Annotated in this window: 206 protein-coding genes, 1 tRNA gene, 1 pseudogene and 2 riboswitches (2 of these 210 only partly in view); of the genes and pseudogenes, 125 read left to right on the top strand and 83 right to left on the bottom strand. The window is 32.8% G+C overall.

Going from position 1 to position 230686, the window contains the following annotated elements; all coding sequences use genetic code 11:
* The 14 genes from CS884_RS09305 to CS884_RS09240 all read right to left on the bottom strand — a co-directional run.
* Positions 1-1059, bottom strand: the 5' end (the start) of a protein-coding gene (locus CS884_RS09305; protein ID WP_099321563.1) for an ABC transporter substrate-binding protein. It extends 1200 nt beyond the left edge of the window; only the first 1059 of its 2259 coding nucleotides appear in the window; its start codon is at positions 1057-1059; its stop codon lies beyond the left edge, outside the window.
* Between the two features lie 397 nt (positions 1060-1456).
* On the bottom strand, positions 1457-3532 hold the full coding sequence (locus tag CS884_RS09300; protein WP_099321562.1) for a heavy metal translocating P-type ATPase: 2076 nt from the start codon (positions 3530-3532) through the stop codon (positions 1457-1459).
* Positions 3532-3846 carry a DUF6110 family protein gene (locus tag CS884_RS09295; RefSeq protein ID WP_099321561.1) on the bottom strand — a complete coding sequence of 105 codons (315 nt, stop codon included), beginning with the start codon at positions 3844-3846 and terminating at the stop codon, positions 3532-3534. The genes CS884_RS09300 and CS884_RS09295 overlap by 1 nt, the downstream gene beginning before the upstream one ends.
* Positions 3847-3941: 95 nt before the next feature.
* Positions 3942-5183: a DNA polymerase IV gene (dinB, locus tag CS884_RS09290; protein ID WP_099321560.1), complete on the bottom strand. Its 1242-nt coding sequence runs from the start codon at positions 5181-5183 to the stop codon at positions 3942-3944.
* 168 nt (positions 5184-5351) lie between these two features.
* Positions 5352-6425, bottom strand: a complete 1074-nt coding sequence (locus tag CS884_RS09285) for an RNA polymerase sigma factor RpoD/SigA (RefSeq protein WP_099321559.1) — start codon at positions 6423-6425, stop codon at positions 5352-5354.
* Positions 6426-6461: 36 nt separating this feature from the next.
* The gene (locus CS884_RS09280) at positions 6462-6986 is read right to left on the bottom strand and encodes an NYN domain-containing protein (RefSeq protein ID WP_099321558.1); all 525 of its coding nucleotides are present in this window, start codon (positions 6984-6986) and stop codon (positions 6462-6464) included.
* Positions 6970-7677 carry a 23S rRNA (guanosine(2251)-2'-O)-methyltransferase RlmB gene (gene rlmB, locus CS884_RS09275; protein ID WP_099321557.1) on the bottom strand — a complete coding sequence of 236 codons (708 nt, stop codon included), beginning with the start codon at positions 7675-7677 and terminating at the stop codon, positions 6970-6972. The genes CS884_RS09280 and rlmB overlap by 17 nt, the downstream gene beginning before the upstream one ends.
* Complete coding sequence (gene cysS, locus CS884_RS09270; RefSeq protein WP_099321556.1) at positions 7677-9098, bottom strand: cysteine--tRNA ligase; 1422 nt, start codon at positions 9096-9098, stop codon at positions 7677-7679. The genes rlmB and cysS overlap by 1 nt, the downstream gene beginning before the upstream one ends.
* On the bottom strand, positions 9099-10595 hold the full coding sequence (gene gltX, locus CS884_RS09265; protein WP_099321555.1) for a glutamate--tRNA ligase: 1497 nt from the start codon (positions 10593-10595) through the stop codon (positions 9099-9101). It abuts the gene before it with no gap.
* A 215-nt stretch (positions 10596-10810) separates the two neighbouring features.
* Positions 10811-12217, bottom strand: a complete 1407-nt coding sequence (locus tag CS884_RS09260; RefSeq protein WP_099321554.1) for a sodium:alanine symporter family protein — start codon at positions 12215-12217, stop codon at positions 10811-10813.
* A gap of 147 nt (positions 12218-12364) precedes the next feature.
* Positions 12365-14164, bottom strand: a complete 1800-nt coding sequence (pepF, locus tag CS884_RS09255) for an oligoendopeptidase F (RefSeq protein WP_099321553.1) — start codon at positions 14162-14164, stop codon at positions 12365-12367.
* Between the two features lie 326 nt (positions 14165-14490).
* Positions 14491-14718, bottom strand: coding sequence for a hypothetical protein (locus CS884_RS09250; protein WP_099321552.1), 228 nt, complete (start codon positions 14716-14718; stop codon positions 14491-14493).
* A 121-nt stretch (positions 14719-14839) separates the two neighbouring features.
* Complete coding sequence (locus CS884_RS09245) at positions 14840-15487, bottom strand: ATP-binding cassette domain-containing protein (RefSeq protein ID WP_099321551.1); 648 nt, start codon at positions 15485-15487, stop codon at positions 14840-14842.
* 1 nt (position 15488) lies between these two features.
* A complete protein-coding gene (locus CS884_RS09240) occupies positions 15489-17558 on the bottom strand; it encodes an FtsX-like permease family protein (RefSeq protein WP_099321550.1) in 2070 nt (689 codons plus the stop codon).
* Positions 17559-17759: 201 nt separating this feature from the next.
* Here CS884_RS09240 and CS884_RS09235 point away from each other — a divergent pair, with 201 nt between their 5' ends.
* The gene (locus CS884_RS09235; RefSeq protein ID WP_099321549.1) at positions 17760-18992 is read left to right on the top strand and encodes an aminopeptidase; all 1233 of its coding nucleotides are present in this window, start codon (positions 17760-17762) and stop codon (positions 18990-18992) included.
* 81 nt (positions 18993-19073) lie between these two features.
* Here the strand turns inward: CS884_RS09235 and nagB are convergent, their stop codons facing one another.
* The 3 genes from nagB to CS884_RS09220 all read right to left on the bottom strand — a co-directional run bounded on the left by nagB (position 19074) and on the right by CS884_RS09220 (position 22348).
* Positions 19074-19796 (bottom strand): glucosamine-6-phosphate deaminase, encoded by a 723-nt coding sequence (gene nagB, locus CS884_RS09230; RefSeq protein ID WP_099321548.1) that lies wholly within the window; start codon positions 19794-19796, stop codon positions 19074-19076.
* 68 nt (positions 19797-19864) lie between these two features.
* On the bottom strand, positions 19865-21061 hold the full coding sequence (locus tag CS884_RS09225; protein WP_099321547.1) for a dicarboxylate/amino acid:cation symporter: 1197 nt from the start codon (positions 21059-21061) through the stop codon (positions 19865-19867).
* A gap of 3 nt (positions 21062-21064) precedes the next feature.
* Entirely contained in the window at positions 21065-22348 is a 1284-nt protein-coding gene (locus CS884_RS09220; RefSeq protein ID WP_099321546.1) for a serine dehydratase subunit alpha family protein, read from the bottom strand.
* Positions 22349-22511: 163 nt separating this feature from the next.
* Here CS884_RS09220 and CS884_RS09215 point away from each other — a divergent pair, with 163 nt between their 5' ends.
* Both CS884_RS09215 and CS884_RS09210 read left to right on the top strand, forming a co-directional pair.
* Complete coding sequence (locus CS884_RS09215; protein ID WP_099321545.1) at positions 22512-23042, top strand: PTS glucose transporter subunit IIA; 531 nt, start codon at positions 22512-22514, stop codon at positions 23040-23042.
* Positions 23043-23138: 96 nt separating this feature from the next.
* Positions 23139-23936: a Cof-type HAD-IIB family hydrolase gene (locus tag CS884_RS09210; RefSeq protein WP_099321544.1), complete on the top strand. Its 798-nt coding sequence runs from the start codon at positions 23139-23141 to the stop codon at positions 23934-23936.
* A gap of 397 nt (positions 23937-24333) precedes the next feature.
* On the opposite strand, the gene CS884_RS09205 is transcribed toward CS884_RS09210, so the two are convergent.
* From CS884_RS09205 to CS884_RS09185, 5 genes are read right to left on the bottom strand one after another with little or no spacing between them, the layout of a single operon-like run.
* Positions 24334-25041 (bottom strand): Spy0128 family protein, encoded by a 708-nt coding sequence (locus tag CS884_RS09205; RefSeq protein ID WP_180753327.1) that lies wholly within the window; start codon positions 25039-25041, stop codon positions 24334-24336.
* A gap of 1 nt (position 25042) precedes the next feature.
* Positions 25043-26059 carry a class B sortase gene (srtB, locus tag CS884_RS09200; protein WP_099321542.1) on the bottom strand — a complete coding sequence of 339 codons (1017 nt, stop codon included), beginning with the start codon at positions 26057-26059 and terminating at the stop codon, positions 25043-25045.
* A 21-nt stretch (positions 26060-26080) separates the two neighbouring features.
* On the bottom strand, positions 26081-27247 hold the full coding sequence (locus CS884_RS09195; RefSeq protein ID WP_099321541.1) for a Spy0128 family protein: 1167 nt from the start codon (positions 27245-27247) through the stop codon (positions 26081-26083).
* Between the two features lie 28 nt (positions 27248-27275).
* Positions 27276-27803 (bottom strand): signal peptidase I, encoded by a 528-nt coding sequence (gene lepB / locus CS884_RS09190; RefSeq protein ID WP_099321540.1) that lies wholly within the window; start codon positions 27801-27803, stop codon positions 27276-27278.
* Positions 27796-29937, bottom strand: a complete 2142-nt coding sequence (locus CS884_RS09185; RefSeq protein WP_099321539.1) for a hypothetical protein — start codon at positions 29935-29937, stop codon at positions 27796-27798. Before CS884_RS09185 ends, lepB begins: the two co-directional genes overlap by 8 nt.
* A 423-nt stretch (positions 29938-30360) precedes the next feature.
* Between CS884_RS09185 and CS884_RS09180 the strand changes: the two genes are divergently transcribed.
* On the top strand, positions 30361-31581 hold the full coding sequence (locus tag CS884_RS09180) for a diphosphate--fructose-6-phosphate 1-phosphotransferase (protein ID WP_099321538.1): 1221 nt from the start codon (positions 30361-30363) through the stop codon (positions 31579-31581).
* A gap of 34 nt (positions 31582-31615) precedes the next feature.
* Here CS884_RS09180 and CS884_RS09175 read toward each other — a convergent pair whose 3' ends face one another.
* Genes CS884_RS09175 through CS884_RS09130 form a run of 10 tightly spaced genes read right to left on the bottom strand, consistent with a single transcriptional unit; the run spans position 31616 to position 41433 of the window.
* Complete coding sequence (locus tag CS884_RS09175; RefSeq protein ID WP_099321537.1) at positions 31616-32932, bottom strand: hemolysin family protein; 1317 nt, start codon at positions 32930-32932, stop codon at positions 31616-31618.
* Between the two features lie 12 nt (positions 32933-32944).
* Positions 32945-33634 carry a V-type ATP synthase subunit D gene (locus CS884_RS09170; RefSeq protein ID WP_099321536.1) on the bottom strand — a complete coding sequence of 230 codons (690 nt, stop codon included), beginning with the start codon at positions 33632-33634 and terminating at the stop codon, positions 32945-32947.
* Positions 33635-33642: 8 nt separating this feature from the next.
* Positions 33643-35010, bottom strand: coding sequence for a V-type ATP synthase subunit B (locus CS884_RS09165; RefSeq protein WP_099321535.1), 1368 nt, complete (start codon positions 35008-35010; stop codon positions 33643-33645).
* A complete protein-coding gene (locus CS884_RS09160) occupies positions 35010-36767 on the bottom strand; it encodes a V-type ATP synthase subunit A (RefSeq protein ID WP_099321534.1) in 1758 nt (585 codons plus the stop codon). Before CS884_RS09160 ends, CS884_RS09165 begins: the two co-directional genes overlap by 1 nt.
* 11 nt (positions 36768-36778) lie before the next feature.
* The gene (locus tag CS884_RS09155) at positions 36779-37090 is read right to left on the bottom strand and encodes a V-type ATP synthase subunit F (RefSeq protein ID WP_099321779.1); all 312 of its coding nucleotides are present in this window, start codon (positions 37088-37090) and stop codon (positions 36779-36781) included.
* Positions 37083-38144: a V-type ATPase subunit gene (locus CS884_RS09150; protein WP_099321533.1), complete on the bottom strand. Its 1062-nt coding sequence runs from the start codon at positions 38142-38144 to the stop codon at positions 37083-37085. Before CS884_RS09150 ends, CS884_RS09155 begins: the two co-directional genes overlap by 8 nt.
* A 10-nt stretch (positions 38145-38154) precedes the next feature.
* Positions 38155-38706, bottom strand: coding sequence for a V-type ATP synthase subunit E (locus CS884_RS09145; protein ID WP_099321532.1), 552 nt, complete (start codon positions 38704-38706; stop codon positions 38155-38157).
* A 15-nt stretch (positions 38707-38721) separates the two neighbouring features.
* On the bottom strand, positions 38722-39192 hold the full coding sequence (locus tag CS884_RS09140) for a V-type ATP synthase subunit K (RefSeq protein WP_099321531.1): 471 nt from the start codon (positions 39190-39192) through the stop codon (positions 38722-38724).
* Positions 39192-41123 (bottom strand): V-type ATP synthase subunit I, encoded by a 1932-nt coding sequence (locus tag CS884_RS09135; RefSeq protein ID WP_099321530.1) that lies wholly within the window; start codon positions 41121-41123, stop codon positions 39192-39194. Before CS884_RS09135 ends, CS884_RS09140 begins: the two co-directional genes overlap by 1 nt.
* Positions 41110-41433 (bottom strand): ATPase V, encoded by a 324-nt coding sequence (locus CS884_RS09130; RefSeq protein WP_099321529.1) that lies wholly within the window; start codon positions 41431-41433, stop codon positions 41110-41112. Before CS884_RS09130 ends, CS884_RS09135 begins: the two co-directional genes overlap by 14 nt.
* 265 nt (positions 41434-41698) lie before the next feature.
* Here CS884_RS09130 and CS884_RS09125 point away from each other — a divergent pair, with 265 nt between their 5' ends.
* A complete protein-coding gene (locus tag CS884_RS09125) occupies positions 41699-41968 on the top strand; it encodes a hypothetical protein (RefSeq protein WP_099321528.1) in 270 nt (89 codons plus the stop codon).
* Between the two features lie 35 nt (positions 41969-42003).
* Here CS884_RS09125 and CS884_RS09120 read toward each other — a convergent pair whose 3' ends face one another.
* The 8 genes from CS884_RS09120 to galE form a co-directional block, all read right to left on the bottom strand.
* Positions 42004-44307, bottom strand: a complete 2304-nt coding sequence (locus CS884_RS09120; RefSeq protein ID WP_099321527.1) for a hypothetical protein — start codon at positions 44305-44307, stop codon at positions 42004-42006.
* 9 nt (positions 44308-44316) lie between these two features.
* Positions 44317-46371, bottom strand: a complete 2055-nt coding sequence (locus CS884_RS09115) for an RND family transporter (RefSeq protein WP_099321526.1) — start codon at positions 46369-46371, stop codon at positions 44317-44319.
* Positions 46372-46968, bottom strand: coding sequence for a TetR/AcrR family transcriptional regulator (locus CS884_RS09110; protein ID WP_099321525.1), 597 nt, complete (start codon positions 46966-46968; stop codon positions 46372-46374).
* 282 nt (positions 46969-47250) lie between these two features.
* Positions 47251-47841 (bottom strand): rubrerythrin, encoded by a 591-nt coding sequence (gene rbr / locus CS884_RS09105; RefSeq protein WP_099321524.1) that lies wholly within the window; start codon positions 47839-47841, stop codon positions 47251-47253.
* Between the two features lie 205 nt (positions 47842-48046).
* Positions 48047-48466, bottom strand: a complete 420-nt coding sequence (locus CS884_RS09100) for a PTS sugar transporter subunit IIA (protein ID WP_099321523.1) — start codon at positions 48464-48466, stop codon at positions 48047-48049.
* A 55-nt stretch (positions 48467-48521) separates the two neighbouring features.
* Complete coding sequence (yajC, locus tag CS884_RS09095; protein ID WP_099321522.1) at positions 48522-48800, bottom strand: preprotein translocase subunit YajC; 279 nt, start codon at positions 48798-48800, stop codon at positions 48522-48524.
* Positions 48801-48864: 64 nt separating this feature from the next.
* The gene (locus CS884_RS09090; RefSeq protein WP_099321521.1) at positions 48865-49782 is read right to left on the bottom strand and encodes a sugar phosphate nucleotidyltransferase; all 918 of its coding nucleotides are present in this window, start codon (positions 49780-49782) and stop codon (positions 48865-48867) included.
* Positions 49779-50807: a UDP-glucose 4-epimerase GalE gene (gene galE, locus CS884_RS09085; protein ID WP_099321520.1), complete on the bottom strand. Its 1029-nt coding sequence runs from the start codon at positions 50805-50807 to the stop codon at positions 49779-49781. Before galE ends, CS884_RS09090 begins: the two co-directional genes overlap by 4 nt.
* Positions 50808-51026: 219 nt before the next feature.
* Between galE and CS884_RS09080 the strand changes: the two genes are divergently transcribed.
* The gene (locus CS884_RS09080) at positions 51027-52298 is read left to right on the top strand and encodes a glucose-6-phosphate isomerase (RefSeq protein ID WP_099321519.1); all 1272 of its coding nucleotides are present in this window, start codon (positions 51027-51029) and stop codon (positions 52296-52298) included.
* A gap of 37 nt (positions 52299-52335) precedes the next feature.
* Here the strand turns inward: CS884_RS09080 and CS884_RS09075 are convergent, their stop codons facing one another.
* Both CS884_RS09075 and CS884_RS09070 read right to left on the bottom strand, forming a co-directional pair.
* On the bottom strand, positions 52336-53247 hold the full coding sequence (locus CS884_RS09075) for a CPBP family intramembrane glutamic endopeptidase (RefSeq protein WP_099321518.1): 912 nt from the start codon (positions 53245-53247) through the stop codon (positions 52336-52338).
* Positions 53248-53275: 28 nt separating this feature from the next.
* Positions 53276-53959: a hypothetical protein gene (locus tag CS884_RS09070; RefSeq protein WP_099321517.1), complete on the bottom strand. Its 684-nt coding sequence runs from the start codon at positions 53957-53959 to the stop codon at positions 53276-53278.
* A gap of 69 nt (positions 53960-54028) precedes the next feature.
* On the opposite strand from CS884_RS09070, the gene CS884_RS09065 reads away from it, so the two are divergent.
* Positions 54029-54895, top strand: coding sequence for a hypothetical protein (locus CS884_RS09065; protein WP_099321516.1), 867 nt, complete (start codon positions 54029-54031; stop codon positions 54893-54895).
* 33 nt (positions 54896-54928) lie between these two features.
* Here CS884_RS09065 and CS884_RS09060 read toward each other — a convergent pair whose 3' ends face one another.
* Both CS884_RS09060 and CS884_RS09055 read right to left on the bottom strand, forming a co-directional pair.
* A complete protein-coding gene (locus CS884_RS09060) occupies positions 54929-55144 on the bottom strand; it encodes a DUF2922 domain-containing protein (RefSeq protein WP_180753326.1) in 216 nt (71 codons plus the stop codon).
* A gap of 17 nt (positions 55145-55161) precedes the next feature.
* Positions 55162-55347, bottom strand: coding sequence for a hypothetical protein (locus CS884_RS09055; protein ID WP_099321514.1), 186 nt, complete (start codon positions 55345-55347; stop codon positions 55162-55164).
* A gap of 256 nt (positions 55348-55603) precedes the next feature.
* Here CS884_RS09055 and CS884_RS09050 point away from each other — a divergent pair, with 256 nt between their 5' ends.
* Positions 55604-56362: an ECF transporter S component gene (locus CS884_RS09050; RefSeq protein WP_099321513.1), complete on the top strand. Its 759-nt coding sequence runs from the start codon at positions 55604-55606 to the stop codon at positions 56360-56362.
* 1 nt (position 56363) lies between these two features.
* A complete protein-coding gene (locus CS884_RS09045) occupies positions 56364-57140 on the top strand; it encodes a type III pantothenate kinase (protein WP_099321512.1) in 777 nt (258 codons plus the stop codon).
* Between the two features lie 72 nt (positions 57141-57212).
* Here the strand turns inward: CS884_RS09045 and CS884_RS09040 are convergent, their stop codons facing one another.
* The 10 genes from CS884_RS09040 to dnaA form a co-directional block, all read right to left on the bottom strand.
* Entirely contained in the window at positions 57213-57833 is a 621-nt protein-coding gene (locus tag CS884_RS09040; RefSeq protein ID WP_099321511.1) for a thermonuclease family protein, read from the bottom strand.
* Positions 57834-57918: 85 nt separating this feature from the next.
* Positions 57919-58707, bottom strand: a complete 789-nt coding sequence (locus tag CS884_RS09035) for a SigB/SigF/SigG family RNA polymerase sigma factor (RefSeq protein WP_099321510.1) — start codon at positions 58705-58707, stop codon at positions 57919-57921.
* Positions 58708-58709: 2 nt separating this feature from the next.
* Entirely contained in the window at positions 58710-59042 is a 333-nt protein-coding gene (locus CS884_RS09030) for an anti-sigma regulatory factor (protein ID WP_099321509.1), read from the bottom strand.
* A 3-nt stretch (positions 59043-59045) separates the two neighbouring features.
* Positions 59046-59348 carry an STAS domain-containing protein gene (locus CS884_RS09025; protein WP_099321508.1) on the bottom strand — a complete coding sequence of 101 codons (303 nt, stop codon included), beginning with the start codon at positions 59346-59348 and terminating at the stop codon, positions 59046-59048.
* 1 nt (position 59349) lies between these two features.
* On the bottom strand, positions 59350-61800 hold the full coding sequence (gyrA, locus tag CS884_RS09020) for a DNA gyrase subunit A (RefSeq protein WP_099321507.1): 2451 nt from the start codon (positions 61798-61800) through the stop codon (positions 59350-59352).
* Between the two features lie 8 nt (positions 61801-61808).
* Complete coding sequence (gyrB, locus tag CS884_RS09015) at positions 61809-63710, bottom strand: DNA topoisomerase (ATP-hydrolyzing) subunit B (RefSeq protein ID WP_099321506.1); 1902 nt, start codon at positions 63708-63710, stop codon at positions 61809-61811.
* 23 nt (positions 63711-63733) lie between these two features.
* Complete coding sequence (gene recF, locus CS884_RS09010; RefSeq protein WP_099321505.1) at positions 63734-64819, bottom strand: DNA replication/repair protein RecF; 1086 nt, start codon at positions 64817-64819, stop codon at positions 63734-63736.
* Positions 64819-65025, bottom strand: coding sequence for an RNA-binding S4 domain-containing protein (locus CS884_RS09005; protein ID WP_099321504.1), 207 nt, complete (start codon positions 65023-65025; stop codon positions 64819-64821). Before CS884_RS09005 ends, recF begins: the two co-directional genes overlap by 1 nt.
* Before the next feature lie 8 nt (positions 65026-65033).
* Positions 65034-66146: a DNA polymerase III subunit beta gene (gene dnaN / locus CS884_RS09000; RefSeq protein ID WP_099321503.1), complete on the bottom strand. Its 1113-nt coding sequence runs from the start codon at positions 66144-66146 to the stop codon at positions 65034-65036.
* A gap of 229 nt (positions 66147-66375) precedes the next feature.
* Positions 66376-67776 carry a chromosomal replication initiator protein DnaA gene (gene dnaA, locus CS884_RS08995; protein WP_180753325.1) on the bottom strand — a complete coding sequence of 467 codons (1401 nt, stop codon included), beginning with the start codon at positions 67774-67776 and terminating at the stop codon, positions 66376-66378.
* 696 nt (positions 67777-68472) lie between these two features.
* Between dnaA and rpmH the strand changes: the two genes are divergently transcribed.
* The 26 genes from rpmH (at position 68473) to CS884_RS08870 (ending at position 91315) form a co-directional block, all read left to right on the top strand.
* Positions 68473-68607 carry a 50S ribosomal protein L34 gene (gene rpmH / locus CS884_RS08990; RefSeq protein WP_037326218.1) on the top strand — a complete coding sequence of 45 codons (135 nt, stop codon included), beginning with the start codon at positions 68473-68475 and terminating at the stop codon, positions 68605-68607.
* A 57-nt stretch (positions 68608-68664) separates the two neighbouring features.
* Positions 68665-69015: a ribonuclease P protein component gene (gene rnpA, locus CS884_RS08985; protein WP_099321502.1), complete on the top strand. Its 351-nt coding sequence runs from the start codon at positions 68665-68667 to the stop codon at positions 69013-69015.
* Positions 69005-69220: a membrane protein insertion efficiency factor YidD gene (gene yidD, locus CS884_RS08980; RefSeq protein WP_099321501.1), complete on the top strand. Its 216-nt coding sequence runs from the start codon at positions 69005-69007 to the stop codon at positions 69218-69220. The genes rnpA and yidD overlap by 11 nt, the downstream gene beginning before the upstream one ends.
* Before the next feature lie 44 nt (positions 69221-69264).
* A complete protein-coding gene (locus CS884_RS08975) occupies positions 69265-70020 on the top strand; it encodes a YidC/Oxa1 family membrane protein insertase (RefSeq protein ID WP_099321500.1) in 756 nt (251 codons plus the stop codon).
* Positions 69986-71137: an RNA-binding cell elongation regulator Jag/EloR gene (gene jag, locus CS884_RS08970; RefSeq protein ID WP_099321499.1), complete on the top strand. Its 1152-nt coding sequence runs from the start codon at positions 69986-69988 to the stop codon at positions 71135-71137. The genes CS884_RS08975 and jag overlap by 35 nt, the downstream gene beginning before the upstream one ends.
* Positions 71138-71332: 195 nt before the next feature.
* On the top strand, positions 71333-72463 hold the full coding sequence (locus tag CS884_RS08965) for an acyl-CoA dehydrogenase family protein (protein ID WP_099321498.1): 1131 nt from the start codon (positions 71333-71335) through the stop codon (positions 72461-72463).
* Between the two features lie 16 nt (positions 72464-72479).
* Positions 72480-73307 (top strand): phosphate/phosphite/phosphonate ABC transporter substrate-binding protein, encoded by an 828-nt coding sequence (locus CS884_RS08960; RefSeq protein ID WP_099321497.1) that lies wholly within the window; start codon positions 72480-72482, stop codon positions 73305-73307.
* The gene (locus tag CS884_RS08955; RefSeq protein ID WP_099321496.1) at positions 73297-74475 is read left to right on the top strand and encodes a cobalamin-independent methionine synthase II family protein; all 1179 of its coding nucleotides are present in this window, start codon (positions 73297-73299) and stop codon (positions 74473-74475) included. Before CS884_RS08960 ends, CS884_RS08955 begins: the two co-directional genes overlap by 11 nt.
* Complete coding sequence (locus CS884_RS08950; RefSeq protein WP_099321495.1) at positions 74465-74917, top strand: OsmC family protein; 453 nt, start codon at positions 74465-74467, stop codon at positions 74915-74917. Before CS884_RS08955 ends, CS884_RS08950 begins: the two co-directional genes overlap by 11 nt.
* Before the next feature lie 134 nt (positions 74918-75051).
* A complete protein-coding gene (gene moaA / locus CS884_RS08945) occupies positions 75052-75990 on the top strand; it encodes a GTP 3',8-cyclase MoaA (RefSeq protein WP_099321494.1) in 939 nt (312 codons plus the stop codon).
* Positions 75991-76479 carry a cyclic pyranopterin monophosphate synthase MoaC gene (moaC, locus tag CS884_RS10855; protein ID WP_180753324.1) on the top strand — a complete coding sequence of 163 codons (489 nt, stop codon included), beginning with the start codon at positions 75991-75993 and terminating at the stop codon, positions 76477-76479. It abuts the gene before it with no gap.
* Positions 76460-76924 carry an MOSC domain-containing protein gene (locus CS884_RS10850; protein WP_180753323.1) on the top strand — a complete coding sequence of 155 codons (465 nt, stop codon included), beginning with the start codon at positions 76460-76462 and terminating at the stop codon, positions 76922-76924. The genes moaC and CS884_RS10850 overlap by 20 nt, the downstream gene beginning before the upstream one ends.
* Positions 76914-77393 (top strand): MogA/MoaB family molybdenum cofactor biosynthesis protein, encoded by a 480-nt coding sequence (locus CS884_RS08935; RefSeq protein WP_099321493.1) that lies wholly within the window; start codon positions 76914-76916, stop codon positions 77391-77393. Before CS884_RS10850 ends, CS884_RS08935 begins: the two co-directional genes overlap by 11 nt.
* A gap of 307 nt (positions 77394-77700) precedes the next feature.
* Positions 77701-78537, top strand: a complete 837-nt coding sequence (locus CS884_RS08930; RefSeq protein ID WP_099321492.1) for a formate/nitrite transporter family protein — start codon at positions 77701-77703, stop codon at positions 78535-78537.
* A complete protein-coding gene (nuoE, locus tag CS884_RS08925) occupies positions 78538-79038 on the top strand; it encodes an NADH-quinone oxidoreductase subunit NuoE (protein WP_099321491.1) in 501 nt (166 codons plus the stop codon). It begins immediately after the preceding gene.
* Positions 79039-79046: 8 nt separating this feature from the next.
* Entirely contained in the window at positions 79047-80585 is a 1539-nt protein-coding gene (locus CS884_RS08920) for an NADH-ubiquinone oxidoreductase-F iron-sulfur binding region domain-containing protein (RefSeq protein WP_099321490.1), read from the top strand.
* 4 nt (positions 80586-80589) lie between these two features.
* Positions 80590-81537: a 2Fe-2S iron-sulfur cluster-binding protein gene (locus tag CS884_RS08915; protein WP_099321489.1), complete on the top strand. Its 948-nt coding sequence runs from the start codon at positions 80590-80592 to the stop codon at positions 81535-81537.
* A gap of 1 nt (position 81538) precedes the next feature.
* Entirely contained in the window at positions 81539-84235 is a 2697-nt protein-coding gene (fdhF, locus tag CS884_RS08910; RefSeq protein ID WP_099321488.1) for a formate dehydrogenase subunit alpha, read from the top strand.
* Positions 84228-84722, top strand: coding sequence for a ferritin family protein (locus tag CS884_RS08905; RefSeq protein WP_099321487.1), 495 nt, complete (start codon positions 84228-84230; stop codon positions 84720-84722). The genes fdhF and CS884_RS08905 overlap by 8 nt, the downstream gene beginning before the upstream one ends.
* Positions 84723-85337 carry a molybdenum cofactor guanylyltransferase gene (locus CS884_RS08900; protein ID WP_257875777.1) on the top strand — a complete coding sequence of 205 codons (615 nt, stop codon included), beginning with the start codon at positions 84723-84725 and terminating at the stop codon, positions 85335-85337.
* Complete coding sequence (locus tag CS884_RS08895) at positions 85324-86022, top strand: formate dehydrogenase accessory sulfurtransferase FdhD (protein ID WP_099321486.1); 699 nt, start codon at positions 85324-85326, stop codon at positions 86020-86022. The genes CS884_RS08900 and CS884_RS08895 overlap by 14 nt, the downstream gene beginning before the upstream one ends.
* A gap of 7 nt (positions 86023-86029) precedes the next feature.
* Positions 86030-87247 (top strand): molybdopterin molybdotransferase MoeA, encoded by a 1218-nt coding sequence (locus tag CS884_RS08890; protein WP_099321485.1) that lies wholly within the window; start codon positions 86030-86032, stop codon positions 87245-87247.
* On the top strand, positions 87244-89139 hold the full coding sequence (locus CS884_RS08885; protein WP_099321484.1) for a molybdopterin biosynthesis protein: 1896 nt from the start codon (positions 87244-87246) through the stop codon (positions 89137-89139). The genes CS884_RS08890 and CS884_RS08885 overlap by 4 nt, the downstream gene beginning before the upstream one ends.
* A gap of 11 nt (positions 89140-89150) precedes the next feature.
* Positions 89151-90098, top strand: coding sequence for a substrate-binding domain-containing protein (locus CS884_RS08880; RefSeq protein WP_099321483.1), 948 nt, complete (start codon positions 89151-89153; stop codon positions 90096-90098).
* Position 90099: 1 nt separating this feature from the next.
* Positions 90100-90762: an ABC transporter permease gene (locus CS884_RS08875; RefSeq protein WP_099321482.1), complete on the top strand. Its 663-nt coding sequence runs from the start codon at positions 90100-90102 to the stop codon at positions 90760-90762.
* Positions 90734-91315, top strand: a complete 582-nt coding sequence (locus tag CS884_RS08870; RefSeq protein WP_099321481.1) for an energy-coupling factor ABC transporter ATP-binding protein — start codon at positions 90734-90736, stop codon at positions 91313-91315. The genes CS884_RS08875 and CS884_RS08870 overlap by 29 nt, the downstream gene beginning before the upstream one ends.
* Here CS884_RS08870 and CS884_RS08865 read toward each other — a convergent pair.
* Complete coding sequence (locus CS884_RS08865; RefSeq protein WP_099321480.1) at positions 91307-92446, bottom strand: aldehyde ferredoxin oxidoreductase N-terminal domain-containing protein; 1140 nt, start codon at positions 92444-92446, stop codon at positions 91307-91309. The genes CS884_RS08870 and CS884_RS08865 overlap by 9 nt on opposite strands.
* Positions 92447-92633: 187 nt before the next feature.
* On the opposite strand from CS884_RS08865, the gene mnmE reads away from it, so the two are divergent.
* The 15 genes from mnmE to ftsH all read left to right on the top strand — a co-directional run bounded on the left by mnmE (position 92634) and on the right by ftsH (position 107817).
* Positions 92634-93992: a tRNA uridine-5-carboxymethylaminomethyl(34) synthesis GTPase MnmE gene (mnmE, locus tag CS884_RS08860; protein ID WP_099321479.1), complete on the top strand. Its 1359-nt coding sequence runs from the start codon at positions 92634-92636 to the stop codon at positions 93990-93992.
* Positions 93982-95874 (top strand): tRNA uridine-5-carboxymethylaminomethyl(34) synthesis enzyme MnmG, encoded by a 1893-nt coding sequence (gene mnmG / locus CS884_RS08855; RefSeq protein WP_374220160.1) that lies wholly within the window; start codon positions 93982-93984, stop codon positions 95872-95874. Before mnmE ends, mnmG begins: the two co-directional genes overlap by 11 nt.
* The gene (gene rsmG, locus CS884_RS08850; protein WP_099321477.1) at positions 95867-96508 is read left to right on the top strand and encodes a 16S rRNA (guanine(527)-N(7))-methyltransferase RsmG; all 642 of its coding nucleotides are present in this window, start codon (positions 95867-95869) and stop codon (positions 96506-96508) included. The genes mnmG and rsmG overlap by 8 nt, the downstream gene beginning before the upstream one ends.
* 16 nt (positions 96509-96524) lie before the next feature.
* Positions 96525-97280: a CPBP family intramembrane glutamic endopeptidase gene (locus tag CS884_RS08845; protein ID WP_099321476.1), complete on the top strand. Its 756-nt coding sequence runs from the start codon at positions 96525-96527 to the stop codon at positions 97278-97280.
* A gap of 54 nt (positions 97281-97334) precedes the next feature.
* Positions 97335-98555 carry a CinA family nicotinamide mononucleotide deamidase-related protein gene (locus CS884_RS08840; protein ID WP_099321475.1) on the top strand — a complete coding sequence of 407 codons (1221 nt, stop codon included), beginning with the start codon at positions 97335-97337 and terminating at the stop codon, positions 98553-98555.
* Complete coding sequence (locus CS884_RS08835; RefSeq protein ID WP_099321474.1) at positions 98533-99561, top strand: ParA family protein; 1029 nt, start codon at positions 98533-98535, stop codon at positions 99559-99561. Before CS884_RS08840 ends, CS884_RS08835 begins: the two co-directional genes overlap by 23 nt.
* Positions 99554-100465: a ParB/RepB/Spo0J family partition protein gene (locus CS884_RS08830; protein WP_099321473.1), complete on the top strand. Its 912-nt coding sequence runs from the start codon at positions 99554-99556 to the stop codon at positions 100463-100465. The genes CS884_RS08835 and CS884_RS08830 overlap by 8 nt, the downstream gene beginning before the upstream one ends.
* The gene (locus tag CS884_RS08825; RefSeq protein WP_099321472.1) at positions 100452-101027 is read left to right on the top strand and encodes a cyclodeaminase/cyclohydrolase family protein; all 576 of its coding nucleotides are present in this window, start codon (positions 100452-100454) and stop codon (positions 101025-101027) included. Before CS884_RS08830 ends, CS884_RS08825 begins: the two co-directional genes overlap by 14 nt.
* Positions 101024-101512, top strand: coding sequence for a DUF4446 family protein (locus CS884_RS08820; RefSeq protein ID WP_099321471.1), 489 nt, complete (start codon positions 101024-101026; stop codon positions 101510-101512). Before CS884_RS08825 ends, CS884_RS08820 begins: the two co-directional genes overlap by 4 nt.
* Positions 101513-101596: 84 nt before the next feature.
* Positions 101597-102592, top strand: coding sequence for a phosphate acetyltransferase (pta, locus tag CS884_RS08815; protein ID WP_099321470.1), 996 nt, complete (start codon positions 101597-101599; stop codon positions 102590-102592).
* Positions 102593-102717: 125 nt separating this feature from the next.
* A complete protein-coding gene (locus CS884_RS08810; protein WP_257875776.1) occupies positions 102718-104052 on the top strand; it encodes a DUF1538 domain-containing protein in 1335 nt (444 codons plus the stop codon).
* Complete coding sequence (locus CS884_RS10670) at positions 104052-104663, top strand: transcriptional regulator (RefSeq protein WP_180753322.1); 612 nt, start codon at positions 104052-104054, stop codon at positions 104661-104663. The genes CS884_RS08810 and CS884_RS10670 overlap by 1 nt, the downstream gene beginning before the upstream one ends.
* Before the next feature lie 231 nt (positions 104664-104894).
* Positions 104895-105197, top strand: coding sequence for a co-chaperone YbbN (locus tag CS884_RS08800; protein WP_099321468.1), 303 nt, complete (start codon positions 104895-104897; stop codon positions 105195-105197).
* 151 nt (positions 105198-105348) lie between these two features.
* A complete protein-coding gene (locus tag CS884_RS08795) occupies positions 105349-105819 on the top strand; it encodes a MarR family winged helix-turn-helix transcriptional regulator (RefSeq protein WP_099321467.1) in 471 nt (156 codons plus the stop codon).
* Positions 105820-107817: an ATP-dependent zinc metalloprotease FtsH gene (ftsH, locus tag CS884_RS08790; RefSeq protein WP_099321466.1), complete on the top strand. Its 1998-nt coding sequence runs from the start codon at positions 105820-105822 to the stop codon at positions 107815-107817.
* 649 nt (positions 107818-108466) lie between these two features.
* On the opposite strand, the gene uraA is transcribed toward ftsH, so the two are convergent.
* Positions 108467-109735, bottom strand: a complete 1269-nt coding sequence (gene uraA / locus CS884_RS08785) for a uracil permease (protein WP_099321465.1) — start codon at positions 109733-109735, stop codon at positions 108467-108469.
* Between the two features lie 206 nt (positions 109736-109941).
* Here uraA and CS884_RS08780 point away from each other — a divergent pair, with 206 nt between their 5' ends.
* From CS884_RS08780 to CS884_RS08755, 6 genes are all read left to right on the top strand, one after another.
* Positions 109942-110364, top strand: coding sequence for a PTS sugar transporter subunit IIA (locus tag CS884_RS08780; protein WP_099321464.1), 423 nt, complete (start codon positions 109942-109944; stop codon positions 110362-110364).
* Position 110365: 1 nt separating this feature from the next.
* The gene (locus tag CS884_RS08775; RefSeq protein ID WP_099321463.1) at positions 110366-110683 is read left to right on the top strand and encodes a PTS fructose transporter subunit IIB; all 318 of its coding nucleotides are present in this window, start codon (positions 110366-110368) and stop codon (positions 110681-110683) included.
* A 9-nt stretch (positions 110684-110692) separates the two neighbouring features.
* On the top strand, positions 110693-111922 hold the full coding sequence (locus tag CS884_RS08770; RefSeq protein WP_099321462.1) for a PTS fructose transporter subunit IIC: 1230 nt from the start codon (positions 110693-110695) through the stop codon (positions 111920-111922).
* A complete protein-coding gene (locus CS884_RS08765) occupies positions 111919-114471 on the top strand; it encodes a glycoside hydrolase family 38 C-terminal domain-containing protein (RefSeq protein ID WP_099321461.1) in 2553 nt (850 codons plus the stop codon). Before CS884_RS08770 ends, CS884_RS08765 begins: the two co-directional genes overlap by 4 nt.
* Before the next feature lie 9 nt (positions 114472-114480).
* Positions 114481-116250, top strand: a complete 1770-nt coding sequence (locus CS884_RS08760; RefSeq protein WP_099321460.1) for a transcription antiterminator — start codon at positions 114481-114483, stop codon at positions 116248-116250.
* Between the two features lie 174 nt (positions 116251-116424).
* Positions 116425-117654, top strand: coding sequence for a dicarboxylate/amino acid:cation symporter (locus CS884_RS08755; protein ID WP_099321459.1), 1230 nt, complete (start codon positions 116425-116427; stop codon positions 117652-117654).
* A gap of 55 nt (positions 117655-117709) precedes the next feature.
* Here the strand turns inward: CS884_RS08755 and CS884_RS08750 are convergent, their stop codons facing one another.
* Positions 117710-119137 carry a radical SAM protein gene (locus CS884_RS08750; protein ID WP_099321458.1) on the bottom strand — a complete coding sequence of 476 codons (1428 nt, stop codon included), beginning with the start codon at positions 119135-119137 and terminating at the stop codon, positions 117710-117712.
* 303 nt (positions 119138-119440) lie between these two features.
* Here CS884_RS08750 and CS884_RS08745 point away from each other — a divergent pair, with 303 nt between their 5' ends.
* The 12 genes and pseudogenes from CS884_RS08745 to celB all read left to right on the top strand — a co-directional run bounded on the left by CS884_RS08745 (position 119441) and on the right by celB (position 147719).
* Entirely contained in the window at positions 119441-120898 is a 1458-nt protein-coding gene (locus tag CS884_RS08745; protein WP_099321457.1) for a hypothetical protein, read from the top strand.
* Positions 120899-121451: 553 nt separating this feature from the next.
* Positions 121452-135914, top strand: a complete 14463-nt coding sequence (locus tag CS884_RS10665; protein WP_099321456.1) for a SpaA isopeptide-forming pilin-related protein — start codon at positions 121452-121454, stop codon at positions 135912-135914.
* Positions 135915-136490: 576 nt separating this feature from the next.
* The gene (locus CS884_RS08735; protein ID WP_099321455.1) at positions 136491-138683 is read left to right on the top strand and encodes an isopeptide-forming domain-containing fimbrial protein; all 2193 of its coding nucleotides are present in this window, start codon (positions 136491-136493) and stop codon (positions 138681-138683) included.
* 288 nt (positions 138684-138971) lie between these two features.
* Complete coding sequence (locus tag CS884_RS08730) at positions 138972-139853, top strand: hypothetical protein (protein WP_099321454.1); 882 nt, start codon at positions 138972-138974, stop codon at positions 139851-139853.
* 808 nt (positions 139854-140661) lie between these two features.
* The gene (locus tag CS884_RS08725; protein ID WP_099321453.1) at positions 140662-141519 is read left to right on the top strand and encodes a hypothetical protein; all 858 of its coding nucleotides are present in this window, start codon (positions 140662-140664) and stop codon (positions 141517-141519) included.
* Between the two features lie 128 nt (positions 141520-141647).
* Positions 141648-142043, top strand: a pseudogene (locus tag CS884_RS08720) (KilA-N domain-containing protein); the annotation flags it as partial.
* A gap of 307 nt (positions 142044-142350) precedes the next feature.
* On the top strand, positions 142351-144243 hold the full coding sequence (locus CS884_RS08715) for a BglG family transcription antiterminator (protein WP_099321451.1): 1893 nt from the start codon (positions 142351-142353) through the stop codon (positions 144241-144243).
* Positions 144236-144589 (top strand): PTS lactose/cellobiose transporter subunit IIA, encoded by a 354-nt coding sequence (locus CS884_RS08710; protein WP_099321450.1) that lies wholly within the window; start codon positions 144236-144238, stop codon positions 144587-144589. Before CS884_RS08715 ends, CS884_RS08710 begins: the two co-directional genes overlap by 8 nt.
* Positions 144564-144878, top strand: coding sequence for a PTS cellobiose transporter subunit IIB (locus CS884_RS08705; RefSeq protein ID WP_099321449.1), 315 nt, complete (start codon positions 144564-144566; stop codon positions 144876-144878). The genes CS884_RS08710 and CS884_RS08705 overlap by 26 nt, the downstream gene beginning before the upstream one ends.
* A 1-nt stretch (position 144879) precedes the next feature.
* On the top strand, positions 144880-145263 hold the full coding sequence (locus CS884_RS08700) for a hypothetical protein (RefSeq protein ID WP_099321448.1): 384 nt from the start codon (positions 144880-144882) through the stop codon (positions 145261-145263).
* Positions 145264-145279: 16 nt separating this feature from the next.
* Positions 145280-146386, top strand: coding sequence for a DUF871 domain-containing protein (locus CS884_RS08695; protein WP_219350587.1), 1107 nt, complete (start codon positions 145280-145282; stop codon positions 146384-146386).
* Between the two features lies 1 nt (position 146387).
* A complete protein-coding gene (celB, locus tag CS884_RS08690; protein ID WP_099321447.1) occupies positions 146388-147719 on the top strand; it encodes a PTS cellobiose transporter subunit IIC in 1332 nt (443 codons plus the stop codon).
* 49 nt (positions 147720-147768) lie between these two features.
* Here celB and CS884_RS08685 read toward each other — a convergent pair whose 3' ends face one another.
* Complete coding sequence (locus CS884_RS08685; RefSeq protein ID WP_099321446.1) at positions 147769-148281, bottom strand: sigma-70 family RNA polymerase sigma factor; 513 nt, start codon at positions 148279-148281, stop codon at positions 147769-147771.
* Positions 148282-149016: 735 nt separating this feature from the next.
* On the opposite strand from CS884_RS08685, the gene CS884_RS08675 reads away from it, so the two are divergent.
* On the top strand, positions 149017-149154 hold the full coding sequence (locus CS884_RS08675) for a YvrJ family protein (protein WP_099321444.1): 138 nt from the start codon (positions 149017-149019) through the stop codon (positions 149152-149154).
* 9 nt (positions 149155-149163) lie between these two features.
* A complete protein-coding gene (locus CS884_RS08670; protein ID WP_099321443.1) occupies positions 149164-149844 on the top strand; it encodes a peptidoglycan amidohydrolase family protein in 681 nt (226 codons plus the stop codon).
* Between the two features lie 55 nt (positions 149845-149899).
* Here the strand turns inward: CS884_RS08670 and CS884_RS08665 are convergent, their stop codons facing one another.
* The 4 genes from CS884_RS08665 to CS884_RS08650 form a co-directional block, all read right to left on the bottom strand.
* Complete coding sequence (locus CS884_RS08665) at positions 149900-150478, bottom strand: TetR/AcrR family transcriptional regulator C-terminal domain-containing protein (RefSeq protein WP_099321442.1); 579 nt, start codon at positions 150476-150478, stop codon at positions 149900-149902.
* A 133-nt stretch (positions 150479-150611) separates the two neighbouring features.
* Positions 150612-150863, bottom strand: coding sequence for a hypothetical protein (locus tag CS884_RS08660; RefSeq protein WP_099321441.1), 252 nt, complete (start codon positions 150861-150863; stop codon positions 150612-150614).
* Between the two features lie 12 nt (positions 150864-150875).
* Positions 150876-151361, bottom strand: a complete 486-nt coding sequence (locus CS884_RS08655) for a prolyl-tRNA synthetase associated domain-containing protein (RefSeq protein WP_099321440.1) — start codon at positions 151359-151361, stop codon at positions 150876-150878.
* Complete coding sequence (locus CS884_RS08650; protein WP_099321439.1) at positions 151361-151840, bottom strand: dihydrofolate reductase; 480 nt, start codon at positions 151838-151840, stop codon at positions 151361-151363. The genes CS884_RS08655 and CS884_RS08650 overlap by 1 nt, the downstream gene beginning before the upstream one ends.
* 283 nt (positions 151841-152123) lie before the next feature.
* On the opposite strand from CS884_RS08650, the gene CS884_RS08645 reads away from it, so the two are divergent.
* The 6 genes from CS884_RS08645 (at position 152124) to CS884_RS08620 (ending at position 158320) form a co-directional block, all read left to right on the top strand.
* Positions 152124-153449, top strand: coding sequence for a PTS ascorbate transporter subunit IIC (locus tag CS884_RS08645; protein ID WP_099321438.1), 1326 nt, complete (start codon positions 152124-152126; stop codon positions 153447-153449).
* A gap of 85 nt (positions 153450-153534) precedes the next feature.
* Positions 153535-154029, top strand: coding sequence for a hypothetical protein (locus CS884_RS08640; RefSeq protein ID WP_099321437.1), 495 nt, complete (start codon positions 153535-153537; stop codon positions 154027-154029).
* A 62-nt stretch (positions 154030-154091) separates the two neighbouring features.
* On the top strand, positions 154092-155225 hold the full coding sequence (locus tag CS884_RS08635; protein ID WP_099321436.1) for an SIS domain-containing protein: 1134 nt from the start codon (positions 154092-154094) through the stop codon (positions 155223-155225).
* Positions 155226-155286: 61 nt separating this feature from the next.
* A complete protein-coding gene (gene nagA, locus CS884_RS08630) occupies positions 155287-156414 on the top strand; it encodes an N-acetylglucosamine-6-phosphate deacetylase (protein ID WP_099321435.1) in 1128 nt (375 codons plus the stop codon).
* Entirely contained in the window at positions 156411-157337 is a 927-nt protein-coding gene (locus CS884_RS08625) for a hexose kinase (protein ID WP_099321434.1), read from the top strand. Before nagA ends, CS884_RS08625 begins: the two co-directional genes overlap by 4 nt.
* Positions 157337-158320 (top strand): tagatose 1,6-diphosphate aldolase, encoded by a 984-nt coding sequence (locus CS884_RS08620; RefSeq protein ID WP_099321433.1) that lies wholly within the window; start codon positions 157337-157339, stop codon positions 158318-158320. The genes CS884_RS08625 and CS884_RS08620 overlap by 1 nt, the downstream gene beginning before the upstream one ends.
* A 45-nt stretch (positions 158321-158365) precedes the next feature.
* On the opposite strand, the gene CS884_RS10660 is transcribed toward CS884_RS08620, so the two are convergent.
* The 7 genes from CS884_RS10660 to CS884_RS08590 form a co-directional block, all read right to left on the bottom strand.
* Positions 158366-158542 (bottom strand): hypothetical protein, encoded by a 177-nt coding sequence (locus tag CS884_RS10660; protein WP_180753321.1) that lies wholly within the window; start codon positions 158540-158542, stop codon positions 158366-158368.
* Position 158543: 1 nt separating this feature from the next.
* Positions 158544-158963: a Fe-S cluster assembly sulfur transfer protein SufU gene (gene sufU / locus CS884_RS08615; RefSeq protein ID WP_099321432.1), complete on the bottom strand. Its 420-nt coding sequence runs from the start codon at positions 158961-158963 to the stop codon at positions 158544-158546.
* Positions 158964-160184, bottom strand: a complete 1221-nt coding sequence (locus CS884_RS08610) for a cysteine desulfurase (RefSeq protein WP_099321431.1) — start codon at positions 160182-160184, stop codon at positions 158964-158966.
* A gap of 1 nt (position 160185) precedes the next feature.
* Entirely contained in the window at positions 160186-161226 is a 1041-nt protein-coding gene (locus tag CS884_RS08605; RefSeq protein WP_099321430.1) for a SufD family Fe-S cluster assembly protein, read from the bottom strand.
* Positions 161226-162638 (bottom strand): Fe-S cluster assembly protein SufB, encoded by a 1413-nt coding sequence (sufB, locus tag CS884_RS08600; protein ID WP_099321429.1) that lies wholly within the window; start codon positions 162636-162638, stop codon positions 161226-161228. The genes CS884_RS08605 and sufB overlap by 1 nt, the downstream gene beginning before the upstream one ends.
* Positions 162639-162641: 3 nt before the next feature.
* Positions 162642-163373, bottom strand: coding sequence for a Fe-S cluster assembly ATPase SufC (gene sufC / locus CS884_RS08595; RefSeq protein WP_099321428.1), 732 nt, complete (start codon positions 163371-163373; stop codon positions 162642-162644).
* Positions 163374-163516: 143 nt separating this feature from the next.
* Positions 163517-163780, bottom strand: coding sequence for an HPr family phosphocarrier protein (locus tag CS884_RS08590; RefSeq protein ID WP_099321427.1), 264 nt, complete (start codon positions 163778-163780; stop codon positions 163517-163519).
* A 246-nt stretch (positions 163781-164026) separates the two neighbouring features.
* Here CS884_RS08590 and CS884_RS08585 point away from each other — a divergent pair, with 246 nt between their 5' ends.
* Positions 164027-165541 (top strand): hypothetical protein, encoded by a 1515-nt coding sequence (locus CS884_RS08585; RefSeq protein WP_099321426.1) that lies wholly within the window; start codon positions 164027-164029, stop codon positions 165539-165541.
* 49 nt (positions 165542-165590) lie between these two features.
* On the opposite strand, the gene pepD is transcribed toward CS884_RS08585, so the two are convergent.
* Positions 165591-167003, bottom strand: a complete 1413-nt coding sequence (gene pepD / locus CS884_RS08580; RefSeq protein WP_099321425.1) for a beta-Ala-His dipeptidase — start codon at positions 167001-167003, stop codon at positions 165591-165593.
* A 21-nt stretch (positions 167004-167024) separates the two neighbouring features.
* Positions 167025-167960, bottom strand: a complete 936-nt coding sequence (locus CS884_RS08575; protein ID WP_099321424.1) for a glycosyltransferase family 2 protein — start codon at positions 167958-167960, stop codon at positions 167025-167027.
* A gap of 178 nt (positions 167961-168138) precedes the next feature.
* On the opposite strand from CS884_RS08575, the gene CS884_RS08570 reads away from it, so the two are divergent.
* Together CS884_RS08570 and CS884_RS08565 are read left to right on the top strand one after the other, a co-directional pair.
* Complete coding sequence (locus tag CS884_RS08570; protein ID WP_099321423.1) at positions 168139-169008, top strand: C39 family peptidase; 870 nt, start codon at positions 168139-168141, stop codon at positions 169006-169008.
* 83 nt (positions 169009-169091) lie between these two features.
* A riboswitch (Fluoride riboswitch) is annotated at positions 169092-169165 on the top strand.
* Between the two features lie 91 nt (positions 169166-169256).
* Entirely contained in the window at positions 169257-170483 is a 1227-nt protein-coding gene (locus CS884_RS08565; RefSeq protein ID WP_099321422.1) for a sodium:proton antiporter, read from the top strand.
* A gap of 29 nt (positions 170484-170512) precedes the next feature.
* Here CS884_RS08565 and hemZ read toward each other — a convergent pair whose 3' ends face one another.
* Positions 170513-171811 (bottom strand): coproporphyrinogen dehydrogenase HemZ, encoded by a 1299-nt coding sequence (gene hemZ, locus CS884_RS08560; protein ID WP_099321421.1) that lies wholly within the window; start codon positions 171809-171811, stop codon positions 170513-170515.
* Positions 171812-171912: 101 nt separating this feature from the next.
* Here hemZ and CS884_RS08555 point away from each other — a divergent pair, with 101 nt between their 5' ends.
* Together CS884_RS08555 and CS884_RS08550 are read left to right on the top strand one after the other, a co-directional pair.
* On the top strand, positions 171913-172353 hold the full coding sequence (locus CS884_RS08555; RefSeq protein WP_180753320.1) for a LytTR family DNA-binding domain-containing protein: 441 nt from the start codon (positions 171913-171915) through the stop codon (positions 172351-172353).
* 9 nt (positions 172354-172362) lie between these two features.
* The gene (locus CS884_RS08550; RefSeq protein WP_099321419.1) at positions 172363-172806 is read left to right on the top strand and encodes a DUF3021 family protein; all 444 of its coding nucleotides are present in this window, start codon (positions 172363-172365) and stop codon (positions 172804-172806) included.
* A gap of 161 nt (positions 172807-172967) precedes the next feature.
* Here CS884_RS08550 and CS884_RS08545 read toward each other — a convergent pair whose 3' ends face one another.
* The 3 genes from CS884_RS08545 to CS884_RS08535 form a co-directional block, all read right to left on the bottom strand.
* Entirely contained in the window at positions 172968-173666 is a 699-nt protein-coding gene (locus CS884_RS08545; protein WP_099321418.1) for a zinc metallopeptidase, read from the bottom strand.
* A 301-nt stretch (positions 173667-173967) separates the two neighbouring features.
* The gene (locus CS884_RS08540; protein ID WP_099321417.1) at positions 173968-174618 is read right to left on the bottom strand and encodes a TrkA family potassium uptake protein; all 651 of its coding nucleotides are present in this window, start codon (positions 174616-174618) and stop codon (positions 173968-173970) included.
* 9 nt (positions 174619-174627) lie between these two features.
* Entirely contained in the window at positions 174628-175977 is a 1350-nt protein-coding gene (locus tag CS884_RS08535) for a TrkH family potassium uptake protein (protein WP_099321416.1), read from the bottom strand.
* Positions 175978-176256: 279 nt separating this feature from the next.
* Here CS884_RS08535 and CS884_RS08530 point away from each other — a divergent pair, with 279 nt between their 5' ends.
* The 6 genes from CS884_RS08530 (at position 176257) to CS884_RS10650 (ending at position 182167) form a co-directional block, all read left to right on the top strand.
* Positions 176257-176808, top strand: a complete 552-nt coding sequence (locus CS884_RS08530) for a LemA family protein (protein WP_099321415.1) — start codon at positions 176257-176259, stop codon at positions 176806-176808.
* A gap of 21 nt (positions 176809-176829) precedes the next feature.
* Positions 176830-178668 carry a DUF2207 domain-containing protein gene (locus CS884_RS08525; RefSeq protein WP_099321414.1) on the top strand — a complete coding sequence of 613 codons (1839 nt, stop codon included), beginning with the start codon at positions 176830-176832 and terminating at the stop codon, positions 178666-178668.
* Between the two features lie 19 nt (positions 178669-178687).
* A complete protein-coding gene (locus tag CS884_RS08520) occupies positions 178688-180421 on the top strand; it encodes a DUF2207 domain-containing protein (RefSeq protein WP_099321774.1) in 1734 nt (577 codons plus the stop codon).
* A 9-nt stretch (positions 180422-180430) separates the two neighbouring features.
* Positions 180431-180928: an LURP-one-related/scramblase family protein gene (locus tag CS884_RS10655; protein WP_180753319.1), complete on the top strand. Its 498-nt coding sequence runs from the start codon at positions 180431-180433 to the stop codon at positions 180926-180928.
* A 9-nt stretch (positions 180929-180937) separates the two neighbouring features.
* Positions 180938-181957, top strand: a complete 1020-nt coding sequence (locus CS884_RS08515; RefSeq protein WP_180753318.1) for a M42 family metallopeptidase — start codon at positions 180938-180940, stop codon at positions 181955-181957.
* Between the two features lie 115 nt (positions 181958-182072).
* Positions 182073-182167, top strand: a tRNA-Sec gene (locus CS884_RS10650).
* 1 nt (position 182168) lies between these two features.
* On the opposite strand, the gene selB is transcribed toward CS884_RS10650, so the two are convergent.
* Positions 182169-184031: a selenocysteine-specific translation elongation factor gene (selB, locus tag CS884_RS08510; RefSeq protein ID WP_099321413.1), complete on the bottom strand. Its 1863-nt coding sequence runs from the start codon at positions 184029-184031 to the stop codon at positions 182169-182171.
* Positions 184021-185376, bottom strand: a complete 1356-nt coding sequence (gene selA / locus CS884_RS08505) for an L-seryl-tRNA(Sec) selenium transferase (RefSeq protein ID WP_099321412.1) — start codon at positions 185374-185376, stop codon at positions 184021-184023. The genes selB and selA overlap by 11 nt, the downstream gene beginning before the upstream one ends.
* A gap of 118 nt (positions 185377-185494) precedes the next feature.
* Positions 185495-185598, top strand: a riboswitch (glycine riboswitch).
* 65 nt (positions 185599-185663) lie between these two features.
* Between selA and CS884_RS10535 the strand changes: the two genes are divergently transcribed.
* The 22 genes from CS884_RS10535 (at position 185664) to CS884_RS08400 (ending at position 208742) form a co-directional block, all read left to right on the top strand.
* Positions 185664-186047, top strand: coding sequence for a GrdX family protein (locus CS884_RS10535; protein WP_143434422.1), 384 nt, complete (start codon positions 185664-185666; stop codon positions 186045-186047).
* The gene (gene trxB / locus CS884_RS08500) at positions 186040-186984 is read left to right on the top strand and encodes a thioredoxin-disulfide reductase (protein WP_099321411.1); all 945 of its coding nucleotides are present in this window, start codon (positions 186040-186042) and stop codon (positions 186982-186984) included. The genes CS884_RS10535 and trxB overlap by 8 nt, the downstream gene beginning before the upstream one ends.
* Before the next feature lie 14 nt (positions 186985-186998).
* Entirely contained in the window at positions 186999-187319 is a 321-nt protein-coding gene (locus CS884_RS08495; RefSeq protein WP_225791806.1) for a co-chaperone YbbN, read from the top strand.
* Positions 187320-187350: 31 nt separating this feature from the next.
* On the top strand, positions 187351-188637 hold the full coding sequence (locus CS884_RS08490) for a glycine/sarcosine/betaine reductase component B subunit (RefSeq protein ID WP_099321410.1): 1287 nt from the start codon (positions 187351-187353) through the stop codon (positions 188635-188637).
* 45 nt (positions 188638-188682) lie between these two features.
* Positions 188683-189156 (top strand): glycine/sarcosine/betaine reductase complex selenoprotein A, encoded by a 474-nt coding sequence (gene grdA / locus CS884_RS08485; RefSeq protein WP_099321409.1) that lies wholly within the window; start codon positions 188683-188685, stop codon positions 189154-189156.
* A 12-nt stretch (positions 189157-189168) separates the two neighbouring features.
* Positions 189169-190473, top strand: coding sequence for a glycine reductase complex selenoprotein B (gene grdB, locus CS884_RS08480; RefSeq protein WP_099321408.1), 1305 nt, complete (start codon positions 189169-189171; stop codon positions 190471-190473).
* Between the two features lie 8 nt (positions 190474-190481).
* A complete protein-coding gene (grdC, locus tag CS884_RS08475) occupies positions 190482-192026 on the top strand; it encodes a glycine/sarcosine/betaine reductase complex component C subunit beta (protein ID WP_257875775.1) in 1545 nt (514 codons plus the stop codon).
* Positions 192027-192028: 2 nt separating this feature from the next.
* On the top strand, positions 192029-193168 hold the full coding sequence (gene grdD / locus CS884_RS08470; RefSeq protein WP_099321406.1) for a glycine/sarcosine/betaine reductase complex component C subunit alpha: 1140 nt from the start codon (positions 192029-192031) through the stop codon (positions 193166-193168).
* Positions 193169-193306: 138 nt separating this feature from the next.
* The gene (locus CS884_RS08465) at positions 193307-194677 is read left to right on the top strand and encodes a sodium:alanine symporter family protein (RefSeq protein ID WP_099321405.1); all 1371 of its coding nucleotides are present in this window, start codon (positions 193307-193309) and stop codon (positions 194675-194677) included.
* Positions 194678-194903: 226 nt separating this feature from the next.
* Positions 194904-195614 (top strand): DUF5058 family protein, encoded by a 711-nt coding sequence (locus CS884_RS08460; RefSeq protein WP_099321404.1) that lies wholly within the window; start codon positions 194904-194906, stop codon positions 195612-195614.
* A gap of 10 nt (positions 195615-195624) precedes the next feature.
* Positions 195625-196287, top strand: a complete 663-nt coding sequence (locus CS884_RS08455; protein WP_099321403.1) for a hypothetical protein — start codon at positions 195625-195627, stop codon at positions 196285-196287.
* 18 nt (positions 196288-196305) lie between these two features.
* The gene (locus CS884_RS08450; RefSeq protein ID WP_099321402.1) at positions 196306-197484 is read left to right on the top strand and encodes a M20 family metallopeptidase; all 1179 of its coding nucleotides are present in this window, start codon (positions 196306-196308) and stop codon (positions 197482-197484) included.
* Between the two features lie 150 nt (positions 197485-197634).
* Positions 197635-198828, top strand: coding sequence for a M20 family metallopeptidase (locus CS884_RS08445; RefSeq protein ID WP_099321401.1), 1194 nt, complete (start codon positions 197635-197637; stop codon positions 198826-198828).
* Between the two features lie 219 nt (positions 198829-199047).
* Positions 199048-200034 (top strand): LacI family DNA-binding transcriptional regulator, encoded by a 987-nt coding sequence (locus CS884_RS08440; protein ID WP_099321400.1) that lies wholly within the window; start codon positions 199048-199050, stop codon positions 200032-200034.
* A gap of 48 nt (positions 200035-200082) precedes the next feature.
* Positions 200083-200994 carry a ribokinase gene (locus CS884_RS08435; RefSeq protein WP_099321399.1) on the top strand — a complete coding sequence of 304 codons (912 nt, stop codon included), beginning with the start codon at positions 200083-200085 and terminating at the stop codon, positions 200992-200994.
* Complete coding sequence (locus tag CS884_RS08430; protein WP_099321398.1) at positions 200991-202145, top strand: BMP family protein; 1155 nt, start codon at positions 200991-200993, stop codon at positions 202143-202145. Before CS884_RS08435 ends, CS884_RS08430 begins: the two co-directional genes overlap by 4 nt.
* Before the next feature lie 26 nt (positions 202146-202171).
* Positions 202172-203719 carry an ABC transporter ATP-binding protein gene (locus tag CS884_RS08425; protein WP_099321397.1) on the top strand — a complete coding sequence of 516 codons (1548 nt, stop codon included), beginning with the start codon at positions 202172-202174 and terminating at the stop codon, positions 203717-203719.
* Complete coding sequence (locus CS884_RS08420; protein ID WP_099321396.1) at positions 203712-204836, top strand: ABC transporter permease; 1125 nt, start codon at positions 203712-203714, stop codon at positions 204834-204836. Before CS884_RS08425 ends, CS884_RS08420 begins: the two co-directional genes overlap by 8 nt.
* Positions 204826-205770, top strand: a complete 945-nt coding sequence (locus CS884_RS08415) for an ABC transporter permease (protein WP_099321395.1) — start codon at positions 204826-204828, stop codon at positions 205768-205770. Before CS884_RS08420 ends, CS884_RS08415 begins: the two co-directional genes overlap by 11 nt.
* A gap of 12 nt (positions 205771-205782) precedes the next feature.
* A complete protein-coding gene (locus tag CS884_RS08410; protein WP_099321394.1) occupies positions 205783-206712 on the top strand; it encodes a nucleoside hydrolase in 930 nt (309 codons plus the stop codon).
* On the top strand, positions 206705-207985 hold the full coding sequence (locus CS884_RS08405; RefSeq protein WP_219350582.1) for a M20 family metallopeptidase: 1281 nt from the start codon (positions 206705-206707) through the stop codon (positions 207983-207985). Before CS884_RS08410 ends, CS884_RS08405 begins: the two co-directional genes overlap by 8 nt.
* Positions 207986-207995: 10 nt before the next feature.
* Positions 207996-208742, top strand: a complete 747-nt coding sequence (locus CS884_RS08400) for a glutamine amidotransferase (protein WP_099321393.1) — start codon at positions 207996-207998, stop codon at positions 208740-208742.
* A gap of 144 nt (positions 208743-208886) precedes the next feature.
* Here the strand turns inward: CS884_RS08400 and CS884_RS08395 are convergent, their stop codons facing one another.
* The gene (locus tag CS884_RS08395) at positions 208887-209642 is read right to left on the bottom strand and encodes a DeoR/GlpR family DNA-binding transcription regulator (protein ID WP_099321392.1); all 756 of its coding nucleotides are present in this window, start codon (positions 209640-209642) and stop codon (positions 208887-208889) included.
* Positions 209643-209843: 201 nt separating this feature from the next.
* Here CS884_RS08395 and ulaG point away from each other — a divergent pair, with 201 nt between their 5' ends.
* From ulaG to CS884_RS08330, 13 genes are all read left to right on the top strand, one after another.
* Entirely contained in the window at positions 209844-210908 is a 1065-nt protein-coding gene (gene ulaG, locus CS884_RS08390; protein WP_099321391.1) for an L-ascorbate 6-phosphate lactonase, read from the top strand.
* 53 nt (positions 210909-210961) lie between these two features.
* Positions 210962-211417, top strand: coding sequence for a PTS sugar transporter subunit IIA (locus CS884_RS08385; protein ID WP_099321390.1), 456 nt, complete (start codon positions 210962-210964; stop codon positions 211415-211417).
* 9 nt (positions 211418-211426) lie between these two features.
* Complete coding sequence (locus CS884_RS08380; protein ID WP_099321389.1) at positions 211427-212890, top strand: PTS ascorbate transporter subunit IIC; 1464 nt, start codon at positions 211427-211429, stop codon at positions 212888-212890.
* Between the two features lie 9 nt (positions 212891-212899).
* On the top strand, positions 212900-213196 hold the full coding sequence (locus CS884_RS08375; RefSeq protein WP_099321388.1) for a PTS sugar transporter subunit IIB: 297 nt from the start codon (positions 212900-212902) through the stop codon (positions 213194-213196).
* Positions 213197-213205: 9 nt separating this feature from the next.
* Positions 213206-213898 carry an L-ribulose-5-phosphate 4-epimerase gene (locus tag CS884_RS08370; RefSeq protein WP_099321387.1) on the top strand — a complete coding sequence of 231 codons (693 nt, stop codon included), beginning with the start codon at positions 213206-213208 and terminating at the stop codon, positions 213896-213898.
* The gene (locus tag CS884_RS08365) at positions 213885-214715 is read left to right on the top strand and encodes an L-ribulose-5-phosphate 3-epimerase (protein ID WP_180753316.1); all 831 of its coding nucleotides are present in this window, start codon (positions 213885-213887) and stop codon (positions 214713-214715) included. The genes CS884_RS08370 and CS884_RS08365 overlap by 14 nt, the downstream gene beginning before the upstream one ends.
* An 11-nt stretch (positions 214716-214726) precedes the next feature.
* Positions 214727-215362: a 3-keto-L-gulonate-6-phosphate decarboxylase UlaD gene (locus tag CS884_RS08360; protein WP_099321385.1), complete on the top strand. Its 636-nt coding sequence runs from the start codon at positions 214727-214729 to the stop codon at positions 215360-215362.
* A gap of 24 nt (positions 215363-215386) precedes the next feature.
* Positions 215387-216040: a fructose-6-phosphate aldolase gene (gene fsa, locus CS884_RS08355; protein WP_099321384.1), complete on the top strand. Its 654-nt coding sequence runs from the start codon at positions 215387-215389 to the stop codon at positions 216038-216040.
* Positions 216041-216161: 121 nt separating this feature from the next.
* Positions 216162-218147: a transketolase gene (tkt, locus tag CS884_RS08350; protein ID WP_099321383.1), complete on the top strand. Its 1986-nt coding sequence runs from the start codon at positions 216162-216164 to the stop codon at positions 218145-218147.
* Between the two features lie 78 nt (positions 218148-218225).
* On the top strand, positions 218226-218786 hold the full coding sequence (locus CS884_RS08345) for a chromate transporter (protein ID WP_099321382.1): 561 nt from the start codon (positions 218226-218228) through the stop codon (positions 218784-218786).
* Positions 218776-219333 carry a chromate transporter gene (locus tag CS884_RS08340; protein ID WP_099321381.1) on the top strand — a complete coding sequence of 186 codons (558 nt, stop codon included), beginning with the start codon at positions 218776-218778 and terminating at the stop codon, positions 219331-219333. Before CS884_RS08345 ends, CS884_RS08340 begins: the two co-directional genes overlap by 11 nt.
* A gap of 117 nt (positions 219334-219450) precedes the next feature.
* A complete protein-coding gene (locus CS884_RS08335; protein ID WP_099321380.1) occupies positions 219451-220791 on the top strand; it encodes an acetyl-CoA hydrolase/transferase C-terminal domain-containing protein in 1341 nt (446 codons plus the stop codon).
* Between the two features lie 173 nt (positions 220792-220964).
* Positions 220965-222878 (top strand): hypothetical protein, encoded by a 1914-nt coding sequence (locus tag CS884_RS08330; protein ID WP_099321379.1) that lies wholly within the window; start codon positions 220965-220967, stop codon positions 222876-222878.
* Positions 222879-223224: 346 nt separating this feature from the next.
* Here the strand turns inward: CS884_RS08330 and CS884_RS08325 are convergent, their stop codons facing one another.
* From CS884_RS08325 to CS884_RS08300, 5 genes are all read right to left on the bottom strand, one after another.
* Positions 223225-223362, bottom strand: a complete 138-nt coding sequence (locus CS884_RS08325; protein ID WP_257875773.1) for a hypothetical protein — start codon at positions 223360-223362, stop codon at positions 223225-223227.
* Positions 223363-223443: 81 nt separating this feature from the next.
* Positions 223444-223722, bottom strand: a complete 279-nt coding sequence (locus CS884_RS08320) for a type II toxin-antitoxin system YafQ family toxin (RefSeq protein ID WP_099321377.1) — start codon at positions 223720-223722, stop codon at positions 223444-223446.
* On the bottom strand, positions 223712-223984 hold the full coding sequence (locus CS884_RS08315) for a type II toxin-antitoxin system RelB/DinJ family antitoxin (protein WP_099321376.1): 273 nt from the start codon (positions 223982-223984) through the stop codon (positions 223712-223714). Before CS884_RS08315 ends, CS884_RS08320 begins: the two co-directional genes overlap by 11 nt.
* A gap of 714 nt (positions 223985-224698) precedes the next feature.
* On the bottom strand, positions 224699-226519 hold the full coding sequence (locus CS884_RS08305) for a MucBP domain-containing protein (protein WP_099321374.1): 1821 nt from the start codon (positions 226517-226519) through the stop codon (positions 224699-224701).
* A 247-nt stretch (positions 226520-226766) separates the two neighbouring features.
* A complete protein-coding gene (locus tag CS884_RS08300; protein WP_099321373.1) occupies positions 226767-227621 on the bottom strand; it encodes an NPXTG-anchored protein in 855 nt (284 codons plus the stop codon).
* 253 nt (positions 227622-227874) lie between these two features.
* Between CS884_RS08300 and CS884_RS08295 the strand changes: the two genes are divergently transcribed.
* From CS884_RS08295 to CS884_RS08285, 3 genes are all read left to right on the top strand, one after another.
* On the top strand, positions 227875-229623 hold the full coding sequence (locus CS884_RS08295) for a C69 family dipeptidase (protein ID WP_099321372.1): 1749 nt from the start codon (positions 227875-227877) through the stop codon (positions 229621-229623).
* A 286-nt stretch (positions 229624-229909) separates the two neighbouring features.
* The gene (locus CS884_RS08290; RefSeq protein ID WP_099321371.1) at positions 229910-230371 is read left to right on the top strand and encodes a CtsR family transcriptional regulator; all 462 of its coding nucleotides are present in this window, start codon (positions 229910-229912) and stop codon (positions 230369-230371) included.
* Between the two features lie 2 nt (positions 230372-230373).
* Positions 230374-230686, top strand: the 5' portion of a protein-coding gene (locus CS884_RS08285; RefSeq protein ID WP_099321370.1) for a UvrB/UvrC motif-containing protein. Its footprint extends 275 nt past the window's final position; only the first 313 of its 588 coding nucleotides appear in the window; it begins with the start codon at positions 230374-230376; its stop codon lies off the right edge, out of view.

Raw genomic sequence — 230686 nt, 5'->3', positions numbered from 1 at the left:
ATCTACTTCGCCATCACGTTTTTCTTCAAGTTTTTTGATTGCTGCATCATGTTCTTCTTTTGCTGCATTGTATTCAGCTTTTTCATCTTCGCTAGCATCATCTTTTGGAGCTGGATAGTTAGTATCGAAGTCTTCGTTTTGTTTGTCTATTTGTTGTTGTAAAGAATCTTTGTAGTTTTTCTTATCTTCTTCAGTAACTTGGTAGCCTTCTTTTGTTTCAAGCTTTTGGCCATCTTTGCTTACTACTAAGTTTTCAGTAACTTCATGCATTGGGAATGGACTTAAACCCATCAAAGAAGCTTCTTCGAAATATGGTAAGAATGAAGCATCTACTGTATATTCGAATGTATAATCGTCAATTTTCTTTTGACCTTCAAATATATCTTTATCTCCATTGTGATATGCTTCATAACCCTTAGCTGAATCTGCACCTATTGTTGTAGCTGCTGTTACTGGTATATATGATGGATGTGAGAATAGTAGATTTCCAAATAAGAAATCGTCAGATTTAATTTCTACGCCATCAGAATATTTTAGACCTTTTTTAATTTTTGTTCTATAAGTTCTTGATCCATCTGGGTTGTCGATTTTTTCGATTTCGCCATCAACAACAGTTGAGTTTGTTACCCATTGGCCACCTTCATCTTGAACTACTGTACCGTAACCGTTGTTACCTTCGATACCAAGAAGTCTTCTAACTTTAACATCGTATGCAGAGTTTGTCCAACCTTGTAGCCAGTCGCCGTTCAATTCGCTTGTACCAATTACAAGAGTATCATCTGCTGTTTGTTTTTCAAAGTTTTCTAATTCTTTTTTAGCTTCAGCATCTTCATCGTCAGCGTTTTCATCGCCTTGTTTGTCGTCGGTTTTATCATCTGCCTTATCTTCAGTATCTGCGTTTTCGTCTTTTGAAGCATCATCTTTATTTTCAGTTTCAGTTGCTTCATTTGCATTGTCAGCTGGTTTTTCAGCATCTTTGTCAGTATTTCCTCCACAAGCTACTAGTGTTGTTGCCAATCCTAGTGCCATAAGGGAAGAAAAAACTTTTTTCATTTTCATGAATATCTCCTCCATAATGTTATGATATAGTAATTTTATTACAAAATATTTCTTTTGTCAATAGGCATTATTTTTTTTATAAATATTTATGCATATTTATACAATATATGTATTGATATTATTGCCTTTCTTATAAAAGGTTTGATATTTATAACAAAATCTTTATTTAAATATCGTATTAAATGCATTTGATATCTTAGCCAATTAAAGCATTATACAAATATTTTTCTTATATATCTTTTGCTGAAAATTTTATGCATTTCAACTTAATTTTTCTTTAAATTTATTTATTATTTTGAATATTTAAAATTAATTATCCAAAAAGTTTTTTATAAGAAAAAGACTCTCAAAGTCATAAGCTTCTTTAGACTTTGAGAGCAATATTTTTATTTGAATTTTAATCTTTATAAGTTCTCATATTGTTTGATGCTATTGCTACTGTTGATAGATTATGTAGTAGAGCACATCTGGTATTGGTCATTAATCCCAATACTCCCAATATTATTAGACTTGAATTTATTGCAACAATATTTACGTAATCTCTTCTTATTCTCGCATTCATTTGCTTAGCAATTTTTGTTACATCAATCAAACCATGTAGGTCGTCGCTTCCTATGGATATATCTGAGATTTCTTTGGCTATATCTGCTCCTTGGTGCATAGATATTCCAACATCTGCACTAGATAGCGCTATAGAGTCATTCACTCCATCCCCAAGCATTACGACAATTTTGCCTTTTTTCTTCTCTTCTAAAATGTATTTTTGTTTATCTTCTGGTAGAACTTGAGACTTGTAATAGTCTAGGTCAAGTTTGCTGGCTATACTTTTAGCCGAGTTCTCTGCATCTCCTGTAAGCATCACAATGTTATCGATTGATAATTCTCTAAGTGATTTTATTATTTCTTTTGCTTCTTCTCTTAAAGGATCATCTATACATATTACTGCTTCCAGCTGATCATCAAGAGCCAAATATAAGAGCGAATAGTTCTCTTTTAGGTTATCGATGATTTCTTTTTTATTATCGTCAATTTTTATGCCTTCATCGTCGAATATAAAATGCTCAGAACCTATTAAACTTGTTTTTCCATCTATGGTCGATCTTATACCATGCGCTACTATATATTCTGGTTTAGAATGCATTTCTTCATGCGTTAGCCCTTTTTCTTTGGCATGTTCTACTACAGCTCTAGCTATTGAGTGAGGAAAATGTTCTTCCAAACAAGCTGCTATTCTTAGGCATTCATCTTCACTTAAGCGATTACAAGCGATAACCTTTGCTACCTGAGGTTTTGATTTGGTTAGTGTTCCTGTTTTGTCAAATACAACTGTGTTTGCTTTTGATAGATTCTCTAGATATTTGCCGCCTTTTACTAAAACTTTCTTTTTCGATGCCTGACTTATAGCTTTCATAACCGCTATAGGTATAGTTAGCTTCAAGGCACATGAATAATCTACCATCAAAAATGATCTAGCTTTTTCTAAATTTTTTGTAATTGCATATGTTATCCCTGCACCTATGAAAGAATATTTCACAAGCTTATCTGCCATATTTTCAGCATTTTTTTGTGCTAGAGATTTAGTTCTTTCGCTATCTGATATAAGTTTTATTATATGGCTTAGTCTTGACTGATCATATTTTTTCTTTGTTTGAACAAGTATTGATCCTTCTTCAATAGCCGTTCCTGCAAACACTGTGCTTCCTACGGTTTTTTTCACTGGATTGCTTTCGCCTGTAAATGATGATTCATTTATCATAGCTATACCATTTACAACTGTCCCATCTACAGGTAGAACATTCCCCATTTCTACTTCTACTATATCTCCAACATCTACTTCTTTTATGTTTTTGATGATTTTTTTCTCTTTTTCAATTACAAAAACATTGTCAATATTTAGTGATAGTGATTGAGCTAAGTCTTCTTGAGATTTTTTCATTGTGTAATCTTCAAGTTTCTCTCCTAGTCCAAGTAGAAACATTATATTTGCAGCATCTGAAAACTTCTTATTTGCCAAAGATATTCCTATAGCTGTTGCATCCAGAAGCTCTACGTTAATCTTTGCTTTGCACAAAGCCTTGATCCCATTTTTAATAAATGGATATGCTCTTACAAAAAGTGCAAAAGTTCCTATAGGAGCTGGAAGCAAGTATTTGAAAAATATTCTTTGATACATGGCATCTCTTAGAATATGAAATATATCAATTTCTGATTGTTCCTTAAATGTTGGATCTTCAATTTTTGTACTTGCTATAACTTTATTATCTAAATCAAGTATATATCTAGCGATACTCGGTAAATTTTCTTCACTATAAAAAAGCGTAAATGACTTTGTAGCATAAGAAAGTTCGCAAGAGTTAACTCCTGCGATTTTTTCCATTAGATATTTAAGTTTATTAAGATCTTCCTTTTCTATATAATCTTCATAGGTAAAGCGACTTCTTCCATAGATTCTATGAACTATAGAAGCTCTCATTACTCTTCTACTTCCTCTTTAACTTCATCTTGTGATTTTTCTATATCACAAGCAACATTTTCTATATCAATATTTGCTTCTTTTTCAGCTTCAGCTTTATCCTCAGCTTTCTTTATTTCTTTGGCTTCTGCAACTATGTCTTCCGCTGAAAGCTTCGCAGACTCAACTGCATTATCGATTGATTCTTTTACTCTTAGTCCTTGTTTAACTATGTTTACGCCTGCTTTTTTTGCAAGTCTCGAATTTAAAATTTTGCCTCCTACAGCGCCTATAATAAGACCTGCTCCTACATTTAGTAATTTTTTTTCTATCATAAACCCTCCTAATACTTTTTATAAATTCTTTATTTTATAATATATCATTATATTGCTTTTTATATATTTTTGCAATCAGATTATTATTATTATTTTCACATATTATAATGCCTCAATGGCAAAGTTATGACATCCGTCATATTTTTTGGCAAGGCTATATCGCCTTTTAGGGCGGCAAAAGTTAGAGAATCCTTGCCATATTTTTTTCTAACCAGATAAATGGCCTTGTCAAGATCTTCTTTTTTTTGAAATTTTTCGTAATTTAAAAACATATCTATTTGCTTATCAAGCCCGTAGCTACTAAGGTGGATGGCCCTTATTCCGACAGCTCTTATGGGGAAAGCCCACTTGTAGTTGTTTTTAAAAATTTCCATGGCATTTTCTGCCAAAATAATCGAACTTTGACTTGCCATAGGAAGTCTACTTGCAAAGCTAAAGCTTTGAAGCTCGCTATTTCTAATAAATATTTCAACTCCCATGGCAGAAAGATTTGCTTTTCTCAATCTTTTTGAAACAGAAAATGAAAGCTCTTGAAAAATATTATAAACTTCCTCATTTTTTTTCAAATCCCTGATGGTAGTTACGCTGTTGCCGATAGATTTGATGGGATCTTTGTGATCTCTATCTACAACAGGTCTAAGATCTAGGCCGTTACAATATTGCCAAAGATAGATGCCATTTACTCCAAGCAATCTTTTTAAAGTATCTTTAGGAGCTTTTGCCAAATCGCCCAAGGTAAAAATTCCGATTTTTTTCAATTTTTTCTCCGTAGCTCTTCCAATTCCAACCATTTCACTAACATCCAAAGGCCAAACTTTTTTCTTAAAATTATCTTTACTTATTATGGTTGTAGCATCAGGTTTTTTCATATCAGAGCCAAGTTTTGCAAAAATTTTGCAAAAGCTTACTCCGACACTTACAGTAATTCCAAGCTCTTCTTTCATTCTCTTTCTAATTTCATTTGCAATTTCTTCTCCAGATCCAAAAAGATGAGTCGAACCGGTCACATCAAGATAACATTCGTCAAGGCCAAAGGGTTCAACCTGATTTGTGTATTGGTAATAAAGATTTCTTGCTAACTTTGAAACTTCAAGATATTTTTCGTATTGGGGCGGAACAAGAGTTAAATTTGGGCATTTAGCAAGAGCCTTCCAAATCGGCTCGCCCGTTTTAACTCCCATTTTCTTTGCTTTTTCACTTTTGGCAAGAATAATCCCGTGGCGATTTTTGGGATTTCCAGCAACTGCTAGGGCAATTCCTCTTAATTTGGGATTTAATTTAGCTTCTATTGACGCATAGCAAGCGTTCATATCTGAATGTAAAATAACTCTTTGCATAAAAACTCCTATTGTGACTTTTAATGTTAAACTAGGACAACTAATGTCTTGATTTAATTATAGGACTTTTAGTGTCCTGTGTCAAGTTTAAAACGCTTGACTTTCTTAGAAGTTTTTACAAAAAAACTGCTGCAAATAAATCCTAAGTTTATTTTGCAACAGTTCTTTTTAGTTTTCAGCATCGGAATATTCTTTTAATTTGCCCAAAGCCTGATTTTCAATTTGTCTAATTCTTTCTCTTGATAGGTCATAGATTGTTCCTATTTCTTCTAGAGTTTTTGGCTTTTCGTTATCTAGACCGTAGCGGTAAATTATTATTTGTTTTTCACGATCTGTTAGTTGGTCTAGAGCTTTCATCAAGAAATTTTCCATATCTTTTTCAAGTATTAATATATCAACTGGGGTTGATTCATCTCCTACCATATCCATTAGCTCATCGCCTGTTGAATCTTCACTATCTAGGTTGATGTTTAAGGATGTGGAATTTACTTGATTTCTGTTGATTAAAAACAAATCGTCAGCTTGTTTTTTGTCGATTCCTTCTTTTTCAAGGATTTTATAAATTTCTTCATCGCTTGCTTCTGGATTTGCCTTTAGTATTTGCTTTAATTTGTTTAATTTCAAATATTTGCCAGCAGGAATTCTAATTGTATGGCCTTCTTTGTTGATGGCCTTTCTAATAGCCTTATCTATCCATTTGTAGGCGTAGGTTGTAAATTTGTAGCCTAAGGATAGGTCAAATTTTTCTGCAGCTCTAATCATTCCAAGCATTCCAGATTGAACCAAATCTTCAAGATCCAAATCATTGCCATGGGACCTATAAAAATATGAAGCACGACTTCTTACAAGTCCTTGGTTTTTTTCTACAAGAGCTGATAGGGCATTTTGATTGCCTTGTTGGAATCTTTCCACTATTTCCTCGTTAGTGAGATCGGATAATTTCATCATATCTTTTCTTGTTATAGGAGATAGGGATACAGGTTCAGACCTTTTTATAGGTCTATCATCTTCTTCATCTTCACTTTCTTCAATGATATCGTCATCTATATCATCGATCTCTTCGATTTCTTCAGGGTCACTTATCCCTTCTTCTTCTAAAAGATAGTCGGTTAATTCTTCTTTTTCATCATCCGATAATTCTTCAAGGACACTTGCTATCTCCTCTTCGTTCATATCTTCGGAGTTGAAAAAGGAGCGGATTTTTTCAAGTGTAGCCTCTTCTTTTAAATTTATTTTATCCATATTTTACCTTTGAATTTATTTTACTATTAAAATTATCTAATTTTTTAAATCTTTTTTCATATCTTCGATTTTTTCAATCAATTCTTCTGATAGGGGAAAAGATTTGAAATTTCTATTAAAATCAGCACGCTTTTTTCTTTTTATTTTTGAATTATTGTTATAAATTGCGGCTTTTAGCTCCTTGGATGTCATTCTTGCGGCAGCTTTGCTTGCTGCTAGTATTTGGATTTGACTATCATCTGTAACTACTTTTAAATTTTCACTTCTGGCAATTTTTAGGATTTGCTTTTCTATGTAGGTATCTGCCGTTTGGAATTTCTTGGTGTAAACAATCTTCATTCCATATTTTTCGCTAATGGTTTCTTTGTTTCTGTCAAGATTGTAGGCATCAAAGACTATCACAACTTCTTCATCAGTCATTGATGCATACTCAGCCAAATAATCAATTAGCTTCTCTCTTGCAGCTTCTAAAGATTCTTTGGATATTTCTTTTAAATCAGTCCAGGAATTTATTACATTATAGCCATCTATAATGGTTATATTCCTACGATTTCTCGCCATTATCCCTTATAACCTCATACATAGCTATGGCAGATGCTACAGAAGCGTTTAAACTATTAACCTTGCCTATCATAGGAATTTTTACCAAGCTATCGCATTTTTCTCTGGTAAGTCTACTAATTCCATCTGCTTCATTGCCAACAACCAGTGCCACTTTGCCGCTAAGATCAGTTTCGCTAAGCTTACTAGTAGCTTCGCCTGCAAGGCCATAAACCCAAAATCCATTTTCTTTTAATTTTTCTATAGTCTTGTTAAGATTTTTAACCATAACAAGGTCGATGTTGTTGATGGCGCCAGCACTTGTTTTATAGACTGTAGGAGTTACTTTTGCCGACCTACGCTCTGGAATTATTACTGCATCAAAGCCAAAACTTTCAGCACTTCTGATGATTGCACCAAGATTATGAGGATCTTCTATCTTATCCAAAAGTATAAGTCTTTTAGCATCTTTTATTTCATTTATGGACTTATAATTATAGGAATCAACTTCAACCATCACGCCCTGGTGGTTCATATCTATCTTATCAAAAAAATCCTTGTTGACAAATTTTATTTCTACGTTTTTTGCCCTAAGTTTTTCTATGATTTTTTCTACAATAGGAGTATTTTGTTTGATGATGTAGGCCTTGTGGATTTTTATTCCTGCATCAATTGTCTCTAAAATAGGCTTTCTGCCGTAGATTTTATCCATTAGATTAGCTCCCACTTAACGCCATCTCTGGTGTCTTTGATGCTAACTCCTAAATCTTTTAGTTGATCTCTAATTTCGTCAGCTTCTTTGTAATTTTTGTTGATTTTCGCTTGATTTCTAAGCTCAATAAGCTCTAAAATTTGCTTTTCATCTACGTTGGCCTTTGATTTTTTCCTATTTTCAAGACCTAAAACTTCTTCAAATTCATTGAAATAATCCAAAGTTTTTTCTATGAGATATTTGGAATTGTTAGCATCAATTTTGCTGTTGGCAAATTTTACCAAATCAAACAAAACTGTGATAGCATCGGCTGTATTTAGGTCATTATCCATAACCTCTATAAATTTATTTTTAAAATCAGCTAGGATTTTGAGAGCCTCTTCTTCGCCAGGGATTAGTTCTATTTTGGTGTTATTTTCTGATAGATCTTTTAGCCTAAAATAAGCATTGTTGATCCTATCTAGGGAATTTTTTGCCCCTTCTATGATCTCTCTGGTAAAGTTAATTGGTTGGCGATAATTTGTAGTTAAAAGCCAAAATCTTATAACCATAAGGTCGAATTCTTTTTTGATATCATGGAGTGTAAAGAAATTTCCCAAAGACTTACTCATCTTTGTTCCATCAACTTGGATCATGCCATTGTGCATCCAATAATTGGCAAAAGTTTTGCCGTTATGACTTTCTGATTGGGCGATTTCGTTTTCGTGGTGTGGAAATTCCAAATCTTCACCACCAGCGTGAATATCTATGGTTTCTCCCAAAATTTTCTTATTCATAGTTGAGCATTCTATATGCCAACCTGGGCGACCCATGCCCCATGGAGAAGACCATGAAACTTCGCCATCTATCTTGGTTTTTTTCCAAAGAGCAAAATCTAGTGGGTTTTCTTTTTTCTTGGCTTCTTCGCTTTCTAGTCTATTGCTTGCTCCATGAACTAAATCTTCAATGTTTTTTCCAGATAATTTGCCATAATCTTTGACAGTTGAAACCCTAAAATAAACATCGCCATCTACTTCGTAAGCTGCGCCTTTTTCTATTAAATCTTTTACAAATTCGATAATATCATCCATTACCTCGGTTGCCCTTGGATGGATGGTGTTTTCTTCGTCAAGATTTAAATCTTTGGCATCCTCTAAGTAGGCTTTTATATATCTATCTGTTACTTCTTTGGTTGAAATGTTTTCTTTTATTGATTTATTAATTATTTTATCATCTACATCTGTGAAATTTACCACATAGCTTACATCGTATCCGCGATATCTCATATAGCGTCTAAAGGTGTCAAAAACAACAAGTGGCCTAGCATTTCCAATATGCATATAATCATAAACAGTAGGCCCACAGACGTACATTTTTATTTTGTTTTCTTCAATTGGTTGAAACTCTTCAATCTTTCTTGTGAGCGTGTTATGAATTTTCATTTAAAAATTTTCCTTTACAAATTTTAATCTATTATTAATCTTATCTTTGCCCATTAATAGCATAACATTTGACAAATCTGGTCCATGAACTGATCCTGTTATAGCAGCTCTTATTGGAAACCACAAGTTTTTGCCCTTGATGCCTGTTTCTTTTTGGATTTTTTTCATAATGGTTTTGGCAAAATCTGCATCAATTTCAGAAACTTCGTCAAGTTTTGCTAAATAAGCATCGATTAATTTTTTGGAATCTTCTTCTTTTAAAATTTCCTTTGCCTCATCGTCATAGCAAACTTCGCTATCTTCTAGATAATAATTCTTTGAAAGTTTTGGAGCATCAGAGAATTTATCGATTGCTGATTGCCAAGTTTCTGCCAATAATTTGTAATTTTCATCTGAATAATTTTCATCTGAATAATTTTCATCGACAAGGCCAGATTTTTCCATAAAAGGCTTGATGGCTTTTGCCAAATCTTCTACGGACATTTCTCTTACATAATGGCCATTTACCCAATCTAGCTTTCTTTTGTCGAAAACAGCTCCAGTTTTGTTTACTCTGTCAAAATCAAATTGCTTAGCTAATTCTTCTATTGAGAAAATTTCTTCTTCGCTATCTGGTGACCAGCCCAAAAGTGCCAAGAAGTTTATCAAACCTTCTGGTAAATATCCCTCTTCGATGAAATCTTCTACCATTCCATCGCCATTACGTTTAGAATATTTCTTGTGATTTTCGTTAAGAACGGTTGGTAGGTGGATATATTCTGGAGCATCCCAGCCAAAGGCTTCGTATAAATAAACGTGCTTTGGAGTTGAGCTTATCCATTCATCTCCACGAACAACATGAGTTATTTTCATAAGATGATCATCAACTACAACTGCAAAATGATATGTTGGAAATCCATCGCGTTTGATCAAAACTTGATCGTCCATATCGTCAGTATTAAAGGTAATTTTGCCTTTTATTCTATCGACAAAAGAAATTTCGCGATTTTTTGGAAGTTTTAGTCTAACTGTATATTCTTCGCCATTGGCAATTCTTTTTTTGGCTTCTTCTAGGGGAATTGACCTACATAGACCATCGTATTTTGGTGTAAGTCCATCAGCTTTTTGTTGGTCACGAACCTTATCAATTCTCTCTTGTGAGCAGAAGCAATAATAAGCCTTGTCTTCTTCTATAAGTTTTTCAATATATTTATTATAAATTCCAGCCTTTACTCTGTCAGATTGAATATATGGACCATATTCTCCTCTTTCAGTAACTTTGCCAGATTCATCGAGCATTACACCTTCGTCTATTTCAACCTTAGCCCAAGAAAGAGCCTTTAGTAAATTTTCCAAAGCTCCCTCAACAAATCTGGTTCTGTCGGTATCTTCAATTCTTAAAATCATTGTCCCGCCTGTGTGTCTTGCATATAAATAGTTAAATAAGGCAGTCCTTAATCCACCTATATGCAAATATCCTGTTGGGGATGGGGCAAATCTTACTCTTACATCAGTCATTTTCTTCTCCTCTTTGCTAAAAATATAAATACACTTTGTTTAATTATAATATATTTTTAAATAATTTGATAATTAAATTTGATATTATTTAGAATATGAAAGGGAGTGCATTACACTCCCCCTCCTTTTAACTTATTTAATTATAACATTGCTTACTCTTAAAATCAACTTTGTCAAGGATTTTTTTAAAAGTTTTGATCTTTTTTGATTTTCGCCTAATCCCATGCATTAATATCTTTTAGATAAGGCTTTAATTCTTTGATATTTTCTGGGATAAATTTTGGATCTTTGCCAGCTTTTAGCTGAATCATATAATCCTTGTAAGAAGCTACGGCAAGTTTTCCTATAAGCATTAGGCAAACTAAGTTTATTATCGCCATAATTCCCATAAAAATATCTCCAGTATTCCAAACTATAGAAAAATCTCCAACTGATCCTAAAAATACAAAGCACATTACCAAAACTCTGTAGATGCTAAGGCCTGTTTTGCCAAGACCAAGGTAGGAGATATTATTTTCTCCATAATAATAATTTCCAATAATTGAAGAAAATGCAAACATCAAAACACAAATTGTCAAAAGATGTAATGACCAAGCTCCAAGCTCACTTGATAGAGCAGCTTGAGTTATGGCAAGGCCTTCTAGATCCGGATTATTATAAATTCCTTCTCCTCCAATAATAATTACAAAAGCAGTTGCTGAGCAAACTACAATTGTATCAAGATAAACTCCCAAGGCTTGAATTAGTCCTTGTTTGGCTGGATGGCTAACATCAGCAACAGCTGAAGCATTTGGAACAGCACCCATGCCGGCCTCATTAGAAAACAATCCTCTTCTTACTCCATTTAAAATAGCGCTCCCAAAAAGTCCGCCAAAGCCTGCCTTTAAGTTAAAGGCTTCTTTGAAAATAAGTCCAAACATATGAGGAACTTTTGTTATATTTATAAGTAAAATTATCAAAACCATAATAGTATAAATAATTGCCATAATTGGAACCAATAATGAAGTTATATCTGCAATTCTTCTTAGACCACCAAAAATAATAAAGCCTGCAAAAATACAAATAATAAGTCCAACTATCCAAGGCTTGATATTTAGTGAAGAAGCAAAACCAGATGCAATAGTATTGGCCTGCATGGCATTAAACATAAAACCATAGACAATACAAATAACCACAGCAAAAATGCTTGCTATATGAGGATTTTTCAAAGATTTGCTCATGTAATATGAAGGTCCACCCTTAAAAGTTCCGTCAGGATTTTTTTCCTTAAAAATTTGTCCCAAGGTATTTTCTACAAAAGATGTTGCACCGCCAATAAGAGCTGTAACCCACATCCAAAAAACTGCACCAGGTCCACCTACTGAAATAGCTGCTGCAACTCCAACGATATTTCCAGTTCCTATATGGCTTGCCGCAGAAATTGTAAAAGCCTTAAAAGGTGAGATTGCATTTTCATCTTCAGGTTTTTTTCTGATTAATTTAAAGGCGTGGGAAATATTTGTAATTTGTCCAGCCTTAATTTTGTAAGTAAAATACAAACCCACGCCCAACAACAAGGGGATGAGCATATTCGTATAAATTTTGCCACTGATTAGGTCAGTGATCTTCTTAAAAGTTTCCATAATTGCCTCCTAATAATATTTATTCATGATTTCTAATAATTAATTATAAAACTTTTTACTACTTTACCTCGATTTTTGCATAAATTAAATAGGACAATAAAAAAACCTTACAAAAAAATTTTGTAAGGCTAATATTTTTTAAAGTTTTTATTTGTACATTCCCAATTTTTCGCAAAGTTCATCTATTTGATCTATTATAGATCCTATAAAGGCTATTGTTTCTGAAATTGGTTTTGTGCTTGTCATATCAACTCCAGCTCTTTTTGCAAGCTCTATTGGACCAACTGATCCACCAAGTTTTAGAACTTCTATCCATCTATCCCTATCTTCTGGACTTCCATTTACGATTTTATCAGAAATCATTGTTCCAATTGTTAAACCTGCAGAATATGTGTAAGGATATAAGCCCATATAATAATGTGGTTGACGCATCCATGTTAGCTCAGCACCATCTACTAATTCCACAGAGTCAGACCAAAATTCTTCTAATTTTTCTGTAAAAATTTTGTTTAAATCATCGGCTGTTAGACTTTCGCCATTTTCCACTTTTCTATAAACTTCTCTTTGGAAGGCTGCTTCAAGGAAATGAGTTACAAAGTTATGGTAGTAGGTTTTTGAAATCATTGTTGATAAAACCCAAAGTTTTTCACGATCATCTTTTGCTTTATTTAGCAAAAATCTTTCCATGGTAATTTCGTTGGCAGTTGATGGTGATTCAACAAAATACATACTCATGTCGATATTTAGAGATTTTTGATTTTTATTTGTGTAATAAGATTGACCAGCATGGCCTAGCTCGTGGGCAAGAGTCATAACTTGGCTCATTTTGTTATTATAAGTTGTCATTATAAATGGATGAGATCCATAAGGGCCAGCTGCAAAAGCTCCAGTTCTTTTTCCTTCATTTTGAGCATAGTCTATCCACCTATCTTCAAAGGCAGAATTTAAAACGCTTACGTATTCTTCGCCAAGATTTGAAAGTCCTTCAACTATATATTTGTGAGCTTCTTCAATGCTTACTTCTGGTTCATAATCTGGATCTATGGACAATTTCAAATCTGCATAGGTCATTTTGTCCAAACCGTAAGTTTTTTTGATAATTTCTGCATATTTTCTCATATGAGCTGAAAGCTCTGCCATTATTGTGTCAATTTGCTTATCGTAAATTTCCCTATCGACATCTTGTAGGCTTAGCAAATAATCAAAAACTGTTTGGTAGCCACGCAAATCTGAAATTCTCTTTTCATTTTCAACTTGGGTCATGTAGACAGAAGCATCCGCATTTTCGTATTTTCTTAAAACATCGTGGTATCTTTTGAAAGCTTCACGTCTTAGCCCACATCTTGGATCTGCTTCAAGAAATTCTTCAAAAGTATTGTGGTTAAGGTTTATTTTTTCGCCCTCATATTCAAAATCTTCAAATTCCATATCTCCATAGCGCATATCGTTGTAATTTTTGTATGGAGCATCAAAAGTTGGAGCAAGATTTGCCAAAATCTTCTCGCCCTCATCGGTCAAAAGATATTTGGATTCTTTGATAATTCTATCAAGATAATAAGTATATTCCGGATGAGCTTTTTTTACCTCTTCCAAGAGATTCTTATCTAATTTGGCAAGTAATGAATGGAAAAAGCTCAACTCTCCGTCAATTTTGCTCATTTCTTTGGTAAAATGCGCATATCTTTTTGCCATATTAGCATCAGTCGTATCAGTTTCCATGCTAATGCCTGCAAAAGTGCCTAACCTATCTGTTAGGCCATTTATCTTATCAAAATCTTCCAAAGCCTTATAAACTTCTTCTGATGAATTTAAAGCTTTGTAATTTTTAGAAAAATTATCTGAAAGATTTTTAAGTTCTTCTAAATTTTTGAGAAAATCTTCATCATCCTTGAAAAGATCTTCAATTTTCCAAGTTTCTTTAACATCTACTTCACTTCTTTTTTTCATATTCCCTCCTCATAGTATAGTAAATTTTTTACTATTACTTATTTTACCCTAATTTTATAATAGATTAATTTAAAAGAAAATATATACAACAAAATATCAGAGAAAAACTTAAAGCTTCTTATTAAATATATAAATTATTGGCTTATATTTTTAAAAATAGTATACAAGCTTTTAGAAAGAACTCATAACAAAAGCTATTTCTATAAGTTACAGAATAGAAGTAGCTTTATTATTTTCGATTTAACTTTTATACATTCCTCTTAGTTGATGTTCTGTTATCCAATTCTTATAAATTTATTATCTCATTGACCCAGGTGATGGAATTCTTAATTTAACCGTTTCAAATTTTGATTCTCTAATAAAATTATATTATATGAAGATAGCTCGTAGGCTTGAATCGCTTCATATTTTCTATGACTTTTACCAGTTCTTTTACCATAAGTTTTGTATGTAAGAGTATCTTTAGTGCCTAGTTTAGAAAATCCACCATGACTTGTAAATTCTCCAGTAATATTGTCAAAATAAGCAGTTCCTTTTACACAAATATTTGTCAAACTACTTCCTTATATTGATTTTGTATTTGCTATATTAATAGCAAAAGAAGATGATACTAACGGCATCAATAGACTTAACGATAGAATTATAATTAATTTTTTTGAAAAATGTTTATGCATATTATTTTCCTTTCTGTTCTAATTTAATCACTCTATCGAAATTTTTTGCAGATCGCATATCATGACTAACCATGACTAAGCTTTTGCCTTGTAAATAAAGTTCTTCCAGTATGTTCATAACAACCTGTGCATTCTCGTAATCTAGATTTCCTGTTGGCTCATCAGCTAGGATAATTTCTGATGGTTTTATTAATAGGCGAGCTAGGGATACTCTTTGCTGTTCACCTCCTGATAATGAGTAAACCATTCTATCTTTGTAGCCTTTTAAACCTACTTTCTCCAGAGACTCTTCTATTATCTTCTCTTTATCTTTATCCTTAGAAAATTTTAAGGCCAATTTCAAGTTTTTTTCAACTGTCTCATTATCAATTAAGGCATAATTTTGAAATAGGTAGGATATTTTTTCTCTTAACAAAATAATGGATTTTTTACTTTGAGGTCTAATATTTTTATTAGAAAAATGCACCGTTTCTCCTTGATCTACTTTTTCTAAAGTTCCTAAAATATTTAGTAATGTCGATTTGCCAGCACCACTAGGACCCATAATCAATATTTTTTCATTTTTTCCTACTTCAAAAGAAAAATCGGTGAAAATATTTTTGGATCCATAAGATTTGCTTATTTTATCTAATTTTATTAGACTTTCCATTTTATTCCTCCATTGATGATTTCAATATAGAGATAAGATTATTTTTATACTTAACTATGTTACATATATAAGCTAGTAGATCTAAGAAAACTAAGGCTATAAGTAGTTTTAGGTATATATCAAATTTAAACTTTACAAAATACGATATTGATGTAAGGCTTATGATTGTTAATAATACATTGTAAATCAGTATATTTATACTAGATTTTTGTATAGGATTACCCAAAATCATCTTAACTGCTAATGTTTTTGATACGTCTTCAAATGACATATTAAATATGTAAATACTTATAATTATATAAATTAAAAATACAAGAATTACTTTTTTAATTGAATTAACAAATTTTGATTGTGCTTCTTTTTCAAAATTCCCATAAAAATCTGATTCTTTTTCAAATTTTAGTAACTTAGTTGATATGTTCTTTTCAAATATCGGAAATAAATCTTCCTCCAAAGTATTTGTATTTTTTGCTTTAAATAACAAATATGCTGGATTTGGAAATCTAATTTTGCTAGCAACTATGACAAAATCATCGGTTGGCTTAGTTCCGTGAAGATACTCATTAATCTGTGGATATATCTTTGTATTGTCAATTACAATTATATTAGGATTTTCGGTTTCCAAACCAAGAGATTGGTATGTCATTTTCGAATTTTTGATATTTTCTTTTAATTTTTTTTCGCTATTTTTTGTTACTATATAGGTCTTATTTTTATTATCCTTATTTATTTTGATATCTTTATTATCAAGTGACTTTAGATTAAGTGAATTTATATAATTTATATTCGCTGAAACTATATTAGGACTTGTATCGTAGTCTATCTCATAATATAAAACCCCATCCTTATTTATTATTTGATTTATAGCTTTTTCCTTCGATTCATATACTTGTCTCTCAGCTGAAAAATGGCTACTAATTAGGATATAATAATCATTATGTATATTGCTGCAGACTTTTCTGACATCAGTATACAAATCATATTCTTTCTTTGCTTCTAATGTTTCTAATAAATTGAGCCCTAAAATACTTATTGCTAGTATTTTTAAAATGAAAAATCCTATACTCAAATTTTTATTTTCTTTTTTCCTATAAAGCGTATCTATTATATTAACTTTATTTAAAGACTGGCATGATATCAAAGTCACCAAAAAAATCAAAATTGTTATTATTAGAGTTATAAAAAAATAATCCGGCAAAAATTTAAATGAATTTATATTAAAAGTTTTCTGGTATAAAAATATTATAGGCACAAGGGCTATAGCGGATGATATTATAAATGTAAAAACGTTTTCTTTAAGAAATAAAGAAAATATATTAAAGTTAGTATATCCATTAAGCTTATAAATCACCATCTTTCTTTGTTGTGATTTAATGTCCATTGCAATGATTATGAGTAATAAAACTATAAGTGCTTCAAGTTCTAGATTATTAACAAATTCTTGACCAATAAAAATTAATTTTTCTTTAGTAGAAAATTGGAATTTAAACATATCAGGATTAAAATCAACAAAGTTTAATTTGCTTATATCTAGTTTTTTTATTTCATTTTCAAAGTTATTTATATTATCATTTGTTCCAAATACTAAAAGTTGTCCCAAAAATCTCTTTGACTTATAGTTTTTAAAGCTACTTATGGATTCTATAAATTTTTTACTAGAAATTGTATCTAAAGAATTAATTTTATCATTATTAGTCATTTCATAAGTAGAATTGTCAAACTCATCAATTGTCATTTTATTAGTAAGGGGTAATTTATCTAAATATTTTTGATTGATTATGTAATAATATGTCGAATTATAATAAGAATTAGAAACTTCATAGTCTTTAAAATAGATATTTACATTGGTTTTTTCTGCCAAGTCTATCATATTGTTTTTAAGTAAGTTTCCATCCTCAAAATCAGACACTAATATTTCCTTGTAGGAAAAGGAATCATCATATTCCCAAGGAGATAATCTTTTAGATGTAATAAATAATATATTCTCTACCATAGGATATGAAAGTATCATAATTAGAATTGATATAAGGCCTAAAATAATTTTTTTAAATTTAGAAACTTTGCTAAACATAGTCAATATACCTCTTTGCTATAATTATATATCTAACTAAATTTTAAGTCAATATATTTTGAGATTATAATAAGATATATGCTAATAATTTAGACTTTAATATAAATTCAATAGTATACTAATATTATAAGTTTATGCTATAATAAAAATTTTAATAAATTTTAAGATTTAAGCACTAGAATTATTAATATGGAGGATAATATGGACAAGAGAATTGAAAATTTTGCTAAGCTTGCTGTTGAGTTTGGGGTTAATGTTAAAGAAGGTGAGGACGTTTTGATAAATTCACCTGTTGAAAGTCCAGAGCTTTGTAGGCTAATTACCAAGGCTGCTTACGAAAAAGGCGCTCGTCTTGTTTCTGTGGATTGGCGTGATGATACACTTACAAGACTTGCCTTTGAAAATCAAGACCAAGAAACTTTAAATGAAGTTGCTTCTTGGAAGATAGAAAAATTAAAATATCAAATAGCTGAGAAAAAATCAAACAGAATTTCCATCGCTAGCGAAGATCCAGATTTATTAAAGGGCCTTGACCAAAAGAAAATTTCCGAAGCAGTTCGTGAAAATTCTAAGGCTGCAAAAGAATTTGTCAAATACACCATGAACGATATTGTAAGTTGGCTGGTAATTTCTGTTCCAAGTAAAAAATGGGCAAAAAAAGTATTCCCAGATCTTAGCGAAGAAGAAGCTTACAATAAATTATGGGAAGTAATACTTGATGTATCAAGAGTATCCGATTCTTGGGAAGAAACCAAAGCAAATTGGGAAAATCACATCAAAACCCTAGAAGAAAAAGCAAAATATCTAAACGATCATCAATTTGATAAAGTTCACTATGAGTCTAAAAATGGCACAGATCTTTGGGTAAAGCTTCCAAAAGATCATATTTGGATGTCAGCTGGCTCAAAAAATGCCAAGGGCGATTTATTTATCCCAAATATGCCAACAGAAGAAGTTTTCACAGCCCCACAATATGACGGAGTAGACGGAAAACTTGTAGCAACAAAACCGCTTGTTTACAACGGAGTTGTTATAAATGATTTTGAATTTATATTTGAAAATGGCAAAGTTATCGATTTTGATGCCAAAGAAGGCAAGGAAACTCTTGCCAAAATGCTAGAAAGCGATGAAGGTAGCAAAAACTTAGGAGAAATTGCTCTAGTTCCATACGATAGTCCAATTTCTAATTCAAATATTTTATTTTACAACACCTTATTTGACGAAAATGCATCCTGCCACTTTGCCCTAGGCAAGGCTTATCCAACTTGCGTTGTAGGTGGAGCAGATTTGGATGATGACAAGTTAAAAGAAAGAGGAATCAACGATTCCCTAATCCACGAAGATTTTATGGTTGGAAATTCCGATCTAAAAATTACAGCCTACAAAGGCGAAAAAGAATTCCCAATATTTGAAAATGGCAATTGGGCATTTTAACAAAATTTCTGAATATAAAAGATCCCATAAAGTAAGATACTTTAGGGATCTTTTTTTCTCTATTAAATTTCTTTAAAATTTTTAGCCTTCGTAGGCTTCTTGGTCTACAAACAAATAGCAATTTGGATGTAGATGTAAGAAACTTGCTGGGAATTCTGGATAAACTGTATCTTCTTCGAGAATTCTTCTAACAACTTCGTGTTTGTTTTTGCCATTAGCAAGAACTACTAGGGTTTTGGCATCGAAAACATCTGCCATTCCCATGGAAATTGCGTATTTTGGCACGTCATCTTCTGATTTGAAAAATCTAGAATTTGCCTTTATTGTTTCTTCTGTTAGTTTTATTATAGATGTTCTTTGATTTAATTTTTCTGCTGGCTCATTAAAAGCAAGGTGGCCATTTGGTCCAAGTCCTAAAACTTGTATATCTCTTTGACCAAATTCATCTAAAAGTTCATCGTATTCTTTGGCGTATTTTTCATCTGCTTCTGGAGCAAACGGCAAATGTGTTGTACCTTCTTTGAAATCTACCTTGTTAAATAAATTTTCATTCATAAAATATTGGTAAGATTGGTCGTTTTCTTTGTCAATTCCTATATATTCATCTAAGTTTACGCTTTTGGCATATTTAAAAGAAATTTCTCCTTCTTTGTTAGCCTTAGCCAAATATTCATACATACCAATTGGGGTTGAACCTGTTGCAAAGCCAAATTTTGCTTGTGGTTTTTCTATCATCATGTTAATGATAAAATCAGCAGCTTTTTTACTCATTTCATCGTAGTCTTTTGACACTATTACTTTCATTTTAGTTCACTCCTTATTAAAATTACATTTAATATTTTACCCACAAATGAAAAATCTTACCATATTTATTAAATATTTTCTTCGATTTTTATTTCTTCTTTTGGAACTTTTTTAAATAATCCTGTTACCATTAAAGCTATTGCTCCATCGCCTGTAATATTACAAGCTGTACCAAAAGAATCTTGTAGGGCAAATATTGAAAGCATCAAAGCTGTTCCATTATCGCCAAAACCTAAAACAGAAATTATTAGTCCAAGAGATGCCATTACCGTTCCGCCTGGTACTCCTGGTGCGCCGATTGCAAAAATTCCAAGAAGTAGGATAAATAAAATCATATCTCCCATAGCAGGAATTTTTCCGTAGAGAATTTGTGAAACTACCATTACAAAAAATGTTTCTGTCAAAACTGATCCACAAAGATGAGTATTTGAGCAAAGTGGAATTACAAAATCTCTGATTTTAGCATCTAAAGTTTTTGCTTTTCTAACTTGTTTAAGGGCAACTGATAAGGTTGCTGCAGATGACATAGTTCCAAGAGCTGTTACATAAGCTGGTCCATAATGTTTTAAAACTTCCATTGGATTTGTTTTTGAGATCGTTCCTCCGATGCCATAAAGAAGGGCAAGCCATATATAATGCATGACAATTACAATTAAAATAATCTTGATAAATACTGGCAATTGCTCGTTGATTACGCCTGTGTAGGAAAGTTCTGCAAAGGTTGTAAAGATAAAAAATGGAAGAATTTTTATAATTACTCTATTTACTATTTCTAAGGTTATGTTGTTAAATTCTTTTAAAAGTTTAGTAAATGTTTCTGATTTGGTCCAAACTACTGCAAGACCAAAAATAATTGATGTAACCAAAGCTGTCATTACTGGCATTAGTGGATCTATGCCTAATTTGAAAATTGATTCAGGAATTTCTCTTTGTCCTGCCACTTCACTTGCTATATTTAAGCTTGGAATAACTGCATTTCCAACTATAAGCGAGAAAAATGCCGCACCTATTGATGATAAATAGCAAATAACTAAGGTTGTAGTCAAAACTTTGCCAGCATCCTCGCTTAGAGATACTATAGCTGGTGTAATAAAGCCCAAAATTATGATTGGCACTGCATAAAATATAAGTTGACCAAGTACTGATTTTACAGTATCAAAGATCATCATCAAAGTTTCATTAGAAACTCTACCAATAAAAATTCCCAGAATAATACCAAATACAAGTTTAAATAACAGGGAATTAAAAATACTTTTCTTTTTCATAGATTACCTCTTTTCATTGTTAATTATTTCTAGCATCACATCATCAGCCTTAGAAAATCCTTCGTGGGAAAGCTTGCCTATATTAGAAATTGTATCTTCAATGCTTTCTCCAACAATGCCAACATTTTTGTCAGTAATTATACCATTTAACGACAAATAAGCAGCAATAATTGATTCTTCAGCGCTTGTGGATAATTTCATAGAGCAAGATTCCTTAGCTCCATCGCAAATCATGCCAGTAAGATTTGCAAAAACATTTGTACAAGCTCCAGCAATTTGCTTTTCATCACCATCCAGCATAAAAGCTATAGCAGCACTTGCTCCAATAGCAGCTCCGATGGCACAGCCGCACATACCGCTAAGTTTGCCCGAATATTCTTTGACATAACGATTGATTACATGGGCAAAAAATAAACCTCTTGCCAAAGTGTCAAAGCTTAAATTTTCGTATTGATAAACCATATAAATTGGAATGATAATTCCTATTCCTTGATTGCCAGAGCCACCTGAAGTCATTATTGGCAGAGGACCGCCACCCATTCTCATATCGGCAGCTGCTGCTGTTAGGATTCTCGTTTGTGTAACAAAATTATCCGGCAAAATTCCATTATCTTTAAGAGTGCTTAGCTTTTTGCCGAGATTTAGGCCATAGCCTTTAAGTCCTTCTTTGGCTGCGGCAAGATTTACATCGACACCTTCCAAGACAAAATAAATATCTGCCAAGTCCATTTCTTTTACAATTTTAGAAAGCTCCTCAAAGGACATATTTTTTATAGAAAAAGCGGATTTTCCAGTATCTTTTATAGGATCGTCAAAAATAAGCTCATCATTTTTCCAAATTTGGTCAATATGCGTGTGAGAATCTGAAATAATTACCCTAGCGCTTTCTTCTTTGGTAAAAATTTTTACTCCTATGTAAAGATCTGAAACATCTTCCAAATACTTAACGCTCACCAAATCTACAAAGTCTTTTGCTTTTTTTATTTCTTCTTCTGTCAAATTAGAAAAAACCAAAAGTGGCTGGTCGCATTTTTTGGAAAAAGCTCCAAGACTTGCTGCCAAATCCAAACCAGCCGCCTTGGTTGTCGGGATTTTTACAGCCTTGCCATTTTTATAAATATTTCTACTAACTTCTAAATCGATCTTACAAATATCGGATTTTTCTAAATATTGACTACAAACATTGGCAGCATAAGCAACTGCAACAGGCTCTGTACAGCCAATGGCTTTTGTAGAATCTTCCTTTACAATATTTATAAGCTCTTCTTTAATTTCTTTACTATTCAATCTATCACCTCAATAAGATTATTAGCCAAAATAGCCACATTTATAGTATAACTTATTTTAAAAATCAAGTAAACGATTGCCATGTAAAATTTTGCCAAAGAGAATTTATCATATATTCATTGGGTATAAATATAAAAACTCAAGAAAAGAATGGAGATTAATTATGGGAATATTTGATATATTTAAAAAAGATGAAAATGACGATGATTTAGAAAATGAAAAACCAACAAAAAATTCAAAAGAAATCATCTACTCGCCCATGCTTGGCCAAAAATTAGACATCAAAGAATGTATAGATAAAGTATTTTCTACAGAAATTGTGGGCAAAGGCTGCCTAATAGTTCCAAGTTTGGGCAAAGTTTACTCACCTTGCGATGGAAAAATTTCCCTACTTGCGGATTCTTCACATGCCATTGGAATAAGCTCAAAAGCTGGAGCAGAAATTCTAATTCATATAGGCATAGACACCGTAGAATTAAAGGGCGAAGGATTTATAAGCCATGTAGAAATCTATGATGAGGTCAAAAAAGGCGACTTATTAATGGATTTTGATATAGAAAAAATCAAAGAGGCTGGCAAATCTCTCCAATCACCAATAATTATAACAAATACTGACGAATTTGATGTAAAAGTTTTAGAAAGTGACTTAGAAGTATCAAACACCGACCCAGTTTTGGAAGTTATTGCAAAATAAATTTCTCCCAGCTTAGGATAGATCCTGGGCTGGGATTTTTTTATAAAAATTACTTTAGGGTAAAATAAAAATGGAAAAGAAAAATTGGAGAAGATAATGAAATTAATAGCAGTAGATGTCGACGGGACACTAATAAATAGCAAAAATCAAATAAGCAAAAAAACCAAAGATACCTTGATAAAGGCAGCAAAAAATGGCAACAAAATCGTAATAGTATCTGGAAGACCAGCTCCTGGCCTAAGCGCTTTGGCAGAAGAATTAGAATTTGACAAATTCCATGGCCTATTATCGAGCAACAACGGCTCAACCATAACAGATTTTGCCAGTGGAGAAATTTTAGCCGATCATTTCTTGGATATGGATCTTGCAAGAAAAATCCTAAAAGAAAGCCAAAAAATCGACCTAGATATAGTCCTTTCCCATGGTGATATACTCATTTCTGATAAAAGCCATAAATATTTGGATCATGAGGTCAGACTTTTAAAACTTCAAAGCAAAATAATTCCAGATGTAAGAGAAAATCTTTCCTTTAAGATAAATAAGATTCTTTTTGCAGGAGAACCAGAAAAAGTTGATAAATACTATCCATTTTTGGAAGAAAATTATGGAGAAATCACAAGCCAAGTTAGAAGCCATGCCTATAATTACGAAGTGATGCCCAAGGGCCTTTCCAAGGGAGCAAGTCTTTTAGAAATCGCCAAATTTTACCGAATCAAAAGAGAAGATATCGTAGCTTTTGGCGATGAATTAAACGATTTGACCATGATAGAAACTGCAGGAGTGGGTGTTGCCATGGCAAATGCAGTTGACGACTTAAAAGAAATAGCAGATTATATAACTTTGTCAAACGACGAAGACGGAATCGCCTATTATTTGGATAGATTTGTCTTGTAGATAAAAATTGAAAACTTAAAGTCGGAAAGCTTTCTAGCACCTTGAGCGAACCTAGCAAGTCGAATCATCTCTTAGTTTTTTATTAAAGCTATAATTTTGAGATCTTTCGACTCCAAACATCTATCGATGTTTTCCGCTTACGATGTCAGAGCTTTGCTTAGCATTTTTCGCATGTTCCGTATTTTCGAATAATCTCCTGGCACATCCCAGGCTTACACCCAACTCCTGATATCCCGAATTTACTCATAAACCCTGGCATTGCTCGCTTACAACTAACCCCTGGCATCCCGAGCGTAGTCGAGGGATCTCATTTTCTTATCCTAAAATAAAAAATCTCAACAACCTAAAAATTCCCAACAAAAAAGTGATGCTGGATTTTTCCTGCATCACTTTTATATTATTTTATTAGTTTTTTTCTCTTTCGTGTAAGTATCAACAACAAGCTTGCAATAAAGACTATCAATGCAAGTGGAATAATATAATCTTCTACTCCAGTTTTTGCATTTTTGCTTACTTTATTTACTCTAATTTGCCCATTTTTGACTACTACCTCATATCCTGGAATAACTTGAACTCCAGGTTTTTTTGTTGTTGGTTTTTCTTCCTTTACTTCCTTGATATTGTAAATATTTTCAAAACTTATATTTTCAATTTTTTTATCAGAAGAATTTCTTATCAAAACTCCATCTTTTTTTAAAGCTCCGTTAGATTTTGTAATTTTTACATAAAGCTTGTAGACTTCTTTGTCGTATTTGACATTTTTTATCTTTGGATCTTCTTGATAGATTTTGTATTCGTATTCGCCAGGTTTATGAAAGTTTATATCTAAGCTTTTTTCACTATCGCCCTTAAGCTTAAACTTATAAGACTTAGTAGCTTTTTCCGGCAGTGGAGCATCTTTGCTTAGTGCTTCCATTACATAGAAAAAGCTTTCTTTTGGCTTAGCATATGGCGAATTTATACTTATATTTTGCCTAATATTTAAGCTTAGAGATTCGGTTTGGGCATAGGCTGTTGGTTGAAAAAGGAATAACACAAAGAGAAAGGTCAAAGATAAGTAAAGGCCTAAAAATGTCTTCGTTTTTTTTAATATTTTATTGTACATTTTATTTAGCCTCCCCTCTTTTCTTTCTTTGGCTAATTGCATCGTAAATTATGAAAAGCGCGACCAACAAAAGCCATATTAAAATTAGAATTAGTAAAAAATTAACTTTGTAAGCTTTGGAAAGAAGTTTTGCAAATTGATTTTCTTTTTGAATTTCTTCCTTGTAGATATTTTCTTCTATATTGTCGGTAAGTCTTCCTATAAGAATTGACCTGCCATTGGTAATAGAAAAATCACAAGTATCAAGTACTACAAGATTTTCATGGTCTGTAAAATCAAGCTTTCTTGAAAAAGTCGCCTCTTTATAAATATGGTCAATTAAATCTGGCCTAACATCTTTGCTTTTTGCCGTTGATAAGATAATTTTATCCGTACCAACCGTCTTTAAAAAAGCAAAAAACTCAATTCCCTTGCTTGTTTTTCCATATCTGTGGATTTGTCCGTATTTATGACTGTCAAAAAATTCCTTGTCTTTAAAAAGCTCCATATCTCCAAACATTTTTCGCTCAGCCATAAAATGTCCGTAAAGAACATTTTGGAAATCGGAAAAATCTTTGCTATTGGCTGCATCTAGGAAAATCGAACCAGTTGTAGAAAACTTGCCAAGAACGGTTTTGTTTAAATACTCGTCATTATCCTTGCCTTGAACAATTGGATAGTCAATTTTTGTCCCATAAACATCTATCCAGCCCAAAACATCAGAATTTATTTTTTTTAGATCAGAAAAACTTAAATCATCCTCACTATCTGGCTTATATGCAGAATAGGTTTGGCTATCAGCAATCTCTAAAAGCTGGTGTGTATCCCAAAAAGCGTAAATTGCTATGATAAGTGACATTATAGAAATAAATAAAATTATATAATCCACAAATCTAGATGCAAGTCTAATTTTTTTTAATTTTCTCTTTTGTTCATCTGTTAGAATTATTTTTTTTTCTAAGCTTGGGGAAGATTTCTCTTCCCCTTGCAAATCATCAGTTTTTGATAAATTATCTTTAGTATTTTCCTTACTATCCATAAAATAAAGTTATACTAAGGCTTATGCTAAAGCTTCCTCTTCTTTTCTGTTTTTTACAAAGAAAGCAATACCAGCACCAGCTACAGCTACTAGAGCGATAAATGGTAAGTTGTCAACTAGTAAACCTGTTGCTGTTTGGGTTTTGTTTTCATATTCTACAAAGTTTCCACCAGCTTGATCACCGATGATACCTTCTTTACCAGTTCCTGCTGTACCATTAAAGGTAGAAGATTTTACAGAACCTGTATAAGCACCAGCAACTGTTTCGTCAAAGGTTATCTTTGAACCTAGTAAAACTTCTTTAAATACTATTCTTTGATAGTGTTTTAAAACTACATCAAAAGCTTGTCCATATTTTTCACTTTGTTCTGTACCAGCTGTACCATTCCCATCTACTACAAAATACTTAAATTCTGTTGCATCAGAATTTGAGCCTACTGGTTTTGCTACTGTTAGATTAAATGTAAATTCTGCATTTGTATCTGGGGTTGAATCTGTGATAGTTTTTCTTAAAGCAAAACCTTTTTTATCAGCACCTTGAATTTCTGGTCCGCCTGTTGGATTATCATTACCATCTTTTTTGTCGTAATTGTTTACGAAGGCAAATTTGTTTTTATCTTTTGTAGTATCGTCCTCATCTCCTGGTTGGTATCCAGTTTTCTTTTGAGTAACATCTTCACCCTTATCATTTTTTGTTTGTTTGATTTGGATATCTGTTACTTCGTATTTTTCTCCAACTTTTTTTACAAATAAAGATACTAGATATTCAGCTTGTGAATAGGTCATATCTTTTGTATTACCTTTAGTTTCTACTACAGTATAAGTATATTGACCAGCAGCTGTAAATTTCACATTTGCTAGGGCGTCAGCTGATTCTTTGATAAGTTGTTTACCATCTTTTTTAGTATCTTTATCATCTTTATCATCAGCTGTGTATGCTATTGTTACATCAGAAACTTTTGGAAGATTGGCCGCTTTTGTTGTATCACCATCTATACTGTGACCAGTAAATGTAAAAGTAAATATTTCTGCTGGTGTTGTTACACCTTCAGCTGGAAGATTTAATACTTTTTTGATGTTTAATGGTTTGCTTGCTGCTTCTGCTACATTTGGATTAATTACGAATGCTCCACCAACTAGGGTAAAAGCTAATACGCTTGCTACGATTTTGTTTTTAAATGATTTCATAATACTTTCCTTTCAAATATTTTTTATATTATATTCCCCTTCTTCTTAGAAGAGTAAATATCTTACCTTTGATAAGTTTTTTATTTACTGGTCCAAAGAGTCTGGAATCAACTGCTTGATCTCTGTTATCTGCCAGTAGGAAAAACTCATCGTCTTTAAGCTTTACTGGGAATTTTATCCCATTTGTAAAGGCTAGGGTGTCTTTGTAAATTTTGGGTTCATATTGGTAGGAACCATTTACTTTTAGACCATTTTCATCAATATCAACTTCATCTCCCGGACTTGCTACTATTCTTGCAAGTTTGTTTTCTCTGTTGTAGGTGTAGATTACACTTTCGCCTACAATAAAATCATTTTCTAATCTGTAATAAAGAATCATATCGCCAGGGCTTATATTTGGAATCATTGAAGTATCATCAACCCTATGAATTCCAAAGATAAAGCTAAATACGCTTACAATTATTATCAATAAGCTTGTAATTTTGATTAATAATTTTAGTAAGGCTCTGGTGACTGGATCTTTGGGAGATTTTTTTTCTTTAGATTTTTTATTCATAATCTACTTGTGTATTTTTTCTTATTCTGTAGAGGGCAAGTCCTGCTAATACAATAGCAAGGAGGATTTTTATTAATCCATTGCCAGTATCTTCTATTATAAGTCCTGTTGGAACATTTTTGGCAGCACTTGCTGTAACCGTGGTATTTCGCTGGATTCCCACATCTTTATCGATTGGAGGATCAGCAGTCCATGATATAGGATCTTTGTAGAGGAATTTTGCTTTAGCATCTGGTTTTCCTGGAAGATCTTTTTCCTTGGTGCCTTTTTCTACTGCCACAATCTTTTGATCATTATTTGGTGCAAAATTTACACCCTCGCCAGCTTTGTAGGTAACTTTTACTAAGTTTGAACTTTCTGGGAAATCTGGAGTGTTTGGACTTATGGTATCGCCATGTTTTGCAAAGTGAACTGTATAAACCTCGCCATTTTTAATCTCTGCACTATCAGCAATTGCTCTTGTTAAGTCTCCATTTTTATCCCAATACCAGAATTTATTTCCTGCTAATTCATTTACTTGTGGTTTTACTTTGCCAAAAGTTCTTTTGCTAGGATCAATGTCTTTTTTGACCAAGACTGATATATATTCTTGATTTTCCTTTGTTCCATGACTTAGAGTTCCTTTTGTTTTATCCTCAGTTTTAAAAGCTACAATGTCGTATTTCTCTTTATCTATATCCTTACCATCTTCATCTTTTTTTGGTATACCAGAATCATTTGGACTGGTTGGATTTGTTTTGTCCTCTGGAATATATGGAATAATATCTTTATTAGATAAATTATTTTCATATTGGGCGGTGTGGGTTGTATCTTTATTGTAGATTTGACCTTCTGTTTTAAAATTATTGTCCCAATTAGTAAACTTCCATCCAAAATCAGCAGTAATATTTGGAGCGATGACTCTATTACCTAGGTCAATTCCCTTTAAAACCCAATAAACTTTGCTATTTGGATCCATACTTCCATGTTTGCCCTCGTTAAAAACTACTTTTACATAGTCGCTATCTTTTTTTGGGTCGGTAGTTACAACTAGAGGTTTTTTGATGAGAGTAACTTCCAAAGGATTTGACTTGTCATTATCTTTTTGCTCCTGATTTATGATTTTGTAGGCAAAGTCGCCTTCAACTATAAAGCCATTTGTCGTATTATCAAGACTTACGCTTGGAGTATTGGTTCCATTATAATTATTTTTCCAATTTCCTACATGAGGGTTTAAATATTCTATCATGTCCTTATTTGAAGAATCACTTGGAATATTTTCTCCAGATTTACTTTCTTCTCCTAGTTTATAAGTAAATTTCATAAATTTCCCTGTCGGGTTTGTGTCTAAAATTTTTCCATCTTTATCTTTAGTTTTAAATATAACTTCAGTATTTTGCACCTGGTAAAGGTCTACTGGTAAAGTAGTTGTCGGATAATCTCCCTGCCAAGTTATTTCTTTACTGCCGTAATCTTCAAGAACCTTAGTCGATGAAGGATCTACATAAGCTTCCATATAGGCATCGTCGTTTTCATGGCCAGGTAGAAAATCATCCTCATCTGCAAAATAAAGTTGAGAAACTATACCAAAATCTAAAGAAAGATTATCTGCTGAAAAATCTTTTGAATTGCTATATTGACCCTGGCCTGGCTTAATAACTTCTTCTCCATTTTCAAGATCTTTATAGTAAACAGAATATTCGCCATCGACATTAATCTTTGCTCCACTTGGATAAATTTTGGCAAAATCAAAGGCTGTTTTGCCCTCTAGGGGATGCAATGTTACTTTAACCACGAACTTTGTTTCCATGAAATTAGGGATTTTTGAATCGGATGGATTTGCTCTAGCTAAGGCTTGAAATTTCTCGCTATCACTTATGCTTAGAGTGTCTGTTTTTGGAAATTCCTTGCTTTCTTTAGGAGATTTTAAAGAATTTTCTGTAGAATCTTTTCTTGCGTAGATTTTTTCAGAAGGTTTTGCTCTAGATTTCGCATTTCCCCTAAGATAATCTTTGCTAAAAACTTCTTGGTAAGCTGTTAAAAGTGAACTTTCCCTACTTAATCTTTCGGTTTTTGCAGCATAAGCTAAACTAATATTTGTTAGCCCAAAAAATAAAGCCAAAAAGAAGGACAAAATTTTATTCAATTTTTTCATCTAGTCTTATTACCTCCCTTCTTTATGATTTATCTAAAAATTAAGGTAATTTTGGATTAATAAATCCAAAGTTTTTTTAGCTTTATGTCAATAGTTAATAATATTAAAATTTAACATTTTATTTTAATAGAACATAGTTTTATTTATATACATTATATCAGAATATTTTTTAAAGGTAAAATATTTTATTAAAATTTTTTTATTTATAATTATTGATTGAAATCTTGCATAAAATTCTTTTATCCCTCTCTACTTTAATTATTTGTTGGAAAGATAAGTTTAAAGATTTTTGATTATTTGATTTTGATCTTTTGTAAAAAATCCCTTGCAATAATAAATCGAAATCTTTGTATTTTATTTGCAATCATCTCTCATTTTTGTATATTATTAGTGAGATTTATTAATAAATTCTTAGGAGGAAAGATGAATTTAATTGTTGCTCAATCTGGTGGTCCTACTAGCGTTATCAATTCAAGCCTTTGCGGGGTTATTGATGCTGGTATTTTGGAGGAATTTGATAATATTTATTTAAGCCGTTTTGGTATTGAAGGTCTTATTAGGGGCGAAATTGTAAGTGTCGATAAGGATAAATTTATAAAAAACAACATCAAAGATAAGCTTATGGCAAGGCCTTCTTCTATTTTGGGTTCTTGTAGGTTTAAATTATCCGATGATTTAAATGATGAAGTTTATAAGAAAATTTTTGACCGTTTTGAAGAATACGATATAAGTTCTTTTGTTTACATAGGTGGAAACGATTCCATGGATACGGTTTCTAAGCTAAATTCCTATATGAGGGAAAATTCTATTTCTGGCATTAATATAGTTGGTTGCCCAAAAACTATAGATAACGACCTTTGCCAAATGGATCATTCTCCTGGTTTTGCTTCTGCTGCTAAGTTTATCAACCAAACTATAAGCCAAATGCGTCTTGATGTTGATGTTTATAAGCTAAAATCTGTAACTTTTGTTGAGATTATGGGAAGAAATGCAGGTTGGCTAGCTGGATCTTCTTTGCTTTCTAATTATAAAAGGGATAGAAAAGTTGTAAATCTCTTGTATTTGCCAGAAGATGATAAGTCCATTGATGAAGTTCTCGATGATATTAAAATTTCTTTGAAAGAAGAAAGCAATTTGATCGTTGCAGTTGCGGAAGGTTTTATGGATAGGGATAAAATTCTTCTAAAAGAAAGCATTTCAAATACTGCAGATGGTTTTTCTCACAAGGTTATAGCTGGTGTTGCCAATAGACTTGCTGATATTGTTAGAGATAGGCTTAATATCAAATCTCGTAATGTCGAGCTAAATATTTGCCAAAGAACAAACACCATTATTAGCAAAACCGATTCTCTTGAGGCCTACCAATTGGGTTTTAGAGCTGCTAGTGTTTCAAAAGAAAAAACAAATCTTCTTCCTATAATAAAAAGAGAAGAGTCTTTGAATTATGAGATAAATTACTCTTTTGTTGCAAGTGAAGAAATTGCCAATAAGGAAAGAAAAATCCCTCAAGAATGGCTAGATGACAGAAATTTGCTTGAAGAAAAAATGATAGCCTATACTTATCCACTAATTCAAGGAGAAGTTAGTGTAGCTTATGAAAACGGCTTGCCAGTTTTTGTAAATCTTTGTGATTTTGTAAAATAAAAAAGGCTCTGAATATTCAGAGCTTTTGTTGATCTTACTTGTCTTCTTTTAGTTTCCTAATCCTACAAGCTTTGATCCTATTATCTTCTATATAAAGAATTTTTATTTCATATCCATTGTAATCAAGGCTTTCATTTTCGCCTGCTTCTGGTATATAGCCTAGCTTATCTATGATAAAGCCGCCAAGAGAGTCGTAATTTTCGTTATCTTCGTCAATTTCTATTGGGATTTTCTCGTTTAGATCTTTAATTGAGATGGAAGCTTTTACAACATAAACTCCCTTGCGATTTTCCCTAAATTCGACTCCGCAATCTTCTCCCTCATTTAGATCTCCTACTATTTCTTCAAGCAGGTCGTCAATGGTTACAACTCCAGCAAAACCACCATATTCGTCGATTAATATGGCCATGTGAATGTGCTTTATCTGCATATCGGCAAATAATTTGTCCGTTTCAATCTTATCTGGCACAAAATATGCTGGCTTTATTAGGCTTCTTAGGTGGACATTTTTGATTCCAACTCTAGTTGCCTCTAAAAGATAATCTTTGGTGTAGATTATTCCAAGGATGTTGTCGACTTCATCTTCATAAACCGGGATTCTTGAATGTCTAATCTTAGTAAATTCATCAAGCCAAGTTTTTTCGCTATCATTTACATCTATCATAAAGACATCTGTACGTGCAGTCATTATCTCTTCTGCTATAAGATCATCAAAGCCCATGATGGAATGGATCATTCTCGATTCCATAGGGCGAATTATCCCTTGATTTTCTCCAACTTGAACTATAGATTTGATTTGCTCGCTGGTAACTTCCTTTTCTATAGCCTTTGCTTCTATGCCAAAGATATTCATAAATAAATTTGTCACAGCATTGGTAAATTTTACAAAAGGATAGGTTATGGCCATTATTATTCTTGTTAGAAAATTTGTCGCCATGGCAATGCCCATGGGATTTCTAACTGCCAATCTTTTGGGGATCTTATCTATAAAAATTAGCCTTATCATGGAAAAAATAATTATTCCTATAATTATATAGGCACTGGCATTTAATGATCCATTTAAAATGTCAGAATTTTCCACAATAACTCTTACTCTTCTTACTAGATAAGATACGATGAAAAATGATAAGACCATATCTACCATGGCAAAGGCCTGGTTTAAGGAATCTTGATCACTTGTTATTTTTAATAGATATTTTGCCTTACTATTGCCTTCTTCTTCTAGCTCTCTAAGTTTTTCTGAATTTAGAGAGATAAGTCCGGTGTGGACTGCTATTATTAAAGAATTTAGAAACATTAGTAAGATTATTGTTATGATACTTTGTATGCTAAAATAGGGCCCTACGTCCATTTTTTCTCCTTATCACATATAGGTCCTATCGCTTGTTTCACTTTTCTTTTTTGACTTTCTTGAAACTTCGGTATCTGAGATGATATCTTTTACTTTCATTAGTCTTGCGATAGTAGCTCTTTCGTTTTCTTCTAATTTTGCTCTTATATATTTTATAGTTTCTTCCAAATCTGGAATTGTCCTATATTCAAGAGCGTTTACACGACGACGGGTTGATTCGATTTCATCTGCCATAAGTTGGGTAGTTTTTTCAAGTTCTGCAAGTTTGAGTAATTTTTCCATGACAAAGTTAAGTTTACTTATAGCTTGGTCAAGGCCTGCTGAAGTTTCGGCATAGCCATATGGATACATACTTGCATTTTCATTTTTTTCCACTTCAAACTCCATTTGAGGAATTCTAACACTCATGACATTTTTGACACTTATATCAACGCCAACTTTTTGGGTTGGAAAGCTTACAGCAGCTTGCATTGATTCTGGACTCATAAAAGCACTTGCTATGAGAAAGTCAGAAAAAGAATCTGATAGTTCTTTTTCCACTTCTTCTCTTAGGCTTTTGTTTTTACGAATTAGAATCATAAACTGGCGCATAAGCTCATCTTGTTTATCTTTTAAAAGCTTATAGCCACGCTTGCTGGTGCTTAATCTTTTTTTTAAGTTGTTTAGGTTCATCCTTGTTGGCGTTACTTTTAGTCTAGCCATTTTATCACCTAACCCATGTATTTTTCTATTAATTTATCGTCAATTCTCTTTAGCTCAGATTTTGGAATGATCTTTAGCAATTCCCAACCAAGATTAAGAGTTTCTTCGATAGATCTGTTGGTGTAATATCCTTGATTAATGTATTTTTCTTCAAATTCTTTGGCAAATTCTGCAAAAGCTAGATCTGCATCTGAAAGGGCAGAATCTCCTAGGATTTTTTGTAATTCTCTAGCGTCTACTCCTGATGCGTAGGCTGCATAAATTTGGTTCATTGTGTCAGCATGGTCTTCACGAGTTTTGCCATTTCCTATTCCCTTATCTTTTAGACGGGAAAGAGATGGCAAGATTGAAACTGGTGGTTCTATGCCTTGGTTATATAAATCACGATTTAGGATTATTTGTCCTTCTGTGATATAGCCTGTTAGATCTGGTATTGGGTGAGTGATATCATCTTCTGGCATTGACAAAATTGGAATTTGTGTAATTGTTCCTGGTTTGCCACGAAGTTTGCCAGCTCTTTCATATATGGTAGAAAGGTCTGTATAAAGATATCCTGGATATCCACGACGGCCTGGAACTTCCTTACGAGCAGCTGAAACTTCACGAAGAGCTTCTGCGTAGTTGGTCATATCTGTCATAATTACCAAAACTTGCATATCTTTTTCGTAAGCTAGATATTCTGCAGCTGTTAGGGCCATTTTTGGTGTTGAAAGACGTTCTATGGCTGGGTCATCGGCAAGGTTCATAAATAATACTGAACGGTCCAAGGCTCCAGTTTTTCTAAAGTCATCCATGAAAAATTGTGCTTCCTCAAAAGTTATACCAATAGCTGCAAAAACTACAGCAAAGCCTTGATCGTCGTTTAGTACACGAGCTTGACGGGCAATTTGAGCCGCTACTTGGTTATGTGGAAGTCCGTTTCCGGAAAATATTGGAAGTTTTTGTCCACGAACTAGGGTATTTAGTCCATCTATTGTAGAAATTCCCGTTTGAATAAATTCTGATGGATAGTCACGACTTACTGGATTTATGGCTGTTCCATTTACATCTCTTTTTTCTTCTGGAATTATGGCAGGGCCATCATCAATCGGCTCTCCAAGTCCGTTAAAAGCACGACCTACCATGTCTTCGCTTACGCCAAGTTCTAGTGGACGGCCTAAAAATCTTACGCTTGTAGCTTCAAGGTTGATTCCAGTTGAACCTTCAAAAAGTTGAACCATGGCACGACCTTCTTCGATTTCTATTACACGACCTCTACGGCGTTCGCCTGTTTGCATTTGTATATCTACTAGTTCATCAAAGCTTACACCTTCAACGCCTTCTACAAGCATTAGAGGCCCAACAACTTCTGTAACTGTTTTATATTCTTTTAACATTATGCCTCCTTTGAAAGTGCGCCAATTTCTTGGTCTATATCTTTTTTGATGTCAGAAATTTTTCCTACTTCTTCTTCACTAACGTATTTTGCACGGGTGATTTTTTCTTTAGCTGGAAGATTTTCTAGTTTTTCAAGTTCTATGCCATTTGTCAAAGCTTCAAGAGATTTATCGTAATTGTATAAGATTAAATCCAGCATGATATTTTGCTTATTTAGTGAACAATAAGTATCTACATCATGGAAGGCGTTTTGTTGCAAATAATCTTCTCTTAAAGACTTGGTAACATCAAGTTTAAGCTTATCATCATCAGAAAGTGCATCACGACCGACAAGTCTTACTACTTCTAAGAGGGATGATTCTTGAGCAAGTAAGCTCATGGCACGTTTTCTCATTGTTGAGAAATTTTCGTTTACATTTTCATCTATATATCTATCCATCTTATCTTGGTATAAGGAATAAGATGTCAACCAGTTAATTGCTGGGAAGTGTCTTTGGTAAGAAAGATCGTAATCAAGACCCCAGAAAACTTTTACTATACGCAAAGTTGCTTGGGTTACTGGCTCTGATAAGTCACCACCTGGAGGGCTTACTGCTCCTATAACTGTAAGAGATCCCTTATCATCACGATTTCCTAAAACTTCAACTTTTCCACTTCTTTCATAAAAATCTGCAATTCTACTTGCAAGATATGCTGGGTATCCTTCATCTCCTGGCATTTCCTCAAGACGAGAACTCATTTCACGAAGAGCCTCTGCCCAACGGCTGGTAGAATCTGCCATCATTGCCACATTGTAGCCCATATCGCGGAAATATTCTCCAAGGGTAATTCCTGTATAAATACTAGCTTCACGAGCTGCTACTGGCATATTTGATGTATTGGCAATAAGAACTGTACGTTTCATTATTGATTGGCCAGTTTTTGGATCGATTAGCTCTGGAAATTCGTTAAGTACATCGGTCATTTCGTTGCCACGTTCGCCACAACCTACATAAATTACTATGTCGGTATCGGCAAATTTTGCTATTTGGTGTTGAACGACAGTTTTTCCTGAACCAAATGGTCCTGGAATTGCAGATGTTCCACCTTTGGCAACTGGGAAAAATGTATCTATTACTCTTTGACCTGTTATAAGTGGTTCATTTGGGTCAAGTTTTCTTTTTGTTGGGCGAGCCTTACGGACCGGCCATTTTTGAATCATGTTGACTTCTTTATCGCCATCTTCTGTTTGGATTGTGGCAATTGTAGAGTCAACTGTAAATTCGCCTTCTTTTATATCTTTGATTTTGCCTTTTATACCGATTGGTACCATGATTTTGTGAGTTATTACACTTGTTTCTTCAACGCTTCCAAGTATATCTCCAGCTTCTACCTCATCGCCTATATTTTTTGCTGGGGTAAATTCCCATTTTTTATCACGATCTAGAGGTTTTGCTGTAACTCCTCTTTTTAGAAAATCTCCTGCAAGATCTTCTAGTTTTTTTAGAGGTCTTTGGATACCATCGTACATATGTTCTAGCATACCAGGGCCAAGTTCTACTGATAGAGGGTAGCCTGTACTTGTTACTGGATCTCCAGGGCCTATACCAGTTGTTTCTTCATAAACCTGAATACTAGCAACATCTCCTCTCATCTCAATAATTTCGCCGATGAGCTTATCTTTTGATACCTCAACCACATCATAGATGTTAGCATCAGATAAGCCGCTAGCTTCTATCAATGGTCCTGATACTTTAGTAATTTTACCTATTTTCAAATTAAGCTCCTTTAATTTAGAATATTGGCTCCAACAGCCTTTTCAACGCTCTTATTAATATCAGCAAGTCCAATTCCAAGACTTCCTTTGTTATCTGGAATTAGAATTATTGCTGGAGTCATTTGCTCTTTGTATTTGTCGATTGTAGATGGGATTTCTGATGCAAATTTTTCTGTAATAAATATTACTCCTACATCTTCTTTGGCAAGTTTTTTTATCATCTCACTTGCACCATTTGCATCTACAACTGTGTGTACTTCTACACCGAGTGCCTTAAAGGCTAGTATGGAATCCTTATCTCCTATAACTGCTACTCTATGCATAAGTTTCACGCAACCTTTCTAGGGTAAATTCTTTGGATAGTGAATTTACTTTGGATACTAAAATTATCCTTAAATTTTTTATCTCGGTTTCTTTGCTAATTATATAATTTATCAAAACTTCAGGGCCGTAGGTCATATCTTTGGCTTTTTTTGAATATTGCATTTGATGATCGTCAATGGCTTTTTCCAAATCAAGCATAGATTGGTCCAAGCTTTTGTCTTTGCTTACCAAATCTTTTAGATATTTTCCTATGTCGTAATTTTGAAGTTTTAAAACTATTTGATTTAGATCTAGGATAAAAAGCTCTTTTAATGTTGAAATTTCGATGTTGCCGCCGTCTATTAGGGCCTCATCTAATCTATCAAGCTCTTGGTTTTGCGCTTTGATGCGCAATAAGATTTTTATATTTGTAAGATCAATTTTTTCCTTAGTAAATTTGATAAGTCCCTCAAGGCCAATATTTTTGCTATCAGCTAGAAGTTTCTCATAGTAATTTTTATCTAAAATTATATCTAAATCTCTAGGGTCTTTAGTTTCTCTAAATTTCCCTAAAGCTTCTCTTATATAAGAAAGATAAAGATCATCTTCGCTTACATTTTCTTCTTTGGCCAAAAAGTCGATGCTTGTTTCTTTTACCAAGGCTTCTTCGTTTTTCTTATCTTTTAGAATATTTTCCTTTATATAGGCAAGATCGATATTTGCAATTTCGCTATATAAATTAGAGTAATTTTCATCTTGCAAAACTTCCTTTGCCATAACTTTTAGGTTGTGGAAGTTGTATTTTTCTCTAAAATATTGCAAAAGATCCTTGCTATTTGGGATTTCTTCTATAAGCTTGTAAGTATTTTTCAATTCATCATTTAAAATTTTTTCATAATCACTAGGTCTTTGTAAGTCCTTGATGCTTTCTCTATATGAAGAATCATTTAGGGCATTTAGGACATCTTCAATCTTATCGTAATCATTTAATCTTTCTAGATCATTTTTGCTTAGGAGGTTTTTTTCATAGATTCTTGCTGAGATAGATCCACCTATATAGTCATCTCTTTTCATTTATCCCTCCTTATTTGAAAATTTCATCTGAAATTTGTTTTCTTATATCGTCGATATTGTATTTTATTATCGAAGAAAATCTGTTATCATATTCGATTTTGCCATTTCTTACAACGAAGCCATCTTCACAAGTTTCATCTGATATTTTTAGTCCCCTTATAGAATCATTCTTAAAAGTATCCTTGTGTTTTTCTGATAGGAGAATTTCCCCTTCTCCGATATTTAATTTTTCCAAAGTTTTTTCCACAAAAGTTACATAGGAAATTTGGTCGATATTTCTAAGATTTTCTATAAGTTTTTCGACAATTTCATCTACAACTTGGTTTTTGGCAGCAATTTCAATATCGCGCGCCTTTCTTTTTGTTGATACTGCTTCATTTTCGCCAATTGTCTTGGCTTCTTTTTTGGCAGTATCAAGGATTTTTTGGGCTATAGCCTTGGCATCATTTTCAGAATTTTCTAAAATCTCTCTAGCCTTATTATTGGCATCATCTAAAATTTGATCTTTTTCTTTAATTCCTTCGTTAATAATTGATTCTAATATTACTTCAAGATTATTCATAATCTTTTCCTAATATTATGCATTTAGCACTAGTAGTAGAGAGATTACAAAGCCTAGAATTGCGTATAACTCAACCATTACTGCAAAAACTATACCTTTTACGAATTGGTCTTCGTTTTTGGCAAGGATATTTATACCGCCTATTGCAACTTTTGCTTGAGCAACAGCTGATGTAAGACCAACTATACCAACAGGAAGTGCTGCCATTAGTAGGTAAAATCCTGTTTGTGTATCGATTGGTCCGTTAGTTACTTTTTGCATAATGAAAAATCCGATTACGAAACCGTAAAGACCTTGGGTACCTGGTAATAGTTGTAGTACCAAAGCTTTACCAAATTTTTCTGGTTCTTGTATAGTAAGTGCTGCTGCTGCCTCACCAGCCATACCAACTCCTCTTGCAGATCCCATTCCTGATAAAAATACTGCTAGGGCAACTGCTAATACTCCAAAAATAGTTCCACCATTTTCTACTAAAAATTTACTCATTATTTTTCTCCTCTTCTTTTTATATTGATAAAGTCTGTATCAGTAACCATCTCACGGAATTTGATTCCGCCACCTTCGTAGAATTTGTTAAACATTTCTACATATATAAGTCTAAGTGAATGTACATAGGCTGATAAATATGATAAAAACATATTAAATAATTGGAAAATTACAAATATTATAATTCCTCCAATTAGTCCACCTAGGCCATTACCAACCATCATTTTTACAATTAGGTTTACAGAATAAGCTACAAAGCCTCCTGATAAAACCAAAGCCATAAGTCTTAGAAAAGATACAAAATCTCCAATCCAAGATGTAATTCCATATAGTTCGTAGGTACCACTTGCAATTCTTGCAGGCCATGATTTAACAGCTCTACCTGCAAATAAAACAATCATCGCCATTCCTGCAATCATCACGTATTTTGCGATAGGATTTTTTGTAAGGGCAAGAGCAATTGCTCCGCCTACTGCCATATACCAGCTTAAAGTATCAAATACAAAGCCATCTGGATGGCCGTCACGTAGAGCCATAAAGCCTCGAACTCCAAGGGCAAAGAATAAACTTATTCCGCCTATAAGTAAACTCATTACTATTAGCTCGTTTATGTCTTTGGTCGTATCAATCCAGCCAAAAGGCACATCTATGATTCCACCAAAAAATGAACCGAATAGGATTCCAAAAAAGCAAGCTGATAGGGAGATTCTTAAAAATAATTTTAAGGCTTTTTCGCTTTTTGGCATAAGCTTTAGCTTTAAGGCAAGAAGTATTCCAATTACTCCCAAAAGTCCATAGCCTAAATCCCCAATCATAAAACCTGTAAATATGGTATAAAAAGGTGCTATGATTGCCGTTGGGTCTAGCTCACTGTATTTTGGCAAGGCGTAAGTTTCGACAACGCTTTCGTAAGGTTCGATTAGCTTGTTGTTTTTAAGTATTATTGGAACATTCGGATCATCTTTGCTAGCTTCTTTAAAGTCTATTATGTAATGATCTCTTAAAATTTCCTTTAGCCTTTGGTCAAATTCGCCTTTTTTGTCGCTTGGAATGTAGCCTTCTATGACATTCATCTTTTTTGTCGCCAAGAAATTTTCTGTCGATTCTTCTTTTATTCTTAGATTTTTTACATAGGCTTGGTAAATTTCCAAATCATTGAGATATTTAGAAAAACTCTTGATTTGTCCATCTATTTCTTCAATTTCCTTATCTATTTGAGCTTTTTCTTTGTTTAAATCAGATAATTGGGCTTTTACATCTTTATTTGCCTTTATTTTTTGTCTGTTAAAAGAAAAATCTCTTAAAATATTAGAAAATTCTTCTTCTAGGTCCTTGGTAGAAATTGCTATGACGTAATAGTCCTTATCTTTTTCGCCTAATTTATAAACCAAAGATCCGTCAAGTCCCTTTTCTACTAGGGTTTTTTGTAAGGAATCGTAAAACTTGCTTGAAATGCTTCCGCTTTCAAAGAAAAATCTTTTTGACTTGTAAAGTTCATTTATATCAAAAGATATATCTTTCCATGGAGATAATTCATTGTAAGTGTTTGTCAAATTATCTCTTTTTCCTACTAATTTTTCACGATTTGACACTAATTTTTTTAACTTGTCATAAATTAGGTCAAAACCAAAATTATAACCACGTTTATTAAGTTCTTCCAAAGAAAGATCGGTGACTTTATTGTCTAATTTATCTTTAGAATCCTTGTTGTAATCTCTAATTAGCGAGATAACATAATCTACTTGGTTGATTTGCTGGTCTATTTGTGCAAGCTTTTCGTTGTTTTTTAGCTCGCTTAAATAAGATTTGTCATCATCCAAAATCAAATCGTTAAAATGCACGTAGTTAAAACTTTGCAAAGTGTCCAAAAGTTTTTCTCTATCGGAGTCAAAACTAAGCAAGTTAAACTTATCCATTTTAACTATTGCCATCTTTGACTATCCTTTCTGTAAGTTCTTTGATAAGAGCTTTTGCATCGATTTTTTCAGTATTTAGAATTTTTTCTGTATCCGCCTTAGCCTTTGCAATTACAGGCTCGCTTTCGCTTTTTGCGGCTTTGTTTGCTTGATCAATCAATGAAGATGCTTCTTTTTTGGCATCGGAGATAATTTTTTTGTACTCAAAATTTGCCTTATCCTTGGCATCTTTAATAATATCACCAGCTTTGCTTTTGGCATCGCTAACAGTTAAAGACGCTTGCTCTTCAGCTTCTTTGATCTTTAATAAAATATCATCTGCCATTTTTCACCTCCTAAATAAACTTACTTAAATTATACCCTAAAATAACATTAATATATAGATAAATTTACTTAAAATAACTAGTCAATTCTTGTATTTTGTCAAATTTACTTATTTTTTAAAAAATATTGACTAAATTAAATGATGAGTATATACTCAAATTGAAATTAATAAATATTCAAGTAGGTACAAAAACGGAGACCTTAATATTTATCTATAATCTGTTTAATTTAAATTTGACTTATAAATCTTATATTTGGAGGAAAATATGGAATCTAATAATAATCAACCAGCTATTGATACGGAAAAAATTCACGATAATACAAAAAAGTTCTTTCATAATTATGCTGAATATTTTAAACATTTCTTAGAAATCGTTTTTGTTCTAATTACCTTATGGTTGTTAAAAGAATTTTATACAATTCTTTATACCGAGGGCGTTCACGATATTAATGATTGGATATACACGCCATTGACTATAATGCTTGTAGCAATTGCAATTATGTATTTTGCTCTAGTCCATAGGGAAAATAAATAAATTTATCCTCCAAGTTTTGCTTGGAGGATATTTTTTTACTTGATTTTTTCTATAATTCTTGATTTGCTTTCAAAGTTATCGCTAGATCCGCTTAGGGAATTATTTTCTTTAGCAAGATTTGTCATTTTGTCTAAAATTTCGCTTATTTCTCCTAGGTCTTCTGTTTTTTTGCTTAGTTGGTCTATGCCTTGGGATTTGTATTTTTTTAATCCTTGGTTAAATTCTTGATAACTTGATTTGTAGGTACTTGAGCCTTCTTTTAGTTTTAGGGCACCATTTCTAAGTTCCAAAATTCCATCGTTTAGTTGACCAATGCCTTTTGCCATCGGATTTATGGCTTTGTCGTTTATTTCTCCCAAAGATTTCAAAGAAGCTGATCTTTGTTGAAATTGACTTAGACCATCAGAAAGTTCTGCTGACCCAGTTTTTAGCTTATCAGAGTTATTGTCAAGCTCATTAATTGCAGTCGCTAATTTTTCTACGCCCGCTTTATTTTCTAGGCTTCCTGCTTTTAATTTTTCTGAGCCATTCTTTAATTTTTCGCTTGCTTGGTTTAGATTTGCTAGAGCTTCTTGTAATTTTGCCAAGTTGCTTGATGAAAATCCTTCTTCTATTTGACCAATGCCAGCGGCTAAAGATTTGGATGCTAGAGAAATTTCTTCTTGTGATTTGGATAATTTTTCATTTATTTCAGCTGAACCAGTTTTTAGTTTTGTTGTTGCTTGGCTTAAAGATTCAGAACCTTTAGCTAGTTGGTCGATAGATGCTAATAGATTTGAGGAGTTTTCTGCTCCTTTTTTAAAATTATTTGCCTCAGATAGCAAAGAATTTTCTATGGCTTTTAGATTTTCTATTTCATTTGTTAGGGAACCATCTTCGTTATTTGCCTGTAAGTTTCCTATTACATTTTCTATTGCATTTGCCTTGGCATAGATATTTTCTATTGAATTTCCAATATTTGGGCTAGCTTTTGCTTTTTCATTTAGGCTATTTAAGCCTAAGCTTAAATTTTTTGATGAATCACAAATAGCTCCAATAGAAGAATCAAGTTTATTGACAGAATCTGCAAGTGGACTTATTTTTGTGGAAAATTCATCAAGGCCGTTTTGTAATTTTATTAATGATTTGCCAAAACTTTCGCTACTGTCATCTGATGAGCTAAAGGAAGTTTTTTCTTTTAGCATACTTGTCGCTTCATTTAATTGGCCGATTCCATCATCAAGTTCACTTATTCCACTAGCAAGGTTGTTTGCGCCCTCGTTTAATTTTCCCATATTGGAATTTATTAAAGAAAGAGCTTTGGTATATTCATTTACGCCATTGTTTAGAGATTTGCCTCCAGCTGATAATTGATCTATGGCTTTTGTCATAGGTCCTATTTGATCTGGTAAATTTTTAAAGGCCTTGGCAAATTCTCCAAAAGAACTATTTAGTTTTTGGGATCCTTCTGAAAGTTTTTCGCTTCCATCTGCCAAAGTTTCAATTCCATCGTCAAGTTTGTTTGCGCCATCAGCTAATTTGTCAGAGGCATCGACTAATTTTACAGCATTGTTTGTAAGTTCATCTATGCCATCGTTTAATTTATCCATTGATTTCATATTCAAATCATCTTGGAAAAATTCATTGCTAATTATCGCATAAATTTCTGCTGGTTTGTAATTTTTTATATCCATTTCAATTACAAATTTATCTTTAAACTTATCTAATTTGTCATCTTCTAAAATATCCGAAAAATTTTCCTTTAGTCCTGGAGCAAGAACTCCCATTACAATGTCATTTTTTCCATCTTTTACTATTTTTCCATCGTCTGTTTTGATATTTGAAACTTCATCTGACTTAAAGCTTACTTCTGTCAAAACTAGGTAAGGCGAATATATGTTGGTGTTTTTTCCTTTTATTGTTGCCTTATCTTTGCTCTTGTTAACAGCTGAAATTTCAACTTTTAGCTTGCCAGTTTTATCTTTTAATTGGTCAAAGGAAATTTCTTTGCCATCAAGAAAATATTTTACATTAACTTCTACCGGAAGATCTGTTTGCATTTTCCCTTGGTAGTAGATATCCTTGCTATCTTCATTCCAATTAATAAAGCCCCCATCTTCTTTTACACTTTGATCTGTCTTTAGATTTTTGATCTCTTTTAGATTTGACTTATCTTTTGTCTTTATATTTTCATCAGAATTTAGCCAAATTGATGCAGTTTGGTCTATTACTTTGTTGTTTTCTTTAGTTACATATATGGTTTCGTTTTTTTTAACTACATTATCTGCATAAGAAATGTTGCAAGTTAGAATTGATCCTATGCTAAGAACTGCTAAGGCTTTTACAAATTTATTTTTCATTTTTACCTCCTAATTTAATCCTTTGGTTGTTTTCTTTATAAATGGGAATGTTATGCTTATTATCGCTGGTAGGAAGATTATAATTACAAGCATACTTATAATTGCTCCTCTGGCTAAAAATGAACATATAGTTGATACAATTTCCATTTTTGAATAAATTCCAACCCCAATAGTTGCTGCAAAAAATGATAGGGCTGATGTTACTATTGATTTGGAAGTTTCTTTTATAGCTTTGATTAATGCCTCATTTTTGTCATTCGTCACTTTATATTCGTGCAAAAATCTGTCGGTTAGAAGTATTGAATAATCTATGGTTGATCCTAATTGTACAACGCCGATTATAATTGATGTTACAAAAGGAATTGTTTTTCCAGTGTAAAAAGGAATGCCCATATTTATAAATATAGCAAGCTCTATGGCTGCAATTAATATAATTGGAATGGCAAGTGATTTAAAGACAAAGGCAATTATCAAAAATACAACCACAACTGATGCTATATTTACCATTTTGAAATCCCTATCTGAAAGAATTGTCAAATCTTTGGTCAAAACAGCCTCACCAGTTAAGTAGCCTTCCTTATCATGAGCCTTAACAATTTTTCTAATTTCTCCAACTTGTTTGTTAACTTCGTCAGATGCTGTTTGATATTTTGAATTTATCATAAGCATTTGGTAGCCATTTTTGTAAAAATTATCCTTTAACTTATCTGGCAAAACATCATTTGGAAGAGTTAAGCCTGTCATAGAATTTAGGCTAAGGACGTTATTTACTCCGTCAACTTTTTTTATTTCGTCAACTAAACTATCGACACTTTGCTTAGATAGGTCATCTTTTACAACAACAAAGTGAGTTGAAGCCATATTATAGTCTTTTTTCATTTTATTTAAGGCTACAATAGAATCCAAATCGGCTGGCAACGACCTATCCAAATTGTAGTAAAGCTTGGTATTATTTGATCCATATATAGCTGGAATAAATAATACTAAGAATATGATAAACAAGATTTTTTTGTATTTCATAGTGAAATTTGAAGTTTTTTCAAAAGAAGGCAACAATTCCTTGTGGTTAAATTTGTTAACCCATTTTTCGCCTACAAGTATCATAGCTGGCAAAACTACAACAGTTGATATAAGTCCTAACAAAACTCCCTTGCTCATTACAAGTCCAATGTCCTTGCCAAGTCCTAATCTCATCAAAAGCAAAACTAAAAATCCTGCAAAAGTTGTAAGTGATGAGGCAAATATTGATGAAAGTGTATTTACTATGGCCTTAGCCATGGCCTCATTTTTTGACTGGTTGGTTTTTTTCTTTTCTGCATATCTGTGGTATAAAAATATCGAATAATCAGTTGTTACAGCCAATTGCAAAACAGCTGCAATAGCTTTGGTTATATAAGAAATTTCTCCTAAGAAAAAATTTGTACCAAAGTTATATAAAATCGCATAGCCAATATTTAACAAGAAAAGAAAGGGAATTATGGTAGACTCATTGGTCAAACTTAAAACTATAAGAGCTAAAAGGACAGCAAGTCCAACATAAATCGGAGTTTCATGATCTATTAAATCCTTGGTATCTTTTACCAAAGCACTTATACCGCTTAGAAACTTTTCTTTTGATTCGATTTTTTTGATCTTATCGATTGCTTGCATAGTTTTAAAAGATGATGAAGATTCTGAAAATTTCACCATCAAAAGTGTGCTATCTTCAGCATAAAAAGCATCTCTTATCTCATCTGGCAAAAAATCTTTTGGTAACATTTCTCCAGCAATTGAAGATTTGCTAATAACATCTTCTACCCCATCGATTTGTAAAATTTCATTTTTCAAAACTTCAGCATCGTGGTCGCTTCCTTTTAGGATTAGCATGCCAGTGGCGGCATTTTTAAAATCCTTATCGAGAATTTCCTGACCCTGGGTGGATTCAAGATCTGTTGGTAGATAAGATAAAATATCATAATTTACACCAGTATTCTTATAGGCAAACCATGAGGGTATCAATAAGATAGTCATGATAAGCAAAATAAGTCTAGGATGGTATGAAATAAATTTTGCTATTTTTTTCATTTAATTATCTCCTGTTTTACTAAATATTTTTCTAATAACAGCAAATAAAACTGGTTTCATTTCATCAATTGTCAAAATAGACTCAGCCATAACAGCGCTTTTACAAGTTGACATCACAATATCCAAAGTGATAGAAAGAATATATAGCTGTTGGGATTGGCTATAATCTTTTGAAAAAAGATTCTCATACTTATTCAAAATAAATGAAAGAGCAGAATCTGCTTCCTTTAATCTTTGATCGTTTTCAATTTCTGCATAAAGTGCCCAGGTAATATTTTTGCTTAGAAGTTCTAATTCAAAAGGATTAGCTATCAAATAATCAATAATATATTCCAAAAAAGATATGTACCTTTCAACTGGATCTTCTTGGGTGCACATATTTTCAGCCTTGGTAATAATTTCCATAGCTTTTTCTAAAACCATTCTCTCTTTCAAATCGTTTTTATCATCGTAATATAGGTAAAAAGTTCCAAGGCCAAAGCCTGCTTCCTTCATAATATCTCTAACAGATGTTTTATCTGGACCCTTGTTTTTGAAAACTCTAAGAGCTGCATCCATTATTGCTTTTTTCTTATCGTTAATATCTCTAGTCGCCATATTATATCCTTTCAATTAATGAACGTTGTTCATTTGTTGTTACGGATATATAATACACTCTTTGTGAACAATGTTCAACTATTTTTTTAAAAAAATAAGCAAAATAAGTAAATTTTTAATTTTTACTGCTTTTTTGCTTATAAATTGATATTATTTGTCTGAATTTTTAGTTTTGTTAAATCAAATATTAAAGAATTGTCGGTGAAATTTTGAAAATATTGCTTATTCTTAATAATAAATACAAAAAAAGCAGGATCAAATCCTGCCTTTTAATCTATCTAATTAATAGTTAAATCTAGCTATTTCAAAGTATTCTTGACCATGAGCACAAGCTGGGCAAATTTTTGGAGCTTTTTCTGCTTCTACTATATAACCACAGTTGCCACACATCCAGAAAACTTTTTCTTCTCTTTCGAAAACTTTTCCTTCTTCAATGTTGTCATGAAGTTTTTGGAATCTATTTCTGTGAGCTTCTTCAACTTTTCCAATGTAGGTAAATGCTGTAGCTATTTCATTGAATCCTTCTTCTTTTGCAACTTTTGCAAATTCTGGATACATTGTTTCAGCTTCTTCGTTTTCGCCTGCGATAGCGCCTTCAAGGTTCTTTAATGTGTCATGATAAACAACTGGGAAAGCTGTGTAACCTTCTGTTAATTCGATAGCTTCTAGCTCATATTCTTCTTTTAAGAATTTGTAAAATCTTGCAGCGTGTTCTCTTTCATTCATTGCTGTTTCTTCAAATATTCTTGAAATTTGAACATAACCTTCTTTTTTAGCTACTTTTGCTGCTAATGTGTATCTCATATTAGCTTGGCTTTCGCCTGCAAATGATGTGATTAGATTTTGTGCTGTTTTACTACCTTTTAATTGCATATGTACACTCCTTTTATACAATATTTTTTATATGTATTTACTAATATTATAATAATTTTAAATAACTTTGTCAATAATGACGTAAAATTCTTTTGCGTGGTAAATAATGATTATCATTTTCAAACGCTTTTCTTGTGTGAATTATTAAAATAAAATCCCCTCTAGTGTTTCTAGTTAGGGGATTTGCTGTAATTTTTTATAAATTTTAAATGCCTTCTCCTAGGCTTTCTTCATCATCTTCGCCCATGTCAAATTTTGTTATTGAAGATTTGCCTGTTTCTAATACATCTTCTACAAATTCTGATAAATCTTCTATTTCAGAGCTTAGAGCTTGATAGACCATGGCAAAGTTTGCTCCAGATAAGAATGCTACATTGCCCTTATCAGCAAGGCTCATTACAGATCTATTAAAAGGGGTTCCTCCTGCAAGGTCTGTTATTACTACTACATCTTTGTAAGCTAAAGCCTTATAAGCATCGATTAATCTTTGATCTAAATCTTCTAGCTTATCGCCTTCGTGAAATTCTACTATTTTGATATTAGGAAATTCTCCTGCTATCATCTTTACTGTTTGATAAAGTCCAGAAGCGTAAGTTCCGTGACTAGTTAATATTATTCCTTTCATTAAATACTCCTTTACAAATAATTCTAGCTCGACTTAGTGAAATTTTCGTAAATTTTTAATTTTTTACTATTGCTTGTATGGAAGAACGGTCTACTTTGATTTCGGTATTATCTGCAATTTCTATTAGAGCTGTATCTTTATCTAATTTTACAAGCTTTCCATAAATTCCACCCAAAAGCATTACTTCTACTCCTGGTTTTAGGGCTTCTTGTAAGGCTTTTATCTTTTCTTTGGTTTTTTTCAAATTTCTAGCGCTTACAATTTGCATTGTTACTAGGAAAAGCCCGATAAAAATCATAAAAATTATCGAAATTTGTAAGATTTCTTTAGCCATAGTTCCTCCTATACTTTTTACTTATACTATAATTTTCAATTCTTAGCTAATGCTTTCTGAAATTTTATTTTGCCCAAATATCTTTTGGGTAAATTCCCTGATCTAGCATTTTTTCAAATTCTTTTTTGGCTAGGTCCAAGTCAGATTTGTAGGTAATTCCTATCCACTTATCGCTTGTCGGCAAGATGCTTATCTCAGCCTTTTCTTCTACTAAAAGCTCTTCTATCATTTCTGGCAAAACATATTCAGCAGTTTCCAAATTTGCCTTGTTTTTTTCAATAAATTTTTCAAAATGATCTTTGCAAAGATCGATAAATTCTGGATATGTTGCCCACATATTCATAGATACAAGACTCTCTAAGTTTAATAAATCCTCGGATAGGTTTTCTTTGCTTGAAATTTTGCCATCTTTTTCTTCTATTTCGTGAGTTTCTATTATTTTTTCTAATTTATTTTCATTATTTGCAAGGCAAACTCCACGGGTTACGCTTCCGTTTTTTGATAGGGTGTTTTTTAGTTTGTAGCCTGCCATGGCAATTTGTATTTTGTCTTTGTGAAAATTTTCTGGATCTACTAAGAATTTATTTAGGTCTTTGAAGGCTTTTTTGCCATAGTAATCATCAGCATTTATTACCAAAAATGGCTCATTTACCAAGTCCTTGCAAGCAATTAGGGCATTTACCGTTCCCCAAGGTTTGCTTCTATCTTTTGGAATTTCATATCCTTTTGGCAAATCCAAAGTTTGGTAGGCGTATTTAACGTCTATAATTTTTGAAATCCTATCTCCAATTACTTCTTTGAAGTCTTTTTCTATATCTTCTCTTATTATAAAAACAACTTTGTCAAAGCCTGCCTTTATGGCATCATAGATTGAATAATCGATTATCACATAGTCATTTTTATCCATTTTTGCAAGTTGTTTGATTCCAGCTCCGTATCTTTTGCCAATACCAGCTGCTAGAACTACTAGGGTGCTTTTCATTTATCCTCGCTTTCATATCCGTTTGGATTTTTTAATTGCCATCTCCATGTGTCTTCGCACATTTGATCGATTCCATATTTTGCTTGCCAGCCTAGGACTTTCTTAGCATAGGATGCATCTGCAAAAGATTTATCCACATCTCCAGGTCTGCGAGCTTCTATTTTGTAGGGAATTTTTTTGCCACTTGCTTTTTCAAAGGCAGCAACTACTTCCAAAACTGAATATCCTCTGCCTGTTGCAAGATTTATTATTTCAAGAGATTTTAGTTCATCGATTTTTTCTACTGCAAGAACATGGCCATAGGCCAAATCCACTACGTGTATATAATCTCTAATTCCCGTTCCATCTTTTGTGTCGTAATCATCGCCATAGACATGAAGATAAGGAAGTTTTCCAAGGGCAACCTGGCAAATATAAGGCATAAGATTATTTGGAATTCCCCTTGGATCTTCGCCAATTTCTCCAGATTTATCAGCTCCTATAGGGTTAAAATACCTAAGCAAAACTACCTTAAATTCCTTATCTGAACCGTTAATATCAACTAAAATTTGCTCTATAAAAGATTTGGACCAGCCGTAGGGATTGGTGCAAATTCCCTTGGGAAAATCTTCTGTTATTGGAGTTTTTTTGGGATCTCCATAAACTGTAGCAGAAGATGAGAAAATTATTTTTTTAACCTTAGAGGCTCTCATAGCTTCTAGCAAAGATAAAGTTCCTCCAAGGTTATTTTTGTAATATTCTAGTGGTTTTTCTAAAGATTCGCTAACAGACTTTAGGGCTGCAAAATGAATTACCGTATCAATTTTTTCTTTTATCAAAACTTCTTTTAGAAAATCTGTATCAAGTACATCAGCCTTGTAAAAAGTCAAATTTTTGCCGGTGATTTTTTTGATTCTATCTATAACTAAAATGGATGAATTGATCAAATTGTCATAAATTACAACTTCATAGCCATTTTTAAGCAATGCTACAGCAGTGTGGCTTCCTATATAGCCTGCGCCTCCTGTTAATAAAACACGTTTCATAATATTCCTTTCAATATATATCAAGTTCATTTTATAGAAAAGAGATTTTTTTGTCAAGCTAAGAAAGGGTTTCTAATTAGCTAAATTTAGGAATTTACAAGGATTTTTTCTAGATCACTTGTTAGAGAAATTTTTTTATTTTTACTTCTTTTAAAAATTTTTCAATCTCTTTTTCTTAAAGCAAATCTTGGGGTATAAATTAATATAAAGGAGGCATGTATGAAAATAGATTTAACTAATGTCGAGTGTAAAAATCTTTGCAATTATGAAGATAAAGCTATGAAAGCTTTTGATAGCCTAATTAATAAAAATGGCTCTGGCAATGATTTTTTGGGTTGGATAGAAAGACCAGTTGATTATGATAAAGAAGAATTTGAAAGAATAAAAAAAGCAGGAGAAAAAATTCAAGCTTCTAGCGATATTTTAGTATCCATTGGAATTGGCGGCTCATATTTAGGAATTAAGGCAACAGAATTTGCTCTTGATTCATATTTTTCATCAGATAGAAAGGTGAAATTAATCTATGCAGGCCACAATCTTTCTGGCGAGTACTTATCAGAACTTTTAGAATACTTGAAAGATAAGGATTATAGCCTTAATGTAATTTCCAAATCAGGAACAACAACAGAACCTGCCATAGCTTTTAGATTTTTAAAAGAAGCCATAGAGGAAAAATATGGCAAAGAAGGTGCAAAGGAAAGAATTTTTGCAACAACCGATAGAAAAAAAGGCGCTCTAAAAGAATTAGCTGATGCTGAAGGCTATGAAACTTTTGTAATTCCAGATGATATAGGCGGAAGATTTTCAGTAATTTCTGCTGTTGGACTTTTGCCACTTGCAGCAGCTGGCATCGATATAGACGAATTTATGGCTGGGTTTAAGTTAGGCTATGACAAATATAGAGAAAATTCTTTTGAAAATGAAGCTATAAAATATGCAGCAGTTAGAAATATGCTTTATGAAAATGGCAAAGATATTGAAGTTTTAGTAAATTATGAGCCAAAATTACAATATATAGCTGAATGGTGGAAGCAATTATACGGAGAAAGCGAAGGCAAAGACGGATGCGGAATCTTCCCAGTTTCTGTAAATAATACCACAGATTTGCACTCACTTGGCCAAATAATCCAAGATGGCAAGAGAAATTTATTTGAAAGTGTTATTGAAGTTAAAAATCCAGAGAAAGATATTAAAGTCAAAGAAGATAAAGATAATTTGGATGGGCTAAATTACCTAGCTGGCAAATCCCTATCTTTTATCAACAAGCAAGCTATGGAGGGAACAACTATTGCCCATGTCAAAGGGGAAGTTCCAAATATCAGAATAATCCTAGATGAAGTAAGTGCCAAATCCATAGGAGAACTTTACTATTTCTTTGAAATTGCAGTAGGAGTTTCAGGTTATATGCTTGGAGTAAATCCATTTAACCAACCTGGAGTTGAAGAATACAAAAGTCAAATGTTTAAACTACTAGGCAAAGCTGGTTACTAAAAAATTAAGGCTTGGGATCTAAAAATCCTCAAGCCTTTTATATTTTTTCATATTCTTTGCTCTTTTCTTTTGCCAATTTGTATAAAATAATTAGTGCGATAATCTCGACAAAAGTAACGGCAAATCCCCCTTCAATGCCAAAAGCCCCACCTGTAAGTATATCATTTCCAATAAAACTTGCCTTGAAAATTGAATTTTTGATAGGAAAATTTCCACTAACGCTAACGCCAAAAATATTTCCCTGGGTAAAATTCCACATACTATGAGCTGCCGCAGCAAGCATTATATCATCAGAAATATAAAAAAGAAGAGAAAAAATAAGTCCCATAAAAAAAATATTTATAAAAGGCAAAAAAGAAAAACCGTCATTACCCAAATGTAAGATTGCAAAAATCAAGCTGTTGGCAATTATTCCAATAAGGACCGTATTAAGGCTTGCAAAATAATTCATCAAAATAGATCTAATCATAAACTCTTCTTCAAAACCTTGAATCATCCAACCTATGATAAATAAAATAAAAATAAAAGGCGAAACATTGGCCAAATTATTTGTTAGATCTATAGCTCCCAATATTTTTAAAAGCAAAACTGCAATAGCAAGCGCTGCAAAGCCCAAGCCTAAGCCTTTTAAATAATTGATCTTCCTCTTTGGATTTTTTAGTCCAAAAGACTCTAAATTTCTTTTTTGGAAAAATTTCCCAAAAATAAATCCTAAAATCACGACAAAAAGAGTCATAAAAAGTAAAAACAAGAGTATTTTATCGTCTGGATTATTTAAAATTTCTAATAAATCAAAATTTTCTTCATTTGCAAAGAAAGATCTAAATATCATAGCTAGGAAAAATCCCGGGATTTCCATAGCTAAAAATAAAATAACTACAGTAATTACTGGATTTCTCTTTGCCAAAGTTTCTTTTGTTTGCCTTATAGAATAATTTTCATTTAACAAAATTACCTTCTTTCAACTAAAAATGCCCTTAGTTCTTGCCCTGATCTTTTTTGTCTGTTTGATCTTTGTTTTCTTGATTTTCTTTTTCTTCTTGGTCTTTATTTTCTTCTTTAATATTCTTCAAATCGTCAGCATAATCCAAAGCTCCACCAAAAATGGCGTTGATAAAATCTTTTGATTCGTAGATTTTGTAGCCTTTTATATTTCTTTCTAAAAATATAGTAGCTTCTCTGCTGGATTTTTTTTGATCGTCCTTGGATAATTCTTCCATGTAATTATTATGCAAGATATTTTCATCTTCGTTTTCTTTGGTTTGCTTGTAGCAATCTATGTAATTTACATTTTCTATCTTTAATTTTACTTTCTTGTCTCTGCCTTTTTTCTCAATATTTTCCACTTTTATGGATAAATTTGCAAAATTATTTTTGTAAAATTCTTCTTCTTTTATGGAATCATCTGAGTAAGATTTCCTAAAAACATCCAAAATTATTGGAAGCCTGTCGGTATTTTCTTTCAGATAGTCCACATTGTAAGTTTTTATAGCGCTTTCAAGCTTTCTAATATTCCTATCGACATTAGATGTAAGAGATATGAATATGGTCAAAGCTCCTCCGATTAGAAAAATTGCCAAAAGCACATAAGGAAGTACCGAAAATCTTCTTCTTTTTCTACGATGATTTGTTTTCTTGTTATTTCTTGATCTATTTGCCATAAGTTCCTCGCTTGTCTTATATTATACCATCTTATAGGCATTTTTTGGAAATAGTGATATTATATTAATATGAAAAAGATAAATATTAATTTTGCGGATGGCTTAGCTTCATTTTTATTAATTCTAAGCTTATTTTCGCCATTTTTTGCAAATCAAATAAAACTTAATAACAATATCCTTACTATGCTTGTAAATTGCTATCTTATAGCTTATTTTGCCTACAATATTTCCTTTATGGAAACAAAAAAAGTAGGATTTTTATTCCTACCTTTGATCTTTTATTTGGCCTTTATTTTATTTTATAAGATGAATTTTAAGTTAGATTTTTCTATAAAATTAATCTACGACTTAGAAGAAATTATCATAAAATACTATGATTTGATCTTTGTAATTGCAGTATTTTTCCTAATAGAGCTTTTTTTAAGCAAAGTTTTTGGAAGAATGATTACAAATATGTTAGCAATTTTATCGCTTTTAATCTACCTTGTAATGCAAAATACCACATTTTTACCATTTGATTTTTATTATAAAGACCTACTAGCTTATTTTGCCTTTTATGTGATGGGCTCTCAAATTAAGCCAGCCCTAAAAATTAACGGACTTTTGTGTGTTTTGTCAGCTATTTTATTTGCTTTAGAATTTTATCTAGTAAATTTCTATTTTAAATATTACATAGGAATTTACCTATCCTTATTTTTCTTAACTTACATCATCTTAAAGGCCGACAAGACGCCAGAAAATGTGGATTTTGAAAAATATTTGCTTATGGGATTTTTATATATAAATCCTCTAGTTTTTATGCTTTTGGAAAATTATTTCCATATAGAAGTAATTTTTATTCTTCTAACATCCTCTCTTATAACTTTTCTTTTTACAAATATTTTTTATAAGATAAGGGTAAAATTTATTTCCTATCTTTTCCTTGGAACATATTAAGAAACTGGTATGAAATTTCATACCAGCCTTTTTTTATCCCAAAGTTATTTCTTTTTTATCAATCGTCTCGATTTCTGCCTTAGTTTTGGCAACTATTGGTCCATTCTTGGTAAGTAATACTTTGGAAGCTATGATTTTATCCATAGTTTCTGAAAGAACTTTTCCATCATAGTCTGCTTTTGGATAATCTATTGTTAGTGATTTTGCGTTTTGTATTTGGTCTTTAAAGTATAATTTTAATTTTCTCATTGACATTTATTTCCTCCTTAAATTGCTGCTACAGTTATTATATAAACTTCAAGTCCACTTACATCCATTAGTGATGTGTAGCTTTGGGCAAATTCCTTGAATTGATCATTTGTTGCATTTTCATTGATGTTTGAAAATGTCTTGGTAACTTTCTTTTTGCTATTGTCTGAATCCAATATGCTAAATCTTAATTGTAATTTCATTTTTTCCTCCTAAATTTTTTTGTAATTGCCTTACACTCATATATAGAATTTATAGATGATTTTTCCCTTACAAAATTATTTATTTTAAAAACTATCTTTACTTATTGAACAGTATTTGTTATAATTTAAACAAGCTTATAGCTATTTTTAGATCTCACAATTATTGGAGATACTATTTTTATCTTAGCTATTAGCAAATTACTAGCATCTTTTGATGCAAAGAATGGTATCTATATGAACCATATCAGGAGGAAAAATGGTTAAATCACAATCAACTACTATTACTAGTAGAAAACTCGTTACAGCTGCTATGCTTGGTGCAATCACTGTTGTATTAAGTCTAACCCCACTTGGTCTTATTCCTTTGGGATTTATTAATGCGACAACTATGCATATTCCAGTAATTATTGGAGCTATAGCAGAAGGACCTGTTGTAGGCGCACTTGTAGGACTTATTTTTGGAGTTTCATCACTTCTTAATGCTCTTTTGAGAAATCCAAGTCCAGTTTCTTTCGTATTTTACAATCCACTTATATCAATTGTGCCTAGAGTACTAATTGGTATTACAAGTTACTATGCCTATGTTGGCTTTAAAAAACTAAGTAATTCAAATCTAAAAAAACTTTCAGAAGGCTTGTGGATAGTAATTTCACTTGGTCTAGGATATTTACTTTATAAAAATATCAATGCAGGTAAATCAACTTCAAATATCATCTTTGTTGTAATTTTACTATTAGTTTGCTTAGGCCTATTTGTTTATTCCAGAAAATCCGATAAGGCAGACTTCCCAATAGCTATGGGCGCTTTTGTAGGATCAATGACCAATACAATTTTGGTTTTGGGAGGAATTTATTTAATTTATGCCAAACAATATGTGGAAACACTTGGAATTCCAATGGAAAATGCCAAATCTGCTATACTTGGAGTTTCCATCACAAGTGGAATACCTGAGGCGATTTTATCGCTAATACTTACAACAGCAGTAATTAAAGCTCTCAATAAATCAAGGAGATAAAATGCTTTTAGCAATTGATATAGAAAATAAAATCACGGATTTTGGAGTTTTTGATAGGGAAAATATGCTCTGTAAATTTTCCATTGGAACAGATAGAAACAAAAGCTCTAGTGAAATAAAGCTTCTAATAAAGCTACTTTTGCTGGAAAATAATCTAAGATTAGAAGATATAGATCAAATAATAATCTCATCTGTAGTTCCAGAGCTAGATTTAATATATAACGAAATTTCTCAAAAAATCACAGGCAAAAATCCCATGCTAATTTCAGCTGGACTTAAAATCGGCATAAATATCAAATGCGAAAATCCCAAAGATGTCGGTAGCGATAGAATAATAAGAGCAGTTTGTGCAAATAAAATAAATGATGAAAATTCAATTATCATATCAGCATCGACAATAACGACAATTGACTATATCAATAGCAAAAAAGAATTTTTAGGTGGACTAATTCTTCCAGGAATCGACCTTTGTCAAAAATCTCTATTTCTAGAAAGCTCCAAACTACCTCAAATAGAAATAAAAAAAACGACAAATATTTTGGGCAATTCGACAACCAAAGCCATGCAAAATGGCATCTACCTTGCCTACAAAAATTCAGTGCGGGGGATAGTAGAGCAAATAATTGAAAAATACCAAAAAAAAGAAGAAAACACCCAAATTTTACTAACCGGACCTTTTATAAATCTAATAGAAGATGAAAAATACCAGGCAAAAAAAGTCCCTAACCTAGCCCTTAGAGGACTTGATATTATTTATAATTTGAACAAAAAAAGCTAGTAGCAATAAAATTTTGCTGCTAGTTTTTTTAAATTTTCAATATAATTTGACTTTTTATTTCAAATATAAAATTTATCTCTTGGGATTTAAATCTACCCACTCAGATCTTTGCTTTTCATTCCACATAGATAAATTTTCCTTTTTTGCTTGTTTTTCTATTTCCTTTAAAAATTCTGTATAACTTGTATCAGGTGGATAATAATTGGCCTTGGCATAGCCTTCTCTTACCAAAATTCCATTAATGGATAAATCTCTAATTTCGTTTTTTGTTGGATTATTCAAATCTTTAGGCTTTTCTAGCCAAACATACCTAAGCAATCTCCCATACTTGTCAGTTTCAGAAACATCTTTTTGTAAAAAAATTTCTCTATCATCTAGTTTTTCTTTACTAAATTCATAGGCTTCTTTGCCAAAAAATTCCTCATTTTCTCCAATTTCCGGGCAATTTATACCTATAAATCGTACTTTATAAACCTTCCCATCAATATCAACTTTAATAGTATCCCCATCAATCACCTTAGTAACCTTAGCCATTTGATAAAAATTATCATCGTTATTTGCAGAAAAATCCTTGGAAATATCAGAATCATCAGTAAAATTTTTGTTGAAAAAAGCCAAGACTCCCAAAAGGCAAAAAATTAGAAATTTTGCTAAAATTTTATTTCTTTTTAAAATTCTATTAAGCTTATCCATATAACTTCCTTGTAATTTTTGAAAATCTTATAAAAGGCTAGCAAATTTGGATGATTGATTTTTATCATCTTTTGCTAGCCTTTTTTTATATTTCCTTGGTTTTTTCTAGTTCCAGGGTGAATTTTTGGGTGATTTTCTTTTCTATTCTTGATACTGTCATTTGGCTTATGTTAAGACTTTGTGCTATGTCTATTTGAGTTTTGCCCTGATAGTATCTTAGGTCTAGGATTTCTTTTTCCAAATCGTTTAGTCTTTGGGTTGATTTTTCTATTAGGTCTGATAGTTCTATTGAGTCAAAGCTTTTATCTTCTTCTCCTATCATTTCTGCTAGATCAATGGAGTTTTCTCCTTTTTGCACTTGATATTTCATATCCAAACTTTGGGGTGTATAAACTTTGCTTGCTTCCATTGCTTCAAGTATTGTTTCTTCGTCTTCTCCAATATATTCTGCTATATCTTTGATTGTTGGAGTTCTTTGAAGTTCTTGTGGAAGGATTTTTTTGGCAGTGTTTATTTTTTTGTAGAGGTTTTGTATGCGTCTTGGGACTCTTATTACCCAACCCTTATCTCTAAAATAGCGTTTTAATTCTCCCATTATGGTTGGAGTTGCAAATGAAGAAAATTCATAACCCTTGTCTGGTTCATACCTGTCAATGGCATATATCAGTCCAAGGCTTGCTACTTGGTAAAGGTCATCTTTTTCTATGCCTTTGCCGACGTATTTGTTTGATAAGATGTCCACTATATACATGTGCTCTTTGATAAGCTCATCTCTTAGTTTCTTATCACGAGTAAGGTAAAACTCTTCAAATTTCTTTTTTATTTGATCTTTGTAGGCTTGGTCAGTTTTTGCTGGCTCTTGTTTTTTTGTCATTTTTATGCCCTTTTTGTTATTTGGATAGTATCCTCACTTATTTTTACTTCATCTGCCAATTCTTTTAGGATTAGATCGCGCATTTGTAGTGCTTTTTGATCTAGGCTTTTATCTTTGCCATATACTTTGATTGTCAAGTTTTTTTCCTTAGGCAAAAACTCAATTTTGATTTCTTCTTCGCTTAATTTATAATTTATAGCCTCGCTTACAACTACTCTTAGATCTTCTATTTCTTCGATGTTAAAGCCAAGATCACTTGCAAGGGAAGCTGTAAAGAGTCTTATTGACTTGATGTAATTTGATTTTGCAGGAATATTTATAGTTATTTTTTCCATTTTCTACTCCATGGCAAAAAGATCAAAGAGATCTGTTATTTTAAAGAGTTTTTTGATGTTTTCTTTGCTATTTATTATCTTGACTTTTTTGTCCCTGGATTTTTGCATATTGTAGACTGTCATAAACATTCCAAGTCCTGTTGAGTCAAGATAATCTAGCTTTTCAAGGTCAAAAATTATGTCTTTATTAGCATCGATTTTTTCATCGATGAATTTTTTGAATTCTTCTTCTGAATAAACATCCAGATCCCCTGTTAAGGATATTTTTTGATAATTTTCGCAATTTTCTATTTTTGTATCAAACATTTTATTTTTCCACTTCTTCTAAGCTCGGGTCGTATTTGGTTACTGAAACGATCTTGTCATTTTCATCTGCTAGATTTTTAAGGGTTACACCCATGGTATTTCTTCCTGTTGTAGAAATATCTTTTGCTTTTATTCTTATTATATCGCCTTTTAGTGATACCATCATTATATCATCTTCAAGATCTACTGGAATTGTATCTACTACAAAGCCTGTTTTTTCTGTAACTTTGTGGCATTTTATTCCCTTTCCACCCCTGCTTTGGTTTTTGAAATTGTTAAAGGAAGTTTTTTTGCCAAAACCATTTTCTGTTACAACAAGTAGGTAGGTTTCGCTGCCCTTGATGTTCATTGCTACAACTTGATCATCTTTGTTTAGTCTTATTGCACGAACTCCACGAGCTTGACGACCCATATTTCTAACATCTTTTGTGGAAAATTGGATAGTCATTCCATTTTTGGTCGAAATTATTAGCTCTTCTTCTTTTTCTATATGGCGAGCTGATATTAATTTATCGCCCTCTTCAAGACCTATGGCAATTATTCCATTTCTTTGGATAGATTTGAAATTTTTGGCATCGGTTTTTTTGATTTTGCCATTTCTTGTTTGTAGAACTATTTGATCATCTTCTTTTAGATCTGATAGGGTCATTATTTCTGTGATTTTTTCGCCAGCATTTAATGACAAGATATTTATTATGGCTTGGCCACGGCTTGTCCTAGATCCTTCTGGGATTTCGTAGCCTTTTAGCGAATAAACTCTTCCTAAAGATGTAAAGAATAACAAATCTTCATGAGTATTGGTTGTCATTATTCTTTTGATATAGTCATCTTCTTTGGTATTTGCCGCAGATATTCCCTTGCCACCCCTATTTTGGACTCTGTAAGTATCTACAGGAAGTCTTTTTATATAACCATCATTGGTTAGGGTTATTAGTATGTCTTCTTTTTCGATCAATTCTTCTATGTCGATTTCGCCTTCATCTTTTACAATTTTGGTGCGACGCTTATCTCCATATTTTTCCTTAATCTCATTTAATTCTTCTTCTATAAGCTTAATTAGTTTTTCTTCTGAGTTTAGGATTGAAAGAAGGTAGGTAATTGTTTGTTCAAGTTCCTTATTTTCAGCGTTTAGCTTTTCAATTTCAAGACCTGATAGACGTTTTAATCTCATATCTAAGATAGCTTGAGATTGTAGGTCTGTTAGGCCAAATCTTTCTAGGAAAATTCCCTTAATTTCCGCATCGTCGTAAGAAGATCTGATGATTTTTATTATTTCATCTATATTATCAATAGCTATTATCAAGCCTTCAACTATGTGCTTACGTGCTTTGGCGCGATCTAGGTCAAATTGTGTTCTTCTGGTAACTACTTCTTTTTGATGGTCTATATAGTATTTTATTAATTCTTTTAGGGTTAAAATCTTTGGAATTCCATCAACTAAGGCAAGATTTATAATACCAAAAGTTGTTTCAAGTTGGGTGTATTTGTAAAGATTATTTAAAACTATGTTGGCGTTGTAATCACGTTTTATTTCAATTACAATGCGCATACCCTTTCTATCAGATTCATCGCGGATATCAGATATGCCATCAATTCTCTTATCTTTTACAAGATCTGCTATTTTTTCTATTAGTCTTGCCTTGTTAACTTGGTAAGGAATTTCTGTTACAATGATTCTCTCGCGATTTTTCTTAAATGGCTCAATTTTTGCAATGCCACGAAGTTTTACCTTGCCACGACCAGTTTGATAAGCTTCTCTTATACCATTTTTGCCAAGAATTTTTGCTCCTGTTGGAAAATCTGGGCCCTTTATTATTTTGTTTAAGTCTTCAATGGTAATTTCTGGATTTTTCATATAGGCAATTGATGCATCAATTGCTTCGTTAAGATTGTGAGGAGCCATATTTGTCGCCATACCAACAGCTATACCATTTGAACCATTTACCAAAAGATTTGGAAATCTTGCTGGAAGAACTGTAGGTTCTTTTTCTTCTTCATCGAAGTTTGGCATAAAATCAACTGTATCTTTGTTGATATCTCTAAGCATCTCCTTGGCGATTTTGCTCATCCTAACTTCAGTATAACGCATAGCAGCAGGATCATCGCCATCAACAGAACCAAAGTTACCTTGGCCTTGAACTAGGGGATATCTGGTTGAGAAATCTTGGGCAAGGCGAACTAGGGCATCATAAATTGCACTGTCACCATGAGGGTGATATTTACCCATTACATCGCCGACTACTCTTGCTGACTTACGGGTTGGTTTGTTTGGATCAAGTCCTAGGCCTTCCATTCCATAAAGTATACGCCTATGAACTGGTTTTAGACCATCGCGTACATCTGGTAATGCACGTGAAACTATAACGCTCATGGAATAATCTAGGTAGGACTCTTTCATTTTCTCTTCAAGATCTATAGTTATTATATTGTCATTGTTGTTAATTTCTGTCATCATTACTCCTATACGTCAATATTACTTACGTATTTGGCGTTTTCTTCTATAAATTCACGACGCGGTTCAACTTTTTCGCCCATTAGTAGGGAAAATGTATCATCAAGGCTTGTGGATTCGCTATCTTCCATTACTTGTAAAAGAACTCTATTATCAGGATTCATTGTCGTATCCCAAAGTTGCTCGGCATTCATTTCACCAAGTCCCTTGTATCTTTGAATCTTGTAAGGATTTTCTCCTACATCCTTTAAGACCATATCGCGTTCGTTATCAGAATATACATAACGTTCGCTTCTTCCTTGTGAAATTTTGTATAAAGGTGGTTGGGCAACATAAACATGGCCACCATCTATTAATTCTTTCATATATCTATAAAAGAAAGTTAGTAAAAGTGTACGAATATGAGCTCCATCGACATCGGCATCTGTCATTATGATGATTTTTCCATATCTAAGTTTTGATATATCAAAATCATTGCCAATACCTGTACCAAAAGCTGTTATCATAGCCTTTATCTCTTCGGAATTTAGAATTCTATCAAGTTTTGCTTTTTCTACATTTAGGATTTTTCCACGCAAAGGAAGTATGGCTTGAATTCTATTATCACGTCCACCTTTGGCTGAACCACCAGCTGAATTACCCTCGACTATGAAAATTTCATTTTCACTTATGTCGGTTGATTGACAATCGGCAAGTTTGCCTGGAAGAGTTGCAGAATCAAGGATTGATCTTTTTCTTGTAAGATCTCTTGCCTTTCTTGCAGCCTCTCTTGCTCTTCTTGATTGTAAGGCCTTATCTAAAATAGTCTGAGCAACTTTTGGATTTTCTTCCAAAAAACTTTCTAATTTGCTAGAGAAAAAGCTATCAACAGCTCCACGAACTTCTGAATTTCCAAGTTTCGCCTTGGTTTGTCCCTCAAATTGAGGATTTGTAATTTTGACAGAAACTATAGCTGTCATTCCCTCTCTAACATCTTCACCTTGAAGATTTTCTTCATTATCTTTGATCATTTTATATTTTCTAGCATAATCATTTATTCCACGGGTCAAAGCTGAGCGGAAACCTGATAAGTGAGTACCACCTTCTGGTGTTAGGATATTGTTGGCAAAGGTTAAAATATTTTCGTTGTAGGAATCTGTATATTGAAAGGCAATTTCTATGCCTGTTTCTTCTTGAGTGCCCAAAAAATGCGGGATTTCTGTCATTATAGAATCTTTGTTGCGGTTAAGGTATTTTACAAATTCACTAAGGCCGCCATCATATTTAAAGCTTTGAGTTGAATTATCTCTTTTATCTTCAAAAATAATTTGTACGCCTGAATTTAAAAATGCCATCTCGCGAAATCTTCTTTCTAGGGTTTTTTTGTCAAAAACTGTAGTTTCGAAAATTTCTGGATCTGCCTTAAAGCTTATAGTTGTTCCGGTTTCTTCTGTATCTCCTAGAACTTGAAGTTGGCTAGTAGCTTTTCCTCTTTCAAAGGTCATCCTATAAAGATGTCCATCTCTTTTTACATCTGCTATTAGAAATTCTGATAGGGCATTTACTACAGAAACACCAACTCCGTGAAGTCCACCAGAAAATTGGTAGGCAGATGAATCGAATTTTCCACCAGCGTGTAAAACTGTTAAAACTGTTTCAAGAGTTGATTTGTGAGTTTGTGGATGTTCTTTTACTGGAATTCCTGAACCGTCATCTTCAACTGTTACTATATTATCTTCTGAAATACTTACTTTTATATAATCACAACGACCAGCCAAAGCCTCATCTATCGAGTTATCAACAACCTCATAAACAAGGTGGTGAAGGCCTTTCTCACTTGTTGAACCTATATACATTCCTGGCCTTAGGCGAACTGGTTCTAAGCCTTCTAAGACCTTAATATTTGCTGCATCATAATTACTTTGTGTCATATTTTTCCTTTCTAAGCATAAAATTACGGTAATTTATTGTAAATTTCGCCATTTTTTATGTATCTAATAGTCGATTGATCTATCATATCCAAACTTTTGGTGTTTGTCGCTGTTATAATCGTTTGATAATCTTTTAAGTTTTTTAAGAGAAAAGCTGATCTTTTTTCATCTAGCTCTGAAAAAACATCGTCAAATAAAATGACAGATTTTTCACCTGTCACTTCCTTAATTAGCTTAACTTGGGCAAGTTTGATATTTAATATTGCTGATCTTTGCTGGCCTTGGGATCCAAAATTTTTGATTAATTTATCATTTATAGTAATTTCTATTTCATCTTTGTGGATGCCAGCCTGGGTTGTTTGATATTTTAAGTCATTTTTTCTATTTGCTAATAATTGTTGGTAATATTCTTCCTTAGAATTTGCCCTAACATCTGCCTTATAAGCTAGCCTTAATTTTTCTTTGCCAGCTGATAAATAATAGTGGTAAGAATAGGCATATTTATCCAAAAGTTTAATAATTTTTTCTCTTTTTTGATAAATCCTATAGGCAAATTTGCTAATAGACTTATCAAAAGCATCAATTTGCTCGTAAAAATAAGGGATAGATTGATTTTTTAATAGCTTATTTCTTTGAAAAATAAGCTTATCATATTCTTTTTTAATAGGTTTATAGGAAAAATCTAAACTTGTTATTATTTCATCGATTAGATCACGTCTTAGATTTGGACCTTCTTTTATAATCATCAAATCTTCTGGGGTAAAAAGCACTATAGAAAATAAAGCCCTAAGATCTTTGTTTCTATCATATTTTACTTCATTTACGTAGATATTCTTTTCTTTATCTGAAATATTTATAGATACGTGCTTAAAATACTTATCTTTTCTAATAATTCCATCAAGGCTCATCTTATCTTTTTTAAAACTTATAATATCCCTATCTCTAATTTTTTTAAAGCTTGTGGCATTGGCCAAATAATAGATGGACTCTAAAAGATTAGTTTTGCCTTGAGCATTATCTCCAAGAAAAATATTTATTCCCTTGGAAAATTCAACCCTTGCCTTATTATAATTTCTAAATGAATCTAATTTTATATTGCTAATCCACATTATATTATAGTAATTTCATAATCTTCAAAAATAATTTGATTGTTTTTGTAAAGTTTTTTGCCAGGAACAAAACAAAGCTCTCCATTTACTAAAACTCCCTGATCCTTTATAATAACTTTGCCAAGGCCACCTGATGAAACAAGATTTGTTGCCTTTAGCAAATCTTTTAGGCTTATCATTGAAGTTTCAAATTCTAATTTTTTCATAATTGCTCCTAGTTTGCTAGTCTAACTGGCAATACCAAATAGGTTAAATTTTCATCTTCGTACCTGCTATCAATTGGATAAATTAGGCAAGGATTTAAGGATGATTTGAAATTTAATTTTATCTTATCGCTATCAAAAGCTCTAACCCCTTCTTGCATATATCTTGCATTAAAGGCAATATTTAAGTTAGGACCTTCTTTTTTTACTCCTATAACTTCTTTAACATCTCCTATTTCTGAATTTGATTTTATAACCATAGCATCGTCAGTTATTTCTATACGGATTAAATTTGCTCTTCCTGGATCTGACAAAACTTGAGCACGGTCTAGGGCAGAGACCAAAGACATTTTATCGACTAGAACAGATGTATCAGATGCGTCGTTTATAATATTTCTGTAGTCTATGAAATTTTTATCAATTACTCTGCAATACATGGTAGTATTTTGGCTTTGAAATGCTAGATCATTATCAGCTTTATAGATTTTTGTAATATCATCATCAGAAATAATCCTTGACCATTCTATAAGGGATCTTTTTGGTATTATAAAACTTTGATTTTCAAAAACTGACTGATATTCAATTTTATTTTTCTTAAGTGCCACCCTATAACCATCTAAGGCAACCATAGTTAAATTTGAATCTTTTATCTCAAATAAGATTCCAGTCAAAGCAAGTTTTGTTTCATCCAAACTTGTGGCAAATTCCGTTTGAACTATAGATCTTTTTAGCTTGTCATTAGCTATTTCTATTGGATTTGTATGAGGAAGTTCTATATCTTTTTTCTCAAAATATTCAAAAGCTATAAGATTAAAGTTAGAAGATTTATTTCTAATATTAATTTTTCCATCGTTTTTTTCAATTCTTATTATCTCATCTGGAAGCTTTCTAATGATGTTGGTAAATAAATTTGCCTTAATTGCAGCCTCACCTTTTTCTATAACTTTTGCTTTTACTGAAGTTCTTATAGTTATTTCTCCATCAAAGGCTGTAAGAATTAAGATATCATTTTCTGCTTGAAAGTATATTAATTCATGTATTTGTATATTGGTATTTTTTGATACAGCTCTGTTAGCTATGTTTATAGCATTCATCAATGAGTTTTGTTTAATTTCGAATTTCATGTTTTCTCCTCATGTAATTATATATATTTAGTAGTAATAGTAGTAGGCCCTGTATAAATGTGGATAAGTTGATTTTTTATTATAAATAAGCCAAAACTTATTAAAATCATCTTGTGGATAAGTATATGATAACTTAAGGACTTATCCACATATAAATTTTGAGGAATTTTTACGAAGATAAAATTTAAATATCCACTGACTTTTCCACAAATTAATCCACATTTTGAAATTAATCGACTATAGATTTTTTAATTTTTTCTATTTCTTCTTTAAAATCACTATCTAATTCCATTTGATCTTTTATTTTATCTATACCATGCATCAAAGTCGTATGATCACGGTCAAAACTATTGGCTATAGTAACAAGCGAATCATCCAAAATATCTCTGCACAAGTACATGGCTATATGTCTTGGGCTAACAAATTCTTTTTTTCTGCTCTTGCCTGTCAAATCAGAAAGTTTGATGGAATATTTTTCGGCAACCTTTTTTTGTATATCGGAAATGTTTACGTGTTTTCTTTTGTTTAAAGACCTGGTATTAATGCCCTTACTGGCATCTTCAAGGCTAACGTAATTTCTATTATCGCCTTTTGCATAGGCTATGGCAGTTGATAAGGCTCCTTCCAAATCTCTAATATTTGTATCTATATTTTCTGCTATATAAGTTAAAATTTCTGGGTCAATATAAGCACCTAATTCATCTGATTTTTTTTGCAAAATTGCAACTCTTGTTTCAAAATCTGGCTTTTGTATATCGACAGTAATACCCCAAGAAAACCTTGATAAAAGCCTATCTTCCAAGTCTTTAATCTCCAAAGGAGGTCTATCAGATGATAAAACAATTTGTTTATCAGCATAATAAAGATCATTAAAGGTGTGGAATAATTCAGTTTGAGTTCCTTCTTTATTAGATAAAAACTGTATATCATCTATAAGAAGAATATCTGCTGAGCGGTACTTTTCTCTAAATTCTTGGTTTAGATTTTGATTTTTAACCTTACTTGTAGGCTGAATGCTTGCAATTAACTCGTTTGTAAAACGCTCACTTGAAATATACATAACATACAAATCATCGCGAGCCTCCAAAATTTTGTGGGCTATAGCCTGCATTAAGTGTGTTTTGCCAAGGCCTGATGCTCCATAAATAAACAAGGGATTATAAATTTTTGTAGAATCTCCATTTATAATATTTTGGGTAACAGCACTTGCAATTGCCAGAGCGTACTGGTTGGATTTACCTTGGATAAAATTTTCAAAAGTATAATTCCTATCCAAAAGTGGTTTAGGAAAATCATTTACCTCTTTTATTTTCATCTGCCCGTCACTATCATAATCCTTGCCCAAAGCTAGTATTTTATTGTAACTATAGGAATCTCTAGCAACTACTACGACCTTGTAAGTAAGACCCTTATCCTTAGTAATCTTATCCATAGCCTCTTGCAAAGAAGAAATCCAAATCTTCTCGTAAATGAACATCATATTAGACTTAGGTATTTCAAGATATAGGGTATTTTCAAAAAAATTAATAGGTTTTAAAATATCTATCCAAGTATAATATTGACTCTCATCTGGAATATTCATTTTCATTTCATTTTTTAATTCACTGGTAATGTATTCTAAATTAATCATTGTAAGCCTTTCTTAAGAAAAATCTTTCCACAAGAATAAACACTTATATTATAAGCTTTAAAAGTAAAAAAATAAGTTTTCCACTAATGTGGATTAAATTGTGGATAACTTTTGTTTTTTAAAAATAATTCCCGAAAATTAAGGATTAAAGCAAATAAAAAAATTTAAAAAGTTTATTTTTCTATATTTTATCCACAATTATTATCTAATGAAAATAGGAATTTAGCTTTTCCTTATACTTTTACACAAGAAATTATACTATAAATCAGAGTTTTTAACAACTTATCCACAAGCTGTGAATAAGTTTTGGGAAAACTTATAATTTTATAAATATTTTGGCAAATAATTTGTGTATATGTGGATAAGTTTGTGTATTTATTTATCTTTTTTATAAATTTTTTATAGATTCCTATGTTTTAGCTATTCAAAAAAATCTTTACTCATAAAAACTAATTTTTTTTCATGTGAAAAAATCTTAATTTTTTGTTGATAAGAATTTTTCTTAAAAAAGATATGCACATTGAAAATTTATAAGTAAATCCATAAAATTCTTGAATAAATATTAGGATAATCTCTGAAAATTTATACAAGAAATAAAAATCAAATAAAAAATTTCAAATATAACAAAATATCTTGACAGAATAGCTATTTCTACATATAATAATATGAGTCAAAATTTTATGAGGAGGTGTAAGTATGAAAAGAACCTATCAACCAAATAGAAGAAAAAGATCAAAAGATCATGGCTTTAGAAAAAGAATGTCTAGCCCAGGCGGAAGACGTGTTTTAAAAGCAAGACGTAAAAAAAATAGAAAAAGATTATCCGCTTAATTTCTAGGATTTTCTTTTTCTACAAAGAGCGTTACTTTTAATAGAATTAGGACATAGATGGAAAAGAAAATAAGTTTAAGAAAAGATACTGACTTTCAGAGAGTTTACAAAAAAAACGATGCTTTTTTTAATAGAGACTTCACAGTACTTATAAAAAATAATGGATTAAATCATCCAAGATTTGGCTTTTCTATAGGAAAAAAAGTCGGCAAGGCCAATCAAAGAAATTTCCTAAAGAGAAGACTTAGAGATATAGTTAGAAATAATTATAAAAATCTCAATGGAGTTGACATAGTAATTATTCCCAAAAAGCATCTTACAGACTTTGACTACCAAAAATTAAAAAAATCTCTAGGTCATGTTTTAAGCATAGCATTTAAGAAGAATAAGATTTTTTATGTTAAATAAAATTTTTATCAAAATCATCATATTTTATCGAAAATTTATTTCTCCACAATTGGGATTGGGAAAATGCAAATATCATCCAACCTGTAGTTCGTATGCCATTGAGTGCTTTAGACGCTACGGATTTGTAAAAGCATTTTTTAAGTCTTTGTGGAGAATTTTAAGGTGCAATCCTTTTTCCAAAGGTGGATATGATCCAGTAAAATAATCCTTTAGTCCTACTTATAGCTTAGAAAAAATTATGGAGTTATTATGTTAAATTTTATAGCTAGCCTATTAGGAAAACTAATGAGATGGATTTATGATTCTTTGGCTAATTCAGCAACTGAGCCAGAAAGCATAAGTTTTTATGCCATTGCAATCATTATAATGACAATTCTTGTTACCCTAATAGCAGTACCTGTTACAATTTCTCAGCAAAAACAAGCTGAAAATACTCAAAGAATAAAACCAAAAATGGATGAAATACAAAAAAAATTCTCCTACGACCCACAGATTATGCAAAAGAAAATGCAAGAACTTTACAAAGAAGAAGGAGTAAATCCTGGTATTTCATCATGTTTGGGAATGATTTTTCAAATTTTAGTACTCTTTGCCTTATTTAGAGTTATGAACGATACAAAGACTTTTGTATTTCCTGAAGGAATTGAAAGCATTAGAAAAGATTTTTATTGGATAAGCGATCTTACAAAAGCAGATCCACTTTGGTATGGACTTCCCCTACTAACAAGTTTATCTCAATTTGCTGTAACCCTTTTCTCAATGAAAACTAATCCGCAAATGAATGAAGGACCTATGGCAAGCATGAATAAGACAATGCTTTTCTTGCCATTAGTATTTTTCCTAACTTTCCGTAGCCTACCAGCTGGTTTGCCACTTTATTATACCTTAAGCTCAGTGATGAGACTTATAATTATGGTGATAATGCATCTTGTAAATCCAAAAAATAAAGAAATAGAAATTAGAGGAGAAAATGAGAAAATCAATAATAAAACAAGCAAAAAATAAAGAAGAAGCTGTAGAACTTGCCCTTAATGAAATAGGTAAAAATAGATCTGAAGTAGAAATAGAAGTAATAGAAGAAGGCTCAGCTGGATTTCTTGGTCTTGGAAGCAAAGATGCTATCATTCGTGTAACTTATGACGAAGACTTAGACGATACACTATTTGATTTTGAAGAAGAAATAAAAAGAGATAGCCTAAATTCCAAAGAATATAAAGAAGATTACGATATAGAATCTAGAAAAAAATACTACCAAGAAAAGGCCGATGCCCTATACGAAAAAGAAGATAATAAGGATTATCAAATAGAAGATAGCAGCGAAGCTATCCAAAAACAAGGCGAAGAATTTGTAGAATCAATTGAAGAAATAAAAGAAAAAGAAGAAAATCTTGGAAACTTTGAAAGACTTGAAAAAATAAATTCTTACCAAGAAAATTCAACAAATGAAAGCATAATCGAAAAAGATCTAACAAGCGATTTGGATAAAAGCATAGAAAAAATTGAAAATGATGGCTACCAGATAAAAAGAAATGAAATGCCAGATTTTTCAACAGCTGAAAATACAGAAGAAGAAAATGCAAAAGATTTTCCATTAGAAGATCTTAAAGACGACCAAGAAGCAAAAAACATCTCCTTAGAGAAAAAACAAACCGACATAGACAAATACTACAAGGCCAAAGAATTCTTAGAAGAACTTTTAAAACAAATGCACTTTGAAAATGCAAGCGTCTATGGCAACCTTGAAGGATCAATAATAAAACTTGATGTAAAAGTTGAAGAAAATGACACAGGAATTGCCATAGGAAAAGCTGGAAGCACCCTTGATGCAATTGAACTTTTGATAAGAAAATCAATAGACTCAAGAGCCAACAACCTAAGAGTAAATGTAGATATCAACAACTACAAAAAACGTCGTGACGACAAAATTAGAGAACTTGCAAATGATACAGCAAGAAAAGTTCAAAGAAGCCGCAAATCATGGAATCTAAAATATATGAATTCCTACGAAAGACGCCTAGCTCACGAAGAAATTAGCAAATTTACAAACGTAACAAGCCACTCCGAGGGCGTAGAACCAAAAAGATATGTAGTAGTAGAATATAAAGACGAAGATGAAGAATAAAAAACAATCCCAACTGCAAAAGCGGTTGGGTATTTTTTTGCAATAAATTACTATATAAAGATTTGATCTTTCACAAAGATAAATATCCACTTTTAAACAAATAAAAAAATAAAATATAAATAAAAAATTTCTGGACAAGATTAGAAATGGCTGTTATGATAATTATGTAAAATATTTTTTTATAGGAGGAAAAATATGAACTTTTACGAACAAGCAAAACAATTTGCTAAAGAACACATTGAACCATTCAATCGCATGACTGATGAAGAGGGAAAATTCCCTGCTGAATCTTTCAAAGCTATGGGAGAAGCTGGTTATTTTAAACTTCTTATCCCAGAAGAATTAGGCGGCTTAGGAAAAACTGCAGTAGAGCACCAACAAGCAGTTTTAGCTTTTGCTGAATCTAATCCAACAGCTGGTCTTTGCTACATGATGCACAATGTTGCATTGATGACAGTTCTTACAAACGGTAATGACGAATTAAAGAAAAAAGTTGTAGATGATATTGTTAACAACAACAAATTCATGGCACTAGCTTATTCTGAATTTGGAACTGGAACACATTTTTATATTCCAGAAGTTAAAGTAACTAATAACAACGATGGAACTTATACTTTTAACGGTGTAAAATCAATGGTTACAAGTGCTTTAAACGCTAGCTATTATCTAATCTTAACTCCAGCTACAGAAAAAGAAGGAGCTATCAACAACTGGTTAGTTCCACTTGAATCTGAAGGCTTAGAATTTAAGACGGAACATTGGAAAGGCATAGGCATGAAGGGTAACGTATCTTGCCCAATGCAATTAAATGATGTTAAACTTGATGAAGTTAACAAAATCGGCGAAGAAGGATCAGGTCAAGATCAAGTATTTAACGTAGTAGCTCCATATTTCATTCTTGGACTTGCAAGCGTTTATACAGGACTAAACTTAAGATTATCATCTGTTACTAACCACTATGCACTAAATAGAAAATATCCTGATGGAAGAAATCTTGCAAATATAGAAACAGTTCAAATTCACTTGGCAACAATCTATAAAAATGCTATGAGCTCAAAGGCTCTAACAGAACTTGCTGCAAGAAGTTTAGTAGATGGCGAAGCTGATGCAGTTGCTAAGATTATAGCTGCAAGAATTGCTGCAATCGACAATGCAATTTCTTCATCAACGCTTGCAATGAGAGTTGGCGGTGGAAAGACCTACAACAAAGCAAGCGAAATCGAAAGATTAATGAGAGATGCTTATGCAGGACAAATCATGGCTCCATCATTGGACGTATTAAATGTATGGCTAGGCAAAGCTATCACAGGTCAACCACTTTTATAATAAAGAAAGGATACTAATGAATAAATTAAAGGTAGGAGCAGTTATTTATGCTCCTAGAGTTACAGTTATTTGGGAATTGATTGAGAAGTTTTATAAGGAAAATGGAGCAGAAATTGAGCCTGTTTTCTTTAAGGATTACAAATTACAAGTAGATGCTCTTATCAACAAAGATATAGATGTAGCTTGGAATTCTCCACTTGCCCAATTAGATGCAAGACTTAGAACTGATAAAAAAGAAAAAATCGGCTGCATGAGAGATACAGATAGGGATAGAAGAACTTATCTAGTTGTAAAAAAAGATAGATTTAAAGAAATTTCTGATCTAAAAGGCAAAACCATAGGCTTTGGCGCAATAGACTCTCCTCAAGCAAGACTTATTCCAATTAATCATCTCCACAAAAATGGTCTTGAATTTGGCAAAGATTACGAAGAAAAAAGATTTGACATAGGCGTTGGTCTTCACGGAGATCACGTTGGTGGAGAACTTGATAGCATGAAAGCTTTGCTAAATGACGAAGTTGATGCAACATTTTGCTTAGATCTAAATTACGATGCTTGGATTGCCGATGGAACAATTGACAAAAACGCTGTAGAAGTTTTAGATAAGACAGATTATTTTGACCATTGTGTATTTACCTTTAATCCAGAAGTTTCCGATGAAGATATCAAAGCTTTTGATGAAATCATGATGAGAATGGATTACAACAAAAAAGAAGATAAGGAAATAATGGATCTTGAAGGTCTTACAAAATGGGTTGATGGAAGATATGATGGCTTTAAGCAAATTACAGAAGCTAATGAATATTTAGGAAATTTCCTAGAAGGTTTCAATAGTGCAAACTAAGCTTTTTAAAACATCACTTATAGGATCAATGCCTAGGGGCAAGGAAATTCTCCTTGCTCGTAGGAAATTATCCGCCAACCTTATCGATAAGGCATCTTATGAAAAACTTGTTAGCGAAAAAACCAAGGAAGTTGTAAGGCTTCAAGAAGATTTGGATATTGATATAATTACCAGCGGCGAAATAGCACGTGATAATTACGTTTCCTTTATCTCAGAAAAATTAGGGGGCGTAAGCCAAATGTCCATGGCTGAAATGCTCGATTATGTGGATGACAAAAGAGAGTTTGAAAACATACTTACAACTCTTGATGTACCAGCAAGTTCAATAAAAAATGCCATTTGTACAGGAAAACTTGTCTACAAGGGCGATATTGTCGCAAATGAATTAAAACTTTTAAAATCTTTGACCGATAGAAAAGTAAAAATCACCATGCCTGGTCCTTATCTTGTAACCAGAAGTATGTGGCTTGCCAATGTAAGCTCCAAATACTACGATAGCAAAGAAGATCTTGGCGAAGATGTAATAAAAATTTTCAAAGAAGAAATCAAAAACCTTCAAGAAATTGGCGTAGATGTAATTCAATTTGACGAACCAGTCCTAACAGAAATTGTTTTTACTGAAGGTAGACCAAGAACATTCATGTGTGCATCCTTATCCCAAAGAAAAGATCCTACAGAAGAATTAAAATTTGCAAGTCATCTTATAAAAAGTGTCATGGATGGGATTGACAGATCAAAATCTATAGCTTCCATGCACGTTTGCCGAGGCAATTGGTCCAAAAACGAAAGCATACTTCTAGAAGGTCCTTACACTCCTTTGCTAGATTTATTTGCTAATATTAAGGCAGACCTATTGGCTCTAGAATTTTCTACCCCAAGAGCTGGAGAATTAAAATTACTTTTATCAGATGATAGAATTAGAAATAAAATAAAATTAGGGCTAGGAGTTATAAATCCTAGATTTGATGCAAAAGAAGATAGCAATGTTATCTATGAAAGAGCCAAAGAAGCCCTAACATTTATAGACAAAGAAAATTTGTGGCTAAATCCTGACTGTGGATTTGCAACATTTTCTAATAGACCTGTAAATGAATACGAAAATATCAAAAAGAAGTTAGAGTCCATGATAGAAGCTCGCGACAAATTAAGAGAAGAATATGACAGATGATATAAATTTTTTTAATAAAAATTATAGGGCAGTAGTTAGAGATGATTTGGTCAAAATTTACAACGAAAAATCATCAATTGCTGTAGATTCCCCCATTTCCTTTGATTCGGAAAAAGAAGAATTTACATCAATAGACTATCTAATATCTGCCATAACTTCAGAAATCATCCTAACCATGAAAAGGCAGGCCGAAAAACACCAGCAAGTCCTCCAAGACATAGAAGCAAAAGTAAACCTTACAATAAAAAATCCAATGTACTTGCTAAATGTAATTGGCTTTGATGAAAAAGCCCTAATAGATGAAATAAATATAGATATTTATTTCTTTTCATTTTTAGAAGGAGACGATTTGTGTGAATTTCTACAAGAAGTTTTGGATAAAACTCTAATTTACAACACTTTTAAGGATAAAATAAAAGTTAATTTTAAGATAGTTTTATAAAATGGAACCCAATATTGGGTTCTATTTTTTTGGGAAAATCTTCCCAAAATTTGCCGGCAATTTTTTATATAGTCCATAATCTGTTATAATAATTAGGTAGAAGAAAACTCTTAATTTTAGATAGGGATGATTTAATGAAAGATCAATTTAATAGAGAAATTTCTTATCTTAGAATATCAGTCACAGATAGGTGCAACTTTCGATGCAAATATTGCATGGGTGAAGAAGGCATCAAATTACTTGACCATAAGGATATTTTAACTTTTGAAGAAATTTATGAAATAGTTCAAATCATGACGGATTTGGGCGTAAAAAAAGTAAGAATTACTGGCGGCGAGCCTTTTGTAAGAAAAAATATAATGAATCTTATAGAAAAAATCGCATCTATTAAAGCCTTAGAAGATATTGGAATTACAACTAATGGCTCCTTGATTTACGATAAACTCGAACGCTTGAAGGAAATTGGAGTAAATAGGATTAATTTTTCCCTAGATACTTTAAAAGAAGATAAATTTAAGAAAATTACTAAAAGCTGCGATTTTGACAAAACCATAAGATCCTTAGAAAAAGCTCTGGACTTAGGATTTAAGGTAAAAATAAATACAGTTTTGATCAAGGGATTTAACGAAGATGAGATAGATTCTTTTATAAATTTGACCAAAGATAGAGATATAGAAGTTAGGTTTATTGAGCTAATGCCAATTGGCCAGGCCAAAGATTTTGATAAAGAAAATTTCATGGGAAACCAGGATATTTTAAAAGCCTATTCCTATAAAGATTTAGGATATAAGGGAGTGGCTAGAAATTATCAAATTGACGGTTACAAGGGAAAAATTGGCCTTATTTCACCTTTAAGCAATAAGTTTTGCAAAGATTGCAACAAGATAAGACTAACTTCAGATGGCAAATTAAAAGCTTGTCTACATTCGGCAGATGAAATTAATATAAAGGGCCTATCAAAAGAAGAAAAAAAAGAGCAAATTATAAGGGCGATTTATAATAAACCCCAAAAGCACCAGCTAGAAAATTCTACTTCTGCTAGTTTAAGAAATATGAATTCTATTGGAGGATAAATGGACAAATTTTCACATTTAGACGAAAATGGCAAGGCAAAAATGGTAGATGTATCGGAAAAATCCATAAGCCACAGACAAGCCGTAGCCTACGGGAAAGTTTTACTTAACGAAAAAACTTATGAAATGGTAAAAAATAGCCAAATAAAAAAGGGCGATGTCCTTACCGTTGCAAAAGTCGCAGGAATAATGGCTGCCAAAAACACATCTAGGGCCATTCCTATGTGCCATCCCATAAATTTAACTGCCATAGACATAGAATTTAAGATGAATGATAAGCAAAATTTCATAGAAATTTTTGCAACTTGCAAGGTAGATGAAAAAACTGGAGTGGAAATGGAAGCACTCTCTGCTGTAAGTCTTGCAGCTTTAACCATTTATGATATGTGCAAGGCTCTTCAAAGAGATATAGAAATCACGAATATAAAATTATTAAAAAAGTCAGGTGGAAAAAGTGGAACATTCACAAATGAAAGTAATTTCAGTTAATATAAGCAAGGAAAAGGGAACTATAAAAACTCCCGTAGAAAAAATCCAATTAAAAATTGACCATGGAATAATTGGCGATGCCCATGCAGGCAATTGGCATAGGCAAGTTTCTCTTTTGGCAGAAGAATCACTTAAAAAAATGCAAAAAAAATTACCCAGCCTAAAGCCTGGAGATTTTGCAGAAAATATAATGACCCAAGGAATTGACCTTCACCATTTGCCAATTGGAACAAGGCTTGTAATTGGAGCTTGTGAACTTGAAGTCACTCAAATTGGCAAAGTTTGCCACAAGGGTTGTGAAATTAGAAATATAATTGGCGAATGCATAATGCCAAGCGAGGGAATTTTTACCATAGTAAAAAAAGAAGGCTACATTTATCCAGGCGATCAAATTTCTATAAAAGAAATCCCTAAAGAAAATTTGGAGGATAAAAATGAACTTTAGTGCGGCAGTTTTGGTAAGCTCAGATAGGGCAGCTGCTGGAATTTACGAAGATAAAAGCGGGAAAATTCTAGTAGATCTCTTAAAAGAAATGGGCTTTGAAGTAAAAAAATACCAAGTAATAGCTGATGATTACGAGGAAATAAAAAATAAATTAATAGAATATGCCGATGAAAAAATTTCCCTCATTCTAACAAGCGGTGGAACTGGATTTTCCAAAAGAGATTTTACAGCCGATGCGAGCTTAGAAGTTATCGAAAAACAAACTCCTGGAATTACAGAAGCTATGAGATATGAGGGCGGGAAAATCACTCCTCTTGCCTATTTATCAAGAGCTGTAGCTGGTATAAGAGGAGAAAGCCTTATAATAAATTTCCCAGGATCTGCTAAAGCCTGTACGGAAAATTTTGAAATAATAAGACCTTTTTTAATTCATGCTCTTGAAACCATAATTGGTATTGATAATCATTAGTATTTATAAAAATACAATTTCGATAAGCTTATTAATTTAAGCTTATTTTTTTATCTAAAATATTAATAAATCAAGGGCTAAAAAAATTATTTGTCTGATAACTTTCAAAAAATTTCAAGAAAATACTTTATTAAAAAATGATTTCCTAGTTAGATAAATTTTTGTCAAGTAATATTGACTATACTGCCATTTTCACTCTCATTGACAAAGTCGGGAAAAAGTTTTATTATATTAGTGTGTAAGTATTTGATTTTATATTTTTAAATTGAATATTTATGTATATCTTATGTTAAATAAAGGAGGAGATATGCAAGAGATTTTAAGTCCAGATAAAATCTTGGACAAGGTAAGTGATGTTTATGTTGGCAAGGCACGCGCAAGTAGCAAAAAACTTTTTATACTTTCTTTTATTGCTGGGGTGTTTATAGCTTTTGCGGCAGGCGGTTCAACCTTTGCATCTTTTAATTTACTTGCAGGCAAAGAAAGCTTAGGAATTGGAAAGCTTATCCAAGGCTTAACCTTTACTCCAGGCCTAATATTTGTACTTATTGGAGGAGCTGAACTTTTTACCGGTAATAACCTTATGGTAATTTCAGTTTTGGACAAAAAAATAAGTATAAAAGAATTATTGAGAGCTTGGGGCATAGTTTATATTGGCAATTTTATTGGTTCAGTATTTTTTGCATTTTTGATGCTAAAATCTGGTCAATGGAATAGTGGAGCAAGCGAACTTGGAGCCAGAGTAATCTTAATTGCAAATTCTAAGGTGAATTTAGGATTTTCTCAAGCTCTTATTTTAGGAATTGCTTGTAACTGGTTAGTTTGCCTAGCAGTTTGGATGTCTTTTGGATCTGATAGCCAAGTTGGCAAGATGCTTTGTGCATTTTTCCCGGTTATGCTATTTGTTCTTTCAGGTTTTGAGCATAGTATTGCAAATATGTATTACATACCTGCAGGAATTTTGGCAAAATCTATACCAGAATATGTTGCTGCAACAGGTCTTGATCAAGCAGCTCTAAATGGCTTAAATTGGGGAAGTTTTCTAGGTCACAATCTACTTCCAGTAACCCTTGGTAATATCATCGGTGGTGGAATATTTGTAGGATTAGGATATTGGTTAGCTTATAGAAAAAGAGGAAATTAAATGAAAACAATTAGAGGAAATTTTGCTTTCGACAAGGAAGCAAACAAAGAAAAGATAGAAGAAATTAAAAATTTCATAGAAAAAAATAAAGATAGAAAAGGTCCTTTGATGCCAGTTTTGCAAGAGGCACAAAATATATTTGGTTATTTGCCAGATGAAATTATGACCCTAATTTCAAATAGACTAAATATACCACTTGCAGAAGTTTATGGTGTAGCAACTTTCTATTCACAATTTACCTTTATTCCAAAGGGAAAAACTGATATTCACATCTGTCTTGGAACAGCATGCTATGTAAAAGGAGCTGCCGATATTTTAAATGAATTTGAAACTCGCCTTGGCATAAAAAAAGGAGAAACTACTCCTGATGGCAAGTTTTCTATATCAGAAACTAGATGTCTTGGAAACTGTGGAGCTGCTCCAGTAGTTGAAATAAATGGCGAACAGGTCGAACACTTTACAAAAAAAGATGTCTTAAAAGTTTTGGAAAATAACAAGTAGGTGAATTTATGATTAGTTTAGATTATCTTAAAGAGATTAAAGAAAATACCAAAATTGCCCATCCAGAAAATTTAGAGCCGACAGATGACATACAAGTAAAAATTGCTCTTAGGAACTGTGGAGTAATAGATCCTAGAGATATTGATCAATACATAGCTAGAGATGGATATTTTGCCCTCCATCAAGCTCTATTTGAAATGGATAGACAAGAAATAATAAATGTAATAAAAGATTCCTTGTTAAGAGGAAGAGGTGGCGCAGGCTTTCCGACAGGCAAAAAATGGCAAACAGCTTACGATTACGATGTAGATCAAAAATATATAATCTGTAACGCTGATGAAGGAGATCCTGGTGCTTATATGGATAGGTCAATTCTTGAAAATGACCCTCATTCAGTTCTTGAAGCAATGGCAATTGCAGGTTATGCAATAGGAAGCGATCGAGGTTTTATCTATGTTAGAGCTGAATATCCAAAAGCTGTAGAAAGTTTAAAATACGCTATTAAAGATGCGGAAGATAAGGGCTTTCTTGGCAAAAATATAATGGATTCTGGTTTTGACTTTTCAATCGAGCTTAGATTAGGTTCTGGTGCCTTTGTTTGTGGTGAATCCACCGCTTTGATGGAATCAATTGAGGGCAAAAGAGGAATGCCAAGAGTAAAAATTCACCGTACAGCCTTTAGAGGCTTATGGCAAAAACCAACAGTTATCAACAATGTAGAAACTTTGGCAAATGTTGCACAAATTATCCTAAAAGGTGCTGATTGGTACAGATCTATCGGTACTGAAAAATCTCCAGGAACTAAGGTTTTCTCCCTAGTAGGAGATGTCAAAAAAAGTGGACTTATAGAAGTTCCAATGGGTACAACTCTAAGACAAATAATCTATGACCTAGGTGATGGAATTGAAGGAGATAAGGAGCTTAAGGCAGTACAAACTGGTGGTCCATCTGGTGGATGTATACCAGCAAAATACCTTGACTCATCTGTTGATTATGAAACCTTAAAAGAATTACACTCAATCATGGGTTCAGGCGGAATGGTAGTTATGGATGAGAATACTTGTATGGTTGATATTGCAAGATTTTTCCTAGATTTTACCTGTGATGAATCATGTGGTAAGTGCGTTCCTTGTAGAGAAGGTACAAAGAGAATTCTTGAAATTCTTGAAAGAATTATTGCCGGCCATGGCGAGATGGAAGATATTGATAAGCTAGAAGAACTTAGTCAATTGGTAACTGAAACATCTTTATGTGGTCTTGGAAAATCTGCGGCTTTCCCAGTAATTTCAACACTTATGTATTACAAAGATGAATACATCGAACATATCAAAAACAAACACTGCCCAGCTGGAACTTGCAAGGCTTTGTTAAGCTATAAGATAGCAGATAATTGTATAGGATGTGGAACTTGTAAGAGAAATTGTCCAGTATCTTGCATAAGCGGCAATCCAAAAGAAAAACATATTATCGATCAAGATAAGTGCATTAAATGTGGAACTTGCTATAATGTTTGCCCAATCAAACCAAAAGCTGTAGTAAAGGGATGATTTTATGACAGATATTACAATAAAAATCGATGGAAAAGAAATACAAACCCAAAAAGATAGGTTTATTTTGGAAGTAGCCAGAGAAAATGGCATAGATATCCCTTCCCTATGTTACGATCCAGATCTTGAGAAGTTCGGCGGTTGTAGGTTATGCATAGTAGAGATTACAAACCGTGGTTGGACAAAAATCGATACAGCTTGCTCAACTAGAGTTGCTGATGGCATGGAAATAAATACTAAATCTGAGGAGATTATCAAAAAAAGAAGAGCTATTTTACAACTTCTTTTAGATTCTCACCCAAATGATTGCCTAACTTGCCAAAAAGCAGGAGCTTGCGATTTACAAAAATACGCTTACGAATATGATGTGAAATTTAGAGACCACGACGGAGCAAAAAGAGAAAAAGTTTACGATCTTTCAAGCCCTTATATTTTAAAAGATAATGCTAAATGCATTCTTTGTGGCAAATGCGTTCAAATTTGTGGACAAATCGAAGAAAGATCTATCCTAAGCTTTGCCGATAGAGGTTATGATGCCTATATAGCTTTGGATCTAGGAAAAGATTTTGCTCATTCATATTGCATATCTTGCAATAGATGCGTTTCAATTTGCCCAGTTGGAGCTTTGATTGACAAAAGATCGCTTGGCAAAATTAGAAGTTTTGAAAGCGAAAAGAAAACTGTTAAGTGCAAAGTTTGCGAATTTGGTTGCAATTTTGAAGTTCACTCCAAAAATGGAGAAAACATTGCAGTTACAGCTAAAAAACCAAGTTCTGGCAGACCTTTATGTCTAAAGGGTAGAATGATGACAGAGCTAATGTTTTTGGATAATCCTGACACTCCTTATATGAAAGGTGCAGGAGAATTTATTGAAAGCAACTGGTTAACAGTAACAGGTTTTAAAAATATAGTTAAAAAGATTGAAAAAGTAGATGCGAAAAAAGGAGAATAATATGGAAGTTTACATTAACAATGTCAAATATGATGTTGATGCTCCTAAAACGATCCTTAGCTTTTGTAACGAAATTGGCGTAGAAATTCCTACCCTTTGTTATGACAAAAGATTATTGCCAAATGGCGCTTGTAGGTTATGCATAGTAGAAGTTGAAGGTTACAAAACCCCAGTTACAGCTTGCTCAGAAAAATTAAAAGATGGAATGAAAATCCACACCCACAGCGAAAAAATCATGAGGATGAGAAGAGAAATATTAGATTTATTATTCTCCAACCACCCAAATGATTGTCTAAATTGCGATAAATCTGGTAAATGCAAATTGCAAAATTATTGCTATGAATATGGAGTTAAGACTGGCTCTTACAAAAATGAGCCTAGTGAATTAAAGGTCGATAGTACCAACAAGTTCTTTACCTATGACCCTTATAAGTGCATAAAATGCGGAATTTGCGTAAGCGTATGCCATAATTTGCAAAATAGTCATGCCATAAGTTTTATAGATAGAGGTTTTGATTCTTATATTGGAGCTCCTATGGAAAAGGGCTTTGGCAATAGCGATTGTGTTTCTTGCGGCAACTGTGTTTCAGCTTGCCCGGTTGGAGCTTTAAATCCTAAGAAAAAATATCCAGAAGATAAATTTAGATATTGGGAAGTTAGAAAAGTTCAAACAACTTGCTCTTACTGTGGAGTAGGTTGCCAAATAAATTTACTAATTAAGGGTAATCGTATAGTTGAAGTTGAGCCAATTAACACCATACCAAACGATGGTTTGCTTTGCGTAAAGGGTAAATTTGCCCACAAATTCGTAAATCATCCGGATAGACTTACAAAACCACTTATCAAAAAAGATGGCAAATTTGTAGAAGCATCTTGGCAAGAAGCTTATAGGCTAATCAAAGAAAAATACGAAGAAATTATGGCCAAAAAAGGTCCAGATGGATTCGGTGGTTTTTCTTCTGCAAGATGCACTAATGAAGAAAACTATTTGTTCCAAAAATTTATAAGAACAGTTTTTAAGACAAATAACGTTGACCACTGCGCTCGTCTTTGCCACGCCTCAACCGTAGCAGGTCTTGCCAATACTCTTGGCTCTGGCGCTATGACAAATTCCATAGAAGAAATTGATGGCACAGATGCATTTTTGATAATCGGTACAAATACAACTGAAAATCACCCAGTTATAGGTACAAAAATCAAAAAAAGAGTACAAGATGGAGCAAAACTTATAGTTATAGATCCTAGAGAGATCGAACTTGCCAAATATGCAGATATTTACTTGCAAATTAAACCAGGAACAAATATTGCAGCTTTAAATGGTTTGATGAATGTAATTTTAAGTGAACATCTTGAAAATGAGGAATATATAAACGAAAGAACTGAAGGTTTTGAAGAATTTAAGAAAGTTGTAGAAAAATATACTCCAGAAGTTGTTGCAGAAATTTGTGGAATCGACAAAGATGATTTGATCAAGGCTGCAAGAATGTATGCCAAAGCTGACAAAGGTGCTTTGTATTATTCAATGGGAATTACCCAACATGCTACAGGTACCAACGGCGTAAGATCAACTTCAAACCTACAAATGCTTTTAGCAAATGTAGGTCGTGAATCTACAGGTATTAACCCTCTAAGAGGACAAAATAACGTTCAAGGTGCTTGTGATATGGGTGCTCTTCCTACAGATTACACAGGATATCAAAAAGTATTTTTGGATCCAGTTAGAGAATCTATGGAGAATTTCTGGCATACTGAATTACCAGCTAAAAAAGGTCTAACCCTAACTGAAATGATGCACTCAGCAGAAAAAGGAGAACTAAGCTTCTTATATATAATGGGCGAAAATCCTATGATATCTGATCCAGATTTAAACCACATCAAGAAAGCTCTTAATAGTTTGGATTTCTTGGTTGTTCAAGATATTTTCCTAACGGAAACAGCATCATTTGCCGATGTAGTTTTACCAGCAGCATCATTTGCCGAAAAAGACGGAACTTTCACCAACACCGAAAGAAGAATCCAAAGAATCAATAAAGCCATAGATCCTATTGGCGAAGCAAAGCCAGACTGGCAAATCTTAATGGAAGTTTCAACACTACTAGGTTATGAAGAGTACTATAATTCTCCAAGCGAAGTCATGGATGAACTAGCAGCTTGCACTCCATCTTATAGGGGAATTTCCTATGAGAGATTAAAAACTGAATCTCTACAATGGCCATGCACAAGCAAAGATCACAAGGGAACCAAATACTTGCACAAAAATACTATGGCAAGAGGCAAGGGCCTATTTGTGCCAATAGAATATGAAGTAAGTAAAGAAACACCTGATGAAGATTATCCATTGATACTAACAACGGGAAGAATGTTATACCAATACCACACCAGAACTATGACTGGCAAAATCGACGGACTTACAGAAATTGCTGGAAAATCCTACATGGAAATTTCACCTGTTACTGCCAAAGCCTACAATATTGCCGATGGTGAAAGAGTAAAAGTTTCATCAAGACGTGGTAGCGTTACGACAATGGCAAAGGTTACCGACAAAATTGAACCGGGCGTTGTATTTATGCCTTTCCACTATGTTGACGGATCTGCAAATACACTTACAAACCCAGTTTTGGACCCAATTGCCAAAATTCCAGAATTAAAAGTTTCATCTGTTGCTATAGAAAAATTAGAAAGGAATTCTTATGTATGATCCAATAAAGATAATAAATCTTGCCATGGGCATGGAATTATATGGCCACAATTTCTACAAAGACAATGCAGAAAAAAGCCAAAATCTACAAACCCAATCTGTTTTTAAGAAATTATCTGAAATCGAATGGGGACATTACGAATATCTAAAAAAATTACTTGCCAAATACCAAGGTGAGGAAGTTTCTGACCTAGAATTGCCAAAAGAAGAAGCTCACGAGTTTTTCAACCAAAGAAAAGAAAGCGAAAACTTAGATGAGACTTTGGAACAATCAATGATTCCAGATATGAACGTTCTTCGTATGGCTTACCTAATCGAAGAAGATTTTAGAGAATATTATAAGATGATGGCAGGCAAAGTAGAAGATAGCGAACTAAAAGAAATTCTAACAAACTTTGCGGCTTGGGAAGATGGCCATGCCAAAATTTTCAAAGACGAATATGATAAGCTCATGAATAAGTATATGAACATGAGTTGGGGTGGTTGATTGAAAGAAAAATCAGCAATCGTTCTTTCCGGTGGCAAATCCACTAGGATGGGCAAGGATAAACAAATGCTTAATTATAAGGGGATTTATCTAATAGATACTCTTATAGAAAATTTATCCAAAAATTTTGAAGAAATAATTATTGTAAGCAACAAGAAAGATTTTTTCAAAAATAGGTATGATAATTACGAAAATAAAATACTTATCGTATCTGATATTATAAAAGATATGGGGCCATGTGGAGGACTTTTTACTGGCCTCATTTCTTCTGTTAATGAGGATAATTTTCTAATAGCTTGCGATATGCCTTATTTTAACCAAGTCTACCTAGATTTTCTAAAGACTAAGCCTTACGAAAAAGCTCTGGTTTATAAGAATGAAAAATGCTACCAGCCATTTTTTGCCTTTTACAAAAAAGACTTGGCAAATAATTTAGAAAAATATCTACAAGCACAAAAAAGAAGTCTTAATGGATTTTTAGAAGAAATCTCCCCTACTATCATAAAAGAAGAAGAGATAAGGACCTTTAAAAATTATCAAAACATCTTTAGAAATCTAAATTATCCCGAAGATTGGCAGAAATTTTTGAAAGAGAAAAACAATGGATTTAACTAAAAAATACCAAATAAAAAAATACAAAGAAGATAAGATAATTTGCTTTAACGATGATGTTATAGTAGAAACTTATTTTTACATTTACCAAGGAGAAAAAATCCTTGCAAGGCTTATGTGCTCGCCGTCAAATTTAGAATATCTTGTCATAGGCCATCTTTATGCCTTGGACTTGATAAATTCCAAAGATGACATAATAGATTTACAAATAAGAGATAATAAGGCCTATGTGAAATTAAAAGAGGAAAAATCTCCAAAGATAAAGAGAAATAAGGGTAAATTTATCCTTGAAAGAGAAAAAATCTTTGCCTTGGCAAATGAATTTCAAAATTATTCTTTGATTTTTAAAAAAACTGGTGGTGCTCATGCTTGTGCTATTATAGAAAATTATAGGATCATGGAATTCTTTGAAGATGTGGCAAGAAATAACGCCGTCGATAAGCTCATAGGCTATATTTTAGCAAAGGAAGTTGACATTTCAGATAAATTTATCTTTACTTCTTGCAGGGTAAGCGATCAGATTATTGATAAAATTTTAAAAATCGACTTTGATTTAATCGTATCTCAAGCCTCACCTACCAGCGTTTCCATAGATATGGCAAGAGAAAAAAATGTAAATTTGATTGCTTTTGCCAGAGAACAAAGATTTAATCTTTATAACAAGAACGAAAATCTTATTATAAAATGAGGTGGTTATGGATTTATTAGAAGTAGTAAAAATTGATCAAGCTATAAATTTGCAAGTGGACCTTATGGAAAAAATTTCCTACAAGGAAAAAATTAGCTTAGAAACGACTTCTGCCTTAGGCTATATTTTGGCAGAAGATTTGATAAGCAAAGATGATTTGCCACATTTTAGAAAAGGCACCATGGATGGCTATGCCCTAAATTACAAGGATTCTCTTGGAGCGACAGAAACAATCCCCTCAATGCTAAAGGTCATTGAAGAAATACCTATGGGAGAAGTTCCTCAAAAAATTTTGCAAAGAGGAGAAGCTTCCAAAATTTACACTGGAGGAATGCTTCCAGAGGGTGCGGATGCGGTTATTCCAATAGAATTTACAGAAAGCTTATCTGAAAAATTAATTTCTATAAGTAGACCGGTTGTTTTTATGGATCATGTAATTGACATTGGTGATGATTCAAAAGTTGGCGATATTTACGAAAAAGCTGGCAAAATTATTAATCCAGAAACCATGGCCATGGCGGCAAGTCTTGGCTATGACAAAATTTCTGTTTATAAGAAATTAAGGTGCAAGATCCTATCTACTGGCGATGAAATAATTCCAGTTAATGGCAAATTAAGGCCAGCCAAAGCAAGAGATATAAATTCTTATATGCTTTTTGGACTTTTAACTAGCATGGGAATTGAAGTTGTTTCTGTAAAGCATTTGGCAGATGATGAAAATTTAATAGAAAAAGAACTAAAAGAAGATTTAGATTTAATTTTTATTTCTGGTTCATCATCCAAGGGCAAAAAAGATTTTGTCCCAACTGTCGGCAAAAAATTAAAGCCAGGGATAATCTATCATGGCATTTCCATAAAACCAGGCAAGCCTACAAGCCTTAGCCAAAATAACAAGACTATGATTTTGGGACTGCCGGGAAATCCTATAAGTGCTTATGCAATTTTTAGGAGCATTTTCCAAAAAGCTTATAACAAGTATTTTAATATAGAAGAAGATCTTAAAATCAAATGCAAAATCGATAGAAACATAGCCAACAATTCTGCAAAAACGCAAATTTGTCTAGTAGATTTAAAGAAAAAGGAGGATGAGCTTATTGCAAGTCCCATCTTTGGATTTTCAAACAATATTTCCCTACTAAAAAAAGCCAAGGGCTATATTATAATAGATGAATATACTGAAGGTCTAAGAGATGGAGAAGATGTTTGGGTAAGCCTAATCAGATGAGAAATATATATTTAGATACCAAAGAATTAGAAGATTCCATAGAGATTTTTCAAAGTAATTTAGGTGGATTTTTTGATGATAAGAAAACTGAAATCATAAATTCCAAAGATGCCATGGGAAGAATTTCTGCAAAAGCAATTTTTGCCAAATATTCTTCTCCTTCCTATCATTCATCAGCCATGGACGGAGTAATGGTTGTAAGCGAGATGACCAAACTTGCCAGAGAAAATAAACCGCTTTTTTTAAAAAACGAAGATTTCATTTATTGCAACACCGGCTCTCCCCTAGTTAAGCCTTACGATGCGGTAATAATGATAGAAGATGTAAAAATCGAAGAAGATGGTATTACGATTTTAAAGCCAGTAAATGCTTGGGAAAATATTAGAATCCAAGGTGAAGATGTAATAGAAAAAGATTTGATATTTGAATCCTACCACAAATTTAGAGCAGTCGACCTTTCTGTTTTAATAGCAACTGGCATCAACGAAGTTGAAGTTTTAAAAAAGCCAATCCTTGGACTTATCCCTTCAGGCAATGAGATAATCGATAAAGACGAAGAGCTTAGCGTTGGCAAAATTATAGAATCAAACTCCGCCATGCTAAAAAGTATGGCCTTTGAAAATGGCATCGAAACAATTATCTATCCAATTGTAAAAGATGAAAAAGATTCCATAGAAAAAGCCTTGGTAAAGGCAAGCAAAGAATGTGATTTTGTCTGTCTAATTGCAGGAACTTCTGCAGGAAGCAAAGATTTTACCAGCGAAATTGTTGGAAAACTAGGAGAAGTTTTTGTCCATGGTATTTCCATAAAACCAGGTAAGCCTGCAATTTTGGGAAAAATTTTTGACATCCCTTTTGTAGGACTTCCAGGCTATCCAGTTTCAACTCACATAGTTTTTGAAAGAATCGTAATCCCTACTATCCTAAAAAAATTAAATCAAATTGAAGATGACAAAGAAATAATAAAGGCAAAACTTACCAAACCTGTGATTTCTTCGCTAAAAAATAGAGAATATATAAGATCTAAACTTGGCCTTGTAGATGGCAAAACAATTGTAACTCCCCTAGATAGAAAGGCGGGATCTTTATTTTCCCTTGCCCAATCTGATGGCTATATAATAATCGATAGAAATATCGAAGGCTACAACAGGGGTGATATCATAGATGTAATTTTGCATAAGCCGATCGCCAAAGAAATTCTTAACAACAGAATTGTTTGTATAGGCTCTCACGATATTGTTGTAGACTTGCTAAATGATATGTTTGCCAAAGACAAAAAGCAAACGAAGATTTCATCTTCTCATGTAGGTTCTCTTTCTGGACTAAAGGCTCTAAGCGAGGGCAATTGCCTAATAGCTCCATCACATTTGCTTGATGAAGATGGAACATATAATAATGATGCCATAAAATTATTTTTCGATCCAGAAAATATTTCAAAGATAAATGTAGTAGGTCGTAGGCAGGGAATTTATGTTCCAAAAGGAAATCCTCTTGGAATAAAAACCATAGATGATTTGCTAGATAAAAAAATGGTCAATAGGCAAAGAGGAGCAGGAACAAGATTGCTTTTTGATTATCTTTTGAAAAAAGAAAATATTGACCCTTATACCATAAAAGGCTATGATAATGAAGTTACAACTCACCTATCCGCAGCTCTTGCTGTAAAAAATGGCGATTGCGATTTTTCTATTGGAGTAGAATCAGCAGCCATCAAAATGGATATCGACTTTATCTACCTAAAAGATGAAGAATATCAATTTATCATCAAAAAAGAGAATTTGAAGCTTCAGTCAATCAAAGATTTGCTAGAAATTTTAAGATCAGAAGCCTTTAAAATTAGAATGTCTGAGCTTGGTGGGTATAATACAAATGAAAGTGGAAATATTTTATAGGAGGAAAGAATATGAAACTAAATAAATTTCACCTAATTGCAGTTGCAACCTTACTAATAGCAACAGGTTGTGGCAATCAAGAAAAAGAAGAAACAAAAGAAGAAACAAAAACAGAAGTAACAGAATCTCAAAGCCAAGAAAACAAAGAGGATGCTAACAAAGAAGAAGACAAAAAAGACGAAGATGCTAAAGATGATACTTCTAAAGAAGAAAATGTTGTAAAACTTACAACAACAACATCTGTAAACGACTCAGGTCTTATGGAATATCTAAGAGATGCTCTTAAAGAAGATACAGGTCTTGATATGGAAATCGTATCAAAGGGAACTGGCGCTGCTTTAGAAGATGCTAAAGCAGGAAACGCTGATGTAATCCTTGTACACTCAAAAGCTAAAGAAGAAGAATTTGTAAAAGAAGGTTACGGTCTTGAAAGAAAACCATTCATGCACAACTTCTTTGTAATAGTTGGACCAAAAGATGACCCAGCAGGAATCAAAGGCAAAGATGCCAAAGAAGCATTTGCTTTGATCAACGAAAAGAATGCAAAATTTGCATCAAGAGGCGATGAATCAGGTACAAACAACAAAGAATTAAAACTTTGGGAAGAAGCTGGAGTAAATGTTGACGAATTATCTAAAAAAGATAACTACAAAGCAACAGGCGATGGCATGGGTGCAACTTTAACATTTGCATCAGAAAATGGAGCTTACACTCTAACAGACCTATCAACATTCCTATCAATGGAAAATGATTTAGACCTTGAAGTTTTAGTTGACCAATCAGATTCTCTAAAGAACGTTTATTCAGTTATAATTGTTAACCCAGATAAGGTTAAGGGAACAAATCCAGACGTTGCAAAAAAATTCCAAGATTGGATGCTAGGAGATCATGCAGCTAAACTTATAAGCGAATACGGAAAAGATAAATACGGACAAGCACTATTTTTCTTAGGTGAATAATATGAATGAAATTTTTTCCATAGTGGTATTAACCCTTAGGATTTGCTTTATTTCTACTTTGATTTCGACAATAATTGCAATCCTTTTGGGTTTTACCCTTGGATTAAATGACAATAAATTCATCAAATATGTAAAGATAATTACAAATGCATTTACATCCTTGCCACCAGTTATAGCTGGCGTTGTGGTTTATCTAATATTTTCGAAAAACGGAGTTTTGGGACATCTTTCTTGGCTTTATACAGAAAAAGTTATAATAATCGCTCAAGTTTTGATAGTAACTCCGATTATTACCGCCAATATTTTCCCAGCAGTTGAAAGTATTAGAAACTCTTTTATTGAAACATCTCTAGGACTAAAGATTTCTAAAGTGAAAATGTATTTTCAATTGCTCAAGGAAGTTAAGATTTCTGTAATCTCTGCAATCATCACAGGCTTTGGCAGAGCAATTTCAGAAGTTGGAGCTGTTATGATAGTTGGAGGAAATGTAAGATTTAAAACCAGAGTTTTAACCTCTGCCATTGTTCTTGAAAATAACAAGGGCAATTATCAAATGAGTATCAAACTTGGAATTATTCTTATGGCAATTTCTCTAACAGTTTCATTTCTAGCTATGATTATTAGGGGGAGAAATAATGATAAAATTAAAAAATCTTACAGCTGATATCAACGGCAAATCATTATTTCAAATAAAAGAATTTACCTTTGAGGATGGAAATAAATATGTCCTAACCGGAGAAAACGGTGCTGGCAAATCTACTTTGCTCAAATCTTTTTTGGGCCTTTGCCCTTTTGTAAAAGGAGAAATTGATATAGATAAGGAAATTATCTACCAAGCTCAAGCTCCCTACCTTTACAAAAATACTCCAAGAGATAACTTCAAATTGGTAAATATAAATCCAAAAAATATAAAAAAAGAATTGGAATTTTTTGCCATAGAAAATTTGCTAGACCAGCACATAGAAAGTCTATCAGGTGGAGAAAAAGAAAAACTCGCCTTTTTAAGATCAACTCTTAGAGCCAAGCAAACTTTGATTTTGGATGAACCTTTTTCTCAGATGGACAAAAAATCTAGGAAAAATGCAAATGATTTTCTAGATAAGTGGCTAAAAGAAAAAGACGATAGGATGATAATTCTAATAAGCCATGACAGTTTAGAAGATTATACTTATGATTATCATGTAGCAATAGAAGATAAGCAGCTTAAATTACTTTAGGCTGCTTTTTATTTTTTCTATCTCATTTATTAAATTCTCTAAATCATCTTCTGAATAATTTTTGTCAGAAAGTTTATTTATGGTTTGGCTTATATTTGATAAGTCTTTTGGATTTACTGCAAATAAACAAAGGCCTGCGGAATCTATTATATCTATATTTGAATTTTTATTTTTAGTTTTCTTGCTTGTAGTTTCGATTCCATATTTTTCTGCTAGAAAATCTCTGCCCTTGATCAGATCTTTATAAATTTCTTCCCTCTTATCTTCTACTATATTTTTGCAAATCATATCTAAAGTTTCTGCTTGTAGATTTTTAAACTTATAAATATGATTTAGATTTTCGTAGGCAAATTCTATGGACCTTGATAGGGCAAAGATATCTATTCCGTAGGCATCCAAGATTTTTTTAATTTCTTCTAATTTTTGATTTTCGCTTGTTGAATTAATTTCGCTAGTAGAAAATATATTTCCTTTTTTCTCGTATCTTTTTTCAAAGCAACCCAAAAGGCAGCCAGGGCAATTTCTGTTTGGATTTTCCTCGTAGATTTTAGGAGTTTTTATTTCTCTAAGATTATTTTTCTTGACATTTATGGATACGACATTTTTTGCCAACAAAATATTAGCCAGTCCTCTAGAAATCCCCTGATATTCATCAACCCTTAGTCTTGAAAGCTTATCGCCTTTGATAGCAGATTTACTTATATAAATAGAAGAGATATCTTGACCGTATTTTTCTTTTAAATTTTGAAAAGAAGGTTCTTTTTCTTTCTCATAATTTCTAATAAAGGTATTAGCATCGATAAAAATTTCTTTTTTATCTTTTGCTTTTCCAAGTAAAACTAAACCGTCGTAAGAATTTGTTTTTAGATAATAAGAAAAATTTCCTCCCAAAGTTCCGTAGGAAATATTTCCAGATTCATCTTTTGCCATTATTATGTATTTGCATATAGGATTGGGATATGAAATTATTGCGGAAGTAAAAACCATAAAAGGATTTGTTTTAGGATTTTGGGATAAATAGTAATAGGAAAGTCCCAGCCCCCCTAGGTAAAAATTTGAAATTTCATCCTCCACATATTCCAATCTTGTATTTTCATTTTCTAAGTCGATTATCAAAATTTTATAAGCCATATTAAACTCCTTTTTATCATTGTACTATTTTTTGAAAAGATCCTGGTATTTTTATCTATAAATCATTTAAAATCTCCCATAAATTTGAAAAACAAGATTGACTTTATCGGCATTTCCACTATAATCTTAATGTTAAGAACCACTAGTGAAAGTAGTGGATTACTAGCTTACTAAGAAAGGAAAATATATGAGTGAGAAAACAATAGCAGCTATTTCCACTCCTCAAGGTACAGGTGGTATATCCATTGTGAGGATGAGTGGAGATAAGTCAAAGGAAATTATCGATCAAATTTTTAGTCCCATTCACGGTGGACCAATAGATAAGATCAAAGACAATCGCAAAATGCGTTACGGAAACATCATCGATGGTGAAGAGATTATCGACGAGGTCATGGTAAATTTCATGGCGGCTCCAAAAACTTTTACTAGAGAAGATATAGTAGAAATAAATTGCCACGGCTCTTTTATTTCTGTAAAAAAAATCCTTAACTTACTTTTGGATAAGGGAGCGACTCTTGCCGAGCCAGGAGAATTTACCAAGCGTGCTTTTCTTAATGGAAGAATCGATCTATCCCAAGCTGAAGCAGTCTTAGACATAATTAATTCTACCAACGAATTATCCCAAGCTCAGGGCATCAATCAATTAAATGGTTTGCTAAGAGATGAAATAGGGAAAATTAGAAAAGATCTTTTGGAAGCACTTTCTCGTTTGGAATATTCTATTAATTTTACAGAAGATGGCGAAGACCTTCCTCCAGATGAAATTATTTCCTATATGGAAGAAGCGGATAAAAAAATCAAAAAATTATTAAGCACTTCCAATAAGGGCAAGATTATAAAAGATGGAATAAACACAACGATAATCGGAAAGCCAAATGTTGGCAAGTCTTCCCTACTTAATGCCCTGCTAAAAGAAAATCGCGCCATCGTTACAGATATTCCTGGAACGACCAGAGATTCCATCAGTGAATATATAAGTCTAGGATCTTTTACCCTAAAGATTAACGACACAGCAGGCATTCGCGATACGGATGATTTGGTAGAAAAGATTGGGGTTGATAAATCAATAGAACTTTCCAAATCGTCTGATCTTATTATTGCAATTTTTGACAGATCCAGAGAGTTTGACAGCGAAGATGAAAAAATCTTAGAATTAATCAAAGGCAAAAATGCCATAGTTATTTTAAATAAAACAGACCTTGCCAATAAATTTTATATGGAAGAATTGGACTTACCAATAATAGAAACTTCAATGAAAGAAAATATTGGCATTGAAGAATTGGAAGAAAAGATTCAAGATATATTTGACACCAAAGTTATTAACCGAGAGTCGCTAATCATAACCAATACTCGTCACGAGAGATTATTAAAATCTGCCGATGAAAAACTAGACAATTCACTAGAAGATATAAAAAGAGGAATTTCACTTGACGCTGTTGAAGTTGACCTAAGAAGTTCCTACAAAGATTTGGGACTAATAATTGGCGAATCCGTCTCAGATGAAATTATGGATAAGGTATTTAAGGAGTTTTGCGTTGGAAAATAAATATATACAAAAAGCCTACGATGTGGTCGTCGTAGGAGCTGGCCATGCAGGTTGTGAAGCAGCTTTAGCTTCTGCTCGCCTTGGCATGGACACTTTAATATTAACAACATCATTAGAATCAATTGCAGATATGCCTTGCAATCCAAACATTGGAGGAACTGGCAAGGGACATTTGGTTCGTGAAATTGACGCTCTAGGTGGACAAATGGCAAAAGTAATCGACCAAACTTTTATCCAATCAAGAATGTTAAACACATCCAAAGGGCCTGCGGTTCATTCCCTAAGAGTGCAAGCTGACAAGAGAAAATATCACGAAGCCATGAAAAAAGTTTTGGAAGATGAAGAAAACATCGACATTTTTGAACAAGAAGTCGACAAGATAAATTACGAGAACGGAAAAATTGTTTCATGTGAAACAATCCAAGGAGCAATTTTTCCTTGCAAGGCTTTGATAATTTGTACTGGCACTTATCTAAATGGAAAAATCCTTATCGGTGATTTTGAAAAAGTTTCAGGTCCTCATGGTCTATCAGCAGCAACTTATCTTTCTGATTGTCTAGAGGAAATGGGTTTTAAACTCAGAAGATTTAAAACTGGAACTCCTGCAAGAGTTGACAAAAAATCGATCGATTTTTCAAAAACTCATGTTCAAGCAGGAGATGCCGAAGTGATACCTTTTTCTTTTGCAAATGAAGGCTGCGATTTTTCAGCTCGCAAACAATACGATTGCTATCTAACCTACACCAGCCCACAAACAAAAGAAATCATTATGGAAAACATCGACCGCTCCCCTATCTACGGCGGCAAGGTCAAAGGAATCGGTCCTAGATATTGCCCTTCTATTGAAGATAAGATGATGAGATTTCCAGATAGAGATATTCACCAAGTTTTTCTTGAACCAGAATCTTTATCAACAGATGAAATTTACGTTCAAGGAGTGTCTTCTTCTTTGCCACAAGAAGTGCAAATGGATTTTTATAAGACGATTTTAGGTTTGGAAAATGTAAAAATCATGCGACCAGCTTACGCCATAGAATACGACATGATTGACACCAGAGAATTAAATTTGACTTTGGAAAGCAAAGCCTACCAAGGATTATATTTTGCAGGTCAAATTAACGGCTCAAGTGGTTACGAAGAAGCAGCAGGTCAGGGAATTATTGCAGGAATTAATGCAGCCTTAAAAATAAAAGGCGAAGATCCTTTTATTTTGGATAGGTCTGATGCTTACATTGGAGTTTTGATTGACGACTTAGTAACTGAGGGAACAAACGAACCTTATAGGATGATGACAAGTCGTTGCGAATATCGCCTTACCCTTCGCCAAGACAATGCTGATTATAGACTAACTGAAAAAGCTTACAAGATTGGTTTGGCAGATGAAGAACGTTACCAAAAAATGCTCGATAAATATAAGGCTATTGAAGATGAAAAAAATAGACTAAAAAATATCATGCTCACCCCTACTAAGGAAACTAATGAAAAATTAAAAGACCTAGGCTCAAATCCTCTCGTAACAGGCCTTACTCTTTACGACTTATTAAAAAGACCGGAAATTGATTATGAGAAAATATCAGTCTTTGATCCTGATAGACCGATTCTTCCAAAATTTCAACAAATTCAAACTCAAACCGAAATAAAATATGAAGGCTATATTGCTAAGCAAATGGCAGATATTGAGAAATTTAAAAAGCTTGAGAAAAAGAAATTGCCAAAAGATTTTGACTATCTAAATGTTTCTGGACTAAAAAAAGAAGCGGCAATAAAGCTAAACGAAATAAAACCAGATTCAATCGGCCAAGCCAGTCGTATTTCTGGAGTAAGCCCGGCGGATATAAACGTACTTTTAATTAGACTAAAGACTGGAGAAGTAAGTGGATAAAAAAGACCAATACAAAATTTTCATAGATTATTTGTTAGAAGTAAATGCCCATACAAATCTTACGACCATTACAGATGTTGACCAGATAAAAATAAAACACATAGAAGATTCCCTAAGCGTTCTTGATCTGATAAAGGAAAATGACAAAGTTTTAGATATAGGATCTGGAGCTGGTTTTCCTGGGATCCCACTGGCCATTGAAAAGAAAATCGACCTTACTCTTATAGACAGTGTAAATAAAAAAGTTAATTTTATGAACCAAGCAATTGAAAAAATCGATCTAAAAAACGCTAGAGCCATTCACGCAAGAGCCGAAGATTTTGCCAAAGATAATAGAGAAAAATATGATGTGGTCGTTTCAAGAGCTGTTGCAAACATGACAACCCTATCAGAGCTTTGCCTACCCTTTGTAAAAGTGGGCGGAATTTTTATCGCCCTTAAAGGACCAAAGGCAGATGAAGAATTGGAAGAAGCAAAAAATGCTATAAAAATTTTAGGCGGAAAAGTTATAGATATAGAAAGATTTGATTTATCGGGCAATGAGAGAGCAAATATCGTAGTTAAAAAAATCCACCCGACAAATAACAAATATCCTAGAGGAAAAAATCTGCCAAAGACAAAGCCATTGAAATAATAAGTTTAGGGAAAATATGAAAAAAATTTTAAAATTCTTAGGAATAATAATTTTACTAGCAGGCTTTGTATTTTTTTCAGAGTTACTGGCTGCCAAAGTAATTCAAATTTATGGGCAAATAAAAAAGGAAACTCTTGACATTAAGTATCAACTTTTGCTAGGGCAAATCATAAGAGGAATCATAATAATACCTATAATCTATAAGAGATCGGAAAAAACTCCTTATATAAAATCATCAGTAAAAAAAGATTTTTGGAAAATGATTGTAATTGGCTTTGGCGTTTTTTCCCTAGGAAACATTCTTGTAAGTATTTTATTATACTTTTTAAAAGATTTACCAACTATAACCAGGACCCTGGAAACTCTTGAAGAAGTTTCAAACTTTTCAAGTGGATTTTTCTTAACTTTCTTAGTTATAGTAATTTTAGCTCCAATAACCGAAGAACTTATATTTAGAGGGATTTTGTTTGAGGAAATTAATAGGATCTTTGATTATAAATTTGCTATATTATCCACAGCCCTTTTGTTTGGAATTTATCATTTTAATATCCTCCAAGGAGTGAACACTTTTGTAATGGCTCTTATTTTGGCAATAGTTTATTATTACAGGAAAAATATTCTCGACTCCATTTTAATCCACATGGTAAATAATTTTCTGGCGTTAATTTTAAGCATCAATCAAAACTTGGCAAGTCTTGTATTTATTATAGGTTTTGTTTGCATATTTATAAGCTTTATAATAATTAAAAAAATCATTAAGTCATCTAATTAGATGACTTTTTTGTTAAGATAATTTAATGGTATAATACTTTAGAATGGAGTAATTATGGATGCACAAATTTTTTCTATAGGAACAGAAATTTTACTAGGAACTATAACAGATACAAATTCAAAATTCATAGCAGAAAAACTAGCGGACCTTGGCATCAACTTATATAAAATGGAAACCATAGGCGATAATTATAAGAGACTTTATGAAGCCATGAAAGAAGTTGATGGCAAAGTCGATTACGTATTTACGACCGGTGGTCTAGGGCCGACTGCTGATGATATCACTAAGGAAGTGGCAATTGACCTTTGTGAATTATCTAACGAGGTTCAAGTTGATCAAAATAGCTACCAAGAAATTTTAAAGTTTTTTAACAACGATGAATTTAAAGCCAAAGAAAATATTAAGCAGGCTAAATTTCCAAAATCTGCAATCATTTTAAAAAACAAAGTTGGAACTGCACCAGGTTGTATTATAATGTCAAAATCTAAAACCAAATACGTTTTGCTCCCTGGACCACCAAAGGAAATGGTCCCAATGTTTGAAAATGAATTGATGAAATATTTACATAAAGAAGCTTTTTTAAAATCTGTTTTTGTAAAAACTGGACTTTTGGAAGAATGGGATATGGCTAGAAGAATTGATCTTAATAAAAGCAATCCAACCATTAGCCCTTACGTAAGCGATCAAGGCCCTTTATTGAGAATTTCAGCAATGGGAAAAAGCGAAGAAGATGTAGATAAAAAAATTAAAGAAGGTCTAGATTTAGTAGAAAATAAACTTAACCCTTTTGTTATAACAAGTGAAAATATTAGAAAAGAAGAAGTTCTAATTAATCTTTTAAGAGATAGAAACGAATTTGTCTCTACCGCCGAATCAATTACTGGTGGACTAATAGCTTCTTCTATAATAGATATTCCAGGAGCAAGCGATGTTTTAAAAGAATCTTACGTAACATATGCCAACGATACAAAAGAAAAAATTCTAAATGTTTCATGTGAAACAATTAAGGAGTATACTGTTGTTAGTAAAGAAGTCGTAAGAGAGATGGCTTTAGGACTAAATAAAATTACAAATAGTAACTTGTGTATAGCTACAACTGGATATGCCCATAAGGGTGAAGTTTATGTAGGAATTTATTATAATGGTAAAGTTAACATCAGATATTTTAAACTATCCGGCGATCGAAACCTTATAAGACAAAGAATAAAAAATTATGCTCTTGATATGGCTATACTAATAATGAGAGGTGTGTATGAAAGTAATATCGGTATTTAATCAAAAAGGCGGAGTAGGGAAAACTACAACTGTAGTAAATTTGTCAGTTGCCCTAACTTACCTAAATAAAAAAGTTTTGGTAATCGACATGGATCCGCAAGCCAACACAACTTCAGGTTTTGGCTTGGATAAATTCAGCATTGAAAATTCTATCTATGACCTGTTTTGTGATTTGACAGAAAAGAAAACAATGGCCGTAAGTGTAGATGCTGAAGAAGCTGGACAAGCTGAAAGTTCGAATGAAAATAATATTGAAAACACTGGTGAAGAAATTAAAGAAGATAAACAAGAGCCCCTAAAAGAAAATAATGAAGAAACAGAACCTCAAAAAGGCAATAGCGACGATGAAGAAGCTAATAAAGACTCGATAAAAGAAGAAGAGATAGAAAAGATAGAGGAAAATACTGCCATATATGAAATTGAAGACATCGACAAATATATTAGCACGACTGAAGTTGGGGTAGACATAATAACTTCACAGCCTGCCCTATCTGGTATAGAAGTGGAACTTGTAGACCTGGATCCTTATGAGAGAACTCAAGAGCTTAAAGAAATTATGGAAGAAATAAGGAAAAAATCTTACGACTATGTGCTAATTGATTGTCCACCATCTCTTGGGCTTTTATCAATAAATGCATTAGTTGCAAGCGATTCAATACTTGCGCCAGTGCAGACTGAATATTATGCCTTAGAAGGTGTAAGTGAGCTAATGAATACTTTTAGTCTTGTAAAAAATCAACTAAACAAAGATTTGGAAATCGAAGGTGTTTTATTGACCATGTTTGATAAAAGGACTTTTTTATCTTATGAAGTTGTCGAAGAGATAAAAAATTACTTTAAATCAAAAGTATTTAAAGTTATGATTCCAAGAACTCCAAGGCTTGCAGAATCACCAAGTCACGGACTTTCGACCATACAATACGACCCAGATTCTCAAGGAGCACTTGCTTATATGATGCTAGCTGATGAAATAATAAAAAAAGAAAGTGAGATAATAAATGACTAACAGAAGAAGCCTTGGCCGTGGTTTACATTCCTTAATACCTGAAGATCCTAACAAAAAAACTAATAAACTATTTCAAACAGACCCGGTTGCAAATAAAGAAATAGTAAAAGAGAAAAGCAGCAAAGAGATTATGGAACTTGATATAGAAAAAATTCAAGCTAGAGATAACCAACCGAGGAAATCTTTTGACGACGAATCTATCGATGATTTAGCACAATCTATTGAAAAGTACGGGCTATTAAATCCAATTGTAGTAAGAAAAAATAATGACACTTACGAGATAGTTGCAGGTGAACGCAGGTTTAGGGCAGTAAAAAAACTAGGCCTTAATACCATAGATGCAATCCTTAAAGATTACGAAGAAAAAGATGTAGAAGTTTTATCCTTGGTAGAAAATATCCAAAGAGAGGACCTAAAAGTTCTAGAAGAAGCCAACGCTTACAAAAAACTTTCAAGCCAATATAATTTAACACAAGAAGAGATTGCAAAAACCATGGGCAAATCCAGATCTTATATAGCAAATACCATGAGATTATTAAATCTTTATGATGTTGAAAAAAGAGCCTTAGATAAGGGTCAAATCTCTCCTAGTCAAGCAAGAACACTTTTATCAATTGAAGATGGCAACCTTAGATCTTTAACACTTAATGATTTTATTAACGGCTCTACTAACATAAGAAAGGTAGAAAAAAGGAAAATAAAAGAGAAAAAAATGACGGAAGCTGCCAGTGAAAATAGTACTCAATCACCTAACCTTGACGATATTTTGCTAGAAGATTTGACAGAAAAATTCATGGATAAATTATCTTCCAAGGTAACTATTGCGAAAGCTGGCAAAAATTACAAGCTAACAATTGATTGTTACAGCATAGAAGATCTAGAAAAAATTTATGAAAAATTATAAGAAAAATCTATCAAGCTTTGATTTGGAAACTTTGCTAAAGCAAGCAAGAAAATCTGATGCCAATCCTGGTGGGGGTGCGATTTTAATCATTATAAGCAACCTAGCTTTAAATTTAATCTTGATGATGGATAAAAAATCTTGGAAAGAAAAGAAAGATCAAGCAGAGATTAACAAAGAAGAAATTTTAAAATTATCAGAAAGCTTATCCTTAAATGCACAAGATGATGTTGACAATTTTGCTTATTTGATGGGAAAAATTATAGAAGGCCAAGCATTAGAAAAAGATTATTATAATGCTAGTAAGCCTTTGCTTGCTATGATTGATACGAATATCAAGGCTTTAGAGATTTTGAAATTTTACTTAGAATTTGGAAAAATTTCCACCATAACAGATGGACAAATTGCCAATGATATTCTTAAACAAACAATTATTTCAGCTCTTCCAACCATTACATTAAATTTAGAAAATTTTGATGAAAAAATCGATCTTGATAAGTATATTAATTTAGCAAATAATTTGCACAAGAAAAATACAAAAATTATTGAAAGAAGGAAAAAATGACAACAGTATATGTTATTTTGGGAATTTTGGGCCTAATCTCCATAATTGAATTTGCCATGATTCATACCGTAAACAACAAATTACGAAGACAAAAACAAAGATACGACCATTTGCTTAGGGGAACTCGAGAAGATCTAAATATTGAAGAGCTTTTGCTCAACTTAAATGATCAGATAGAATCCTCAAATTTACAACTAAAATCAGTAGACCAACGTTCAATGGAAACAAGCGATAAAACTATGGGTGCTATTAGCAAAATTGCAGTTGTTCATTATGATGCTTTCCAAGGTCAAAGTGGTGAACTTTCTTTTTCCCTATGTATGCTTGACACATACCACAACGGTGTTATTTTTACCAGCCTTTATGCCGATAAAGGGACAAACTTTTATGTAAAAGAAATCACCAATGGCAACTCTAAACAAGAGCTTTCAAAAAACGAAGTAGATGCCTTAAATAGAGCTAAAGGAAAATTTTTAAGCAAATAGAATTTTATAGATAATAATTGATTAAAGATAGGTTAATATTGGGTATAATAAAATTAGTAATTACAAAGAAACTTAGGAGGACTTATGTCAAATTCAACAATTTTACAGATGGCAACTGATTCAATAAAAGGCAAAAACTTAAAAATTGTTTTCCCAGAAGGTAAAGATCCAAGAATCTTAGAAGCCGCTATTAGGCACAAGGAAGACGGACTTCTCATTCCAATAGTTCTTGGAGATAAGGGACAAATACAAAAAGTTGCTGATGAAAATAACTTAAAACTTGGAGATCTTCAAATAATTGACCCTAATTATGATGATAATTTTAACCTTCTTGTAGAAAAATTTGTCGAAGCTAGAAAAGGCAAAGCTACAAAGATGGATGCTGAATATCTGCTAAAAAAAGATAACAACTACTACGGAGTTATGCTTGTAAAAGCTGGCCTTGCAGATGGAATGGTTTCTGGTGCTATTGGAACAACAGGTGATACAATCAGACCAGCCCTACAAATTATCAAAACCGTACCTGGAATTTCAAGAGTATCTGGAATAATGATAATGATTGGACCAAATGGAGAACAATACGTTTTTGCAGATACAGCTGTAAATATAACTCTCGAATCTCAAGAAATGGCGGAAGTTGCAATAGAAACCGCTTATACAGCTAAGTCTTTTGGTATAGATCCAAAAGTAGCTCTTTTATCTTTCTCAACCAAAGGCTCTGCTCGCCACGATTTAGTTGATAAAGTTTCCAAGGCAACAAAAAAAGCCCATGAAATAGATCCAAATGTACCATTAGATGGAGAATTGCAATTTGATGCTGCCATAGATCCAATTACAGCAAAAAATAAAGTGCCAAAATCTGAAGTAGCAGGTCATGCCAATGTATTTATATTCCCAGACCTACAAGCAGGAAATATTGGCTATAAAATAGCTCAAAGATTAGGCGGATATAAAGCTTTAGGCCCAATACTCCAAGGTTTAAATGCTCCAGTAAATGACCTTTCTCGTGGTTGTTCAGCTGAAGATGTATATGAAATTGCAATAATTACTGCTAGCCAAGCAATAAATACTGCTAATTAATATATAGTAAAAATATAGGATTTGTAAAGAGACGATCGAAAGATTGCCTCTTTATTTTTAAAAGAAAGGAGTAAATTATATTTGTTGAATATTTAAAAGATAACTCCAAAGCAGTAATACCTATTGTGATTTTAGTTTTTATACTAAATATTTTTGTAAAAGTGGAAAGCTATCTACTTATCAAATTTGTTTTGGGATCCTTGGGAGTAATTCTAGGACTTTCGATATTTCTATCAGGCATAGACCTATCTGTTTCCAAAATCGGAACTATGATGGGAGATTTTTTGGGAAGATTTGACAAAATAAGCAAGGTACTAATATTCGGACTTTTTCTTGGATTTATAATATCAATGGCAGAACCAGATTTGTTGATTCTTGCCAATGAAGTTTCACTAGAACTATCCCTAAACTCTTGGTTTATAGTAGCAATTATTTCCGCAGGAGTAGGAGTTATGATTGCCATTGGCCTTTATAGGATTTTTAAAGAAATTTCCATATCCAAACTTATGTGGATAGTTTATCTTATTATTTTTGGACTAATGGCTATTACAGATAATATTTCCCATGCCATAGCCTTTGATGCTTCAGGAGCAACGACAGGAGCTATGACAACGCCATTTATCATTGCCCTTGGCCTTGGAGTGGCAAATCTTAAAGGAGAACATGGAGAAGAAAACTCTTTTGGCCTTGTAGGAATGGCCTCAGCAGGTCCTATCCTTGCAGCTTTATTGATGAGTCTTTTCACACAAACTGGACAAATAGAAATAGCAGGCCATGAAGAAGTCTCCATAATAATTTCTGGAATAATCAATGCAAGTCTTGCAATTTTGCCACTTTCTTTGGTGTTTTTTACCATGAACCACAAATATTTCAAAATGGAAAAAGACGAGTTTAAGGAAATTCTTTTAGGACTTATCTATACTTATTTTGGACTTATTTTATTTTTGATATCCGTAGAAGCAGGCTTTATGGATCTTGCAAGAGTTTTTGGAGAATCTCTAAGAGATTATAAAATTTTGCCACTAATAGGCTTTGTACTAGGCTTATTGGTAGTTTTGGCAGAACCAGCAGTTGCAGTTTTAGCTGAACAAGTAGAAGATGTTACGGGTGGTTCAATTCCAAAAAGAAATATCTTAAAAGCCCTATCTATAGGAGTTGCCCTTGCAGTAATGCTTGCAGTAATAAGGATCAAAACAAATGCCTTTAGCCTATGGATGGTAATAGTTCCAGGATTTTTATTATCCCTAATTATTTCAAGAAAAGTTCCCCAACTATTTGTGGGCATTGCCTTTGACTCAGGAGGAGTTGCATCAGGGCCAATGACGGCAACCTTTATCTTAGCCTTCTGCCAAGGAGTAGCTGGAAATGTGGCAGATGGATTTGGTGTAATATCCTTTGTAGCCATGATGCCGGTACTGACGATAATGATTATGGGTTACCTTTATAAGGGGAGGAATTAATGAAAGAATTATTAAGAGTAATACTACCTAGAGGCAAGGGAAGCGACTTCATGAATTTATTAGATAAAAATGGAGCAAGCGCCATAACTTGCTTTTACGGTTACGGTTTAAGCAAGGGACATATAGAAAATATGCTCCACGTTGATAAAATAAAAAAAGAAATAGTAATGGCTATATTAGATGAAGAAGATGCAAGGGATTTACTTAGAGAATTAAACAAGGAAATCAAAAAAACCAACACAGCCATAGCCTTTACATCGCCCCTTGAATATAGAATTGAGGATGAGGTCAAAATGAATTTAGAATATGTAGCATTATATGTAATTGTAGATAGACACGAAGGCCAAAAAGCAGTTCAAATTGCCCAAGAAAACGGCGCAAGAGGTGCAAGCCTAGTACACGGACGAGGCTCAGCCAAAGAAGTAAAATCAATCCTATTTAACATGAACATAGAAGAAGAAAAAGATCTAGTAATAATGCTAGTAAAAACAGAACTAGCAGATCAAATAAAAAATGAAATCTATGAACAAATGCAACTAAAAGATGAAAATAAGGGTATAATATATACGTTACCAGTAATAGAAGTTAGAGGACTTATCGAACAACAATAAAGCCCGTACGAAAACTCGTCTACTTAAAGTAGACTCTCCCGTGCTTCCGCACTAAGTTTTCGGGGCAAATATGCCAAGTCAAGGCATATTTGCCTGGCTAGAGGAGGACCCTCCATGGAATGGTCGCAGGAGCGAAGCTCCGAGAAGAGCCTTTAGTTGGAAAATATATAATTTAAACGGACTAAAATTTTGCTTGATTTGTCCTAGAAAATTATCCAAAAGGAGAAAGAAATGAAAGAATTAGATTCAAAAGAATTTATTGACCAAATAGAAAATGGTAGTGGGCTATGCCTAGTAGACTTCAATGCTTCATGGTGTGGACCATGCAAAATGCAAAAGCCAGTCCTTGAAGAATTGGAAGATAAGTTTAATATATACGGACTAGATGTCGATAAAGCAAAAGATATAGCAGGCAAATACAATGTAAATGCAGTTCCATCACTTATGATATTTAAAGATGGAGTTTTAAAACAAACTTTGGTAGGATTTCAAGCTAAAGATGTCCTAGAAGAAGCTTTGAGCAAGTATTTATAGGTAATTTATAGAAAATATTATAAATTTCAAAACTTTAAAATATTAAATACTATTTTTGTAAGTCTTGTTTAAAAATAGTATTTTTTTATTGAAAAAATTAAAATAATCTGTAAAATACATCTTATAGATTAGTTTTACATAAGGAGGAAATATGACAACTGAGCATATTGATTTTTTTGAATTTAACAACACTATATTTTCAATGATTAGAGAAATTTCTCATAAGATAGATATTTTATTGCAAGATACTGCCCAAGAAATGGGCATTACAACCTTACAATTAAGGATGCTAATAACTTTGTATTCAAATGGCAAAGAAGTTTCCATAGGAAATTTAGGCAAGGCCATAGGAGTTACAGGTGGCAATATTTCAAACATTTGCAAAAAATTGGAGAAATTAGGTTTTGTAAAAAGAGTTAGATCTGAAGAAGATGAACGTGTAGTTAATGTAATGCTTACCAAAAACGGCGAAAAAGCAGCTGTTAAAGTTGGAGATTACTTGTACAAATTAAGAAATGAATTCAAAAATAATGAAGTAGATATAAATTTACAAACAATAATAGATGAATTAAAATCTTTGGATCAACTACTTGATAATTTTATTTCAAGGAGTGGTTTATAGATGGATAAAAAAAAGAACAAGACAAATAGGCCCCTTCTGTATTATTGGATAGTAGCGATAATACTTTTTGTAGTTATCCGCTATGCTCTAAGCCCAATAACAACTAAAGATCAGGCCAAAGAAGCTTCTTACAGCGAATTTGTAACTATGATTGAAAATGATCAGGTTACCGAAGTATTCAAAGATAAAACCAAATACACCTTCAAGGCCAAAGTTGATGGCAAGGAAAAAACTTTTGAAACTGGCCTTTGGGAAGATACAGACCTTACAGAAAGATTATTGAAGGCCAAAAAAAGAAATGACAAATTAACTTTTGGTAAAGAAATAGAAACTACTATGAATCCATGGTTGACCCTATTTTTAACCTCAGTTTTACCTTTACTTTTCCTTTGGGGAATATTTGTTTTTGCCTCAAGATCCCTATCAAAAACTATGGGTGGCAGAGGTGGCCCAGACTTTATGAATTTTGGCAAATCCAATGCCAAAGTTTATGTGGAAAATAAAACTGGCAAAACTTTTAAAGACGTAGCAGGACAAGAAGAAGCCAAAGATTCCCTATACGAAATCGTAGATTTTCTTCATAATCCAAGCAAATACAAGGAAATTGGAGCCAAAGTTCCAAAGGGAGTTCTTTTAGTTGGACCTCCTGGAACAGGTAAAACTTTATTGGCAAAGGCAGTTGCAGGAGAAGCCAGCGTTCCATTTTTTATAATTTCTGGTTCAGAATTTGTAGAAATGTTTGTAGGTCTTGGAGCAAGCAAGGTGCGTGATCTTTTCAAACAAGCCAAGGAAAAAGCTCCTTGTATAGTTTTTATAGATGAAATTGATGCCATAGGTAAAAAACGTGATGTTTCAGGCTATTCAGGAAACGACGAACGTGAACAAACCCTAAACCAATTACTAAATGAAATGGATGGATTTGATGCCACAGAGGGAGTAGTATTATTAGCTGCAACCAACAGACCAGAAATCCTAGATCCAGCCTTAACCCGTCCGGGTCGTTTTGACAGACGAGTTGAAGTTGAATTGCCAGATAAAAAAGGTCGTGAGGACATATTAAAAGTTCATGCTAAAAATATCAAACGTGAAGATAATATCGACTATGAAGAAATAGCAGCAAGAACAGCTGGAACAAGTGGTGCTGACCTTGCAAACATAGTAAATGAAGGTGCTTTGCGTGCAGTAAGAGAAGGCAGAAAAAAACTTACCCAAGAAGACCTTGAAGAATCAATTGAAGTTGTAATAGCAGGTCAACAAAAGAAAAATGCGGTTATTTCTGACGATCAAAAGAAAATTATCGCCTACCACGAAGTTGGCCATGCCCTAGTAGCAGCAATTCAAACCCACAAGACTCCAGTAACCAAAATTACAATCGTACCAAGAACTGGTGGAGCTTTGGGATACACAATGACAGTTGACAAAGACGAAAAATATATAATGACCAAAGAAGAACTCTTTGATGAAATTTGTACCTACGCTGGCGGTAGAAGTGCAGAAGAATTAGTCTTTAACACCAAAACCACAGGCGCAAGTAACGATATAGAACGTGCCACAGCTATGGCTAGATCCATGGTAACAATATACGGAATGGACGAAGACTTTGACTTCATGCAACTTGAACAAATTCAAGGTAGATATTTAGGTGGAGAACGTGGACTAATTGTTTCAAGTGGAACAGGCAACAAAATAGACGAAAAAGTTCAAAAAATAATTTCAGCTGCCCACATGCGTGCAATTGAAATCTTAAAAGAAAATATGGACAAACTCCACGAAATAGCAGATTATCTATTGCAAAAAGAAACCATAACAGGTGAAGAATTCATGGAAATCCTAAATAGGAAAAATAAAAGTCAAACAAGTGAAAATGAAATAAAAGAAAACACTGACGTAAACTTAAATGACCTAGAAAAAGAAGAAAAACCAAAAGAAGAATTCCCACCAATAAATAATCAAGAAGACATCAAAGAAGAAAATAACGAAGAAAACAATGAAATATAAAAGAAAATCCTCCTAAGAATAGGAGGATTTTTTGTGGAGAAAAAGAGCCATTTTAATTTCCTGTATCTTCAAAAGAACAAACTACACTAATGTGCTATACATAGTAGTATCAGTTAAAAAATTATATTAATCCCCCTGGTATCTTGAGCGGAGAACATCTTTAGATGTTCGAAGTCGAAAGATCTCATAAAAGACGGTAATCTTTTTATATTTAAGAAAATACCAAGAGATGTTTCAACTCACTCCGTTCGCTCAACATGCCAAGAATTCGCATTAAAATATGTGAAAACACTACCCAAAAAAGAATTTGCGAAGCAAACTTCTACAACTTTTGCCCCACGCAGTGGCGGCGGGGATAAAAGCCCATTGATTTTGGGTCCTGTAGGAAGCGGACGGCTAGTTTATCCCGAAAAATCAGTGCGGTAGCACGAGGAAGCTTTGAAAAAGCGATTTTTTGTAGAAAAAGGGTAAGCGGGTTTTCGTGGCAAAAGGGGTCTGTCCTCCAGTAGCCGGACGGGCTTTTAACCCCTAGCGCCTATCCCCCGAATAGGAACGAAAAAAATTAAAATTAGTATATCATAAAAGACACTAAAAATAAAAAATCCCAACAAAAAAAGACCTCTAAAAGAGATCTTTTTTCCAACAAATCTTACTCCAAATTTGACAATCCAGCTTTTTTGATTATATAAATTAGCAAGGATAGTATAATGGCAACTACTGATGATAACACCATTCCTTGTAGTTGGATGCTGCCAAATTTTATTGAAAGTCCTGATAAGCCAGCTATAAAAACTACTGATGTCAAAATTAAATTATCTGATTTTGAATAATCGACTTTTTGATCGACTAGAAGTCTGATTCCGCTTGAACCGATCATTCCATAAAGTAAGAATGTAACTCCGCCAATTACATTTCCAGGAATGGTAGAAATCAAGGCTGAAAGTGGTCCGATAAAAGCCATTAGTATTGAAATAACAGCTGCTACGCCAATAACTTTTACTGAATAAACACCTGTTATAGCCATAACTCCAATGTTTTCTCCATAAGTTGTTGTTGGAACGCCACCGATAAGTCCTGATAAGGCAGTTGAGAAGTTATCTGCAAAAATTGATCTGTGAAGGCCAGGATCTTTTAATAAGTCGTTTCCGACAATGTTACTGGTAACAACTTGGTGGCTGATATGCTCAGATGTGATAACTAACAAAACTGGAAGCATGGCAAAAATTGCTTCAGATGAAAATTTCGCCATTTGAAAATGTGGAAGGGTAAAAAAGTTTGCTTCTCTAACAGGAGTCAAGTCAACTTGTCCAGAAAAATAAGCTACAATATAGCCGACAATAATAGCAATAAGAATAGGAATAGTTGAGAAAAATCCCTTAAACATAATAGAGCCTAAAATCGCAGTCATCAAAGTTACAAGAAAAACCAACCAGTCTGTTGAGCTAACAGTATCAGTCATAATATTTGCCCCAATAGCTCCGCCTGAAATTGTATTAGAAGCAAGCTCAAAGCCGATCAAAGCAACAACTGCACCCATAGCAGCAGGTGGTAAAACAATATCAATCCAATCAGTGCCAAATTTATAAATAATATATGCCAAAAGGCATCCTAAAAGACCTACTACGACAAAAGCTCCCTGGGCGTACTCAAATCCTTGAGATTTGATAATGGCAAGACCTGGTGCAAGGAAAGCAAAACTAGAACCCAAATAAGCTGGAGCCTTAGCTTTAGTAACAAAAATAAAAAGTAAAGTACCGATTCCATTCATCAAAAGCACAATGCCAGGATCGATGCCAAATAAAATTGGAACCAAAACAGATGCTCCAAACATGGCAAAAGTGTGTTGCAAGCCCAAAGGCAAAAGCAAGGACTTTGGAATTTCATCGCCAACATTGTAAATTTTTTTCTTCTTTTCCATTATTTCCTCCTTAATTTATCTCAAATCTTCAATATTTTATAAAAAAAAATCTCATTTGTCAAATATTTTTGAAATTACGATTTAGTAAATGCAAATATAAAAATCGTTCTTTGTCTAATAATTTCAAAACTTGCACAATGTTTTGCAAAAATAAAAATTTATATAATTAGATAAAGTGTTATAATGATAAAAAGGAGGCGATTATCATGGATAAGGAAAACGTTATTACTGATCTTGATTTAACTAACAAAGATCAGGTTTTTGATTTTCTATCTAAAAAAGCAAAAGAACTTAATATTGCTTCAGATAGTGAAAAAATCAAAAATGACCTCTTGGAAAGAGAAAAGATAATGTCAACAGCCCTTGTTGAACCTTTGGCTATTCCCCATGCCAAAAGTTCTTATGTTAACAAAAATACCATCATTTTTCTAAGACTTAAACAAAAGATAGATTGGGAAGGTGTTGATGTAAAAATTGTAATTGGTATTTTTTCAAAATCAGAGGGCGGAGAGCACATCGAAACTTTGGCAAACTTATCTAGAAAATTAGTAGATAAAGAATTTATCAAATTTCTAGAAACTGCAAGTAAAGATGAAATTTATGAAAAATTAAAGGATATAGGAGAATAATATGAAAAAATTTGTTGGTTTATGTGCTTGCACCATGGGTCTTGCCCATACATTTATGGCAGCAGAATCCATGGAAGCTGAAGCAAAAAAAAGAGGCTACGAAACAAAAGTTGAAACTCAAGGCTCAGATGGAATCAAAAACGAACTTACAAGCGAAGATATAGCAAATGCTGATATCATATTATTATCAACAGCCATCACTCCACAACACATGGATAGGTTTGAAGGCTACGAAATTTACGAAGTTCCATTATCTGAAGCTATAAAAGATATAAAAACTGTCTTTGACGATATAGAAGAGGACTTAGGTATTAAATAGGAGGAAAAAATGGCAGTAACTAAAAGAAGAGTTGGAAGTTCTGATACTTCTACAAATAAATCATCAATTTCAAATAAATCATCTAACTCAAAATTTAGCGAATTTCAAAAACATTTGATGACAGGAATCTCCTACATGATTCCAGTTTTGATCATGGGTGGACTTTTGGGAGCTATTTCTCAACTTATTCCATATATGTTTATGAAAATCGATCCATCAATGTCAATTGTCGATGCCATCAACAGCGGCTCATATCAAGGAAGCTCTGAAACACTACTAAAATTTGCCTATATTTTACAAAACTTCGGTTTTAAACTATTTGGCTTTGCAATTCCAATTTTTGCAGCCTTCACAGCCCAATCCATAGGTGGAAAAACTGCCCTTATATGCGGTTTTATCGGTGGTGTTGTTGCCAATAACCCTATAGAAACCTTAAATATGGTTGATGGAGCTTATGCACCAGTTGCTCCTGCTCCTTCTGGATTTTTTGGTGGCTTATTAATAGCTTTCATGATTGGATATTTTGTTAAATTTTTAAATGAAAAAATAAAAGTTAGCCACAATTGGATGGCCTTTAAGACGACTTTCTTAATTCCTTTGGTATCAGTATTAGTTACCATGTTCTTAATGATTTATGTAATTACACCTATTGGCGCAGGCTTAAACGAAGCTGTTAAAAACTTACTAACAAGCGCAGGCAAATCAGGCGGTATCGCATATGCAATTTTACTTTCTCTAACAACTGCCTTTGACCTTGGTGGAGCTGTTAATAAAGCAGCAGGCTTTGTAGCTACAGGTCTTGCAGTAGATAAAATTATGCCACTTACAGCTAGAGTAATTGCAATTGTTACCCCATCAATAGGCCTTGGCCTATCTGCATTACTAGATAAATATATAGTAAAAAGAAGAGTTTATGATAGACAACTAAGAGAAGCAGCAAAAACTTCAATATTTTTGGCTTTCATGGGCATAAGCGAGGGAGCAATTCCTTTTGCACTTGAAAATCCAGCCTTTACAGTTCCTCTTTATATGATAGGATCTCTAATTGGAGCTTTGTTTGCAGTAGTTCTTGGTGCAGTTCAATGGTTCCCAGAATCTGCAATTTGGGCTTGGCCACTAGTAGAAAATCTTTTAGCTTACGTTGGAGGAATTTTAGTTGGCGCAGCTTTCATTGCTATAGTAAATATCCTTTACAGAAATAATCAAATCAAAAAAGGTAAATTGGTGGTTGAAGGATGAGCGATATCAAAGTAATTGCTCATACTCACTGGGATAAGGAATGGTATTTTACAGATCATAGGTCTTTGATATATTCCTTAGCCGATTTTGACGAAATAATTGATTATCTATCAGAAAATGACGACATAAAATCTTTTCTCTTAGATGGCCAAACATCTATTATAGATGATTATTTAGAATTTAGACCAGAAAAAAAAGAAAAACTTATAAAATTAATAAAAGATAAAAAATTAATTACAGGCCCTTGGTACACCCAATCCGATACACTTGTTATCGGCGGTGAAAATTTGATAAGAAACCTACTAATTGGCATGAGAGATTCAAAAAGCTTGGGAGGATATCAAAGTATCGGATATCTTCCCGATAGCTTTGGCATGAGCGAGCAATTGCCTTTAATTTATTCGCAAATGGGACTAAAATATGCTTTCTTTAGACGTGGCATTGCTGATCATCTTATCAAAAAAAGAGAATTTAATTGGATAAGCCCAAGCGGAGAAGAAATAAAAACCTTTAACCTCTACCATTATGGGATTATGGCTTATCCGCCAAATGAAGATGACGGATCTTACATTGAAAGCTTGGTAAAAAAACTTGAAGATTTTGGCAATTCCAAGCCATATATTTTATTTAACGGCGAAGATCAAAAGCCTATTAGGAAAAATTTGCCAGAAATAATTAAAAACTCAAAATACCATATAGAAATTTCTACTCTTGAAGATGCCTTAGATGACGTATTTGCAAATATAAAAGATCTAGAAACTTACAAGGGAGAATTTACTTTTGGCCAACATTCCAGAACTCACAAGAGCATATTTTCAACCAGAGCAGATCTAAAATTTAAGCACAATAATTTGGAGAGATTCTTAGCGGAAGTTATTGAACCTCTAAGTTCTATTGCCTATAAATTGGGCATAAGATATGAAAAAGAATTAATAGAAAAATGCTACAAGCTTTTGCTATTAAATTCTGCCCACGATTCCATAGGTATGTGCAATTCCGATAAGACAAATTATTTTATCGAAAATAGGTACGATACAGCCTTTGACTTATCCGACAATTTAAGAGATTTGCTAATGAGAAAAATTGGCGATGGAATTGATTCAAAGAATTTTTCCTTCCAAATTTACAATACTCTTGCCAATAGGAGAAATGCCTATGTTTCATGTGAAATACGCCTTCCATATGAAAACTTTATAATCAAAAGAGCTGGCAAAGAAATAGCTTATGATATAATTTCAAAAAAGGAAGATCCGACTATTTTAGCCAAATCCATCAAAGAAATTGGCGTAAATAACGAAAGTCAAAGCTCTTTACTAAAATACGACAAGATTTATAAAGTAGAGCTTATTGTCTATGATGAAATTCTTCCAATGGGCTATCAAAGCTACCAAGTAATTGAAACTAGCGAAAAATCTAAAGAGCCTAAGATTAGCGAGGATGATTTTATAGAAAATGACTATTACAAGATTTCTGTTGACGAAAAGGGTCAAATTCTTGTAAAAGGCGATAGCAATATCAATAAAATTTATTTTGAAGATAATGGAGATGAGGGTGATAGCTACGACTATTCAAGCCCAAACTCTGATCTTAAGATTTCAGAAGGTCAAGTTTCAAATCTAAAAGTCATTAAGGGAAATTTATTCCAAAAACTTTCCTATGATTTGACAAGAAAAATTCCAAAAGATTTGAAAAATAGAGATCAAAAAATCTTAGATACAAAGCTTCAAACAAAAGTATCTCTAGTTTTATATAAAAATAAAAAATATATAGAAATAACTTATAAAACTTTAAATAATGCGATCGAGCATAGGGATAGACTTATAGTTGATAGCAAAATTAAAACTAATCAATCGATAGCTGACCAACAATTTGGAACGATTTTAAGAGATATCGACTACGAGAAATTTGACACTTGGAAAGAAGATGGCTGGGATGAAAAGCCAAGAGGAATTGAACCTATGATTTCTTTTGCAGCCTTAGATAATCCAGAAACCGTCTACGCGATAACAAATGGCGTAAGAGAATACGAAATTTTAGATAAAAATAAAATTGCCCTAAGTCTCTTTAGGTCCACACCTTATCTAGGAAAAGCCGATCTAAATGATAGACCGGGCAGAGCATCTGGAGTATTTGAGGTTCAAATGGGACATGCCTTATTAAATAAGGAGCTTTCTTCGACAATTTATATAGGCGATATGGAAAATGATTACTATAAGATCCACCAAATCTCCAAAGAACTCCTAACAAAGCCTATAGCCTATCAGGCTGGAGAAATTTACGATAATACTGATTATTTTGTTCTTAGCAAAAATCAAACTTATCCAGAATCTTACTCCTTATTAGAAGCCAAAAATGCAATTTTCTCCACCTTAAAACTTTGCCAATATGACGATAAGCTAATATTAAGACTCTATAACCCTTATAGAGATAGAGATATTGATTTTGATTTATCCCATAAAAACGTAGAGTATTTAAAAGCGGATGAAATAAGAAAAGATGATGGCGATTTTATAAAAGCCTGTGCAATAAAGACTATAAAACTTTTATGAGGTGATAAAATGAACAAGCTAGACCAAGAATTATTAGAAATATTAATAAATGAAAAGTCCTATCTTTCAAGCGATGACTTATCAGAAAGGCTAGCTTGTTCAAAAAGAACCATTTACAATTCTCTGGATAGGATTAAAGAATACTTAGAAAATAATAAAATTGCCTATAAATTGGATAAAATTTATGGCAAAGGCATATTTTTAGAAGTAAATGCTTCTGATATAAAGATAGAAAATGTAGATTTTGACATAATCACAGATATTTTAACTAAAAAAAATCTAACTATAAGAGATTTGATGGAAAATTATTACCTAAGCTACAACAAATTATCCCATATGCTAGAAGAGATAAATGCGGATATGTCTTTATATAATATTTGCATAGAAACAAAGCAAAATTCAGGCATAGAAATAATTGGTGAAAAATCTGCCATAGACCTATACAAAAGAGATTTGCTATTAGAAATTGAGGATAAAACTTATTATCTGGAAAAAATCTATGGAAAAACATCAATAAATCAAGTTCAAAGACTTGCAAATAGAATAATTAGGGACTTAAAACTTGATAAAAAAATCAATGAAACTTTATTGATTCACCTTATCTACCTAAAAAATTTGGACAAATTTGATGAAAAGTTCTATAAGCAAAATCAAAAATCCTTTTATTTTTCCTATGCCAAAAAAACTCAGGAAATTTTAAGAGAATTTAATTTAGACGATGAAAAACTTATAATTTATTTCATAAAAGTCTACGAGAAAATAAACCTTAAAGATTATCTTCTCATAAGAGATTTTGCAAAAACAAAGGCCGTAGAGCTTATAGCAGCCCTAAAAGACCACTTTGAAAAAATAGGAGATCCGATTTTTGACATAGACGAGGAAAAGATCACAAGTCTAAAAAAACATCTTGAAGAAAGTTTTATAAGACTTTCCAATGATGAAAAGATCAACAATCCTCTCTATGAATCCATAAAAAAGAATTATCCTTATTATTACAACGAAGTAATTTATATAACAGATAAATTTAACCAGCAAAACCAGATAAAAATCCCTAAAGAAGAAGTAGCTTACATTGTAATTTATATCATAACCATAGAAAAAACCATAGACAAGAAGCTAAAAGGCGTTATAGTTTGTAATTATGGTGTTGGAATTTCTTGGTATATCCAGGCCATCTTGGAAGAAAATATTAAATGGATCAAATTTAATAAGCCAATAAATATCAGCCAATTCTATAATGAAAATTATGATGATTACATTGTTTTTTCAACCCTTGACCTAATGGACAGAGATTATATCAAAATCCCTGAAACTTTAAGCGAGATTGATTTTGAAAAAATCACCAATCAAATAAATAAAGCTGACTATATCAACTTATTTGACGAAAAATTATTTTTCATAGAAGATAATTTGCCAAGTAAAAAATCTGTAATAAATTTTTTGGCAGATAAACTAGAAAGTCTTTCTTATACCACAAAAGACTATAAGCAAAGCATTTTATATAGAGAGCTAATAGCAACTACAGAAATTGGCAATGGGATAGTTCTCCTCCATGGAGATCCAGCCTTTATCAAAAAATCCTCCATATCATTTCTAAGACTAAAAAAAGAAATATTTTGGCAAGAAGAAAATGTGGATATTGTTATCTTGCTAGCAGTTAAGCCTAGCGAATATGAAAAATACAATATTAAAGACTTTTTTTCAAAACTTCACGACATAAACAAAAATTTATTAAAAAATATTAATAAACTAGAAGAATTAATAGAATTGTTCTTGTAATAATAGAAAATTTAGATAATTATTTATCAAGCAAATGTTTTTTTCTATAATTTACCAAATCCTCATAAGAATTGTCAAAAATAATGGTTTTTTGTTTGATTTATTTGTGAAAAAAGGTTTTCTTTTTTTGAATTTTGGTTTATGATATATGTATAAGAAAAAAAGGAGGATCTTATGACAGAAACAAAGCTAGCAAAAAAATCAAACTTAACTCGAAATATTTTTATTGCTCTTATTTTAGCGATAGTTTTAGGTTTAGTTTTTCAAAGTCAATCAGAATTTTTAGGAACTTATATTAAACCCTTCGGGGATATTTTTCTTAACCTAATCAAATTCATAGTAACCCCTATTGTATTTTTCTCAATTATCGGTGGTATCGTATCTATGAAAGATATCAAAAAGGTTGGAGAGGTCGGAATATTCACAATTGTTTATTATTTCTTAACTACAGCATTTGCTATAGTTATCGGTTTAATATTTGCTAACGTATTTAAAAATGTATTCCCAGTTATAGCTACTACAAACTTGGAGTTTGAGGTACAAAACGAAGTTTCATTTATGGATACAATTGTAAATATATTCCCTAAAAACTTTCTAGCTCCAATGGTAGAAGCTAATATGCTTCAGATAATCGTTGCAGCTATTGTAGTTGGTATTTCAATTCTTTTAATTGTAAAAGAACATCAAGATAAGGCTATTGCAGGAGTCGAAGTTTTAAACTCTATATTTATGAAGGCAATGGAACTTATTATTAGACTTTCACCTATCGGTGTATTTTGCTTACTAGTACCAGTTATTGCAGAAAATGGTCCAAAAATCATAGGATCTTTGGCATCAGTTTTACTAGTAGCTTATCTTGCTTACATAGTTCACGCAGGTGTTGTTTATTCAACAACAGTAAAAACAATGGCTCATATGAGTCCTATTAAATTTTTCAAGGGCATGGCTCCTGCAATGATGTTTGCATTTTCATCAGCATCTTCTGTAGGAACACTACCAATTAATATGAAATGTTGTGAAGACTTAGGAGCTAATCATGACGTAACAAGTTTCGTATTGCCTCTTGGCGCTACAATCAATATGGACGGTACTGCTATTTATCAAGGAGTTTGTGCAATATTTATTGCTTCTTGCTATGGAATTGATTTAAGTCTTGGACAAATGATGACAATAGTATTAACAGCAACTCTTGCATCTGTAGGAACAGCTGGTGTACCAGGATCTGGTATGATAATGCTTGCTATGGTACTTCAATCAGTAGGACTTCCTGTTGAAGGTATAGCTCTTGTAGCTGGTATCGATAGAATCTTTGATATGGGTAGAACAACTCTTAATATCACAGGCGATGCAACTGCAGCTTTGATTAATACTTATAGACTAAGACAAAAAGGCAAAATTGCCTAAGAAATAAAAATTTTTAGAAATTTAAAAGCTACTAGATTTTACCTAGTAGCTTTTATTATGCTTTAATATTTTCTTTTTCTGATTCTGTTAGCTTTTCTTTTTCCAAAAGTCTTTCTTGCCAAAGTTTGTCGGCTTCTTTGTTCCATTCTTTCGCATAAGGCCTACATTTTGCTTCCAAATCCTCTACATTTTCTGGTGAGATTAAATCTGTCGATTTGGCATTGGTTTCTTTTACCATTTTTGTAAGCTTGCCTGCATTTTCAAGCATTGGACAAGGCTTTAGCATATTGTCATTAAATGGTTGATTTCTATGATAAGCCATAAATAGAGGGCTTTTTAAAGCTTCAAGTATGGTTTTTTCTCTGATATTTGAATCAGAATAGTGGATGAATACGCAAGGTTCCATGTCGCCTTGAGAATTTATGTGGAAATAATTCTTTCCTCCAGCTATGCAACCTCTGATATATTCACCATCATTTTGAAAGTCTATGGTGTAAATATTGTGTGGTGAGCTACTAGATCTTATTTCTCTAACTCTTTTATAAACATATTCTCTTTGGCTAGGATTTGGTAGAAGACTTACGTCAGCGTCGTTTCCCACTGGCATATAATGGAAGAACCAGGCGATTTTGCAACCCTTATCTACCATTTTTTCCATAAATTCATCGCTTGTTACTTGCTTGTAGTTAGCTGAAGTATAGCAAACAGAGATTCCATACAAAAGTTTGTTTTCTTTCATCAAGCTAAGAGCATCCATAACTTTTTGATAAACTCCATCTCCCCTTCTAGCATCGGTGGATTCTTCGCTTCCTTCGATACTTAGGGCAAAAGAGATATTTCCAACTCTCCTAACTTCCTTACAAAATTCTTCATCGATCAAAGTTCCGTTGGTAAAAATATGAAAGGCTGAATCGTTAAATTCTTCTGCCAATTTTATAATATCATCTTTTCTAACTAGTGGTTCACCACCTGTCATAATGAAAAAATAAGAACCCAAGTCGTTGGCTTGCCTTACAATGCTTGCCATTTCATCATAGGTAAGATTATTTTTATAACCATATTCAGCTGCCCAACAACCCAAACATTTCAAGTTACAAGCGGAAGTTGGGTCAAAAAGAATTGTCCAAGGAATATTGCAATCGTATTCTTCTTGCAACTTATTTCTAATTGCATTGCCCCTATAAAAAGCATTGTAGCCAACAGTAACTGCAAATTGATTTAAGATATGACTATCAACATCATTAACCATATCCTCGGCAAAAGATGCCCATTTGGAATTTGGATTAGCAAATTCATTTCTAATTTTGCCAATAGCCATTTTTGCACTATTTTCCTTGCTGGATTTTGGCATTAGAAATTTATCTATAACTGAACTTATCTCCTCCATCCCCTTAACAGGATCTTTTTTTATAGCTTTAAAAGAAAGATCACATGCTTTGGAAAATAGAGCCTTAGAAGCTTTTTCTTTTAATGTAAATTCCATAATATACCTCTTTCTTAAATAATATATCTAACTAACTTATAAATTAAAACTATTAGTTAGTAAAAATATCTTATACATAATGTATTTAATTAAAATATATGCATTACATATAGTTTTTATTTATAAATATTATATGCATATATGCTCATAAGTTCAAGCTTTATCTTAGACAATTTAAGGCTTTTGACCAATAATCTTAGATAATTACGCTTAAAATTTAAAATTTTAAAATATTTTATAAATAAACTATAAATATTTTATAAAAAATCTATAATTGGGTACAAATCATAAAAGGAGCAAATTATGATAATAGAAAATACAGCAACTTACGAAGATATAAGCACAAAAGATCTAAAAGAAAGACTTGCAAGAATAAGCAGAGTTTGCCAAAACCTTGAAATTCCAGTTCTTGTAATGGTTGATGGCTTTGAATCATCTGGCAAGGGCTATGTGATAAACACCCTTACAGAAGAATTAAATCCCAAATATTTTGACGTAGAAGTCTTTGAAACCAACGAAGAATACGATAGCAAATTTCCTTTTACCAAAAGATTTTTCGAGCATGCACCAAGAAAAGGTCACATGCAGTTTTTCGACAGGTCTTTTTACTACAAGCTTTTCGATAATCTCAAAGTAGATGAAAAAAATCTTGACGAAGAAATCAATTCCCTTGAAAATATGGAAAAAGCTCTCTATGACGATCAGACCATAATCATCAAAATTTTCCTAAATGTAAGCGAAGATGAGCAAAAAGATCGCATAGAAAAACTTGAAAAATCTAACGAAAAAAGTTTTTACCTATCTGCCAACGACAAAAATCAAAACAAAAATTACAAGGCCTACCAAAAGCACATGGCAAATATCCTAGAAAAAACAAACTTTCCTTTTTCTCCTTGGATAATAATCGATAGCGATGACCTAAAAGAAGCTTCAAAAACGGCAGTATTTCAAATGCTAGAAGCCTTAACCATAGGAATTGAACGAGTATCAACCCAAAGAATCAACAGTCAAAACACCCAAAGATCCTATGATAAAGATGCGAAAATCATAGAAAATATAGATTTAGATAAAAAACTTGACAAAGACGAATACAAAGAAAGGAAAAAAGAACTCCAAGAAGAAGTTAGAGAAGTTCTCTTTGAATTTTACAAAAAAGACATATCGACAGTTTTAGTCTTTGAAGGAGTTGATGCTGCCGGAAAAGATGGCGCAATATCAAGGCTTATAAAAAAAGTTGACCCGAGACTTTACACCGTTCATGCAATTTCTGCTCCATCCAAGGAAGAACTAGACAGAAATTACCTATGGAGATTTTACGACAAATTGCCAAAAGATGGCTATATGGGCATATTTTCAAGAAGCTGGTATGGCAGAGTAATGGTTGAAAGAGTAGAAGGCTTTGCCAAAACCAACGAGTGGGACAGGGCTTACGGAGAAATTCTTGACATGGAAAAAAATATCTACAACCATGGCAGTCTAATACTAAAATTTTTCGTAGTAATAGATAAAGACGAGCAATACAAGCGTTTTAAAGATCGTGAAAAAAACCCAGACAAAAATTACAAACTAACCGATGAGGACTGGAGAAATCGCGACAAATGGGACTCCTACATCAAAGCCATGAATGAAATGCTAGATAGGGCCAATGCCGATTACGCCCCATGGATAATAATTGAAGGCAACGATAAGAAATACGCCAGAATAAAAGTAATGGAAGAATTTCTAAAATACGCCAAAAAACATTTAGAAAATGAAAAATAATATAAAATATACACAAGTTTAGGAGAAATTATTCAAACTTGTGTTTTTTTATTTGCAAAATAAAAATCAAATTTCCTTAATAAATTTATTTTTTTCCAAGAAAATTTATATATATCCAAGAGAAATTTAGGGAAATTGACCAGAGAATTCTAAAAATATATAAAACGATTAGGTCGATATAGAAAACATTTGCAAGAAAGATTTCAGCTAGATAGCTTGAAAAACAATGAAAGCGAGAAAAACAAACTTTAATATTTGTAAAAGTAAAATAGTTTTCCTAACAAAGAAAACCTCATATTTCAAAAGATCGATAAATATTTGCAAACGTTAGCGTATTTTTTTTAGCTTTATAGGCTTTTTTAATAATATATATAAAAACATTGAAAAAACTATATTATTTATTTTGAAAACGGTGTATAATAGAGTAAATATATACAAATTAAATACTGTGAGATTTTTTCTATCTTTTATATTATTATTTATCAAGTATATATTTTCACTACTAATAAAAAATCAAGTAAAAATTTTTAAATAGAATATCTGGAGGGAGTAAATGAGAAAAAGGATAAGGCAGGCTATGGTAAAACTATTAGCATTAGTTTTAGTACTTATTTTGACATTTCCAAGTGAAATCGTAGCCCAAAGTCTAAATGGCGAACAAAGAGAGACCTATACTAAAGATTCAAGTCTAATGGGTGTAAATGAAAAAGACGAAGATCCAAATTCAAGGGATAATTCTGCCCAAAATGAAAAAACCCTCCTCCAATCTGACATTCTTAAAGAAAATCTAGAAAAGCTAGATATCGAAAAATCTGTAAGTCTTTCCAAAACAACTGGAGAGATCATCTATAAAATTCTTATCAAAAACAAAGAGAATAGTAAAGAAGAAAAATTAGGAAATCTTCAAACAATCTTTGCTCTTAACAAAAATTCCAAACAAAATGACCTACATATCCAAAAAATAACAAGCTTTGACGAAAATGGCAATGAAGTTGAAATAGACGCAAAAGAAAACCAACCATTTTTCCAAAGTGATGAAATAAAAACCCTATCATGCACTTGCCAAGTAGATAATTCAGTGCTTTATTACCTAAGTAGCAAAATTGACGATAAAACTCTTGAAGAAATTAGAGCAGGCAAAAATTATCAATTTGCTTTGGACTTATTGATTAAAAATGAAAACCAAGGAATTCTTCACCAAGAAAGATTGGCTTTTAGAAATATAGATAAGAGTAAGGAAAATCTTCTAGATCCAGAAAATCCAGAAATTATTGATCAAGAAAATCAAGCCCTAGATTTTGACCTAGAATTTATCGAAGATATTTTCCAAGTAGCAGGCGAATATAAGGACAATAGCAAAAATTTACTATCTGACAAAACAAATGAAATTAACTGGACAGATTATATCTTTCCAAAATATGCTGAAAATAACGAAGCTCTTAACTACAAACTTATAGTAGATGAAAATCAAGACACAACAGATAGCCTTATAAAGGTAGATTTCTATGAAGCTTCCGACCAAGGTTTTCTAATAAATAAAACTTATAGCCAAGAAATCCCTTACACAGAAGAAACCGAACTACAAATCCCTCAAGGCTTCATAGCAAAAATCGCCCTTACAACAAAAGTAAAAGAAGGGGCAAATCCAAAAGAATTTTCTTACAATAATAAAATAATAACAAATCCTTCTTATAAAGAAGAAAACGAAAAAACAGACGAAGAAAAGAAGGAGAATTCTGAAGACCCTTTGCCTGAAGAAAAAAAGCAAGAAAATAAAGAAGTAGAAAAGAAAGAAAATTCTGACAAAAAAGAAAATTCAGAAAAAACAGAAAAAGAGGAAGAAAAACCATCAGAATCTAAAGAAGAAGAAAAAGAAAATCAAACTTCCCCTATCGACCTAAACAAAGACGCTTTGATAAATAAATACAAAAGCGAAGAAAAACTAAGCGAAGACTTAAAAGCACAAATTGAAAAAATTACAAAAACCCTAAATTCTTACAACGAAGAAAAAATCACCGAAGAAGAATTTAAGACAAATCTAAAAGAAAATTCTAAAGATCTTAAGAAAGAAGAATTAAAAGAAATTTTACAAAGTCTAATCGCAGGCTTAAATGAAGAAAAATTCAAAGTAGCAAATCTTCCAATAGATGAAATAATCGGCTACATATATAAAGAAGATTTAAAAGAAGCTAAAGAAAAAACTGACCTAGAAAAAGCAGACCAAGAACTAAAAGCTGCTCTTTCTGATGAGAAGAAGACAATTGAAGAAATTCAAAATCTTCTAACAAGCTTTGGCGAAAAATATCAATTATCTAGAGAAGACCAAGAAAAATTAATGTCTGATAATAATGATGCTATCTTAGCTTTGGTAGAAAAAGATAGAAATGAAAACTTTAGACCACTAAATTTGATGAAATCTGATTCTTTTGCCGACAAACAATTTAACCTAAAAGCACAGATGAATGTAGTGGCATCAGGCGCAAACCCAATCCCAACTGGTTGGTACTTTGACGTAAAATTAGGTCCATATTTATATTATAGCTCTAATCAACCCCTAAATGACCTTTACTTTACAGGTTTAGGTTTGGTAGCAACAGCACAATATATCGAAGATGGAATAGATCATTATATTAGATACACCTTTATAAAACCTGTAACTAAGGATATATCATTAGATATAAATCAAAATCTAAAATTTGATACGGCAAACATTGGTTCAAATCAATCAGTAAACATTGATATAAAAGTTGCACCAAAGAACAACCCTGTCCAATCAATGGATACTATAACTGTAAAAATAGACGATGACTCTCCAGTTTCAACAGCTTTTGTAATAAATGATCAAGGACAAAGTTCATCTAAAAAATATCCTTACCAACTAGCATGGGAAACTACATCAACTTCTCTTAAAGATAGTTTAGGAAACCCAATCACAACTCAAGATCCTACAAGACTTAATGGCGCTTATGTTGAATGGAATATAAAAGTTAATACCTCTACACTTCTTGACAAAGGAGAAGATAAGCTTGACTATAACAATCTAAACCTAACTATCTTTGGCTCAAGCCAACAAGGTCTAAGAGATTTTAGATTTAAGGCATCAAAAAATGAATCCGACCTAAATAACAAAGCTGGTTATACCGTATCAAATAATATGGGAGAGCTTTTAAGCCAAAGCACTTCTATAAAGAAGGCTGATCTTGGTAATTATTTATACATCAAGGTTAAGGGTTTTATAGATCCAGATCACCCTCACGAAACTTATTCAATTGGTCTAAGGATTAACCCTGATTCTAACTACATCAAGAGTATGCTTGATGAATTTATAGGAGAATTTAATAAAATTCCTACACCAATCAAATGGCTAAGAGGAATTGAAGATGCACAAAGATTTGCAGAAGTTCCATTTAACTTGGTAGAAAGCAAAATCCCTGCCAGAGTCAATCTAAAAGACAACTTTACCAACGAGAGATTTTACTACGATTCATCAAGAACTATAGTTGCAGAAAGAATCAACGACTCCAGAGTAGATTGGCATGCTCTTGACTTACTAAGATTTGGCGAAACAAAAGACCTTGCTTTTGAAAATCCAAACTTCTACCTAAACGGAGGAACTAATAATCAAAGCATCACCCCAAGGAAACTTTACTATGTACCACTCAAATCTGGTGGTTACAGACAAACTAGTCAAATTAATGACGTCTTGCTAGATAATGGAGAATTTTACCCTGGAACTATTATTGCCTATGAATATAAAGATCAAGAAGGTAGCAGAAATGATTCCTTCTATCTAAATGCAAATATAACAGAAAAGAAAGTAAATAATTTCGATGCAAGCTTTAACGCACCGACAACAGGTGGTAATATCGACCTATTCACAGAAAAAGTTTCTGCCGAAGATTTGGCAAACAATTATATTGCCTACCACGAACTACCATATCCAATCATGCGTATCAACAAAAACTTTGATATGGTACAATGCTTTAACTCTGGAATTCCTGACCCAGGTTATAAGGGCAAAAATGGTATTTTCCTTGATATTCACGAAAACCCATCAGGTGATTATTTGATTTCAAGACTTAATGAAAAAATCCTAAGCGAAGGAAAACCTGGTTGGTCATCCTATACACTTGAAGATAAGCTAGCTGGCACTAACCCTACAAGAGATGGCATTTATCTAAATTCAGGTAATCAAAATCCAGGCCAAGCTATGGAAAGCTTGATGAAAAGAATCTACTACTATGGTAACGAAATCAAAAAAGAATATCCATCTAGTCATAATGGCAAAGAAATGCATAGACTTATCGAAAATGCTATGTATCAAAAAGTTCTTCACTACTATACTGACGGTAAAGAATTAACAGACGATTACTTTTCTATACCATCTAACTACAACACCCAAGAATGGAAAGTTCCTTATACCCTAACAGGTAGAAGAGAATCTGCTCCAAAAACAGGTTATATTGGTCAATATAAGGGTGATGGCACACTACCAAATCGATATGTAACATCTCCTGATAAACTTAGAAAATTAAAAGATAATGAAGAGGTAATAGGAAGCTATCCACCAGTTGCAGATACACAATTGGATATGGCTAAAGAGTTAAACAGGAGAGTCATCAATTCTTATAAAAATGGCTCTGACTGGTCAAATGAAAAAGCTGACCTAGTCAAACTTGTTTACTACAGCCACATCGAATCAGGTAAATACCAAGAATTGATGACAGGTCGTGTATCTGATCCAATTCAAATAGACAAATATAAAGAAGATGGAAAAACAAAACTAAAGGACGCTAAATTTACCTTTACCAATATCTATACAAATGAAAGAAGAACTTGGACATCAACAGATACTAACGATATCAATAATATTTACCTAAAACCAGGTTATTATAGAGTAACAGAAGAAGCGCCAGCTACCTATGAAGCCATAAAACCATTTACAATCGAAGTAAAAAGAGAAGAAGTTAACGGCGATAGTGGCGATTATGACTTCTTTAACCTTAAAAAAATTCGTGTTAATGATGGTTACAAAACAACTCTAAGGCTAGTAGGCGATGTGCCAACATCTGCTAAAGGCACTCCTTTAGTAGAAATTGACCCTACTAATAATCTAAAAATCAGAGTAATAAATATCCAAGATAACCTTGGTAAAATCGAATTTATCAAGAAAAATAAATTCATAAAACTTGATGGAGCAGAATTTACCCTAAGAAAGTTAAAATCTGCAAGCTCAGCAGAAGATGCTAAAAATCAAGCTCAAGAAGTAAACCCTGTTTATGACGACGCTTATAATCAAACTTCTTCTGGAAATGGTGGAGAATTCAAATTTGAACAAATTCCAGCTGGCTACTACATCCTAGAAGAAACAAAAGCACCAGCAGGCTATCAAAAAGCAAAAAGATATGTCCTTGAAGCTAAAAATGGCACAGATCCAGTAGATAATAAAGAAAAAGTTTTGGTTAACTTTGTCGATACCGACCTTGAAAAAGAAGATGGCAAGGTTGTAATCAAAAACAATCCAAAAGAAACAAAAGTTACCTTTAGAAAAGTTAGGGAAGAATTCAAAAATGATGAAGAAAACGAACACCTAGGTCTTCCAGAAGCTAAATTTAGACTTACTTCTCTAAAGATGATAGATGGCGATACTTATCTACAAGAAGACTTCACCGACAAAACTCAAAAAACAGAAGCACCAACTCCAACAATTGATGGTCAGCAAGCCAAAGGTGGCGGATATATTGAATTTAACAACCTAAAAATAGGCGAATACCTTTTACAAGAAATTCAAGCTCCAAAAGGCTATCAACCGACAGATTTATATGGTTGGAAACTTGTAGTTTCTGAAATAAAAGAAGGAGAAAAAGCTGGAGAACTTCAGTACAAACTTTACGAAATTCCTAAAGAGACAAATATCAATAGTCCTTTAAGCGACCTAACAGAAATCCACCTAAAAGATATCATTAAGGAAGGTAATAAAATCCAAGGATTTTTAATAGGCAACGAACCTAGAAAGATATCAATTCCTTTTAGCAAATACCTATCTGATGGTGGAGAACCAGTTCCTGCTAGCATAAAACTAGTTGACGAAAATAACGAGGATGTGAAATTTAACCTCTATGAGGCAGACTATTACGGAGCAATTCTTGATGAAAATCATCCAATAAACAAAGAACCGATAATTCAAAATATTTCCAAAGCTTCTGGCGCTCGCAGAGATTTCACAGATAGTAAGTACGATTATTCTTTCGAACTTCACGATCTTGAATTTGGTCATTACTATGTACTTAGAGAAGTTAACCCACCAGTTGGATATATAAGAGCTAGAAGAATTTTGCTAAAAGTTGAAGCAGAAGCCATAGCAAGCGAAGGCCATATGAAGGTAATAGTAAGAGATACCAACCCTAACACTAAATATGGCGAGCATGCGATATTTGAAGGTGTAATAAACTTCCACAAAGGTACAGCTCTAGGAGAATTCTCAATCAAAAAAGTTGGTAATGCCATAGGCTTTAATGATGAAAATGGCAATCCTATAAGAGTAGGCCTAAGACGTGCTTACTTTAGACTTTACACAGCAGATGATAATTACAATATAAAGAGAAATGCCGCAGGTTTCCCTGAAGAATACATCCAAAAGGTAACTCCGGGAAATCCTATCACAAAAGATGATGGAAATGGCAATCAAGTTGGAGTAAATCCAAATGACTTGCCGGCAAATCAAGGTATTGTAACCTTTGACCAACTAAAACCAGGCAAATACGTTCTAGAAGAATACAGAGGACCAGCAGGTTATGAAAAAGATCCTAACCCTTGGTACATCCTTGTAGAAAATGATGGAACTGTCAAAAAATACAAAGATAATCCAGCAACCAACACTGGTGCAAGAACTATGGACTATTCTCCAATAAACACCAGATTTGCCATGTCAGGACTATCATTAGTTGACACAGCTAAGGCAAGTTCTTTACTTTCACTATCAGATCCACTTGCCAATAGCCCAGTAAAAGCAAACAATCCTGGAACAGCTTTAAGATCTGCAAATGATTGGGAAGATGTTAATCCAGCTAACTCTGAAGGTAGAGCAAATATTGAACATTCTAACTTAAAAATGGAAACTAGAATCACCGAGATTAACAAGGTCGATAATAGATTTAGACAAGTCTTTCTATTTAGACCTCAAGGTAGAAATTTTGCTCGTAATATACAAATTCATAGACAGCCAGAAAATGGCGAATTTAGATTGAAAAATGGTAAAACTGTTATATCTACAATGAAAATTTATGAAGTTGGAGAAAATTCTACCTTAGATAATATCACTGGAACAAAGACGGATATTACTAATAATATCAATCCAACTCAATTTATTCCTCAAAGAAAACCAGGAGAAGCCCAAAAACCTCTAAGGGTAAAGGCAGATATACCTTCAAGATATCAAGGTGCAATACTAGTGGAAATAGAAACTTCTTATCCATCAGATACCGCACCACTTGGACTTGGAAGTGACTATAAATACAATGTTACAGATGTATGGGGTAGCAATAACTGGGCTGGTGATTCCTACGATAATGAAGCAGGTATCAACAAAAATAACCTTGTAACTTACAATGTTTCCATTGCTCCTATGACAGATGGTAGCGTAAGTGCGAACCCAAGTGAAAATATCAAAGAAGGCGCTGAGGTAAATCTTACAGTAAGTCCAAGACCTGGCTACCAATTACAAAATTTAACTGTAACAAATAATACGACAAATGGAAATATTTATTACTCTTCCACTGTCAATGGCTATAAATTTAATATGCCAGCATCAGATGTAACAATATCTGCAAACTTTACACTAATTCCAGTAACAACCTATAGTGTAACCCTTGCACCTTCTGTTAATGGCTCAATAGATGCACAACCAAAGGCAAATGTAAATGCAGGATCACTAGTTACCATTACACCAAGTCCTGCAACAGGTTACAGACTAAAAAGTCTAAGTGTTGTAGATGCTAACGGCAATAATATTCCTGTAACTAACAATACATTTAATATGCCACAAGCAAATGTTACAGTAACTCCAACATTTGAGCTAATCCCACTACCAACAGCAAATGTAGATGTTAAGGTAAACTTTACTTATCACAACCAAACAGATGGCAATGATACTAGCAACAATCCTCCTCAAGGTTTTGCTGGTTCTATGAGACTACAAGAAAAACAATTGACTGGCATGGTTGAAACTTGGGTAGATGTAGCGGGCTTTTCTCAACAAGTTCCTTTCAAGGGAAGTTTAGACTTTAATGGCCTAGATTCCTCAAAAGAATATAGGTTAGTTTACACCAGATATGGCGATAACGGCAAAAATTGGGGAACTAATACTGTTAGCAATTATCCATTAGATTTCACAAAAGTTGATGCAAATAATAAGCTAACCTTAGAAATTTCCAATGGTAACCTAACAGAAATATTTAACCACGATGAAACAGGCTTTAGGATCCCACTAAGAATTTCCAAAGTTAACGAAAACTTAGGAGCTTTGACAGGTTCACAATTTAAGGCTCGTAAATTAATCGATGGTGAAAAAGCGGATAAATACATCAAAAACCCAGATGGTACTTATACCAACACGCATGAAAAAGAACTTCCAAAATATGCCACAGAAGCTTATGACCAAGTGTCTGAGGCAACTGGTGAGCCAGGAGATAACTACTTTAGAGAGCTAAGTCCAGGTATCTACGAACTAACAGAAATTAAAGCTCCAGATGGATCATATAGATTGCCAAAAGATAAAGATGGCAATGCCATGAAATGGTATTTCAAGGTTTATGTTCAAGAAAACAAAGTCCCAAGAGATGCCAACTACATGAATATTACCTTTAACTTTACCCATACTTTCACAGCAGATGATAAATTTAACAGCGCAATCACAAATGAAGAAAGAAATAAACTTATAGGAACAACCATCAAGGGCTTCCAAGCAGGAGACCCTGACTTTAGTAAATATATAGAAGAAATACGAGATGATGGACGTTCAAACCCAGCAAGACCTGATGCTCCATACAAGTGGATACACGATGCTAGGGTAACCAACTACAAGAATAAAACAGAACTTAAATTCTTCAAGAAAGACAATAAAACTTATCAAAACCTAAATGATGCTGTATTTAGCCTAAGAAAAGCAAGAGTAGATAGCCTTGGTAATCCAGTCTTTGATACAAATCATAAGGCACAATACGATACCACTGTAAGTACAGAAGAAGGTAAGAGAGTTGAACCATACGATGCTGATGCAGGTTTTGCAAAATCAACATCAAATGATAGACTTGGAGTACACTTTAAAGAAATCGAAGAAGGAACTTACATCCTAGAAGAGCTAACTCCACCAGATGGATATGCTCCAATTGATGCTTACCTAACTATCAAATTTACAGAAGCAACTGACGGTTCTTGGAAACAAGTTGTAAAAGGATACAAATTAAATCCAGCAACAAAGAAGTATGAAGAAATAAAAGCTTCCGATAGTACGATATTTACGACTAAAAACGATGGCAAACTTACAAGCATCGCAAACGGCAAAAACCTCATCGACTTTAAATTCCAAAAAGTTGAGGGAGAAAAAGTTAATGGCGAATATCCAGAAATCGAATCTTCAGACTTTGAATTGGTAGAAGTTAATAATGATGGCAAGGAAAAAGAAGGTGGCTACAAAAAAACCCTCTACTCATATGCAAATTCTAACTTTAGCTTTGAGGGTCTAGCTGTTGGTGATTACAAACTAACAGAAATAAGAGCTATCGAAAAATACGAAAAACCAAGTTCATGGTTCTTCAAGGTAGTTCAAGATCCAAATACTTTCAAATTAAAGATTGTATTTAAAAATCCGGATGCTTCAGTAAAATTTAGCCAAGACACTGATGGCAATCCAAAAGACATCAAAATTGCCAACTACCAAAAGATAAACTTCGTATTTAAGAAGAAAAACCAAGCTAATCAACCTCTAGCTGGTGTTTACTTCGATATGAAGAAATTGGAAGGCTTAGATGGCAAAAAATATGAATATGTTGACGGTGTATCATCAGCAACATCAGCCTATTACGATAGAGCTCGTTCACAAAATAATGGTTCAGTAACATTCTTCAAACTTGGCACAGGTGTTTATGAACTACGTGAAACCACAAAGCCAGAAGGTTACGATTCTTCCACAAACCAAGATAGGTGGATAATTAAAATTGTAAAAGGCGATAATGGCCTAGAAGTAAAATATGACAAGAATTTTGAGGGCGAATATTATAAAGAACACGATAATGATTATTACACCAACACCTATATCGCCAAAGGATTGGATAAGAAAAATACTCTTGAAAAACTAAGCACACCAGATGCAGATGGATTTTCTTATACATTAACCAACATCAAAAATACGGTCGAACTAAAGTGGAAGAAATATTCAGGAAATAACAAAGATGACCTAATCGAGAGTTATACCAAATTTATACTTTTGAAAAACTCTGCTAATGGCGATAAACCAGATCCTGCCTTAACTGGTCAATCAAACTTTGCACCATTCGATGTTGATAGCATAAATGGCGTATTCACGATTCCAGAACTAGCTCAAGGTGTCTACACCCTTATAGAAACTCAAGCCCCAGAAGGCTACAAAAAAATAGAAGATAGGAAAATAATTATCCAAGTTTATGAAGATAAGACCGATAATTATAAACTTAAAAAGAAATTCTATGAGATGAAAAAAGATGCCAATGGCAAAAATGTCTTGGTAGAAGCAAAAGACTTCATCTACCTACTAAATAATGGCCCTGAAGGAGCAAAGACAACATTTGTCGATCCAAAAGATGCTAGTATTTATATCAAAAATATCGCCAAATCCTCATTCCCACTATCAAAAGGATTCCTAAAAGATCCAGCTAATAGAAAAGACTTTACTAACATCAATTCTGGCAAGTTGGTATTAAGGTTAACTCAAGTTACGGATACAAATCCAAAAGTATTTACCAAAACTATAAATCTATCAGGTGCAAAATCTTATAAATTTGAGATAGATGGTGTAAAATCCGGAGAAACTTACCTCTTAGAAGAAGTAAAATCACCAGATGGTTACAAGAAGACTTCTAATAAGTACAAGCTAGAGTTTAACCAGCCACAAGGATCTGATATGACAGCTATCCTAAAAGCTGTCATAAAACCAGATGGAACTGAGCTTAAAAACGCTGCTGGTAAATCTATCACAGAAACTGGAGAACCAATCGGTGGTGGAATAACAATTAGCCCTGTAAATGAAACCACTAATTCAGAATTAAAGATAGTAAATGACAAGGCAGAAATCGAATTTACAAAAGTTGGTAGAGAATTTGTTAAGGGAGAAGATGGAACGATTAACCCTAAGGATACAAAGCTTCCTAATGTAAGATTCTACCTAGAAAAACAAGATCCTGACCAAGTTAAAACCTACTATCCAGTAACCAAAAATATGGAATTTATCAAAACTGATGGAGAAGGTAAGCAATATATAGAAAAAGCTGATGGCAAAAAGGATTATGGCACTACCATAAGTCCAGTATCAACAGCAAATAGCGCTTATTATTCCACATCAAATACTGATGGTAAATTCTCCTTTACAGGCCTAACTGATGGTTACTATCAAGTTATAGAACCAGAAGCTCCATCATATGCCCCAGGCAAAAAATACATGGAAGTTGACGGTCCAGTTAAGAAATTTAGAGTTGTCGATGGTGAAATAAAAATCACAACTGACACATCAGAAGAAGCTATAACTGATACTAACAGAGAAGAGTTAACCACAATTGCCAACACCAAACCTGGCAATGGGGAATTTGACCTAGAAAAAGTTGATGAAAAAGGTCAAGGTCTTGACGGAGTAACCTACGAGCTTTACGATTCTGAAGGTAAGAAAATAAGAGAGATAACCACTGCAAATGGCGGCAAAATCAAATTTGATGGTCTAGCCTTTGGATCATATTGGTTAAAGGAAACAAAGACCAAAGATGGTTATGTTATAGACAGAAAACTAAAACAAGTTCTACTTGGCAAAAACTGGGAAGTTCCAAAAAAACCAGCTAACCCAAGAGATGTTACAAAGGACATTCTATTTAATAACATTGATCCAAATGACAGCAATTTCAAACAATTGAAATCAATCGGTGGTGAAACTTCATCAACAAGTGAAGTAAAACCTAACCAACAAGAAGCAATCCTTGCTTACTTTAACCTAAAGGTCAAAGAAGGAGCTACGGTAAAAGCTGGAGATACATTCACCATAGATTTCTCTGATAATGTAGACCTATTTGGTATATTCGTAGACAAAGACGGCAAGGGCAAAGAAGAAGATCAAACCTTTAACTTATACTCTGATGCAGGTCTTGTAGCTAAGGCAAAAGTTGATAAAAACAAGAGAAAGCTCACCTACACCTTTACAGAATATCTTGATAATTACAAGCTTGGAGATATGAAACTAAGTGTACAGCTTTATGTTGATAGGAAAACTGTTCCTCAATCAGATAACATAACTGTAACTGCCACAGCTGGCAACACTTATTCAGATAGTATATATGTCAACTACAGAGGCAACACCCCTGGACAAGATCACAAAGGTTACCAAGATCCAAATGTTGATATATCTTCATATATGCTAAGACTAAATCCAGATAATGGTGAATTTACAACAGTTGTTTATTACAACCCATGGAACAAATACACCAAGAACAGATGGTTTAGATTTATAACAAGTCAACCAGTTAATATAACAAATGTAAAAGTATTCCAAAAATCTGGAACAGGTTCTACCGAAAGTGGACCTCAAACAGACGACTTGCCAGATTCTTATGGCATCAAATTTGACGATGATACTGCTAATGGATACAAAGCACAAGGACTAAGTCTTGTAGATAATAAAACTAAATTTGATTATCAATACGGTAATTCTAACAAAGACTATGGAATGTATCTTGACTATTATAATGAAAATAGTGCAACCTATGTTGTTGTAATCCAAGGACAATTGAAAAATCCTGGCAATAATAACGTTCTTGAAACAAGCTCATACTACAATTTGTCTTATGATCGTTTTAGAGGACGTTCTGATCTTCAAAGTTGGTACCATGGAGTATATGGAGTATTCTACACTTGGTCACAATTCTACAAACCAGAAGGAACGAGTACGGGAGATATGACTTTCAAATTTGCAAACTATCCTAACAAGATAGAATTTGTAAAAATTAATGGAGGTGTAATCTCAAACGATACTAACATCAAAGATGAAGAGGAACTTAAAAAACTTGGTATAGGAAGTCTCATAAAAGGAGCAAAATTCAAACTCCAAAAAGAAAACTCACATGGAAAATACGAAGATGTTCCTAACTCTGAAACAACATCAGATGCAAATGGTATCTTCTCATGGCAAGGACTTACACCTGGCAAATACCTAGTAATAGAGACCCAAACTGCTGATGAGACCTATGACCTACCTACTTCAACTGATCCAAAAGATCCAAAAGGGCTAATTTCAAGCTTTGAAGTTGATGCAAACGGAAATATCACAAAAATCCTAAATGATAAGAAAATCCTAGAAAACAACAAAAAAGCTGAAATTAAGATTAGAAAGACCAATGAAAAAGGCGAGCCTTTAGCTGGTGTTAAATTCTTCTTAGAAGCACAAGATGGACAAGATTACGACGACTTAACCATAACAACAAAGGCTGATGGAATAGCCGAGTTTAAGAACCTTCCAGCTGGAAGATATCATCTATATGAAAAAGAAGCTCCAAAAGGCTACAAGATACCAGATGAATACACCTATTGGGAAATAGAAGTAACTAGAGATGGTAAAGTCAAATTGACTAATACTGAAAATCCTACTTACAACGATATGAAGGAAATAGAAACTCCAACCTATATGGGTTCATCAACAACAAGCCTTGATAGCCAAATTGTCGGACTAAATCCAGAAAATAAGACCTTTAGAGAAATAATAACCCTAAAGGCAAAACCATCAGACCTTAAAAACAAGAAAATTGTTCTTGAAAGTCCTGATAGTTCAACAAAACTTACCGAGGCCAATACAAAAGTATTACTTGTAGCAAGCGATGATGGAACAACTATAGCAGACAAAGATAACACATCTTACAAAGTAGAGATAAATAACCCTGCTAGTGGAAATCCTAACCTTGGAGTAACTATCACTGCCCCTTACAAGGACGATGGCCACAACCCAGTAGGCCAAGCTCCAGGAACTACTACACCAAGTACAGAAACAGAAAGATACTACAAGATAATTGTAGATATGCCGTACAAGGAAAAAGGAAAAGTTGGAGCAAAAGTAATCTACAATGAAATTTCAGTAGATGCAACTGGCAATATAACAACAAGTCCAAAAGAAACCCTAGATAAATATGTAGCCGACTCATCAACAATTAAAGTCAAAGAAAAGACTCTTTCACTTGACTACTATGGCAAGTATCTAGACCGTGATATTAACCTAATCACAACAGAAATAGCCAACATCAAAAACCCAGATGTTTACTTTAAGAAAGTTGATGAAGGCGATACGACCATCAATCTAAAAGGTGCAATCTTTGGAATTCAAGAACCAGATGGAGAAAAAGTAGACGAACAAGGTAAGCAAATCTGGAAAAACCTCAAGAAAGATGGCAAAGATTGGACAGTCACTTCAGCTGATAAGGGCCTTATCAAATTTGAAGGAGTAGAATTTAACAAGAAATATAGGATTGTTGAAATAAAAGCTCCAATTGGCTATATAAATCAAAAAATAGAAATTGAGTTTATGGTTGATATTAATGGTAAATTGGTGATAACAAAAAGTGCAGGAGAAAAAGAAAAGTATGACAACTCCGAATCTAACCCTTACCAAATAACCAACAAAAAAGCCACATACCCACAAACCGGTGGACCGGGAGTTTGGATAGGCTTTAGCCTAATCGGTCTAGCATTTATGCTGATAGGTGCATTAATCTACGGCAAGAAAAAACAACTTGCTTAGCAAAAAGAACAAGCAAACAAAACCACGCCCATCTTGCCAAGCTGGCGAAAAATCGCCCTGGCATCTTGAGCGAACACTTTAATACCTCTGGCATCCTGAGCGAGCGAAGCGAGTCGAAGGATCTCACAAAGTAGCAAAAACCAATAATAAAAAAAAGAATTTGCGAAGCAAACTTCTACAACTTTTGCTCCACGCAGTGGCGGCGGGGGTAACAAGGGTTAGGGGGTTTGGGGGAAGGGACGTAGGGGTCTCCGTAACCCCTCGTCCCTACGCCCCAAATTACCTGCAAATAATATAAAACAGCATATATAAAATAAAAATATACTTCACACAGCTTTTAAAAAAAGCAAAAAACTTCGTTAATTAATTCGAAAAAGAACCTTTAAAGATTTCTTTTTTCGAATAATTAAATAAATGTTGGAATGTTTCAAAATTACAGTTACTTTATTTCAAAAATATGATATAATGAAACTGTAGAAGGATTGATTTGAACTTATCGAGAATACATATTCTCAAATGAGAAGGGATAAATTCCCATCAATCAAACTGGCAAAATAAAAAACAAAGGAGAAACAAATGAAAAAGAAAATTTTGTCATTTTTAACAGCGTTTGCAATGGTGTTTGGTATACTAGTAGCACCATTTACAACTGCTAAGGCAGACCAAACAGTCACAAAACCTGGCGACCAATATTATGATAATGGTCAAGTGCCTACTAAAAAAGAAGGTGCACCAGCAGATAAAGAAAACGCAACAACAACTTCAACTATCAAAATCCACAAAATAGTTATGAACTCTACTGACCTTAGTAACTGGTCAGAAGAAGATAACAGAACTAATGGTGGAGAGATAACAGCTATCAAACAATTCTTTGGTAATTCAGCTGAAGAAGTAGATGGCGTTTACTTTGAAGTTTACAAAGAAGTTGCAGCAGGAACAGCAGGAGCGGTTGCAGGATCTGAATTAAGATCTAAACACAATGACTCTGATAAGATTAAGACAGATAAAGCATACAAACTTGTTAAAGAAGGTTTAACAAAAACTAATGGTACTGATGAATTTGATTTATCTTCTGAAATAGACAAAGATGGAGATAAAGAAAAACCAACCACATTTGTAATCGTAGAAAATTTAGAAAAAACTACTTATACAAAAGATGGTAAACTACTTAACAAAAATGGTAAAGCAATCCCTGCTTCTATCACATTGCCAGCAACTATAATGGGTGGAAATGTTCTAAACTTATATCCAAAAAATACAGACGCTGACAAACCAGAAGTAATAAAAGACTACAAAGAAGAATTCACATTAGATAATCAAAAAACTGATGATTTCAATCACAATAAAGAAAGAACTCAAGATAAAATTGAAAGCGATCTAAAAAATCACCAAATAGGCGATGAAGTAACATACAGAGTAGAAACTCTATTTAAAGAAAATACTTCATACAAAACAGCTTATTGGAACGATAACATGACAGCTGGTCTAACATACAAAAAAGGCTCAGTTAAAGTATTTATTAACGGTGCTGCAGCTGAAAAAGCTGATTATACACTAGATGAAACTGCAGAAAATGGCTTCACTGTTCAATTAACAGAAGCGGGTCTAAAAAAAGTTAGCGATGATAAAAAACACATTGTAGCTTTAGAATATGCTGCTACATTAAATGAAAAAGCAATCGTTAATATCCCAGAATCAAACGACGTTGACTTCTTCTATGGTAACGATGCTAAACAAGGTAATACTCCAATTCCAGTAAAACCAGTAGATAAGAAAATCACAGTTAAAAAGGAATGGGATGATGGAAAATTTGCTGAAGGCGAAAAAGCTACATTCCAACTTTATGATGCATCTACAGGAAAAGCAGTTGGTGAAAAAGTTACAATTGAAAAAGGTAAAGATACTCACACATGGGAAGGCCTAGATAACGAGAAATCATATAAGGTAGTAGAAATTGAACGTAAAGACGGCGTAGAAGTTTCTTACGAAAAAACAGCTGACGGACAAATCAAAGCTGTAAACCACATTGGTCACAACCAAGAAGTTAACCCAAAAGAACCAAAACTTGTTCATCATGGTAAAAAATTCGTTAAAATTAGCGATAGAGAAAACAAGAGAGTTGCTGGTGGCGCTACATTCGTAATTATGAATGAAGCAAAAGATAAATACTTAGCACAAAAAGCTGAAGGTAAAGTCGCAAACAATAGACAAGAATATACAGAAGTTAAAGCTATCTATGACCAAATGGTAGTAGATGCAAAAACAAACAAAGAAATCACTCAAGATGCTATTGATCAGTATTACACAAACCAAGTAGCTCCAAAATATAAAGAATTAAATACAAAATATGAATGGATTACAACAAATGATCCAGAAAATGAAGCTACAGTTGTAAAATTAACATCTAATAAAATGGGTCAATTTGCAATTGACGGTCTAAAAGACGGCAACTACAACCTAAAAGAAATTAAAGCTCCAGAAGGATATGCAAAACTAACTAAAGAAGTTCCATTTACAGTTTCTGCAAATTCTTGGGAAAGCGAAGGTGACATCGAATTTAATAAAGATACAGACGGTCAAGCAAAAGAAAATGGATTTGCTTTATTAAATAAAGATGGTAATAAAGGTTCTGCTCAAAAAGTAGTAAACAAGAACTTAACAATCCCACAAACAGGTGGAATCGGTTCACTAATCTTTATCGTAGCAGGTCTTGCAATCATGACAGTTGCTTTCGTAGCTATGAGAAAAAGAAACGCAGTTAACGCTTAATAATTAAAACAAATCAATTGCCTTTAAGGAAATTGAATTATAAGAAAAGAGGAGAAAATTCTCCTCTTTTTTCTATTTGTTTACAATTAATCATTTTTCCTTTTTTCTACTCAAGCATTTTTAATAATTTTTATTAAATAATACATATAATAGTTAGAGAAAATTGAAAAGAATTTTAACTGCTCTAGCAATTAAATAGAATTTAATCTATTTGATTTAGGATTTTTATCTAGTAGAATACAAAAAAACTGGGATCTTTATTATTATAAAGATAAAAAAGGAGGAATTATGTTTGATTTTAAAAATAAGGATAGAACTTTTCTGCTTGCTACTATTATTAATATTATAATGTTTTTGTGCTTATTAAAGTTTTCGGCCAATATTTTTTGTAATGCGCTTGCATTTATTTTTGTTGTTTGTACTTGTATCTTCAAAGAGATGAGCAACAAATATAAGAAAATTCAGTCGGAATTGAAAGAATTGGATTATATTTTAAGTCTTGTTGTATTTGCACTATATTCTTTTACTTTGCTGGTAAATATCCATGAAAGATTTCCAAGAACTACAATTTTTTTATTCTTTCTCTTATTTTTTATATATACAATGGAACTTGTATTCTATGCGATGAGAAATACTAGTCTAAGTTTTCTCGCTGTAATTGGTCTTATAGTCTTTATTTTCTTGCTTGGATTTTTTAATGTTGAGAAATGGGAATATATATCAATATTTTTTCTATTTGCCTTCTTCATTTTTAGACCTTTTAGCAAAAAACTAGATAAGGATAATGAAAAAGTAGGACAAGATTCGCGCGAACTTAGCCTTGACCAAATACTAAATATTGGCTTAAATGACTTTGATATAGTAATAGCTTGCCTTTTTATAGCTGTAATTATCACAAGTAAGGAGCAAAGCCAAAATCTTATTAAAAGTTTTTACTCTATAAAAAATGACAATTTCTACTTTGCTTGCCTAATAGGAGTTGTAAGATTTATTATTTTTATCTGCATATTCTTTCTAATTGCCATACTAAGATGGATAGCGATTAAGCTGTCTACAAAAAAAATCAAAATGGATAAATTTTTCAAAGACCTAAGCCAGTTGGAATTTAAAGATAGAATGGTAAGAATTTTTACAAAATTTAAGGAAAGATTTTGGGATATGCAGTGGTAGGAGAAAAGGCATTTTATTACTTTTCCCTTTGCAAGTTGAGTGAACAAATTTATTAGCCCTGGAATATTGATAGAATTTTTTACTTTTACCTTTGTATTTTGGGCGAATAGAGTACCTCACTTCTCTGCCATCTTGAACGAACTTTTTTCATCCCCCCTCTGGCATCTTGAGCGAGCGAAGCGAGTCGAAAGATCTCACAAAGCATCAACAACACCTTAGTATCAATCCCACAAACAGTCGGACTAATCTTCATAGTCGTAGGCTTGTCTACTCTGACTGCCGGCAGGTTCTCCCATGAGTGGTGGTTTAGTATCTTATAAATGCGCTTATAATAGCACAAAAGCGTACAATAATATTGAATTTTATATAGATCAGAAGTATGTTAATATTAACCATGATACTGTAGAGATGATGCATGGTTTCGACCAATAAAAAGACGAGCCTGTCCGCTCGTCTTTTTATACTATAGGCTAATTATCATCAAGTATGCTATCTAGCCATTTGCAGATTAAGTGACCAACTATTTCTGCTATGATAGTTACTATGATACTGTAGATTTTTCGCATAGTCTCACCTCCTCTCATGCTAATGAGATTGATGATAACACTTGTATCATACTTCATCTACAGAGAAATTAATAATATTTATTTTGTAAAGTAAGAATTTTTTAATCTGAAGTTAATCATAATAATGACTTAGAATTTAAGCTTACAAAAATCTCAAGCTAAGAAAGCTTAATTATAAACAAAAAACAAAACTTATTCATTATATCAAAAGTGTTCCATATATTAGGTATAAGGAGAATAATATGGGAATATTTTCTACAAGAGAGCTTTCGACATTAATCTGGACAGCTATAATTATATCTTTTTTCATGATAAAGAAGGATACAAGAATAATAATCATTGATGGCATAATACTATTATTTAAACCAGGAATAATGATAATCTTTCTTATATACTTTCTATACATATTAATTGTAACAATATTTATTTCGAAATTATCATTATGGGATAGGATTTATACTAAGGATATAATTATTTGGGCGGTATTTGTAGGTTTGATTAACTATTTCAGAGCAATTACAGATGAAAATTATGGATTCAATCTAAGAAAACTAATCAAGGATAATATTAATGCTACTATAATTATTGAATTTATTATTAGCATATTTACATTTGATATAAAATTAGAACTTATAATCGTACCTATAGTGACCATATTATCTGTATTAAGCTTGTACACTGAGAGAAATAGTAATTATGAGAGTGTACATAAGATTGTTAATGGTATTATGGGCGGTTTTGGGTTGTTTTTGGCCTTTAAAACTATAGAAGTGGGGATTCATAAGTATAAATATCTAAATTCAAAAGATACATTAGTAAGTTTTATGATTCCGATTATATATCTTTTCTTATCTCTGCCCTTGTATTATATTATTCGATTATTTTCAGAGTATGAGACAGTTTTTCTTTCAATACCATTTAGCGATGGAATAAATCCGAAAGTAAAGAGAAGACGTTTTTTTAAGATTTTTAAGGTTTGTGGGTTTTCAACTAAAAAATTGGAATGTTTTTATAAACATTATGTACCATATATTTATATGAGTGTGTCGGAAGAGGATTTTGATGAAGCTTTAATTAGGTTTACACTCGAATATAGATAAAGTTCGCATAATTGTGTAAAATATAAAGTGATTAGGAAAAAACTAGTTCAGTGTTTATAAGAAAAACTAATCCGCATTGTTAATATTTTATCATATGTTTATTAATTATTAAATAAATGGGAGGAGAAATGGCAGGAACTAAATTAAAATTAAATGCCAAAGGGCATGAAATTTCGGTGATTGCTTATGAAGATCAACAGGATTATATAAGCTTGACTGATATAGCTAAGCAAAAAAATCCAAATGCACCGGCTGACATTATAAAAAATTGGCTTCGTAGTAGAAGCACGATTGAATATTTAGGACTTTGGGAATCTTTGAATAATTCTGATTTTAAACTGGTGGAATTCGACCAGTTTAAAAATGAGTCTGGGAGCAATTCTTTTGTATTAAGTCCAAAAAAATGGATTGAATCAACAGGTGCTATTGGAATTACATCTAGAGCAGGAAGGAACGGTGGAACCTACGCCCATAGAGATATAGCCTTTGAGTTTGCTTCTTGGATTTCTCCAGAGTTTAAAATGAGGTCATAGGAATAAATTTGAAACTAATCTTATGATCGAAACTAAAAAAAGTGTAGAATGGCTGTTTTATTTAATAATTAAAGGAAAATTTTAATTTTAAGAGAATACAATCCGTATAGAAAGATTGCATTCTCTTTTTTAAATTTTTTAAGATAAAATCATCGTTGTATTCAAGTGATTGGGAGTTTTATAAGTCATCATAAATTTTTCTCAAAACATTTACTCACACAAAAATTATTTTTGTTAAGGAAAAAATATCCGTGGATATGTTAGCGATTTCCTGTATACTTTAATTGAGGGTGGCTATATGATTGAAACAAGATTGAAGTTGATTTTTGATTATTTGACAAGTGATTATGATTACCATACGTCTGAAGAAATTGGAAAAGACTTGCAATTAAGCGATAAAACTATTCAAAGAGAGATTCATATTTTAAATACTTATATTGAAGATAATGGAGCTAAGATTAAGTCTTTAAAAGGCTATGGTTATAAGTTTATTATTACTGATGAAAATGCTTTCAAAAAATTTCTTAAAGATGATTGGTACAAGCATGCTTATTTTGTTTATGACAATGCTGATAAGGAAGGTAGAATTGAAAGTATTTTGCATTTGTTTTTGTTTTCTAATTCTTATATCAAGCAGCAGGAAATTGCAGATAGTTTTTATATAAGCCTTTCTCAAACGCAAAAAGATATTTCTTATATTAAGAAAGTTTTAAAAAAATATGACCTGACTTTACAGTCAAAGCCTTATTATGGGATGAAAGTAACAGGTAGTGAAAGAAATATTAGAAAAGCTATCAAAAATGAAATAGGGATGGATCCTTCTATCTATAAGGATAATGAAGATATTATATTATTTGAAAAGATACAAGAAATTATTGATCAGATAGATTTCGGGCCGAATTTTTATATGCCTTATGTTAATTTCAAAAATTTGGTTATTCATATTTATATTTCAATTCTAAGGATTAGAGATAATAGGATTGTCGAAAATTCAATGGATTTAGATGATAAGCTTATTTCTTACGAAGAGTTTAATATTGCAAGCATTATTGTCGAAAATTTAAAAGAAAAGCTTGATATGGCTATTCCTTACCAAGAGCTAGTTTATCTTACTATGCATTTGATTGCAAAAAACACTGTAAGCGATCATGGCAAATTGTCAAATGAAGTGGCAAGTGTTGCCCAAGAAATCATAGATACTATTTATGAAGTTACAAAATACGATTTTAGGGCGAATATCGATTTTTATTTTTCTATTAGCACACATTTAGGACCTTTGATTGAGAGAATTAAGTATGGATTGGATATGAAAAATCCACTCTTGGAAGATATAAAGGCAAATCAAATTGCGTTTTTTATTGCGACAATTGGTTCAAATGTTATAAACGAAAGATACAAGACGAAAATTTCTGATGATGAGATTGGCTACTTGGCATTGCATGTTATTAGTGCTATGGAAAATAACGATCAAAACAAGAAAGATATTCTTTTAGTTTGTGGTTCGGGCAATTCTAGCGCCCAAGTTATGAAATCTCAATTAATTTCTAAATTTTCTAAGCAAATTAACAAATTGGTTTTAATTGATTATAGCAAGATAGGCAACTATGATTTGGAAAGTTTTGATTTTATAGTTTCTTCAATTAATCTGAAATTACATACAAAAACACCAATTGTATATGTGGATATACTTTTTAAACAGAAGGATTTTATTAATATAGACAAAGCTATGAAAGGTGGTGGAAGTAGGGAAATTTACAAAATATTTTCTAATTCAATTCTTATAAGGGATATAGATGTCTATAGCAGGGAACATGCTATAGAGATTTTAGCTGAGATTGCAACTAAGAAAACAAATATGGCTAAGGAAGAAATTATTAGCCAATACCAAAAAAGGGAAAAGCTTTCAAGTACAGCTTTGGCTGATGATATCGCTATACCTCATATTTTTAAGCAAGTTAAAGATGAGAGTTTCTCTATTATTTTGATCCCAAATAAGGAAGTTTTATGGGAAGATAAAAAGGTTAGTTTAATATATTCCTTATTTGTAGGAAGTGAGATTGGTGATATGTCTCTTTATTATGAAAAATTAGGAGATTTTTTGATTAATGACAAGATCAAAGAAAAAGCAATTAAAGCCCAAAATAGCATTGAATTTATGGAAATATTTTTAAAGGGAGAAAATTATGGATAATGAGCAGATGTATGAGATTGCCTTTCAAATAATAGTTCATGCTGGTGAATCAAGAACACTGTCTGCTAGTGCAGTTGATAAGGCAGAAGAATATGATTTTGAAAGTGCAAATAAGCTTTTAGAAAAAGCAAATGAAGAGTTTTTGGAATGTCATAAAATCCAAACAAACTTGTTAACTAGCGAAGCAAATGGAGAGAAAATTCAATTAAACATTATTTTTATTCATGCTCAAGATCATTTGACTATGGCAAGTATCTCCATGGAAAACGCAAAAAGATTTATAAAAACTTATAAGAAATTAAAAGAATTAGAGGATAAATATGAAAAATGTAATTCTAGTTTGTAACGCAGGTATGTCATCATCCTTGATGGCAAAAAAAACGACAAGCTACCTAAACGACAATGGTCATGATATACATATTGATGCCACCACAAGTGTAGATAAAAAGAGGATTTTTGAAAAAGATAAGTACGAGCTAATTTTGGTTAGCCCACAAATTAGAATGTTATTTGATGAATTTTCAAAAAAAGCAAAAGAAAATGACATGAAAATTGTTCAAGTAAATTTCGATGCCTACGCTCCTATTCCATCTGGAATTGAAAAAATGGCTAAATTAGTTTTGGACAATCTATAAAATGAACGAAAAAACGGAAAGAGCTAATAATTTTAAGAAATTTAACAAATATTTTTTTATTAGATATGTTCTAACTATAGTATTTTTCCTAACTTTGTATTGTATTGTTGGCTTATATATAAAAAAAGCATATATAAGCATGACATTGCTAATGGTTTTAAATGGCATTATTCTTAAAATTCATTTTAGCATAGCACAAATCATAAATGGGAAAAATTTAGATTTTGATAAAATTAAAAGATACTTATATATTAATCTTTTTTTGGCAATGACAAATGCTATTGTTTTGTTAATGAGTAAGTATATAGCAATGATGGTAATGATGCTTGTATCATCTTTTTTGATAATTCTTTGCATCATGAAAATAGTTAAGATTAATAGATGAAGATAAGGAGGAATTAGTGGAGAGAAAACTTGGAATATCGATATATCCTGACAAATCCGATATAGATGAAATGAAAGAATATATTGACAAGATGTCTAAATATGGCTATAAGAGGATTTTTTCTAATCTTTTGCTCTCTAACAAAGACAAAAAGGAAATAGAAAATACTTTCAAAGAGATCTTTAAATATGCTAAAAATAGGGATTTTGAAATAATAGTTGATACAAATGAAGAAATTTTCAAAATCTTTGATGTAAAAATAGACGATTTGAGCTTTTTCAAAAAAATCGGAGCAGACGGAATTAGGATTGATGGAGGTTTTAATAATCTTCAAAAAGCTCGCCTAAGTCAAAATAAGGAAAATTTAAAAATTGAGATAAATATGTCATCAGTAGATCATTGCATAGATGAAATATTTGACTATGGACCAAACAGATTTAATCTTTTGGGTTGTCATAATTTTTATCCACAAAGACATAGTGGAATTTCCTTAGAATTCTTTAGAGAAAATTCAATTAAATTTAATCAAAAGAAGATAAGAACGGCGGCATTTATATCTTCACAAAACAAAGATGCTTTTGGACCATGGCCAATAACTGAGGGTTTGCCAAGTCTTGAAATGCATAGAGATTTGCCGATGGATGTGCAATTAAAGCATCTTATATTAATGGATCTTTGCGATGATATTATTATTTCTAATTGTTACCCAACCGATGATGAACTGGATAAAATCAAAAATATATCGCTAACAGAAGCAAGTTTTGATGTAGAATTGCTAGCAGATGTTCCTGATATAATGAAAAAAATAGTTCTTGAATCTGATTTATACTATAGAGGTGATATTTCTGATTATTTGATAAGATCTACAAACACTGTAAGAGAATATGAACAGTATGATATTCCAATATTTAATCCAAAAGAACATATAGAAAAAGGATCAGTTATTATAAATTCCAATGAATATGGACAGTATAAGGGAGAGTTAGAAATAGCCAAGGAAGATTTTGTAAATACTGGCAAATCTAATGTTGTAGGAAAAATTAGAGATGAAGAAATATTTTTATTGGATTATTTGAAAGCTTGGCAAAAATTTACTTTAAAAATGATAGAAAGTGAGAAATAATATGTTTGAATTATTAGAAAAATACTTAATGAACCCACTTGTAAAATTTTCTCAGAAAAAATTTGTAAGAGCCGTACAAGCTGCTGGTATTGCAGCCATGCCTTTTACAATAGTTGGGTCAATGTTTTTGGTTTTGCACATCTTGCCTAGAGTTATTACACCTTTGCAAGGATTTTATGATAATTATTTAGTTCAATTTGCAGATATATATTTGCTTGCATTTTCTGCATCAATTGCTCTTTTGGCTTTGTACTTCTTATGTGTTATAGGATATGAATATACAAGATTAGTGGCTGAAGAAGAAGAAATTAATTTAAGCCCGATTTCTGGTATGCTTTTATCAGTATTTGGATTTTTTATTACATTGCCACAATTTGCAAAAGATGGTAGCTTGAAACTATTAACAGACTTAGACAATGGAATTATTAATGGTTGGTCAATAGGTGATGCTCCAAATAGATTGGGATCTACAGGAGTATTTACAGCAATCATTGTAAGCTATGTTGCAGTAAATGTATATAGATTTTGTGTTAAGAAAAATATAGTTATCAAATTGCCAGATTCTATTCCAACAGGAATAGCCAATTCATTTACAGCTTTGATTCCTTCATTTTTTGTAGCTGTACTTATGATTTTGGTTAATGGTATATTGATTGGCTTAGGAACTGACGTATTTGACATTATTTCAAAACCATTCTCTTTTGTAACAGGGCTTACCACATCTTGGATAGGAACTATGATTATAATGTTCTTGATATCAGCTGTTTGGCTTGTAGGAATCCACGCAAATGTAATAGGCGCATTCTTAACCCCAATTGTTTTATACAATATGGAAATGAACATAAAAGGTGCAAATATTCCTTTTGCTGGTGGCTTTGACAATGCTTATATGTTTATTGGTGGTGCTGGTGGTACTTTAGGTTTAGTTTTGCTTATGGTTTTCTTTGCTAAAAGTGAACAATTTAAGATTTTGGGAAGAGCAGCTTTGATCCCTGGAATATTTAATATTAATGAACCAATTATCTTTGGTTTGCCTATTGTGTATAACCCATTTTTTGCAGTTCCATTTATACTTTCACCAATGGTTACTGGAACTATTGCATATTTTGCAGTAAAACTTGGAATTGTAAAACCAATGATCGCACAATTTGCTTGGCCAATACCAGGAGGATTTAACGCATTTATTGGAACAGGTGGAGATTGGAAAGCCTTTGTACTTGCTATAATTACTTTTGCAGTTTCTACAATTATTTACTTCCCATTCTTCAAAAAAAGAGATACTGAATTATATAATGAACAATTAGAGATAGAAAGACAAAAATCTGAAAATTAAAATAAAATTAGAGAGTAGCGGAGCTAGTAAATACTAACTCCGTTTTTTTCTATTTTTCCTTTAAAATTTGTCTTAATTTTTTAAGGGCCAAAGAATTTCTATTTGCGATTGTTTTTGGGGAAAGATTTAGCTTTTCTCCTATTTCTTTATTGGTCATATTAAGATAATATTTCATTTTTACAATGTTTTGATATTTGCTATCTAATTTATTTATAGCATTATGCAAATTTTTGTTTTTTTCATCTTCCAATAAATCTTTTTCTATATCTATATCCGACATAAGTCCATCTATTAGCGGATTTCCATTTTCATCGCACAGATACAAACTTATAGGGATTTCCTTTTTACTTTTGTCTAGAAAATGGTATCTAAGCTGATTTTTTAGATAATTTCCAAAAGTTCCCTTACTTTGGTCATATGTGCCAATGGCTTCTATCAAAATCATCTGCGATTCGCAAATATTTTCCTCATATTCAAAAACTCCAAATTTCCTTGCCATTGACTTTATTAGTGGCATATATTTTTCCGTGATCTGCTTTGAATTGTCTAAATTTATCTTCATAAATAACCTTTCAAAGCGGCGCCGCTATATTTTATTTGTCGACAAGTAAATAATATAATATTTTCCCCAAAAAGTTTAATCGGCTAAAAGGCGATTAGCTTGAGAAAATCTGGATATAATGGAGTTGAAATTGGTAATTTTCTTGATAAGGGAAAGCTGGTGGGAAATTTAAAATTACTAAATTTGGAAGAAAGGCTATGAAAATGTATAATATTATTAACCATGATACCTAAAAGTTCATGCATGGTTTTGACCACAAAAAAAGACGAGTTGCAGCTCGTCTTTTTTTTTATGCTAGTTATCTTCGAAATCAAGCTTCGCTTGACCATTCCATGGAGGGTCTTCCAAGAGCCAGACAGGCTTGCCTTATCTAGCCATTTGTTGATTAAGTGACCAACTATATCAACTACGATACTTACTATGATACCTAAAAGTATTCGCATAGTTTCACCTCCTCTCATGCTATGAGAGCATGATGATAACATTATTATTATATCATAATTTTTTCTGATCTTTCATTTTTCTTACTGGGACAATAAGGCCATTTTTCCTATATATAAGTGAGAGGAGGTGAATATTATGGCAATTATCTGCATTTTTAAGGAAGATGAGGAAGATGAAGAAGAAGATTCTTCTAAGAAAGAAGACTAAGGAATCTGGCTCGGTAAGTTTTTCTATTAGGATAAAAAATTTTTAGAAATTCCAAAAGTCACTTGTTAACAAACAGGAGGGAATATGGATATTACAAAACTTATCGGAGATTTGGGTTTTCCAATTGTAATAACTTTGATACTGATTTATCAAATAAATGGAAAACTTGATCAAATATTAGGAGAAATTAGAGAATTGGAAAAGAAGTTAGGGGAAAGATAAGGAGAAAATATGGCATCTGTTGATAAAATGCTTGCTTATGCTAAAAGCAAGCACCACAAGGTAAGATATTCTATGGCCTACCCAGCTCGTTTGGGGCCTTATTTTTTGGATTGTTCTTCTTTTGTCTACTACAGTTTGATTGCAGGAGGATTTTTGCCTAAAAATTCTTTTATAGGCAACACAGAAAGCCTTTATAAGTTAAAAGGTAAAATTTTTAAGGAAGTTTTTTCTTACGAAGATATAAGACCTGGGGATATTTTTATCAGAGGTTTAGAAGGAAAAAGCGCCGGCAGAGGCGGTCATACTGGAATTTTTCTTAGAAAAGGGGAAATTATTCATTGTAACGGTCTAAATAACACCGTTACCATCAACGGTGAAAGAAATTTCCTTAGATATTTCTTAGATTGTAGACGTAGTCAAAAAGAAAGATATTTTAGGCCGATGGTTGAAAAAGAAGAATCTTTTATTAACAAATCTGGAAAAGCTATAGTAAATTCCGCCACAAATATTAGGGCTTATCCATCGACAAATTCAAAAATTGTAGGTCTTTATAGGAAAGGCTCAGTCATTTATTACGATAGGATTATTGAAGCAAATGGCTATTCTTGGCTATCTTATATAGGAAATTCAAGCGGACTAAGGCGCTATGTTGCCTACAAAAATAATAAATATTCCTGGATGAGTCTTTAACAATCAACATAAAACACACTTTCCTAAGTTTGGAGGGTGTGTTTTTTTAATTTTGTTATATTTTTTTGTAGGCCATTAGAGAAGCTTTGATGGAGCTTGTGCTGATGGTTTTTATGTAGGAAGTTATTTTGGCATTTGAGATTTCGTATTTTTTGTTTAGAGATTCTATAAGTAGTCCTGCTATGGCTTCGGTTAAATACATGGTTAGGACATTTCTATATTGGGCATCAATCTTAATTCCTAGTTCTTCTTCATCTATTTTAATAAAATTTCCTATAATTTCCCTAAAATCTTTTGAGAAAAATCTTCTTAGATCTTTTTCTCCTACTGAAAATAAGATATTTTTCAAAAAACTCCTATTTTTTTCTATATATGAGAGGGTGAAATTAATGGCCATATCTATTTCATCCTTGCTATCGTAATCTTTTACAATATTTATTGCTTCTTGCTCCAAAAGCCATCTTAAAAGATCGTAAATATCCTCAAAATGATAGTAAAATGTGTTTCTATTGACCTTGCTTAGGGTGATTATTTCTGTAACGGTGACTTTGGAAAAGGACTTTTTTTCCAAAAGATCTTTTAAAGTATTGGCCAAAAGCATTTTTGTGTTGTAAGAATTAACTTCGCTTCTCATAAATTCCTCCATTTATATTAATTTACCCAAAAATTCAACAATTATCTAATAAATAGACAACTATTTAATTTTGTAGGAATATAAATGATTAAAAAAGCGCAAAAAAATGGTGCTAAGATCTAGCACCGAAATTTTATACTTGATCGAAAAATTCGACTTTTTTGCCATCTATTACTTTTGATGGAACTCCAACTTTATAAACTTCTTTGATTTTTTCGTATTCTTTTAAGCTGTCACGATATTTTAAAAATCTTTTTAAATTCATCATATTTTCGTTGATGTTGATAAATTCTTGGCCTTCAAATTTTTGGGGATTATTCTTATATTCCTCAATCAAAGACTTGCAGTGAGGGCATTTATCGCTTACAAAAATTTCTATACTCATAATATCTCCTAATTATAATTCTACTATATTTGCCTCATAGCCTATTGCATCCATGAATTTTAGCATATCATCTGTGTTTATAAATACAGTTTTTTCGTTGGTGTTAGGGTGAAAGCTCATTCTATCCTCGCCCATGATGGCCTTGTCAAAATAAACTTTGATGTCCTTATCTTCGTTATTTAGCAAGCCAAATAGGGAAACAACGCCAGGAGCAAGTTTCATTTTTTGCATTAGGGTATCAGCTGATGCCATTTTTACTTTTTCACCGACAATTTCTTTGAAATTATCCATATCCAAACGTTTTGTATCATCCATTATAACAAGATAAAAATTTTTCTTTTTTCTGTTGGTCAAAAACATGGTTTTGGTTCTAACTCCAGGCACACCCTCGATAAATTCGTCAGCTTGTTCGGTTGTTAGTGCTGGTGGGTGGTCAACGGTTTCAACAGAAATTCCTAATTCGCCTAATTTGTCATAAATCATCTTGATATCTTCCATTATTTCCTCCTATACTTTACAAATTTAAACTCTATGTCATTTTCTCGGTAAAGATCTGATTGGTCGATCTTTTTAAAATTTGGATCCTCATCAAAATTATGCAAGAAAGTGTCGGCTTTACGACTTGAGAAAATTTTTGTAATTATCGCCTCATCTATAAAGGGCAAAAACAAATCGACAATTTGCTTACCTCCAATTACAAAAACTTCTTTCTTGGAATTTTTTATGTATGCTAATAGATCTTTATAATCAAAAAACACCCTAGCATCATTTAATTTATAATTCTTATTTCTAGTTAAAACTAGATTTTCTCTGCCAATCAGAGCTTTTCCCATGGATTCATATGTATTTCTACCCATTATTACAATATTTCCATAAGTAAGATCTCTAAAATGCTTTAAATCCTTAGATATATGAAAAAGCATCTGATTATTATTCCCAATCCCCCAATTTTCATCGACAGCTAAAATCACTTTCATAATTTACCTCAAAAAACCTTCTATCTATATTAAACCACTTTTACTTAGAAAGTATATTAAGTATAATGAAAATATAATTTAAAATTAGCAGCTTTTAATATCTGATGGTATTAAGAAATATTTATTAAGTAGAATCAAAAAATTACAAGCCAGATATCATCGCAAGAGCAAATCAGTTTAAGGAAAAATTTGAAGATTTAGGAAACGTTATTTTAGTAAATAATATTCTTGATGATAATGAAATTCAAACAAAGCTATCTGAATACTTAGATGGAGGAAAACAATGACTAATTTTTTGTTAAATATAATTCAGACGCCACCAATTATTTTGGCAATGGTTGCTCTAATAGGACTATTATTACAAGGGAAAAATTTTGGTGAAATTTTTGAGGGAACAATTAAAACTGCACTAGGAATGATAATCATATCTACAGGAGCAGGTTTAATTGTTCAAGAAATTTCGCCTTTTGTCGAACTTTTTGGAGAATTATTTAATCTTCAGGGATTTGCAACTTCTTCAGAAGCTGTCGTAGGTTCACTTCAAGCAAATATCCCAATAGTTGCCTCAACTAGTTCAATTATTTTGGGGGTAGGCTTTCTAGTAAATATTTTATTAGCAAGGATAACTCCTTTAAAAAATATATTTTTGACTGGTCACATGATGTGGATATCATCTGTAGCTATAGCCTATTGCCTATATATACAAGGTTATAACGAACTAAAAATAATAATACTTGGATCTATTTTACAAGGGTTAATATTAACAATGATCCCATCTGTAATTCAAAAATCTGTAAATAATTTAACTGGAAATAATTCTTTTTCAATAGGTCATTTAACTAACATAGGTACAGGAGCATCATCTTTTATAGGGGGACATTTAGGTAATAAAGAGGATTCTGCAGAAGATATAAAACTTCCAAAACAACTTCAGTTTTTTTCTGATACAGCTGTATCAGTAGAAATTGTAATGCTATTTTTTTATCTTTTTGTAGTAATGGCAGCAGGACCTGAAAGAGTTAGTGAACTTTCTAATGGTCAAAATTATATAGTTTTTGGAATACTAAAATCACTTGGATTTACTGCAGGAGTTCTAGTTTTATTACAAGGTGTAAAATTGTTCTTAGATGAAATAGTACCTGCTTTTAAAGGGATAGCTGATAAAGTTGTTCCAGGAGCTAGACCAGCTTTAGATGTAACTGTATTATTTGCCCTTGCACCAAATTCATTGATGTTTGGATTTATTTCTGCTGTTGCAGGAATGATAGTAGGAATGTTTTTATCATCTATTGTTTTTAATGTGACTCCCTTGGTCACAATAATTGGTGCATTCTTTACTGGCGGAGTTGCTGGCATACTAGGAAATGCTAACGGAGGTAAAAGGGGTGCAATAATATCTGGATTCTTATACGGTTTCCTTGTATTATTCTTATCAGCCTTGGTTTTTAAAACTTTTGATTTTTCCTCTGCAGGAGTTAGTGGATTAGGGTTTGACTGCATTGATATAATGATAATAATGTTATTATTAAAAAATCCAATTATTGGAATACCTATATTATTAGCGTGCTACTTAGCTCTTAGCCTTATCGAAAGAAAGAGTACAAATTAGTTTGTAGAAAAATTGCTTATTCTTGAAGAAAAGGCTTGTTTGCGTTAAAATTATAGTAGAATTTGTTATAAACGGAGGAAGAATAATGTCTGTAAAAATTAATAATGAACTAATAGAAACAATGCTATATTTTTGGCAAGCTACATCTGAAGGGGAAAAAGTCGGCGAAGATTTTATTAGAGGAATTGCAAATCGCCCAGAGTTAAAAATGATTTATGATGAAAATTTTAACGAAGAAGATGTAAGAAAAGTTTTATCAGCAATTTCTAATAGAGAGCGTCTTAACGATGTTTCCAAGCAAGCAAAGAAGTTTTGGAACAACAATATGTGGATGATGGAAGATTTGGGAGTTGTCGATATGATGGTAAGCCCTGTTAAGCATTTAAACTTAGATGATATGGATAGCGAAAAAACTCTAATTTTTATCCCTGGTCATGTTGATGAATATTATGTTAAAGGCGATACAATTCTTATAAATTTCTTCAAAATTATGGTAGATATTTTTGGAGGAACTAACGAAGTTACCATGGACGGAGAGCCTTTTGAAGAGCATATTAGAAAAATTGTTAAAGAAAATTAGTTAAAGCTCGTCTTAGATCTAAGGCGAGTTTTTAACTTTATTAAATATTAAGAGGAGGAAATATGTATTTAGATTTAGATTATATTGAAAAAAATGATGCTTACAACACCTACTATGAAATTTTTCAGCAAGCAGAAAAATGGCGTGAAGTATATAGGCTTTATGAGCAAAGAAAAGAAAAGATAGAAGAGTTTTTGGCAAAAGTTGGCTCTGATGTAAAAATAATTTTTACAGGTGCCGGAAGCAGTGAATATGTAGGAAATATCTTAAATGAATATCTAAAAAGCCTTGGAACTTACAACTTTTCATCAGTTGCAACTACTGATTTGGTGTCTTGCCCATATTTGCACTTTGCAAAAAATCAAAAGACCTTGTTGGTTTCTTTTGCTAGAAGTGGAAATTCTCCAGAATCTTTGGCAGCAGTAAAATTAGGCGAGCAAATTGTTGATGATTTTTATAATATGGCAATAACTTGTGCCCCAGATGGAAAATTAGCTTTGAAATTAAAAGATGACGAAAAATCTTTTGTTTTTATCGAACCGGAAGGAACAAATGACAAGGGCTTTGCCATGACAAGTTCTTTTACATCCATGCTTTTGACAGGCCTTTTGATTTTTGATAAAAGAGATGATAAAAAAGCCTTGGTAGATGAAATTGTAAAAACCTGCCAAGAGATTTTAGCTGATAAGGAAAAAATTGAAGATTTAGTAAATTTTGACTTTGATAGAATAATTTATCTTGGAAGCGGTCCTTTGTATAGGCTTACCGATGAGGCAAGGCTTAAAATATTGGAGCTTACAGCAGGTAAAGTAGCTAGTTTATACGAATCTTCAATGGGCTTTAGACATGGTCCAAAGTCTTTTGTAAATGATAAAACTCTTGTAGTTTCCTTTGTTTCATCAAATCCTTACACAAGCCAATATGATCTTGATATTTTAGATGAAACTTATGCTGATAAAATTGCACAAAGAATAATCGCCATTGCAAATAAAGAAATCGCTGGAGATTTTGAAAAATTACTTTATAAAAACCAAATAAATGAAGATATCTACCTTGCATTACCATATATTGTAATTGCTCAGTTAATAAGCTTGATTACAAGCCTTAGAGTAGGAAACACTCCTGACAATCCATCAAAAAGCGGAACCGTAAATAGGGTTGTAAAGGGAGTTAGCATCCACGAATACGAAAAATAAATAATTTAAGCTTAGGAAAATTTTTATTTCAAGAAAAATTTAAAAAAATCAAGGAGAAAAAATGTTTTATAAAGCAAAATATATAGTTCTTGAAGATCAAGTTTTAGAAAATTTTTATATGGAAGTTTGCCATGGAAAAATCAAATCATTTTCAAAAAATCCTCCAGAAGAATTTGAAGATTTGGGAGAAATAATCGCTCCAGGTCTTGTAGATACTCATATCCACGGCTACCGTGGAGAAGATATAATGAATGCAAAAAAAGGTGCTTTAAATATTATATCTAAAGGACTTTTGGAATGCGGAGTTACAAGCTTTTTGCCGACAACTCTTACAGACTCAACAGAAAAATTAAATGAGGCTTGTAGGGTAGTAGGTGAAGAATATAAGGATGTTGAAGGGGCAAAAGTTCGTGGAATTTTCCTTGAGGGACCATTTTTCACAGAAAAATACAAGGGCGCTCAAAACGAAAAATATATGTCAGATCCTGATATAGAAAAACTTAAAAAATGGAATGAATTATCAAAGGGACTTGTAAAAAAAATCGCCATAGCTCCAGAAAGAGATGGGGCAATTGATTTTATCCATCAAGCAAACGCCATGGGCATTGCCGTTGCTCTAGGTCATTCTGATGCAAGCTACAAAGATGCCTGTAAGGCAGTAGAAGAAGGGGCAAATATTTTTGTTCACACCTTCAATGGCATGAGTGGACTTCACCACAGAAATCCGGGAATGGTTGGAGCTGCCATGAATACAGATGCCATAAGCGAATTAATTTGCGATGGCCACCATGTAAATCCAGCAGCTGCAAATATATTAATTAATGTCAAAGGTCCTAATCATGTAGCTTTGATAACAGATTGTATGTCCGCTGGTGGAATGGCTGAGGGAGATTATAAGCTTGGCGAATTTGACGTCATCGTCAAAGATGGAACTGCAAGATTAAAAGAAGGCGGCTCGCTAGCAGGTTCGATTTTAAAACTAAAAGATGCGGTAAAAAATCTCATCGATTGGGATGTGGCCGATTTATTTGAGGCTATTCAAATGGCAAGTTTAGTTCCTGCCAAATCTGTGGGCATCGATGATGTTTGCGGAAAATTAAAAGTAGGCTATGCGGCAGATTTTATAGTATTAGATGAAAATTTAGGACTAAAGGCAACATTTCTTGATGGAAAGAGAGTTTTTGGATGATTTTGACTATTACAGCCAATCCATCGGTCGATATTTCTTACCAAATAGATGATTTTAAAATTGACGATGTCAATAGGACTGACAAAGTAGTAAAAGATGCAGGTGGCAAGGGCATTCATGTAGGTTATGTCCTAAAAGAACTTGGAGAAGAAGTTGTTCACTCTGGTTTTGTCGGTGGAGTTTTGGGAGCATATATAGAAAATACTCTGCAAAGCAAAGGTCAAAATTCGAGATTTGTCAAAATAAAAGAAGATACAAGAAATTGTATAGCAATATTGCACGATAAAAATCAGACCGAAATCCTTGAAAAAGGACCAAGTATTAGCAAAAAAGAAGAAGAAGAATTTATAAAAAATCTCGATCAAATTAGCAAAGATTGTAAATTTATAAATATATCTGGTTCCTTGCCAAAGGGACTTGATCCTAGTTTTTATGAAAAAATAATAGCTTATGCTAAGGGAAATAATAAATTCGTTTCTATGGATACTTCAGGCAAAATTTTAGAAGCGATAATAAATTCAGATATAAAACCTGATTTAATCAAACCAAATGAAAAAGAAATAGCAGATGTCCTAAAAATTGAAGTAAAGAAAGAAAAACTAGCTGAAATTTTATTAGAAAAACCTTTTAAAGATATAAAATATATTATAGTATCTTTGGGCAAGGATGGAGCAATTGTAAAAATTGATAAGAAAATTTACAAGGCAAGCGTTCCAAAAGTTAAAGCAATAAATCCAGTGGGAAGTGGAGATTCATCTCTTGCAGGAGCAATATATGCCATAAGTTGTGGCAAAGACGATATTGATATAATAAAGACAAGTATGAATTGTGGCCTCCTAAATGTATTAAACAAAGAAATTGCCCACATCAACATTAAAGATTTTGACAAATATTACCAGCAAATAAAAGTAGAGGAGATTTAATGAAAATATCCAAAGAAAAATACCAAAACCTAAAAAAACTAGTAAACGAAGATGGAGCAATAGCGGCTCTTGCCATAGACCAAAGAGGTTCAATGGAAAAAATGATGGCAAAAGCAAACCCTGGCCTTAACAACCTCGATGGCATTGGCAAATTTAAAGAATTAGTATCAAAAGAACTAACAAAATATTCATCAGCAATATTACTAGATCCTATTTATGGCAAAAAAGGCATTGCAGCTAAGGATAAAAACGCAGGTCTTATAATGAGCTATGAAAAAACTGGCTATGATGAATATGAAGAAGGCAGACTTCCAAAGTTGATAGAGGCAGTATCAGGCCTAAGATTAAAAGAAATGGGAGCAAATGCCATAAAAGTCTTGCTATATTACGATTGCGATGAAAGCGAAAGAATAAATGACATCAAAAAAGCTTGGGTGGAAAGAGTAGGCTATGAAGCAGAAGCTTTAGGACTTCCATATTTTCTAGAAATAATTAACTATGATAAGGAAATAGCTGATGCCAAAGGCCTAGAATACTCAAAAGTTCGTCCAAAAAAAGTAATAGAATCAATGAAAGTTTTTGACGATCAAAGATACAAGGTCGATGTCCTAAAAGTAGAAGCTCCAGTAAATATGAACTATGTTGAAGGCTTTGCAGAAAATGAAGTTTTATTTAGCAAAAAAGAAGCCCTAAAATTCTTCAAAGACCAATCAGATGCAACAAGGATTCCTTTTATCTTCCTAAGCGGAGGAGTAAGTGCAGAGTTATTCCAAGAAACCCTAAAATTTGCCAGAAAAGCAGGCTCAACATTTAATGGAGTTCTATGTGGTAGAGCAACATGGTCAGGCGCAGTAGAAGAATTTGGCAAAAGCGAAAAAGATGCTCAAAATTGGCTACAAAGTACAGGCAAAGAAAATATAAGAAGTCTAAATGAAGTGCTAAAACAAACAGCAAGCTCAGTATTTGAAAAAATTGAATGTTAATAAAAAAATCAAAACTACCTGTTCGGTCGGTAGTTTTGATTTTTTTTAAATATTTTTTATCTTTTTATATTTTACATAAGAATTAGCAGTCATTAGTATGGCGCTTATTAAAATTATGAACCAATAGCTTTTGCCTTTGCTATATTGCAAATAGGTCAAAAGGTAGAGGAGTCCTGCTGTTATTAGACTAGTTAAAAATTCTAAATTTTCTAATTTTTTCATTTTATATTACTTGATCTAGGGTTTTCCAGCTTAATAGAGCGCATTTGACTCTTTGTGGCATATTTTGAATATTGATAAAGGCTGCAGCATCTCCTAGTTTTTCTAATTCTTCATCTGTAATATCTTCTCTTTTTATCATTCTAATGTAGATATCTGCAAGTTCTTTGGCTTCTTCTTTTGTTTTGCCTATTATCATATCGCACATAACGCTTGTTGCAGCTTGGCTTATGGCACAACCATCTCCAGTAAAGGCTGCATCTACAATTTTATCTCCGTCTGTTTTTAATTCAAGAACTATTTCATCTCCACAAGATGGATTGTGGCCTGGTTCTTTGATATCAGCATCTTCCAATTCGTGTTTGTTTTCTTGATTTCTTGAATGATCTAGGATTATCCTAGAATAAATTTCTTCCATATTCATTTATAGTCCCATTACCTTTCTAACATTTAATAGCTCTTTGGCAAAAATTTCAGCCTCTTCTTTTGTGTTGTAAAAAGCAAAGCTTGCCCTTGCGCTTGCGCTTATGCCCAAATATTTGTGCAAAGGCATAGCACAGTGGTGGCCAGATCTAACTGCAACTCCACTATTATCCAAAATTGAAGCTATATCGTGAGGATGAATATCATCGTAGGTAAAAGATAGGACTGCGCCAGTTTTGGAATTTTCCGGGTAGAAAATTTTTATATGTGGATAATCTTTTATCAAATTATAGGCGTGGCGGGTTAGGTCGGATTCGTATTTATAAATCTCATCAAGGCCGATTTTTTCCATATATTCTATGGCTTTGGCAAGGCCAATTGCTCCACCGACATTTTGCGTACCAGCTTCAAATTTGTAAGGTAAAGAAGCAAAAGAGCTTTCTTGCTCGTAGACGTATTCGATCATATCTCCACCGGTTAAAAATGGATTCATTTTCTCAAGCAAGGCTTTTTTGCCATATAAAACTCCAATTCCCATAGGAGAAAGAAGTTTATGACCAGAAAAAACATAAAAATCACAGTCTAAGTCACTTAGGTCAATTTTTAGGTGAGGAGTAAGTTGCGCTCCATCGACAATTGCTATTGCACCAGCTTCATGAGCCCAATTTACAATTTTTTTGATATCTATAATCTCACCTGTCACATTGCTTGCTCCTGTGAAGGAAACAATTTTCGTTTTTTCGTTAATTTTATTTTTCAAATCTTCATAATTTAGGGAATAGTCCTCGTTAAGATAGGCATAAATTAATTTTGCACCAGTTTTTTTTGCAACAATTTGCCAAGGAACCAAATTTGCATGATGTTCTAGGATTGTTATCAAAATCTCATCGTTTGCTTTTAGATTATCCAAGGCATAGGAATAGGCGATTAGATTTAAAGCTTCGGTTGCATTTCTGGTAAAAATTACTTCCTCGCGATTTTTTGCCCCTATATATTCTTTTATCTTATCCCTAGAATTTTCATAGGCAGTAGTTGCCACAAAGGATAGATAATGAGCACCTCTGTGAGGATTTGCATTTTGGTATTTATAATAATTGTCTACTGCATCTATTACCTCTTTTGGTTTTTGGCTTGTTGCTGCAGTATCAAGATAAATTACATCTTTTCCCACTTTTTTGCTATCTAAGTAAGGAAAATCTGCTCTTATTTTTTCTATATCCATATTAATCCCTTGTATTCATTTGATGAACTTTTTTACTTAATTCATCTTTTAACTTTTGATCCTCAATCTTGTCTAAGGTTTTTGCAAATGTCGCCTCAAGCATCATTGATTCTGCTTTTTTCTTATCAAAACCACGACTCATAATATAAAATAGCATATCTTTGTTAAGTCTACCAATACTTGCAGCGTGGTTTCCTGCTACTTCTTTTTCCCTACAAAGTAGGATTGGTGCTGTTTTATTTTTCACTTGATCTGAAAACATCATAGAATAATCGGCGATTTTGCCATCGGCTTTGTGACAACCATTTTTAAGATCAACTACGCCCTTCCAATTTTTGCTAGCCTTATCTTTTAAGGCTCCATTAAAGTGAGTTGCTGAGTCGGTTTTGTTGCCATAATGGTCATTTTCTGCCAAAATATCCAAAAATTGATCTTTTTCCTTAAAATAAATTCCTTCTTCAACTAATTTTGCCCTGTCGCCTTTTAAGATATTTTTGATATTTACAAGCGAATAATCATTGCCCAATTCTATATAGCTAATATCCAAAAATGCATCTTCTCCGATAATTGAAGTAAAAGCTAGGAGATTTTTTGATTTTTCTGGCAAATTTGTGACAATAACTATCTTAGCCTTGGAAGCTTTCTTTAAATTTACTCTAATTTGTGAATTTATATATAAATTTTCTCCACTGCCAAAAGCATTTATTAAAAAGCTTGCAGAAGAATTTTCTTTAAGATTTATATCTACTCCGCAAAGCAAAGTAGGATTTTCTTGATCCATAATAAGATCGATTGTTTCAGTTTTATTTTCTCCGCTAAGATTTCTATAAATAGAGTAATTTCTAAAATCTTTATTTTCTTTATTTATTTCGCTGCCAAGGCCGTATTCTAAGTCTTTGAAGGCATTTTCAAGTTCTTCTATGGAATTTTCGTCAGATTTTTTGAAGTATTCTTTCTTTTCATTTATAGAATGTTCGCCATCTACCCAGTTTAGGCCAGTGTGATTCCAAGCATACATTCTCATTTCATTTAGTTTACTCATCAGCCATTTGCTCCTTCTAATTCCATATCGATTAGGTGGTTCATCTCTACTGCATATTCAAGTGGCAATTCTCTGCTTATAGGCTCTGCAAAACCTCTAACTATCATGGATTTTGCTTCTTCTTCTGTAATTCCACGACTCATCAAATAGAAAATTTGTGATTGATCTATTGAACCGATTTTTGCCTCGTGACCACAGTCCACATCGTCATTTCTAATGTCAAGAACTGGTATTGTATCAGATTGTGCATTTGCTGAAAGCATCAAGTTTTCACAATCAACAGTTGAGCGTGAGCCAGAAGCATTTTTTTTCATTTGCACAAAAGATCTTGTCATTGATTTGCCTGATCCTGCTGTGATAGATTTGGTAAGAGCTGTCGAATAAGTATTTTTAGCTAAATGTATCATTGAGCAACCATTATCTATATATTGGCCATCTGATGCAAAGGTAATTCCAGTGTATTCAGCACTTGCTCCTTCTCCAGCAAGGATACTTGTTGGATAAAGCATAGAAACTTTAGATCCAAAAGAACCTGATACCCAAATAACTTTTCCGCCCTCATCAACTATGGCACGTTTGGTATTTAGGTTGTACATATTTCTTGACCAGTTTTCTATGGTTGAAAATCTAACTTCGGCGTTTTTGCCTACAAAAATTTCTACAGATCCTGCGTGTAAATTTACAACATTATATCTTGGGGCGGAGCAACCTTCTATGAAATGAACTTTTGCATTATCTTCTGCAATTATCATAGTATGTTCAAATTGTCCAGCTCCTGGCGCATTTAATCTGTAATATGATTGCAAAGGAATATCTACCTTAATTCCTTCTGGCACATAAATTAATGAGCCACCAGACCAAACTGCCCCATGTAGAGCAGCGTACTTGTGCAAGGTTGGAGGAATTGCCTTTTGGAAATATTCCTTGACTAAATCCTCGTGTTCTTTTAGGGCTGTTCCAAAGTCCATGAAAATTACGCCTTGGTCTGCTAAGTGCTTTTGGATTGAAAAATAAACTTCCTCGCTATCATATTGGGCTCCAACTCCAGCTAAAGATTCTTGCTCAGCCTTTGGAATTCCGAGTCTATCAAAAGTTTCTTTGATTTCTTTTGGTAGAGCATCCCAATTTGATTTTTTGTCAGTTTTTGGCTTAACATAAGCTGTTATATCATCCATTTTTAGCTCTGACAAATCTGGTCCCCAATTTGGATTTTCTAATTTATTAAAAATTTCAAGAGATTTTAGACGTCTAAGTCTCATCCATTCTGGCTCGTTTTTTTCGCGAGATATTTCATTTACAATATCAGCATTTATTCCCTTTTCGGTTATCTTATCGTAGGTGAATTCATCTATAAAATCGTAAAAACCACGATCTAATTCCCTTAATTTTTCCTCAATATTATTACTTGGCATAGGCTACACCCATTCATATCCACGTTTTTCAATCTCATCCATAAGGCTATCATCGCCTTCGTGAGCAATTTTGCCATCTTTTATAACATGAACATAATCAGCTTTGATATTTTCTAGTAATTCTCTATGGTGGGTTATGATTATTACTGCATTATCTTCGGATAAATAATCCTTAATGCCCTTACTTACTATCCTTACAGCATCGACATCAAGTCCAGAGTCGGTTTCATCGAGCATGGCAAGTTTTGGATTTAGCATTTTTAGTTGAAGAATTTCAGATTTTTTTCTTTCACCACCTGAAAAACCAACATTTACATATCTTTCTGCATATTCATCTGCTAGATCAAGAGCTTTCATTTCCTTTTCTAATTTTTTGGAAAAAGAAATTATTTGTGGTTTTTTGCCGGTGATTTGTTCTTCTGAAATTCTCAAAAAATCAGCAAGTTTTACTCCAGGAATTTCATCTGGATGTTGGAAGGACATAAAAATTCCACGTCTAGCTCGTTTGTCGCAAGATTCATTTGTAATATCTTCACCTTGGAAATAAATTTTCCCTTCAGTGATTTTATAAATTGGATTAGCCATTATCGAGTTCATAAGCGTTGATTTTCCAGAGCCGTTTGCTCCCATAACAACGTGAACTTCTCCCTTGTTAATCTTTAGATCTATTCCTTTTAAAATCTCATTATCCCCAACGGATACATGAAGATTTTCAATTTTTAATAATTCAGACATATCTACCTCTTTTTTTATTATTCAAATTCTTATAAAGTATACTACTTCACTAGGAATTATCAATCATTGTATCTATCTCATTTTACTCTTTTTTCCATAAAAAAAAACGAGCTTTTGCTCGTTGTTATATATAAAAAAATTAATTATTGATTAATTTTATTTTCTATCACATCTACCAATGATTTTACAGCCTCTTCTTCGTTCTCACCACTTGCTCTAATGGTAAGCTCCTCGCCGTTAGAAGCACTCATGCTAAGAATTGACATGATAGACTTTGCATTATAACTTCTTCCGTCTTTTTCAACTATAATATCACATGGAAATTGAACAGCGGCTCTTATGAAAATTGATGCAGGTCTAGCGTGCAAGCCAATCTCATTTGTAAGCGTGACTTTTTTCTCGTACATAGTAGCTCCTTTCCTTAAACATTCTATAAAAATATATTACGACAGTTTTAAAAAAATGCAAACATTTTCCAGACGAATTTACCAATTAATAATCTATTGTTGGCAAAAAACATGATAAAAGCCTAAAATTAGGTAACTATGTAATTTTATTTATTTCGAAATTATGATAAATCAAAAAAATATTTTACTATATTTTTGCAAACGTAATCCATATATATTATAATTAAGTTAAATAGGAGGAATTTTATGGAAAAAAATAAAATATTTAAGAAATTAATTTTAACTTTATCTTTAATTGGCCTATTTTCTGCTCCAACATCTTTCGCACAAGATGTTAATGCCAATGTCAATTTAAGAAATGAGCCAGAAATAATAGCTGAGGGCAAGAAAAACAACGAAAAAGAAATAAAAAGTTTGGAAGAATCCATTTTAAATGCATCAATTTCCAAATCCGCAGCAGAATTTTTGCTAGAAAATTCTAAAGAAACAATAAAAAATATTGCTGGAACGTTAAAAAACCAAGTTGCAAGTTCTAATGAGAATTTAATTGCGGCAAAAAGTCTTCTTGCTAGCCTTAAAGAAGAAGGCGAAGAAAGCGATAATTTAGCAGATTTAAAGGAATCTTACTTTCAAAATAGAGTTAGGGTAGCTTCTTGCTATATGCTTTTAAATAATACTCCACAAACTATAAGAAATGTTAGAAATAAGCTAATTAATCTTGTTGAAAGTGCAGAAATTTTATTAGAAGAAAGCGAAGATTTGATAAATAAAGTTGAGCTTAACAAAAAATACAAAATCAAAGATATAGACAGAAAATCAACAGGCCTTTATTTTAGCTCTCCTAGTGAAATAGAAATTTTAAATTATTGGAGAGATTATAGGTCAAATGCAAATGTGCAAAGAGAATTTGCGGGCTTAAATCTTGCTGATTCAAATTTGGATACCTACCTATCTGTAAAGCCATCAATAAATGATGGAAATCCTGGATTGCCAAGTGATGAGGCCTTGCTTGATGCAAATCATGTCACAAATACCATAAGATATGCTCAAGGCCTAAGAGAAGTAGAAGCTGATAGGGAAAAATCTTACTATGCTCAAGCTTCTTCATTTGTAAATTATCTAAATGGAAATATCAGCCACAATCCTGCTTTACCAAACTCACTTGATAGAAATAACCCGATTTTTAGGGATGGATCTATAGGAGCTTCAAAAAGCAATCTTCACATGCAATATGGTGGATTTTCTAGCGCTATTATTAGCCAAATTAGTAATTTCATAAAAGATGATGGTCCTAATAACGAAAACGAAGTAGGTCACAGAAGATGGATTCTAAATCCTTTTGCCCAATATTTTGGTTATGGAGCTTACAGAGGATTTGGATCTACCTATGTAATCGAAGAAGGTTGGCCAAAAACATCGACAGAACTTGTCGCTTATCCATCAAATGTAGGAGTTAGTGAATTTTTTAGCACAACAACGCCATTTTCTATAAGTTTTGGGGATGCTTATGATATAAGTGATGTTACTATCACGGTGACAGACTTAAAGACTGGTAGAACTTTAGCTTATCAAACTGGTAAAAATATTTACACATCTTACGAAAACTACGGTTATCTAAACAACCTATCTTGGGGACTTGGTTATTCGGGAGAAGCTGGAAGCCAATATGAAATAAATGTTTCAGGTGTCAAGCTTAATGGAGCTGATTATCCAATAAATTACACTGTAAATTTCATATCTCTAGAATATTCTCATAATTAAAAATAATTAAAAAATCAGCTTGGTTAAGGGTAACCAGGCTGATTTATTTTTATATTCTTTCTAAAGCTCTTACTAAAAGCTTGTAATTTTTCTCAACTGACTTGATATCAACTTCTTCGGCAGGGCTGTGAGCTCCGTGAATTTCTGGACCAAAGGAAATCATTTCTACATCTTTTAGAGCTCCTTTAAATAATCCACACTCAAGGCCACCATGAGTTGTCGCAATTTCCATATCAGAGCCATTTTCTTCTTTCCAAATCTCATTTAAAACTTTTTCTAATTTGGTCTCTTCTTTTTGCCAGCCAGTATAAGAGCTTTTGATTGTTGCTTTGCCGGCAAATTGTTCTACGATTTTTATGGCGATTTTGGCAAGATTTTCCTTGGCTGAATCAATTTGAGATCTTGCCATAAGGCTTACTAGAGTGCCATTTTCATCGTGATTTAAAATTCCAAGATTTGATGAAGTTATTATCTCGCCTTGGTGTTTTTTTACTAAACCATCCGGCATGGTAAAGAGGGCATTTATAATATTTTTTGAAAGATCTTTGCTTAGAGCTTTCTTATCCCAAGAGCTTTCTTTTAGGCTAATTTTAGCATTAGGATCGGTATCTTTGTATTCATTTAAAATCTGACTTATTCTTTTATTTATTTCTTCTGTTGAATTTTCCTTATCACTTGTTGTAAATATTGCCCAAGCATTTGCTGCTATGGCATTTCTCTTTACTCCAGCAGAAAAATCGCAAATTTGTAAATCCATAATATCTACTAATAATCTTCCCAAGGCTTTTATAGCATTTAGTCTTGCCTTATCAATTTCCATGCCAGAATGACCGCCTGAAAGACCAGAAATTTCAAGTTTTAGGACTTGACCTTCTTTTTCTTCAAATTCATTTGCCCAAGTGATTTCTAAATCCAAACCACCAGCGCAACCAACAGTAAGTATTCCATCTTCTTCGCTGTCGATATTTAACAAATATTTTGCTTTGATATCAGAAGTATCAAGGGCATTTGCTCCAACCATTGAAGTTTCTTCACCTGTTGTAATTATTGCTTCAAGTGGACCGTGTTTCAAATTTTCATCATCAAAAACAGCCAAGATATAAGCAACCCCCATTCCATCATCTGCTCCAAGAGTTGTCTTATCAGCTGTCACATAATCACCGTCAACTATTAGTTTTATAGGATCTTTTGAAAAGTCGTGATTGCTATCATCTTCTTTTACGCAAACCATATCCATGTGAGCTTGAAGGGCGATAATGTCCTTATCTTCAAAACCTGGGCTTGCTTTTTTTCTCATGACAATATTTAAGGCTTCATCTTGGCGAGCTTCTAGATTTCTTTTTTTGGCAAAATCTAGCAAATAATCTGAAATAGCTTTTTCATCGCCTGAACATCTTGGAATTTGACTAATTTCTTCAAAAAATTTCCAAACATTTTTAGGCTTTAATTCATTAATTTTCATTAAAATCTCCTTTATATTTACCTATATTTTATCATACCCTAATTTTTTCTGTAATTTCACTGTATTTAGGTAGAGTTTCAGACTTCTAAGGCCAAAGATATTAGTTCTATCAACAATAATGGGCTCGTAAGTGTTATATATCTGCCTTAAAATATCCAAATCATAGCCTAATTCTATTGCTTTTAAGAGTTTGTTTACAATACTTCCTACAAGTTTATGATTAATTAGAGCCTTTTTTTCTCTGTCATTTAAATTTAACTTTTTATCATCAAAAAGTCTAAAAGAATATGCCACATCATCTTCAATTTTCTTTAAATTAAAGCTGGAAAGACTATCTCTTTCTGGATCTATCCTGTAATATGTTAGATATTCTTTAACTAATTCTATATTTTTAGAATGTTTTATTACCTTACTAAGAAATTCTATATCCTCACCATAGGATGTATTTTCGAAGAATTTTATTTTATTTGCTAGAATAATATCTCTCTTTATCATAAAGCATGAAATATGAAATTTATTCTTTGTAATTAAATAATTGGTCAAAAAATCATTTTTAATAAATCTGGTTTTTTTAGGGTAGATTTTCTCATCAATCAGTTGATTATATCCACAAAGACAAAGGTCTGAATCTTTCAAGCTAATCTTCTCATACAACTTTTCCAAAAACAAAGGATTATGAAGATCATCAGCATCCAAGAAACAAAGATATTTACTATTGGATCTTTCAATCCCGTAATTTCTTGCAGAAGAAACCCCGGAATTTTCTTTATAAAAATATAAGATATTTCCGTAATTCTTTGCTAAATTCCTAACGATTTTTGAAGAATTATCCTTTGACCCATCATCAACAACGATGATATTAAAATCTTTAAAAGTGTTATTTTCTACAGATTTTATAGTGTCTAAAATAAAATCTTCACCGTTATATAGTGGGATTATCACATCAATTTTTGCCATTAAATTATCCTTATAAGTTATTTATTAGTATTTTACCATAAAATTAATGATATTAAATATTATTAAATCTTAAATAAATAGTTTTAAATATTTACTTTTCTAATTTAATAATTTGCTATTGCAATTTTAGTTTATTTGATGTATTATATATTACAGAACATTACTAAGAGGTAAATTTATGACAAGGAAGAGGAAAAGAAGAAAAAGATTTAGATTTTTAAAATTTTTACTAGGATTATTTTTTATTTTTGTTATTGTAAATTTTTTAAAAACTAGATACAATGAAACGGCTTATTATGATGGAGATTTTATTGACAAAGTTGAAAGATTGTTTTCTTTTAATTTTGCCAACAAAGATTACAAGACTGACGATAAAAATATCTTGCTAAAAAACATAAAAAGTGAAGCCGATAAGGGCAATGACAAGGCAAGATGGCTTTATGAAAATTCCGAATCGCTTAACGATACTTTGCTATATTTAGCTGGAAATGATTCCGATACCATAGAATTTGTTTATAATTACAAAAATGGCATTACAGATTTTTCTTATTTTGATGGAAGCTCCCATGATTTTTCTAGAAAAACTCCTTATTTTCTCCAATGGGACAATAGATGGGCCTACAAGGCTCTTGGAAATTCTGTCATAGGCCTTGCAGGATGTGGACCAACTTCTATGGCCATGATTCTTTCAAGATTAAATAATGATATTACAATTAATCCAGAAAAAATTTCAAATGACGCTAGAAATTATATGACAAATGATGGAATTTCATGGAAATTTTTCAAAGATGAAGCTAACAAATACGGTTACCACATAAGCGATATTTCAATTGACAAAGATTCTATGATAAACGCCCTAAATTCCGGACCCTTGCTCGTGTCAGTTAACAGGGGAATATTTACTCTTTTTGGCCATATTATAGTCATAGATTCTTACCAGGATGGCAAATTTATAGTTAACGATCCTAACAGCCTTAAAAAAAGCGAAAAAGCTTGGTCTTATGATGAAATTAGAGATCAGATAGCTCATGTTTGGCTAATAAATTAGATTTTTAGACAAAAATTATTTTTGCAAAATTTAAGGCAAAGAAAAATTGACATTTATCTTTTTAAGTGTATAAATAATTTGTATAAATATTCGGGAATGAGGTTCTCCCACGACTTTGTCCAAAGCGCTTTAAAAAGCTGATGACTTCTGTTTATCTGCAGGAGTTTTATATATAAGTCGATAATTTCTGCTTGATGGAAATTGTCGACTTTTTTCTATGATAAATATTTTAAAATTTTGGAGGATTTATGTTAACATCACTTGCTTTTATTTTTCTAGTTGGCCTTGCTACAGCTAGCATTTGTCAAAAATTAAAATTGCCGGGAATTATCGGCATGCTCATTACAGGAATTGTTTTGGGACCTTTTGTTTTGGATTTGCTTGATCCATCGATTCTTTCCATTTCTTCAGATTTGCGAAAAATGGCCCTAATAATTATCCTTATCAAGGCTGGTCTTTCTCTTGATCTTTCTGATTTAAAAAAAGTAGGTCGCCCTGCAATTTTGATGTCTTTTTTGCCGGCAAGTTTTGAGATTTTGGCCTTTGCAATTTTTGCTCCGAGGCTTTTAAATATTACAAGAATTGACGCCTTGGTTATGGGAGCTGTTTTAGGAGCAGTTTCTCCAGCAGTTGTAGTTCCAAGAATGGTAAGTCTTATCGACAATAATTACGGAAAAGACAAAAGCATCCCTCAAATGATCCTTGCTGGTGCTTCATGCGATGATATTTTTGTAATAGTTTTATTTCAAACTTTCCTTTCCATGGCGCAAGGAGGAGAAATTAAAATTATGGATTTTGTTAATATCCCACTTTCAATCGTTTTGGGCATAGGCCTTGGAGCTTTGACAGGTTTTGTCTTATCAGAATATTTTGAAGGAGCCTACAGAAGGAGAGCTTATATAAGAAATAGCAGAAAAGTTATAATAGTTTTGGCGATATCATTTTTGTTAATGGCTATAGAAACTTACGCAAAAGGTTTCCTCCCTATATCAGGCTTACTTGCAGTTGTGAGCATGGCTTGCGTTTTGAAGATAAGAAGTGTAAGTTTTGTATCAAAAAGATTGTCAGAAAAATTTGGCAAACTTTGGATAGGAGCAGAGGTTTTGCTTTTTGTTTTGGTTGGAGCTGCCGTAGATATTCGCTACACCATGACTGCAGGAATAGCTGCCATCGCCATGATTTTTATAGGACTTTTCTTTAGGTCAATCGGCGTTTTGCTTTGCCTAGTTAATACGAATTTGAATGCTAAAGAACGTTTATTTTGCGTAATTGCTTATTTGCCAAAGGCAACAGTTCAAGCTGCCATAGGATCTGTGCCTTTGTCCATGGGCTTAGCTTGCGGGCAAATCGTATTATCAGTTGCAGTTCTTGCAATTTTGATAACTGCTCCTCTTGGTGCAATTGGAATGGATATGACCTACAAAAAATTATTGACTTTGGAAAAAACTTCTCAAAGTCCTATAGCAATAGATTAACAAAAAAATGGATTTACTTAAATTTTAAGCTAAATCCATTTTTTATAATTTTCTATCATTTTATTTTTGTCAGAAATTTCTTCATCCAGCAAAGCTTCATAATCTTTCATATTTCTGGCGTTTCTGTATTTTTCGTTATTGATAAGCTTTGAGTTGGAGTTCATTCCAAGACCTATAATATTTTCCAATTCCTCATTTATTATAATATTGTATCTTTGAGCGGTGTTTTCTCTTTGATAGCCAACATTTTCCAAATTTGAAATGATATTTTTTTGCCTATACAAATAATAAGGCTTATAGGAATTTTCTTTGACAAATTTTCTTATATCATCGCTTATTTTTAGGGCTTCTTTGATGGAGCCTGTCTTGTTATTTTCCCTATATTTGCTGCCAACTTTTCTAGCAAGAGCGTGAAAAGTTATATTATCTGGCAATAATTTTTTTAAAATTTCAAAGTTTTCCCTAAAAGAATTAGCATCTTCTCCCACAAGTCCTACTATAAAATCCATATTAATAATAAAACCGAGTTTTTTAGCATAATTATAAATTTCTAGAAAATGCTCTAAGTCATAGGCTCTGCCAGTTGCTTTTATAATATTTTCGTTAAAAGTCTGCGGATTTAGGGAGATTCTACCGACACCATTTTCCTTTAACAGCTTTAATTTTCCAAAATCAAGAGTATCTTCTCTGCCTGCTTCAAAGGTAAATTCCTGGTAGGTAAATTTTTCGTTAATTAGTTCTAAAAGCCTTTTGATATCGGAAATTTTCAAATAAGAAGGCGTTCCTCCACCAATATAGATTGCATCGAGATTTTCCGGCAAATTTATTTCTCTAATTTCTCTAAGAAGCAAATCAACATAAGAGCTTTTGTCATGATTTGTGCCAACAAGAGTTGGGTAAGCGCAATATTGGCAGCGACTTGGACAAAAAGGAATATTTATGTACAAATTAAAATCATTTGACTTAAAGGATAATTTTTCTTGCTGGTTTTTAATTTCAGCAAGCAAATTTATTTTTTCATCAGCAAGGAAATATTTTTCCTTAATTTCATCCGTGTTATATTTTTGCAAAAGCTTTGAGGGCTTGGATCCTGTAAGCATTCCCCAAGGAGAAGTATAGGAATTTTCCTTAGCTAAAATCTTGTATAAAATTGCCTTTAGCTGGTAATTATTTTCATATTCGTAGGATTTTCCCAGAAATGAAATTTTTTTATCATATATAGATAAATCGCCTGAATCAGCAAATAAAATTTCGTCGCTTTCGTAAAAAATATTTAGGATATCATATACAATTTTTCTTTTATTTGGGCTTTTTAGATAAATTTTCATGGCTTAATTATACCGCTTATCGTCCCAAAGCTACCACTTATCGGAAATCTGTTGAATATAAAAATATATTTACTAAAATAATAATTAAAGGAGGAGATGATTTGAAAGTTGAGATAAAAATCGATCAGTCTTTGGACGAAGAAAAAATCGTAATCTATGCAAGAGAAATAAGTAAAGAAATTTTAGCACTAAAGGAAAGTCTGGAAAATAATCAAGCAAATGTTTTGACAGGATTTTTTGATGACAAACTAGAATTTATTGATCCGGAAAATATTATAAGAGTTTATGCAAATGAAAAGAAAGTTTATGCAGTTTGCTCAAATAAAACTTACTTATTAAGATTAGCATTGTATCAGGTTGAACAAAGGCTTGATCCCAAAAAATTTGTTCGCATATCAAATAGCGAAATAATCAATCTAAAAAAGACCAAAAATTTTGACTTATCCTACATAGGAACCATAAGCTGTCAGATGGTAAATGGAGATGTGTGTTATGTTTCAAAAAGATCTTTAAAAAAAGTAAAGGAAATATTGGGAATTTAGGAGGAAAAAATGAATAATACAAACAAGCTAACAAATTATTTAAAAACCGTTTTTCTAAATCTTGGAGTAGTCTATTTTATTTCAATAGTGATAGCCTTCATCAACGGCGGAGATTTCAATATTTTTACCGAGGAGTTTTTAAAAGGACAAAATTCGTCACAAGCCATGTTTAAACTTACGCTTGCCCTAATAGCTGTAATTAGCCTTGTGTATTTTGCCAACAAAATTTACCGAGCAAATAATCTCTCCCTATTATCAAAAACAATTCTAGCATATGGAATTTCAATAACAGGAGTGATAATTTTTTTAAACTACTTAAAACTTTTTTCAAGCAAATATAGGGTAAATATTATAATCAATTTAGTGTTATTTTCTATAATCTATATCATATATTGGATCATATCTTATCAAAGAGTCAAAAAAGATATAGAGCAAGTAAATAAAAGATTGTAAAAAATGGGGCTGTTGCAAAATAGATAAATCGTTCCTAAATCATTGGAGCACCCTCCCAGAAAGTTTGGCCTCCACGAGCCGGCGGGCTAAACCTCAAACTTTCTGTGAGTGCACTCCAATGATGGAACGATAGATATCTATCAATTTGCAACAGCACCTTTTTAATCTCTATCCCTATTGCCAAATAATAAGACTAATCTTAGAAATTGTAGGGCTGTTGTAAGAGTTGCTGCAAGATAAGTATAGGCTGCAGCCTTTAACATATTTTTGGCATATTGATTTTCTTCTCCAACAAGCATTTCAGATTCTTCTAAAACCATAAGAGCTCTTTTGCTGGCGTTAAATTCTACCGGCAAGGTTACGATTTGAAAAACCAAAGTCAAAGCAAATAAAAGTATACCAAAATTTAATAAATTTTGCTTAGATAAAATCATTCCCAAAAATAAAAGTGGAAAACTTAACCTTGACCCTAAATTTACAGCAGGAACCAAGAAGGATTTTATTTTTAGCGGAAAATATCCATCTTTATATTGGATAACATGGCCAAATTCGTGGGCTGCTACTGCAACAGAAGCAATAGAAGTTTCTCTCATAGATTCAGGAGATAGGGCAACTTCCTTGGTCATTGGATTAAAATAATCACCAAGAGAATTTCCAATTTGCTTAATTTTTATATCTCTAAAACCGTAAGTATTTATAATATAATCACAAACTTCCTTGCCGGTTATTTGTTTTTTTGTTCCTATTTTTGAATATTTAGCAAAAGCCTTGTTGACATTTGCTTGAGCGATCATGGTTAAAATGAAACCGATAATAACCAATATATATGTCCTATCAAAACCGTAATAAAAAAATGGCATAAGACCTCCTTTGCTGTATAAAATAATTATACCCTAAATTCTATTAATTTATAGCTATTATAAATTAATAGATCATTAAAAATAAGCAAAGAAAAAGAGCCTTTTGGCCCTCTTTCATTTAGAAAAGAATAAGTTAGTCCTAGTTTTCATAAGGGAAAACTATAAGGAATTAATAATGAAAAACCTAGCTATGTAATAGCTAACTATAGTATAGCACAATATATATTTATGTGCAAACATTTTCTTCAAAAAATTTCATAAATTTATAGAAAGCTTCTAAGTTCTCGGTTTTTCAATATTTTTAAAGCTCAGTTAGCTTATCAGCGTTTTCATTTGATCCTATAACAATCAAAGAATCATCTTTTTCTATAGGTAAATTTGGGTCGAAATCTAAAATCATATTTTGGCGACTTTTAAAAGCTATAACATTTACCTTATATTTATTTCTAAAGTCCAATTCAATTAGTGTTTTTCCAATCCATTCTTTTTTTGCCTTGACTTCACAAAGTGAATAATTGCTAGAAAATTGGGTTAAATCCAAAATATTTTTGCCAGAAATCATTTTTGCCAATCTCTCACCAGTATCTAATTCTGGGAAAACTATTTTATCAGCCCCGATTTTTGTAAGAATTCTAGCGTGAGATTTGCTTATAGCCTTTGCTATAACTTGTTTAACACCACTATCTTTACAAATTAGCGTAGCTTGAATTGAGGCTTCTAAGTCTGCTCCTGTGGCAATTATTGCTATGTCATAGTTACTTATTCCCAAAGATTTCATAGCTACTTCTTCTGTAATATCAGCTTGAATGGCGCTTGATACAGAGTTTGCAATTTTTTCTATTTTTTTGTAATTATTATCAACAGCTGTTACATAAATTCCTTTTTCATAAAGTTTGGTAGCTGTTGCTTCTCCAAATCTTCCTATTCCCAATACAATTACATTTTTATCCATAATTTTCTCCTAACCTAAACTTATCATACCTTCTGGATATTTTATCATTTTATCTTCAGCCTTTAATCCGAATGCAAGGGCCATGGTCATTGGACCAATTCTACCTAAATACATACAAAGACCTATAAGAACTTTTCCAATATTTGATAGACTTTCAGTTATTCCTCTTGATGCCCCAACTGTAGCAAGCGCAGAAACCGTTTCATAAAGTATGTCTATAAATTTAAAACCATCAGTAACTGATATCACAAAACTAACCAAAATAACTATAGCAAGTGATATCAAAAATATGGAAAGAGCCTTTTTTATGCTTTGATCGGATATGGATCTTTTAAAAATTATCGGTTCTTTTTCTTTTTTTATAACTGAAATTGTTGCAATTACCAAAACTCCAAAGGTAGTCGTCTTTATTCCTCCAGCAGTAGATCCAGGTGATCCACCGATAAACATCAAGCAAATTAATAAAAGTGCAGTTGATTCTTTAATTTTACTTAGATTAACTGAATAAAATCCAGCTGTTCTTGCAACTACTGATTGGAAGAAGGACTCGAAAATTGATCCCTTAAAGCCCTCGCCTTCCAAAACTCCACCTTCTATAGATTCTAGAAAATAGAATCCCAAAGCTCCAACTAGGATTAGAGCAATTGTGATTAGTATTACAAGCTTGGAATGAGTTGAAAGTTTTTGGAAATTTTTCCTATAATAAATCTCACTTGTTACCATAAAACCAAGACCACCGATTATTACCAAAAGCATGATGGTCGTATTTACCAATGCATCAGATCTTAAAGGATAAATAGAATCTCCCAAAATATCAAAGCCCGCATTACAAAATGCAGAAATTGAGTGAAAAATAGAAAACCACACTCCTTTGCCAAAACCATATTGAGGAACAAATCTTATAGCGAGAAATATAGCCCCCAAAACTTCTGTTAATATTGTAAATAGGAGTACGTATTTAAAAAGATTGATCATTCCAGAAAGGCTATCGATATTAAATTGTTCCTTTAAAATTTGCCTGCTTTTTAGGCCGATTTTTTTCCTAAGTAATAGGGGAATAAGGGTTGCCAAACTCATTATTCCAAGGCCACCGATTTGGATTAAAATTATAATTACAACATGCCCTAGGCTATTCCAGTGATAAGCTGTATTAACTGGCGTAAGTCCTGTAACGCAAGAAGCACTTGCTGCTACAAAAAAAGCATCTATTATTCCAGTTGCCTTGCCATTTCTTGTAACATATGGTGTGGATAAAATTAGTCCACCTATAGAAATTAAAACAAAAAATCCAATAGATAAAATGATAGCAGGATTTTCTGTGGCTTTGGCATAAGCTTTTTTTACAAAATTACTTTGCATAAATTTCTCCTTTAACAAAACAAAAGCTTGGCAAAACAAGAGTTTTTTAAGCTTTGCGAATCTATTTTACACCCCTTTTATTGCTTGTCAATTTCATGATAGTAAGTTTAATTTTATTATAACAATGATATCAGATAAGCAAATTTTCATCAACAATAAATCTTGATAATATACATTGATTTTATTTATCTTAATTTTTAAAATTGATATGTTTAACTTTGCTTAAAAAGGATATAATTATTATGAAAGATAAATTATAAAGAATTAAAGGAGAAGAATATGAACCCTAGTATAATTGTAATTGCAATTCTTGCAGTTCTTGCAATTTTTGCTATATCAATTTATAACAATCTTGTTAGAAAAAACGAAATGATAGAAAATGCAATGAGCCAAATAGCAGCCCAACTTCAATCAAGATGGGACGCTCTTAATAATTTGATTGATGCAACCAAAGATTACGCCAAATACGAAAGCGAAACTTTAGATAAAATAACAAAAAATAGAACAAATATCGACAGAAAATCCACAGCTTCTGATGTAAATGAGGAAGAAAATGAATTTAGATCTGCTATGAATAGTTTTTATGCAGTAGCAGAAAATTATCCAGAGCTTAAAGCATCTGAAATTTATAAAAAAACCATGGATTCCATCGACAAATACGAAGATAACGTTCGTCACTCAAGGATGATCTATAACGACACAGTTACAAGCTTTAACAGATATATAAAATCTTTCCCACAAAATCTTTTTGCAGGAAGTTTTGGCTTTTCTGATAAGGGATATTTTAAAAACGATGAAAATTCCAACGAGGTGCCAAGATTTAATTCTTAGACTCTTTTTTTAGGAGCAATTATGAAAAATAAAAATCGCAAATTTTTATTAAGCCTAGTTCTTGCTATAATTTTAATTTTTGCAAGAACTAGCTTTGCAGATGAGATTTACTCCATAGATATTAGTGCCGATATAGATGAAAATGGCCTTGCCCATGTGACAGAAGTTTGGAAAACTAATGAAGATTCTTTCGATGCAACAGAAAAATACAAGGTGATATCCGACTTAAATGGCATAAAAATTAGAGACTTCAAAGTTTCTAGAAACGGAGAAGATTTTACTGAAATTAAGCCTTGGAATTTGGATTTATCCTTTGAGGAAAAGAAAAATCATTATGGAATGATCCAAAAGGAAAATGGGCTAGAACTCTGTTGGGGAATTACAGAATTTGGCGAAAATACCTACACCTTAACCTACACCATTGATCCAATCGTTGTTGGACTTAATGATTACGATATGGTTTATTATCGTTTTATAAAAGAAAACTTAGAGCCTTTGCCAGATTTCATTTCCATGACAATAAATTCCTATAAGCCTTTTGCCGATGAAACTTCTTTGTGGGCTTTTGGTTTTCAAGGAAATATAGAAAATAAGGATGGGAAAATTATCGCAAAAAGTTCTGGAGATGTAAATTATGGCCTTGTAATGCTTAGAATGCCGAAAGGAACTTTTGCTACTAGCCTAAAGATTGACCAAGATTTTGATTATTACAAAGAAATGGCCATAGAAAATTCAGATTTTGAGAATAATTCTTACGATAATTCTTCTGATGAAGAAATCTCAGATTATGACCAAGATGCAGACGATCATTACGAAGATGAGGATTATGACGGAGATTTTAACGCTTATGACTATTTTGATCAAGGTCCATCTTTTTGGAATTTTGGAGGATTTTTTTCAATTTTACCAATCCTTTTTTCTGGATTAATTGCAGGAATATTTATAAAAAATAAAAATGAAAGTGATAGCTTTCGACCAATAAACAAAGAAGTTTTGAAAAATCCTAAAGAATTTAAAGAAGAATATTTTAGAGAAATTCCTTACCAAGGACCGGTTGAAGATACATATTTAATCAATCTCTACGCCTACAAGACCAATAGTTTTGAAAATTATATGAATGCTTTCTTGCTAAAATGGGTTTATCAGGGAGTTGTAGAATTTGGCGAGGAAGATGAGAAAATACTTTTTATGACTCACACAATTTCCTATATAAAATTAATCCAAAAACCAGAGGATATGAGCCTTGTGGAAAGTAGTTTTTATGATATTTTACAAGAATGTGAAACTTACACTGACGATGGAAAAATCACCCAAAAAGAAATCGAAGAATATGTAAGAGATCATAAGAGGATTCCTGAAGTTTTAAGTAGAAAATTATCAAAAAACTCTTTGGACAAGCTTTGCCAAGGCCAATATTTATCAAATGAAAAAACTAAAAAGAAATTTGCCTTTTCAAACGATTCTTACAATAACAATGTAAAAATTGAGGAAAAAGGCCTAGAACTTTATGAAAATTTCATCAAATTTAAAAACTACTTGGCCGATTATTCTCTAATTAAGGAAAGAGATATAAACGAGGTTAAACTTTGGGATAGCTTTATGATTTATGCTGCAATTTATGGCATAAGCAAGGAAGTTTACAAAAATTTCACAGAAATTTATCCAGAATATGAGAAGATGTCTTACTTTGACTATTATATGATAGCAAATATCAACTCTTATTCACATTTCGTAAGCCAAAGTTTTAACAATGCTGCTAATAATTTTGAAAATTCCTCTCACGGTGGATTTTCATCATTTTCCGGTGGAGGAGGCTCATTTGGAGGAGGCTCTGGCGGATCTGGTGGAGGAAGCCGTTAAAGGCACAAAGGAAATAATAATGAAGAAAAATTTTAAAAATCTATTAAAAATACTTTTGCTGATATTTTTCATAGCAATTCCACAAACTGCCTTGGCTGATGACTTTGAGTCTATTGATATGGAAATTTCAATAGATAAAAATGGTCTAGGTCATGTAAAGGAAGTTTGGCAAGTTTATGATGACGATAGGGATGCGACGGAAAAATATAAGTCAATTCCTGATTTAAGGGGAATAAAAATTGAAGATTTTAAGCTAAATGCCAATGGCAAAGATTTTTCAGAAATTTCTCCTTGGAATGTGGATGCATCTTTTGATGAAAAATCCAACCACTACGGAGTCTTAGAAAAAGATGATGGCTATGAATTGTGTTGGGGAATTACAAATTATGGTGAAAACACTTACACCCTAACCTACACCATAAATCCTTTGGTGGTGTCACTAAATGATTGTGATATGGTTCATTTTCGTTTTATTGGAGAAAATTTCGATCCAAAACCAGAAAAAATTTCTATAAAAATTAAGGGCTATGCACCTTTTGATAAAGAAGTAAAAATGCGGGGCTTTGGTTTTATTGGAGATATCCACAATGTAGATGGAGAAATTATCGCCAAAAGTACGGATGAGGTAAATTACGGCCATGTAATGCTTAAATTTCCTAAGGGGACTTTTAATTCCTCTTATGTAGAAGATAAGGATTTTAAGTATTACGCCAAAAAGGCCATAGTTGGTTCCGATTATGAAAAATCAGAAGGATCTGTAAATAAAAATGACAAATCCGATATCATGGAAGTGGTTTTCGCCGGTATTGTTATTCTAATAATTATCATTGCAGGAGCGGTTTTTACCTATGGAGTTAAAAATTCTTACGATGAGTATCAAATTCTTAACAAAAAAGCTCTAAAAAAGCCAAAGGAATTAAAAGAACAATATTTTAGAGAAATTCCATACAAGGGACCAATTGAAGATACCTATCTTTTGGTAGATAAAGCTTATCCTCTTGAAGACAATTTGGGAAATTATCTAAATGCGTTTTTGCTCAAATGGATTTACGATGGAGCTATTGATTTTAATAAAAACGCTGATGTGGATAGCAAAGATGAGGATTCTTATATTACTATAAATAAGAAGCCTACAAATATGAGTGAAATTGAAAGTGGCTTTTTTGAAATTTTAAAAGCTAGCGAAGATTTATCAGATGATGAGAAAATTAAAAATAGCCATATAAAAGATTATATGGACTCAAACGAAGATGAGGTTGAGAAATATTTTAAGCTTTTTGAAGAAAATTCACTGGAAAGATTAGAGGAAAATTCCTACTTAACAAATGAAAGAAAAGAAATAAAATCTTCGTTTATCAAAGAAAAAACTTACAAAAACAAGATTACAATCACCGATTCCGGCATAAATTTATATGAAAATTTCATCAAATTTAAAAATTATTTGAAGGATTATTCATTAATTGCTGAACGAAATGTAAATGAAGTAAAACTTTGGGATAGCTTTATGATTTATGCAGCAATTTATGGCATAAGCAAGGAAGTTTACAAGAATTTCACAGAAATTTATCCAGAATATGAAAATTATAGTATATATAACTACTACATGATAAATAATATCAACTCTTACTCAAGCCATATAGCAGAATCTTATGCAGACCTTACAAGTTTTATCGATGCAGGTTCTGGTGGATCAACTTCCTTTGGTGGAGGTGGAGGTGGCTTCGGTGGAGGAGGCGGCGGTGGCAGCCGCTAAAGGAGCTTTATGAAAAAATTATATTTTAAAGAAAAATTTTTCAAAATAACCGACCATTATCCAATTGTAGATGAGAATGGCAGAGAAGTTTATTATCTAGACCAAAATTTCACGCTTGTAGGCTATAATTCCAACGTTTCTGATGGCAATGGTAAAAATTTATTTTCCATTACTAGGGAAATTTTCACCTTGCTTCCACGCTATCAGGTTGTTTTTTCCAAAGGCACTAATATGACTGTCCAAAAAAAATTTGAATTTTTTAGACACAGAGTAGATATTTTTATGTCCAATGGGGATAATCTATATTTGGATGGCGATATTTGGCATTTGAATTTCCAAGTTATAAATAAAGAGGGAGCTTTAGTTGGCGAAGTTTACAAAAAATTTTTTAGCTTTGCCGATAATTACGAACTTACTATTTATGATGAAAATTATGACCAAGAGCTAATAAGCCTTGTACTTTGTCTAAACAACATGGTTGATTTGGAAAGAGCTACGAGCAATTAAGGAGGGAAAATGACTGAACAAATATTAAAATATATCAAAGATTTATGTGAAACACCATCTCCAACAGGCTATACTAAAAGAGCTGAAAAATATTTGATGGAAGAATTTGAAAAAATGGGTTACAAGCCTTATCAAAACCATAAGGGAAATGTAATCGTTCCAATCAAAGAAGGTACGGAAAACGGACTTTTGCTATCAGCTCACGTTGATACACTTGGACTTATGGTAAGATCAATAAAAGCAAATGGAAGACTTAGAGTTACTGCTTTAGGTGGCTATCCACTAGCTTATGGTGAACAAGAAAATGTGACAATTATAACTCGTTCTGGCAAAGAATATACAGGCGTATTTAGAATAAACGAACCTGCAGTTCACGGTTCGACAGACCCAAAAGAAATTACTCGTGACGACAAGAATATGGAAGTTGTAATCGATGAAATTACAAATTCAGCAGAAGAAACAGAAAAACTTGGAATTTCTGCTGGAGATTTCATAGCTTACGACCCAAGATTTAGAGTTGACAATGGTTTTGTAAAATCTCGCCACCTAGATGATAAAGCAAGCGCTGGAGTTTTGATGGCTCTTGCAAAAGATATCAAGGAAAATAATATTAACATCAACCGTCCTTTGTATTTAGCTTTTACAATCTATGAAGAAGTAGGCCATGGCGCTGCAAGTGGACATCCAGAAGGAATTACCGACATGATTGCAGTTGATATGGGAGTTGTCTATGACGATTTAAAGACCGATGAAACCAAGGTTTCAATCTGTGCTAAAGATTCATCTGGCCCATACAATTACGATCTAACCAACGAATTAATCGAAGAAGCTAAGGCAAATGATATAGATTATGCTATCGATATTTATCCGCTTTATGGCTCAGATGCTTCAGCTGCAGTAGCAAGTGCTAATGACTTCCGTCACGCTCTTGTAGGAAGCGGTGTTGCAGCAAGTCATGGTTATGAGAGAACTCATGTAAATGGACTAAATGGCCTTTACAAACTTTTAAAATCTTATATAAGCAAATAATTTGCAAAGTAAAAGCTGCTAGCTTTTGGTAAAAATCAAAAGTTGGCAGCTTATTTTTTTATTTTTGTTAAAATTTTTGCATTTTCAAATCTTTATGCTATAATGTTTATGTTATGGGAGCGGATGAGTTTCTGGTGTGCTCTGCGGTCTTCAAAACCGTCGTGAGAAGTGTACTTCTTAGGTAGGTTCGATTCCTACACGCTCTCGCCACTTATATTAAAACTCTGTAATCATCAATTCTTTTGCTGATATTTTTCTTATCCATATATTCTAAAACAGCTACAGCTTGCTTTCTGCTTAATTCTGATAAATCTCTAAATTCGGAAACTTGCATCTTGCCGTTTTTTTCCATAAAAGTTTTTGCCATTTCAATTAATTTATCAAGATATTCTTTTCTAAGATAGAAGTCGTCAATCTTTCTTAGATCTTTTTTGCACAAATATGTTAAAATTTCTCTATCTTCTTTTTTGTCGATAATATCGGCTTCTTTTAAGATTTTTGGCTCGTTGTCTTTGATTTTTTTCATAATTTCATCGATTTTTTTCTGATCTTGGTCAAGGCTTATGGCAAAGGATTTATTTTTTACAAGACCTTTTTGGAGCATAACTTTTTTGGTTATGACTTTATTTTTTAGCATTATTTCAAAATTTTTGCTATCGAGATTGATTTTTACTTTTTGCCTTAATTCTTCTCTTGGGATTCCTTCCTCAAGTGGGTGATTTTCGTGGTAGGTTTTTAAGAAGTTTTCTAAGTCATTGGCCCAAGAGCTCAAAGATTTTCTTGATATATACATGTCGCCAATTTTGTCAATTTCGTTATTTTCTTCGATTTTTTCCAGATATTCTCTTAGGATTTTATCTTCTATTCCCATGTGTGAAAAAATTTGGTCAAAATTCCTAAATTCTTGCAAGTAATCCAAAATTTCGTCGATTTCTGAATAATTTTCCTTATTTTCTAGATATGAAACATAGGATGTGGAATTTATGGTGTGATTTTCTTCGTTGGTATCGATTATCTCACCGCCGCCGATTGTCATTAAAGGCGAATAGGATCTTATTACAAATTTATCTCCCCTTTTGACGTAAATTTCTTCTTCAAGTCTAAATTCGCACAAGGCGGTATCTTTGCTTTTGATTTCTTTTCTGTCTAAAGGAACTGCACGGGCTAAAATTTCTTTTGTGCCATGGAAAAATCTAACTCTTGACCAATGTCTTAATTCGACATCTTCAAATTTTGATAGATTTAAAAGCGTTTGGACATTTTTTACTTTTATTAGAGAATTTTTTTCGGCTATTATATCTCCTCTTTGAATTTCATTTGAAGAAATATTTGTAAGATTTAGGGCGATTCTTTGGCCCTTGTGGGCTATATCTATTGGCTTGTCGTGATTTTCTATGGATCTTACTTTGACAATGGCTTCTTTTGGATAGACCATATATTCCCTATCTTTATAGATTTCTCCCTCGGTTAGGGTTCCTGTAATTATAGTGCCAATTCCTTTTAGGGTAAAAGATCTGTCGATGTTCATTCTCATGGACTTGTCGTCTTCTTTTTTTTCAGTGGAATAAATTTTTTCTTCTATCAAATCTTTTAGCTTGTCGATATTTTCTCCACTTACAGAATCTACTGCAATAATTGGAGCATCTTCTAAAAGTGTATCTTCAAAAGAAATTTTTATATCTTCTTTTACTAGTTCAAGGTCATCTTCGTCAACCAAATTTTTCTTGGTGATTACAATAATTGCGTTGTCAACTCCCATATAGTGGAGGATTTGAGCGTGTTCTATAGTTTGAGGCATAACTCCATCATCAGCTGCCACCACCAAAAGGATTATGTCAATTCCAACAACTCCAGCCATCATATTTTTTATAAAATTTTCATGACCTGGAACATCTATTATCCCAGCTCTATCGCCAGATTTTAAATCCATATAGGTAAAGCCAAGATTTATTGAAATTCCTCTTTCTTTTTCTTCCTTTAATTTGTCGGTTTCTTTACCAGTTAAGGCTCTAATTAAGGTTGTTTTGCCATGGTCTATATGACCTGCTGTTCCGATTATATAATTACTTTTCATAAAATTCCTTTAAAGTTTCATAAATTTCATCCATCTGATTTTCAAAAATTGTCAAAGCATTTAGGTGGACAAAACCATTATAAACTGTCGAAATAATGTGGTTTTGGGATAATCTTAGAAAGCTTTCAAGCTTTGTAGCATCATCATAATTTATTTCGATTGAGTAAGTTTTTTTGACATCCAAAGGATAAGAACCACCGCCGATTTTGCCGTCAGATTCTACTATTTTTCCGTCAAAGCCTTTAATTTTTTTAAGCTTATTATAAAGTTTTTCGCATCTTTTTTTGACAGACTCGCTATCTTCTAAAATCATTCTAATTGTAGGATTTTCCACTTTTAATTTGTTAAAATCAAGATATTCATACAAGGTTGCCTCAACTGAAGCAAGGGTTAATTTATCAACCCTAAAGGCTCTTAAAAGTTGATTATTCTTCATTTTGTCTATATATTTTTTCTTGCCGACAATAATTCCTGCTTGGGATCCTCCTATTAATTTATCGCAAGAAAAACTTACCAAATCTATCCCATCTTTTAGGCAATCCTGAACGGTTTTTTCATAGGAAAAGCCATAAGAAGTTAAATCTATTAGAGAACCTGATCCTAAATCTTCGTATAATAAAATATCTCTATCTCCTATAAGATCGTGAAGATCTTTGGTGTCAACGCTTTCTTCATAGCCCACTACTTGAAAATTTGATTTATGAACTTTTACTATTGCAGAAATTTCCTCATATTCATCAATAGCTCTTTGATAATCGTAAAGATGAGTTCTATTTGTCGCCCCAACTTCCACAATATGAGCCCCACTTTCATTCATTATTTCATTAATCCTAAAAGATCCACCAATTTCAACAAGTTCTCCACGAGATATCACTGCGTTTTTGCCTCTACAAAATGTATTTAAAACCAAAAATACAGCAGCAGCGTTATTATTTACTATAAGGGCATCCTCAGCGCCCGTAAGTTTTTTGGCAATTTCTACAAGGTGAGTGTATCTTGACCCACGTTTGCCTTTTTCTACATCATATTCCAAATTAGAATAGCTTGTGGCAATTTTTCTAACCCTATCTATAGAAATTTCTGACAAAACTGCCCTGCCAAGGTTGGTATGTAGGATTACACCTGTTGCATTTATTACATTGTACAAAGAATAGGGACTGTAATTTTTGTATCTATTTTCTATCTCAGAAAAAATATCTGAACTTTCAAAATTTTCGTTGTTTTTAATTTTCTCTCTAAATTCGTCCAAAACACCGTTTGCAATATCTTTTAGCATTTGAGAATTATCGGAAAATTTATTTAAAATCTCATTCATTTGAGGTAATTTTTTGTATAAATTTTTCATAAAGTCCTCCATATACTCATATTATACATTATTTTGCACTTTATTTGAAAATAAATTTGGAAAACGATATGATAGTTGATTTTTTGCTTAACTTGTGATAAAATAATAACATAATCAGATGAAGTTATGGTTAGATTTTGTTAAGTCAAAAACCGAAGGTACAAGTAACTATTGTAGTCACATAGTTATGAATTTCTCAGGTAAAAGGACCCATGGCTGATGAGATTCTGAAGGTTGCGACAGAAAAAATGACTAATTTTCGTGTCGCTTTTTTATTTGGAGGCAATGTGTTAATAACAAATAATCCTATGTTTATTGACTATATGAAAGAAAATTATCCAGAGGTTGATTTTATCTACAAAGATGTTGAGCCACTTGAGATTTTAAGAATTGGTAGAAATTATGTTCACCAAAACTATAAACTCTTAACTCACCCTCTTTATGGTAATTTTAGACCCCACGAATTGTTCTATAGGACAATAATAATCGAAAAATCAGAGCATTTAGATAATGAATCTCTAAATCTGATTGAAACATCAATTAACAAAATTGAAGACATTCTTAAAAAAACAAAAATGAGAGATGCTTCTGATGAGGTTATTAAGGATTACGCATATATAGACTTTCAAATAATAAAGGAAAATATGGAAGGAGGATATAAGAATGTATGATTTAGTAATTATTGGTGCAGGTCCTGGCGGATTATCCGCAGGCTTATACGCTGGTCGTTCACGTCTAAACACACTAATAATCGAAAAAGATGCAGTTGGTGGACAAATCGCCATTTCAGATGAAATTGAAAATTATCCAGGTGGAAAAGCTGGAGAACCTGAAAGTGGTAAAGCTCTTACTGATAGGATGAAACAACAAGTTGAAAGATTTAACGTTCCTATCAAAAAAGCAAATGTCGTAAAAGTTCAATTAGAAGGTGACGTTAAAAAAATTGAACTTGCAAATGGTGAAACTATCGAAGCTAAAGCTGTAATCATTGCAACAGGTGCTAACCCAAGAAAACTTAATGTTCCAGGAGAAAAAGAATATACCACAAAGGGTGTTTCTTATTGTGCAACATGTGATGGAGACTTCTTCACAGACTTAGAAGTTTTTGTAGTTGGTGCTCGTAACTCCGCTGTAGAAGAAGCTATGTATCTAACAAAATTTGCTAGAAAAGTAACAGTTCTTTGCAGACGTGAAAAATTAAGATGCGATGCTGTAGTTGAAGAACGTGCTAAGGCAAATGATAAGCTAGAAGTTATGTATCACACATCAATTAAGGAAATCAGAGGTCATGAAGTTGTAGATCAACTATTACTAGTAAACAATGAAACTGGTGAAGAATGGGTTTACGATGCTGATGAAGATGATGGAATTCTTGGAGTTTTCGTATTTGTAGGTTACAACCCAGCAAACGAATTAGTTGAAGGTCAATTAGATCTTGACGAATCTGGATATATCATTACAGATGAAAAGATGAGAACAAACATCAAAGGTGTTTATGCTATAGGCGATATTAGAAACACAGTGTTAAGACAAGTAATAACGGCTGCATCAGATGGAGCAATTGCTGCAGTAACAGCTGAAAAAGAACTAAAAGATTTAGATTATTAAGGAGAGTTTATATTATGATGATTTCATTAGACAAAAAAACATTTGAACCTGAAGTAAATGAATATGAAGGAAAAGTATTTGTAGATTTCTGGTCAGAATCATGTGTTCCATGCATGGCTTTAAAACCATTTGTAGATAGCCTTGCAGAAGAATACGAAGGTAAAATGAAATTCTGTGATTTAAACATTACAAAAGCTAGACGTGTAGCAATCAAACAAGGTGTACTTGGACTTCCTACAATGATAGTTTACAACAATGGTGAAAAAATTGCTGAACTTCATGAGGATGAATGTACAGAAGAAAATATAAGAAAAATTGTTGAAGAGAATTTATAATTCAATCAATAAAATTTAATAAGGAGGCTTTATGCGTCTTGAATTAGGCGAAATCTTTATCAAAGATATTCAATTTGCTGAAAAATCTGAGATAAAAGATCATATTCTTTATGTTAACAAAGAAGAAATGATAGAAGCTGCAAAATTATCCGAAACTCACCTAGAATCTCTTGACTTTGATATTGCAAAACCAGGAGAATCTACAAGAATCATCCCAGTAAAGGATGTTAACGAACCAAGAGTTAAAATTGAAGGTGGAAAGATCTTCCCTGGCATCTTAAATGAAGTTGACCAAGTAGGATCTGGTTTTACAAAATGCCTTAAAAATATGGCTGTAGTTACAACAGGCTCAATCGTTGGTTTCCAAGAAGGAATTATCGATATGAGTGGAGAAGGTGCAAAATATACACCATTTTCTAAATTAAACAACTTAGTTGTAATAGCAACCAAAAAAGAAGGCGCTAACCAAAAACAACACGAAGAATCTGTTCGTTTGGTTGGTCTACGTATTACAGAATTCATCGGTAAACTTGCAACAGATATCGAATGTGATGAAACAAAAGTATACGAAACAAAAACAATCAAAGAAATCCATCAATTAAACAATGGACTTCCAAATGTAGTTTATGTATACATGCTTCAAACACAAGGCTTATTACACGATACTTATGTATACGGTGTAGATGCTAAGAAAATCATCCCAACATTTATATATCCAACAGAAGTAATGGATGGAGCAATAGTATCTGGTAACTGCGTATCTGCATGTGACAAAAACCCAACATACGTACATTTAAACAACGAAGTAATTAAAAGACTTTATGAAGAAGATGGCAAAACACTTAACTTCATGGGTTGTGTAATTACCAACGAAAATGTATTCTTGATGGATAAGAAAAGATCATCAGATATGGCAAGTAAATTGGCACAATTCTTAGGAGCTGACGCTGCTATAGTAAGCCAAGAAGGATTTGGTAACCCAGATGCCGATCTAATTATGAACTGTGTTAAACTTGAGAAAAAAGACATCAAGACAGTATTAATCACAGATGAATATGCAGGTCAAGATGGAGCAAGCCAATCACTTGCAGATGCTGACCCACTAGCAACAGCAACAGTTACAGGTGGAAACGCAAACGAAGTAGTAATTCTTCCAAAGATGGATAAAGTTATAGGCGATCTTGACAAAGTTCATATAATCGCTGGTGGTAATGACCATGCTCTTAGAGAAGATGGCACACTAGAAGTTGAACTTCAAGCTATAACAGGAGCTACAAACGAAACTGGATTTGGTTATTTATCTGCAAAGACTTTATAACTAAATCAAAAGGTCTGAAATTTAGAAAAGAAAAAAGGAGTAATAATGTCTAACTTACTAGAAAATAAAAAGATTATTATCCTAGGCGACCGTGATGGAATCCCAGGAGAAGCAATCAAAACATGTGTTGAGACAGTTGATAACACAGACGTAATATTTTCTGCAACAGAATGTTTTGTCTGAACAAGCGCCGGCGCAATGGATCTAGAAAACCAAAAGAGAGTTAAAGATTTCGAAGCTGAATATGGCAGAGAAAATATCGTGGTTATCCTAGGTGCAGCAGAAGCCGAAGCGGCAGGTCTGACCGCAGAAACAGTTATGGGTGGCGATCCAACATTTGCAGGACCACTTGCAGGAGTTGAATTAAAACTATTAACCTATCACGTTGTAGAAAATGAAATCAAAGAATTAATCGATCCAGATGTTTACGATGCAGAAATCGGAATGATGGAGATGGTTCTTGATGTTGACGAAATAGCAGAAGAAATGAATGACATAAGAGAGGAATTCCTCGATTAATAAGGAGTGCATATGGCTATTAGATTAGTTCATTATATCAACCAGTTCTATGCTGGTATTGGTGGAGAAGAAAAAGCTGACATAGCACCATTTTTGGCAGAATCTCTTCCTCCAATTAGTGTTCAACTACAAAAACAACTAGGCGACGAATTTGAAGTTGTAGCAGCAGTTGTTTGTGGTGACTCATATTACAATGAAAACGAAGCTAGTGCAAAAGAAACAATCTTAGGTTTTATCAAAGAACAAAATCCTGACTTCTTTATAGCAGGACCTGCATTTAACGCTGGTCGTTATGGTGTAGCAGCAGGTTCTATCACAACAGCTGTTAAAGAAGAATTAAATATACCAGCTATCACAGCTATGTATGTTGAAAACCCAGGTGCTGATATGTACAAAAAGTACGTATATATTGTAGAAACCAAAGATAGTGCAGCAGGCATGAGAGGTGCTATTAAATCAGTAGCTTCCCTTGCTAAAAAACTAGCAAACAATGAAGAAGTATCACCAAAAGCTGACGGATACATGGCTCAAGGTGTAAGAAAGAATTATTTTGCAGAAGAAAACGGATCTGAAAGAGCTGTTAAAATGCTACTTAAAAAGATCGCAGGCGAAGAATTTGAAACAGAATATCCAATGCCTACATTCGATAGAGTAGATCCACAACCAGCTGTAAAAGATGTTTCCAAGATTAAAATTGCCCTTGTAACAAGTGGTGGTATTGTACCAAAAGGAAACCCAGATCACATTGAATCATCATCAGCTTCTAAATATGGAAGATATGATCTTTCAGGTATTGATAAATTCACAAGTGAAAATGCAGAAACAGCACACGGTGGTTATGACCCAACTTATGCAAATACAAATCCAAACAGAGTTGTTCCACTAGATGTTGTTAAAAACATGGTAAAAGAAGGAAAAATTGGTTCCCTTCATGATTATTGGTATGCAACAGTAGGTAATGGTACCGCTATAGCATCTGCTAAGAAATTTGGTGAAGAAATAGCAGAATATCTAAAAGAAGATAAAGTTGATGCAGTTATACTTACAAGTACCTGAGGTACCTGTACACGTTGCGGTGCAACAATGGTTAAAGCTATAGAAGCTGCAGGATTCCCTGTAGTTCACATGTGTACAATTACTCCAATTTCATTAACAATCGGAGCAAACAGAATTGTACCTACAGTAGCAATTCCTTATCCACTAGGTAACCCAGAACTTAGTGATCAGGACGAATATGATTTACGTTACCATTTAGTTGAAAAAGCATTGAGAGCTTTGGAAACTGAAATTTCAGAACAAACAGTTTTTGAAAATTAGGAGGAATAATGTATCCAGTATTTAAAAAAGCAGGATTCACCTTGGCATATGCTCCAAACCTTATGAGGACGGCTGGAAGCACATTTGTCGTTGAACATTTAAACAATCCTGATGGCGATTTTCTAAAAAATTTCGAGTCCCACGTTAGAAGCTATGAAGAAGTTGTAAACTACCTACCAAACCAAATTTATATAGGCAATGAAACACCAGAAGCTTTAGAAGGCAAAAAATTACCTTTCTCTGATATAGAATATAAAGATGGTAAAGTTGAAGGTAAACATGGCTTTATAATCAATGAAAAAGAACTATTTATTCTTTTAAGACTTGTTGATGAATTTGATCTTGTTTATTTATCAGAAGAATTCGTAAATGAAAACTTTGAAGATTTCAAAAAAAGATTCCCAGAGTTAGAAAATGAATTCCACAAAGTAAAAGGATCAGATCTAGCTCATGCTCAAGAATTAATAGATAGTAAACATGCTGAACCATTAAATATGGATGGCAAATTAGTTGGTTATGTAAGAGCAGCTCATGAATCTGACCAAAACCTTTCAGCAGAATATATGCTTGAAAATCTTGCGGTTAAAGCTACAGGTGCAATTTCAGGTCTTGAAGTAATAAGAGAAGGAATCGACAAAGATTCTATCGATTATGTAGTAGAATGTTCAGAAGAAGCTTGTGGTGATGTTAACCAAAGAGGTGGTGGAAACTTTGCTAAATCTATAGCTGAAGTTTTACAACTAGGTAACGCTACAGGTTCTGATACAAGAGGATTCTGTGCAGCACCAGTTCATAGTATAATCGAAGCATCTGCTCTAGTAAAAGCAGGCGTATACAAAAATGTATTGGTTGTAGCTGGTGGATGTATACCAAAACTTGGTATGAATGCTCGTGACCATGTTAAAAAAGATTTGCCAATTTTTGAAGATGTTCTTGGTGGCTTCGCAGTTTTAATCTCAGAAAATGATGGAGAATCTCCAGAAATTAGAACTGACATAGTAGGTCGTCATACAGTTAATACTGGATCAAGTCCTCAAGCTGTTATCACAAGTCTAGTAGCTAAACCACTAGCAGATAATGGTCTAAAAATTACAGACGTTGATAAATTCTCACCAGAAATGCAAAACCCAGATATCACAGTTCCAGCAGGTGCAGGTAATGTACCAGAAGCTAACTACAAGATGATAGCTGCTCTTGCAGTAAAAAATGGTGAACTTGATAGAAAAGAACTTCTAAACTTTATCAAAGAAAAAGGAATGGTTGGTTGGGCTCCAACACAAGGACACATCCCATCAGCTGCTCCATACATTGGTCAAATGATCGATGACATAAAAACTGGCAAAATAGAACGTGCTATGCTTATAGGTAAAGGTTCATTATTCCTTGGAAGAATGACCAACCTATTTGATGGTGTTTCTATCTTAATCCAAAAAAATAGTGGAGAAACAGGCGAAGCTACATCTGAAACAGGATCAAGCGATAGCCAAGAAATAAGAAACTTCTTAGCTGAAGCTTTAAGAAAAATTTCTGAAGACTTAACAAAGGAAGCTTAACTATGGATAAATTAAGTTTAGCAAAATCACTAGATGAAATAGCAAGTTTACTTGAAAGTGGTGAAAGCTTAAACAAACCTACCATAGCAGTAACAAACTTCTTAAGCGAATTGGGTGCTGACAATATCAATCATGCTATTGAAAATCTAAAACATGAAGCAAATATAATTATTGTCGGAGAAAAATACACAGACGAATTCGAATATTATGAAGCAAGTGACGATGCAGGAAACGCTGAAGTAATCGAAGGCCTATTTAAAGAAGGCAAAATCGATGCCGCAGTAACTATGCACTACCCATTTCCTATCGGTGTTTCAACCGTGGGAAGAGTAGTTTCTCCTGCTAATGGTAAATATGTTTATATAGCAAATACTACAGGAACTAATGATACCAACAGAGAAAAAGCTATGGTTTTAAATGCAGTTGACGGAATAATTGCTGCCAAAGCTAATGGTATCAAAAATCCTACTATAGGAATCCTAAATGTAGACTCTGCAAGAGTTGTAGAAAAGAAACTTAAAGAATTAAAGCATAACGGCTTTGAACTTACATTTTCTGAAAGTAAAAGAGGCGATGGCGGAGTAGTATTCCGTGGAAACGACCTATTAGCAGCAAGCTCTGATATAGTAGTTTGTGACTCTCTTACAGGCAATGTAATTCAAAAAGTTTTCTCATCCTATACATCAGGTGGTTTCTACGAAACTACAGGATCAGGATATGGTCCATCAATTGGCGAAGGATTCTACACACCTGTATATATCGTATCACGTGCAAGTGGTACTCCAGTTATAGAATCTGCTATCAGATATGCTATTGCATCTGCTAAGGGCAATATTAATGAAGTATCTAAAGAAGTATTTAAGGCTGCTAACAAAGCAGGACTAAAAGAAATACTAGCTTCATTAGAACCAAAGCAAAGTGCGGCAGATACTGAAGAAGTAAAAGTTCCAGATAAGGAAATAGTAAATGCTTCAATAGGTGGAATTGATATCCTTGAGATAGAAGATGCCATAAAAGTAGTTCACAAAAATGGAATCTACGCTGAATCTGCAATGGGTTGTACTGGACCAGTTGTAATGGTAAGCGAAGATAAACTTGAACAAGTAAGAAAAATCTTACAAGAAGCTAACTTTATTGAATAAATTTGGAGGGGATTTATTCCCCTTCCCAAATTTTTTTATTAATCAATAGAGCTAAATTTTTTTGATTACAATTGATAAAGTTTTCACAAGAAAATTCGGTTTATTAATCTTATAACAATCATTACGAAAGGAAAACTTATGTTAGAAATTATAGGTAAATTAAACTCTGTAATCGTAGATTACCTTCTAACCTTTGCTCTAGTGGCAAGTGGTATACTCTTCTTATTCTTAAACAGAGGAGTTCAATTTAGAAAATTTGGCGCTGCTTTTAAACAAACCTTTGGTGGAATGTTTAAAAAATCTGACGACGGTATCTCATCCTTCCAAGCCTTGGCTGTAGCTATAGCTGCCCAAGTTGGTACAGGAAACGTAGCAGGTGTTGCAACAGCAATGGTATCTGGTGGTCCAGGAGCAATCTTCTGGATGTGGATCATGTCCTTATTTGGCATGGGTACTATATTTGCTGAGGCTGTACTTGCTCAAAAATATAGAGTAAAAGACGAAGATGGTAACTGGGTTGGTGGACCTGCTTACTACATCACAAATGGTTTGAAAAACAAGGGACTTGCTAAATTCTTAGCTACATTCTTTTCAGTCATGATAATTATTGCTCTTGGATTTTTTGGTAATATGACCCAATCCAACTCAATTGCAGGTGCTGTAAATGCAGCATTTCCACAAATCCCTCTTGTAGTAATAGGTATAATTATCGCAATATTTGCTGCCTTAGTATTTATCGGTGGTATCGACAGAATTGCAAACTTTGCACAATTAGTAGTTCCTTTTATGGCAGTAATTTATATAATTTTTGCTATTCTAACTTTAGTTAAGTTTAGAGACCACATAGGTCCTTCATTTAAGCTTATCTTCCAAGCTGCTTTCACACCAGAAGCTGCTGCAGGCGGTGCCCTTGGTTTTGGTATAAAACAAGCCATCAGATATGGTGTAGCTCGTGGATTATTCTCTAACGAAGCTGGTATGGGTTCTACCCCACACGCTCACGCTACAGCAAATGTTGACCACCCTGCACAACAAGGTCTAACAGCTATGGTTGGTGTATTTATAGATACAATAGTAATTTGTTCTGCAACAGCACTTATAGTACTTGTTACAGATTCAATGGATTCAGGACTAACAGGAGCATTACTAACACAAAAAGCTTTTGAAATTGGCTTTGGTAGACTAGGACTCGTTCTACTAGCAGTTGCCCTAACATTCTTTGCATTTACAACAATTATAGGTTGGTATTACTTTGGTGAAACAAATATCAAATTCTTATTTGGTAAAAAAGGTCTTACTCCTTATAGAATCATTGTAATTGCATTTATAGTAGTAGGTTCTTTCCAAAAGATCGATTTAGTTTGGTCATTATCAGACTTATTTAACTCTTTGATGGTTATACCAAACGTTATCGCCCTATTCATCCTAAGAAATGATGTAAGGGACTTACTAAATGACTATGAATACAATTTCCTAAAAGGAAAAGCATCAGAGCACGCTCATAATTAAAAACACTTAGCTGGAGATTAATCTCCAGCTATTTTTTTGTTATTTAAAAAGGTAAAATGTTTTAATTTTTGAAAAATCGATATGGTAAACTTTTAAATAGAAAATATATTATTTATATGCTTCATTGACTTAATGAAGTAAATGGTTTATACTTATAGCATAAATCGTTTTCCTATATTTTTATAAATTAAGGTTAGCGAAAAAATTATTCGGGGAGGAATAAAAAATGAAAAACTTTTTGGACGTAGCCAACAGTTGGCCTATGTGGTTATCTGTTGTGCCAGTAGTCGTGGCCGTACTATCTGAAGCTTTTATTTTTACAAAAAAAGCTAAAGAAGCAGGATCATTAGTCGGCTTAGATGAAAAAGAAGCCAATAGAGCTTTCAAAGTTGGTGCGACAGCAGCAATAGGTCCATCTCTTGGTGTATTTATTGTAATGCTTGGTTTGATGGCAGCAATAGGAGCGCCACTTTCTTGGCAAAGACTTTCAATCATAGGTGCAGCACCAACAGAACTTGCAGCTGCAAATATGGCTGCAAAAGCACAAGATGTAACCTTAGGAGCAGACAATTATACCTTAATTAACTATGCTAACGCTACTTGGGTTATGGCCCTAAATGGTGGAGCTTGGTTATTTACTTCTGGTTTATTTACAGATAAATTAGATATAATCAGCCACAAGGTTACTGGTGGAGATACCAAAAAATTAGGTATTCTTTCAGTTACAGCTATGTGTGGTGCTTTCGGATACTTTGCAGTTAACGAATTTATCAAAGGTCTAGCACCAGATAATCACGCAAATATCGCAGCAGTAGTAGCATCAGCATTATCAATGGGTGTTCTTACTGAAATTGGCAAAAAATATCCTAAACTTAACGAATTTAACTTAGGTCTTGCTATGATAATAGGAATGATTGCCGCTATTATTGTGAAATAAGGAGATAGTTATGGACGAAAATTTAAACAAACAATATGAAATGGAATTTACTAAGCCTATTATTAAATATGGTAGATTTATAAATCTTCTTTCTATACTATTATGCTTTGTTCCAGCTTTAGTAATGTGGTTTGTATTTGGTGCTAAACCACCAACAGAAGATATTTTAAAAGGTTGGGGACTTATAGCTTCAATATTCTTAATTTATGCTATTATAGAGCCAATTTCTTATTTCCCAGTTTTTGGGCTTGCAGGTACATATATAGGATGTTTATCAGGAAACATCGGTAACGTAAGAGTTCCAGCATCTGCTATAGCTCAACAAACATTAGGTACAACACCTGGTACCAAAAAAGCTGAATTAGTATCAACACTTGGTATCTGTGGATCAGTAGTTACAAACTTAGCATTTACAACACTTGCTGCATTTGCAGGAGCTTGGATTATGGGATTATTCCCACCAATAGTTATAGAAGCATTTAACTATGTATCTCCAGCAATATTTGGAGCAATGTTTGGAATGAACGCAATCAAAAATCCAAAATATGGTGTATTTGCATTTATAGTTGGATTTATATTAATGAAATTCTTTACCTTACCAGCATACGTATTAGTTCCGGCAATGGTATTCTCAACAGTTGCATTTGGTTTTATAATGGATGGAAAGAAATAATAAAAAAGGAGATATGTAATGGATGTATTAAGTGAAATTAAAAAAGTTAATGATGATTTGATTAAATGGAGAAGACATCTTCACGAAAATCCAGAATTAGGATTTGATCTAGAAAACACTTGCAAATTTGTATCAGAAAAATTAGACGAATTTGGCATTGAAAATCACAGAAATTTCAAAGGCGGTGTAATTGGCTACATTAACCCAGAAAGTAAGGGTAAAGTTATAGCTCTAAGAGGCGACATGGATGCTCTACCAGTTAATGAAGAAACAGGCCTTGAATTTGCATCAAAGGTTAAAGGAAGAATGCACGCTTGTGGCCACGATGCTCACACAGCCCAACTATTAGCAGCAGCAAAAGTATTATCAGAACACAAAGATGAAATTGATGGCAAAATAATGCTAATCTTCCAACCAGCAGAAGAACTTGGAACAGGATCAATTGAAATTGCAGACTCAGAAGAATTTAGTAAGGTTGATGAAGTTTTAGGTTGCCATGATGGAAACTTATTATCAGGCGATGACGTACCAAAAGGTGCTCTAGTATTTTCAAAAGGTCCTACAATGGCAACAATGGACAAATTCACAATTGACATTAAAGGTAAAGGATCTCACGGTTCACAACCAGAAAACTCAATTGACCCAATAGTAATAGCATCATATATAATAACAAGTGTACAAGAAATAGTAGCAAGAGAAATTTCACCTCTAGAGCCAGTTGTAGTATCTTTTGGTGTAATCAATGCAGGAAAAGCATTCAACATCATACCAGAAACAGCTCATCTAGAAGGTACAACAAGAACACTTACTCCTGAAATTAGAGATCTTGTAGCTAGAAGACTTGGCGAAATAGCAGAAGGAATAGGCAAGACATTTAGAGCAGAAATAAGCTATGAATTCTTCCGCCTACCACCTCCAGTAATCAATGATGCTGAGATTACAGAAAAAATGATGACATCAGCTAAAAAAATATTCCCAGAGAAGGTTATAGAATTGAAAAAACCTATAATGGGTGGCGAAGACTTTGCATTCTACCTAGAAAAGAAACCAGGAGCATTCTTCTTCCTATATAATCCTCTAGAAATAGATGGCAAAGTATATGCACATCATAACCCAAGATTTGCAATGACTGAAGAATTCATGCATGAAGTTCCTGCAGTTATGGTTCAATATGTAATGGATGAACTTGGAAAATAATTAAGAACTAAGACTACCAGCAATTGCTGGTAGTTTTTCTTTGTCTAAACTTAAGATAAATAAAATACTTAGAGTAAAGTAAATGTTGTAGAGATTTAAAATGATTCTTAATAAAAGAATTTTTGTCAAAAATAAAAATTAGGATTGTATATGGATGTATTAAGTGAAATTAAAAAAGTTAATGACGATTTGATCAAATGGAGAAGACATCTTCACGAAAATCCAGAATTAGGATTTGATCTAGAAAACACTTGCCAATTTGTATCAGAAAAATTAGACGAATTTGGCATTGAAAATCACAGAAATTTCAAAGGCGGTGTAATTGGCTACATTAACCCAGAAAGTAAGGGTAAAGTTATAGCTCTAAGAGGCGACATGGATGCTCTACCAGTTAATGAAGAAACAGGCCTTGAATTTGCATCAAAGGTTAAAGGAAGAATGCACGCTTGTGGCCACGATGCTCACACAGCCCAACTATTAGCAGCAGCAAAAGTATTATCAGAACACAAAGATGAAATTGATGGCAAAATAATGCTAATCTTCCAACCAGCAGAAGAATTAGGAACAGGATCAATTGAAATTGCAGATTCAGAAGAATTTAGCAAAGTTGATGAAGTTTTAGGTTGCCATGATGGAAACTTATTATCAGGCGATGACGTACCAAAAGGTGCCATAGTATTTTCTAAAGGCCCTACAATGGCAACAATGGACAAATTCACAATTGACATTAAAGGTAAAGGATCTCACGGTTCACAACCAGAAAACTCAATTGACCCAATAGTAATAGCATCATATATAATAACAAGTGTACAAGAAATAGTAGCAAGAGAAATTTCACCTCTAGAGCCAGTTGTAGTATCTTTTGGTGTAATCAATGCAGGAAAAGCATTCAACATCATACCAGAAACAGCTCATCTAGAAGGTACAACTAGAACACTTAGACCAGAAACTCGAGATATAGTGGAAAAAAGTCTTGGAAAAATAATTGAAGGAATTGGTGAAACTTTAAGAGCAAGGATTGAATTTAATTATATTCGCAAGCATCCTTCGGTAATAAATGATCCAAAAGTTACCGAAAAACTGATGGCATCAGCCAAAAAGTTGTTTCCAGAAAAGGTTTATGAACTAAAAAAACCTTTGATGAGTGGCGAAGATTTTTCCGTATATCTAGAAAAAAAACCAGGATCATTTTTCTTTTTAATGAACCCCCAAAAAATTGACGGCAAAATTTTTGCCCATCATAGCCCAAAATTTGCTATGGATGAGGAATATTTCTACCAAGTTCCTGCAGTAATGGTTCAATATGTCATGGACCAAATGGGAAAAATCCAAAATAAAAACTAAAAAATTGCTTATACTTTGCCAAAAGTCCACAAAAACAAAGGCTCACAAGTCTTATTAAAGTTATCAAATATATTGTCAAAATCCACAACTATCCCCACTAATTAAGGGATAGTTTTTTTATTTATAGAGAAGAAATGTTAAAAAATTAAGAAATCGTATTGACAACGTTCTTATGAAGTATTATACTTATAATTAATAAAACGTTTTAATGAGGTAAAGATGAGTACAATAAAAGATGTTGCTCACTTAGCAAACGTTTCTATTACAACAGTATCTATGGTCTTAAATGACACTAAGCACAAGATATCAAGTAAGACACGCACGAAAGTCATAGAAGCAGCAAAAGAATTAAATTACAAGCCAAATAACATTGCAAGAAGCTTGGTTAGTGGCAAAACAAACGTTATTATGCTAATAATACCAGATATATCAAATCCTTTTTTTGGTTTATTGGCAAAAGAACTTTCTAAATATATCAGACTTAAAGAATATTTTTTGTATATTTTTAATTCAAATAACGAAGATCTAACCGAAGAATCTTTTCAAAATTTGATAGAAAATAATTTTGTAGAAGCAACTTTTGTCATAGATAGAAGAGTTAAACAATTTAGCAAAAAAATATTAAATAATAATAAAATCGTATTCCTAGATGAATTTGATTATGATAATAAAGACACCAATATAGTTACTGGTGATAACAAAAAAGGCGGATATTTGGCTGTCGATCATCTAATAAGTAGAGGATTAACAAAAATCGGTCTTGCCTTAGGACCTAGAGATTCAGCTGTATCAAGCAGAAGATTATCCGGAGCCATAGATTGTGCAAACGACCATAATATCCATATAAAATCCGAAAATATTTTTCATGCAGATTTTACCTATGATGGCGGATTAAAGGCTGGAGAATATTTTTTAGATAAGGATGTCGATGCCATATTTTGCTTTAACGACATGAGCGCTTACGGACTTATGGAGTATTTTAATCAAAAGAAAGTCAAAATTCCTGAAGATATATCCATAGTAGGCTATGATAACCTATACACAAATAATTTACTTAGCACAAAACTTAGCTCAGTTGATCAAAACCTCGGTCAATTAGCCAAAGAAGCAGTTAATATGATAGATAAATTGATAAAAAATGAGCCTTTAGCAAGCAAAAATGTTTTTGTCGATCCTAAATTAGTAATAAGAGAAAGCACTAGATAAAAAAATTTAGCACCAAGTAAAACGTTTTAATAGAAAGAGAGGTGAAAAATCATAAAAGAAACAATAAAGGTATTAGATTTTGGTTCGCTAAATATCGATAGAACATATTCAGTCGACCATATGGTAAGCGAAGGAGAAACAATTTCTTGTAGAAAATTTGAAAGTTTTATAGGAGGTAAGGGCTTAAATCAAGCAATAGCTCTAAAAAGAGCAGGAGCAAATGTAAAACTTGCTGGTTGCGTTGGTGATAATGATGGAAATGTATTAATAGATTATTTGAAAGAAAATGAACTTGATAATTTGATTACAAAAGTTAAAGGAGATAGTGGACACGCTATCATACAAATTGATAGCTTAGGTCAAAATTCAATTATTGTAGAAGGGGGTGCTAATAAAAAGATTGAGGAAGAATACATAGATCAGGTATTAAAAGGTTTTAATAAAGAAGATTATATACTTTTACAAAATGAAATTAATAATGTTGATTACATTGTAGATAAGTCCTATGAAATGGGACTAAAGGTATTTTTTAATCCATCACCAATTAATGAAGATATCTATAAAGTCGACCTAAATAAGATTGATTGTATTATTTTGAATGAACATGAAGGCAAATGCCTATCAGAAAAAGATGGTAAATTGGAAATTTTAGAATATTTTAAGAAAATTTACCCGGAAATGGAAGTAGTCCTAACCCTTGGTGGTGAAGGCGGTTACTATTCTCATAAGGAAACATTGATAAAATATGATGCGTGCAAAACAAAAGTAGTCGACACTACAGGAGCAGGAGATACCTTCTGCGGATACTATATAGCTTGTCAATCAGAGGGAAGAACTATAAAAGAAAGTCTAAATATTGCAAGCTTAGCTGCATCATTGGCTTGTGCGAAAAATGGAGCATCTAACTCAATTCCATTTATGAAAGAAATAGAAGAGTTAAATTTTAAGGGGGAGAAATGAAAAAATTATTACAATTAGCAGGAGCATTACTTTTAACATTATCGTTATCAGCATGTGCAACTCCAGCAAATCAAGCAAAGGAAACTAAAGAAGAAGTAAAACAAGAAGAAACTCAAACTGAAGAAAACAAAGAAGTTGAAAACAAAGACGAGAACAAAGAAGAAAATAAAGAAGAAACTGGCAAAAAATCTGACAAACCATTAAAGGTTGCTATAGTTTATACAGGATTATTAGGGGATAAATCCTACAACGACTCAGCAAATATCGGTGCTAAAAAAGCAACTGAAGATTTTGGAGTAGAAGTAACTTCTCTTGAAGGATTAACAGCTCAAGAATGGGAAGCAAACCTAATCTCTGCTTGTGAAGATGATTATGATCTAATAATAGGTGCATCATCAAATATAGCTGACTTTATTCAAGAACATGGTCCAAATTATCCAGACAAAATGTTTGCTGTAATCGATACAACAGTTGATTTACCAAATGTTCAATCAATTTCATTTGCTCAAAACGAAGGTTCATTCTTAGCAGGTGCAGCAGCAGCTTTATTTACCCAACATACAGAAATTGAAGGCGTAAATGATAAAGCAGTAATCGGTTGGGTAGGTGGAATGGACATTCCAGTACTTCATGATTTCTATACCGGCTATGAACAAGGTGCAAAATATATAAACCCAGATATCAAAATTCTTCAATCATTTGCAGGTAGCTGGTCAGATCCACTAAAAGGAAAAGAATTAACACTAGCACAATTTGACCAAGGTGCAGATATTGTAATGAACGTAGCTTCAGGAACAGGCCCTGGAATATTGGAAGCAGCAAAAGAAGCTGGCAAATACGCAATCGGTGTAGACCTTGACCAAGATAACGATCAACCAGGATCAGTTTTAACATCTATGGTAAAAAGAGTTGATAGTGCAGTTTATTTAACAATTCAATCAGCAGTAGAAGGTAAATTCCAAGGTGGATCAACAAAATATCTATCTTTAGCTGAAAATGGTGTTTCTTTAACAGACTTCTCAGTTATGAAAGAACATTTAGGGGACAAATTCCCACAAGAAATCGTTGATAAAGTTGACGAATTAGCTAAAAAAATAATTGATGGAGAAATCAAGGTAGAAAACTATAAAGGTTTTGGTAAAGAACAATAAAGATAAGAAAAGAATCGGAAGGTGCTATGAGTAATTATGTAATAGAAATGAATCACATCAAAAAACACTTTGGCAAAGTCAAAGCTGTCAATGATGGAAATTTTAACCTGATTAAAGGCGAAATTCATTCTCTAATTGGAGAAAATGGAGCTGGCAAATCAACTATGATGAAATTACTTTATGGAATGTATCCTATCACTTCTGGTCAAATAAAAATAAATGGTGAACTTATAGACAAATTAAGTCCATCCGATGCCATAGCTCGTGGCATCGGTATGGTTCACCAAGAATTTATGCTTGTAGATAACCTAACAGTAATGGAAAATATAATCTTAGGATTTGAACCAAGAGCTGGATTTAAAATAGACTACAAAAAAGCTAGACAAGAAATTGAAGAATACATCAATAAATATCATATGGATGTACAACTTAACAAAAAGGTTGGGCAAATATCAGTTGGAGAAGCTCAAAGAGTAGAGATTATCAAAACTCTAATTAGAGGAGCAGACATAATTATACTAGATGAGCCTACTGCAGTTTTAACTCCTCAAGAAACTGAGAAACTTTTTGAAATATTAGAAGAATTAAGAGCAAGTGGAAAATCTCTAGTATTCATAAGCCACAAACTTAATGAGGTAATGAGTATATCCGATAGAATAACAGTAATGCGTCAGGGAATGTATGAAGGAACTGTAAACAAAGCCGACACCAATGAATTGGAACTTGCAAAAATGATGATTGGTAGAGAGGTTTTTCTTAATATACCGAGAAAAGAAGCTAAAATTGGAAAAACAATCCTTGAAGTAAAAGACATACGGGTTCCAAGCCAAAAAGAAACATCCAAAATTAGAGGCATGTCCTTATCAGTTCGTGAAGGCGAAATAGTAGGCATAGCGGGCATTGATGGCAACGGACAATCCGAATTAATCGAAGCAATAACAGGCCTTAGGAAAGTAGAAAAAGGTCAGGTCTTGATAAATGGAGTTGATGTTACAAATAAAACTCCAAAAGATATTAGAAAAGCAGGACTTTCACACATACCAGAAGATAGAAACACCACAGGTCTAAATAGAGCTTTATCAATCTCTTATAACCTAACATCTGTACTAAAAGAAGGCGTCCCGGTAAAAGAAAAAGGTTTTTTGGATGAAGAAAAAATAGAAAAATACTCAAATGATTTAATTAAAAAATTTGATATCAGACCTACTAATCCAGAAGCTTTGACCTCATCACTTTCAGGAGGAAACGCACAAAAAGTAGTAGTAGCACGTGAAATATCCCTAAACAACAATTTGTTAATAGCATCTCAACCTACAAGAGGAGTTGACATAGGCGCTATTGAATTGATTAGAAAAACAATCGAAAATGCCAAACAAGAAGGAGTTGGCGTCTTGCTAGTTTCTGCAGAATTAGAAGAGATTTTATCCTTATCTGATACCATAATTGTAATACACGAAGGAAAGATTACAGGTCAAATGCCTGCCTCAGAAGCTAATGAAAACAACGTTGGTTTGTTGATGATGGGTTCATCAGAAGGAAAAAAAGATGAAGTAAAGGAGATTAGCAATGAATAATTTGAAAAAAGATTTAATAAACTTTTTGATAAGTTTTTTAATTTCTCTTGCCTTAGGAACAATATTAATCTTAATTATTGGTGAGAATCCTTTACAAGCCTTTAGCGCCCTAATCAAAGGAGCAGTTGGTTCTACATATGGCTTTGGAAACACAATAGCCTTATGGACTCCGCTTTTATTAACATCACTTGCCTTTGCAATTGCAGCACAAGCTGGAGCTTTTAACGTAGGTATTGAAGGTGAAGTTATTTTAGGCGGAATGGCAGCAGCATATATTGGTGCAAATTGGGGATTTTTACCAGTACCACTTTTATACATAGCTTGTTTTTTAGGAGCTATTATTGTTGCTGGTTTATGGGCTTACATTCCTGGAATTTTGAAAGTAAAATATAACATCTCAGAAATTTGTGTAACAATACTTATGAACTCAGTAGCTGTATATATAGGTTCCTATCTAGTAAGTGGACCTTTAAGTTCAGGAAATGCAAATCCACAGACTGATCCAGTTTGGGTAACACTTGCAAAATTCCTTAGACCATCTTCAGCAAATGTGGGATTTTTTATAGCGTTATTAATAGTTATTGTAATATCAATTGTAATGTATAAAACTCGTCTTGGAGAAAATGTAAGAGCTGCGGGATTAAATCCAAGAAATATGGATTATGTTGGCAAAAGCTCAAAGAAAACTTTCGTAAGAGTAATGGTTTTATCTGGAATGATTGCAGGGGTTGCAGGTTGTATCCAAGTTTTGGGCGTTCATGGTTATTATTTGGATGGTTTTGCGACAGGACTTGGTAATGACGGTATGCTTGCATCTCTAATAGTCAGATCAAATATCGCTTTAACTCCACTTACATCATTTTTCCTAGCTTTGCTAAAAGCAGGAGCAGTTGGTATGCAAAATGCTACAAGATTACCAAAAGCTTTGGTAGATACAATAACATCAATGTTTATAATTATTGCGACAATGGATGTAATTTTGCAATTTATCGAAAAAAGAAAACTTAAAAAGGAAGATGCTGAAAGTAAAGCAGAATTCGAAGAAACTATGGAAAAATTAGAAGCAGAAGAAAGCACTAAAGGAACAAAGAGAAATGAGGTAACAAATGAACGTTGATTTATCTACAATATTTAATATGTCACTTATAAACTCTACCTTTAGAGCATCAACTCCAATTATCTATGCGGCTTTGTGCGCTGCTATAACCCAGCAAGCAAACATATTAAACGTTGGAATAGAGGGGATAATGCTTATAGGATCCTTTACTGCTGTAACCTTTAGTTATATAACAGGAAGTTGGGTCATAGGAGTTTTGGCTGCTATGATTGCTGGTTGTTTGATATCTGGATTAATCGGCATTGGTCATATAAAATTTAATGCCGATATTACTGCAATAGGCATGGGTGTAAACTTATTTGCCCTAGCAATAACAAGATTACTTTTGCAAGTGCTATATGGGGTAAATGGCTCATTTGCAAGCCCTTATATAAAGGCGATTCCAAGAATAAGCATTGGATTTTTTTCAAAGATTCCAGTTCTTGGTTCAATACTAAATAATCTTACAATCACAGAATGGATCTTGTTGCCAACTATAATACTTTTGTACTTTGTAATTTATAAAACGCCATATGGTTTACATCTTCGTGCAGTTGGAGCCTTTCCAGAAGCAGCAAAAACTGCCGGAATAAACACAACAAGAAAAAAATATGAGTCACTTCTAATAGGTGGTTTAGTTGGCGGTTTAGCAGGAGCTCACTTATCCTTAGGATATAGTGCACAATTTGTAAATAATATGACAAATAACAGAGGATTTATGGGAATTGCAGCCATGTTCTTTGGTGGAGCCAATCCAATTCACACATCTTTGGGATGTTTGTTATTTGGTTTTGCCGATTCAATTGGAGCAAGATTACAATCTTATGGATTGCCAGCACAATTTGTATTGATGCTCCCATATATAGTTACAATTTTAGTATTGACAATTTCAGTTTATGCAAAAATTAAAAATGATAAGAGAAAAGAATCATCTTTAGTCAAAAGAGAAGTTTAAAAGGAGAAAATTTTGAGAAACATTATTCTAGATTGTGATCCAGGCCATGATGATGCCATTGCAATATTGTTAGCAGGATCAAACCCAGAGATAAACTTGTTGGGAGTAACAGTTGTTGCTGGAAATCAAACATTAGAAAAAACTGCCAACAATGCCCTAAAAGTTGTCCAATGGCTTGGCTTAGATGTGCCAGTTATTAAAGGCTGTCCAGGTCCTATGGTTAGAAAGCAAATGATAGCAGATGATATTCACGGCGAAACTGGACTTGATGGTCATGATTTTGGAGAAATTAAAATAAAATTACAAGAAGACCACGCAGTTAATTTCATAATCGATACCATATTAAATTCAAAAGAAAAAATAACTGTAGTAACTTGTGGTCCTATGACAAACCTAGCTATGGCATTAAGACTTCAGCCAAAAATAAAAGAAAATATTGAAGAAATTGTATTAATGGGTGGAGCTTACACTTTTGGAAATGTAAGTCCTGCAGCAGAATTTAATATAATTGCAGATGCTGAAGCAGCGTATGTTTGCTTTACAGCAGGCTTGCCAATTACCATGATGGGCCTTGATGTAACTAGAAAAGTTCAAGTCTTACCAGAAGTTGTAGAAAGAATGGATAAAATTTCAAACAAAGCAGCTGAAATGTTTGTAAACTTGATGAAATTCTTCAACAAATCTCAAAAAGAAGTTTTTGGCTGGGATGGTGGTCCTCTTCATGACCCACTAACAGTTGCATATTTAATTGATCCTTCTGTAGTAACCCTTAAAAAAATGAACACAAGAATCGATATTAGAAGTACCGATTCCTACGGAAGAACTAACTGCGACTATTTTGATTACCTAGGCTTAGAAAAAAATTCCAATGTAGCAATCGATGTCGATGTCAAAAAATATTGGGACATTATAGAAAAAGGAATAAGAAGTTATAATGACTAATCAAATAAATACAAAACTAAAAGAAACTTTAGAAAAGAATAGAGAAGAATATATAGGCTATCTAAAAGATCTTATAGCCATAGACACAAGAGATCTAGGCCATGGCATTGATGGTGGCTTAGAAAAAGAAGGTCAAGAATACCTAATCAAACTTTTTGAAAAATTAGGAGCAGACGTAAAAGTTGATCCTATGAAAGAAGAAGTTATTCAACAATTTTACAAAGATCATGGAGAAGGTAACCTAGGCCATAACTACGACGATAGATTTAACGTATATGCAAGTTTTAAGGCTGATCCAAGCAAAAAAAGCCTAATGTTTAATGGTCATATAGACGTAATGCCACCTGGAGATGAGACTTTGTGGGATAATCCACCTTTTGAACCTATAATAAAAGATGGTATACTTTACGGTCGTGGCACAGCAGATATGAAAGGTGGTCTAATGGCAGCAATAATGGCTGTAAAACTATTAAAAGATGCTGAAATTGACTTGCCAGGAGAAGTTATAATAACATCCGTTTGCGATGAAGAAGGTGGCGGCAATGGCTCAATGCAAGCCATTGCTAGCGGTCAAAGAGCTGATGGAGTTGTAGTTTGCGAAGGAACAGATCAAGAATTAATACTTGCACACATGGGTTTTGTCTTCTTTAGAGTTGAATTTTCTGGAATAGCTTGTCATTCAGGAATGAAAACCAAAGGAGTAAATGCAATAGAAAAGGCCATAAAAGCAATAAATGCCTTAAATGAATTGGAACACAAATGGTTATTAAAATATAAACATCCTCTACTACCACCACCAAATTTAAATATTGGAGTAATAAAAGGTGGAACAGCAGGATCAACAGTGCCAGACGAGTGCTATTTTGAAACTTGCGTTCACTATTTGCCAAATCTGATGTCTAAAAAGCAAATAGAAGAAGAATTTATGGACACCATAAATAGAGTAGCCAAATCAGATCCATTTCTAGAAAAGAATCCTCCAAAAGTTACCATTTACCAAGCAGGAAATGGCTTTGAAATGGATCTTGATCACGGCTTAGTAAATAGCTTTAAAAATTCATTCAAACTAGCAATGGACAAAGAAGTAAAAGCTGTTGGATCACCAGCAGGATGCGACTCAAGATTGTGGAGAAGCATTGCAAAAATGCCAACCATTCAATTTGGCCCAGGCAGTCTAAAAATGGCCCATGCCATCAATGAATGTGTACCAGTAGAAGAATATCTAAATGCCATACTTATATATGCAAATCTAATCTTAGATTATTGTAAATAAAGGAGAAAAAATGACAAAAAAAGTATTATTAGTAGGAGAATCTTGGACAAAAACAACAATCCACGTAAAAGGATTTGATTCATTTGTAACAAGCGAATATGAAACTGGAGAAGAATTTATAAGAGGAGCTTTTGAACAAAGCGAAGATTATGAATATGAACATATGCCAGCACACATAGCTATGGAAGAATTCCCATACGACTTAGAGGGACTTAAAAAATACGATTTGATAATCTTATCAGACATAGGAGCAAATTCCTTATTACTACCAAACAGAGTTTTCGCAAAAAGCGAAAAAACTGCCAACAGATGTAATCTTATAAAAGAATACGTCCTAGATGGTGGAGCTTTATTAATGATCGGTGGATATATGACATTTTCAGGAATAAATGCAGCAGGAAAATGGCAAGATACAGCAGTACAAGATGTATTGCCAGTAAAAATCCTAAGTACAGATGACAGAATCGAAACACCAGAAGGAGTATATCCAAAAGTAGTGAAAGACCATGAAATATTTGAAGGCGTAGAAAAAGAATGGCCACATGTTTTAGGCTACAACAAAACCATCCTAAAAGAAGATGGAGAACTTTTGGCAACAGTTAATGAAGATCCATTTATAGCTGTAGGAAGCTACGGCAAAGGAAAATCAGCAGTATTTACATCAGACTCAGCACCACACTGGGCACCACCAGAATTTGTAAACTGGAAATCCTATAATAAATTATTTGTAAACATAGCTGATTACTTGACAAAATAATCAAAAAATTAAAATTCGAAAAAATCAATGGATATCCATAAAAAAATTTTCTGAGTATAGAAAATAGCTATATTGCGTAAATGCAAGTATAGCTATTTTTTAATTATTAAAAGCTCTAGAAAGTGAGTACAAAAAAATATAATCTCACACCAAAATCACCTTAATCCCCAATTTTTCAAGATTTTCAACCTTTGATCTTGACATTTCGTTATCGGTTATTATTATATCTATGCTTTGGATTGTACCTATTTTAAAGTTTGCTGATTGACTAAATTTTGAGCTGTCGCAAACTAGGATATTTTTTTCTGTGGATTCATTTAGCATATATTGGTTTATTTCAACCTCATCTATTATGCTAGTTGTAAGTTCGCCTTCTTCTGTGATTCCTGAAATGCCGATGATTGAAAGGTTTGAAGCGACACTTTTTAGGTTGTTTAGGGCAAAGGTTCCGGTCATCGCATTTTTTGGGTAGGAAACTCTTCCGCCTGTTAAAATAACATTGACTAAAGGATCAATTTTTACATTGGAAGCTTTGGCGTTATTTGTTATAATGTTTACTCTTTTATTTTTTATAAATTTTAGAACTTTTAGGGCGGTTGATGATGAATTTATAAAAATATCATCATCGTTGTTTATGAAGTCTGCACATTTTTTGGCAATTTTTTCTTTTTTGTTTTCTAGTAATAAATTTGCCGAATCTTGGCATTTATTTATCCTTGCTCCGCCGTGAAATCTTTGGATTTTCCCGAGAGATTGTAGAAAATCTAAGTCCCTTCTTATGGTTATTTCTGAAACCTTAAATTTTTCAATAAGCTCTTTACTAGTAACTGTATTTTCGCTACTTATGTAATTTAATATCTCTTCTCTTCTTTTATCTACGATGGATTTTTTTATTTTCATATTAACCTCTTATAATCTCATTATTTTTATGAACGTTTGTCGGCACAAAGAATAATAAATCGTTGTCATTTATATTATACTAGTCTAATCAATCAAATCAATCATATAATATCGAAAAAAAATTAAAATAAATGCTTGACCGTTCATTAATTTTGTTATATGATATAACTAGGTAAAGAATTAAATTATTATGGAGGTATTATGAGCCAAATTGATGAAATTACTAGAGAAAAATGGATCTTAGGCGCATTTCCTGAGTGGGGAACATGGCTTAATGAAGAAATTGACGAAGAAGTTGTAGAAAAAGGTACCTTTGCTATGTGGTGGATTGGCTGCACTGGCATTTGGTTTAAGACTGAAAATGATACAAATATTGCAATTGATTTGTGGTTTGGTAATGGAAAAAGAACCAAAAAAGTTAAGGAGATGGCTCCTTACCATCAAATGAGAAATATGACTGGTGGCAAGGCTCTTCAACCAAATTTAAGAGCTAATCCAATAGTTTTTGACCCATTTGCTGTTACAAAAGTTGATGCTGTATTATCAACTCACTACCACAATGATCATATCGATCCTTTCTTTGCAGCAGCAGTTTTGAAAAATTGTTCTGATGATGTACCTTTTATAGGACCAAAGGAATCTGTTAAAAAATGGTTATCATACGGTGTACCAGAAGATAGATGTATAGTTGTAAAACCAGGTGATGAGATAAAGATAAAAGATACAACCATTGTTGCTCTTGATTCTTTTGATAGAACTTGCTTGGTTACAACAGAGGTTGGTGAAGATATTGAGGGAGTTTGCCCGACAAATATGGACGAAAAGGCTGTAAATTATCTAATCAAAATGCCAGCAGGAACTGTATATCACACAGGAGATTCGCACTTTTCTATTGGCTTTGCAGAAGTTGGCAAGAAATATGATATCGATATTGCTTTTGGTTCTTATGGCGATAACCCTGTAGGAAATCAAGATAAGATGACTTCTATTGATATACTAAGAATGGCTGAATCTGTAGGTTGTGAAGTTGTTATTCCAATTCACCATGATGTTTGGACAAACTTCAAAGCTGATCCAAAAGAGATCAAATATCTATGGCAATATAGAAAAGATAGATCAAAATATAAATTCCACCCATATATTTGGGATGTTGGTGGCAAATATATATGGCCAACAATGAAGGATGAATTAGAGTTTAGGTACAGACCAGGATTTGAAGATGCATTTGAAAATCCAAGAAATGTACCATTCAAATCAATATTATAAAAAATATAAACTGCTAATTTTGTTGGCAGTTTAAGATACATAAAAGGTGAAATATGATTAATGAAATATTAGAAAAAGGTTTGTTTGATTTTTATGATCAAATAGACACTTGGCAAGAAGCTATCAATAAGTCTTGTGCGAAATTAATAGAAAAAAACATTGTTGACGAAAACTATCCAAAACAAATTATCGAAACTTGCGAAAAATACGGTCCATACATTGTTTTGATACCACAAGTGGCTATGCCTCATTGTCAAGAATGTGCAGAAGGTGTAAATGAAACTGCTGTGGCTTTCATGAGGGTTGAAAAACCAGTAGTTTTTGATGAAGATGATAGGGATAAGGATGCGAAAATATTTTTTACTGTAGCTAGTGAAGATAACAAAAAACATTTGGAAAATATTGCGGCTTTATCTGATATATTGTGCGATGAAGAAATCGTTGAAGCTTTATGCCAAGCTAAAAACGAAGAAGATTTAAGAAAAATTTCAAAAAAATATAATATTTAGGGGATATTTATGAATATAATATTAGCAATTTTAAACGGATTTGTAAAAAATATTCTTACAAAACCAGCGTTTTTTATAGGTTTTTTGGTACTAATTGGCTATTTGCTAGATGGTAAGAAATGGTACGATGCCTTGGCAGGCTTTATAAAAGCAACTGTAGGCTATATGATTTTGATGGTTGGTTCTGGTGGACTTGTTTCTACCTTTAGACCAATACTTACAGGACTTAAGGATAAATTTAATATTTCTGCAACAGTAATTGACCCGTATTTTGGTCAAAACGCGGTAACTGAAGGTATGGAGCATCTTGGTAGATCATTTTCACAAGTAATGGTTCTATTGCTTATTGCCTTTATAGTTAATATTATTCTAGTTAGAGCAAAAAATATTACAAAGATGAGAGCTGTGTTTACAACAGGTCACGTTCAAATGCAACAAGCTGCAACAGCTTTTTGGCTATTAGTTTTCTGCTTTCCAGATTTAGGTCAAACACCTATTCTTGTAATAATGGCTATTTTACTAGGTCTTTATTGGGCAGTAGGTAGCAACTTAACAGTTGAAGATACACAAAAACTTACAGACGGTGCAGGTTTCTGTATAGCTCACCAACAAATGTTTGGTATCAGACTTGCTTGCTTTTTAAGTGATAAGATATTTGCTAAGAGAAAAGACCATAGTAAAGATATTGATGATTTGGAACTACCAGGATTTTTATCAATCTTTAACGAAAACATGGTAGCTACAGCAATTCTTATGACCCTATTCTTTGGAATTATCCAATCAGTTTTAGGCAAAGATTATCTAGTAGCTCACGAAGCTTTAAAAATGGACGATAACTTCTTCTTCTATATCATGCAATCTTCATTTAGCTTTGCAGTAAACTTAGCTATCTTACAACTAGGAGTTAGAACATTCGTTGGCGAATTAACATCATCATTTGATGGTATCCAAAGAAAACTTTTACCAGGTGCACTTCCAGGAATCGACTGCGCAGCAGTATTTGGTTTTGGTGCAGCAAATGCAGTAACAATCGGATTTTTATTTGGTGCTTTAGGACAATTTTTAGCAATAGGTACCCTATTCTTACTAAAATCCCCAACACTAATAATTGCAGGATTCGTTCCATTATTCTTTGATAACGCTGTAATTGGGGTATATGCTAATAATAGAGGTGGTTATAAGGCTGCAATGTTGATGCCATTCTTATCAGGTCTAATCCAAGTATTTGGTTCAGCATTCATAGCAACATATTCTGGACTCGCTCAATACGGTGGATATCTAGGAATGTTTGACTGGGCAACAGTATGGCCAGCATTTACAGTATTGATTAAGAATATTCAATATGTAGGTGTTGCATTAGTAGCAATCTTATTAATCGTAATTCCTCAACTACAATATAGAAAGAACAAAGAAGGTTACTTCATGATCACTGAAGATTATGAAAAGTACAAAGAAACAATCGCAAATAAATAGGAGGGCGAAATGAAAGTAATAGTAGCATGTGCAAATGGAGCTGGAACAAGTTTGATGATGATGAATAAGATTAAGCAAGCTTTTAATGAATTGGACTATAAGGGCAAACTTGACATCTCTCACTGCTCACTATCTGAAGGAAAATCTACAGGAAGAAGTGCTGATGTAATATTCTGTGCAGTAAATTTCATGAAGGATTTTGATAATCTAAAAGAAAAAGGCGTTACAATCATTGGCATGAAGAATATTCTTTCTAAAGATGAAGCTATAGAAAAAATCAAAGAAAATAATCTTTTGGAAAGATAAGTAGGCTTTATGTTAGAAGATATCAAGCAAAAAGTTTACCAGGCAAACTTATTATTGCCAAAATATGATCTAGTAAAATTTACCTGGGGAAATGTTTCTGAAATTTCCCCAGATAGAAAATATGTAGTCATAAAACCATCAGGCGTGGATTATGAAACTATGAAAGCAAGCGATATGGTGGTAGTCGACCTTGACGGAAACGTTGTTGAGGGAGATCTAAAACCATCAAGCGATACTGCAACACATTTAGAAATTTACAAAAAATACCCGGAAATTGGCGGCATAACCCACACACACTCTAGATGGGCAACGATAATGGCCCAGGCTAAAATGGACATAAAAGCTATGGGAACAACTCATGGAGATTATTTTTATGGGTCAATTCCAGTAACAGCTGATATGACCAAAGAAGAAATTGCCAATGATTATGAAAAAAACACTGGACTTGTAATAATAAAGTGTTTTGAAGATAGAAAAATTTCTCCAAAAGATGTACCAGCAGTTTTGGTAGCAAATCATGGTCCTTTTGTCTTTGGCGAAGATGCAGCAGATTCAGTTTTCCACTCTGTAGTTTTAGAAGAAGTTGCCTTTATGAATTGGCACTTAATTTCAATTGGCAAAAATGAAGCCATGAGCGATGAATTATTAGACAAACATTACCTAAGAAAACATGGAGCTAACGCTTATTATGGACAAAATTAATCTGGGAATCTATGAAAAAGCTTTGCCAAATTCTTTATCTTTAGATCAAAAACTAAAATTTGCAAAAGAAATTGGCTTTGATCAGCTAGAAATAAGCATAGACGAAAGCGATGAAAAACTAAATAGGCTTTATGATGGCACAAGTGACATTCTAAAAAAATCACAAGTAGCTTGTGATATGAGAATTAGAACCATGTGCTTATCAGGCCATAGGAAATATCCTTTTGGATCAAGCAAAAAAGAAATCAGAGAAAAATCCATGGATATTATGAAAAAAGCCATAGAATTTTCTGATAACAACGGTATTAGAATCATTCAACTTGCAGGTTATGATGTTTATTACGAAGAAAGCACTGCTGATAGCAAAAAATATTTCTTGGAAAATCTATCCAAGGCAGTAGATCTTGCCAGCAAATACGGCGTGATACTCGCTTTTGAAACCATGGAAACAGAATTTATGGATACTGTAGAAAAGGCTATGCACTATGTAGATATCATAAACAGCCCATATTTGGGAATTTATCCAGATATAGGAAATCTTAAAAATGCAGCTGTAAAATACGGCACAGATGTTATAGAAGATTTGAAAAAAGGTGCTGGTCACATATTTGCAGCCCACCTAAAAGAAACAAATCCAGGAATCTATCGAGATATGAAATTTGGCTCAGGTGGTCATACAGAATACGAAAGATCAATAAAAGAGTTGAAAAATCAAAAAGTTGCCATATACACAGGTGAATTTTGGGATCATGGAGAAGAAAATTACAAGGAAATAATCAAAGATTCTTATGAATTTTTAGTTAACAAATTAAAATAAGGAGAAAAGTGATGAGTAAACCAAAGCTACAAATAGCTTTAGATAGTCAATCTTTAAGCAAAGCCTTAGAAACTGTAAGAGAAGTTGGCGATGTAGTTGATATAATAGAAGTAGGAACAGTTTTATGCCTACAAGATGGTATGGAACCAGTTAGAGCAATAAGAGCTTTATATCCAGAAAAAACCATACTTGCAGACACCAAGTGTGCCGATGCAGGTAAAACTGTTGCAAAAAATTGCAAAGACGCTGGAGCAAATTGGATGACAGTAATTTGCTGTGCGACAATTCCTACCATGCAAGCTGCCAACAAAGAAATCGACGAGCTTCAAGTTGAACTTTATGGAGATTGGACATTTGACCAAGCCAAAGCTTGGAAGGAAATTGGCATAAATCAAGTTGTCTATCACCAATCAAGAGATGCTCTTTTAAGTGGCGAAACTTGGGGAGAAAAAGATCTAACAAAAATCAATAAACTTGTAGATATGGGATTTGAAGTTTCAGTAACTGGTGGATTAAATGTAGATACCCTACAACTTTTCAAAGGCATTGATGTTGCTTGTTTCATAGCAGGAAGAGGAATTGCAGAAGCAGAAAATCCAAAAAAAGCTGCAGAAGACTTCAAAAACAAAATTAACGAGATATTTTAGTATTAAAAGATTTTAGGAGGCAAAATGAAATTTTTCTTAGACACAGCCAATGTAGATGAAATAAAAAGAATAAACGATCTAGGTCTTTGCGATGGAGTTACAACTAACCCTTCATTAATCAACAAAGAAGGTCGTAATTTTGAAGAAGTAGTAAAAGAAATAGCAGGTTTTGTAGATGGTCCTATTTCAGCAGAAGTAACAAGCTATGACTACGAAGGCATGGTAAAACAAGCAAGAGAATTAGCAAAATGGGCAGATAATATCGTTGTAAAAATTCCAATGACTGAAGATGGACTAAAAGCCATCCATACCCTAAGCGCTGAAGGAATAAAAACCAACTGCACATTGATATTTTCAGTATCTCAAGGCCTAATGGCAATGAAAGCTGGCGCAACCTACATCTCACCATTTATAGGTAGAATCGATGATATGGGAGAAAATGGTGCAAGACTAATAGGAGAACTAAGAGATGTAATCGACATCTACGGTTTCCAATCAGAAATAATTGCAGCAAGCATCAGAAATATAGGCCATGTAGAACAAGCCGCTCTTGCTGGAGCTCATATAGCTACAATACCTGGAACTCTATTTGAAAAACTCTGGACACATCCACTAACAACAGCAGGCATCGAAGCCTTCATAAGAGATTGGGATGCTTTCCAAGCAAAAAATAAATAAAAAATAAAAATTTAGAAAAAATTAGGGCAAGTGCTCATCGCTTGCTCTATTTTTGTAATATTTCGTAGTATAATATTAGTAAGTTATTTTGTAAAAATTGATAAAAAGAAATGAGGGGAAAATGTTTAATAAAAATGATGATAGAGCAGTTTCTGCTATTCGTGCACTCTCTATAGCTCAAATTGAAAAAGCTAACAGTGGCCACCCAGGTCTTCCAATGGGAGCAGCACCAATGGCTTATGTTTTGTGGAACAAAATCTTAAAGGCAAATCCAAAAAATTCTTCTTTCTTCGATCGTGATAGATTTGTATTATCAGCAGGCCATGGTTCTGCTATGCTTTATGCTTTACTCCACCTATCTGGTTATGATGTAAGCCTTGATGATCTAAAAGATTTTAGACAACTAAATGCCAAAACAGCAGGCCATCCAGAAAGAGGCCATATAGACGGAGTTGAAGTTACAACAGGACCTTTAGGTCAAGGAATTGCCCAAGCAGTTGGACTTGCAATTGCAGAAAAACACATGGCAGCCTTGTATAACAAAGAAGATTTACCAATAATCGACCACTATACTTACGCTCTTTGTGGCGATGGCGATCTTATGGAAGGAATTTCCTATGAGGCTATGAGTCTTGCTGGACATTTAAATTTATCAAAGCTAATTGTCCTATACGATTCAAATGACATTTGTCTTGATGGCAAAACTTCAACAACTTTTTCTGAAGATACTAAAAAACGTGCCGAAGCTCTTAATTGGAATTATCTACTTGTAGAAGATGGTGGCAAGCTAGAAGATATTTACCAAGCTATAAGCAAGGCAAAAGAAAATACCAATGGCCCTACAATTATAGAAATAAAAACTATCATTGGTTTTGGTTCAGCAAATCAAGGAACAAACAAGGTTCACGGAGCTCCTATTGGCAAAGAAGATTTCATCAAAGCTAAAGAAGTTTATGGTTGGAGCGAGGATGATTTTCAAATTCCAGAAGAAGTTTATCAAACTTTTGCAGATGGAATTTTGGCAAAAGGCAAAGAAGCTAACGAAAAATGGGACGAACTTTTAAAATCTTATAAGGAAAAATACGCTGAAGATTACAAAAATCTAATGGCTGGCATCAATAGAGAATTGCCAGAAAACTTTATAGATCAAGTGAAAAAATATTCTGCTGAAGATAAGGCTCTTGCAACTCGTGCATCAAATGGCGAAATTATCCAAGATTTGGCAAAAATCACTCCAAATTTCTGGGGCGGTTCTGCAGATTTGTTCTCATCAAACAAAACAAATATAAAAGATACCGAAGCCTTTACAGATAAGACTCCAGCAGGCAGAAATATCTACTACGGAGTTCGTGAATTTGCCATGGCGGCAATTGGCAATGGAATAATCGCCCACGGTGGAAGTTTCCATCATGTTTCAACATTCTTTGTCTTTACAGATTATTTGAAAGCTGCAATTAGACTTTCTGCTTTGTCAAATTTGCCACTAACTTATGTTATGACTCACGATTCAATAGCTGTTGGTGAAGATGGACCAACTCACGAACCAATAGACCAACTTGCTATGATTAGAGCAATTCCAAATACTCTAATGCTAAGACCAGCAGATGCCAACGAAACAAGACTTGCTTGGAAAATAGCCCTAGAAAGCAAGGATAAACCAGTGGTAATGGCTCTAACTCGTCAAAACGTTAGAAATCTAAAAGAAACAGAAAATCTAACTGGAATTGAAAAAGGCGCTTATGTAATTAGCGATTGCGAAAATCCAGAATTAATAATAATTGCAACAGGAAGCGAAGTTGAACTTGCTCTTGATGCCAAAGAAATTTTAGCAAAAGAAGGCAAAAAGATAAGAGTAGTTTCAATGCCATCAATGGAATTATTTAGAAATCAAGATAAAGCTTACAAAGATCAAGTTTTACCAAGAAATATCAAAAAAGTTTCACTTGAAATGGCATCTACCTTTGGCTGGGCAGAATGGACTGGCTTAGATGGATTAAATATTGGAATCGATAGCTTTGGAGCATCAGGAAAAGGCGAAGAAGTTATGGAAGCATTTGGCTTTACTAAAGAAAAAATTGCAAGCCGTATTAAAGATTTTCTAAAATAGAAATACAAAACCCTACCCTTAAAGTCAAGCGCTTTAAGGGTATATTTATTTATAGGTGAAAAAAAGAAAAGAGGTTTTATGGAAAAAAATAAAAATTTATGGCAATTATTCAAATCCACCCTCTATTTGTCAGCCTTTACCTTTGGTGGTGGTTATGTAATTTTATCTTTGATGAAAGATACATTTGTAGATAGATTAAATTGGATAAATAAAGATGAAATGCTCGATATGACTGCAATTGCTCAATCTGCGCCAGGTCCTGTGGCTGTAAATGCAGCTGTTGTAGTTGGTTATAAAACTTTTGGACTAATGGGAATGTTTGTTGCAATTTTGGGAACGATTATTCCGCCTTTAGTAATTATAAGTTTAATCTCCATAGCCTATCAAGCTTTTATTACAAATAAATATATTGGACTTTTCTTAAAGGGCATGCAAGCTGGTGTTGGAGCTTTGATAATCAAAGTCGTAATCGATATGGCAAAAGATTTGCTTAAAGATAGAAAACCACTTGTAGTAATTATAATGCTAACAAGTTTTATCTTAGGATTTTTTCTAAAAGTTAATGTGACTTACATAATCCTTGGACTTATTGTAATTGGTGGAATTTACACAATTTTTGGAGGAAATCATGCTAATTAATTTATTTATAAGCTTTTTAAAAATCGGATTATTTTCCTTTGGTGGGGGATATGCAGCTCTTCCACTAATCCAAGAAGAAGTTGTAAACTTACACCATTGGCTAAGTCTTAGTGAATTTAACGATCTAATAACCATAAGCCAAATGACACCGGGACCAATTGCAATAAATTCCGCAACTTTTGTAGGAACGAGGATTGCAGGTTTTCCTGGAGCGCTTGCAGCAACTTTTGGTTGTGTTTTGCCTTCCTGCATAATAGTTGGTGGCATTTCATATTTTTACAAAAAATACAAAGACCTTGATGCTATGACAAATATTCTTAACTTTCTAAGACCTGCCATAGTTTCAATGATTTTAATAGCTGGAATTTCGATTTTACAAACTGCTTTTTTTGATGTAAAGGCCATATCTTTAGGAAATATGGATTGGATCATGCTAGGAATTTTTATTGTTTCCTTATTTACTATGTTTAAAAGCAAAATCGATCCGATAAAAATAATGCTTTTCTGTGGAATTTTATATTTAGTCATTAATTTATTATTTAACTAAAATAAATTGTAAAATTTTCAAAATATTGGGTATTATTAGATTAGTATGATGATTCATATTTTGCTAGAATTTCTAGCTTAAATAAATATAGAGAAAACGATTTATGGAGAGGTATAAATGGATTACAAAAAACTTTACCAAGAAAAACTAATAACAGCAGACAAAGCCGCAGCCATGGTAAAAGATGGCGATTGGGTAGATATAGGCTGGTGTGCACTTACACCAAAAGCTTTTGACCAAGCTTTGGCAAAAAGAGCAAACGAACTTCACGATGTAAAAGTAAAAGGTGGAGTAGTTCCTTACGAGCTAGAAATAGGCAAAGCTGACACAACAGGGGAGCATATTATTTATCATTCTTGGCACTCATCAGGAACTGAAAGAAATTTAATAAATAACAACAAATACGGAGCATATTTCATTCCAATTAAATATAGCGAGCTTCCTAGATATATTTATGACCTTGAAGATAAGATAAATATAGCAGTAATCCAAGTTGCGCCAATGGATAAACACGGTAATTTTAACTTTGGTTTATCAGCAAGCCACACTTGGGCAACCTTTAACAATGCCGATAAGATAATCCTTGAAGTAAATGAAAATGTACCAATAGCTTTAGGTGGCTATCTAAACTATGTAAATATCAAAGATGTAGACTATATTTATGAAGCAAATTATGAAATGTTAACTCTTGGCAAGGCAAAATTTGGCGAAGAAGAATTACAAGTTGCAAGCCATGTAGTTGGACTATTAAGAGATGGCGACTGCTTACAAATAGGAATTGGTGGCCTTCCAAATGCAATTGGTTCAGAAATTGCCAAATCCGACCTAAAAGATTTAGGAGTTCATACTGAAATGTATGTAGATTCCTTTGTAGATATGGCAAAAGCAGGCAAAATCACCGGCATGAAGAAAAACCATGACACAGGTCGTCAAACTTACGCCTTCGCAGCAGGTAGCCAAGAACTTTACGATTATATAGATGGCAACGAAGAGCTAATGGCAGTTCCAGTAAATTACGCCAACGATATTGATGTAATCGCATCTTTGGATAATTTCGTTTCCATAAATACTGCTATGCAAGTTGACCTTTGGGGACAAATTTCATCAGAAACAGTAGGTACAAGACACATTTCTGGAGCAGGTGGAGCGCTAGATTTCATACTTGGAGCTTATAGATCAAAGGGAGGACGTTCAATAGTTGCCCTAAAATCTTCAAGAGTAAACAAAGACGGTGTTAGAATTTCAAACATCGTTCCAACATTTTTACCAGGCACACAAGCAACAGCAGTAAGAAGCAACACTCACTATATAGCAACAGAACAAGGAATTAGAAATTTCAAAGGCCTATCAACCTGGCAAGCAGCAGAAGCTCTAGTAGAACTTGCACATCCAGACAATCGTGACGAATTAATCAAAGAAGCTGACAAATTAGGAATTTGGAGAAATTCTAACAAATAATAAATCGTAAAGGTGATGGCAAATTTTTGCCATCACCTTTTTTATTTTTAGCAAAATATTATCAATAAAAACTTTTTCATAAGAACTTTATATAAGTTAACAAATATATATAAAACGTTGTATTTTCCTAATTTTTCTGATAAAATATAAGTAATATGGAGGATTTTATAAACATGAAAGCTAGATCTAAGAAAAAATACACAGCCCTAATATTAGCTCTATCATTAGCAAGCCCTATGATAGTAGAAGCAGCTAGTATAGAAGAAAACCCTAAAGCAACAGAAATTACCACAGAAGAAAAACATGAAAATTCATTAGAAATTCAAAGCAAGATGTCTTTATCAGAAGATAAAAGCCAAATTGTTTATGATATCGATATCACAAATAAAAATATCCAAAGCCAAGAATTAAGTGCTTATCTTTATTTGCCAGAAAATTCTAACATTGAAAATTTGAAGCTAGAAAATTCCGACATAAAAGCAAATGAACTAGCAACCGATCTTGGTAAAGCCTTGGCAATCAAATTAGCAGCAGGCGAAAAAACTAGCTTAAAATTATCAGCTGACATCAAAAAAGACAAGACTGACAAATTATTCTTCGACTTAGGATTAATTTCAAAAAACAATGAAATACTAACAAAACGTATAGGTGGACAAATCGAAGCTGACAAGTTAGTTGAAAAAACAAGTGAAGAATTAGCACACGTTTTAGCTGGTAAGATAAACGAAGATAAGACAATTACTTGGACTGATTATTTATTAAACTCAACAGAAGAAAAAAATATCAGTAACTATGATTTTGAAATTTCAGAAAACCAATCATTTGAAAATGAAAAAATAAACTTAGAATACTTTACATTGACAAGTGAAGGATACAAACTAACTGATAGCAAGGCTTTAGATTTTGGCAACATCAAAGATTTGGAAATTGCTCCTAATAGCCTTGTAAAAATCTCATTTAAGACAAAGCAACTAGAAGATTTTGGAGAATTTAAGATAAACGATGCAAGTGTCCTTGTCAAAAAAGAAGAAGATAAAAAAGAAGACAATAAAGAAAATACTAGCGACGAAGAAAAAGCCTTAGATGCTATAAAAATCTTAGAGGAAAACAGTAAAGAAATCACCGACATTTTGCTAGCAAATGAAGGTGTAAAAGAAAATCCTAAAGAAGATAAAGAAGATAAAAAAGAAGAGCCAAAAGAAGATAAGAAAGAAGATAAAAAAGACGAAAAGACAGCAGAAGAAAAAACTAAAGAATTAACAGACAAATTAGAAGAAAATTCTGCTGAAATAGAAAAATCTTTAAAAACTGATGCTTCTGAAGAAAAAGCAAAAGAATTAATCGATCAAATAGAGCTAACAAATGATGAAATAATAAAACTTCTAAAAGACAATGAAACAGGATTTGATAAGTTGATAAAAACTCCTGATAAAAAAGAAGAAGAACCAAAAACCATCATGGTTAGCGAAGATGACAAAAAAGCAAATGATCTTGCAGACAAAATCATAGGCTACAACAAGCAAATCGACTCAATACTTGAGCCAATCTTAGGCAAAGAAGAATATCAAAAACTACTCAAAGATGCAGAAAAACGTCTAGAAAAAGCTAAGAAAATTTCTACAAAAGAAGAAGAGAAAGCTAAAAAAGAAGAAAATTCTGACGAAAAGAAAGCTCAAAGCCTAATTTCTCAAATAAATGATAAGAATGAAGAAATTTCTGAAGTTGTAAGACAAGTAAAACTAAGAGAAGAAGTTGCAAAAGCTCTTGCTGATGAAAAAGAACTTGAAGTTGTAAAAAGCCTACTAAAGGGAATTGAAAAGCTTGATAAGGCTAGCAAAGAAGTAGAAGAAAGCAAAAAAGAAGCTTATGTAAGTCCACATTTCAAGATGCTTTTAGATGACTTTTCAAGAAAAGCTTACAAGGATTTAGAAAAAGTTGTAACAGTAACCCTAGATCCACTAAAGAAAATTGAAGCAAAATCAACAGTTGACCAAGCAAAAAAGAAATATCCAACAATAGATTATTATCTATCAAACTTAGAATTAAGAAATGATATGTTAAATAACTTAGGATATATTGTAAAATAACAAAATGGGAGCAGAAAAACTGCTCCTTTTTTAGTGAAATAAATAAGAGATCCTTCGACTCACTTCGTTCGCTCAGTATGTGCTAGGGGTGGTGTTGTTCGCTCAAGGATGCCAAGGGGGTGTTTTTCGCTTATGATGCCAATATGTGGGGCAATGGCTTGTAAAGTTTTCTCTACAAATTTTTTTGTTAGTTTGTTACACCAAGGCCTGGCATGTTGAGCGGAATGTATCGATAAATACATGGAGTCGAAACATCTCGGCTTTGTTTTTGTTATTCTAACGCCCAAAAATTTGCTTGTATTCTTTCTTAAATAAAAAAACGACTAGATTTTTTATTTCTAATCGTTTATAATTCAAATGCAATGACTTTTTCTATTGCAATTTTTTTCTTTTTCTCGTTATTATATCTACTTCCACACCCTATACCAAAAAGCATAGTTCCAATTATCCATGCATATTCTGTTTTTCCTGTCTTATATGACATATATATTGATAATATAAGTGTAATAAATGCGATTATTGCCAATATAAGCCATAAGTTCTTTTTAAGCAATAAATCCTGTTGTTACTTAAATAAATCAGAGTGTGAGCCAGTTCTTACTAGAGATAACACTAAAACCTCTTCTATTTTTTCATATATCAACAAAAAATCTGGCTCTATATGACATTCTCGAGTCCCTTTGTAATTTCCGGTTAATGAATGATCTCTATATTTTCCATCAAGAGTTTCATCATTTGCTATTTTCTCAATAACATCAAAGAGCATTTCAATATCTTTACCTTGTTTTTTAGCCTGCTTTAGATCTTTTTTAAATCTACTAGTAAACTTTATCTTATACTTCAAGGGCTTTCCTCAAATCATCCATATTATCGTAAGAGCTGACTTTATTATCCTTAGCTATCATTCTTCCTTCTTCTATGGCTTTTATAGTTTCATCACTTGGAACATCAAGTTTTAAATCAAAAGGAATACCGCTTTCTCTAATACTTGCCCTTAAAAACATATTAATTGCAGTAGTCATATTTAAACCTAAACTGGAGTAGATTTTTTCTGCTGCTTCTTTTATTTCTTTATCTGTCCTTATGTTTAAATTTGTTGTAGCCATTTCATCATCTCCCTTGAGATTATTATATGATGAAATTCGTGCAGTGTCAATGCGTTGTCATTATTTTAGCCTTAAGTTTTGCTTAATCCCTTCTAATTTAAGACTACTTTATTTGAGGCAATGGCTTTTGAAGTTTTCTCTACCAATTTTTTGTTAGTAAGTTACACCAAGGCCTGGCATGTTGAGCGGAATGTATCGATAGATACATGGAGTCGAAACATCTCGGCTTTGTTTTTGTTATTCTAAAGCCTAAAAATTTGCTTATATTTAATTTTTGCAAGGAGATCCTTCGACTCACTTCGTTCGCTCAGGATGCCAGGGGGGTGATGTTTTTGCTCAGGATGCTAGGGGGGTGGGGTCGTTTGTTCATGATGCCAAGGGGTTGGGGCTGTTTATTCATGATGCTGGGGAATGTTTTTTTTGTTAAGGGTGTCATGGCGCAAGGTTTTTCGTTCAAGGCTAGCAAAAGATGGGACTACTTTTGCAGTATGCATGGCTTTAGAATATATTCGTTCGCTTAGGATACCAATATGTGGAGCAATGGCTAGTGAAGTTTGCTCTACAAATTTTTTTGTTAGTTTGTTAAACCAAGACCTGGCATGTTGAGCGGAATGTATCGATAGATACATGGAGTCGAAACATCTCGGCTTCTCTTTCATTTTTCTCCAATAAAAAAGCATAAGGTTTTTCCTTATGCTTTTGTTTTAGTATCTATTATTTATTTTTCTTTTTTGTAGCTACTAAAGCTGCACTTGCTAGTGCTAGAGATCCAGCTACCATTGAGATTCCTGCTACACCAGTTTTTGGGTTTGATTTTTTATCTTTCTTTTCTGGTTTCTTTTCAGGTTTATTCTCTGGTTTTTTGTCAGGTTTTTTGTCAGGTTCTTTTTCTTGATTAGCTTCGTTTTCTTTTAGGATTCTTTCGATTTCAGCTGTATTTTTATTTAATTTATCTATTAAATCTTTTGCCTTATTTTCGTCAGAATTTTCCTTTTCATCTTCAGGTTTGATTTCTGGTTTATCTTCTGGTTTTGTATCCGGTTTCTTTCCGGTTTCTTCTTCAGTTTTGCTTCCGTTTTCTGCTACTTTGCTATCATCCAATAGATAATAGTTTAAGGTTAAGCCGTTATCTAATATTTCTAGTCTGTAATTTGGAGAATAGTTTATAGCTACCAAATTGCTAATTACACCTCTAGTATGTTCAATATCCAAGCCATAATCTTTGCTGTGGTACCATTCTGTTTTAAATACTCTATTATCTCTTGGTTTGTAAATGTGAACTGTGATTACTAGATTTCTTATATAAACATGAGTTAAGCTACCATTTTCATCTTCATTAGTTCTTAGGTAAGTATAACCATCAATGTCTTTTTTGTCTTTTTTGCCTTTTTCTTCTGGAGCAATTTCCTTACCTTCGGTATCTACGTATTTAGTTGAGATTTTTTGATAGATATAGGTGAAGGAGCCACTTCCTTTAAATATATTTCCATCTTGTTCAAGTTTTAAAAATTTGTAATTTTCAATAGCTTTTGGTTTTGGCAAACCTTTTACTTTCATAAGTTGATATGCCCCAGTTCGATCTAATTGAGTTGTTTCTTCTGGAGCTATTACATTTCCTTCAGTATCTTTAAATCTATATGTTACAGTTGTTAGTTCTTTTATATGGAATGGTTGTGAAGCCGGACCTGGTATAGTGACTTGTCTAGAACTTGGTCCATCCCATACGTAGGTTTTGCCTGCTAATATTCCGCCTGTTGGTAAGCTTGTTACAGTAAGGGTGTAATTTCCTTCTGGTATATCAGCGTGGGAATAACCATCACCATCAGCAGTTGTTGTATAAGTGTGTACAATTGCACCAGTTTCATTATTGGTTAAAGTTATTGTAGCTCCTGGAACGTCTCGGTATAGTGGGAATGTTAAGCAATATATTTGTAAACTTGTATTAAGATCCCAAGTTTTAACTTGTTTTTCTTCTTTTTCATAAGTTACGTTAGCTGTTTTATTATCAGCGCTAAAGTCAATTTTTACCTTATAACCGTCGATTTTTTCAGCTTTTTCTGCAACATTTTTTTTAGCTTCTTCTACGTCTTTACCAGTTACAGTAGATTTTGCGACACTTCCATCTGGTTTTGTGGTAGTTACTTCGATTGTAAAAACTGCTGCTGGTGTTGCATTTTTAATTTTAGCTTCTAAATCAGCAATTTGCTTTTCAACTTCTGGTAAAGCTTTATTTATTTTTGCTAAATTCTCTTCTGCACTTTTCTTATATGCTTCAAGGCGTGCTCGTCTTTGCCAATCTAAATTTTGGTTTTCTAATAATTTTTCAGTATCAGCTAATGCTTTTTCGTTAAAATCTTTATCATGTTCAAGTTTAGCTTTTTTGTCTTGAGCTTCTTTTAATTCGGCTTTAAGTTGATCGAGAGATTTTTCTTCTTGTGCATAAGCTGTAGGAATAGCTAAATCTAGGGCTTTAGTTCCTCCACCAATTAACATTCCAGCTGCTAATGCGACAGCTAGTAATTTTTTTGCTTTCATATTTTCCTCCTTTGAAAACAATTAGATAAATTATCCTTGTATATATTATATTAGAAAAGTCTATTAATTCAATAAATTTGGGTCATTAACTAATGCTATTAAAGTAAATTTTATAAGAAAAATTTGCTTATTGGGAAAAATTTATTTTGTATTTGAAAAATAAATACGGGTAAAAATAAAAATTAAACAAAACACAAGAGAAAATATATCCCTTGTGTTTCGCAATTTACTATTTTCCTAGTAAGTTCTATTTATTTTTCTTTTTTGTAGCTACTAAAGCTGCACTTGCTGCTGCAAGTGTTCCTGCTGCTAGTGAAATTCCTGCTACACCAGTTTTTGGGTTTGAATTTTTGTCTTTGTTTTCTGGTTTCTTTTCAGGTTTTTCATCTGGTTTTTTGTCTGGTTCTTTTTCTTGGTTAGCTTCGTTTTCTTTTAAAATTTTTACGATTTCTTCTGTATTTTTATTTAACTTATCTATTAAATCTTTAGCTTTATCTTCATCTTCTGAATCAGTACCATCATTAGTATCTCTATCTATTATATTAGAATCTCTGCCATCAGCACCATCATGTAGATAATAGTTTAGAGTTAGACCGTAGTTTAGGATTTCTAGACTAAAGTCTGGTGTGTATTTTATGCTTACTAATGAGCTTGCTAGTTCTCTGATATGATCTTTGTCTTCACCATATTCCTTGCTATCATAAAATGTCGTTTCGATAGCTTGATCACTGTGTGGACCAAATACGTTAACGGTTACAATAAATCCTTGTTTTTTATTGTCATCGTTAGGTTTATTGTCGTCGTTAGGTTTTTTGTCGTCAGTTTTTTGGTAATAATAGGTTACTATCAAATCTCCTTCATTTGTTTTAACCCATTTGTATCCAGGGAAATCTTTTTTTGAGCCATTTTCTACATCATCAATAATTTTTTTACCTGTATCAACATCAATATAGCTAGCTATAAATTGATGGGTTAGTGGAGTATTAGTATTCTCAGCTGGTACTGGATCTCCTGCTGCATAAGCTGTTGATATAGCTTTGCCACCCCCTCCGATTAGCAATGCACCAGCAAGTGCAAACGCTAGCATTTTTTTCATTTTCATAATTTCCTCCTTTTTTAAGTAAATGATATTACTTATTATTTGTTATTACTATATTGTCTTTTGCACATATTTTCAACACATTCTTCAGAAAATAATGATTTCTCAATCTTTCTTTATTTTGACAAATAATTGGTTAAAAAAATTTTTTATTTTTCTATATTGACAAAATTTTACCCAATGTTATACTTGTATTGACGGGTATGAAAACGAAATCATTTCGTTGATATCAATTTTATTTTATAATGGAGGAAAAATGAAAAAGGGTAAAAAAATTCTTAGCGCAGCTCTTGCTACTATGCTAGTTTTCTCAGCTACATCAACATCTCTTGCTTGTACAGGTCTTTATGTTGGTGAAGAACAATCTGAAAATGGAAGTACTTATTACGGAAGAAGTGAGGATTTATCTGACAATTCTACAAAGATTTTGGGTGTTTCTGAAGAAAAGGAATATAAAGAAGGTACAACTTACTCAGATGCTGATGGTTTTTCTACAACAATGCCTGATAAAACCTACAGATATACTTATGTAAGAGATTCTAAAGAATTTACAGATCAACCAGTTGACCAAGATGGAAACGTTGTCGGTCAAGCTTATGGTGAAGTTGGAGTTAACGAACATGGTGTTGGCATGACTGCAACTGTTTCTACTTATTATAATAATTATGCTAAACTTGTTGATCCACTTAAAGATGGTGGTTTGACAGAAGTTTCTCTCGAAAGCTTAACACTTGGAAATGCAAAAACTGCTAGAGAAGGTATAGAATTTATTGCAAAAATACTTGATGAATATGGTGCTGGCGAAAATAACTCACTTATGATAGGCGATAAGGATGAGGTATGGCATATGGATATCTTATCAGGTCATCAATATGTAGCAGTAAAAATGCCAAAAGACAAAGTAGTTGTTCAACCAAATATGTTCCAAATGAGAGGCATTGATATTAACGATAAGGAAAATGTCATCGCATCAAAAGGCTTAGTTTCTCTTCCAGAAGAATATGGATTTATAAAAAGAGATGAAAATGGCAATATTGATATAACAAGAACTTATGCAAAAGAAGTTAGAAAAGGTTCAGCTAGTAGATATTGGCAAGGTCTAAATTATATCAACCCAGAATATACAAAAGGCTTAAAGGTTGAAGATATTACTAACGATTCTGGTAATGTTTCAATGTTTAGAGAAGCTAATAGAAAACTTTCAACTCTTGAAGTTTTAAATATCTTAAAACAAAGAGGAATTGGTACACAATACGATTCAACCAAAGATAAAGATATCTATCCAATAGGCAACAAAAACCAAATGGAAGTTCACGTTCTTGAACTTCGTAAAGATATGCCAAAAGAATTAGCAACCCTACAATGGTTAGGAATTGCAGATGCAACCTACACAGTATTTGTTCCTTACTATGCAGCTATGATAAAAGATGTTCATGAAAAATATAAACCAGAAGTATCTGAAGTTGGCGATGACAGCTTTAACGGCTTATTTAACGAACTAAATACTTTAGGAATGAATAACTACAAACTAGACCTAGATTCTGGTATGCAAGCTTACATCGAAAAAGTTCAACAATCAATCATTGACCAACAAAAATCCGTAGATAAAGATATGCTAAAATATTTTGAAGAAAATCCAGAACTTGCACGCGATAAGGCAACAGGAATTTCTATCAAACTTGCTGATCAAGTTTACAAAATCATGTCAATCTTTAGAGATGAAGTAAAAGCTTATATAGAAAAAGGCGATCATACAAAAGCATTCAAAGTTTCTGACAAATTAGCAGCAATGCTACCAGAATACAAATTTGATGAAGAACAAATCAACAAAGAAATCAAAAAAGAAATAGAAAAAACCAAAAAAGCAAATGTAGACCAACCAAAAGCTGCTAACAAAGTAGCAGAAAACAAAAACCCAAAAACAGGCGTTTACGATCTAGCAAATATTGCCCTAACTTTAGTAGGAGCAAGCTCAGCTTTTGTAGTTTTCAAAAAAAGAAAATAAGATAATAAATCTTAAAATAATGACCTTTTAAAATTAAAATTCAAATTGAACTGACCCCAAAAGTTAGACAAAAAACTAACTTAAGAGGTCAGTTTTTTTCAGTGAATTTTGGCCTTATTTTTAATTCTTGAAAAATAAAGGATAAATAGTAAAATAATCTTAAGAATCAATGGATTCTATTTTTTAAAAATAAATGGTCAGAGATAGTCAGAAGGTCAAAGTTTTTTCTTGACCTTTCCTATTATAAATGTAAAATAAAGAGACAATTTAGAAAGATGGTGATTTTATGGCGGGTCTAACATCAGATATAGAGAGATTTTTAAAGGCGATGCTTAGCCAATCAACTGATGGAATGCTTGAAATTGGACGAAATGATTTGGCTATAAAGTTTGATTGTGCTCCAAGTCAAATAAATTATGTGCTTTCAACAAGATTTACCCCTCACAATGGTTATCTAATTGAAAGTAAGAGGGGCGGCAACGGCTTTATTAAAATCATTACTATAGTTGAGGAGGATAATTATTTATCCTATTTGGTAAAAAATTTAAACGAACAAATGACTGAAGCAAACGCGGATAGTTTGTTTAGGGACTTATATAATAGAAAATACTTAAACGAAGATGAATTTTTGCTAGCAAAATATGCAACTAGCGATAAGGCATTGGCAAAAATAACAAGTGATATGAGAAATTTCCTTAGATCAGATATCATAAAAAATATGATTTTAAGTATTTTAGCAAGGAGTTAATTATGAAGTGTGAAAAATGTGGAAAAGATGCAAGTATAAGCGTTAGAGCTATTGTAAATGGTTATGTCCACGATTTTTATCTATGCGAAGATTGCTTAAAAAAATATACAAATATGGATATGACGAGTGGTGACAAATCTAGTCAAGTTGTTAATAAAATAGATTTTGACAAATTAAATTTGGGAGATTTGATCGAGAATTTCATCCCGTCTTTGGATAATATGATCGATAGTTATTATGATTTTAAATTTAATTTGAACAACAAAACTTTTGACTATCTAAAAAGTATTAATCAAAGAACTTGCCCATCATGCG

The organism is Anaerococcus sp. Marseille-P3625, assembly GCF_900232825.1.
Lineage (GTDB): Bacteria > Bacillota > Clostridia > Tissierellales > Peptoniphilaceae > Anaerococcus.
The sequence above is the reverse complement of the archived record's forward strand: the minus strand, read 5'-3'. Positions and strand labels throughout refer to the sequence as shown.

What these genes read in the sequence shown, in the direction of transcription:
- CS884_RS09300 (WP_099321562.1), bottom strand. Translation starts at nt 3,532, where the DNA reads ATGAGAGCTTCTATAGTTCATAGAATCTATGGAAGAAGTCGCTTTACC.
- CS884_RS09295 (WP_099321561.1), bottom strand. Translation starts at nt 3,846, where the DNA reads ATGATAGAAAAAAAATTACTAAATGTAGGAGCAGGTCTTATTATAGGC.
- dinB (WP_099321560.1), bottom strand. Translation starts at nt 5,183, where the DNA reads ATGCAAAGAGTTATTTTACATTCAGATATGAACGCTTGCTATGCGTCA.
- CS884_RS09285 (WP_099321559.1), bottom strand. Translation starts at nt 6,425, where the DNA reads ATGGATAAAATAAATTTAAAAGAAGAGGCTACACTTGAAAAAATCCGC.
- CS884_RS09280 (WP_099321558.1), bottom strand. Translation starts at nt 6,986, where the DNA reads ATGGCGAGAAATCGTAGGAATATAACCATTATAGATGGCTATAATGTA.
- rlmB (WP_099321557.1), bottom strand. Translation starts at nt 7,677, where the DNA reads ATGGATAAAATCTACGGCAGAAAGCCTATTTTAGAGACAATTGATGCA.
- cysS (WP_099321556.1), bottom strand. Translation starts at nt 9,098, where the DNA reads ATGAAAATTCATAACACGCTCACAAGAAAGATTGAAGAGTTTCAACCA.
- gltX (WP_099321555.1), bottom strand. Translation starts at nt 10,595, where the DNA reads ATGACTGATGTAAGAGTAAGATTTGCCCCATCCCCAACAGGATATTTG.
- CS884_RS09260 (WP_099321554.1), bottom strand. Translation starts at nt 12,217, where the DNA reads ATGGAAACTTTTAAGAAGATCACTGACCTAATCAGTGGCAAAATTTAT.
- pepF (WP_099321553.1), bottom strand. Translation starts at nt 14,164, where the DNA reads ATGAAAAAAAGAAGTGAAGTAGATGTTAAAGAAACTTGGAAAATTGAA.
- CS884_RS09245 (WP_099321551.1), bottom strand. Translation starts at nt 15,487, where the DNA reads ATGGAAAGTCTAATAAAATTAGATAAAATAAGCAAATCTTATGGATCC.
- CS884_RS09240 (WP_099321550.1), bottom strand. Translation starts at nt 17,558, where the DNA reads ATGTTTAGCAAAGTTTCTAAATTTAAAAAAATTATTTTAGGCCTTATA.
- CS884_RS09235 (WP_099321549.1), top strand. Translation starts at nt 17,760, where the DNA reads ATGGACAAGAGAATTGAAAATTTTGCTAAGCTTGCTGTTGAGTTTGGG.
- nagB (WP_099321548.1), bottom strand. Translation starts at nt 19,796, where the DNA reads ATGAAAGTAATAGTGTCAAAAGACTACGATGAAATGAGTAAAAAAGCT.
- CS884_RS09225 (WP_099321547.1), bottom strand. Translation starts at nt 21,061, where the DNA reads ATGAAAAAGAAAAGTATTTTTAATTCCCTGTTATTTAAACTTGTATTT.
- CS884_RS09215 (WP_099321545.1), top strand. Translation starts at nt 22,512, where the DNA reads ATGGGAATATTTGATATATTTAAAAAAGATGAAAATGACGATGATTTA.
- CS884_RS09210 (WP_099321544.1), top strand. Translation starts at nt 23,139, where the DNA reads ATGAAATTAATAGCAGTAGATGTCGACGGGACACTAATAAATAGCAAA.
- CS884_RS09205 (WP_180753327.1), bottom strand. Translation starts at nt 25,041, where the DNA reads ATGTACAATAAAATATTAAAAAAAACGAAGACATTTTTAGGCCTTTAC.
- srtB (WP_099321542.1), bottom strand. Translation starts at nt 26,059, where the DNA reads ATGGATAGTAAGGAAAATACTAAAGATAATTTATCAAAAACTGATGAT.
- CS884_RS09195 (WP_099321541.1), bottom strand. Translation starts at nt 27,247, where the DNA reads ATGAAATCATTTAAAAACAAAATCGTAGCAAGCGTATTAGCTTTTACC.
- lepB (WP_099321540.1), bottom strand. Translation starts at nt 27,803, where the DNA reads ATGAATAAAAAATCTAAAGAAAAAAAATCTCCCAAAGATCCAGTCACC.
- CS884_RS09185 (WP_099321539.1), bottom strand. Translation starts at nt 29,937, where the DNA reads ATGAAAAAATTGAATAAAATTTTGTCCTTCTTTTTGGCTTTATTTTTT.
- CS884_RS09180 (WP_099321538.1), top strand. Translation starts at nt 30,361, where the DNA reads ATGAATTTAATTGTTGCTCAATCTGGTGGTCCTACTAGCGTTATCAAT.
- CS884_RS09175 (WP_099321537.1), bottom strand. Translation starts at nt 32,932, where the DNA reads ATGGACGTAGGGCCCTATTTTAGCATACAAAGTATCATAACAATAATC.
- CS884_RS09170 (WP_099321536.1), bottom strand. Translation starts at nt 33,634, where the DNA reads ATGGCTAGACTAAAAGTAACGCCAACAAGGATGAACCTAAACAACTTA.
- CS884_RS09165 (WP_099321535.1), bottom strand. Translation starts at nt 35,010, where the DNA reads ATGTTAAAAGAATATAAAACAGTTACAGAAGTTGTTGGGCCTCTAATG.
- CS884_RS09155 (WP_099321779.1), bottom strand. Translation starts at nt 37,090, where the DNA reads ATGCATAGAGTAGCAGTTATAGGAGATAAGGATTCCATACTAGCCTTT.
- CS884_RS09150 (WP_099321533.1), bottom strand. Translation starts at nt 38,144, where the DNA reads ATGAAAAGAGATGACTATATAGGTGGATCTATCTCAGCAAGAATCTAT.
- CS884_RS09145 (WP_099321532.1), bottom strand. Translation starts at nt 38,706, where the DNA reads ATGAATAATCTTGAAGTAATATTAGAATCAATTATTAACGAAGGAATT.
- CS884_RS09140 (WP_099321531.1), bottom strand. Translation starts at nt 39,192, where the DNA reads ATGAGTAAATTTTTAGTAGAAAATGGTGGAACTATTTTTGGAGTATTA.
- CS884_RS09135 (WP_099321530.1), bottom strand. Translation starts at nt 41,123, where the DNA reads ATGGCAATAGTTAAAATGGATAAGTTTAACTTGCTTAGTTTTGACTCC.
- CS884_RS09130 (WP_099321529.1), bottom strand. Translation starts at nt 41,433, where the DNA reads ATGGCAGATGATATTTTATTAAAGATCAAAGAAGCTGAAGAGCAAGCG.
- CS884_RS09125 (WP_099321528.1), top strand. Translation starts at nt 41,699, where the DNA reads ATGGAATCTAATAATAATCAACCAGCTATTGATACGGAAAAAATTCAC.
- CS884_RS09120 (WP_099321527.1), bottom strand. Translation starts at nt 44,307, where the DNA reads ATGAAAAATAAATTTGTAAAAGCCTTAGCAGTTCTTAGCATAGGATCA.
- CS884_RS09115 (WP_099321526.1), bottom strand. Translation starts at nt 46,371, where the DNA reads ATGAAAAAAATAGCAAAATTTATTTCATACCATCCTAGACTTATTTTG.
- CS884_RS09110 (WP_099321525.1), bottom strand. Translation starts at nt 46,968, where the DNA reads ATGGCGACTAGAGATATTAACGATAAGAAAAAAGCAATAATGGATGCA.
- rbr (WP_099321524.1), bottom strand. Translation starts at nt 47,841, where the DNA reads ATGCAATTAAAAGGTAGTAAAACAGCACAAAATCTAATCACATCATTT.
- CS884_RS09100 (WP_099321523.1), bottom strand. Translation starts at nt 48,466, where the DNA reads ATGAAAGGAATAATATTAACTAGTCACGGAACTTACGCTTCTGGACTT.
- yajC (WP_099321522.1), bottom strand. Translation starts at nt 48,800, where the DNA reads ATGGCTAAAGAAATCTTACAAATTTCGATAATTTTTATGATTTTTATC.
- CS884_RS09090 (WP_099321521.1), bottom strand. Translation starts at nt 49,782, where the DNA reads ATGAAAAGCACCCTAGTAGTTCTAGCAGCTGGTATTGGCAAAAGATAC.
- galE (WP_099321520.1), bottom strand. Translation starts at nt 50,807, where the DNA reads ATGAAACGTGTTTTATTAACAGGAGGCGCAGGCTATATAGGAAGCCAC.
- CS884_RS09080 (WP_099321519.1), top strand. Translation starts at nt 51,027, where the DNA reads ATGAAAATAGATTTAACTAATGTCGAGTGTAAAAATCTTTGCAATTAT.
- CS884_RS09070 (WP_099321517.1), bottom strand. Translation starts at nt 53,959, where the DNA reads ATGGCAAATAGATCAAGAAATAACAAGAAAACAAATCATCGTAGAAAA.
- CS884_RS09065 (WP_099321516.1), top strand. Translation starts at nt 54,029, where the DNA reads ATGAAAAAGATAAATATTAATTTTGCGGATGGCTTAGCTTCATTTTTA.
- CS884_RS09060 (WP_180753326.1), bottom strand. Translation starts at nt 55,144, where the DNA reads ATGAGAAAATTAAAATTATACTTTAAAGACCAAATACAAAACGCAAAA.
- CS884_RS09055 (WP_099321514.1), bottom strand. Translation starts at nt 55,347, where the DNA reads ATGAAATTACAATTAAGATTTAGCATATTGGATTCAGACAATAGCAAA.
- CS884_RS09050 (WP_099321513.1), top strand. Translation starts at nt 55,604, where the DNA reads ATGGTTAAATCACAATCAACTACTATTACTAGTAGAAAACTCGTTACA.
- CS884_RS09045 (WP_099321512.1), top strand. Translation starts at nt 56,364, where the DNA reads ATGCTTTTAGCAATTGATATAGAAAATAAAATCACGGATTTTGGAGTT.
- CS884_RS09040 (WP_099321511.1), bottom strand. Translation starts at nt 57,833, where the DNA reads ATGGATAAGCTTAATAGAATTTTAAAAAGAAATAAAATTTTAGCAAAA.
- CS884_RS09035 (WP_099321510.1), bottom strand. Translation starts at nt 58,707, where the DNA reads ATGACAAAAAAACAAGAGCCAGCAAAAACTGACCAAGCCTACAAAGAT.
- CS884_RS09030 (WP_099321509.1), bottom strand. Translation starts at nt 59,042, where the DNA reads ATGGAAAAAATAACTATAAATATTCCTGCAAAATCAAATTACATCAAG.
- CS884_RS09025 (WP_099321508.1), bottom strand. Translation starts at nt 59,348, where the DNA reads ATGTTTGATACAAAAATAGAAAATTGCGAAAATTATCAAAAAATATCC.
- gyrA (WP_099321507.1), bottom strand. Translation starts at nt 61,800, where the DNA reads ATGACAGAAATTAACAACAATGACAATATAATAACTATAGATCTTGAA.
- gyrB (WP_099321506.1), bottom strand. Translation starts at nt 63,710, where the DNA reads ATGACACAAAGTAATTATGATGCAGCAAATATTAAGGTCTTAGAAGGC.
- recF (WP_099321505.1), bottom strand. Translation starts at nt 64,819, where the DNA reads ATGTGGATTAGCAATATAAAATTAGATTCATTTAGAAATTATAATAAG.
- CS884_RS09005 (WP_099321504.1), bottom strand. Translation starts at nt 65,025, where the DNA reads ATGAAAAAATTAGAATTTGAAACTTCAATGATAAGCCTAAAAGATTTG.
- dnaN (WP_099321503.1), bottom strand. Translation starts at nt 66,146, where the DNA reads ATGAAATTCGAAATTAAACAAAACTCATTGATGAATGCTATAAACATA.
- dnaA (WP_180753325.1), bottom strand. Translation starts at nt 67,776, where the DNA reads ATGATTAATTTAGAATACATTACCAGTGAATTAAAAAATGAAATGAAA.
- rpmH (WP_037326218.1), top strand. Translation starts at nt 68,473, where the DNA reads ATGAAAAGAACCTATCAACCAAATAGAAGAAAAAGATCAAAAGATCAT.
- rnpA (WP_099321502.1), top strand. Translation starts at nt 68,665, where the DNA reads ATGGAAAAGAAAATAAGTTTAAGAAAAGATACTGACTTTCAGAGAGTT.
- yidD (WP_099321501.1), top strand. Translation starts at nt 69,005, where the DNA reads ATGTTAAATAAAATTTTTATCAAAATCATCATATTTTATCGAAAATTT.
- CS884_RS08975 (WP_099321500.1), top strand. Translation starts at nt 69,265, where the DNA reads ATGTTAAATTTTATAGCTAGCCTATTAGGAAAACTAATGAGATGGATT.
- jag (WP_099321499.1), top strand. Translation starts at nt 69,986, where the DNA reads ATGAGAAAATCAATAATAAAACAAGCAAAAAATAAAGAAGAAGCTGTA.
- CS884_RS08965 (WP_099321498.1), top strand. Translation starts at nt 71,333, where the DNA reads ATGAACTTTTACGAACAAGCAAAACAATTTGCTAAAGAACACATTGAA.
- CS884_RS08960 (WP_099321497.1), top strand. Translation starts at nt 72,480, where the DNA reads ATGAATAAATTAAAGGTAGGAGCAGTTATTTATGCTCCTAGAGTTACA.
- CS884_RS08950 (WP_099321495.1), top strand. Translation starts at nt 74,465, where the DNA reads ATGACAGATGATATAAATTTTTTTAATAAAAATTATAGGGCAGTAGTT.
- moaA (WP_099321494.1), top strand. Translation starts at nt 75,052, where the DNA reads ATGAAAGATCAATTTAATAGAGAAATTTCTTATCTTAGAATATCAGTC.
- moaC (WP_180753324.1), top strand. Translation starts at nt 75,991, where the DNA reads ATGGACAAATTTTCACATTTAGACGAAAATGGCAAGGCAAAAATGGTA.
- CS884_RS10850 (WP_180753323.1), top strand. Translation starts at nt 76,460, where the DNA reads ATGAAAGTAATTTCAGTTAATATAAGCAAGGAAAAGGGAACTATAAAA.
- CS884_RS08935 (WP_099321493.1), top strand. Translation starts at nt 76,914, where the DNA reads ATGAACTTTAGTGCGGCAGTTTTGGTAAGCTCAGATAGGGCAGCTGCT.
- CS884_RS08930 (WP_099321492.1), top strand. Translation starts at nt 77,701, where the DNA reads ATGCAAGAGATTTTAAGTCCAGATAAAATCTTGGACAAGGTAAGTGAT.
- nuoE (WP_099321491.1), top strand. Translation starts at nt 78,538, where the DNA reads ATGAAAACAATTAGAGGAAATTTTGCTTTCGACAAGGAAGCAAACAAA.
- CS884_RS08920 (WP_099321490.1), top strand. Translation starts at nt 79,047, where the DNA reads ATGATTAGTTTAGATTATCTTAAAGAGATTAAAGAAAATACCAAAATT.
- CS884_RS08915 (WP_099321489.1), top strand. Translation starts at nt 80,590, where the DNA reads ATGACAGATATTACAATAAAAATCGATGGAAAAGAAATACAAACCCAA.
- fdhF (WP_099321488.1), top strand. Translation starts at nt 81,539, where the DNA reads ATGGAAGTTTACATTAACAATGTCAAATATGATGTTGATGCTCCTAAA.
- CS884_RS08905 (WP_099321487.1), top strand. Translation starts at nt 84,228, where the DNA reads ATGTATGATCCAATAAAGATAATAAATCTTGCCATGGGCATGGAATTA.
- CS884_RS08895 (WP_099321486.1), top strand. Translation starts at nt 85,324, where the DNA reads ATGGATTTAACTAAAAAATACCAAATAAAAAAATACAAAGAAGATAAG.
- CS884_RS08890 (WP_099321485.1), top strand. Translation starts at nt 86,030, where the DNA reads ATGGATTTATTAGAAGTAGTAAAAATTGATCAAGCTATAAATTTGCAA.
- CS884_RS08885 (WP_099321484.1), top strand. Translation starts at nt 87,244, where the DNA reads ATGAGAAATATATATTTAGATACCAAAGAATTAGAAGATTCCATAGAG.
- CS884_RS08880 (WP_099321483.1), top strand. Translation starts at nt 89,151, where the DNA reads ATGAAACTAAATAAATTTCACCTAATTGCAGTTGCAACCTTACTAATA.
- CS884_RS08875 (WP_099321482.1), top strand. Translation starts at nt 90,100, where the DNA reads ATGAATGAAATTTTTTCCATAGTGGTATTAACCCTTAGGATTTGCTTT.
- CS884_RS08870 (WP_099321481.1), top strand. Translation starts at nt 90,734, where the DNA reads ATGATAAAATTAAAAAATCTTACAGCTGATATCAACGGCAAATCATTA.
- CS884_RS08865 (WP_099321480.1), bottom strand. Translation starts at nt 92,446, where the DNA reads ATGGCTTATAAAATTTTGATAATCGACTTAGAAAATGAAAATACAAGA.
- mnmE (WP_099321479.1), top strand. Translation starts at nt 92,634, where the DNA reads ATGAGTGAGAAAACAATAGCAGCTATTTCCACTCCTCAAGGTACAGGT.
- CS884_RS08845 (WP_099321476.1), top strand. Translation starts at nt 96,525, where the DNA reads ATGAAAAAAATTTTAAAATTCTTAGGAATAATAATTTTACTAGCAGGC.
- CS884_RS08840 (WP_099321475.1), top strand. Translation starts at nt 97,335, where the DNA reads ATGGATGCACAAATTTTTTCTATAGGAACAGAAATTTTACTAGGAACT.
- CS884_RS08835 (WP_099321474.1), top strand. Translation starts at nt 98,533, where the DNA reads ATGAAAGTAATATCGGTATTTAATCAAAAAGGCGGAGTAGGGAAAACT.
- CS884_RS08830 (WP_099321473.1), top strand. Translation starts at nt 99,554, where the DNA reads ATGACTAACAGAAGAAGCCTTGGCCGTGGTTTACATTCCTTAATACCT.
- CS884_RS08825 (WP_099321472.1), top strand. Translation starts at nt 100,452, where the DNA reads ATGAAAAATTATAAGAAAAATCTATCAAGCTTTGATTTGGAAACTTTG.
- CS884_RS08820 (WP_099321471.1), top strand. Translation starts at nt 101,024, where the DNA reads ATGACAACAGTATATGTTATTTTGGGAATTTTGGGCCTAATCTCCATA.
- pta (WP_099321470.1), top strand. Translation starts at nt 101,597, where the DNA reads ATGTCAAATTCAACAATTTTACAGATGGCAACTGATTCAATAAAAGGC.
- CS884_RS10670 (WP_180753322.1), top strand. Translation starts at nt 104,052, where the DNA reads ATGAAAGAATTATTAAGAGTAATACTACCTAGAGGCAAGGGAAGCGAC.
- CS884_RS08800 (WP_099321468.1), top strand. Translation starts at nt 104,895, where the DNA reads ATGAAAGAATTAGATTCAAAAGAATTTATTGACCAAATAGAAAATGGT.
- CS884_RS08795 (WP_099321467.1), top strand. Translation starts at nt 105,349, where the DNA reads ATGACAACTGAGCATATTGATTTTTTTGAATTTAACAACACTATATTT.
- ftsH (WP_099321466.1), top strand. Translation starts at nt 105,820, where the DNA reads ATGGATAAAAAAAAGAACAAGACAAATAGGCCCCTTCTGTATTATTGG.
- uraA (WP_099321465.1), bottom strand. Translation starts at nt 109,735, where the DNA reads ATGGAAAAGAAGAAAAAAATTTACAATGTTGGCGATGAAATTCCAAAG.
- CS884_RS08780 (WP_099321464.1), top strand. Translation starts at nt 109,942, where the DNA reads ATGGATAAGGAAAACGTTATTACTGATCTTGATTTAACTAACAAAGAT.
- CS884_RS08775 (WP_099321463.1), top strand. Translation starts at nt 110,366, where the DNA reads ATGAAAAAATTTGTTGGTTTATGTGCTTGCACCATGGGTCTTGCCCAT.
- CS884_RS08770 (WP_099321462.1), top strand. Translation starts at nt 110,693, where the DNA reads ATGGCAGTAACTAAAAGAAGAGTTGGAAGTTCTGATACTTCTACAAAT.
- CS884_RS08765 (WP_099321461.1), top strand. Translation starts at nt 111,919, where the DNA reads ATGAGCGATATCAAAGTAATTGCTCATACTCACTGGGATAAGGAATGG.
- CS884_RS08760 (WP_099321460.1), top strand. Translation starts at nt 114,481, where the DNA reads ATGAACAAGCTAGACCAAGAATTATTAGAAATATTAATAAATGAAAAG.
- CS884_RS08755 (WP_099321459.1), top strand. Translation starts at nt 116,425, where the DNA reads ATGACAGAAACAAAGCTAGCAAAAAAATCAAACTTAACTCGAAATATT.
- CS884_RS08750 (WP_099321458.1), bottom strand. Translation starts at nt 119,137, where the DNA reads ATGGAATTTACATTAAAAGAAAAAGCTTCTAAGGCTCTATTTTCCAAA.
- CS884_RS08745 (WP_099321457.1), top strand. Translation starts at nt 119,441, where the DNA reads ATGATAATAGAAAATACAGCAACTTACGAAGATATAAGCACAAAAGAT.
- CS884_RS10665 (WP_099321456.1), top strand. Translation starts at nt 121,452, where the DNA reads ATGAGAAAAAGGATAAGGCAGGCTATGGTAAAACTATTAGCATTAGTT.
- CS884_RS08735 (WP_099321455.1), top strand. Translation starts at nt 136,491, where the DNA reads ATGAAAAAGAAAATTTTGTCATTTTTAACAGCGTTTGCAATGGTGTTT.
- CS884_RS08730 (WP_099321454.1), top strand. Translation starts at nt 138,972, where the DNA reads ATGTTTGATTTTAAAAATAAGGATAGAACTTTTCTGCTTGCTACTATT.
- CS884_RS08725 (WP_099321453.1), top strand. Translation starts at nt 140,662, where the DNA reads ATGGGAATATTTTCTACAAGAGAGCTTTCGACATTAATCTGGACAGCT.
- CS884_RS08715 (WP_099321451.1), top strand. Translation starts at nt 142,351, where the DNA reads ATGATTGAAACAAGATTGAAGTTGATTTTTGATTATTTGACAAGTGAT.
- CS884_RS08710 (WP_099321450.1), top strand. Translation starts at nt 144,236, where the DNA reads ATGGATAATGAGCAGATGTATGAGATTGCCTTTCAAATAATAGTTCAT.
- CS884_RS08705 (WP_099321449.1), top strand. Translation starts at nt 144,564, where the DNA reads ATGAAAAATGTAATTCTAGTTTGTAACGCAGGTATGTCATCATCCTTG.
- CS884_RS08700 (WP_099321448.1), top strand. Translation starts at nt 144,880, where the DNA reads ATGAACGAAAAAACGGAAAGAGCTAATAATTTTAAGAAATTTAACAAA.
- celB (WP_099321447.1), top strand. Translation starts at nt 146,388, where the DNA reads ATGTTTGAATTATTAGAAAAATACTTAATGAACCCACTTGTAAAATTT.
- CS884_RS08685 (WP_099321446.1), bottom strand. Translation starts at nt 148,281, where the DNA reads ATGAAGATAAATTTAGACAATTCAAAGCAGATCACGGAAAAATATATG.
- CS884_RS08675 (WP_099321444.1), top strand. Translation starts at nt 149,017, where the DNA reads ATGGATATTACAAAACTTATCGGAGATTTGGGTTTTCCAATTGTAATA.
- CS884_RS08670 (WP_099321443.1), top strand. Translation starts at nt 149,164, where the DNA reads ATGGCATCTGTTGATAAAATGCTTGCTTATGCTAAAAGCAAGCACCAC.
- CS884_RS08665 (WP_099321442.1), bottom strand. Translation starts at nt 150,478, where the DNA reads ATGAGAAGCGAAGTTAATTCTTACAACACAAAAATGCTTTTGGCCAAT.
- CS884_RS08660 (WP_099321441.1), bottom strand. Translation starts at nt 150,863, where the DNA reads ATGAGTATAGAAATTTTTGTAAGCGATAAATGCCCTCACTGCAAGTCT.
- CS884_RS08655 (WP_099321440.1), bottom strand. Translation starts at nt 151,361, where the DNA reads ATGGAAGATATCAAGATGATTTATGACAAATTAGGCGAATTAGGAATT.
- CS884_RS08650 (WP_099321439.1), bottom strand. Translation starts at nt 151,840, where the DNA reads ATGAAAGTGATTTTAGCTGTCGATGAAAATTGGGGGATTGGGAATAAT.
- CS884_RS08645 (WP_099321438.1), top strand. Translation starts at nt 152,124, where the DNA reads ATGACTAATTTTTTGTTAAATATAATTCAGACGCCACCAATTATTTTG.
- CS884_RS08640 (WP_099321437.1), top strand. Translation starts at nt 153,535, where the DNA reads ATGTCTGTAAAAATTAATAATGAACTAATAGAAACAATGCTATATTTT.
- CS884_RS08635 (WP_099321436.1), top strand. Translation starts at nt 154,092, where the DNA reads ATGTATTTAGATTTAGATTATATTGAAAAAAATGATGCTTACAACACC.
- nagA (WP_099321435.1), top strand. Translation starts at nt 155,287, where the DNA reads ATGTTTTATAAAGCAAAATATATAGTTCTTGAAGATCAAGTTTTAGAA.
- CS884_RS08625 (WP_099321434.1), top strand. Translation starts at nt 156,411, where the DNA reads ATGATTTTGACTATTACAGCCAATCCATCGGTCGATATTTCTTACCAA.
- CS884_RS08620 (WP_099321433.1), top strand. Translation starts at nt 157,337, where the DNA reads ATGAAAATATCCAAAGAAAAATACCAAAACCTAAAAAAACTAGTAAAC.
- CS884_RS10660 (WP_180753321.1), bottom strand. Translation starts at nt 158,542, where the DNA reads ATGAAAAAATTAGAAAATTTAGAATTTTTAACTAGTCTAATAACAGCA.
- sufU (WP_099321432.1), bottom strand. Translation starts at nt 158,963, where the DNA reads ATGAATATGGAAGAAATTTATTCTAGGATAATCCTAGATCATTCAAGA.
- CS884_RS08610 (WP_099321431.1), bottom strand. Translation starts at nt 160,184, where the DNA reads ATGGATATAGAAAAAATAAGAGCAGATTTTCCTTACTTAGATAGCAAA.
- CS884_RS08605 (WP_099321430.1), bottom strand. Translation starts at nt 161,226, where the DNA reads ATGAGTAAACTAAATGAAATGAGAATGTATGCTTGGAATCACACTGGC.
- sufB (WP_099321429.1), bottom strand. Translation starts at nt 162,638, where the DNA reads ATGCCAAGTAATAATATTGAGGAAAAATTAAGGGAATTAGATCGTGGT.
- sufC (WP_099321428.1), bottom strand. Translation starts at nt 163,373, where the DNA reads ATGTCTGAATTATTAAAAATTGAAAATCTTCATGTATCCGTTGGGGAT.
- CS884_RS08590 (WP_099321427.1), bottom strand. Translation starts at nt 163,780, where the DNA reads ATGTACGAGAAAAAAGTCACGCTTACAAATGAGATTGGCTTGCACGCT.
- CS884_RS08585 (WP_099321426.1), top strand. Translation starts at nt 164,027, where the DNA reads ATGGAAAAAAATAAAATATTTAAGAAATTAATTTTAACTTTATCTTTA.
- pepD (WP_099321425.1), bottom strand. Translation starts at nt 167,003, where the DNA reads ATGAAAATTAATGAATTAAAGCCTAAAAATGTTTGGAAATTTTTTGAA.
- CS884_RS08575 (WP_099321424.1), bottom strand. Translation starts at nt 167,960, where the DNA reads ATGGCAAAAATTGATGTGATAATCCCACTATATAACGGTGAAGATTTT.
- CS884_RS08570 (WP_099321423.1), top strand. Translation starts at nt 168,139, where the DNA reads ATGACAAGGAAGAGGAAAAGAAGAAAAAGATTTAGATTTTTAAAATTT.
- CS884_RS08565 (WP_099321422.1), top strand. Translation starts at nt 169,257, where the DNA reads ATGTTAACATCACTTGCTTTTATTTTTCTAGTTGGCCTTGCTACAGCT.
- hemZ (WP_099321421.1), bottom strand. Translation starts at nt 171,811, where the DNA reads ATGAAAATTTATCTAAAAAGCCCAAATAAAAGAAAAATTGTATATGAT.
- CS884_RS08550 (WP_099321419.1), top strand. Translation starts at nt 172,363, where the DNA reads ATGAATAATACAAACAAGCTAACAAATTATTTAAAAACCGTTTTTCTA.
- CS884_RS08545 (WP_099321418.1), bottom strand. Translation starts at nt 173,666, where the DNA reads ATGCCATTTTTTTATTACGGTTTTGATAGGACATATATATTGGTTATT.
- CS884_RS08540 (WP_099321417.1), bottom strand. Translation starts at nt 174,618, where the DNA reads ATGGATAAAAATGTAATTGTATTGGGAATAGGAAGATTTGGAGAAGCA.
- CS884_RS08535 (WP_099321416.1), bottom strand. Translation starts at nt 175,977, where the DNA reads ATGCAAAGTAATTTTGTAAAAAAAGCTTATGCCAAAGCCACAGAAAAT.
- CS884_RS08530 (WP_099321415.1), top strand. Translation starts at nt 176,257, where the DNA reads ATGAACCCTAGTATAATTGTAATTGCAATTCTTGCAGTTCTTGCAATT.
- CS884_RS08525 (WP_099321414.1), top strand. Translation starts at nt 176,830, where the DNA reads ATGAAAAATAAAAATCGCAAATTTTTATTAAGCCTAGTTCTTGCTATA.
- CS884_RS08520 (WP_099321774.1), top strand. Translation starts at nt 178,688, where the DNA reads ATGAAGAAAAATTTTAAAAATCTATTAAAAATACTTTTGCTGATATTT.
- CS884_RS10655 (WP_180753319.1), top strand. Translation starts at nt 180,431, where the DNA reads ATGAAAAAATTATATTTTAAAGAAAAATTTTTCAAAATAACCGACCAT.
- CS884_RS08515 (WP_180753318.1), top strand. Translation starts at nt 180,938, where the DNA reads ATGACTGAACAAATATTAAAATATATCAAAGATTTATGTGAAACACCA.
- selB (WP_099321413.1), bottom strand. Translation starts at nt 184,031, where the DNA reads ATGAAAAGTAATTATATAATCGGAACAGCAGGTCATATAGACCATGGC.
- selA (WP_099321412.1), bottom strand. Translation starts at nt 185,376, where the DNA reads ATGAAAAATTTATACAAAAAATTACCTCAAATGAATGAGATTTTAAAT.
- trxB (WP_099321411.1), top strand. Translation starts at nt 186,040, where the DNA reads ATGTATGATTTAGTAATTATTGGTGCAGGTCCTGGCGGATTATCCGCA.
- CS884_RS08495 (WP_225791806.1), top strand. Translation starts at nt 186,999, where the DNA reads ATGATGATTTCATTAGACAAAAAAACATTTGAACCTGAAGTAAATGAA.
- CS884_RS08490 (WP_099321410.1), top strand. Translation starts at nt 187,351, where the DNA reads ATGCGTCTTGAATTAGGCGAAATCTTTATCAAAGATATTCAATTTGCT.
- grdC (WP_257875775.1), top strand. Translation starts at nt 190,482, where the DNA reads ATGTATCCAGTATTTAAAAAAGCAGGATTCACCTTGGCATATGCTCCA.
- grdD (WP_099321406.1), top strand. Translation starts at nt 192,029, where the DNA reads ATGGATAAATTAAGTTTAGCAAAATCACTAGATGAAATAGCAAGTTTA.
- CS884_RS08465 (WP_099321405.1), top strand. Translation starts at nt 193,307, where the DNA reads ATGTTAGAAATTATAGGTAAATTAAACTCTGTAATCGTAGATTACCTT.
- CS884_RS08460 (WP_099321404.1), top strand. Translation starts at nt 194,904, where the DNA reads ATGAAAAACTTTTTGGACGTAGCCAACAGTTGGCCTATGTGGTTATCT.
- CS884_RS08455 (WP_099321403.1), top strand. Translation starts at nt 195,625, where the DNA reads ATGGACGAAAATTTAAACAAACAATATGAAATGGAATTTACTAAGCCT.
- CS884_RS08450 (WP_099321402.1), top strand. Translation starts at nt 196,306, where the DNA reads ATGGATGTATTAAGTGAAATTAAAAAAGTTAATGATGATTTGATTAAA.
- CS884_RS08445 (WP_099321401.1), top strand. Translation starts at nt 197,635, where the DNA reads ATGGATGTATTAAGTGAAATTAAAAAAGTTAATGACGATTTGATCAAA.
- CS884_RS08440 (WP_099321400.1), top strand. Translation starts at nt 199,048, where the DNA reads ATGAGTACAATAAAAGATGTTGCTCACTTAGCAAACGTTTCTATTACA.
- CS884_RS08430 (WP_099321398.1), top strand. Translation starts at nt 200,991, where the DNA reads ATGAAAAAATTATTACAATTAGCAGGAGCATTACTTTTAACATTATCG.
- CS884_RS08425 (WP_099321397.1), top strand. Translation starts at nt 202,172, where the DNA reads ATGAGTAATTATGTAATAGAAATGAATCACATCAAAAAACACTTTGGC.
- CS884_RS08420 (WP_099321396.1), top strand. Translation starts at nt 203,712, where the DNA reads ATGAATAATTTGAAAAAAGATTTAATAAACTTTTTGATAAGTTTTTTA.
- CS884_RS08415 (WP_099321395.1), top strand. Translation starts at nt 204,826, where the DNA reads ATGAACGTTGATTTATCTACAATATTTAATATGTCACTTATAAACTCT.
- CS884_RS08405 (WP_219350582.1), top strand. Translation starts at nt 206,705, where the DNA reads ATGACTAATCAAATAAATACAAAACTAAAAGAAACTTTAGAAAAGAAT.
- CS884_RS08400 (WP_099321393.1), top strand. Translation starts at nt 207,996, where the DNA reads ATGACAAAAAAAGTATTATTAGTAGGAGAATCTTGGACAAAAACAACA.
- CS884_RS08395 (WP_099321392.1), bottom strand. Translation starts at nt 209,642, where the DNA reads ATGAAAATAAAAAAATCCATCGTAGATAAAAGAAGAGAAGAGATATTA.
- ulaG (WP_099321391.1), top strand. Translation starts at nt 209,844, where the DNA reads ATGAGCCAAATTGATGAAATTACTAGAGAAAAATGGATCTTAGGCGCA.
- CS884_RS08385 (WP_099321390.1), top strand. Translation starts at nt 210,962, where the DNA reads ATGATTAATGAAATATTAGAAAAAGGTTTGTTTGATTTTTATGATCAA.
- CS884_RS08380 (WP_099321389.1), top strand. Translation starts at nt 211,427, where the DNA reads ATGAATATAATATTAGCAATTTTAAACGGATTTGTAAAAAATATTCTT.
- CS884_RS08375 (WP_099321388.1), top strand. Translation starts at nt 212,900, where the DNA reads ATGAAAGTAATAGTAGCATGTGCAAATGGAGCTGGAACAAGTTTGATG.
- CS884_RS08370 (WP_099321387.1), top strand. Translation starts at nt 213,206, where the DNA reads ATGTTAGAAGATATCAAGCAAAAAGTTTACCAGGCAAACTTATTATTG.
- CS884_RS08365 (WP_180753316.1), top strand. Translation starts at nt 213,885, where the DNA reads ATGGACAAAATTAATCTGGGAATCTATGAAAAAGCTTTGCCAAATTCT.
- CS884_RS08360 (WP_099321385.1), top strand. Translation starts at nt 214,727, where the DNA reads ATGAGTAAACCAAAGCTACAAATAGCTTTAGATAGTCAATCTTTAAGC.
- fsa (WP_099321384.1), top strand. Translation starts at nt 215,387, where the DNA reads ATGAAATTTTTCTTAGACACAGCCAATGTAGATGAAATAAAAAGAATA.
- tkt (WP_099321383.1), top strand. Translation starts at nt 216,162, where the DNA reads ATGTTTAATAAAAATGATGATAGAGCAGTTTCTGCTATTCGTGCACTC.
- CS884_RS08345 (WP_099321382.1), top strand. Translation starts at nt 218,226, where the DNA reads ATGGAAAAAAATAAAAATTTATGGCAATTATTCAAATCCACCCTCTAT.
- CS884_RS08340 (WP_099321381.1), top strand. Translation starts at nt 218,776, where the DNA reads ATGCTAATTAATTTATTTATAAGCTTTTTAAAAATCGGATTATTTTCC.
- CS884_RS08335 (WP_099321380.1), top strand. Translation starts at nt 219,451, where the DNA reads ATGGATTACAAAAAACTTTACCAAGAAAAACTAATAACAGCAGACAAA.
- CS884_RS08330 (WP_099321379.1), top strand. Translation starts at nt 220,965, where the DNA reads ATGAAAGCTAGATCTAAGAAAAAATACACAGCCCTAATATTAGCTCTA.
- CS884_RS08325 (WP_257875773.1), bottom strand. Translation starts at nt 223,362, where the DNA reads ATGTCATATAAGACAGGAAAAACAGAATATGCATGGATAATTGGAACT.
- CS884_RS08315 (WP_099321376.1), bottom strand. Translation starts at nt 223,984, where the DNA reads ATGGCTACAACAAATTTAAACATAAGGACAGATAAAGAAATAAAAGAA.
- CS884_RS08305 (WP_099321374.1), bottom strand. Translation starts at nt 226,519, where the DNA reads ATGAAAGCAAAAAAATTACTAGCTGTCGCATTAGCAGCTGGAATGTTA.
- CS884_RS08300 (WP_099321373.1), bottom strand. Translation starts at nt 227,621, where the DNA reads ATGAAAATGAAAAAAATGCTAGCGTTTGCACTTGCTGGTGCATTGCTA.
- CS884_RS08295 (WP_099321372.1), top strand. Translation starts at nt 227,875, where the DNA reads ATGAAAAAGGGTAAAAAAATTCTTAGCGCAGCTCTTGCTACTATGCTA.
- CS884_RS08290 (WP_099321371.1), top strand. Translation starts at nt 229,910, where the DNA reads ATGGCGGGTCTAACATCAGATATAGAGAGATTTTTAAAGGCGATGCTT.